The sequence below is a fragment of the Micromonospora lupini genome (assembly GCF_026342015.1).
GTDB lineage: Bacteria > Actinomycetota > Actinomycetes > Mycobacteriales > Micromonosporaceae > Micromonospora > Micromonospora lupini_B.
This window is the reverse complement of record NZ_JAPENL010000002.1, coordinates 2679333-2848393: the sequence shown is the minus strand read 5'-3', so window position 1 is coordinate 2848393 and position 169061 is coordinate 2679333. Positions and strand designations below refer to the sequence as shown.

The 169061-nt window shown below is 72.4% G+C and carries 152 protein-coding genes and 6 tRNA genes (1 of these 158 only partly in view); 65 read left to right on the top strand and 93 right to left on the bottom strand.

Annotated features, from left to right (window positions below):
• Together OOJ91_RS28075 and OOJ91_RS28070 are read right to left on the bottom strand one after the other, a co-directional pair.
• A partial coding sequence (locus OOJ91_RS28075; RefSeq protein WP_266249679.1) for a hypothetical protein occupies window positions 1–1588 on the bottom strand: 1588 nt, incomplete at its 3' end.
• 446 nt (window positions 1589–2034) lie between these two features.
• Window positions 2035–2274: a hypothetical protein gene (locus tag OOJ91_RS28070; protein WP_266249678.1), complete on the bottom strand. Its 240-nt coding sequence runs from the start codon at window positions 2272–2274 to the stop codon at window positions 2035–2037.
• Between the two features lie 102 nt (window positions 2275–2376).
• Between OOJ91_RS28070 and OOJ91_RS28065 the strand changes: the two genes are divergently transcribed.
• Window positions 2377–2841, top strand: coding sequence for an AfsR/SARP family transcriptional regulator (locus OOJ91_RS28065; protein WP_266249677.1), 465 nt, complete (start codon window positions 2377–2379; stop codon window positions 2839–2841).
• A 13-nt stretch (window positions 2842–2854) separates the two neighbouring features.
• On the opposite strand, the gene recG is transcribed toward OOJ91_RS28065, so the two are convergent.
• Window positions 2855–5053 carry an ATP-dependent DNA helicase RecG gene (gene recG, locus OOJ91_RS28060; protein WP_266249676.1) on the bottom strand — a complete coding sequence of 733 codons (2199 nt, stop codon included), beginning with the start codon at window positions 5051–5053 and terminating at the stop codon, window positions 2855–2857.
• Window positions 5050–6663: a DAK2 domain-containing protein gene (locus OOJ91_RS28055; RefSeq protein ID WP_266249673.1), complete on the bottom strand. Its 1614-nt coding sequence runs from the start codon at window positions 6661–6663 to the stop codon at window positions 5050–5052. Before OOJ91_RS28055 ends, recG begins: the two co-directional genes overlap by 4 nt.
• 275 nt (window positions 6664–6938) lie before the next feature.
• Between OOJ91_RS28055 and rpmB the strand changes: the two genes are divergently transcribed.
• On the top strand, window positions 6939–7130 hold the full coding sequence (gene rpmB, locus OOJ91_RS28050; RefSeq protein WP_007456456.1) for a 50S ribosomal protein L28: 192 nt from the start codon (window positions 6939–6941) through the stop codon (window positions 7128–7130).
• Window positions 7131–7224: 94 nt separating this feature from the next.
• On the opposite strand, the gene OOJ91_RS28045 is transcribed toward rpmB, so the two are convergent.
• Both OOJ91_RS28045 and OOJ91_RS28040 read right to left on the bottom strand, forming a co-directional pair.
• The gene (locus OOJ91_RS28045) at window positions 7225–7686 is read right to left on the bottom strand and encodes a GNAT family N-acetyltransferase (protein ID WP_266249670.1); all 462 of its coding nucleotides are present in this window, start codon (window positions 7684–7686) and stop codon (window positions 7225–7227) included.
• 29 nt (window positions 7687–7715) lie between these two features.
• Window positions 7716–8648, bottom strand: a complete 933-nt coding sequence (locus tag OOJ91_RS28040; RefSeq protein ID WP_439117135.1) for a thiamine-phosphate kinase — start codon at window positions 8646–8648, stop codon at window positions 7716–7718.
• Window positions 8649–8801: 153 nt separating this feature from the next.
• Between OOJ91_RS28040 and OOJ91_RS28035 the strand changes: the two genes are divergently transcribed.
• Window positions 8802–9035, top strand: a complete 234-nt coding sequence (locus OOJ91_RS28035; protein WP_007456453.1) for an Lrp/AsnC ligand binding domain-containing protein — start codon at window positions 8802–8804, stop codon at window positions 9033–9035.
• A 9-nt stretch (window positions 9036–9044) separates the two neighbouring features.
• Window positions 9045–9728: a DUF3515 family protein gene (locus OOJ91_RS28030; RefSeq protein ID WP_266249664.1), complete on the top strand. Its 684-nt coding sequence runs from the start codon at window positions 9045–9047 to the stop codon at window positions 9726–9728.
• 74 nt (window positions 9729–9802) lie between these two features.
• Here the strand turns inward: OOJ91_RS28030 and OOJ91_RS28025 are convergent, their stop codons facing one another.
• Both OOJ91_RS28025 and OOJ91_RS28020 read right to left on the bottom strand, forming a co-directional pair.
• The gene (locus OOJ91_RS28025) at window positions 9803–10903 is read right to left on the bottom strand and encodes a D-alanine--D-alanine ligase family protein (protein WP_266249663.1); all 1101 of its coding nucleotides are present in this window, start codon (window positions 10901–10903) and stop codon (window positions 9803–9805) included.
• Window positions 10904–11075: 172 nt separating this feature from the next.
• Window positions 11076–11294, bottom strand: a complete 219-nt coding sequence (locus tag OOJ91_RS28020) for a hypothetical protein (protein ID WP_266249661.1) — start codon at window positions 11292–11294, stop codon at window positions 11076–11078.
• 274 nt (window positions 11295–11568) lie between these two features.
• Between OOJ91_RS28020 and OOJ91_RS28015 the strand changes: the two genes are divergently transcribed.
• The gene (locus OOJ91_RS28015) at window positions 11569–12414 is read left to right on the top strand and encodes a helix-turn-helix domain-containing protein (protein ID WP_266249659.1); all 846 of its coding nucleotides are present in this window, start codon (window positions 11569–11571) and stop codon (window positions 12412–12414) included.
• A gap of 6 nt (window positions 12415–12420) precedes the next feature.
• Entirely contained in the window at window positions 12421–12621 is a 201-nt protein-coding gene (locus OOJ91_RS28010; RefSeq protein ID WP_266249657.1) for a DUF397 domain-containing protein, read from the top strand.
• A 118-nt stretch (window positions 12622–12739) separates the two neighbouring features.
• Here the strand turns inward: OOJ91_RS28010 and OOJ91_RS28005 are convergent, their stop codons facing one another.
• The 5 genes from OOJ91_RS28005 to OOJ91_RS27985 all read right to left on the bottom strand — a co-directional run bounded on the left by OOJ91_RS28005 (window position 12740) and on the right by OOJ91_RS27985 (window position 17728).
• Window positions 12740–13789 (bottom strand): ROK family protein, encoded by a 1050-nt coding sequence (locus OOJ91_RS28005; protein WP_266249655.1) that lies wholly within the window; start codon window positions 13787–13789, stop codon window positions 12740–12742.
• Window positions 13790–14074: 285 nt separating this feature from the next.
• Window positions 14075–14854 (bottom strand): putative protein N(5)-glutamine methyltransferase, encoded by a 780-nt coding sequence (locus OOJ91_RS28000; protein WP_266249651.1) that lies wholly within the window; start codon window positions 14852–14854, stop codon window positions 14075–14077.
• 8 nt (window positions 14855–14862) lie between these two features.
• A complete protein-coding gene (locus tag OOJ91_RS27995; RefSeq protein WP_266249649.1) occupies window positions 14863–15981 on the bottom strand; it encodes a cystathionine gamma-lyase in 1119 nt (372 codons plus the stop codon).
• A gap of 8 nt (window positions 15982–15989) precedes the next feature.
• The gene (locus OOJ91_RS27990; RefSeq protein WP_266249648.1) at window positions 15990–16997 is read right to left on the bottom strand and encodes an NAD(P)H-dependent glycerol-3-phosphate dehydrogenase; all 1008 of its coding nucleotides are present in this window, start codon (window positions 16995–16997) and stop codon (window positions 15990–15992) included.
• The gene (locus OOJ91_RS27985) at window positions 16994–17728 is read right to left on the bottom strand and encodes a lysophospholipid acyltransferase family protein (RefSeq protein ID WP_266249647.1); all 735 of its coding nucleotides are present in this window, start codon (window positions 17726–17728) and stop codon (window positions 16994–16996) included. Before OOJ91_RS27985 ends, OOJ91_RS27990 begins: the two co-directional genes overlap by 4 nt.
• Before the next feature lie 126 nt (window positions 17729–17854).
• Here OOJ91_RS27985 and cofC point away from each other — a divergent pair, with 126 nt between their 5' ends.
• The 5 genes from cofC to OOJ91_RS27960 all read left to right on the top strand — a co-directional run bounded on the left by cofC (window position 17855) and on the right by OOJ91_RS27960 (window position 23615).
• Complete coding sequence (cofC, locus tag OOJ91_RS27980; protein ID WP_266249645.1) at window positions 17855–18493, top strand: 2-phospho-L-lactate guanylyltransferase; 639 nt, start codon at window positions 17855–17857, stop codon at window positions 18491–18493.
• 98 nt (window positions 18494–18591) lie between these two features.
• Window positions 18592–18789 carry a cold-shock protein gene (locus OOJ91_RS27975; RefSeq protein WP_007456426.1) on the top strand — a complete coding sequence of 66 codons (198 nt, stop codon included), beginning with the start codon at window positions 18592–18594 and terminating at the stop codon, window positions 18787–18789.
• 54 nt (window positions 18790–18843) lie between these two features.
• Window positions 18844–21204: an RNA degradosome polyphosphate kinase gene (locus tag OOJ91_RS27970; protein WP_266249642.1), complete on the top strand. Its 2361-nt coding sequence runs from the start codon at window positions 18844–18846 to the stop codon at window positions 21202–21204.
• Window positions 21205–21228: 24 nt separating this feature from the next.
• Window positions 21229–22749: a CYTH and CHAD domain-containing protein gene (locus OOJ91_RS27965; RefSeq protein WP_266249640.1), complete on the top strand. Its 1521-nt coding sequence runs from the start codon at window positions 21229–21231 to the stop codon at window positions 22747–22749.
• Complete coding sequence (locus OOJ91_RS27960) at window positions 22737–23615, top strand: NUDIX hydrolase (RefSeq protein WP_266249638.1); 879 nt, start codon at window positions 22737–22739, stop codon at window positions 23613–23615. The genes OOJ91_RS27965 and OOJ91_RS27960 overlap by 13 nt, the downstream gene beginning before the upstream one ends.
• A gap of 90 nt (window positions 23616–23705) precedes the next feature.
• Here OOJ91_RS27960 and OOJ91_RS27955 read toward each other — a convergent pair whose 3' ends face one another.
• The 4 genes from OOJ91_RS27955 to leuC form a co-directional block, all read right to left on the bottom strand.
• A complete protein-coding gene (locus tag OOJ91_RS27955; protein ID WP_266249637.1) occupies window positions 23706–25712 on the bottom strand; it encodes an endonuclease/exonuclease/phosphatase family protein in 2007 nt (668 codons plus the stop codon).
• Window positions 25713–25856: 144 nt separating this feature from the next.
• Complete coding sequence (locus tag OOJ91_RS27950) at window positions 25857–26522, bottom strand: HU family DNA-binding protein (RefSeq protein ID WP_266249635.1); 666 nt, start codon at window positions 26520–26522, stop codon at window positions 25857–25859.
• 172 nt (window positions 26523–26694) lie between these two features.
• Complete coding sequence (gene leuD / locus OOJ91_RS27945; protein ID WP_266249633.1) at window positions 26695–27282, bottom strand: 3-isopropylmalate dehydratase small subunit; 588 nt, start codon at window positions 27280–27282, stop codon at window positions 26695–26697.
• Window positions 27283–27297: 15 nt separating this feature from the next.
• Complete coding sequence (gene leuC, locus OOJ91_RS27940; RefSeq protein ID WP_266249631.1) at window positions 27298–28743, bottom strand: 3-isopropylmalate dehydratase large subunit; 1446 nt, start codon at window positions 28741–28743, stop codon at window positions 27298–27300.
• A gap of 49 nt (window positions 28744–28792) precedes the next feature.
• Here leuC and OOJ91_RS27935 point away from each other — a divergent pair, with 49 nt between their 5' ends.
• A complete protein-coding gene (locus OOJ91_RS27935; RefSeq protein ID WP_007456408.1) occupies window positions 28793–29479 on the top strand; it encodes an IclR family transcriptional regulator in 687 nt (228 codons plus the stop codon).
• 169 nt (window positions 29480–29648) lie between these two features.
• On the opposite strand, the gene OOJ91_RS27930 is transcribed toward OOJ91_RS27935, so the two are convergent.
• The 4 genes from OOJ91_RS27930 to OOJ91_RS27915 form a co-directional block, all read right to left on the bottom strand.
• Window positions 29649–29721 (bottom strand) — tRNA-Glu (locus OOJ91_RS27930).
• Between the two features lie 153 nt (window positions 29722–29874).
• Window positions 29875–29947, bottom strand: a tRNA-Glu gene (locus OOJ91_RS27925).
• Between the two features lie 134 nt (window positions 29948–30081).
• Window positions 30082–30153, bottom strand: a tRNA-Gln gene (locus tag OOJ91_RS27920).
• 108 nt (window positions 30154–30261) lie between these two features.
• On the bottom strand, window positions 30262–31065 hold the full coding sequence (locus tag OOJ91_RS27915) for a fumarylacetoacetate hydrolase family protein (protein ID WP_007456402.1): 804 nt from the start codon (window positions 31063–31065) through the stop codon (window positions 30262–30264).
• Window positions 31066–31240: 175 nt separating this feature from the next.
• On the opposite strand from OOJ91_RS27915, the gene OOJ91_RS27910 reads away from it, so the two are divergent.
• Together OOJ91_RS27910 and OOJ91_RS27905 are read left to right on the top strand one after the other, a co-directional pair.
• The gene (locus OOJ91_RS27910) at window positions 31241–32698 is read left to right on the top strand and encodes a hypothetical protein (RefSeq protein ID WP_266249623.1); all 1458 of its coding nucleotides are present in this window, start codon (window positions 31241–31243) and stop codon (window positions 32696–32698) included.
• 34 nt (window positions 32699–32732) lie between these two features.
• On the top strand, window positions 32733–33599 hold the full coding sequence (locus OOJ91_RS27905; protein WP_266249621.1) for a 3-methyladenine DNA glycosylase: 867 nt from the start codon (window positions 32733–32735) through the stop codon (window positions 33597–33599).
• A gap of 27 nt (window positions 33600–33626) precedes the next feature.
• Here the strand turns inward: OOJ91_RS27905 and OOJ91_RS27900 are convergent, their stop codons facing one another.
• The 9 genes from OOJ91_RS27900 to OOJ91_RS27860 all read right to left on the bottom strand — a co-directional run bounded on the left by OOJ91_RS27900 (window position 33627) and on the right by OOJ91_RS27860 (window position 40961).
• Entirely contained in the window at window positions 33627–34223 is a 597-nt protein-coding gene (locus OOJ91_RS27900; RefSeq protein WP_266249619.1) for a TetR family transcriptional regulator, read from the bottom strand.
• 73 nt (window positions 34224–34296) lie between these two features.
• Window positions 34297–35295, bottom strand: a complete 999-nt coding sequence (locus OOJ91_RS27895; protein ID WP_266249618.1) for an aldo/keto reductase — start codon at window positions 35293–35295, stop codon at window positions 34297–34299.
• 112 nt (window positions 35296–35407) lie between these two features.
• Window positions 35408–35833, bottom strand: coding sequence for an alternative ribosome rescue aminoacyl-tRNA hydrolase ArfB (gene arfB, locus OOJ91_RS27890; protein WP_266249617.1), 426 nt, complete (start codon window positions 35831–35833; stop codon window positions 35408–35410).
• A 34-nt stretch (window positions 35834–35867) separates the two neighbouring features.
• A complete protein-coding gene (locus OOJ91_RS27885) occupies window positions 35868–36164 on the bottom strand; it encodes a hypothetical protein (RefSeq protein WP_266249614.1) in 297 nt (98 codons plus the stop codon).
• 99 nt (window positions 36165–36263) lie between these two features.
• Window positions 36264–37124: a S1C family serine protease gene (locus OOJ91_RS27880; protein WP_266249612.1), complete on the bottom strand. Its 861-nt coding sequence runs from the start codon at window positions 37122–37124 to the stop codon at window positions 36264–36266.
• A gap of 35 nt (window positions 37125–37159) precedes the next feature.
• A complete protein-coding gene (locus OOJ91_RS27875) occupies window positions 37160–38119 on the bottom strand; it encodes a VWA domain-containing protein (protein ID WP_266249611.1) in 960 nt (319 codons plus the stop codon).
• On the bottom strand, window positions 38116–39153 hold the full coding sequence (locus OOJ91_RS27870; RefSeq protein WP_266249608.1) for a DUF58 domain-containing protein: 1038 nt from the start codon (window positions 39151–39153) through the stop codon (window positions 38116–38118). The genes OOJ91_RS27875 and OOJ91_RS27870 overlap by 4 nt, the downstream gene beginning before the upstream one ends.
• Entirely contained in the window at window positions 39150–40199 is a 1050-nt protein-coding gene (locus OOJ91_RS27865; RefSeq protein ID WP_266249606.1) for an AAA family ATPase, read from the bottom strand. The genes OOJ91_RS27870 and OOJ91_RS27865 overlap by 4 nt, the downstream gene beginning before the upstream one ends.
• 255 nt (window positions 40200–40454) lie before the next feature.
• Window positions 40455–40961, bottom strand: a complete 507-nt coding sequence (locus OOJ91_RS27860) for a hypothetical protein (RefSeq protein WP_266249605.1) — start codon at window positions 40959–40961, stop codon at window positions 40455–40457.
• A 341-nt stretch (window positions 40962–41302) separates the two neighbouring features.
• Between OOJ91_RS27860 and OOJ91_RS27855 the strand changes: the two genes are divergently transcribed.
• Window positions 41303–42292, top strand: coding sequence for an endonuclease/exonuclease/phosphatase family protein (locus OOJ91_RS27855; RefSeq protein ID WP_439117134.1), 990 nt, complete (start codon window positions 41303–41305; stop codon window positions 42290–42292).
• A 75-nt stretch (window positions 42293–42367) separates the two neighbouring features.
• Here the strand turns inward: OOJ91_RS27855 and cimA are convergent, their stop codons facing one another.
• Window positions 42368–43966, bottom strand: a complete 1599-nt coding sequence (cimA, locus tag OOJ91_RS27850) for a citramalate synthase (RefSeq protein WP_266249600.1) — start codon at window positions 43964–43966, stop codon at window positions 42368–42370.
• Between the two features lie 232 nt (window positions 43967–44198).
• On the opposite strand from cimA, the gene OOJ91_RS27845 reads away from it, so the two are divergent.
• The 3 genes from OOJ91_RS27845 (at window position 44199) to OOJ91_RS27835 (ending at window position 46134) form a co-directional block, all read left to right on the top strand.
• Window positions 44199–44729 carry a carboxymuconolactone decarboxylase family protein gene (locus OOJ91_RS27845; RefSeq protein WP_266249596.1) on the top strand — a complete coding sequence of 177 codons (531 nt, stop codon included), beginning with the start codon at window positions 44199–44201 and terminating at the stop codon, window positions 44727–44729.
• A 142-nt stretch (window positions 44730–44871) separates the two neighbouring features.
• Complete coding sequence (locus OOJ91_RS27840; protein ID WP_266249594.1) at window positions 44872–45330, top strand: PRC-barrel domain containing protein; 459 nt, start codon at window positions 44872–44874, stop codon at window positions 45328–45330.
• Window positions 45331–45351: 21 nt separating this feature from the next.
• Window positions 45352–46134: a tyrosine-protein phosphatase gene (locus tag OOJ91_RS27835; RefSeq protein WP_439117111.1), complete on the top strand. Its 783-nt coding sequence runs from the start codon at window positions 45352–45354 to the stop codon at window positions 46132–46134.
• Window positions 46135–46182: 48 nt separating this feature from the next.
• On the opposite strand, the gene OOJ91_RS27830 is transcribed toward OOJ91_RS27835, so the two are convergent.
• Window positions 46183–47280 (bottom strand): branched-chain amino acid aminotransferase, encoded by a 1098-nt coding sequence (locus OOJ91_RS27830; protein WP_266249591.1) that lies wholly within the window; start codon window positions 47278–47280, stop codon window positions 46183–46185.
• Between the two features lie 162 nt (window positions 47281–47442).
• Window positions 47443–48474, bottom strand: a complete 1032-nt coding sequence (locus OOJ91_RS27825; protein ID WP_266249588.1) for a 3-isopropylmalate dehydrogenase — start codon at window positions 48472–48474, stop codon at window positions 47443–47445.
• A 224-nt stretch (window positions 48475–48698) separates the two neighbouring features.
• On the opposite strand from OOJ91_RS27825, the gene OOJ91_RS27820 reads away from it, so the two are divergent.
• Complete coding sequence (locus OOJ91_RS27820) at window positions 48699–49541, top strand: FAD:protein FMN transferase (RefSeq protein WP_266249585.1); 843 nt, start codon at window positions 48699–48701, stop codon at window positions 49539–49541.
• An 11-nt stretch (window positions 49542–49552) separates the two neighbouring features.
• Here OOJ91_RS27820 and OOJ91_RS27815 read toward each other — a convergent pair whose 3' ends face one another.
• Entirely contained in the window at window positions 49553–50407 is an 855-nt protein-coding gene (locus OOJ91_RS27815; protein ID WP_266249583.1) for a serine hydrolase, read from the bottom strand.
• A gap of 563 nt (window positions 50408–50970) precedes the next feature.
• Here OOJ91_RS27815 and OOJ91_RS27810 point away from each other — a divergent pair.
• A complete protein-coding gene (locus tag OOJ91_RS27810) occupies window positions 50971–51327 on the top strand; it encodes a hypothetical protein (protein ID WP_266249581.1) in 357 nt (118 codons plus the stop codon).
• Window positions 51328–51468: 141 nt separating this feature from the next.
• Here the strand turns inward: OOJ91_RS27810 and serA are convergent, their stop codons facing one another.
• The 5 genes from serA to OOJ91_RS27785 form a co-directional block, all read right to left on the bottom strand.
• The gene (gene serA / locus OOJ91_RS27805; RefSeq protein ID WP_266249579.1) at window positions 51469–53067 is read right to left on the bottom strand and encodes a phosphoglycerate dehydrogenase; all 1599 of its coding nucleotides are present in this window, start codon (window positions 53065–53067) and stop codon (window positions 51469–51471) included.
• 367 nt (window positions 53068–53434) lie between these two features.
• Window positions 53435–54448, bottom strand: coding sequence for a ketol-acid reductoisomerase (gene ilvC / locus OOJ91_RS27800; protein ID WP_266249577.1), 1014 nt, complete (start codon window positions 54446–54448; stop codon window positions 53435–53437).
• A 56-nt stretch (window positions 54449–54504) separates the two neighbouring features.
• Window positions 54505–55020, bottom strand: coding sequence for an acetolactate synthase small subunit (gene ilvN / locus OOJ91_RS27795; RefSeq protein WP_266249574.1), 516 nt, complete (start codon window positions 55018–55020; stop codon window positions 54505–54507).
• A gap of 58 nt (window positions 55021–55078) precedes the next feature.
• On the bottom strand, window positions 55079–56965 hold the full coding sequence (locus OOJ91_RS27790; RefSeq protein WP_266249571.1) for an acetolactate synthase large subunit: 1887 nt from the start codon (window positions 56963–56965) through the stop codon (window positions 55079–55081).
• Between the two features lie 188 nt (window positions 56966–57153).
• Complete coding sequence (locus tag OOJ91_RS27785; RefSeq protein ID WP_266249570.1) at window positions 57154–59526, bottom strand: putative bifunctional diguanylate cyclase/phosphodiesterase; 2373 nt, start codon at window positions 59524–59526, stop codon at window positions 57154–57156.
• A gap of 111 nt (window positions 59527–59637) precedes the next feature.
• On the opposite strand from OOJ91_RS27785, the gene ilvD reads away from it, so the two are divergent.
• The 8 genes from ilvD to OOJ91_RS27745 all read left to right on the top strand — a co-directional run bounded on the left by ilvD (window position 59638) and on the right by OOJ91_RS27745 (window position 65714).
• Window positions 59638–61485 carry a dihydroxy-acid dehydratase gene (gene ilvD, locus OOJ91_RS27780; RefSeq protein WP_266249569.1) on the top strand — a complete coding sequence of 616 codons (1848 nt, stop codon included), beginning with the start codon at window positions 59638–59640 and terminating at the stop codon, window positions 61483–61485.
• 117 nt (window positions 61486–61602) lie between these two features.
• Window positions 61603–62727, top strand: coding sequence for an IS30 family transposase (locus OOJ91_RS27775; RefSeq protein ID WP_266249567.1), 1125 nt, complete (start codon window positions 61603–61605; stop codon window positions 62725–62727).
• Between the two features lie 155 nt (window positions 62728–62882).
• The gene (locus tag OOJ91_RS27770; protein ID WP_439117133.1) at window positions 62883–63737 is read left to right on the top strand and encodes a helix-turn-helix domain-containing protein; all 855 of its coding nucleotides are present in this window, start codon (window positions 62883–62885) and stop codon (window positions 63735–63737) included.
• The gene (locus tag OOJ91_RS27765; RefSeq protein WP_266249565.1) at window positions 63730–63924 is read left to right on the top strand and encodes a DUF397 domain-containing protein; all 195 of its coding nucleotides are present in this window, start codon (window positions 63730–63732) and stop codon (window positions 63922–63924) included. The genes OOJ91_RS27770 and OOJ91_RS27765 overlap by 8 nt, the downstream gene beginning before the upstream one ends.
• A gap of 87 nt (window positions 63925–64011) precedes the next feature.
• Window positions 64012–64272, top strand: coding sequence for a hypothetical protein (locus tag OOJ91_RS27760; RefSeq protein WP_266249563.1), 261 nt, complete (start codon window positions 64012–64014; stop codon window positions 64270–64272).
• Window positions 64269–64979 carry a hypothetical protein gene (locus OOJ91_RS27755; protein WP_266249562.1) on the top strand — a complete coding sequence of 237 codons (711 nt, stop codon included), beginning with the start codon at window positions 64269–64271 and terminating at the stop codon, window positions 64977–64979. Before OOJ91_RS27760 ends, OOJ91_RS27755 begins: the two co-directional genes overlap by 4 nt.
• Window positions 64927–65358, top strand: a complete 432-nt coding sequence (locus OOJ91_RS27750; protein ID WP_266249561.1) for a hypothetical protein — start codon at window positions 64927–64929, stop codon at window positions 65356–65358. The genes OOJ91_RS27755 and OOJ91_RS27750 overlap by 53 nt, the downstream gene beginning before the upstream one ends.
• 92 nt (window positions 65359–65450) lie before the next feature.
• The gene (locus OOJ91_RS27745) at window positions 65451–65714 is read left to right on the top strand and encodes a hypothetical protein (RefSeq protein WP_266249559.1); all 264 of its coding nucleotides are present in this window, start codon (window positions 65451–65453) and stop codon (window positions 65712–65714) included.
• A 73-nt stretch (window positions 65715–65787) separates the two neighbouring features.
• Here the strand turns inward: OOJ91_RS27745 and OOJ91_RS27740 are convergent, their stop codons facing one another.
• From OOJ91_RS27740 to OOJ91_RS27720, 5 genes are all read right to left on the bottom strand, one after another.
• Window positions 65788–66306 carry a DUF4352 domain-containing protein gene (locus OOJ91_RS27740; RefSeq protein ID WP_266249558.1) on the bottom strand — a complete coding sequence of 173 codons (519 nt, stop codon included), beginning with the start codon at window positions 66304–66306 and terminating at the stop codon, window positions 65788–65790.
• Between the two features lie 91 nt (window positions 66307–66397).
• The gene (locus OOJ91_RS27735; protein WP_266249557.1) at window positions 66398–68431 is read right to left on the bottom strand and encodes a DNA/RNA helicase domain-containing protein; all 2034 of its coding nucleotides are present in this window, start codon (window positions 68429–68431) and stop codon (window positions 66398–66400) included.
• Window positions 68432–68542: 111 nt separating this feature from the next.
• On the bottom strand, window positions 68543–70447 hold the full coding sequence (locus tag OOJ91_RS27730) for a DUF2075 domain-containing protein (RefSeq protein ID WP_266249556.1): 1905 nt from the start codon (window positions 70445–70447) through the stop codon (window positions 68543–68545).
• Between the two features lie 116 nt (window positions 70448–70563).
• A complete protein-coding gene (locus tag OOJ91_RS27725) occupies window positions 70564–70944 on the bottom strand; it encodes a nucleotide pyrophosphohydrolase (RefSeq protein WP_266249555.1) in 381 nt (126 codons plus the stop codon).
• A gap of 119 nt (window positions 70945–71063) precedes the next feature.
• A complete protein-coding gene (locus OOJ91_RS27720) occupies window positions 71064–73514 on the bottom strand; it encodes a glycoside hydrolase family 2 protein (protein WP_266249554.1) in 2451 nt (816 codons plus the stop codon).
• 112 nt (window positions 73515–73626) lie between these two features.
• Between OOJ91_RS27720 and OOJ91_RS27715 the strand changes: the two genes are divergently transcribed.
• Entirely contained in the window at window positions 73627–74646 is a 1020-nt protein-coding gene (locus OOJ91_RS27715) for a LacI family DNA-binding transcriptional regulator (protein WP_266249552.1), read from the top strand.
• Between the two features lie 6 nt (window positions 74647–74652).
• On the opposite strand, the gene OOJ91_RS27710 is transcribed toward OOJ91_RS27715, so the two are convergent.
• Window positions 74653–77094, bottom strand: coding sequence for an EAL domain-containing protein (locus OOJ91_RS27710; protein ID WP_439117132.1), 2442 nt, complete (start codon window positions 77092–77094; stop codon window positions 74653–74655).
• A gap of 216 nt (window positions 77095–77310) precedes the next feature.
• Between OOJ91_RS27710 and OOJ91_RS27705 the strand changes: the two genes are divergently transcribed.
• The gene (locus OOJ91_RS27705) at window positions 77311–77703 is read left to right on the top strand and encodes a PH domain-containing protein (RefSeq protein ID WP_266249549.1); all 393 of its coding nucleotides are present in this window, start codon (window positions 77311–77313) and stop codon (window positions 77701–77703) included.
• 91 nt (window positions 77704–77794) lie between these two features.
• Here the strand turns inward: OOJ91_RS27705 and OOJ91_RS27700 are convergent, their stop codons facing one another.
• Window positions 77795–78721 carry a 2-hydroxyacid dehydrogenase gene (locus OOJ91_RS27700; RefSeq protein WP_266249548.1) on the bottom strand — a complete coding sequence of 309 codons (927 nt, stop codon included), beginning with the start codon at window positions 78719–78721 and terminating at the stop codon, window positions 77795–77797.
• Window positions 78722–78908: 187 nt separating this feature from the next.
• On the opposite strand from OOJ91_RS27700, the gene OOJ91_RS27695 reads away from it, so the two are divergent.
• The 3 genes from OOJ91_RS27695 to OOJ91_RS27685 all read left to right on the top strand — a co-directional run bounded on the left by OOJ91_RS27695 (window position 78909) and on the right by OOJ91_RS27685 (window position 83603).
• On the top strand, window positions 78909–80726 hold the full coding sequence (locus tag OOJ91_RS27695) for a SpoIIE family protein phosphatase (protein ID WP_266249547.1): 1818 nt from the start codon (window positions 78909–78911) through the stop codon (window positions 80724–80726).
• A 71-nt stretch (window positions 80727–80797) separates the two neighbouring features.
• Entirely contained in the window at window positions 80798–81970 is a 1173-nt protein-coding gene (locus OOJ91_RS27690; RefSeq protein WP_266249546.1) for a PQQ-dependent sugar dehydrogenase, read from the top strand.
• Window positions 81971–82031: 61 nt separating this feature from the next.
• Window positions 82032–83603 (top strand): metallophosphoesterase, encoded by a 1572-nt coding sequence (locus tag OOJ91_RS27685; RefSeq protein WP_266249544.1) that lies wholly within the window; start codon window positions 82032–82034, stop codon window positions 83601–83603.
• 26 nt (window positions 83604–83629) lie between these two features.
• On the opposite strand, the gene OOJ91_RS27680 is transcribed toward OOJ91_RS27685, so the two are convergent.
• The 6 genes from OOJ91_RS27680 to ligA form a co-directional block, all read right to left on the bottom strand.
• Window positions 83630–85987 carry a transketolase-like TK C-terminal-containing protein gene (locus OOJ91_RS27680; RefSeq protein ID WP_266249542.1) on the bottom strand — a complete coding sequence of 786 codons (2358 nt, stop codon included), beginning with the start codon at window positions 85985–85987 and terminating at the stop codon, window positions 83630–83632.
• Between the two features lie 103 nt (window positions 85988–86090).
• Complete coding sequence (gene gatB, locus OOJ91_RS27675) at window positions 86091–87590, bottom strand: Asp-tRNA(Asn)/Glu-tRNA(Gln) amidotransferase subunit GatB (protein WP_266249541.1); 1500 nt, start codon at window positions 87588–87590, stop codon at window positions 86091–86093.
• Between the two features lie 13 nt (window positions 87591–87603).
• Window positions 87604–89079 (bottom strand): Asp-tRNA(Asn)/Glu-tRNA(Gln) amidotransferase subunit GatA, encoded by a 1476-nt coding sequence (gatA, locus tag OOJ91_RS27670; protein ID WP_266249539.1) that lies wholly within the window; start codon window positions 89077–89079, stop codon window positions 87604–87606.
• The gene (gatC, locus tag OOJ91_RS27665; RefSeq protein ID WP_007456314.1) at window positions 89076–89381 is read right to left on the bottom strand and encodes an Asp-tRNA(Asn)/Glu-tRNA(Gln) amidotransferase subunit GatC; all 306 of its coding nucleotides are present in this window, start codon (window positions 89379–89381) and stop codon (window positions 89076–89078) included. The genes gatA and gatC overlap by 4 nt, the downstream gene beginning before the upstream one ends.
• A 123-nt stretch (window positions 89382–89504) precedes the next feature.
• Window positions 89505–92480 carry an EAL domain-containing protein gene (locus OOJ91_RS27660; protein WP_266249535.1) on the bottom strand — a complete coding sequence of 992 codons (2976 nt, stop codon included), beginning with the start codon at window positions 92478–92480 and terminating at the stop codon, window positions 89505–89507.
• A 193-nt stretch (window positions 92481–92673) separates the two neighbouring features.
• Entirely contained in the window at window positions 92674–94809 is a 2136-nt protein-coding gene (ligA, locus tag OOJ91_RS27655) for an NAD-dependent DNA ligase LigA (protein ID WP_266249533.1), read from the bottom strand.
• A gap of 324 nt (window positions 94810–95133) precedes the next feature.
• Here ligA and OOJ91_RS27650 point away from each other — a divergent pair, with 324 nt between their 5' ends.
• Window positions 95134–95733: a type II toxin-antitoxin system PemK/MazF family toxin gene (locus tag OOJ91_RS27650; protein WP_266249532.1), complete on the top strand. Its 600-nt coding sequence runs from the start codon at window positions 95134–95136 to the stop codon at window positions 95731–95733.
• Between the two features lie 336 nt (window positions 95734–96069).
• Here OOJ91_RS27650 and OOJ91_RS27645 read toward each other — a convergent pair whose 3' ends face one another.
• The 7 genes from OOJ91_RS27645 to OOJ91_RS27615 form a co-directional block, all read right to left on the bottom strand.
• Window positions 96070–97080 (bottom strand): ADP-ribosylglycohydrolase family protein, encoded by a 1011-nt coding sequence (locus tag OOJ91_RS27645; RefSeq protein ID WP_266249530.1) that lies wholly within the window; start codon window positions 97078–97080, stop codon window positions 96070–96072.
• A 30-nt stretch (window positions 97081–97110) separates the two neighbouring features.
• Window positions 97111–97482, bottom strand: a complete 372-nt coding sequence (locus tag OOJ91_RS27640) for a VOC family protein (RefSeq protein ID WP_266249528.1) — start codon at window positions 97480–97482, stop codon at window positions 97111–97113.
• A gap of 37 nt (window positions 97483–97519) precedes the next feature.
• Complete coding sequence (locus OOJ91_RS27635; protein WP_266249526.1) at window positions 97520–98524, bottom strand: methionine synthase; 1005 nt, start codon at window positions 98522–98524, stop codon at window positions 97520–97522.
• Between the two features lie 126 nt (window positions 98525–98650).
• Window positions 98651–99724: a tRNA 2-thiouridine(34) synthase MnmA gene (gene mnmA / locus OOJ91_RS27630; RefSeq protein WP_266249524.1), complete on the bottom strand. Its 1074-nt coding sequence runs from the start codon at window positions 99722–99724 to the stop codon at window positions 98651–98653.
• A gap of 279 nt (window positions 99725–100003) precedes the next feature.
• On the bottom strand, window positions 100004–101179 hold the full coding sequence (locus OOJ91_RS27625) for a cysteine desulfurase family protein (protein WP_266249522.1): 1176 nt from the start codon (window positions 101177–101179) through the stop codon (window positions 100004–100006).
• 113 nt (window positions 101180–101292) lie between these two features.
• Complete coding sequence (locus OOJ91_RS27620) at window positions 101293–101952, bottom strand: class F sortase (protein WP_266249520.1); 660 nt, start codon at window positions 101950–101952, stop codon at window positions 101293–101295.
• Complete coding sequence (locus OOJ91_RS27615; RefSeq protein WP_266249518.1) at window positions 101949–102779, bottom strand: DUF4397 domain-containing protein; 831 nt, start codon at window positions 102777–102779, stop codon at window positions 101949–101951. The genes OOJ91_RS27620 and OOJ91_RS27615 overlap by 4 nt, the downstream gene beginning before the upstream one ends.
• 229 nt (window positions 102780–103008) lie before the next feature.
• Here OOJ91_RS27615 and OOJ91_RS27610 point away from each other — a divergent pair, with 229 nt between their 5' ends.
• Both OOJ91_RS27610 and OOJ91_RS27605 read left to right on the top strand, forming a co-directional pair.
• Window positions 103009–103611 carry an RNA polymerase sigma factor gene (locus OOJ91_RS27610; protein WP_266249516.1) on the top strand — a complete coding sequence of 201 codons (603 nt, stop codon included), beginning with the start codon at window positions 103009–103011 and terminating at the stop codon, window positions 103609–103611.
• Window positions 103565–104521: an anti-sigma factor gene (locus OOJ91_RS27605; RefSeq protein ID WP_266249514.1), complete on the top strand. Its 957-nt coding sequence runs from the start codon at window positions 103565–103567 to the stop codon at window positions 104519–104521. Before OOJ91_RS27610 ends, OOJ91_RS27605 begins: the two co-directional genes overlap by 47 nt.
• A 93-nt stretch (window positions 104522–104614) precedes the next feature.
• Here the strand turns inward: OOJ91_RS27605 and OOJ91_RS27600 are convergent, their stop codons facing one another.
• The 4 genes from OOJ91_RS27600 to OOJ91_RS27585 form a co-directional block, all read right to left on the bottom strand.
• Window positions 104615–105574, bottom strand: coding sequence for an electron transfer flavoprotein subunit alpha/FixB family protein (locus OOJ91_RS27600; protein WP_266249510.1), 960 nt, complete (start codon window positions 105572–105574; stop codon window positions 104615–104617).
• 14 nt (window positions 105575–105588) lie between these two features.
• On the bottom strand, window positions 105589–106368 hold the full coding sequence (locus OOJ91_RS27595) for an electron transfer flavoprotein subunit beta/FixA family protein (RefSeq protein WP_266249507.1): 780 nt from the start codon (window positions 106366–106368) through the stop codon (window positions 105589–105591).
• A 177-nt stretch (window positions 106369–106545) separates the two neighbouring features.
• Entirely contained in the window at window positions 106546–106959 is a 414-nt protein-coding gene (locus OOJ91_RS27590; protein WP_266249505.1) for a hypothetical protein, read from the bottom strand.
• The gene (locus OOJ91_RS27585) at window positions 106956–107753 is read right to left on the bottom strand and encodes a GNAT family N-acetyltransferase (RefSeq protein ID WP_266249502.1); all 798 of its coding nucleotides are present in this window, start codon (window positions 107751–107753) and stop codon (window positions 106956–106958) included. The genes OOJ91_RS27590 and OOJ91_RS27585 overlap by 4 nt, the downstream gene beginning before the upstream one ends.
• A 42-nt stretch (window positions 107754–107795) precedes the next feature.
• Here OOJ91_RS27585 and OOJ91_RS27580 point away from each other — a divergent pair, with 42 nt between their 5' ends.
• From OOJ91_RS27580 to OOJ91_RS27565, 4 genes are read left to right on the top strand one after another with little or no spacing between them, the layout of a single operon-like run.
• Window positions 107796–108188 carry a YidH family protein gene (locus OOJ91_RS27580; RefSeq protein WP_266249499.1) on the top strand — a complete coding sequence of 131 codons (393 nt, stop codon included), beginning with the start codon at window positions 107796–107798 and terminating at the stop codon, window positions 108186–108188.
• Window positions 108185–108490 carry a DUF202 domain-containing protein gene (locus OOJ91_RS27575; protein ID WP_266249496.1) on the top strand — a complete coding sequence of 102 codons (306 nt, stop codon included), beginning with the start codon at window positions 108185–108187 and terminating at the stop codon, window positions 108488–108490. The genes OOJ91_RS27580 and OOJ91_RS27575 overlap by 4 nt, the downstream gene beginning before the upstream one ends.
• A 27-nt stretch (window positions 108491–108517) precedes the next feature.
• Window positions 108518–108934 carry a PLD nuclease N-terminal domain-containing protein gene (locus OOJ91_RS27570; protein ID WP_266249495.1) on the top strand — a complete coding sequence of 139 codons (417 nt, stop codon included), beginning with the start codon at window positions 108518–108520 and terminating at the stop codon, window positions 108932–108934.
• The gene (locus OOJ91_RS27565) at window positions 108931–112263 is read left to right on the top strand and encodes a BTAD domain-containing putative transcriptional regulator (RefSeq protein WP_266249493.1); all 3333 of its coding nucleotides are present in this window, start codon (window positions 108931–108933) and stop codon (window positions 112261–112263) included. The genes OOJ91_RS27570 and OOJ91_RS27565 overlap by 4 nt, the downstream gene beginning before the upstream one ends.
• Here the strand turns inward: OOJ91_RS27565 and OOJ91_RS27560 are convergent.
• The 4 genes from OOJ91_RS27560 to OOJ91_RS27545 all read right to left on the bottom strand — a co-directional run bounded on the left by OOJ91_RS27560 (window position 112247) and on the right by OOJ91_RS27545 (window position 116684).
• On the bottom strand, window positions 112247–113056 hold the full coding sequence (locus OOJ91_RS27560) for an ABC transporter permease (RefSeq protein ID WP_266249490.1): 810 nt from the start codon (window positions 113054–113056) through the stop codon (window positions 112247–112249). The two genes, OOJ91_RS27565 and OOJ91_RS27560, sit on opposite strands and share 17 nt — an antisense overlap.
• A complete protein-coding gene (locus OOJ91_RS27555; protein WP_266249488.1) occupies window positions 113053–114024 on the bottom strand; it encodes an ATP-binding cassette domain-containing protein in 972 nt (323 codons plus the stop codon). The genes OOJ91_RS27560 and OOJ91_RS27555 overlap by 4 nt, the downstream gene beginning before the upstream one ends.
• 170 nt (window positions 114025–114194) lie before the next feature.
• Window positions 114195–115817, bottom strand: coding sequence for an acetolactate synthase (locus tag OOJ91_RS27550; protein WP_266249485.1), 1623 nt, complete (start codon window positions 115815–115817; stop codon window positions 114195–114197).
• A gap of 93 nt (window positions 115818–115910) precedes the next feature.
• Window positions 115911–116684: an enoyl-CoA hydratase/isomerase family protein gene (locus OOJ91_RS27545; protein WP_266249483.1), complete on the bottom strand. Its 774-nt coding sequence runs from the start codon at window positions 116682–116684 to the stop codon at window positions 115911–115913.
• A gap of 98 nt (window positions 116685–116782) precedes the next feature.
• Between OOJ91_RS27545 and OOJ91_RS27540 the strand changes: the two genes are divergently transcribed.
• The 3 genes from OOJ91_RS27540 (at window position 116783) to OOJ91_RS27530 (ending at window position 118181) form a co-directional block, all read left to right on the top strand.
• Window positions 116783–117262, top strand: coding sequence for a DUF6232 family protein (locus OOJ91_RS27540; protein ID WP_266249481.1), 480 nt, complete (start codon window positions 116783–116785; stop codon window positions 117260–117262).
• A 68-nt stretch (window positions 117263–117330) separates the two neighbouring features.
• On the top strand, window positions 117331–117813 hold the full coding sequence (locus OOJ91_RS27535; RefSeq protein WP_266249479.1) for a DUF6232 family protein: 483 nt from the start codon (window positions 117331–117333) through the stop codon (window positions 117811–117813).
• Window positions 117810–118181, top strand: a complete 372-nt coding sequence (locus OOJ91_RS27530) for a DoxX family protein (RefSeq protein ID WP_266249478.1) — start codon at window positions 117810–117812, stop codon at window positions 118179–118181. Before OOJ91_RS27535 ends, OOJ91_RS27530 begins: the two co-directional genes overlap by 4 nt.
• Before the next feature lie 55 nt (window positions 118182–118236).
• Here the strand turns inward: OOJ91_RS27530 and OOJ91_RS27525 are convergent, their stop codons facing one another.
• On the bottom strand, window positions 118237–119796 hold the full coding sequence (locus tag OOJ91_RS27525) for an alpha/beta hydrolase (RefSeq protein ID WP_266249477.1): 1560 nt from the start codon (window positions 119794–119796) through the stop codon (window positions 118237–118239).
• 75 nt (window positions 119797–119871) lie between these two features.
• Here OOJ91_RS27525 and OOJ91_RS27520 point away from each other — a divergent pair, with 75 nt between their 5' ends.
• The gene (locus tag OOJ91_RS27520; protein WP_266249475.1) at window positions 119872–120600 is read left to right on the top strand and encodes a hypothetical protein; all 729 of its coding nucleotides are present in this window, start codon (window positions 119872–119874) and stop codon (window positions 120598–120600) included.
• 27 nt (window positions 120601–120627) lie between these two features.
• Here OOJ91_RS27520 and OOJ91_RS27515 read toward each other — a convergent pair whose 3' ends face one another.
• On the bottom strand, window positions 120628–121086 hold the full coding sequence (locus tag OOJ91_RS27515; protein ID WP_266249474.1) for a rhodanese-like domain-containing protein: 459 nt from the start codon (window positions 121084–121086) through the stop codon (window positions 120628–120630).
• Between the two features lie 166 nt (window positions 121087–121252).
• Here OOJ91_RS27515 and OOJ91_RS27510 point away from each other — a divergent pair, with 166 nt between their 5' ends.
• Entirely contained in the window at window positions 121253–122194 is a 942-nt protein-coding gene (locus tag OOJ91_RS27510; protein ID WP_439117131.1) for a helix-turn-helix domain-containing protein, read from the top strand.
• Between the two features lie 10 nt (window positions 122195–122204).
• Here OOJ91_RS27510 and OOJ91_RS27505 read toward each other — a convergent pair whose 3' ends face one another.
• Window positions 122205–123101, bottom strand: a complete 897-nt coding sequence (locus tag OOJ91_RS27505; RefSeq protein ID WP_266249876.1) for a ribokinase — start codon at window positions 123099–123101, stop codon at window positions 122205–122207.
• Window positions 123102–123111: 10 nt separating this feature from the next.
• Window positions 123112–123954, bottom strand: a complete 843-nt coding sequence (locus OOJ91_RS27500) for an ABC transporter ATP-binding protein (RefSeq protein ID WP_266249470.1) — start codon at window positions 123952–123954, stop codon at window positions 123112–123114.
• A gap of 131 nt (window positions 123955–124085) precedes the next feature.
• Between OOJ91_RS27500 and OOJ91_RS27495 the strand changes: the two genes are divergently transcribed.
• Window positions 124086–125096 (top strand): ABC transporter ATP-binding protein, encoded by a 1011-nt coding sequence (locus tag OOJ91_RS27495; protein WP_266249468.1) that lies wholly within the window; start codon window positions 124086–124088, stop codon window positions 125094–125096.
• Entirely contained in the window at window positions 125093–126109 is a 1017-nt protein-coding gene (locus OOJ91_RS27490) for an ABC transporter permease subunit (RefSeq protein ID WP_266249466.1), read from the top strand. The genes OOJ91_RS27495 and OOJ91_RS27490 overlap by 4 nt, the downstream gene beginning before the upstream one ends.
• A 114-nt stretch (window positions 126110–126223) precedes the next feature.
• On the opposite strand, the gene OOJ91_RS27485 is transcribed toward OOJ91_RS27490, so the two are convergent.
• Window positions 126224–127399 (bottom strand): ROK family transcriptional regulator, encoded by a 1176-nt coding sequence (locus tag OOJ91_RS27485; RefSeq protein WP_266249465.1) that lies wholly within the window; start codon window positions 127397–127399, stop codon window positions 126224–126226.
• A 166-nt stretch (window positions 127400–127565) separates the two neighbouring features.
• Here OOJ91_RS27485 and OOJ91_RS27480 point away from each other — a divergent pair, with 166 nt between their 5' ends.
• The 4 genes from OOJ91_RS27480 to OOJ91_RS27465 all read left to right on the top strand — a co-directional run bounded on the left by OOJ91_RS27480 (window position 127566) and on the right by OOJ91_RS27465 (window position 130892).
• Complete coding sequence (locus OOJ91_RS27480; RefSeq protein WP_266249463.1) at window positions 127566–129020, top strand: glycoside hydrolase family 3 N-terminal domain-containing protein; 1455 nt, start codon at window positions 127566–127568, stop codon at window positions 129018–129020.
• Window positions 129021–129155: 135 nt separating this feature from the next.
• Window positions 129156–129740 carry a hypothetical protein gene (locus tag OOJ91_RS27475; protein ID WP_266249462.1) on the top strand — a complete coding sequence of 195 codons (585 nt, stop codon included), beginning with the start codon at window positions 129156–129158 and terminating at the stop codon, window positions 129738–129740.
• The gene (locus tag OOJ91_RS27470; RefSeq protein ID WP_266249461.1) at window positions 129737–130231 is read left to right on the top strand and encodes a thiol-disulfide oxidoreductase DCC family protein; all 495 of its coding nucleotides are present in this window, start codon (window positions 129737–129739) and stop codon (window positions 130229–130231) included. The genes OOJ91_RS27475 and OOJ91_RS27470 overlap by 4 nt, the downstream gene beginning before the upstream one ends.
• Window positions 130194–130892 (top strand): TetR family transcriptional regulator, encoded by a 699-nt coding sequence (locus OOJ91_RS27465; RefSeq protein ID WP_266249460.1) that lies wholly within the window; start codon window positions 130194–130196, stop codon window positions 130890–130892. Before OOJ91_RS27470 ends, OOJ91_RS27465 begins: the two co-directional genes overlap by 38 nt.
• 229 nt (window positions 130893–131121) lie before the next feature.
• On the opposite strand, the gene OOJ91_RS27460 is transcribed toward OOJ91_RS27465, so the two are convergent.
• Complete coding sequence (locus OOJ91_RS27460; RefSeq protein ID WP_266249459.1) at window positions 131122–131784, bottom strand: GNAT family N-acetyltransferase; 663 nt, start codon at window positions 131782–131784, stop codon at window positions 131122–131124.
• Between the two features lie 205 nt (window positions 131785–131989).
• Here OOJ91_RS27460 and OOJ91_RS27455 point away from each other — a divergent pair, with 205 nt between their 5' ends.
• Window positions 131990–132178: a DNA repair protein gene (locus OOJ91_RS27455; RefSeq protein ID WP_266249457.1), complete on the top strand. Its 189-nt coding sequence runs from the start codon at window positions 131990–131992 to the stop codon at window positions 132176–132178.
• A 191-nt stretch (window positions 132179–132369) separates the two neighbouring features.
• The gene (locus OOJ91_RS27450; protein WP_266249456.1) at window positions 132370–132888 is read left to right on the top strand and encodes a hypothetical protein; all 519 of its coding nucleotides are present in this window, start codon (window positions 132370–132372) and stop codon (window positions 132886–132888) included.
• 181 nt (window positions 132889–133069) lie between these two features.
• Here OOJ91_RS27450 and OOJ91_RS27445 read toward each other — a convergent pair whose 3' ends face one another.
• On the bottom strand, window positions 133070–133819 hold the full coding sequence (locus OOJ91_RS27445) for a Clp protease N-terminal domain-containing protein (RefSeq protein ID WP_266249454.1): 750 nt from the start codon (window positions 133817–133819) through the stop codon (window positions 133070–133072).
• A 60-nt stretch (window positions 133820–133879) separates the two neighbouring features.
• Window positions 133880–134884 carry a glycosyltransferase gene (locus tag OOJ91_RS27440; RefSeq protein WP_266249453.1) on the bottom strand — a complete coding sequence of 335 codons (1005 nt, stop codon included), beginning with the start codon at window positions 134882–134884 and terminating at the stop codon, window positions 133880–133882.
• A gap of 124 nt (window positions 134885–135008) precedes the next feature.
• Between OOJ91_RS27440 and OOJ91_RS27435 the strand changes: the two genes are divergently transcribed.
• A complete protein-coding gene (locus OOJ91_RS27435) occupies window positions 135009–135824 on the top strand; it encodes a DUF72 domain-containing protein (RefSeq protein ID WP_266249875.1) in 816 nt (271 codons plus the stop codon).
• 15 nt (window positions 135825–135839) lie between these two features.
• On the opposite strand, the gene OOJ91_RS27430 is transcribed toward OOJ91_RS27435, so the two are convergent.
• Window positions 135840–137672 carry a glycoside hydrolase family 15 protein gene (locus tag OOJ91_RS27430; protein WP_266249450.1) on the bottom strand — a complete coding sequence of 611 codons (1833 nt, stop codon included), beginning with the start codon at window positions 137670–137672 and terminating at the stop codon, window positions 135840–135842.
• A 143-nt stretch (window positions 137673–137815) separates the two neighbouring features.
• On the opposite strand from OOJ91_RS27430, the gene OOJ91_RS27425 reads away from it, so the two are divergent.
• Window positions 137816–138241, top strand: coding sequence for a VOC family protein (locus tag OOJ91_RS27425; RefSeq protein ID WP_266249448.1), 426 nt, complete (start codon window positions 137816–137818; stop codon window positions 138239–138241).
• A 22-nt stretch (window positions 138242–138263) separates the two neighbouring features.
• On the opposite strand, the gene OOJ91_RS27420 is transcribed toward OOJ91_RS27425, so the two are convergent.
• Window positions 138264–139478 carry an FUSC family protein gene (locus OOJ91_RS27420; RefSeq protein WP_266249446.1) on the bottom strand — a complete coding sequence of 405 codons (1215 nt, stop codon included), beginning with the start codon at window positions 139476–139478 and terminating at the stop codon, window positions 138264–138266.
• Window positions 139479–139595: 117 nt separating this feature from the next.
• The gene (locus tag OOJ91_RS27415; protein WP_266249445.1) at window positions 139596–141821 is read right to left on the bottom strand and encodes an immune inhibitor A domain-containing protein; all 2226 of its coding nucleotides are present in this window, start codon (window positions 141819–141821) and stop codon (window positions 139596–139598) included.
• A 289-nt stretch (window positions 141822–142110) separates the two neighbouring features.
• On the opposite strand from OOJ91_RS27415, the gene OOJ91_RS27410 reads away from it, so the two are divergent.
• The gene (locus tag OOJ91_RS27410; protein ID WP_266249444.1) at window positions 142111–142953 is read left to right on the top strand and encodes an MBL fold metallo-hydrolase; all 843 of its coding nucleotides are present in this window, start codon (window positions 142111–142113) and stop codon (window positions 142951–142953) included.
• A gap of 10 nt (window positions 142954–142963) precedes the next feature.
• Here OOJ91_RS27410 and OOJ91_RS27405 read toward each other — a convergent pair whose 3' ends face one another.
• Both OOJ91_RS27405 and OOJ91_RS27400 read right to left on the bottom strand, forming a co-directional pair.
• Window positions 142964–143350, bottom strand: a complete 387-nt coding sequence (locus OOJ91_RS27405; protein ID WP_266249443.1) for a hypothetical protein — start codon at window positions 143348–143350, stop codon at window positions 142964–142966.
• Window positions 143351–143593: 243 nt separating this feature from the next.
• The gene (locus OOJ91_RS27400; protein WP_323178574.1) at window positions 143594–144544 is read right to left on the bottom strand and encodes a quinone oxidoreductase family protein; all 951 of its coding nucleotides are present in this window, start codon (window positions 144542–144544) and stop codon (window positions 143594–143596) included.
• Between the two features lie 191 nt (window positions 144545–144735).
• On the opposite strand from OOJ91_RS27400, the gene OOJ91_RS27395 reads away from it, so the two are divergent.
• Window positions 144736–145413, top strand: a complete 678-nt coding sequence (locus tag OOJ91_RS27395) for a TetR/AcrR family transcriptional regulator C-terminal domain-containing protein (protein ID WP_266249441.1) — start codon at window positions 144736–144738, stop codon at window positions 145411–145413.
• A 641-nt stretch (window positions 145414–146054) separates the two neighbouring features.
• Here the strand turns inward: OOJ91_RS27395 and OOJ91_RS27390 are convergent.
• The 5 genes from OOJ91_RS27390 to OOJ91_RS27370 all read right to left on the bottom strand — a co-directional run bounded on the left by OOJ91_RS27390 (window position 146055) and on the right by OOJ91_RS27370 (window position 153984).
• Window positions 146055–146130 (bottom strand) — tRNA-Lys (locus OOJ91_RS27390).
• 68 nt (window positions 146131–146198) lie between these two features.
• Window positions 146199–146495: a DUF6582 domain-containing protein gene (locus OOJ91_RS27385; RefSeq protein WP_266249440.1), complete on the bottom strand. Its 297-nt coding sequence runs from the start codon at window positions 146493–146495 to the stop codon at window positions 146199–146201.
• A 119-nt stretch (window positions 146496–146614) separates the two neighbouring features.
• Complete coding sequence (locus tag OOJ91_RS27380; protein ID WP_266249439.1) at window positions 146615–149314, bottom strand: RICIN domain-containing protein; 2700 nt, start codon at window positions 149312–149314, stop codon at window positions 146615–146617.
• A 349-nt stretch (window positions 149315–149663) separates the two neighbouring features.
• Complete coding sequence (locus tag OOJ91_RS27375; protein ID WP_266249438.1) at window positions 149664–152648, bottom strand: glycoside hydrolase family 3 protein; 2985 nt, start codon at window positions 152646–152648, stop codon at window positions 149664–149666.
• A gap of 397 nt (window positions 152649–153045) precedes the next feature.
• Complete coding sequence (locus OOJ91_RS27370) at window positions 153046–153984, bottom strand: oxidoreductase (RefSeq protein ID WP_266249437.1); 939 nt, start codon at window positions 153982–153984, stop codon at window positions 153046–153048.
• 79 nt (window positions 153985–154063) lie between these two features.
• On the opposite strand from OOJ91_RS27370, the gene OOJ91_RS27365 reads away from it, so the two are divergent.
• A complete protein-coding gene (locus tag OOJ91_RS27365; protein WP_266249436.1) occupies window positions 154064–154684 on the top strand; it encodes a TetR family transcriptional regulator in 621 nt (206 codons plus the stop codon).
• 3 nt (window positions 154685–154687) lie between these two features.
• Here the strand turns inward: OOJ91_RS27365 and OOJ91_RS27360 are convergent, their stop codons facing one another.
• Both OOJ91_RS27360 and OOJ91_RS27355 read right to left on the bottom strand, forming a co-directional pair.
• Window positions 154688–156034, bottom strand: coding sequence for a serine hydrolase domain-containing protein (locus OOJ91_RS27360; protein WP_266249435.1), 1347 nt, complete (start codon window positions 156032–156034; stop codon window positions 154688–154690).
• Between the two features lie 122 nt (window positions 156035–156156).
• Window positions 156157–156232 (bottom strand) — tRNA-Lys (locus tag OOJ91_RS27355).
• Window positions 156233–156419: 187 nt separating this feature from the next.
• Between OOJ91_RS27355 and OOJ91_RS27350 the strand changes: the two genes are divergently transcribed.
• Both OOJ91_RS27350 and OOJ91_RS27345 read left to right on the top strand, forming a co-directional pair.
• Window positions 156420–157691: a L,D-transpeptidase gene (locus OOJ91_RS27350; protein WP_266249434.1), complete on the top strand. Its 1272-nt coding sequence runs from the start codon at window positions 156420–156422 to the stop codon at window positions 157689–157691.
• A 251-nt stretch (window positions 157692–157942) separates the two neighbouring features.
• Entirely contained in the window at window positions 157943–159232 is a 1290-nt protein-coding gene (locus OOJ91_RS27345; RefSeq protein WP_266249432.1) for a L,D-transpeptidase, read from the top strand.
• A 159-nt stretch (window positions 159233–159391) separates the two neighbouring features.
• Here the strand turns inward: OOJ91_RS27345 and OOJ91_RS27340 are convergent.
• Window positions 159392–159467, bottom strand: a tRNA-His gene (locus OOJ91_RS27340).
• 108 nt (window positions 159468–159575) lie between these two features.
• On the bottom strand, window positions 159576–160166 hold the full coding sequence (gene orn / locus OOJ91_RS27335) for an oligoribonuclease (RefSeq protein WP_266249430.1): 591 nt from the start codon (window positions 160164–160166) through the stop codon (window positions 159576–159578).
• A gap of 73 nt (window positions 160167–160239) precedes the next feature.
• Here orn and OOJ91_RS27330 point away from each other — a divergent pair, with 73 nt between their 5' ends.
• Window positions 160240–161517, top strand: coding sequence for a glycosyltransferase 87 family protein (locus tag OOJ91_RS27330; RefSeq protein WP_266249429.1), 1278 nt, complete (start codon window positions 160240–160242; stop codon window positions 161515–161517).
• A 142-nt stretch (window positions 161518–161659) separates the two neighbouring features.
• Here OOJ91_RS27330 and OOJ91_RS34635 read toward each other — a convergent pair whose 3' ends face one another.
• The 3 genes from OOJ91_RS34635 to OOJ91_RS27315 form a co-directional block, all read right to left on the bottom strand.
• The gene (locus OOJ91_RS34635; RefSeq protein ID WP_439117110.1) at window positions 161660–162637 is read right to left on the bottom strand and encodes a hypothetical protein; all 978 of its coding nucleotides are present in this window, start codon (window positions 162635–162637) and stop codon (window positions 161660–161662) included.
• Window positions 162638–162786: 149 nt separating this feature from the next.
• On the bottom strand, window positions 162787–163521 hold the full coding sequence (locus OOJ91_RS27320; RefSeq protein WP_266249427.1) for a YcnI family copper-binding membrane protein: 735 nt from the start codon (window positions 163519–163521) through the stop codon (window positions 162787–162789).
• Between the two features lie 17 nt (window positions 163522–163538).
• Window positions 163539–165203 (bottom strand): copper resistance CopC/CopD family protein, encoded by a 1665-nt coding sequence (locus OOJ91_RS27315; protein WP_266249425.1) that lies wholly within the window; start codon window positions 165201–165203, stop codon window positions 163539–163541.
• A 202-nt stretch (window positions 165204–165405) separates the two neighbouring features.
• Here OOJ91_RS27315 and OOJ91_RS27310 point away from each other — a divergent pair, with 202 nt between their 5' ends.
• The 4 genes from OOJ91_RS27310 to OOJ91_RS27295 are packed head-to-tail and all read left to right on the top strand — an operon-like array spanning window position 165406 to window position 168328.
• Window positions 165406–165987: a sigma-70 family RNA polymerase sigma factor gene (locus OOJ91_RS27310; RefSeq protein WP_266249424.1), complete on the top strand. Its 582-nt coding sequence runs from the start codon at window positions 165406–165408 to the stop codon at window positions 165985–165987.
• A 31-nt stretch (window positions 165988–166018) separates the two neighbouring features.
• On the top strand, window positions 166019–166543 hold the full coding sequence (locus OOJ91_RS27305; protein WP_266249422.1) for a MauE/DoxX family redox-associated membrane protein: 525 nt from the start codon (window positions 166019–166021) through the stop codon (window positions 166541–166543).
• Window positions 166536–167252 carry a DsbA family protein gene (locus OOJ91_RS27300; RefSeq protein WP_266249420.1) on the top strand — a complete coding sequence of 239 codons (717 nt, stop codon included), beginning with the start codon at window positions 166536–166538 and terminating at the stop codon, window positions 167250–167252. Before OOJ91_RS27305 ends, OOJ91_RS27300 begins: the two co-directional genes overlap by 8 nt.
• The gene (locus OOJ91_RS27295) at window positions 167249–168328 is read left to right on the top strand and encodes a hypothetical protein (RefSeq protein ID WP_323178573.1); all 1080 of its coding nucleotides are present in this window, start codon (window positions 167249–167251) and stop codon (window positions 168326–168328) included. Before OOJ91_RS27300 ends, OOJ91_RS27295 begins: the two co-directional genes overlap by 4 nt.
• Before the next feature lie 59 nt (window positions 168329–168387).
• On the opposite strand, the gene OOJ91_RS27290 is transcribed toward OOJ91_RS27295, so the two are convergent.
• Window positions 168388–169061 carry the 3' portion of an energy-coupling factor ABC transporter ATP-binding protein gene (locus OOJ91_RS27290; protein WP_266249419.1) on the bottom strand. It continues 85 nt past the right edge of the window, so the window shows 674 of its 759 coding nt (coding positions 86–759); its start codon lies beyond the right edge, outside the window — the gene reads right to left on this strand; the stop codon is at window positions 168388–168390.

Genomic DNA, 169061 nt, shown 5'->3' with positions numbered 1-169061 from the left:
CGCGCGCGCGCGCGCGCGCGCGCGCGCGCGCGCGCGCGCGCGCGCGCGCGCGCGCGCGCGCGCGCGCGCGCGCGCGCGCGCGCGCGCGCGCGCGCGCGCGCGCGCGCGCGCGCGCGCGCGCGCGCGCGCGCGCGCGCGCGCGCGCGCGCGCGCGCGCGCGCGCGCGCGCGCGCGCGCGCGCGCGCGCGCGCGCGCGCGCGCGCGCGCGCGCGCGCGCGCGCGCGCGCGCGCGCGCGCGCGCGCGCGCGCGCGCGCGCGCGCGCGCGCGCGCGCGCGCGCGCGCGCGCGCGCGCGCGCGGGGCGCTGCGCGCGCGCCGCCGCGCCCCCCCCCGCGCGCGCGCGCGCGCGCGCCCGCGCGCGCGCGCGCGCGCGCGCGCGCGCGCGCGCGCGCGCGCGCGCGCGCGCGCGCGCGCGCGCGCGCGCGCGCGCGCGCGCGCGCGCGCGCGCGCGCGCGCGCGCGCGCGCGCGCGCGCGCGCGCGCGCGCGCGCGCGCGCGCGCGCGCGCGCGCGCGCGCGCGCGCGCGCGCGCGCGCGCGCGCGCGCGCGCGCGCGCGCGCGCGCGCGCGCGCGCGCGCGCGCGCGCGCGCGCGCGCGCGCGCGCGCGCGCGCGCGCGCGCGCGCGCGCGCGCGCGCGCGCGCGCGCGCGCGCGCGCCGCGCGCGCGCGCGCGCGCGCGCGCGCGCGCGCGCGCGCGCGCGCGCGCGCGCGCGCGCGCGCGCGCGCGCGCGCGCGCGCGCGCGCGCGCGCGCGCGCGCGCGCGCGCGCGCGCGCGCGCGCGCGCGCGCGCGCGCGCGCGCGCGCGCGCGCGCGCGCGCGCGCGCGCGCGCGCGCGCGCGCGCGCGCGCGCGCGCGCGCGCGCGCGGCGCGCGTGCGCGCGCGCGCGCGCGCTGCTGCGCGCGCGCGCGCGCGCGCGCGCGCGCGCGCGCGCGCGTCGCGCGCGCGCGCGCGCGCGCGCGCGCGCGCGCGCGCGCGCGCGCGCGCGCGCGCGCGCGCGCGCGCGCGCGCGCGCGCGCGCGCAGCGCGCGCGCGCGCGCGGCGCGCGCGCGCGCGCGCGCGCGCGCGCGCGCGCGCGCGCGCGCGCGCTCGCGCGCGCGCGCGCGCGCGCGCGCGCGCGCGCGCCGCGCGCGCGCGCGCGCGCCGCGCGCGCGCGCGCGCCGCGCGCGCGCGCGCGCGCGCGCGCGCGCGCGCGCACGCGCGCGCGCGCGCGCGCGCGCGCGCGCGCGCGCGCGCGCGCGCGCGCCGCGCGCGCGCGCGCGCGCGCGCGCGCGCGCGCGCGCGCGCGCGCGCGCGCGCGCGCGCGCGCGCGCGCGCGCGCGCGCGCGCGCGCGCGCGCGCGCGCGCGCGCGCGCGCGCGCGCGCGCGCGCGCGCGCGCGCGCGCGCGCGCGCGCGCTGCGCTGCGCGCGCGCTGCGCACACGCGCGCGCGCCGCGCCGCGCGCGCGCGCGCGGCGCTCCCGGCGGGCTCGCGGCGCGCCACCGCCCGCGCACGCGCACGCCACGCGCATGCACGCCCGCCCGCCGCCCCGCGCACGCGCCGCGCCGCGCCGCGCCCACCGCGCGCCCGCGCTGCCACGCGCCCGCCGCCCGCACCCCCCCCCCCCCCCCCGCCCTCTCTCTCTCTCTCTCTCTCTCTCTCTCTCTCTCTCTCTCTCTCTCTCTCTCTCTCTCTCTCTCTCTCTCTCTCTCTCTCTCTCTCTCTCTCTCTCTCTCTCTCTCTCTCTCTCTTTTTTTTTTTTTTTTTTTTTTTTTTTTTTTCCCTCCCCCCCCCCCCCCCCCCCCCCCCCCCCCCCCCCCCCCCCCCCCCCCCCCCCCCCCCCCCCCCCCCCCCCCCCCCCCCCCCCCCCCCCCCCCCCCCCCCCCCCCCCCCCCCCCCCCCCCCCCCCCCCCGGAAGAAGGGCCATGCCATGCAAGCGGGGGGGGGGGGGGGGGGGGGGGGGGGGGCGCGCGCGCGCAACAACAATGAAGGGGAGTGCAGCAGGCAGGCCGGCCAAAAAAAAAAAATTCTGGAGAGGGCTGGCCTGCCAGCTGGACTTCTCCTACTGGCCTGGGGCATGGAACCTTGCCCAGAAGCGCCGCCTTCCGGCGGATAATGTCATGCCGACGACGGCGCCTATCGCGCCCTGGACGAGCATGCCGCCGAGGCTGACGTTGCCCTTGTGTTCGACCTTGGTCTCGATGGCGTACGTGACCATGTTGGCGGCGGCGCCGGCGAGGGCACCGCAGGCGACCGCACCGGCACCCGTCGCGCCGATCGCGAAACCGCAACCGACACCCACGGCCAAACCGACGGCGACTCCGGCGATGGCTGCCTTTGGGGTCGTCGACCCAGTTGGCAGTCGCGGTGAACGGCTTCTTGAACTTGCAGCCCCGACGCCCGCGTGTTCACCGACCTCACTCGCCACGGGCAGGCACATCTGAGAGCCGGCGAACATGCGGCGGCAGCGACGCTGCTGCATGACGCTCTCGCACTGTGGCGGGGCCCAGCGGGTGAGAACATCACCGCTACCGGCACCCTCACGCAACAACTCGCCGACCTCGACGAACAGCGCGTCATTGCCACCGAGGACTTCATCGACGCCCGACTTGCGCTCGGAGCCACCAGCAGCCTCCTGCACGACATCCGCGCCCTCGTGCTCGACCAGCCCCTGCGCGACCGACCCTGGGAGCAACTCATGCGAGCGCTGTACCTCACCGGCGATCCGGCCGGAGCGCTCGGCGCCTACCAGAAGGCTCGCAAGTCCTTCAACGAAGCTCTCGGCATCGAGCCATCCGGGCGCCTTCAGCAGCTACAGGGCTCGATCCTGCAACGCGACGAACTCGCCATCGCCCGACTCGCCTCCTAGGACCGGACCGGCGTCAGCCCTTCTCCAGGTACTCCGCGCGGTCCTCGTCCACCAGGGCCGCCACCGACGCGGCAAGCGCCGGGTTGCGGGTCAGCTCCGGATCGTCCTCGATCAGGGTGATCGCCTCGGCGCGAGCGTCGCGGATCAGGTCGGCGTCGCGGCGCAGGGACAGCAGGCGCAGGTGCGAGCGGTGCCCGGACTGGGTGGCGCCCAGCACGTCGCCCTCGCGGCGCTGCTCCAGATCCAGCTCGGCGAGCTTGAACCCGTCGCCTGTGGACGCCACCGCGTCCAGCCGTTCCCGCGCCGACGAGCCCTCGGCGGCCTCGCTGACGAGGAGGCAGAGCCCGGCGGCGGCGCCCCGGCCGACCCGGCCGCGCAGCTGGTGCAGTTGGGAGACGCCGAAACGGTCGGCGTCCAACACGATCATCACGGTGGCGTTCGGCACGTCCACACCGACCTCGATCACCGTGGTCGCCACAAGCACGTCCAGGTCACCGGCCGCGAAGGTGCGCATCACCGCGTCCTTCTCGTCGGCGGGCAGGCGGCCGTGCAGGACCCCGATCCGCAGACCGTGCAGTGGACCCTCGGCCAGCAGCGGGGCCACCTCGGTCACGGCGAGGGGCGGCCGGCGACCGTTGTCGTCCTCGGGCGGCGGCTCGTCCTCCGACGCGGGCCCCTCTCCGATGCGCGGGCACACCACGTACGCCTGGTGGCCGGCGGCCACCTCCTCGCGCAACCGACGCCAGGCCCGGTCCAGGAAGGCCGGCTTCTCGGAGGCCGGCACCACGTGCGAGGCGATCGGCGACCGGCCCCGGGGCAGTTGGGAGAGGGTGGACACCTCCAGGTCGCCGTAGACGGTCATCGCCACCGTGCGCGGGATCGGGGTGGCCGTCATGACCAGTGTGTGCGGCGGCTGGTCGGCCTTTGCCCGCAACGCGTCGCGCTGCTCCACCCCGAAGCGGTGCTGCTCGTCGACCACCACGAGACCCAGGTCGGCGAAGTCGACGCCCTCGTAGAGCAGGGCGTGGGTGCCGAGCACGATGCCGGCGTTGCCGCTGGCCACCTCGCCGAGCGCCCGGCGGCGGGCCGCCGCGCCCAGCGAGCCGGTGACCAGCTCCACCCGGGTGGCGTGCTCGGCGGAATCCAGCTCACCGGCCCGCCCGAGGGGCCCCAGCAGGTCGAGCATGCCCCGGTGGTGCTGGGCGGCCAGCACCTCGGTGGGGGCCAGCAGAGCGGCCTGTCCGCCCGCGTCGACGACCTGGAGCATGGCCCGCAGCGCCACCACTGTCTTGCCCGAGCCCACCTCGCCCTGCAACAGCCGGTGCATCGGGTGCGCTGCGGCCAGGTCGGTGGCGATCTCCCGGCCGACGTCGCGCTGACCGGCGGTCAGCTCGTACGGCAGCCGGGCGTCGAAGGCGTCCAACAGCCCGTTGGCGCGCGGCGGGCGGGGCCGGGCCGGCCAGTCGGCGGCCCGGTGCTTGCGCTGCACCAGGGTCAGCTGGACGGCGAACGCCTCGTCCCACTTGAGCCGGTGTCGGGCCCGGTAGAGGTCCTCCTTCGTGGAGGGCCTGTGGATCTCGCGGAGCGCGGCGCCCAGGTCGACGAGTTTCCGGCCGGCCCGCATGGTGGCCGGCAACGGATCCTCCGGCGGGGTGAACGTGTCCAGCACGACCCGCACGCAGCGGGCGATCACCCAGGTCGGTACGGCCGCCGCCGCCGGGTACACGGGGATCAGCGCGCCGGCGAACTCCTCGATCTCGTCGCTGACCGCCGCCTCGCCCTCACCGCCCTCGCCGAGCAGGACGTACTCCGGGCCGTTGAGCTGGCGTTTGCCGCGGAACTCGGTGACCTTCCCGGCGAACAGCCCCCACCGGCCCGGCTTCAGCTCCCGTTCGCGCCACGCCTGGTTGCCGAAGAACGTCAGCGTCAGCAGGCCGCCGGAGCCGTCGCCGACTGTCACCTCCAGCAGGTTGCCCCGGCGCTGACGCATCGGCCGTACGGCGGTGCGTTGCACCTGCGCCAGCACGGTGACCTGCTCGCCGACATCCAGCGACCGGATGTCGGTGTGCTCGCCGCGCTCGTCGTAGCGGCGCGGGAAGTGGTAGATCAGGTCACCCGCGGTGTGCAGGTCGAGGTGGGCGGCCAACGCCTTGGCCGTCTTGTCCCCGACGAGCTTCTTCAACTGGGTGTCCACAGTGGCCGGCTCGCTCATTCGACCCCCACCAGGAGCGGATAGAACGGCTGGCCGCCCGGGTACGCCTGCACCTCGACGAACGGCCAGCGCCGCGCGACGTGCGCGCGGACGGCATCGGTGAGCCCGGCGGGGGCGTCCACCCCGGCCAGCAGGGTGACCAACTCGCCGCCGCCGCCGAGCATCCGGTCGACCACTGCGGCGCAGGTGTCGGTGAGGTCGGCGCCGATGAGGTGCACCTCCCCCTCGACAAGTGCCAGGACGTCGCCGGGACGGCAGGGGCCGGCCACCGTCAGCGCCTCCCTGCTGGCGTGGCAGACCTCGGCGTAGCGGCAGGCGCCGGCCGCCTCGGCCATCGCGATCACGTCGTCCTCGAAGCGACGGGTGCCGTCGCGGACCGCCAGGGCCGCGAGGGCCTGCACCGGCGAACGGGTCGGCACCACGCTCACCTTGATGCCGTGCCGGTGCGCCTCGCGGGCCGCCGCGCTCGCGACCGCCTCGGTGTTGGGGTCGTTGGGCAGCACCACCACCCGGGCCGCCCCCGTGCCGCGCACGGCGTCCAGCAGCTCACCAGTTGACGGGTTGCCGGGCACCACCGTCGCGCCCTCCGCAGCAAACAGCTCGGCGATCCCGCTGCCGGTGGCCACCACCACGGCGGCCCGGCCGTCCTCGGTCGGGCCGGCGGGCGGCTCCGGCTGGTCGGCGAAGCGGGTCACCGAGATCCGGTACGGGCGGCCGGCGGCGACCCCCGCCTCGACAGCCGCGCCCACGTCGTTGACGTGCACGTGCACGTTCCAGGTGCCGGCCGGCTCGCGCCCGTCGCCGACGACGACGAGCGAGTCACCAAGCGCGTCCAGTGTCCGGCGCAGCACCACCACCGCGTCGGCGGAGGCGTCGAGCAGGAACTGCACCTCGTAGGCGTACTCCTCGGAACCGGTCTCCCGCGCGACGGTGGCCGCCGGGCGGGCGGTGCGCGGCGGTGGCGCGAGCGGGGTGGCGCTCTCGCCGGTGAGCACCTCGACCAGGGCGTCGAGCAGGACGCAGAGCCCTCGGCCACCCGCGTCGACGACCCCCGCGCGGGCCAGGGCCGGCAGTTGCTCGGGCGTACGCGCCAGGGCCTCGGCCGCCGCCCGCGCCGCGCGGCGGGCCACTGCCTGCAGGTCGTCGCTGTCCGCCTGCTCGGCCCCGGTGGCGGCCGCGGCGACGACGGTGAGCAGGGTGCCCTCGACGGGACGGCCGACAGCCGTGTACGCGGCGGCGGTCGCGGCCCGCAGCGCGACGGCAAGCGCCCGCCCGCGCACCGCCGGCACGGCGACGACGGCGTCGGCGAAGCCGCGCAGGATCTGCGAGAGGATGACCCCGGAGTTGCCCCGGGCGCCGAGCAGCGCGCCCTGGGCCATCAGCCGCAGCGCGTGGCCGTGGGCTGTGGAGCCGCTGTCCGGGAGGGTGTCCAGGTCCATCGAGAGGGCCTGCTGGGCCGAGGTGAGGGTGAGCACCAGGTTGGTGCCGGTGTCACCGTCGGGCACCGGATAGACGTTGAGCTCGTCGATCTCGCCCTGGTGGCGCTTGAGCGCGGCCAACCCGCTCGCACACCAGCGGCGGACCGCTGCGGCGTCGAGGGTGTCCAGCACGGCCAGAAGCCTACTGTTGCGCACCGACACGCGTCGGACTCGTCCGGCGTGTCCCTCCGCGCCCGGTCCGACGGTGCTCCCGGCCCGGGTCCACGCCTCCGGTACCGTTGCCGCCGGGCCGGCCCACCGGCCCACCAGCAGGCCCGGCCCGGGCCGCGCACGACCGCCCGACCGGGCCGGTTGGCCGGGTCGGCGAGTCATCGGGTAACCTGACCAGGTTGCCCGGGCAGCACCTGCCGGCGACCTCATGAACGTTTCAATCCCAGGAGTATCCCGTGGCTAGCGTGTGCGACGTCTGTGGCAAGGGACCGGGCTTCGGCCACAACGTGTCCCACTCGCACCGGCGGACCAACCGCCGCTGGAACCCGAACATCCAGTCGGTGCGTACCCCGGCCGGTGGCGGTAACACCAAGAAGTTGCAGGTCTGCACCTCGTGCATCAAGGCCGGCAAGGTCACCCGCGCCTGACGCGGCAGCACCACCTCTTCTCGTTCGGCTCAGCCGGCGGCCCCCTGCGGTCCGCCGGCTCTGTCGTGTCCCCGCCCGGGTGGTCGCCGGCCGTTCAGAGCGTGCGGCCGAAGGAGACGCAGCCCTCCGCGTCCTTGTAGAAGCCGAAATTCGGGATCCGGTCATAACCGGCGGACGCGTACATGGCGATCGCCTCGGGCTGTTTGTCCCCGCACTCCAGGACCATCCGCTTGCGGCCCTGCTCACGGGCCGAGCGCTCCACCGCCGCGAGGACCGTCCGCGCCACGCCGCGGCCACGGGCCGCCGGGGCGGTGTACATCCGCTTCAGCTCGGCGGTGTCCGGGCCGTGGCTGCGCCAGCCACCGCAGCCGACCGGCTCACCGGCCAGGTAGGCGACGAGGAACGCCCCGTCCGGCGGCTCGAACTCGGTCGCGGCGACCGGGGTGTCGTCGCCGGTGCCCCCGTAGCGGGTGGCGAGGTCGGCAAGCGCGGCCCGGATCAACTGCTGCGCCACCGGCGCGTCGAACCGCACCACCCGGATCTCGATCTCACTCACGGTGCCCAGGATACGGCGGGCACGAGGCGTCACCGGAAGTGGTCCCAGCCCCGAGGCCCGTCGTACGCGCCGCCGTCGACTGTCACCTGAGCACCCTCCGTCACCAGGCCGATGGGCCGCCACTCCGGCGGCAACGCCACCGTCGGGGGGAAGGTCGCGGCCAGCGCGTGGTCCTCGCCACCGGCCAGGATCCAGGTGTACGGGTCGACGCCGAGCGCCCGCGCGGCGTCGGCCATCTGCCGGGGCACCTCGAACGCGTCGCGGCGCACGTCGATCCCCACACCGCTTGCCTCCGCCACGTGCCCGAGGTCGGCGAGGAGCCCGTCCGAGACGTCGATCATCGAGGTCGCGCCGAGCAGGGCGGCCTGCGGCCCGGCCGGGTAGGCGACCTGCGGCCGCCGGTACGCCTCGACCAGCAGTCGGGGGGTGCGGAAGCCCCGGGTGAGCACGGTCAGCCCGGCCGCCGCGTACCCGATGCGGCCGGCCAGGGCCAGCACGTCCCCCGGGCGGGCGCCGGAGCGCACCACGGGCGCCCGGCCGCCGAGGTCGCCCAGCGCGGTGACCGCGATGGTCAGGGTCGGGCTCGCCGACATGTCCCCGCCGACCACGCTCGCGCCGACCGTGGCTGCCTCCGCCGCCAGCCCGTCGGCCAGGCCCTCCGCCCAGCTCGTCTCCAGGTCGGCGGGCATGCACAGGGCGACCAGCAGGGCTGTCGGAGTGGCGCCCATCGCCGCGATGTCGGCCAGGTTGGCCGCCGCGGCCCGGTGACCGACGTCGGCAGCCGAGCACCAGTCCCGCCGGAAGTGCCGCCCGTCGACAAGCACGTCCGTGCAGGCGACCACCCGGGCGTCCGGCGCGGCCACCACCGCCGCGTCGTCACCCGGGCCGAGCAGAGTCGTCGGGCCCATCGCCAACCGGGCGGTGACCCGCCCGATCAGCCCGAACTCGCCGATCCCGGCCACGCTGGCGCCACCGCCGGCGTTCGGCCCGTACTGCCCGGCACCGCCGCGCTCGCTCACCGCTGCTCCTTGACCACCGATAGGGATCAGACCTGGTCCGTAAGGTAGTTTCACCCTTCGGGCCGCTCCCGGGCGGCGACGGACGGAGGTCGAGTCGTGGTACAGGCGTACATCCTCATCCAGACCGAGGTCGGCCGCGCACGTGACGTGGCGGGTCTCATCGCGGACATCGCCGGCGTGGTACGCGTCGACGCCGTCACCGGGCCGTACGACGTGGTCGTCCTCACCGAGGCGAACACCGTCGACGAGCTTGGGAAACTCATCGTCAGCAAGGTGCAGATGGTGCCCGGCATCACCCGCACCCTCACGTGTTCGGTGGTGCGGCTGTAAGTGGACGAGATGACGACCTCCTCGGCTGCTCTGGACGACGACGGGAAGCGCGAGCCGGCTGACGGGACGCCCGAGCCGGCCGACGGTATCCGCGAGAGCGCCGACCCGGGCGCCGACGCGCCGGCCGGGCGGGACCGGACCATCCGGGGCGCCGCCCTGCTGGCCACGTTGATCGCCCTGCCGATCACACTGCTGGTCGCCGTGCTGGCCTTCGCCAAGCTCGCCCCGGACACGCCGGCCGCCGCACCGAGCCCGTCGGCGAGCACCACACGGGCGCAGTCCACCGCTCCGGTGGAGATGGCCGCCCCGGCGCTGGCCGAGCGTCCGGCCACGGTCTGCCGCGCGCTGCTGTCCCAGCTGCCGCAGACCATCCGTGATCGGGCCCAGCGCCCGGTCACCGCCGGTCCGGAACAGAACGCCGCGTACGGCGACCCCGCGCTCACCGTGGCCTGTGGGGGAACCGAGCCGACCTTCCCGGCCACCGACGAGGTCTGGATGGTCAACCGGGTGTGCTGGCACCCCGTCGAGCAGACGGACGTGACAGTGCTCACCACAGTCGACCGGGAGACGCCTGTCACCGTCCGGATCCCGCGGTCGTACGAGCAGCCGTTGCAGTGGGCTTCGCCGATCTCCAGCGCGATCGTGGCGTCGGTGCCCTCGGGCGGCGCCATCCCCGCCGGCTGCCAGCGCTGATCCGCTGACGCGCGGCCCGCGCTGATCCGCTGACGCGCGGCCCGTCTGCCGGGCCGCGCGTCGGGACCGGCGGCTCAGTGCAGGCCGACGCCCCGCCGCTGGGCGGTACGGATCAGCCGGTTGACAAGCTTGGGGTACTCCAGACCGGAGGCCGTCCACATCCGGGGGAACATCGACGTCGGGGTGAACCCGGGCATCGTGTTGATCTCGTTGAGGTAGACGTCCAGCTCGGGGGTGACGAAGAAGTCGGCCCGGGCCAGGCCGGCGCAGTCCAGCGCGGTGAACGCGCGGACGGCGTACTCCTGCACCTGGCGGGCCACCCGGTCCGGCAGCCCGGCCGGGATGTCGTACTCGCAGGAGTCGTCGAGGTACTTGGCCTCGAAGTCGTAGAAGTCGTGGTCGGCGACGACCCGCACCTCGGCCAGCACGGACGCCTCGGGGGCGCCGCCGGCCTCGCCCTCCAGCACACCGCACTCGATCTCGCGGCCGACGATCGCGGCCTCGATGATGACCTTCGGGTCGAACTGCCGGGCGGTGGCGACCGCCGCGTCCAGGTCGGCCCAGTCGGTGACGCGGGTGATGCCGAACGACGAGCCGGCGCGGGACGGCTTGACGAAGACCGGCAGGCCGAGCCGCTCCTTGTCCTGCTCGCCGAGCGTCATCCCGTTGCGCAGCACCGCGTACGCGCCGACCGGGATGCCCTCGACCGCGCAGAGCTTCTTGGTGAACTCCTTGTCCATCGCGGCGGCGGAGGCGAACACGTTCGCCCCCACGTAGGGGATGCCGGCCATCTCCAGCATGCCCTGGATCGTGCCGTCCTCGCCGTAGGTGCCGTGCAGGACCGGGAAGACCACGTCCACGTCGGCCAGCGCCCGGGGGCCCTCGGTCGGGTCGAGCACCATCAGCCCGTTGCCTGTCGGGTCGGCGCGCAGCACGACGTCCGCGCCAGACTCGGCGGTGATCTCCGGGAGCTGGCGGGCGTTGATGGCGAACTGGGCGGGGTCACCGCTGGTCAGCACCCACTGGCCGGCGCGGGTGATGCCCACCGGCACCACCTCGTACTCGTCCGGGTCCAGTGCGGCGAAAACGCTGCCGGCGCTGACGCAGGAGATGCCGTGTTCCGGGCTGCGGCCGCCGAAGACGATCGCCACGCGGGTCTTGCCTGGGGTGGTCACTCCGGTCACCTCTTCGTACGCGACTGCGGCTGGTCGTGCTCGCCGGTGGCGCTCACGCGGTTGACCTTACTGTGCGTGGCGATCAGGCGCGGCGATACCCGGCGAGCCGCGACCCGACACGCAATCGGTCAACAGAGCATATACGGTGCGTGACGGAATGACCGGGGACTGATCAGTCCCCGGCGTGCCGGCGGCCGACCGCTATCACCTTCACCCGCTGCCGTCCGGCCCGCACCATGCCCAGCGCCATGAAGGCTCCCGCGATCCGGTCTGCGGCCTCCCTGCTGCTGGCGCCGACCACCTGGCGGCGGCGCTCGGGGGCGACGCGCTCGTTGCGGTCGACGCCCTCAACGGGACGTACGTCGGTGAGCACGACAAGGAAGCGGGTCATCGCCGGCCCTCGCGGTGCAGGGCAAGAGACTTCGGATCGGCACGCACGTCGTCTCCTTCCGGCGGGCGGGAAGGGACGGCACGCGGCGATCGGGTACGGGGGAGAAACCCGATCGCCGCGCGCCCTATCCCCTCCGGTCGCTCACCACCACCGTCGCCACGACAACCGGCGGTGAGGACGCGATGACAGATTGACACGTCTACAGCCATGAATGCAACTCTCATCGCCCATCTCTCATGTACCCGTTCCCATGAATGTGTGCGACCATCGATGCATGGCCCCGAAGACCGCCCGCGCCCGCCGACTCGGTATCGCCCTGCGCACCCACCGGGAAGCCGCCGGGTTGACGTTGGAGACCGCCGCGGATGAGATCAACAGCACCCGCAGCACCCTCTCCCGCTACGAGAACGCCCAGACGCTGATCAGCCCGGCCACCGTGCGCGCCCTGCTCACCTCGTACGGGGTGGGTTCCGAGGAGGTGGCCGCCGCGGTGCAGCTCGCCAAGGACGCCCGCAAACCGGGCTGGTGGGTGTCGTACTCGTACCTGCTCGACCCCCGCACCATCGACTTCATCGCCCTGGAGGCGGAGGCCACCGCCATCGCCAACTTCGAGCCGTCGGTGGTGCCCGGCCTGCTGCAGACCGCCGACTACATCCGCGGCGTGATGCGCGGCGGTCCGCACACCCTCGGCGACGAGCTGGTGGAGCAGCGGGTCAAGGTCCGGCTCGACCGCCAGGCGCGGCTCACCGCCGACACCCCACCCATCCTCGACGCGATCATCGACGAGGGCGCGCTGCTGCGTCCGGTCGGCGACCAGTCGGCGATGGACGGCCAGCTACGGCACCTCGTCAAGATGGCCGAGCTGCCGAACATCACCGTCCAGGTGATCCCGCTCTCCGCCGGCTACCACCGAGGCACCCGAGGGTCGCTGCACATCCTGGAGTTCGCCGACCCGGAGGACCCGATCATCGCCTCGGTGGAGACCGTCGCCGGTCAGATGATCCTCGACCGCGCGGGCGAGACGCGTACCTGCACCAAGATCATGGAGCATCTGCGCAGCGTGGCGCTCAGTCCGGCGGACAGCCGGGCGATGCTTCTGTCAGTCCTGAAGGGACGGTAGGACCGAATGACACCGACGATCACAGCGGCGTTGGCCGCGGCGGCGTGGCGCAAGAGCAGCCGTAGCGGCGACGAGGGCGCCTGCGTGGAGGTGGCCACGATCCCCCAACGGGTGGCCGTCCGCGACTCCAAGGACCCGGCCGGCCCGGCCCTGCTGTTCCCCCCGACGGCCTGGGCCGCCTTCGCTCAGGCCCCACCGCGCCGCTGACCTGAGCGCGACCACCCCGCCCCCGCGCCCCGCTGACCGGGCCGTCAACGCCCGATCAGCGGGGCGCGGGCGCGGAAGGGACGCTCAGCCAAGCGGACGCAGCCCGACGAGCGGGGACTCAGGCGACCAGCGGGCGGGGCTCCGGCACGGCGCGCAGCGCCTCCAGGGCGGCGATCGCCACACCCCGCGCCCCGGCCATGTCGCGGTCCGGCACCAGCGCGAAGGTGGCCACCGCTGCCTGCTCCTCGCGCAGGACCGTGTGCTCGCGGACCGTCGCCAGGAACCAGTCGCGGAACTCCGGCGCCGCCTCCACCACCCCGCCCCCCACGAAGTACGCGTGCGGATCGGTGAAGTTGGCCGCCACGGTGAACAGGCGGCCCAGCGCCATCGCCTGCTGGGTGAAGAGGTCCCGGGCCAGCACGTCACCCCGCTCGCCGTAGCCCCGCACGAGCTTCGCCGCCCGCGCCAGCGGCTCGGCGGCCAGCGGGTGGTCGGGGTGGCGGGTCAGCCAGTACGGCAACAGGTTGCGCTCGATGCCGGTCAGCGAGGCCACGCTCTCCACGTCGCCGGTGAAGCCGCAGGCGCAGGTGGGGTCCGGCTGGTCCGGGCCGAGCAGCCCGTTCAGCGGGATGTGCACGTGGCCCAGCTCGCCTGCCATGCCGGCGGCGCCGGCGATCACCTTGCCGCTCTCGACCACCCCGCCGCCGAGACCCGTACCGACGATCGCCGCGACCGACGAACGGGCCATCGCCTCGTCGCCGAAGTGCACGTGGTGGGCGTAGAGCGCCGCCGCGTTGCCGTCGTTGTGGTAGATCACCGGCAGGCCCAGCCGCCGCTGGAGCGCCCCTCGCACGTCGAAGCCACGCCAGGCCGGCTGGGAGAAGTTGGTCGAGCCGCGCGACGAGATGACGCCCGTGGCGCTGGCCGGGCCGGGCGTGTCCAGCCCGACCGCCCGGACCAGCTCGCGGGAAACGCCGGTCTGCGCCAGAGCCCCGTCCAGCGCCCGGGCGAGCGCCTCGATCGCCGCGTCCGGCCCGGAGCGCACCTCGCTGGGGATCTCCAGCAGCCCGTCCACCAGGAACCGGCCGTCCACCGTCAGGACTGTGGCGTTGTTGCTGGTGCCACCGTTGTCCAGGCCAACGACCACCGGCACACCTGCGCTGCCCACCGAAACCGCCTCCCGCCCTCATGAGTGTGAGCCGAGGCTAGTGCCAACCCCGCTCCCCCGCCACGCCCGCCCACCGAAACCGGGCCGGGGGTACCAGCCGAGCCCCGGCGACACCCTGATCAGCTGTCCCCGGTGCCCCGGATTGCTGTCGCACGTCCCTTGCTCCGCTTCACTCCGCGTACCAGAAACCGGCCGCGAGTGGCGCGCCGGTCGAAGCAGAGCAGCGGACGCGAACGAGTGTGGCGGGTCAACCCGGCATCTCCGCCACAGCGCAGGCGGGCGGGGTCAGGCCGGGCGGCGGGCGGTCACCGCGGTGGCGTCGCGGTCCTCGTCGTGCCGCACGCTCGGGACCAGCCCCGCCGCGCGGAACGCGTCGCAGAGCGCGTCGGTCTGCGTGGTGCCGGCCTCGACCACCAGGTGCCCGCCGGGTGCCAGCCAGTGTGCCGCGTCGACGCCCACCCGGCGCAGCACGGTGAGCCCGTCCGGCCCACCGTCGAGCGCCACCGGGGCCTCGTGCAGCCGCGCCTCCGGCGGCATCAGCGCCACCGCGTCGGTCGGCACGTACGGGGCGTTTGCCACCACCAGGTCGAGGCGCCCCCGCCAGTGCGTCGGCAGCGGTGCGAAGAGGTCACCCTCGTACACCTCGGCGGGCAGGCCGGCGAGGTTGCGGCGAGCGCAGGCCACGGCCGCCGGGTCGATGTCGGCGGCGGCGAGCCAGCGCGGCGCGAGGCGGCGTGCCAGCGCGACAGTGGTGGCCCCGGAGCCGCAGCAGAGGTCGGCCACGGCCGGCGCCGGGCCGGTCAGCTCGACGGCCACGTCGACAAGCAGGGCCGTCCGACCGCGCGGCACGAAGACGCCCGCGTCGACGGCGATCCGCAGACCGCAGAACTCCGCCCAGCCGAGCAGGTACTCCAGTGGCTCCCCGGCCACGCGTCGGGCGGTCAGGTCGGCAAGCGTCGCCGGGGAGTCCGCGGCGGCCAGCAGCAGCTCGGCCTCGTCCTCGGCGTACACGCAGCCGGCGGCACGCAGCCGGCTCACCAGAGCGGGTCGATCGGTGAACGTCACAGGATCGCTCAGGCCGGCCCGGCCGCGTCCAGCGCGGCGGCGATGTCGGCGACCAGGTCGGGTGTGTCCTCCGCACCGCAGGAGAGCCGGACGAAGCCGGGGGCGGTGTCGTCCCCCCACTGCGCCCGCCGGTCGGCCGTGGTGTGCAGACCGCCGAACGAGGTGGCCGCCGCCACCAGCCGCGCGGCCTCGACGAAGCGGGCCACCCGGTCGGCGTCGCCCAGGTCGAACGAGAGCACCCCGGGCATCCGACGCATCTGCGCCGAGGCCACCGCGTACGCCGGGTCGTCCGCCAGCCCCGGCCAGCGCAGACCTGTTACGTCCGAGCGGGCCGCCAGCAGGTCGGCGACGGCGGCGGCGTTCGCGCTCTGCCGGGCCAGCCGCAGGTCGAGGGTCGCCAGCGACCGGTGCGCCAACCAGGCGTCGAACGCGCCCGGGACCGAGCCGGTGCCGGTACGCCAGAGCGTCACCGCCTCGATCACCTCGGCCGACCGGCTGGCCAGGTAGCCCAGCAGCAGGTCCGAGTGGCCGGTGAGCGCCTTCGTGCCGGAGGCCACCACCAGGTCGGCGCCGAGGTCCAGCGGGCGCTGCCCGAGCGGGGTGGCAGTGGTGTTGTCGACGCCGAGCAGGGCGCCTGCGGCGTGCGCCCGTTCCGCCAGGGCGGCCACGTCCACCACGTCGAGACCCGGGTTGGCCGGGGTCTCCACAAGCACCAGCCGGACCCCCTCGAAGGACGGGTACGGGCCCACGGTCGGCACGAAGACGACCCGCACGCCGATCGTCTCCAGCACGGAGGTGGCGAACGCCCGGACGGGGAAGTAGCCGTCGGAGGGCAGCACCACGGTGTCCCCCGGGCGCAGCAGGGTGAGCAGCGTCCCGGTGATGGCGGCCTGACCGCTGGCGAACACCCGGCAGTCGCCGCCTTCCAACTCGCCCACGGCGGCCTCCAGCAGCCGCCGGGTCGGGTTGTCGGGGCGGCCGTAGCCGTTCGGCGAGGTGCCCTGGCCCTGCCACGGGTCGAGGTGGTACGGCGCGGCGAAGACCGGACCGGGCAGGAACGGGTCGCCCGGCGCCGGCTCGGGCAGGCCGGCGCGTACGCAGCGGGTGCCGTCTCCCAGTTCGCTCATCGGTTCCCTCACTCGTACGACTCGGGCTTGGCGGTTCGGCTCATCAGCGTGTCGACGGCGAGGCGCGGGTCCATCCCCTCGTGGCAGATCCGTTCGACGTGCTCGGTGATCGGCATCTCCACCCCGTGGGCGCGGGCCAGGTCGCGGATCGCGAGGCAGCTCTTGACGCCCTCGGCGGTCTGCCGCGTCGCGGCCTGGGCCTGCTCCAGCGTCTCGCCCCGACCCAGGTGCTCGCCGAAGGTGCGGTTGCGGGCCAGCGGGGAGGAGCAGGAGGCGACGAGGTCGCCCATGCCGGCCAGGCCGGCGAAGGTGATCGGGTCCGCGCCGAGCGCCACACCGAGGCGGGCCGTCTCGGCCAGCCCCCGGGTCATCAGCATGGCCCGGGTGTTGTCGCCGAAACCCATCGCGGTGGCGATGCCGTACGACAGGGCGATCACGTTCTTGACCGCGCCGCCCAGCTCGCAGCCGATCACGTCGTCGTTGGTGTACGGCCGCAGGTACGGCGTCCGGATCGACGACTGCACGAGGGCGGTGCGGTCGCTGTTGGTACCGGCGACCACCGTGGCGGCGGGCTGCTCGGCGGCGATCTCGGGGGCCAGGTTCGGGCCGGAGACCACCACCACCCGGTCCGCGGCCACCCGGGCGGTCTCGACGATGACCTCGCTCATCCGCTTGGTGGTGCCGAGTTCGATGCCCTTCATGAGCGACACCAGGGTGGCGTCCGGGTGCAGGTGCCCGGCCCACTCGGCGAGGTTGCCGCGCAGGGTCTGCGAGGGCACGGCCAGCACCACGACCTCGGCCCCGCTGATCGCCTCGATGGCGTCGGTGGTGGCGGTGACCCGGGCTGGCAGCAGCAGGTCCGGCAGGTACTCCGGGTTGCGGCGCTCGGCGCGGATGCTCTCCGCCACCGGGGCGCGGCGGGCCCACACGGTCACGTCCCGCCCCGCGTCGGCCAGGATCTTGGCGAAGGCGGTGCCCCAGGAGCCGGCGCCCAGCACCGCGACGTGGCCGCTCATGCCGCTTCACCGTGGTGGCGCTCGACGGACGGTCGGACCGGTCGTTCCCACAGCGGCGGCGGGGTGCCGCCGCGGATCTCGGCGAGCATGTCCCGCAGCCGCAGCATGATGGCGTCCGTCATCTCCTCGAGGGTGGCCCGGGTCGGCGGGGTGCCCGCCCAGCGGCTCAGGTCGACAGGTTCGCCGGCCACCACTGTCACCGGGATCCGGGGGCGTGGGTTCAGCCGGTTGGTCCGCGGGTCGAAGATCCGCTCCGGTCCCCACATCACCACCGGCACCACGGGTGCGCCGGTGGCCAGGGCCAGCCGGGCGGCGCCGGTCTTGGCCTTCATCGGCCACAGCTCCGGCTGTCGGGTGGTGGTGCCCTCCGGGTAGATCACCACCGCGCCGCCCTCGTCGAGGGCGGCGACCGACCTGTCAAGTGAGCGGACCGCGTCCACGCTGCCGCGCTCGACGGGGATCTGCCGACAGCGGTGCAGGATCCAGCCGACCAGCGGCACCCGGAACACGCTTGCCTTACCCAGGTACTGCGGCCACCGGCCGGAGTCGTAGATGAAGTGCGCGGAGACCAACGGGTCGGCGTGCGAGATGTGGTTGGCGACGATGATCATGCCGCCGTCCTGGGCGAGGTGCTCCTGGCCGCGCCAGGTCCGCTGGGTCCAGACGGTCATCACCGGCTTCACCAGCCCCACGGCGAACCGTTGCCAGAACCCCAGCCTCCGCCGTGCCACTGTGCCTCCTCGTCGCGCCCCGACCCGCCGCGGGCCCCACCCGCGACACCCGCAGCGGAAATCATGCCTGCTCGCCCCCGGTACGGCCAGCGAGGGTCCCGTCGTCCGGCTGGCAGGATTGCGGACGTGAGTCAGCCGAGGTGGGCCGTGGTGGTGCCGGTGAAGCGTCTGGCTGCGGCCAAGAGCCGGCTGCGGGGCGCGCTGCCCGGCGTACCGCACGAGGAGTTGGCGCTGGCGCTGGCGGCCGACACGCTCCGCGCGGTGCTGGCCTGCCCGGCGGTCGCCGAGGCCCTGGTGGTGACCGACGACACCCGGGTGGCGGCCGCGGCGCGGGCCGCCGGGGCGCGGACGCTGCCCGACGTGCCGGACGCCGGCCTGAACGCCGCGTTCCGGCACGGCGCGGCACAGACCCCCGGGCGGTGGGTGGCCGGGCTCACCGCCGACCTGCCGGCGCTGCGCCCGGCCGAGCTGACCGACGCGCTGCTCGCGGCGCAGCGCGGCCACGAGGGGGTACGCCGGTTCGTGGCGGACGCCCCCGGCGGTGGCACGGTGCTGCTCGCCGCGCCGCCGGGCGTCGACCTCGATCCACGGTTCGGTGTCGGCTCGGCGGCGGCGCACGCGGCGAGCGGGGCGCTGCCGCTGAGTGGCGACTGGCCAAGCCTGCGGCGGGACGTGGACACCGCCGACGACCTGGCCACCGCCGCCCGGCTGGGGCTGGGGCCGCGCACCGCCGCGCTGCTCGCCGCCGGCTGCCCGGCGCGCTGAAGGAGCCGACCCGCCGGCTGCCCGGCGCGCTGAAGGAGCCGACCCGCCGGCTGCCCGGCGCGCTGAAACGAGCCGACCCGCCGGTGTACGGTGCCAGCATGCAGGGCACGGTGGCCAGTTACGACGCGGCAACGCGCAGTGGTGTCCTGCTGCTCGACGACGGCACCGAGCTGCGCTTTCCCGCCCGGGCGTTCGATGCCTCCGGCCTGCGGCTGCTCCGGCTCGGCCAGCGGGTGCGGATCGACACCGATCCCGACGGCGAGGTCGTCCGAGTGACATTGCCGACGATGAACTGAGCTGGCGAGGCCAAGTTCATTTTGCGTTAACTCGAATCGGGTGATTATGAGCGGGTGAGCACCCCTCGCGAGCATCCGGTCACCTCTCCCGCCACCGACCCCCGCAACGGCGCCCGCGTCCGCGGCACCGACGGCCGTTTTCGCCCGTCCCGGGCCGAACGGGCCGGCGCCGCCCGCGCCGACACGCTCGCCGACGACCCGGGTGCCGCCTCCTCCGGGCTCGACGAGGTCATCGAACCCAGCGTGCCTGCCACGGAGACGGACGGCCCGGCGGCCGGGGCGGCAGTGCCCGGCCCCTCCGGGAGCCTCGCCACGGGCGGCGACTCGGACGACGACCCACCGGCGGCTCCCCCACTGCCGGAGGACCGCTTCCTCAACCGGGAGCTGTCCTGGCTCGACTTCAACGCGCGGGTGCTCTCCCTCGCCGAGGACCAGCGCACCCCGCTGCTGGAGCGGGCCAAGTTCCTGGCCATCTTCGCCAGCAACCTCGACGAGTTCTACATGGTCCGCATCGCCGGGCTGAAGCGGCGGCTCTCCGCCGGCCTGCCGGTGCGCGGCGGGGACCGGCTGCCCTTGCGCACGCAGCTGGAGCTGATCGCCGAGCGGACCGCCGCGCTGGGCGCACGGCACGCCGCCTGCTTCGTCGACGACGTGCTGCCCAAGATGGCCGACGAGGGCATCCGGATCCTGCGCTGGGGTGAGCTGGGCGACGGCGAGCGGGAGCGGTTGCGCACCTACTTCCGGGAGCACATCTTCCCGGTGCTGACCCCACTCGCGGTGGACCCGGCGCACCCGTTCCCGTACATCTCGGGGCGGTCGTTGAACCTGGCGGTGGCGGTTCGGGACCCGGACGGCGGTTCCGAGCTGTTCGCGCGGGTGAAGGTGCCCAACAACGTCCCCCGCTTCGTCCGGGTGGACCGGGACCAGCCGGGCGTGCGGATGCTGCCGGTCGAGGACCTGATCTCGGTGCACCTGGGTCAGTTGTTCAGTGGCATGCAGGTGGTCGAGTGCCACCTGTTCCGGGTCACCCGCAACGCCGAGGTCGAGGTCGACGAGGACCGCGACGAGGATCTGCTCCAGGCTCTGGAACGGGAGCTGGCCCGACGGCGGTTCGGCCCGCCGGTCCGCCTGGAGGTCGCCGCGTCGATCTCCGACCACATGTTGGAGCTGCTCGTCCGCGAGCTGGACATGGACGACCAGGACGTCCTGCGGGTGCCCGGCCTGCTGGACCTGTCCGCGCTGTGGCAGGTGTACGGCGAGGCCGACCGCCCCGACCTCAAGGACCCGCCGTTCGTGCCGGCCACGCATCCCCGGCTCGCCGAGGGCGAGGTACCGCGCAGCGTCTTCGCCACCCTGCGCGACGGGGACATCCTGGTGCACCACCCGTACCACTCGTTCGCCACGAGCGTGCAGCGGTTCATCGAGCAGGCCGCCGCCGACCCCAACGTGCTGGCCATCAAGCAGACCCTCTACCGCACCAGCGGCGACTCGCCGATCGTCGACGCGCTCGTCGACGCGGCCGCCGCCGGCAAGCAGGTGGTGGTGCTGGTGGAGGTGAAGGCCCGCTTCGACGAGGTGGCCAACATCGGCTGGGCCCGCACCCTGGAACGCGCCGGCTGCCACGTGGTGTACGGCCTGGTGGGGCTCAAGACGCACTGCAAGACCGCGCTTGTGGTCCGGCAGGAGGGCAACCAGATCCGCCGGTACTGCCACATCGGCACCGGCAACTACCACCCGAAGACCGCCCGCCTGTACGAGGACTTCGGCATGCTCACCGCCGATCCGGAGATCGGGGCGGACCTGACCGACCTGTTCAACGTGCTGACCGGCTACAGCCGGCAGACCGCGTACCGGCGGCTGCTGGTCGCCCCGCAGGGCATCCGCAGTGGCCTCATCGAACGCATCGAGCGGGAGATCGCGCACGTCCGGTTGGGCATGCCCGGCCTGGTCCAGTTCAAGGTCAACTCGCTTGTCGACGAGGGCGTGACCGACGCGCTGTACCGGGCGTCCCAGGCCGGTGTCCACGTCGACCTGCTCATCCGGGGCATGTGCACGCTGCGTCCGGGGGTGCCGGGGCTGTCGGAGAACATCCGGGTCCGCTCGATCCTCGGCCGGTTCCTGGAGCACTCCCGGGTCTTCCGCTTCGGCAACAACGGCGAGGCCGAGTTCTGGATGGGCTCGGCGGACCTGATGCACCGCAACCTGGACCGGCGGGTGGAGGCGCTGGTACAGGTGAGCGATCCGGTCGCCCGCGCCGAGCTGGACCACGTGCTGACCGCCGCGATGAGCCCTGACGTGGACGCGTTCGAGCTGGCCGGCGACGGCACCTGGACGCGGCGTACCGGCGGCGAGGAGGCGGCCCGGGTGCATCTGCAGGAACTGCTGCTGCGCCGCGTCGGTGGCACGGCCGGCTGACCGATCACGGCATAGGCTGAGCTGATGGTCGAGGAGGAGCAGAAGTACGAGGTGGACGACCCCTTCGTGCTGCCGGACCTGTCCGCCACGTCACCGGCCGGCGGCCGGGTCCGGGAGCTACCGCCGGTGACGCTCGTCGCCCGCTATCTCGACACTGTCGACCTGCGGCTGGCCCGTGCCGGGGCGTCGCTGCGCCACCGAGAGGGTGACGAGCTGCCGTGGACGGTGAAGCTGCCCACCGGCACACCAGGCGTCCGGCACGAGATCTCCCGCCCCGGGCCGGTCGGGCAGCCGCCGCCGGAGCTGGTCGAGCTGGTCACCGCCCTGCACCGGGGCGCGCCGCTGGCGCCGGTGACTGTCGTACGCACCGTTCGGCACGCCCACGAGGTGTGCGACCGGGCCGGCACGGTGCTCGCCGAGGTGGTGGACGACCGGGTGACGGTCCTCGACGACACCGGCGCCACCACGGACGCGTTCCGCGAGGTGGAGGTGGAGCGCAAGGCCGGCGACCGCAAGCTGCTGGAACGGATCGGCGGCGTGCTGCGCGAGGCCGGGGCGGGGGCCGGCTCGTTCACCCCGAAGCACGTCCGGGCGTTGGGGGCGATGGCGCAGGCCGACCCCGACCTGGTCGGGCCGGGCGGGCTGACGACCGACCCGAGCGCCGGGGAGGTGGTCACCGAGGCGGTCCGCAAGGAGGTGGGCCGGCTGTTGGCGCACGACCCGCTGGTGCGGCTGCGCACGTCGACCGACGGCGGCGACAGCGCCGTACACCAGATGCGGGTGGCCTGCCGGCGGCTGCGCAGCGACCTGCGCACCTTCCGGCCGCTGGTGCGCCGGAGCTGGGCGCGGCCCCTGCGCGACGAGCTGCGCTGGCTGGCCGGAGTACTCGGCGCGGCCCGCGACGCCGAGGTGCTGCGCGATCGGCTGCGGCGCACCGCGACCGCCGATCCGCTCAGCCCACTCGACGCGGGCGCGGTGGACCGGCTGGACGAGGCGCTCGCGCAGCGGCAGCGGCAGGCGCACGCCGCCATCGACGAGGCGCTGCGCTCCCCGCGTTACCTGGCCCTGACCGACGCCCTGGTGCTGGCCGCCCGCGCGCCCCGGCTCACCCGACGGGCGGCCACCCCGGCGGGGCGCACGCTACCGAAGCTTGTGGCCCGCCCGTGGCGGCAGCTCAGCGGCCCGGACGGCGTGGACGGGCTCGACCCGTCGGCCCCCGACGACCGGTGGCACACCGTCCGCAAGGAGGGCAAGCAGGCCCGCTACGCGGTCAGCGCCGTGCTTCCGGCCGTCGGGAAGGACGCGCGGCGGCTGGCCCGCGCGTTGGCAGGCGTCCAGGACGTGCTCGGCGAACACCAGGATGCGGCGGTTGCCGCCGAGACCTGGCTCGCCCTCGCCGCCGACCGGCCGGAAGACCACGAGCTGGCGGTCACCGCCGGGCGGCTGGCCGAGCGGGAACGCGACACGGTCCGCCTCATGCGGGCCCGGTTCCCCGCCGTGTGGCACCGGGCGACCCGGCGACGACGCACCAGATGGTTGCCGTGACGGGCATCCGGGCTGCCGGCGGGGTCTGCTGGCGACCGACCGCCGACGGTGTCCGGGTCTGCGTGGTGCACCGCCCGCGCTACGGGGACTGGACGCTACCCAAGGGCAAGCTCGAACCGGGCGAGCATCCGCTTGTCGCGGCGGTTCGGGAGGTGGCCGAGGAGGCGGACGTGCGGGGCGTGCCGCAGGTGCGGCTGCCGTCGGTACGCTACCGCAGCGAGGGGCAGGCCAAGCTTGTCGACTACTGGTCGATGCTCGCGGTCGCCGACGGCGGTTTCCAGCCCGGCACCGAGGTCGACGACATCCGGTGGCTCCCCGTCGACGAAGCGGTCCGGCTGGTCAGCTACCCGCACGACGCCGAGGTGTTGGCCGCGTACGCCGCGCTGCCGCCGGTGACCGCGACGATCGCGCTGGTGCGGCACGGGCACGCCGGCAAACGGGCCACCTGGACCGGCCCGGACACCGCCCGCCCGCTCGACGACGAGGGATGGGCCCAGGCGTACGCCCTCGCGCCGCTGATCGCCGTGGTGCGGCCGGCCCGGCTGGTGTCGGCGTCGCCGCGCCGCTGCGTGCAGACCCTGGACCCGGCGGCCGCGCTGCTCGACATGCCCATCGACGTGTGCGGCGACCTGGACGAGCCGCAGGCGGGTCAGCAACGCGACGAGCGGGTGCTGGCCACCGCCGCCCGACTGCTGGAGCTGGCCTGCGCCGGCGGGCAGGTGGCGGTGTGCAGCCAGGGCAAGGTGCTGCCCGGGGCGTTGGAGCAGCTGACCGGCCGCGCCGACGAGGACTTCACCACCCCGAAGGGCGGCGGTTGGCTGCTCGCCTTCAGCGGCGACCGCCTGCTCGCCACCGACCGCCTGTAGCCGCCGCGGCCGGCTCGGGTGCCCCTCTGCTCGCTGCCAACCGCCCGTACCGGCCCGTGAGGGGCCGGCTCGCACGCCCTCCGTCGGCGGTCAGCGGGGCGGCAGTGTGAGGGTCACCGCCACCGGCAGGTGGTCGCTGGCCTCGCCGCGCGGCGCGACCGGATCGCTCGCGGTGAGACCGGGCGAGACGAAGACGTGGTCGATCTGCTGGCGCGGATCGTCGGCGGGGCTCGTCGCCAGCGGACGGGCGAGCGCCAACGCGTCGACGAGGCCCGCGACGGTGAACTGCTCGAACGCCTCGTCGCCCGGCTCGGTGTTGAGGTCGCCGGCCACCACGAGCGGCCGGCCGGCCGCGTACCCGGTGGCGAAGTCGGCGACGGCGCGGGCCTGCGCCACCGGGCCCGCGTCGGGCGGCGGTTGCAGGTGGGTGCTGACCACTGCGCAGCGCACTCCGTCACCGAGGTCGAGGGTGACGGCGAGAGCCTGCGCTCCGGTGGGCGCACCGAGGGACGGCAGCGGCCGGGACCGCAGGTCGGTCACCGGCCACCGGCTGAGCACCGCGTCACCCCAGACCGGGTCGGCGGCCGGCCCGAACACGTACGGCATGCCGAGCCGGTCGGACAGCAGGTCCAGCGTGTCGTGGCCGCCGTTGAGCAGCCAGCCCCGGTCCACCTCGCTGAGCAGCACCACATCGGGTCGCTGGCGGTCGATCGCGGCGGTCAGCCCGGCCAGGTCGAACCGGCCGTCCAGTCCGAAGCCCATTCGGATGTTGTACGCCACGACCCGCAACCGCTCCGGCGGACCCTCCCGGTTGCTCGCCACCGCCACCTCGTCGGCGAGCAGTGGCGCGACCAGGGCCAATGCGGCTACCGCGCCGGCTGTCCGCAGCGGCGGAAGCGGGCCGGGACGCCGGTGGCCGGAGGGGCTGGCGGTCAGGGCCACTGCGGCGACCACTCCGGCCACCACCACCGGCACCGCCGCGTTCGGGTAGCCCAGGTCGTAGGCGGAGTAGTAGCCGACGGCCCCCAGCACGAAGAGCAGCATGCCGGCGGCGACCGCGTACCCCCGACGGGCCGCCGCTCGGCGCGCGCCTGCCGCCTTCTCAAAGCCGGCGGTGGCGGTGGCGGTTTCGCCGGCCTTGACGGCGGCGGCGGCGTCGGCGTCGGTCCCGCCGGCCTCGACGGCGTCGCCGGCGGCGTCGGCGGCGCCCGGAGCGTCGGTGAGGGCTAGGCAGGCGCCGAGTCCGACGGCGGTGAGCAGGATTGCCGCGACGAGCAGGTCTCCACGGTCGAGGGCGAAGAGCACCACGCCCGCCAGGAGAGCCGCAGGCCCGAGTGGTCGGCCCCACCGCCGGGTCGGGCCCCCGAGGGCGGTCAGCAGGAACCCGGCGACCGCCACCGGCACCGGCGCCAGGCCGAACAGCGGTGAGCGAGCGACGTCCCCGCCCGCCACCAGGTACGACATCCCGGCCTCGGCCAGCGCCGGCGCGAGGGCCACCATGCCGGCCAGCAGCAGCGCCGGCCCGGCCAGCAACCAGGACCGGGCGCCACCCGGGCCCGGCGGCGCGGTGGGCAGTGCGGCGGGCAACACCGTGGGCAGTGCCGTGCCGAGCAGGAAGAGCACCGCCGCGACGGCGCTGAGCAGCCAGGCCACCCCACCACCGCGCCAGACGAGGTCGTAGGTGTCAAGCATCGCGTGGACGGCGGCGTTGACCGCCAACCCCAGGGCCAGTCCCGGCACCGGACGGTCGGTGCCACCGGCGACACCCACCAACCAAACCAGGCCGGCGAGCAGACCGGCGGTGGCCAACCAGAGCTGCGGACGGCCGCCCGGGGCGCTGGTGAGCGCGAGCCGGGCCACGGCCAACAGCACGGCCGCGGTGCCGGCGACCCAACGAGGGCCCACCCGCCGAACCAGTGCCGGCGCGGCCATCGCCAGGACGAACCAGCCGAGCGCGAACGCGCCCATCAGCTCGGCCGGGGTGGACGCGGCCTGCCCGAAGATGGTGATGATGCCGGGCAGCCAGACGCGCAGCACGTCGATGAGCAGAACGACGCCCAGCGCGAGCGATCCGGTGGTGAGCTGGCGGTAGCGCACCGGCGCCCCATTTCCCGTCGGCGGACCGGTCCTTGAGGGGGGCCGGCACGGCGATTCTGCGCGTACGACCGAGCCCGGTCAACGGTCCGGCACGCGCAAAGGACGCCCACCGAGACGGTGGACGCCCTTTGCGCGGACAGGCGGTCAGCGCTTGCTGGCCGCCTTCTTGGCCGGAGCCTTCTTCGCCGGCGCCTTCTTGGCCGCCGTGCTCTTGCTCGCCGTGCTCTTGCTCGCCGCCGCGGTGGTCTTCTTCGCCGTGGCGGACTTGGTCGCCGCGGTGGTCTTCTTCGCCGGGGCGGTCTTCTTGCTGGCGGCCGTCTTGGTCGCCGTGGTGGTCTTGCTCGCCTTGGCCGGGGCGGTCTTCTTGCTTGCCGCCTTGGTGGCGGCGGTGGTGGTGGTCTTGCTCGCCTTGGCCGGGGCGGTCTTCTTACTGGCCGCCTTGGTGGCGGTGGCCTTGGTGCCCGCCGCCTTGGTGCCGGCGGTCTTGGCCGTGGTGGTGGCGGTCTTCTTCGCCGCCACCGTGGCCTTCGGCACCTTGCCGCTGGCCACCATCTCCTTGAACCCGGCGCCGGGGCGGAAGGTCGGTACGGACGTTTTCTTGACCTTCACCGCCTCGCCGGTACGCGGGTTGCGCGCTGTTCGTGCACCACGCACACGCTTTTCGAATGCTCCGAATCCGGTGATCGCCACCTTCTCGCCCTTGGTGACCGCCGCCTGGACCTCGGTGAGGACCGCGTCGAGCGCGGCCGTCGCCGTCTTCCGGTCCCCCAGGCGAACGGCGAGCGCCTCGATGAGCTCGGCCTTGTTCACGACTTCCTCCCGATTGTGCAACTGACTCGACGCGAGCCATTCTGCGCGCACCGTATGCCCTGTGCTGCCTGGACACAAACATTCGGTAGAAAAAAGCCCTTGTGTCGTAACGGATTCGCCCCCACCGGTGGGACCGGTGAGGGCGGAATCCGATGTGCGGGCGCGCGTACGGCTATGCCACCGAGGGCAGGAACGGCAGTCGAGACGCCTCGTAGGAGGTGATGTCATCGGCGTGCCGGAGGGTGAGTCCAATGTCGTCCAGGCCCTCCAACAGCCGCCACCGGCTGAAGTCGTCCAGCGGGAACGACCAGGTCGCGTCCCCGGCGCGGAGCTGTCGGGCGGTCAGGTCGACTGTCACCGGAGTGGTCGGCTCGGCCTCGACGAGATCCCACAACTCCTCGACGGCTTTCAATTCCAACTCGACCGGCAGCAGGCCCTCCTTGAGTGCGTTGCCGCGGAAGATGTCACCGAAGCGCGGGGCGACCACGGCACGGAAGCCCCAGTCCCGCAGCGCCCAGACGGCGTGCTCCCGGGAGGAGCCGGTGCCGAACTCCGGACCGGCGATGAGGATCGACGCACCGGAATAGGATTCATCGTTGAGCACGAATGCTGGGTCTTCCCGCCAGGCGTTGAACAGCCCGTCGGCGAAGCCGGTGCGGGTCACCCTCTTGAGGTACACGGCCGGGATGATCTGGTCCGTGTCCACGTTGGACCGGCGCAGTGGCACGGCGGTGCCGGTGTGGGTGGTGAACTTGTCCATTTCCTGAAGTCCCTTCTACAGGTCGGCGGGGGCGGCCAGTCGCCCGGCCACGGCGGTGGCGGCGGCGACCGGCGGGGAGACCAGGTGGGTACGACCGCCCCGGCCCTGCCGGCCCTCGAAGTTGCGGTTGGAGGTGGACGCGGAGCGCTCGCCGGGCTTGAGCGTGTCGGGGTTCATGCCCAGGCACATGGAACAGCCGGCGAATCGCCACTCGGCGCCGGCGTCGGCGAAGACCTTGTCCAGCCCCTCGGCCTCGGCGGCCTCCCGGACGGCGGCGGACCCGGGCACCACGAGCATCCGGACGGAGTCGGCGACCCGGTGGCCGCGCAGCACGTCGGCGGCGGCCCGCAGATCCTCCAGGCGGCCGTTCGTGCAGGAGCCCACGAAGACCACGTCGATGGGCAGCTCCCGCAGCGGGGTGCCGGGGCGCAGGTCCATGTACTCCAGCGCACGGCGGGCGGCGGCGCGCTCCGAGTCGGTGACGAACTCCTCCGGGTCGGGCACCGGCGCGCTCAGCGGCGCGCCCTGCCCGGGGTTGGTGCCCCAGGTGACGAACGGCGTGATCCGGCTGGCGTCCAGGGTCACCTCGGCGTCGAAGGTCGCGCCCTCGTCGGTGGGCAGCGTCCGCCACCAGGCCACCGCCGCGTCCCAGTCCGGGCCCTGCGGCGCGTTCGGCCGACCCTTGAGGTACGCGAAGGTCGTCTCGTCCGGCGCGATCATGCCGGCCTTGGCGCCCCACTCGATCGACATGTTGGCGATCGTCATCCGCCCCTCCATGGAGAGGGCCTCGATGGCCTCGCCGCGGTACTCGACGATGTGCCCGCGCCCCCCACCGGTGCCGACCTGGGCGATCAGCGCGAGCACCAGGTCCTTGGCGGTGACGCCGGGGGCGAGCTGGCCGGTGACGTTCACGGCCATGGTCTTCGGCCGGCTCTGCGGCAGCGTCTGGGTGGCCAGCACGTGCTCCACCTCGCTGGTGCCGATACCGAAGGCGAGCGCGCCGAACGCGCCGTGGGTGGCGGTGTGCGAGTCGCCACAGACGATCGTCATGCCGGGCTGGGTGACCCCGAGCTGCGGGCCGATGACGTGCACGATGCCCTGGTTCTCGTCGCCGAGCGGGTGCAGCCGGACGCCGAACTCGGCGCAGTTGCGGCGCAGCGTCTCGATCTGCGTACGCGAGGTCGGGTCCGCGATGGTGAGCAGGTCACCGCGGCGGAGCCGGAACGCCGGATCGGCGTACCCGGTCGGGGTGTTGTGGTCCTCGGTCGCGAGGGTCAGGTCGGTACGGCGCACCCGGCGCCCGGCGAGCCGCAGCCCGTCGAACGCCTGCGGGCTGGTCACCTCGTGCAGCAGGTGCAGGTCGATGAAGAGCAGGTCCGGCTCACCAGCGGCGGACCGTACGACGTGCGCGTCCCAGACCTTCTCGGCCAGGGTCCTCGGCTCAGGAGTGACTCCCACCATCTGGACATCCTAAATTCTGGGAGGTAAGTTTCGGCTTGTGGGACACAGTATGAGCGGTGTCGGCGTTCTCGACAAGGCGGTGGTCATCCTGGCCGCCTGTGTCGACGGCGCCAGCCTGGCCGAACTCGTTGAACGCACGAAGCTGCCCCGGGCCACCGCGCACCGGCTGGCACAGGCACTGGAGATCCATCGGATGCTCGTCCGGGACACCCAGGGGCGCTGGCGTCCCGGCCCCCGGCTGGGCGAGCTGGCCAACGCGGCCCCGGACGTCCTGCTGACCGCCGCCGAGCCGCTGCTGGCCGCGCTGCGCGACGCCACGGGCGAGAGCGCGCAGCTCTACCTGCGCCGCGCGGACGAGCGGATCTGCGTGGCGGCGGCGGAGCGCGCGAGCGGCCTGCGGGACACCGTTCCGGTCGGCTCGGTGCTGCCGATGACCGCCGGCTCGGCGGCCCAGATCCTGCTCGCCTGGGAGCCTCCGGAGGCGGTGATGCCGCTGCTGCCGCGCAGCAAGTTCACCGGTCGCACCCTGGCCGAGGTGCGCCGCCGTGGCTGGGCGCAGAGCGTGGCCGAACGGGAGGCAGGTGTGGCGAGCGTCTCCGCCCCGATCCGCGACCGCACCGGCCGAGTGATCGCCTCGGTCAGCATCTCCGGCCCGATAGAGCGCCTCGGCCGCCGCCCCGGCGAACGCCACGCCATGGCAGTAGTAAGAGCCGGCCAACGCCTCTCCGGCCTCTAACCCCCACCCCAGGAAGCCCCGCCCGGTGATCAAGAGGTTTGCGTCACGAAACGCTCCGACGGTGACGCAAACCTCTTGATCACGGAGGCAGGCCAGCGGGTGGGGGTGGGGTGGGGTGGGGTGGGTACGGGAAAGGCTCACCTCGCTCCGCGAGGTGAGCCTTTGGTTGTAGCCCCGACCGGATTCGAACCGGCGCTACCGCCTTGAGAGGGCGGCGTCCTGGGCCACTAGACGACGGGGCCAGAACTTTCCTGTTCACCGCCCTCGCGGGCGGCGCGGCTTGTAGTCTAGCGGCACCGTCGGTCGGGGCGAGCGTGGGGTCTGGGCACCGCGAATGGCGCGCGCAGCAACGAAACAACCCGCCCCACCGAGGTGAGACGGGTTGTGCACAGATGTAGCCCCGACCGGATTCGAACCGGCGCTACCGCCTTGAGAGGGCGGCGTCCTGGGCCACTAGACGACGGGGCCAGGAAAACTTTCGCTCCCCCACCCGCTCGGGCGGAGGAGCTGCACTCTACCAGAGATCACTCTCCGCCCCCGGAGGGGCGGAGTCGAACTCCGTCAGAATCCAGCGTCTGGAACTCTCGCGAATTCCAGCAGCGCTGGGGTACCAGGACTCGAACCTAGACTAACTGAACCAGAATCAGTCGGGCTGCCAATTACCCCATACCCCATTGGCCCCTTGCGGCGCCGGGAGTGAACATTACCCTCCCGGTGCCGACAGGCCAAATCCGATCCCCCCGAACAACCCGTGAGCTGCGGAAACAGGGGCATCGGACGGATCAGGCGACGGGGACCACCGGGTTGCTGAGCTCGCCGATGCCCTCGATCCGCACCGTGACCGTATCCCCCTCGACGAGAGGGCTAACCCCCGCCGGAGTGCCGGTGAGCACCACGTCGCCGGGCAGCAGTGTCATCACGTGCGAGATGTACGACACCAGGCCGGCCACGTCGAACACCATGTCCTTCGTCCGGCCGAGCTGGCGTACCTCCATCTCGTCGGGGTTGCGGCCCACCTCACAGCGGATCTCCAGGTCGGAGACGTCAAGCCCGGTGGTGATCCAGGGACCGATCGGGCAGAACGAGTCGAAACCCTTGGCGCGGGTCCACTGCCCGTCCGAGCGCTGCAGGTCCCGGGCTGTCACGTCGTTGGCGCAGGTGTAGCCGAAGATGGCACGTTCGGCGGCGGCCCGGTCGGCCCGGCGGGCGCCCGGCGCGCCGATCACCACCGCCAGCTCCGCCTCGTGCTCGACCTGCTTCGAGAAGATCGGCAACCGGATGGCGTCGCGGGGACCGATCACCGAGGTGGACGGCTTGAGGAAGAGCAACGGCTCCTTGGGCACCTCGTTGCCGAGTTCGGCGGCGTGGTCGGCGTAGTTGCGGCCCACGCAGACCACCTTGCTGGGCAGGATCGGCGAGAGCAGTCGGACGTCGGAGAGGGCCCAGCGGGCCCCACTGAAGGAGAGCTGGCCGAACGGGTGACCCTCGATCTCGGCGATGGTCAGGCCCTGCGACCCGGCCCCCGCTTCGCCCTCGACGGCTCCGAACGACATTCCCTTGGCATGAGCGAAACGAGCGATACGCACCCGGCCAATCTAGCCCCGCCGGCACCGCCACCGGCCACAACCGGCCGCCGGGTGTGCGCAACCCGTCACCGTCGCGGCACCCTAGCGCAGGTCGGGGTGGCGGGGGCGGGCTTCCCGACTTCGTACCCGCACGGAGGGCGGACGCCCCTAGCGTCGGCTCCGGAGGTTCGTTCGTATGCCTGCATCGACACGACACCACAGAGCCCTCGCGGTGTTCGTACACTGCCTCGGCATCCTCGCCGCCGTGCCGGCCCTGCCCGCGGCGGCCCCGGAGGCGGCGGCCGCGCCACGACCTGCGGCCGCCACGCCACAACCAGCCCCATCCGTGCCACCAGCCGCAACGACGACACCTACGCCCGGGCCGGCGGTGGTCACGCCGCCCGCGACCGTGGGTCCGGCGCCGCCGGCGGTGGCGGTGGCCGCGCGGGCGCCACTGGCGGCGAGCGCGGAACCCACCCCGCCGTCGGCGCCACCGGCGGTGGCACCACCGTCGCGGGTACCGGCGTCGGCGCCCCCGCCTCCGGTCACGGTGGCGGTCGCGACGGAGAGCAGCCCGGCGCCGCGGTACCGGATCCACGTCCGCAACGTGGGCAACTCGCCCCTCGACACCACGGTGCGCCAGGAGCTGCCGTCCGGGTCGTCGCCCACCGCGATCAGCGGGGGCGGGCGGTCCAGCAGCTCCGGCGGGTCCACGGCCGAGGTGACCTGGCGGTTGCGGCTGCCCGCGCACAGCACCACCACACTGGGGACCGCGCTGACCGCTGTCGCGCCGGGCCAGCCGCTGACGGCGCCGGCCTGCGCGTTCACGAGTGACGGCACCCGGCCGTACGACTGCGCAAGCGCCACCTGGCAGGCGGCCGGCGCCCCGGCGGCCGAGGTCACCGAGGCGCCGCCCTGGCGGCGGTATCCGGTGTTGCTGGCCGGACTGGGCGTCCTGGTGCTGCTCAGCGCCCTCGTGACCTGGGTGTGGCGGCGACGGCGCGGAGGACGGGTGACCGCCGCCGCCCTGGCCACCAACGGAACGCCGGACGGTGGACGCGGAACGATCTACCCACGCGCGGCGAGTCCGAGCCCGAGCCGACGAAGGCGTACGCCACCGGTCTGGCTGCTGGTCGGCGCGGCGGTGGTGGTGCTGGCGGGCCTGATCGGCACGGCCGGCTGGACGGCGACCCGGCAGGTGTCGTCGATCGACACCCAGAAGCAGCCGACAAGTGGCGCGTGGATGGGCACCGGCATCTCCGGGCCGGTGGGCGTGCCGCTGCGGGAGTCCGCGTTCGAGTTCACCGTCTACCGGATGTCGTGCGCCGCGAATGCGGCCGGCGGGTCCGCCGCGACACCGGCCGGGGGGCGACGCTGCCAGGCAACCGTGGGTGTGCGCAACGTCACCGGCGCCCAGCAGCCCTGGCACGGCCAGCTGCAACGCGCCTACCTGCCGGGTGGTCGGTGGGTGAGCACTGACGAGCCCGCCACCCGGGCAGCCAACCTGGGCCGGGACGTCTTCGCCAACCCGGTGGCCGCGGGCAGTCGGGTGGTTGTCCCACTGGTGTTCAGCGTCGACGGGCGGGACCCGCCCCGGCAGCTGGAGCTGCGCAGCGGGGTGTTCTCGGCCGGCGTCCGGGTGCAGATGCCCTGACCGGCGGCGGGGCGGCGGTCGTACCCTGGGGTCCGTGACCGCCGCCCTCGCCCCCGCCGTGCTCGACGTGGCCGCCTGGCGGGAGCGCCGCCGGGCCCACGAGGAGCGGGTGGACGTCTGGCTGACGCCGCACCTGGCCCGACGGCGCCGGGGCGAGCGGCACCCGGTCGCCGACTTCCTGTTCACCTACTACTCGCACCGGCCGGCGCAGCTACGCCGCTGGCACCCGGGCGCGGCTGTCGAGCTGCGCGACGCGGACCCGGCCGACTTCGGCCGGGACTATCGCGCCACGGCCGCCGGGGTCACCCTCGACACCGAGGCGGTACGCGGGCGACGCGGCGAGTCGATCGCGTGGATCCGCTCGCTGTTGGAGGCCACGGCGGGGCGGCCGGCGCACTTCGGCTGCTTCGGGATGCACGAGTGGGCGATGGTGTACCGGCAGACCCGCGATGAGCTTCGGCACAACGCCTGGCCGTTGCGACTGGACCCGGAGCGGACCGCAGCCGTCGTCGAGGAGCGCGGGGTGCGGTGCAGCCACTTCGACGCGTTCCGGTTCTTCACGCCGCCGGCGCGTCCGTTGAACCTGCTCACGCCGACGCGGGAGACGCAGCACGCGAACGAGCAGCCGGGCTGTCTGCACGCGAACATGGATCTCTACAAGTGGGCGTACAAGTTGTCGCCGCTGGTGCCGTCCGAGCTGGTCGCGGACTGTTTCGAGCTGGCCCGGGACATCCGCACGCTGGACATGCGGGCGAGCCCGTACGACCTGGCGGCGCTCGGTCACCCGCCGGTGCGTGTGGAGACCGCGGAGGGTCGCGCGGAGTACGCCGCGGCACAGCGCGGGTTCGCCGATCGCGCGGCCGTGCTCCGCGACCGACTGCTGGCCGCCGTCCCCGCCTGACCCGGAGCGACCCGCAGCGACCCGGTTTCAGCCGGTGGGGCGGGCACGCAGGCCGTCGAGGAGCAGCGCGACCACCGCGGCGAGGTCGTCGTCGAGGCCGGGCTCGCTCCACTCCGTCCGGTGTGACGGGTGGTGGAACCGCGCGGTGGCCTGCAACAACGCGCGGCCGGCCACCGCCGGGTCGGGCACTGTGAACTCGCCTGCGGCCACCCCGTCCGCGACGATCAGGCTGAGCTGACCGGCGAGGACCTCCAGATGGTTGGCGACCGCTCCCTCGGAGAGCGTGGCGAGCTGGTGGAAGTTGTCGAACAGCTCCGGGTCCTCCCGGGCCATCCGCCGCTTGGTGCCGCTCAACTCGGCCAGCCACCGGCGCAACCGCTGCGGCGCCGGGCCGGGGGCGGTGGCGACGTCGATAAGCGGGGTGGAGACCCGGGCCAGCCAGCGTTCGGCGACCGCCTCACGCAGCGCTGCCTTGCTGGCGAAGTGCCGGTAGACGCTGCCGTGGCTGACGCCCAACGCGCGGGCGACGTCCAGCACGGTGGCCTTCGCCGGGCCGTACCGGCGCAGCACCTCCTCGGCGCTGTCGAGGATGCGGTCGGCGGTCAGGGCGGTGGCGTCGCTCATCGTCCCAGCCTCCCTGACCGCGCCGCCGGTCGTGGCGCGACCCCCGGTCGACTGTCGCGCCACGACCGGGTCGTCATGACCGCTCGCTGTCCAGGAATGCCATCTGCGCCTCGTCGTACCGGCTGCCGGCCGCCGCGTCGGCCGGGACCGCGGCCTCGATGGCGGCCAGGTCCGTCTCGGTCAGTGTGACGTCGGCGGCGCCGAGGGCCTCGGTGAGCCGGTCCCGGCGACGGGCGCCGATCAGGGGTACGACGGTCTCGCCCCGGGCGAGCACCCAGGCGATGGCGATCTGCGCCACGGTGACGCCCCGCGCCTCGGCGATGGCGCGCAGCGCGTCGACCAGGGCGAGGTTGCGGTCCAGGTTCGCGCCGGCGAAGCGCGGCAGGTGGCTACGGAAGTCGGTGCCTGTCGTCTCCCGCCCGGCCGTCCAGTGGCCGCTGATCAGCCCTCGGGAGAGCACCCCGTACGCGGTGATCCCGACGCCCAGCTCACGGGCCGTCGGCAGGATCTCGGCCTCGGGGGCGCGAGAGATCAGCGAGTACTCGATCTGGAGGTCACTGATGGGGTGCACGGCGTGCGCCCGGCGCAGCGTCTCGGCGCTCACCTCGGAGAGGCCGATGTGCCGGACGTGGCCCGCCTTGACCAGCTCGGCCAGGGTGCCCACGACCTCCTCCACAGGCACGTCCGGCGCGAGCCGGGCGGGGCGGTAGACGTCGACGTGGTCGGTGCCGAGCCGGCGCAGCGTGTACGCCAGGAAGTTCTTGATCGCGACGGGTCGGACGTCGTTGCCGTTCCAGCCGCCGTCGACGTCGCGCAGCGCGCCGAACTTCACGCTGATCACGGCGTTGTCCCGGTTGCGGCCGCGCAGCGCGTCGCGCAGCAGCATCTCGTTGTGGCCCATCCCGTAGAAGTCGCCCGTGTCGAGCAGCGTGATGCCGGCGTCCAGCGCGGCGTGGATGGTGGCGATGCTCTCGGCCTCGTCGGCGGGGCCGTAGAGGTCGGACATGCCCATCAGTCCGAGCCCGAGGGCGGAGACGGTGGGGCCTGTGGTGCCGAGGGTTCGGGTGTCCATGGGGGTCTTCCTCTCCTGGGTGACATGTCGACCATACACACTTCGGCTGACAGATTGCAGATTCTGTCACTCGACAGTCGGAGAGGTCACTCGAACGGCTCGGTGTTGATGGCTACTCGCCGTCGACGCGGCGGTCGCGCTTGCGCTGCGACTGGCGCTTCTTCTCGGCCAACCGGCGCTCCTTCGCGCCCCGGGACGGCCTGGTCGCCCGCCGTGGGGGCGGAGGCGGCGCGGCCGCCTCACGCAACAGCGCGGCCATCCGCTCACGGGCCGCCTCCCGGTTGGCGAGCTGCGCCCGGTGCTCGCTGGCCGCGATCGTCAGCACACCGTCCACCAGGCGGTTGGCGAGGCGTGCCAGCGCCCGCGCCCGCAGCCACTCGGGCACGGCCGGGGAGTTGGCCACGTCGTAGCTCAGCTCGACCCGGGAGTCGGCGGTGTTCACGCCCTGCCCACCGGGGCCGGACGAGCGGGAGAAACGCTCCCGCAACTCCCCGGCGGGGACGACCCATCGATCAGTCACCCGCAGTCCGTCGTCCACGCCCCGAGGCTAGCCCGCGACGGCCCGTCCGGGGTCACCGGCGCGGAGGCTCACTCTCGGTCACCGGCGGGGTGGGCTTCGGCCCGGCGGTCTCGTCGTCCGACCCCACCGCGGCGTACGCCACGGCGCCGAACAGCAGCAACCCGATCACCGCGGCCTTCAGCGCGACCCCACGGATCAACGACCACGCGCCACGGCGAGCGCCGGGCACCGACTTCTTCGCGGTCTGGTAGTCGGTCCACCCGCGCCGCGCCCGCGCGTACGCCGACCCCACCGCACATCCGATGACCAGGCCCACCAGCAGGAGGACCGGGAGAAGAGGACGCTCCACCTCCGCCAGTATTCATACCGAGCGTAATATTTCCATGGTCCGATGCCGTGTGGCCGGATATCCGACAGTGCGGGCGGCCCGACGGGCCGTCCGGGCAGCTCAGCCACCCTTCCCGATGATGGTGTCGGCGGTCTGCTGCACCTGGTCGATGGGAATGGCGAAGCCGATGCCGATCGACCCGTTGCCGTCGATGGTGGCGATCGCGGTGTTCACCCCGACCACCTCGCCCCGGGCGTTGACGAGCGGCCCGCCCGAGTTGCCGGGGTTGATCGAGGCATCGGTCTGCACCGCGCGGTGTCGGGTGTTGCCCAACCGCACCTGGCGGTCCAGCGCGCTGACGATGCCCGCGGTGACAGTTCCGGACAGCCCCAGCGGTGAGCCCACCGCCAGCACCGGCTCACCGACCCGGGTGGCGCCCGGCTTGGCCAGCGGCAGTGGGGCGAGGCCGGCCGACGGTGGGACCTTCAGCACCGCCAGGTCGCTGCGCGGCTCCCTGCCGACCACCTCGGCCTCGTACCGGCGGCCGTCGGGCAGCTCCACAGTCACCGGCCCACCGCCGGCCTTGGCCAGGATGTGGTCGTTGGTGACCAGGTGCTGCTGGTCGTCGATGGCGAACCCGGAGCCGGTCGCGGACGCGCCGTTCGCGCCGCCGGCGAGCACCGACACCACACCGGGCACGGTCCGCTCGGCGGCGGTGACCAGCTCCGCCGGCACCGGCGCGGCGGACGCCGCGGACGGCCCGGCCGTGCCGTCCCGGCTGGCCACCACGCCGCCGGCCAGTGCGCCCGAGACGGCCGAGACCGCGATGACCGCCAACGCGGCGAGCAGCCGGCCGGGGCGCCGCCCGCCGGGGTCCCGCCCCGAGCCGGGCGCGTCCCACCACCCGCGCCCGTCCGGGTCGAGTTCCGGCGAGATGAACCAGGGACCGCGCGGTTCGCCCAGTCCGGTCTGCACTGCCATGCGTACTCCTCACAGTCGACGTCGGCGCGGGTGGATCAGGGCAGCCGGGAGAACCAGCGCATCGAGCCGGCGGCGGCGCCCATCGCGAACACCAGTCCGAGGCCGATGAAACGGGCCGAGACGTCCTGGCGTTCGGTGCGGTAGCCGACCGAGCTGCCGATGTCGTCGTAGACGGCGCGCAACTCGTCGGTGGTGCTGGCCTCGTGGAACATTCCGCCGGTCTCGTCCGCGACGGCCCTGAGGGTCTGCCCGTCGACAGGCACCTGGATCGGCCGTCCGCCCCGGTCCACGAATCCCGACGGCGTGCCGAAGGAGATCGCGTGCACCGGCACCTTCGCGGCGACCGCCTCCGCCGCCGCCTCCATCGGGTCCATCCCCGACGTGTTGGCCCCGTCGGAGAGCAGGATGATCCGGGCCGGCGGTGGCTCCTTGGCGGCCTCGCTGTCCAGACTCTTGACCGCGCCGAGGGAGGTGTTGATGGCCTCGCCGATCGCGGTGCCCTGCACCCCTGTCACTCCCTCGGCGAGGCGACCGATGCCCTCGTCCAGGGCGTCCCGGTCGGTGCCGGGCGGCACGAGGACCGCGGCACTGCCGGCGAACGCGACAAGCCCCACGTTGAACTCGTCGGGGAGGCCCTCGACGAACCGTCGGGCCGCCTGCTTGGCCGCCGCCAGCCGGTCGGGCTCCACATCGGTGGCGAGCATGGAGGTGGACACGTCGACCGCCACCATCACTGTGGCGCGTTCCCGGGGGACCCGGACCTCGGCGGTGGGCCGGGCGAAGCCGACCACGAGCAGCGCCAGCATGGCCAGGAACAGCCCGGCGGGCACGTGCCGGCGCCAGGCCGGACGAACGGGCGCCACCCGGTCCAGCAGCCGCAGGTTGGTGAAGCGGACGGCGTACCGGCTGCGTCTGCGCTGCGCCACCAGGTACGCGCCGACAAGCGCGAGCACGCCGATCAGCAGCCACAGCCGCAACGGGGACTCCCAGCTCACGCGGCACCTCCGCGGACGGCTCCGGCCGGCGCGGCGGCCATCCGCCGCTGGGCGTGCACGTGGCGGACGATGTCGGCGCTGAAGTCCCGGTCGGTGCGCAGCGCCAGGTGCGTCGCCGCGCTGCGGCGCAACGCCTGGCGGACCTGCTCACGTTGGGCGGCGGCGGCCGCGGCGTAGCGCTCCCGCAGACGGCGGTCCGATGTGCACACCTCGCGGCGGCGGCCGGTCTCCGGGTCGACGAGCGTGATCAGGCCGACGTCGGGCAGTTCCAGTTCGCGCGGGTCGGTCACCTCGATCGCCAGCACCTGGTGGCGGGCGGACAGCCGGCGCAGGGTCCGCTCCCAGGGCGGCGGCTCGTCGGGGTCGTCGGGCAGGCCGTCGAGGAAGTCGGAGACCACCACGACAAGCCCGCGCTGGTTGGCGACCCGGTGCACCGCGTCGAGCCCGTCCGCCAACTCCGCCGCCGGGACCGGCCGCGGGGTCGCCTGCCGCGACCGGGCCCGGTCGTCGGGCTCGGTCGCGCGCGGCGCGGTCAGCAACGCGCGGAGCAGACCGAGCAGATGGGTACGTCCGCTGCGGGCGGGAAAGCGTCGTACCCCGTCGCCGCGCAGCACCTGGGCGCCCAACCGGTTGCCGATGCCCGCGGTCAGGAAGCCCACCGCCGCCACCGCGGCCACCGCCAACTCCCGCTTGTCCAGCTCCGCGGTGCCGAACTCCATGCTGGCGCTGGCGTCGACGAGCAGCCAGGTGGTGAGTTCCCGGTCCGCGTCGACCTGTCGGACGTGCGGCACGGAGGTCCGGGCGGTCACCGCCCAGTCCATCCGGCGGACCTCGTCCTCCCCCGGCCGGTACTCACGGCTGCCCGCGGGTTCGCTGCCCGGCCCGGGCAGCAGGCCACGGTACTGGCCGTGCAGCAGACCGTTGAGCCTGCGGGTGACTGTCAGTTCGAGTCGGCGCAGTCGCTGGTCGGCTGTCAGCTCGGCCAGGCCCGGGTCGGGCGACGTGGCCACCGTCGTACGGCCGGCGCGTCTCACGCCGCCGCCAGGTCGGGGGCGTGCTGGGGGTACCCGGTGGCCACCCGGGGTGGCGGCACCGCCTCCACGAGCCGCCGGACCAGGCTCTCGGCCGAGACCCCGTCGGCCACGGCGTCGAAGGAGAGCACCAGCCGGTGGGAGAGGACATCCACCGCCAACTCCCGGACGTCCTCGGGCAGCACGTACTCCCGTCCCCGTAGCAGCGCCTGCGCGCGGGCGGCGGCGACCAGGCCGAGGGTCGCCCGCGGGCTGGCCCCGTACGCCAGCAGCGGCGCGATCTCGGCCAGCCCGAACCGGCCCGGGTCCCGGGTGGCGAGGATGAGCCGGACCACGTACTCGGCCAGGGCGTGGTGGACGAAGATCCGCTCGGCGTGCACCTGAAGGTGTCGCAGCCGTTGCGGGTCGAGCACCTGGCGCGCGCTGGGCCGGTCGGTGCTCATCCGGTAGAGGATGGCCAGCTCGTCGGCGTCGCTGGGATAGTCGACGACCACCTTCATCAGGAACCGGTCGCGCTGCGCCTCGGGGAGCTGGTAGACCCCCTCGGACTCGATCGGGTTCTGGGTGGCCAGCACCAGGAACGGCGTCGGCACCGGCCAGCTGCGCCCGCCGATGGAGACCTGTCGCTCGGCCATCGCCTCCAGCAGCGCCGACTGGACCTTGGCCGGCGCCCGGTTGATCTCGTCGGCGAGCACCAGGTTGGCCATGATCGGGCCCAGCTCGATGTCGAAGGTCTCCTTGGAGGCCCGGTAGATCCGGGTGCCGACGATGTCGGAGGGGACCAGGTCCGGGGTGAACTGGATCCGGGAGAAGGTGCCACCGACCACTGTGGCGAGGGTCTGCGCCGCCAGGGTCTTGGCCACGCCGGGCACGCCCTCCAACAGGCAGTGCCCATTGGCGATGAGTGCGGTGAGCAGACGTTCGACGAGCCGATCCTGCCCGACGATCACGCGTTTGACCTCGAAGAGGGTCTGTTCCAGCTCGACGCCGCTCGGCTCGGGATCGACCGAGGTGGGCAGGCTGGCCAGGGTGTCCGAGATGTCCGTCACGGTGCTTGCTTCCCGGGGCGGGGCACCGGCAAACGTCGGATTGTGCGGGCCGGACGGGCCCGTTGTGGGCGGATGGGGATGAGCCGCCCGGACGGGGGACGAGAGTGACGACGCCGGCCAGGCGAGCACGACCACCCCGAGACGGTACGGGCGGCGCCGACCGGTCGTTGCCAGCTCAGCAGGTCGGGGCTGGGGCGATTCGACGACGGGACGGCCCCCGCGCACGAGGCGTGGGGGCCGTTCCGGTCGGTTCGGTCAGGGGGTGTGGGTGAGCAGGGTGAACCCTCGGTCGGTAGGTGTTCCGGCCGAGTCGCGCGTCTCGATGTAGACCGCGTTGGGCGTGCTCAGCCGCGGGGCGACCGCGATCTCGCCGGCCGGTGGGATGCAGCAGGAGTCGGACCGGGAGATGGTGGCCAGGAAGGCGCCGGCCGACACGGTGTAGCCGAACTGCACCTCGTACTGCCCCGGGCCGTACTTGAGCACGGTGCCCGTGCCGCGGGCCTTGGTGCCGTTGGGGTTCACGACCGTGAAGACGGTGGTGGCCACCAGCGTGGTGGCGTCGCCCGACTTCAGCGCGGCCTTCGCCATGCGGGCCGACTCGGCCGTGACCGGCGGCTGGGTGTCGGTGCCGCGCGCCACCGGCTTGGCCGCCTGCGGCGCCGTGGCCGACGGCTGGGCGATGGCGATCCCCCCACCGGCCAGGGTGAGCGCCAGGACAGCGAACGTGACCGCTGCCGCCTTACGTCGGAAGGATGTACTCATGACAGGTCCCCCTTGTGTGACCGTGCGAATTCGGCCGACCCGCGGGGCGGGACGGATGACTGCCAATAATGGGATCGACGACGACACGAGAACCGGTTGAAGCTCGCTCACCCGCAGTCGGGAAAGTAGAAATCTCGTTGATCTGCATCCGGTCTGAGCTGCTGTTACTACTCAGCGTCGCGTCGCTATAACACGTGGAACGTAGCACCGCAAAAAGCCGCAGGTCAATAGTTGATCTCGCATTATCGGCCTGTCGTCCTGCCGTCAGATAATTGTGAAAGATGAGCGCCCAACCATTCACGAATAAAGGTGACGCCGTTTCCGGCTAGGCTGACGCCATGATCGTCGACACCCCGCCCGCGCGGATCCGCAGCAGAGTGCCGATCGGCACGGCGCTCTGCTGGGTGGCAGTCGGGCCGACCGCCGCCTGGGCCACCGTGCGGCTGGTCGGGCTGGACCGGGGGCCGCTGGTGCAGGCGCTCGCCTTCACCCCGTACGTCGCGGGATGGAGCGTGCTCGCCCTCGCCCTCACGCTCGCCCTGCGGCGCTGGTGGCCCGCGGCGGTCGCGGCCCTGGCCGCGGTGGCACTGCTCGGTGTGGTCGTGCCCCGGGTGCTTGCCGCGCCGCAGCCGGCGGTGACCGGACCGACGATCCGGCTGCTCACGGCCAACCTGCTCGCCGGCGCCGCCGACGCGTCGACGCTCGTCGAGCTGGTCCGCCGACACCGGGTCGACGTGCTCACCGTGCAGGAGTTCACGCCGGACGCGCAGGCCGCCCTGGACCGGGCCGGCCTCGACCGGCTGCTGCCCTACCGGAGCCTCGGCGCCCAGGCCGGCGCGAACGGCTCCGGGCTCTACTCGCGCTGGCCGGTCAGCGACGCCGGCGTCCGGAACAACCGGGGCGGCTGGAGGTTCAGCCAGGCGTACGGCACGCTTGCCGTCCCCGGCGGGCCCCCGGTCCGGGTCGAGTCGGCCCATCCCGCGGCGCCGTCGGCGCTGGACCAGGTCGACGGGTGGCGTGCCGACCTGGTCGCCCAGCCACCTGCCACCCCCGACGGCGGCCTGCGGATCCTCGCCGGGGACTTCAACTCCACCCTGGACCACGGGCCGCTGCGGGCGCTGCTGCACACCGGCTACGTCGACGCCGCCGACGCCACCGGCGCGGGGCTGACCGGGACGTGGGGCCCGTACGACGGCGACCTCATCCCACCGGTCACGATCGACCACGTGCTCGTCGACCGACGCATCGCGGCCGACGAGGTGACGGTGTTCGACCTTCCCGGCAGCGACCACCGCCCCGTCCTGGCCACCCTCCGCCTCCCCGCGGCCTGACCCCGCGGCCCGGCCCCCTCGCGATCCCGCAGCTACTGTCCCGACATCCGGCGCACGCGCCGCAGAGCGCGGAGGTCAGGGGGTGGGCGTCGCGGCAGAGGCGGGAGCCAGGCCGTAGGTGAGGGCGTCGACCAGGGCGTGCCAGCTGGCCTCGACGACATTGGGGTGCACGCCCACAGTCGTCCAGTCGCGGCCGGTGTCGTCGGAGGTCTCCAGCAGGACCCGGGTGACGGCGCCGGTGCCGTGGCTGCCCTCCAGGATGCGCACCTTGTAGTCGGCCAGCTCGAACTCGCGAAGCCGTGGATAGTGCCGCGCCAGCCCCACCCGCAGCGCCTCGTCGAGCGCGTTGACAGGGCCGTTGCCCTCCGCCGTGGCGATCACCCGCTCGCCGCGTACCCGGATCTTCACAGTGGCCTCGGAGACGACCGAGCCGTCCTCCCGGTGCTCGACCTGCACCCGGTACGACTCCAGGGTGAACGGTCGGGCCGGGCCGCCCTCCGGCAGCTCGGAGCGGACCAGCAGCTCGAAGGAGGCGTCCGCCGCCTCGAAGGACCAGCCGTCGGCCTCCAGCTCCTTGACCCGGTTGGTGACCCGGGTCAGCGCCTCCGGGCGGTCGGCCAGGTCCAGGCCGAGTTCGCGGCTCTTGAGCTCGACGCTGGCCCGGCCGGCCATCTCGGTGATCAGGATCCGCATGTCGTTGCCCACCACCGACGGGTCCACGTGGTTGTAGAGCAACGGGTCGACCTTGATCGCGCTCGCGTGCAGCCCGGCCTTGTGGGCGAAGGCGGCGGCCCCGGCGTACGCCTGGTGGGTGTCGGGGGCGATGTTGGCGATCTCGGCGATGGCGTGCGAGACCCGCACCATCTGCGCCAGGCAGCCCTCCGGTAGGACGGGCATGCCGAGCTTGAGCTGGAGGTTGGCGACGACAGCGAAGATGTCGGCGTTGCCGGGGCGTTCGCCGTACCCGTTGGCGGTGCCCTGCACGTGGCGGACGCCCGCCTCGACGGCGGCGATCGTGTTGGCCACCGCGCACGAGGTGTCGTTCTGGGCGTGCATGCCGAACAGCGCGGGGTCGACGCCGAGCCGGCGGGACAGGTCGACGATCGCGGCGGTCACCTGCGACGGGAGCATGCCGCCGTTGGTGTCGCAGAGGACCATCCGCTCGGCGCCCGCGGCGAGCGCGGTCTGCACCACTGCCGCGCCGTACGCCGGGTCGTGACGGTAGCCGTCGAAGAAGTGCTCGCCGTCGACGAACACCCGGCGTCCCTCGGAGACCAGGTGGCTGACGGTGTCGTGGATCATCGCCAGGTTCTCCGCGCCGGTGGTGCGCAACGCGCGCTCGACGTGGCGGATGTCGGCCTTGGCGACAAGCGCGACGGCCGGGGTCTGCGCGTCCAGCAGAGCGCGCACCTGGGGGTCGTCGACGACCGCGACGCCGGCCTTGCGGGTGGCGCCGAACGCGACGAGCACCGCGTGCCGCAGGGTCAGTTCGGTGCGCGCCCGGCGGAAGAACTCGGTGTCCTTGGGCACCGCGCCCGGCCAGCCGCCCTCGATGAAGCCGACACCGAACTCGTCGAGCAGCCGGGCCACCGCCAGCTTGTCGACCACCGAGTAGGTGAGCCCCTCGCGCTGGGCGCCGTCGCGCAATGTCGTGTCGAAGACCTGGAACGTCATCAGGATCCTTTCTCGGAGCAACAAAAAGACCTCCCGCGGATGCGGGAGGTCTGCGCGCTCGGCGGAGGGAGAGCCGGCGCGCTAGGTCGCAATAATCAGGGTGGTGCTGGTCACGGCGTCTACTCTGCCACCCCTCCCCCTCTTTGGGAGAAACTATCCACATCGCGAGATGACGATGGGGGCACACGCCGATCCCGTTGATGGCCCTCGCGCCGCTCTCAAGGAGGACCCCGTGGGTCTGGACACGATCAGGACGGCCCTGCCCGAGTACGCCAGGGACATCAGGCTCAACCTGGGCTCCACAGTCGGCGCGTCGACGCTGACCCCGACGCAGGCGTGGGGCACGGCGCTGGCCTGCGCGGTCACCGCCCGCAACCCGCTGGTGCTGCGGGAGATCGCCGCCGAGGCGGTCGAGCACCTCGGGCCCGAGGGCGTCGAGGCGGCCAAGGGCGCCGCGGCCATCATGGCGATGAACAACATCTACTACCGGGCCAAGCACCTGATCGACGACGAGCAGTACGCCTCGATGCCGGCCCGGCTGCGCATGCAGATCATCGCCCGGCCGGGTGTCGACAAGGGCGACTTCAAGCTGTGGTGCCTCGCCGTCTCCGCGATCACCGGCTGCGGGGTCTGCCTCGAGTTGCACGAGAAGGCGTTGCGCGGCCGCGGCTTCACCCGGGAGCAGGTGCACGACGCCCTGCGCATCTCCGCCGTGGTGCACGCCGCGGCGGTCACCCTGGACGCCGAGGCGGCACTGGCCTGAGCCAGGTACGCCCCGACGGGCCGACGCCTCGTGCCCACGGCGTCGGCCCGTCGCCGTTTCCGGCCCCCGACCGCCGGGTAGCTCCTGCGTGGGACGCACCGAGCGACGCCGAGACGATCGGCGACAGTCAGGAGTGAACGGCATGGACAGGATCGACCCGCACGCCGCCCACGCCGGGCCCGACCCGCTGCGCGGCGGTGACCAGGGCACCGTCGCGGGCGGCGCACCGACCGGCACCTTCGACCCGTGGCGCTACCGGGACGCGGCCGGAGTCGCCGACGCCGACCTGGTCGGCTACAAGGTCGAGGCCACCGACGGCGGAGTCGGCAAGATCGACAGCGCCAGCCACGAGGTCGGCGGCAGCTACCTGGTCGTGGACACCGGGCCGTGGATCTTCGGCAAGAAGGTGATGCTGCCCGCCGGCACCGTCAACCAGGTCGACCACGACAAGCGCACCGTCTCCGTGGACCGCACCCGGGACCAGATCAAGGCCGCCCCGGAGTACGACGAGGCCAGCCACAGCGACCCGGCGTACCGGGACCAGCTTGGCGGTTACTACGACGAGACGTACGGGGCGCTCCCGCCCGGGACGGCGCGGTAACCGATCGCACACCGACGGCCGGTGGGGCAACGCCTCGCCGGCCGTTACGGTGTCAGCGTGGACGCCATCGACGAGAACCGACACATCCCGCTGCCCGCGACCTTCAACTTCCGCGACGTCGGTGGTTACCTCGGCCACGACGGCCGCGCCGTGCGCCGGGGCCGTCTCTTCCGCTCCGACTCGCTGCACCGCCTTGACGAGCAGGACCGGGACGCGTTCGCCGCGATCGGCATCCGCACCGTCATCGACCTGCGCCGCCCCACCGAGGTGGAGCGCGACGGACGGGTGCCGGCGTACCAGGGGCTGACCTACCGGCACATCCACCCGGAGCACGAGGACTGGTCGGGTACGCCGCACGAGAAGGGCACCGACCTGGCCCGCTACCTCGCCGACAGGTACGCCGACCTGGCCCAGACCGGCACCGCCGGGCTGGCCGAGGCGATCGGGCTGATCGCGGACTCCGCGAACGCCCCGGTCGTGGTGCACTGCGTGGCCGGCAAGGACCGCACCGGCATCGTCTGCGCCCTCACCCTCGCCGTCCTGGGGGTCGACGACGCCGACATCACCGCCGACTACGCGCTGAGCACCGAGGCGTCGGCCAAGTTCAGCGCCTGGCTGGCCACCGCCATGCCGGACGCGGCGGAGGTCCCCGCGCCGTTCCTGGCGTCACCCGTCGAGGCCATGCAGATCTTCCTCGACGAGCTGCGCGAGGGGCACGGCTCGATCGAGGCGTACCTGCGCCACGCCGGTGTGACCGACGAGCAGCTCGCGGCACTGCGCGACCACCTGCTCGACACGCCCTAGCGTGCCGCGCCGACCGGCCCGTCGGGACGGGCCGGTCAGCGCCGGACGTCAGAGGACCTGGCGCACCCAACCGTGCGGGTCGGCGGCCTTGCCCCGCTGGATGTCGACAAGTTGCTGGCGCAGCGACATGGTGACCCGGCCGGGCTCGCCGCCACCGATCAGGAACTCGCCGTCGGGGAAGCGCACCCCACCGATCGGGGTGATCACCGCAGCGGTGCCGCAGGCGAAGACCTCGCGCAGCCGGCCGCTTGCCGCGTCGGCCTGCCAGTCGGCGAACGTGACAGGCCGCTCCTCGACCCGGTGCCCGGCCTCGCCGGCCAGCGTCATGATCGCGTCCCGGGTGATGCCCGGCAGGATCGTGCCGCCAAGCGGCGGGGTGACCACCGAGTCGTCGTCGTAGACGAAGAAGACGTTCATGCCGCCCAGCTCGTCGACGAAGCGGCGCTCCACCGCGTCGAGGAAGACCACCTGGTCACAGCCGGCGTCGATGGCCTCCGCCTGGGCCGCCAGCGACGCCGCGTAGTTGCCGCCGCACTTGGCCGCGCCGGTGCCGCCGGGCGCCGCCCGGGTGTAGTCCGGAGAGACCCAGACCGTGACCGGCTTGACGCCACCGCTGAAGTACGCGCCGACCGGCGAGGCGATCACCATGTAGAGGAACTCGTTGGCCGGGCGGACGCCGAGGAAGACCTCGCTGGCGAACATGAACGGCCGCAGGTAGAGGCTGCCGTCCTCGCCGGTCGGGATCCACTCCCTGTCGATCTCGATGAGCTTGTGCAGCGAGTCGACGAACACCTCGGGCGGCAGCTCCGGCATCGCCATCCGCTGCGCCGAGTCGACGAACCGGGAGGCGTTGGCGTCCGGCCGGAACATCGTCACGCCGCCGTCGGCGGTCCGGTACGCCTTCAACCCCTCGAAGATCTCCTGCGCGTAGTGCAGCACCGCGCTTGCCGGATCCATCGGGATCGGCGCACGTGCCTCCACCCGGGCGTCGTACCAGCCCTTGCCGTCGGCGTACCGGACGGTGACCATGTGGTCGGTGAAGACGCGGCCGAAACCCGGGTTGGCCAGCAGGGCGGCCCGGTCGGCGACGGATACCGGCGCGGGATTCGGACGGATCTCGAAGTCGAGCTTGTCACCACCGCTCATCGCGCTGACCTCCCTGGGGGACAACGGCATGCGGGATCGCACACCGACGTGGTTGTGCCAGAAACTTACCCCGAACGGTCGTTCAGAAGGTAGCGCCGCTCGGGACCGGGTGGACTGCCCGGACAGGCGGATGCCGCTCCGGCCCCTGGTGGGTCGGAGCGGTCAGGCTACGGCGTGTGCGGCGAGCCGGTCGCCGACCTCGGCGGTGCGCAGCGCCGCGCCCGGGGTGCGGCCGGCCAGCTCGGCGGCGACCGCCGCGTTGACCCGGGCCGCCGCGTCGGCGTGCCCGAGCTGCTCCAGCAGCAGCGCGACGGAGAGCACCGCGGCCACCGGGTCGGCGACGCCCTGCCCGGCGATGTCCGGCGCGGAGCCGTGCACCGGCTCGAACATCGAGGGGTACGCGCCCTCGGGGTTGATGCACCCGCTGGCGGCGAGCCCGATGCCGCCGGTGACCGCGGCGGCGATGTCGGTGAGGATGTCGCCGAACAGGTTGTCGGTGACCACCACGTCGTAGCGCTGCGGCTGGGTCACCAGGAACATCGCCGCCGCGTCGACGTGCTGGTATTCCGTCGTGACGTCCGGGTGCTCGGCGGCGACCGCCGCGAAGGCGCGCGCCCACAGCGACCCGGCGTGGGTCAGCACGTTGGTCTTGTGCACCAGGGTGACCTTGCGCCGCTCCCGGCGGTCGGCGCGGGCGAACGCGTCACGGATGACCCGCTCCACGCCGTGGCGGGTGTTGAGGCTCTCCTCGGTGGCGACCTCGGCGGGGGTGTCCCGGTGCAGGGAGCCGCCGGCGCCGGCGTAGAGCCCCTCGGTGCCCTCGCGCACCACCACCAGGTCGACCTCGCCGGGCTTCACGTTGCCGAGCGGACCGGCGACACCGGGCCAGAGCCGCGACGGGCGCAGGTTGACGTACTGGTCGAAGGCGAACCGGAGCTTGAGCAGCAGGCCGCGCTCCAGGACACCCGGCGGAACCGTGGGGTCGCCCACCGCGCCGAGCAGGATCGCGTCGTGCCCGGCCAGCTCGGTCAGCACCGAGTCGGGCAGCACCTCGCCGGTACGATGCCAGCGGGCGGCGCCGAGGTCGTACTCGGTGGCCTGCACGCCGGGCAGCACCGCGTCGAGGACCTTGCGAGCCTGCGCGACCACCTCGGGCCCGATGCCGTCCCCGGCCACCACCGCGATCCGCGCCACGCCCGTACTCCCCACGCTCGACTGCCTCGTCCCGCCCACGGTACGTCGCTGTCCCGCAACCCGGTACGATGCTTCCAACATCTGGGAATGACGAATCCACAGCACCCTCTCAGCTGGGATTCATGGGGCGATCATCTGCGCTGCCTACGGTGGGGGCAGCGGGTCAGGGGGCCCGCGAACGGTGGTCGCGACGACGCGACGCCAACTGCGAGGGGGCAGGTGCCATGCGCATCGACGAGCAGCCGCGGACCCGCTGGCCGGACCCTTCGGCGTTCCGGAACCGCCGGCCCGATCTGCGACTCGGCAGCCGACGACACCGGATCGACCCGACCTCCGCCGCAGACGGCCGGATCGCCGTGCAGCACACCGTACGCACCGCGACCGCCGAGTACACCCTGCTGCTCAACGCCCCCGAGTGGCTCGGCCGCCGGGGCGTCGGCGAGGCGCTGCGCGACAGCGTCGCGGAGCTACGCGCCGTCGACCTGACCTACGGCCCGAACCGCCCGGAGAGCCTGGTCTCGATGCTGCGGCGGGGGGAGATCAGCCCGGAGTCGTACCCTCCGCTGGCCGACCTGGTGGACCGCTGCACGGCCATGCGCGCCGCCACCGACGGCTGGTTCGACGCCTGGGCGGTGCCCGGCGGCTTCGACCCGGGTGGCCTGCTGGGCGGCTGGGCAGTGGAACGTGCCGCCGCCCGGCTGCGCGCCGCGGGCATCCACGACTACGCCGTGCTCGCCGGCGCCGACCTCGTGGTCCGCGGCCGGGCGCCGCACGGCGGGCCGTGGCGGGTGGCGGTGCACCACCCGACGGCACCCGGGCGCGCGCCGCTGGTGCTGGAGATGACCGCCGGGGCCGTCGGCACCTCGGGCGTGACCGGGCGTCGGGGACACGTGGTCGACCCGCACACCGGCGAGCCGGCCAACCAGCTCGTCGCCGCGACAGTCGTCGGCCCGGACCTGACGGTCGCCGACGCGTACGCCACCGCGCTCTACGCCGCCGGACCGACAGGGCTGGCCTGGTTCCGTGGCGGCTCCGACTATCGCGCGCTCTTCGCCCACCGGCGCTGAACGCTGTCCCGCTACCGCCCGGTGCTGGGGTCCGGCACGGTGACCCGCGCCGGGGTCCGCGCCCCGAAGACGGTGGCGATCAGATCGCTCACCGCGTGTACCCCTACGTCGATCCCCTTGCCGGGTGGAAGTTGGTACATCACGGCGACGACGTAGCGTTGGTCGTCACCGGCGAAGCCCACCGTGTTGGTGACCCAGTGCTCGCCACCCGGATCTGGCTCGATCGACCAGCCGTCCTTGGTGCCGGGCCGCTGGTCGGCGCCGGCCGCCCAGACACCCCAGTGTTGGATCGAGCCGACCGAGCGCATCGCGCCGACGAGATAGGCACGGTCGGTCGGGTTGAGGTCATCAAGCACGTACGACATCAGCCGCTGTAGATCATTTGCCGTGCACTTGAGGTGACCCCAGAAGCGCGTGTACCCGGCGACGGTGCGCAGACCCGTCATCCCGTAGCGCCGCTGGAAGCGTTCGAGCTGTCTGTCACGGCCGTAGCGGTTCCACAGAGCGGTAGCCGCGTCGTCGGAGGAGACGTTCAGCATGTCGGCGATCTGTCGACGCGCGGTGGCGTCGAGCGTGATCTCACCCGCACGGGAGCGCTCCAGCAGCCCGACGGCCATCGCGAGCTTGATGGTGGAGGCCGTCCAGACCGGATGGTCGGTGGTTCCCGCCCTCCAGAGCTCGCCGGTGTCCCGGTCCCGTACCAGGATTCCGAGGACTCCCGGTTTGCTCTTGAGGAGGGCTGCTGTCGCCGCGAGGCGTCGGCGTTGCGCCTCGTCGGCGCTGACCGGGCCCGGTGTACCGGGCTGCCGGCCCCCAGCCGGACCCAGCCCGCTCGTGGATCGCGGCTCGGCGGTTCCCGCGGACACCGACGAGTCCCGCGAGGCAGGCGGGCCGGTTGGACCAGTCGAACAGCCTGCCAACACGAGCACCGCCACCACGGCCGCGAGGAGCCTCGTCGGCCCCACCGTCCGTCGAGGCATCGCAGGTCGCCGCAGTTCGGCAACCCATCGGCGGCCCTTACGGGTATCGCCGTCCGAGAACCGAGCGCTCGTCACGGCCGCAGATCATAGCCGGACGGCCAGCCACCTAGTCGCACGTGAGACCCGGCCAACGCGTCGCACCACCCGGATTGCGATCGGCCCCCACGGCCTCGGCAACGGCCGTGGGGGCCGATCAGCGACGAGTGCGCGTGGCTCGCACAATCGAGGGGTGCGGACCGGTCGGGCCGGACGTCGGCCGCGCCACCCGAAGACGGGCCGGCGTCGCGACCTGCGGCCAGTAACCGCAGTCGTACGCTAGCGAATCGACGCAACTCGACGCAAGAGTCTCCACAGCGGACTCTTTGCCGGGAAGAGCGGCGGGTCGACGATTGGCCTGCGGCGGCGAGGCAGTTTCGACATGGTGAACGACTGATGGCACGCTGTCCGCCGTGAGTTTCGATCTGAGTGTGTGGGCCCTGGAGAACGGGGCGACGCCCGAGGACGTGCGGGCAGCTGTCGACGGTTGCCGGCAGGGGCGGCACGTGGACCGTTACCCGGACCCGCGCGTTGTCGGCTTCTATCGGGCGATCACCGCGTCCTATCCGGACCGACACCCCGGCCCGGACAGCCCGTGGGCCGTCGCGCCGCTGCATGCCGCCCACGACCACGTCGAGCTGAACCTGCACCCGACCTGCGCGGACCAGGTGCTGCTGGACATCGAGCGACTGGCGGGGGAGCACGGGCTGATGCTCTTCGACCCGCAGGACGGCTCGGTCTACCCGCCCCCGGCCCGGCTGCCGCACTGACCCGAGGCGGGACGGGCCGGGCATCCCCGCAACACGGGTGCCGGGCATCGCGCCTCCAGGGGTACGACAGAGGGGCCCGGCATGTCGCCGGGCCCCCCGTGGTGTTGCCTTGCGCGCCGCTACGGCCGGCGCCGCGACTGCCTACTCGTCGCGCAGGTCCGCCGCGCTGGCGGCGGTCGCGCCGATCGAGTCGGCCGCCGAGGTGAGCAGGTCGGCGCCGAGCGCCTGGTCGACGGTGAGCGTCATCAAGGTCTCGCCGCCGGCCTCACGCCGGGCCACCTGCATCGCGGCGATGTTGATGCCCGACTCGCCGAGCAGCGTGCCGACGGTGCCGACGACGCCCGGCCGGTCGGCGTAGCGCAGGAAGAGCAGGATGCCCTCCGCGGCGATCTCCACGTCGAAACCGTCCACCTCGGTCAGCCGGGGGACGTCGCGGGCGCCCGAGTGGGTGACAGTGCCGGAGACGCTTACCGTCCGGCCGTCCGGCAGAGCGCCGCGCACCGTGACCAGGGTGGGCTGGTCGGCCGTCTCGGCCTGGCTGTCAAGCGTGACCTCGACGCCGCGCTCGGCGGCCAGGTGCGGGGCGTTGACGTAGGTGACCTGGTCCTCGACGACCGAGCTGAACAGGCCCTTGGTCGCGGCGAGCTTGAGCACCGAGACGTCGTGGCCGACGATCGCACCACGCACCTCGACGGCGACGCTTGCGGCGACCCCACCGGCGACGGCGGTGAACGCCCGGCCCAGCTTCTCGGCCAACGGAAGCAGCGGCCGGACGTCCTCGGCGACCACGCCGCCGGCCTGCACGTTCACCGCGTCCGGGACGAACTCGCCCTGCAACGCCAGCTTCACGCTCTTGGCCACGGCCAGGCCGGCCTTGTCCTGCGCCTCGTGGGTGGAGGCGCCCAGGTGCGGGGTGGCCACCACGTTGTCGAAGGCGAACAGCGGCGAGGAGGTGCAGGGCTCCTTCGAGTAGACGTCGACGCCGGCGCCGGCGACCCGACCCTCGGCGATGGCGTTCGCGAGCGCCTGCTCGTCCACCAGGCCACCGCGGGCGGCGTTCACGATGCGGACGCCGGGCTTGACGATCGCCAGCTCCTTCTCACCGATCAGGCCCACCGTCTCCGGGGTCTTCGGCAGGTGGATGGAGATGAAGTCGCTCTCGCGCAGCAGCTCCTCCAGCCCCACCAGGCGTACGCCGAGCTGCGCCGCACGGGCCGGCTGGATGTACGGGTCGTACGCGATGAGCCGGGTGCCGAACGCGGCGATGCGTTGCGCGAAGAGCACCCCGATGCGGCCGAGCCCGACCACGCCGACGGTCTTGCCCTGCACCTCGACGCCCGTGTACTTGGACCGCTTCCACTCCCCCGCCTTCAGCGCGGCGCTGGCGCTCGCGGTGTTGCGTGCCACGGCGAGCAGCAGTGCGACGGCCTGCTCGGCGGCGGACACGATGTTCGACGTGGGTGCGTTGACGACCATCACGCCCCGCGCGGTGGCGGCCGGCACCTCGACGTTGTCGAGTCCGACGCCCGCGCGGGCGACCACCTTGAGTCGCGGCGCGGCGGCGACGGCCTCGGCGTCGATCTGGGTCGCGCTGCGGACGATGACGGCGTCGGCCTCGGAGAGCGCCGAGAGCAGGGCCGGACGGTCGGTGCCGTCGACGTGCCGGACGTCGAAGTCGTGAGCGAGTACCTCGATGGCGGCGGGGGCGAGTTCTTCGGCGATCAGTACGACAGGATTCATCGGTCCTCGTAGAGGTCGTGTTTGCGATCGGCCCGGGCGGCGGGGCGCCGCACTGCGCCCCGCGCTGATCCGTGCCGTGGCCGTCAGGTGCCGGCTCAGCGCACCTACAGGCGATCGTAGGGGCCGCGCTGGCCGGCGTGTTCCGGTCTGCGGGGTGAGGGCCCTCACACGCCCGGTCGAGCGACGGACATCAGCCGTTCACCGCGCCGAAACGGTAGCCGCGACGCGAACTCGTCCGAGGCGTTCGTCACTCGCTCCCAGTACGTGGGCCTGACGCGTCGATGTCACAGATGCCGGACGGCCCCGGGCGCGGCGCTGGGGAGAGCGCCGGCCCGGGGCCGTCGGTGGACCGTTCCGGGTGGGACGGTCAGGCGGTCTCGGTGATCGGGCGGTCCACCCAGCTCATCATGCCGCGCAGCTTCTTGCCGGTCTCCTCGATCGGGTGCGCCGCGCCCTCGGCCTGCCACTTGGTGAAGTTGGGCCGGCCCGCCTCGTCCTCGGCGACCCACTCGCGGGCGAACTCCCCGGACTGGATCTCGCCGAGGATCTTGCGCATCTCGTCCTTGACCCGGGCGTCCACGATGCGCGGACCACGGGACAGGTCGCCGTACTCGGCGGTGTCGGAGATGCTGTACCGCATCTTCGCGATGCCACCCTCGTACATGAGGTCGACGATCAGCTTCAGCTCGTGCAGGCACTCGAAGTAGGCCACCTCCGGCGCGTAGCCCGCCTCGGTGAGCACCTCGAAACCGGCCTGCACCAGGGCGGTCGCGCCACCGGCGAGCACCGCCTGCTCGCCGAAGAGGTCGGTCTCGGTCTCCTCGGTGAAGGTGGTCTTGATCGCGCCGGCACGGGTGCCGCCGATCCCCTTGGCGTACGCCAGGGCGAGCGCGAACGCGTTGCCGCTGGCGTCCTGCTCGACGGCGACCAGGACTGGCACGCCCTTGCCGTCGACGTACTGGCGACGCACCAGGTGGCCGGGGCCCTTCGGCGCGACCATCGCCACGTCCACCTCGGCGGGAGGCTTGATGAGCCCGAAGCGGATGTTGAAACCGTGGCCGAAGAAGATGGCCTTACCCGGGGCGAGGTTCGGGGCGATCGAGTCGGCGTAGATCTTGCGCTGGGCGGTGTCCGGCGCAAGCACCATGATCACGTCAGCCTCGGCCGAGGCCTGCGCCGGCGTGACCACCCGCAGACCCTGCTCCTCGGCCTTGGGACGGCTCTTCGAGCCCTCCGGCAGGCCGATCACCACGTCGACGCCGGAGTCGCGCAGCGACAGCGCGTGGGCGTGGCCCTGGCTGCCGTAACCGATCACCGCGACCTTCTTGGCCTGGATCAGGCCGAGGTCGGCATCGTCGTCGTAGTACACCTCAACGCTCATGAGACTTCCCTTTCGTACGACGGCCTCGGTGGCCCGTCGTGGTCTGTGCGGATGGGTCAGGCGGCCCGCAGCGCGGGACCGGCGGTGATCGAACGCGAGCCGCGCCCGATCGCCACCAACCCGGACTGGACCATTTCCTTGATGCCGAACGGCTCGAGGTCGCGCAGCAGCGCGTCGAGCTTGTCCGGTGTGCCGGTGGCCTCGATGGTCAGCGTGTCCGGCGCGACGTCGACCACCCGGGCGCGGAACAGGTTGACGGTCTCCAGCACCTGGGACCGGGCGGCCCGGTCGGCGCGGACCTTCACCAGCAGCAACTCCCGGGCGACCGAGACGTGCGGATCCAGCTCAACGATCTTGAGCACGTTGACCAGCTTGTTGAGCTGCTTGGTGACCTGCTCCAGCGGGGACGACTCCGCGTTGACCACGATGGTGATGCGGGAGACGTCCGGGTTCTCGGTCTCGCCCACGGCGAGGCTGTCGATGTTGAACCCGCGCCGGGAGAACAGGCCGGAGACGCGGGCGAGCACGCCGGGCTTGTTCTCCACCAGCACGGACAGGGTGTGCATCGTCACTGCGTCTCCTTCGTCATGCTCTCATGACGCTCGCTGCGCTCGGAAAGTTCGGTCATGACTAGATGTCGTCCTCGTCGAAGACCGGGCGGACGCCGCGGGCGAACATGATCTCGTCGTTGCTGGTGCCGGCGGGGACCATCGGCCAGACCATGGCGTCCTTGCCGACCACGAAGTCGATCACCACGGGGGCGTCGTTGATCTCCATGGCGGCGGCGATGGTCTTGTCCACGTCGTCGGCGGTCTCGCAGCGCAGCCCGACGCAGCCCAGTGCCTCGGCGAGCTTGACGAAGTCCGGGATGCGGTGCTTGTGGGTGCCCAGCTCGGTGTTGGAGTAGCGCTCGTTGTAGAACAGCGTCTGCCACTGCCGGACCATGCCGAGGTTGCCGTTGTTGATCACGGCGATCTTGACCGGGATGCCCTCCAGCGCGCAGGTCGCCAACTCCTGGTTGGTCATCTGGAAGCAGCCGTCGCCGTCGATCGCCCACACCACCGCGTCCGGCTTGCCGACCTTCGCGCCCATCGCCGCCGGCACCGCGTAGCCCATCGTGCCGAGACCGCCGGAGTTCAACCAGGTGTACGGCTTCTCGTAGGAGATGAACTGGGACGCCCACATCTGGTGCTGCCCCACCCCGGCCACGAAGATCGCGTCCGAGCCGACGATCTCACCCAGCCGCTTGATGACGTAGTGCGGGGAGAGGGTGCCGTCGGACGGCTCCTCGTAGCCCAGCGGGTAGCGGGTGCGCAGGTCGTCCAGCTGGGTCCACCAGTCGCCCAGGTCGGTGCCACGCCCCGCCGACCGCTCGACGCCCACGGCGGCGACCAGCTCGTCGATGACGTGCCGGGCGTCACCGACGATCGGGACGTCCGCGTGCCGGTTCTTGCCGATCTCGGCGGGGTCGATGTCGGCGTGGACCACCGCCGCGTCCGGGGCGAACGAGTCGAGCTTGCCTGTCACCCGGTCGTCGAACCGCGCGCCCAGCGCCACGATCAGATCGGCCTTCTGCAGGGCGTAGTTGCCCGCGACGGTGCCGTGCATGCCGGGCATCCCCAGGTGCTGCTGGTGCGAGTCGGGGAACGCCCCGAGCGCCATCAGCGTGGTGACCACCGGGATGCCGGTCAGCTCGGCGAGCCGGCGCAGCGAGTCGGTGGCGCCGGCCTTGAGCACCCCGCCACCGACGTAGAGCACCGGCCGGCGGGCGCCGGCCATCAGTCGGGCCGCCTCGCGGATCTGCTTGCCGTGCGGGTGCAGGGTGGGCCGGTAGCCCGGCAGGTCCAGCGTGGGCGGCCAGGCGAAGGTGGTCGACGCCTGGAGCACGTCCTTGGGGATGTCGACGAGCACCGGGCCGGGCCGGCCGGTGCTGGCCAGGTGGAACGCCTCGGCCAGCACCTGCGGGATCTCCTCGGGGGTCTGCACGAGGAAGTTGTGCTTGGTGATCGGCAGCGTGATGCCCTGGATGTCCGCCTCCTGGAAGGCGTCGGTGCCGATCGACGGGCGGGCCACCTGACCGGTGATCGCCACCATCGCCACCGAGTCCATGTACGCGTCGGCGATCGGCGTGACCAGGTTTGTCGCACCCGGGCCGGAGGTCGCCATGCAGACGCCGACCTTGCCGGTGGCCTGCGCGTACCCGGTCGCCGCGTGCCCGGCGCCCTGCTCGTGGCGGACCAGGATGTGCCGGACGGTCGAGTCGTAGAGCGGGTCGTACGCCGGCAGGATCGCGCCGCCCGGGATGCCGAAGACGACGTCGACGCCGAGCGCCTCCAGGGACCGCACCAGCGAGCCGGCGCCGGAGACCTGGGCCGGAGCAACTGTCCGTACGGCCGGGGCAGCCGGGGTGGCCGCGGGGCGCGTGGCGGCGGCGGGGTCGACGGTGCCGGCCGGGTCGGCGGTCGCGCGGGCCCGCCGGGCGGTGTGGGCGAGGGTCTCGGGCGTGGGTCTCGTCATGGCGGTTCTGGCCTTCGGCTGGAGTGGCTGGGGCTTGTTCAGCGATGCGAGGCGGGCGTGGGCCCGTCGCGACAGGTTCCGACGGCAATAAAAACGGCCCTCGTGCAGATGCACGGGGCCAGCGCACTCTCGATGAGGGAGAGTGCGCTCAGGTAAGTACTCGCAGCGACCGGTACGACGACATGCGGCTAAGCCTGACGCATCTCACGCGATGAGTCAACTGATCCCACATGTTGGTTAACGGAGGGCGGCGAGTCGGCCGACGCCGCGCCGCCACCGGCCGGCATGACCTGCCCGGACCCGCCGGGAACCCGGCGCGGAGCGGGCAACGGGGCCTGTCGCGCGCCAGGTGAGGTGGCCGCCTCAAGCATCGCCTCCAGGTGCTCGGCAGGCACTCCCCAGCCGAACAACGCGCCCTGCCCGAACCGGCAGCCCGCGGCCACCACAGCGGCCAACTCGGTAGGTGTGGTCACCCCCTCGGCGATGACCTCCAGGCCCAACTGGTGGCCCAGCCGCATCACGATGTCGACCATCGGCGCGAACGCCGGGCCGTCCTGGCCCACCGGGCGCACCGGCTCGTGCTCGGCCACCAGGCTGTGGTCGATCTTCAGGATGTCGATCGGCAGCCGGCGCAGCTGCCCCAGCGACGAGTAGCCGGCGCCGAAGTCGTCGAGCGCGATCCGGACGCCGGTCAGCCGCAGCGCGGTCAGCCGCCGGATCAGCTCGTCCAGGTCGGTGGCGACCGCGTGCTCGGTGACCTCCAGCACGAGTCGCTGCGGCGGCACGTGGTGCGCCCGCAGGGCCTCGGCGACCTGGACCACGTACTCCGGGGCGTGCAGCTCGCGCGGCGAGACGTTCACCGAGACCCAGACGTCGTGCCCGTCGGCAAGCCAACGGGAGAGCTGGTAGCAGGCCTGGTGCAGCACCCAGGCGCCGAGAGTGGCGATCATCCCGCACTCCTCGGCGAGCGGGATGAACTCGTCCGGGCGGATGTTGCCCAGCTCGGGGTGACGCCAGCGCAGCAGCGCCTCGGCCCCGACCGGCCGCACCGACGGCAGCGACGCCACCGGCTGGAAGGCAAGCCGCAGCTCGTCGCGCTCGATCGCGCCCCGCAGCTCGTGCTCAAGCGTCGTGCGGCGGCGCAGCAACTGGTCGTACGCGGCGTCGTAGCGCTCGATCCGGTTCTTGCCGCGCTGCTTGGCGTAGCGCAGCGCGAGGTCGGCGTGGCGCAGCAGCAGCTCCACGTCCGGTTCGCCGGCCCACCCGGCCACGCCGATGCTCACGGACAGGAAGACCGGGCCCTCGGGCTGGTCGTACGGCCGGTTGAGCACGCCGAGCAGCCGTTCGGCCACCCGGTCCGCCTCGGCCGGACGGGCCGGCATGAGCACGGCGAACTCGTCGCCGCCGAGCCGGGCCGCCACGTCACCCGGGCGCAGGTTGCCGCGCAGCCGGCGGCCCACCTCGGCCAACACGGCGTCGCCCACGTCGTGGCCGCGCATGTCGTTGACGTTCTTGAAGCCGTCCAGGTCCAGACCGAGCAGGACGCACGGGGTGCCGGCGGCGGCGCCGTCGTGCAGCGCCCGCAGCAGCCCTCGCCGGTTGGCAAGCGACGTCAGCGGGTCGGTGTGTGCCAGCTCGCGGAAGTGCGCCTCCCGCTCGGCCAGCCGGCCGGCGTAGTCGCGGACGTCCTTGAGGGTGAGGTACTGCCGGGCCACCAGGGCGAAGCCCTCCACGCTGCCGGCGACGATGGCGGGCGCCGTGAACCGCCCGTCCTGGAGGAGGTGGTACATCGCCGAGGCCGCCATGGCCAGCATCGGGGCGACGGCGTACTCACCGTCGCGGCCGACCAGGTCCAGCTCGACGTGCCCGGGCCGGTCGGCCTGGTAGACGGCGAGCGCGACGGTCAGCAGGCCGGCGGCCAGCACCGCGGCGCCGGCGAGCGCCATGGTCGGCCCCGCCTGGCAGAGCCCCGCGCTGAGGCCCAGCCCGCCGCAGCTCACCGCGCTGATCCCGGCCGCGAGCACGGCCAGCCGCTGACGCGGGGCGGCGGCCCGGAAGACGACGATCACGGCGAGGCCGGCGCCGAGCGCCGCGCTCACCGTCGCGACCAGGATCGCCGGGCACGCCATCGGGGTGGCGGCGCCGAGCAGCCGGGTCGGCTCGGAGAAGAGCACCCAGCCGACGAACCACAGCGCCGCCGCCATGGTCAGACCGTCCAGGGCGAGCCGGGCGGTCCCCGCGGCGGTGGCGGCGACCCCCGGCAGTCGCAGCAGCCCGGCCGCGAAGGCCAGCCCGCTCACCGCCGTGCCGATCGCCGCCACGGTGGCCCAGCCGGTGCGCTGACCCTGCTCGTGGACCCAGTGATCGCTCGTGGAAAGCACGGCCACCAGCCCGACAAGCAGACTGGCCAGGGACGTCCCGGCTGCTGCCGCGAGCAGCAGGTGCGCGGGCCGGCGCGGCCCGCTGCGCCGCCGGGCGACAATGGTCAACAGCACTGTCGCCGCGGCGGCGACCACGCCGCTCAGCGCCGCGACGGCGACCAGGCCCGGGGGGAGATGCACGCCATCAAGAGTGCCGGATGAGCGCACGTCGTGGGAGACCGGATGTGCATCTGTTGGGACACGGCGGATACTCCGGATGCCCGACGCGGCGGCGGTGTCATGCTGGTACGCATGCCTGAGCTGCGATCGAGGACTTCCACACACGGTCGGACGATGGCCGGCGCCCGGGCCCTCTGGCGGGCCACCGGGATGACCGACGACGATTTCGGCAAGCCGATCGTCGCCATCGCCAACAGTTTCACCCAGTTCGTGCCTGGTCACGTCCACCTGAAGGACATGGGCGGTCTGGTCGCCGACGCGGTGGCCGAGGCCGGCGGCGTAGGCCGGGAGTTCAACACGATCGCTGTCGACGACGGCATCGCGATGGGCCACGGCGGCATGCTCTACTCCCTGCCCAGCCGGGAGCTGATCGCCGACGCGGTCGAATACATGGTCAACGCGCACTGCGCGGACGCCCTGGTCTGCATCTCGAACTGCGACAAGATCACGCCAGGCATGCTGCTGGCCGCGCTGCGCCTCAACATCCCTACCGTCTTCGTCTCCGGCGGCCCGATGGAGGCCGGCAAGACGACGGCGATCGAGGGCGTCGTGCACAGCAAGATCGACCTGATCGACGCGATGATCGCCTCCTCGAACGAGGCGGTCACCGACGACCAACTCGGCGAGATCGAGCGCTCCGCCTGCCCGACCTGCGGCTCCTGCTCCGGCATGTTCACCGCCAACTCGATGAACTGCCTGACCGAGGCGATCGGGCTCGCGCTGCCCGGCAACGGTTCGACGCTCGCCACCCACGCCGCCCGCCGGTCGCTCTTCGTCGAGGCCGGCCGCACCGTCGTGGAGATCTCCAAGCGGTGGTACGACGGCGACGACGACTCGGTGCTGCCGCGCGTTGTCGCCTCCAAGGCCGCCTTCGAGAACGCGGTCGCCCTGGACGTGGCGATGGGCGGCTCCACCAACACGGTGCTGCACCTGCTCGCCGCCGCCCGCGAGGCGGAGCTGGACTTCGGCGTCGCCGACATCGACGCCATCTCCCGGCGGGTTCCGTGCCTCGCCAAGGTCGCCCCGAACTCGCCGAACTACCACATGGAGGACGTGCACCGGGCCGGCGGCATCCCGGCGATCCTCGGTGAGCTGGACCGGGCCGGGCAGCTCAACCGCGACGTGCACGCCGTGCACTCCCCCTCGCTGGCTCAGTGGCTCACCGACTGGGACGTGCGCGGCGGCTCACCCACGCCGACGGCGGTCGAGCTGTTCCACGCCGCGCCGGGCGGGGTGCGCACCGTCGAACCGTTCTCCACCACCAACCGCTGGTCGACGCTGGACACCGACGCGGCCGAGGGCTGCATCCGTGACCGCGAGCACGCCTACTCCGCCGACGGCGGGCTCGCCATCCTGCACGGCAACCTGGCCCCGGACGGCTGTGTCGTGAAGACCGCCGGTGTGCCTGACGACTGTCTGACCTTCCGCGGCCCGGCGAAGGTGTACGAGTCGCAGGACGACGCGGTGACCGCGATCCTCGCCAAGCAGGTCGTCGCCGGCGACGTCGTGGTGATCCGCTACGAGGGCCCGAAGGGTGGCCCCGGCATGCAGGAGATGCTCTACCCCACCTCGTTCCTCAAGGGTCGGGGACTGGGCCGCTCCTGCGCGCTGCTCACCGACGGCCGCTTCTCCGGCGGCACGTCCGGCCTCTCCATCGGGCACGTCTCCCCCGAGGCCGCCTCCGGCGGTCTGATCGCCCTGGTCCGCGAGGGCGACGAGGTAGTCATCGACATCCCGGGCCGGTCCATCGACCTGAACGTGCCGGCCGACGAGTTGGAGGCACGACGGGTGGCCGAGGAGAAGCGCGACAAGCCGTACACCCCGACCGACAGGCAGCGGCAGGTGTCGGCGGCGCTGCGCGCGTACGCCTCGATGGCCACCTCGGCCAGCGACGGCGCCTACCGCCGCGTCCCGGAGTAACCACCGGCCCGCGACCGCACGCATGATCAACACGAGGCCGGCGATATCGCGGTATCCATCGCCCTTGGGCTCAAGTGGTTGTTGCAACGGGGTGGATTCTCGTCAGGATGAGGGGTCATGCCGGGGCAGAGGTTGTCGTCCGCGGAGCGGGCGCAGATTGAGGTGTTGTTCGGTCAGGGGTTGAGTTGTCCGCAGATCGGGCAGGTGATCGGGCGGGATCGCTCGACGGTGTGGCGGGAGTTGTCGCGGAATCACTGCGGTACGGGGGGTCGGGTGCCGACGGGTCAGCGGCATCCGCATGGTCCTGCTCCGGGGTATGTGGCGGGGGTGGGCTACCCGAAGGGGTGGGGTGGGGTGTATCGGTGGAAGTACTGTCACCGCAACGCTCAGGGCAAGGCGGATGAGCGGGCGCGGCGTCCTCGTGAGGGGACGTTGCGTCCGAGGTGGGGGCGGGCGTGGCCGCCGTTGTGGGAGACGGTCAGGGATCGTCTGACGCAGCGGCATTCGCCGCAGCAGATCGCCCGGTCGTTGCGGCGGGAGTTCCCCGACAGACCGGAGATGTGGGTGTCACACGAGACGATCTACCAGGCGATTTACTTCCAGGCCCGGGGTGGGATGCGCCAAGAACTCGCCCGGCAGGTCGCTCTGCGCTCAGGACGCACCGGCCGCCGCCAGCAGTCACGACAGGCCAGCGCGCTGCGGGGACGCCCGTGGGTGCGTGACTTTCACATCTCGACTCGCCCGGCGGAGGTCGCTGACCGGGCCGTGCCGGGGCACTGGGAAGGTGACCTGGTCATCGGCGCCCGAGGGTCCAGCGCGATCATCACCCTCGTCGAGCGGGCCACCCGGTATGTGATGCTCGGCGCTCTGCCCGAATCGCGGGTCAGTGAACAGGTCATCGAGACCCTCACCGGTCTCATGCGCCGCCTGCCGGCCGAGTTGCGTAAGACCCTGACCTGGGACCAGGGCATCGAGATGATCCGGCATCCCGTGTTCACCCTGGCCACCGACTGCAAGGTCTACTTCTGCGACCCCCACAGCCCGTGGCAACGCGGCAGCAACGAAAACACCAACGGTCTCCTACGCCAGTACTTCCCCCGCTCCAGCACCGACTTCCGCACCTGGTCCCAGGACGACCTCGACGCCGTCGCCCGCGAACTCAACGGACGACCACGCCAAACCCTCGACTGGCAGAATCCAGCCGAGGTACTCCACAAGCACCTGGTTGCAACCGCCGCTTGAAACCGCCCACGCCGTCGTCGTCGTGTCGGTGCACCGCGCAGCCGGCGCGGGTGAAGCGCACGATGACCGCCTGCCCGGCGTGCCGGGCGGCAAGCCGGTGCAGGTCCGGCACCGGGTCGGCGACGAGGTCGCGTGGCCCCGGCCGGGGCACCGGGATCGGGGCCGCCGGATCGGTCGGGGCGGCCCCGGCGACGGCCGCGGTCAGGCATTCCCGGCATCAGGCGAGAGAGGCGCTGGAGTGCAGCCGGCAGAAGGTGTGGCGGATCGAGAGCGGGCTGGGCTCGGTGCGCGGGGTCGACGTCCGGGCGATGTGCGAGCTGTACGGGGCGACGGGCGAGCTGACTCGCGCGCTGACCTCCCTGGCCGGCGAGACCAGGGCGAAAGGCTGGTGGCACGCCTACGGCGACGCCGTCCCCGAATGGTTCGAGCTGTACGTAGGCCTCGAATCTGCAGCGAGCCGACTCCGCCGCTATGACGAATCGCTGATACCCGGCTTGTTGCAGACCCGAGGCTATGCGCTCGCTGTCTACCAACATCGATCCGAGGTTGACGACGACGAACGCGAGCGGCTGGTCGAGGTGCGACTTCAACGGCAGTCACTGCTGACGCGTCGCCTACCGGCAGCGCCCAGGTTGGACGTCGTGATTTCCGAGGGTGCCCTGCTCCGTATCGTCGGCGACCGGAGCACGATGTCCGAGCAACTACGTCACCTGCTGCGCGTTGCCGAGCTCGAATCCGTGACCATTCGGGTTTTGCCGCTGGCGATCGGCCTCCATCGCGGGGTCGAGGCGGGCACCTTCGTCATGTTGGAATTCCCGCCCGGCAACCGGGCAACACCAGAACCACCGGTCATCTACAGCGGGTCATGGACCGGAGCGCTCTACCTCGATCGCCCAGACGAGTTCAGCGCCTACGAGAAGGTCTGGGCCAGCCTGGATCAACTCGCCCTCGATAGAGGACAGTCGAGGCACCTCATCAATATGATCATCGGAGAGGTTCACCATGGTTGATCTGACCAGTGCTCAATGGCGTAAGAGCACCCGTAGTGGCAGCAACGGTGGCGACTGCGTTGAGGTTGCCGACAACCTGACCGGCATCGTCGCGGTACGCGACAGCAAGGACCCGCACGGCCCAATCCTCACCTTCGCCCCTACCGCCTGGGCAAGTTTCGTGCGGCGGACCCGCACCTCGCGCTGAGACCTCGGTGGGTGTCTCAGGGCCGCCTGGGGCGCCCACCCCTCGCCGGGGCTGCGCTCGACGACCGGGCTCAGCTAACGTGCGACAGTGACCATCGGCGATGTCAAGGTAACGATCCGGAAGGGTGATCAAGCGCTCGACAACGCCCGGATGAGCATCGAGAAAGCCAATGCCCGGCTCGCCGATGCGTCTGCACTGGCAATCGCCACCCTGCAGGACAGTGAACGCGGCGAGGCGAAGGAGTCCCGCAAGGCTCTCCGCGAAGCTGCGAACGAGGCCGAGTTGGTGCTTCGCCGGATCAAGGCGGCCAAGGATCACGCTGCCGCCTACCTCGCCGTCATCGGATGAGCGGAAGCCTCGGCGACGTCGTCGCCCAGCTACGAAGCGCCATCGACACCCTGCACAGCGCCGCGGTTGTGGCGCGACGGGCCCAGTCTGACGCGGAAGAAGCCAACGCGCACTACACACAGGCAGCGCAGGGCAGCAGCCATCCCGAACTCACCGGCACTGTGGCAGAGAGCAAAACCGCTGGCGAGAAGGCCGGCAAACTCGCTCGCCTGATCAGCGAGGCGGCTGACCGGATTGGCGCCTACTCCAACGTGATCGTTCCGGGCTTCGCAACGTCCACACAGCCATCTGACACGGCCACACCGTCCGGCGAGGATCTGCTAGCCGAGACAGTCGAGCGCGAATCCGCACGGAAGAACGTCGCATCATTCCTGAGTACGATGACCCGGAAGGTTGAGGACGTCCAGGACAACACCCAGAAGTCGGTGGCGGCGGCCCGGGAAGCGTTCACGATCATCCGAGGTCCACATGGCCCGTCAGGGGCCCAACAACCCGGCACCACAACCCCGACGGCCAGCCCTACGGTAGGACAACTTCTCCTCAACGAAGCACCGGATGCGGCGGGACACCTCGTCGTGGTAGGGCTGGTGGCGGGCATTGCCGTCCACCGCTCTGTCTTATCGATCCGCAAGGGAATAGCGAGGTTACGAGATCGTGAGCGTACGGACCGAGTTCAGCGACCTGATCCGCGCGATGGCACGACGTGACTGGGGCACGGTGGACCAACTCCTGGATGGGTTAGAGGCCTCCGGCTGGCGCGGTGGGAACCAGGTGATCGGCGCTGCGTTCGCCATCGCGGTCAACGACCGCTTCGGCACCACCCACTCCCCTACCGACGTCGCCCACTTCGTCGCCGAGACGCGCGCCCAGTTCCCGGGCGCGGAGTCGCTGCCTGCGTTGGAGATGGAAGGCCTGGTCCGCGCGGCCCTGGGTGAGGTCGGACTGATCGACAATCTCAGCCCTGAGACTGCCCTCCAGATGCAGATCGTGTTCCTCGGCAAGCTGCTCCAGGACCGCGATCTCACCGAGACACAGCTTGAAGAGTTCGTCGCTGACGTGGAACGCACGGCAGCCGAATACCTGTAGTCAGCGGGGCTGCGTGGCCCCTTCATCTCCGATAGTGTCCGTCCGACCACGCAAACGTGAACTCGTTGCGCGATCGTCAGACGGAGGGCGACATGGCCAGCATCGAGGAAGTCAAGGCAGCGCTGATGCAGGCCGCCGAGCAGGGCAACTCCACCATCAACCAGATCCGGGCCGCCGCCGAAAACACCGAACAGATGCTGGCTCGGCTGCGCGCCATCTCCGCCGGCACCGGTCACCCGACGATCGCCGAAGCTATCGCCCGCGGCGAACAGAGCAAGCAACGCCTGGCCGAAGCCATGGCCCTGGTGCAAGGCAGCTCTGAGGCAGCACGCCGCTACATCAGCGTCCTCGGCTGACCATCGGCCACGTCTCAAGCGGCTGGCGCGAGTAGTCCTTCAATATTCGACAGCAGCCTGGCGCCGCTCTCGCCTACAGGGCGACGACGGCGTCCTCAGCGAAGGTGAAAAGGCCGGCGTCAAGTGTGACCGTCTTAAGCTTGGTGCCCTTCGGTACGTCGAAGTAGACGTTCGCTGTCACCGAATTACCGGGATTGATCTCATCGAGAAACCCCTGACCGTCGCTGTTGCCGTAGATGCCGGCCTCCCCGTCGACCTCGTACTCTCGGCCGCCGGCGTCCTGGGCGGTAATACTGCCGTCGGCGTGGAAGGTGTGCGAGCGCTTGGTGACGTTCTTGACGGTCACGCCGACTCTGCAGAAGGTGCTCTGCGCCTTGGTGTTTAGGAATTCGCTGCCAACCTGAGAGATCCCACACTTCACGGTCTTGACGGTGAACTCGAAGTCACCGCCGCGAACCTTGTCGCCAATGCCGGAAGTCTTCGGCTTGACAGGTTCGGGAGCTGTCGTCGTCTTGGCCGGCGCTGCTGACGCCGCACTCGCCACCGGCGCCGCTGACGTTGCCGGCGCGACGCTGATGTCGGCAGCAGGCACGCCGCTGCGATCGGGTCGATGACGCCTACCGCCAGGGCGCTGGCAGCAAGGCTCAGATGTCCGGCGAGAGCTCTGAATCCGACACCACATCTCAGCGCTCGTCGACTTCACCACCGGCGGTGCTCGAAGGGGCGTGCGGCGAACCGGTCTCCGAGAGCCCTTCAGGGGTGACGCGGGTGCTGTTATGGAAACCTGTTCGGCCGCCAACTCCGGCCGCCTCGATCCGCTGCACACCGGGAGCGATCGCTCGACCGGGCGTGTGCGGCGCAGGGATGAGCCTCGACAGGTAGTCCTGGGTCTCCGGATCCTCGGCGAACACAAGCGTGCCCCGCAGCCCTCTGGTGAGCAGCACCTTGTACGTGTTGCGGATTAGCCGGTCCGCGTTCTTCGCGATGACCCTGCCTTCCGAGTTCACGATCGCCGGGTCACAGGACTTGGTTGGATCAGTCACGAGCCGGCCGTTCCGCACCACGAGATCTTTACCGATGATCACGCCGGACCAGGCGTACTCGAATCCCTGGGCGGTGTAGATGCAGCCAACTTGACCGAACCCACGTGGATCGGTGGCCCAGTAGGCGCTGGTAGGAATGCCCTTGGGCGGGTAGTCGTCGTACGCGTTCCACGGTCGCGCCCAGTCACCGATGCGGACGTCGGACACGAGCCGGCCGTTCTGCGGCCGATGGGTCCAGGGCCAACAGAATCCGGCCGAAATCCTGGCCGTCTCCCCTCGGTCGTGGCACCCTCGCAGGATTGTCTCCATCTTCTCGGGAGAATCGACCAGGGCAAGCCGGAAGCGCTCGTCGCCCTTCCACCGGTACGGATCGGCACGCGCCAAACCGAGCAGGTGCAGCACCCAGCTTTCGTAGCGAGGGCTGCCGCCGCAGCGGAACTGCCCGCCCAACTCGATCCGATCGAACTCCAGATCCAGCCGCCTGGCGGCCTCAATGATCGCATCGACGCTACCTACCTCGTCGGACCGCACCACCTGATCGTCGTCGAGCAGGAAGACCGGCACCTTCGCGGCTTCGATCAGCTCCTGAACCTGTGGTTTGGTGCCGTGCTGAGATCCCTTCTTCGATCGCGCGCGAATCCGATGAGCCTCGTCACAGATGAGCACGTCGAGCTTGTTGGGAGCGGCCGTCATGAAATCCATGAAATAGCAGAACAATGGCCTGGTCCGCTGCAGCGGGTCCGTCGGCTGGCGGCGGGCATACTGCTGCAGGGTCCGAGTGAACGCCCGCGAACCGGTGGCATGAGCCAACTGCCGCGTCTCATGAGCCAGCTCCGCCAACAGGCTGAGCGCGATCGCGCTCTTCCCGCTGCCGGGCCCGCCAGAGATGATCACCACCCGTTTGCGCCGACCCTCCTCCGCCCAGCGCACGCCGCGTAGCACCAGTTCGTACGCGGCTCGCTGGTCGTCCAACAAAGTGAAGTGAGCCCGGTTGGCCACCTCGTCGGCCGCCAGGGACAGTAGCTGTCCGCTCTGGCGGATTGGGCTGGTCAATAGCCGATGCGCAGCTCGTGGATGCCTTTCCTGAGCGAATCTACGCTCGAAGTAGCTCTGGAACTCGGCGCGCTTGTCCTGGGTCCAGACCATGCTCTGGTAGGTGCGCGCACGTGGCAGTTCAGGGATGTCACCGTGTCCCGCGTTGTGCAGGTAGGCCATTCCGTGCACGGCGTCGGGCCACTCCCGCAGTCGCTCGACAAAGTCCACGAGATAGGTGCAGTACGCCTCTACCTGCAGGGCGGGATGTAGTTGCGGCTGATCCAGGTAGCTGACGCTCAGCACGCTTCCGTCATCGTCATGCCGTGCGGCCTCGCTCCACTGCTTTAGCTCCACAACAAGGTACGCCGGCATCATCGTCACCGGGGCGCCTCCGGCGATGATCACGTCGATCCGCCGGCTGCTCTGGGGAAGCCGGTACTCCACGAGCGCGTCGAGGTCACCGTAGCCCAGGGCGCACAGATGCCGGGCGAAGGTGGACAGACTCTCGCGCCAGGAACGTCGCTCGCGCTCCTTCACCTTGTATCCGGAGGCGGTGAGATAGGCCGCCACCTCGTCGTCCAGTCGCTTGTCGTCCTGCAACGCGACGATCTGAGCTGGTGTGGTTTGGAACGCCAGCACTCACAGGCCCCCGAGGCACGAAGATCTCGTGCGGTGGGGGCGTGTCCGTCGAAGGAAGCCCGTCGATCCGCTGAACTGACGGTCACAGTATCGACACTGTGTGGGCTGCCGCTACCCGACGTGGTCCTCGAACTTGATCTCCGGGGTCCGCCGGACCCGCACCAGACCACGCAGGTACTCCTGCGTCTCCGGGTCGCTTGCGTACAGCACCGTGCCGCGCATGCCCCGCGTCAGCAACACCTTGTAGGTGTTGCGGATCAGCCGGTCCGCCTCTTCGTCACTGAGCGATTTTCGACTGCGGAACGCCGGATCCTTCGACTCCTCGCGACGAGTCACCAACTGCCCGTCGCGCGCCACCAGGTCCGGGCCGATGATGACCCCCGACCAGTCGTACTCGAAGCCCTGCGCGGTGTAGACGCAGCCGACCTGGCCGAATCCGTTCGGGTCGGTGGCCCAGAACGCGCTGCCCGGCGCCTCGCCGACACTGCGTTCACTCTTGACGTTCCACGGTCGCGCCCAGACACCGATCGTCACGTCGGGCACCAACGTGCCGTCTGGCCGCGGATCGCTCCACGGCCAGCAGTAGCCCGCCGACATCCTGGCCGTGCCACCCAGTGCCTGCCGCTCGACGAGGTACGTCTCCATCTCCTCCGGAGATTCAGCGACCCGTACGTCGAACCGGCCGTCGCCGGCCCAGACGGACGGCTCGCCGCCGTCGAGGCCGAGCAGATCGAGAACCCATTCCTCGTACGCCTCGCTGCCGCCGCAGCGGAACTGGTCGTGCAGCGGGACCACGTCGACCGCGACACCAAGGTTCTTCGCGAAGGCGGAGATGACCTCGACGTTGCCCAACTCGCCCGGCTTCACCACCTGGTGTTCGTCGAGCAGGAAGACCGGAACCCGGGCGAAGGAGATGAGTTCCTCCAGTTGCGGACGTGCGACGTCCCGACGGGCTTTGGGCGTGTAGCGGTTGACCGACGTCTCCCGCACCCGGTGCGCCTCGTCGCAGATCAGCACCTCGATGTCATTCGTGTCGGCGTCCATGAAGCTGTTGAAGTACTTGAAGAGGCTCTGCAGCCGGGTCGATTTCCGGCCGGCGTAGCGGCGCAGCGTCTGGGTGAAGGACCGCGAACCGGTGGCGTGCAGCACCGGTCGACCCCGTCGGGCCAGCTCCCCGAGGAGCGCGAGGGCGATGACACTCTTGCCGCTACCCGGCCCGCCCGCCACCACCACCGCCCGTTTCTGGTTCGCCGTCCGGGCCCGCTCGATCGCGTGCATGACCAGTTCGTACGCCACATGCTGCTCGTCGAGCAGGATGAAGTGCGAGCGCTCCTTCAGCTCGGCGGCGGCGTACGCCAGCAGGTGCCGGCTGGGGCGTACGGTGCTGGTCAGGAACCGGTCAGCCGGGCCTGCTCCCGAGGCGGGCGCGAATCGGCGCCGCAGGTGATCGAGCCACTGCCCACGACGCTGCCCGGTAAAGATCCGACTCTGTTCCGTGGCCGGCCGGTCGAGCAGGTCGGCAACGTCACGATCCACCGCGTTGTGCAGGTACGCGGCACCCCGCAACAGCTTCTCGTCGCGGCCGAACACGCCGAGAAAGTCGGCGAGATAGCGGCAGTAGTCCTGCACCTGGATGCCCGGATGCAGGCGAGGCCCACGCGCCTGCTCGACGGCCACGAGGGTGTCGGAGTCCTCGTAGGCCGTGGCGTAGGACCACTGCTTGAGCTCCACGACGAGGTAGGAGTCATCACCGGTCTGCGGATCGACGCCGGCCAGGACCGCGTCGACGCGTCGGCTTGTCAACGGAAGCTGGTACTCGATGAGCACCTCGACCTCAGCCAAGCCCGCGTCGGCGAGATCCTGCGCGAGCACCGGGAGACTGCGTGCCCAGGATCTCTTCTCGCCGGGGCTCACGCCGTGACCGGCATGACGGGCCCGTTCGTTCAGCACCTCGACGAGGGTGCCGTCGGCGGCGAGACGTAACAGACCAGCAGCGGACGTACGGTACGCCGACATCGACAGGTGCCCCCGGGCAGCACGAAATGATCGTGCGGATGGGGGGCATATCCGTGCATCGGAAGCCCGTCGGACCGCCTTACCGCCATGACTGTAGCCAGAAGATCAATCAGCGGCTACGACCGTCGCGCCTTGGCCGCGGACCCTCTCGCGCTCTCCACCGGATAACGCCGGGCCGAGTCCGCCATCTTGTCGGTCGCCGCCGTCACCAGGTCGATGCCGAGGACGTCGGCGAGCCGAACCAGATAGATCATGACGTCGCCGATCTCGGCGCGTACTCGTGCTCCCGCCTCCGGATCCGTCATGACCTGGGCGGCCTGCTCCGGTGTCAGCCACTGCAGCTCTGCCAGCAGTTCGCCGACCTCGCCGGAGAGCGCCATCGCCAGATTCTTCGGCGTGTGGAACTGCTGCCACTCGCGCTCCTCGGCGAACTGCCGAAGCTGCTCGGTGAGTTGGGTGAGACTACCTGCGGATCCCTCTTCCGTACGGCTGACCATGCTCAGATCATCACACGGCAACGTCGTAGCTCAGCGACGCCGGGTTGAGCCACACAAGATCGGTGATATCGCGGTATCCGGTCGGCTCGGACACCGCGATATCGGAGAGCTGGTGTGGATCAAGGAGTGCCGACGTCGTTGACGCAGCGGAGGACCGGGCGCGCGGTCAGCGCCGCCGGGTCCAGCGGCCCCGCCGCGCGCACGGTGAACGTGGTCGACTCGTCGGGCAGCAGGGTGATCAGGGCTTCGTCCACTGTGGCGGATTCGTCAAGTCGGTCCGGGTACAGGGTCAGGTCGCGCAGCACCGTGCGGGCCGTGACCCGGACCCGCTGCCCGCCGTCGAAGGGTTCGACTGTCGCGTCCCAGGCCGCCGCCGGCCAGTCGACCTCCCGGTCCTCGGCGAAGAACCACAGCGCCCGCTCGGCGGTCTCCCCCGCCTCGGCGACCAGCAGCTCCCGCGAGGCGTCGTCCGGCCGAGCCAGCTCCGCCGGCAGGGCCAGCGGCACCGAGGAGTACGCCGGGACGTCGAGGTCGACGGAGTTCTTCGCCCGGGGCTCTCCGTCGAGGGTCAGCCGGGTCACCGAGGCCGGCGCCCGCCACGGCGCGCCGGTCTCGTTCACCGCGACGAGGGCCAGGCCGCCGTCGCGGGGCTGCACGGTCAACAGCCGATCGGCGTACGCGTGGCGCAGCGCGTACCACAGGGGTTTGCGGCGGCCGTCGCCGTCGACGGCCGACCAGGAGGTCACCGGCCAGCAGTCGTTGAGCTGCCACACGATGGTGCCCGCGCAGACGTCCCGGTGTGACCGGAAGTGCTCGACCCCCAGTTGGATGGCCCGCGCCTGGTTGAGTTGCGTGAGGTAGTGCCAGTCGTCGAAGTCCGCCGGGGCGGGCAGGTGCGCGTCCAGGCCGCGCTGGAGCTTGGCGTCACCGCCGGCGGCCTTCTGGTGGTGCGCCATCCCGGGCGAGTCATGCGCCAGCGGCTCATCCGAGATCGATCGGCGCAGGGTGGCGTACGCCGGTGGGGCCTGGTAGCCGAACTCGGCGACGAAGCGCGGCACGTACTCCCGGTACTTCGTGTAGTCGTCGGTGTTCCACACGTCCCAGATGTGGGTGGTGCCGTGCGCCGGGTCGTTGGGGTGGATCGTCTCGGTGCCCGACCAGGGGCTACCCGGCCAGTACGGGCGGGTCGGGTCCAGCTCGCCGACGATGCGGGGCAGGACGTCGAGGTAGTAGCCGCGCCCCCAGGTGCGGCCCGCGAGGGGTTCCTGCCAGTCCCAGTCGTGCCAGCCCCAGATGTTCTCGTTGTTGCCGGTCCACAGCACCAGCGACGGGTGGGGTGCCAGCCGGGTCACCTGCTCGGCGGCCTCGGCGGCTACCTCGCTGGCGAACGGCTCCTCCTCCGGGTACGCGGCGCAGGCGAAGAGGAAGTCCTGCTGGACGAGCAGCCCGCGTTCGTCGGCGAGGTCGTAGAAGTCCTCCGACTCGTACCGGCCGCCGCCCCAGACGCGCAGCAGGTTGACGTTGGCCCCGATCGCCTGGTCGAACCGGCCGGCGAGGCGGTCCCGGGTGATCCGGGTGGGGAACACGTCGTCGGGGATCCAGTTGACGCCCCGCACGAGGACCGGAACGTCGTTGACCGACAGCACGAACGGGGTGCCGTGCGCGTCGGGTGTGGTGTCCAGTCGTACCGAGCGGAAGCCGATCCGCCGCGACCAGTCGTCCAGGGTGTCGCCGTCCGGCGCGTGCAGGGTCACGGCCAGCGGGTGGCGGGCCTGTTCGCCGTACCCTCGGGGCCACCACAGCGCGGGCTCGCGGACGGTGAGGGTCAGCACGGCCGTGCGCTGCCCGGCCGGGACGACGACCTCGGCGTGGGTGTCGGCGACTGTGGCGCGGACGGTGAGCGGGACGTCCGCGACCCGCTCGACCTCGACGTGCACCTCGACCCGGCCGTCGCGACCGTCAGTGGTGACAAGCGGGCGGACGCCTGCGAGCCGGGCAGTGGACCAGGCGTGCAGGCCGATGTCCTGCCAGATACCGGCGGTGACGAGCGTGGGCCCCCAGTCCCAGCCGAAGTTGCAGGCCATCTTGCGGACGAAGTGGAACGGCTCCGGGTAGGCGTTCGGCCGGTCGCCGAGGCGCTCGCGCTGCGCCTCGGCGTAGCGGTAGGCGGAGTCGAACGCGACGGCCAGGTCGTTGTCGCCGTCGCGCAGCAGCGCCCCGACGTCGAACCGGTAGGAGCGGTGCATGTTCTCGGTACGGCCGACCTCGACCCCGTTCACGCTGATGGTGGCCACGGTGTCCAGGCCGGCGCACACCAGGTCGACCCGGTCGTGGCCGCCGGCCGGTGCGGGGAAGACCGTCCGGTAGTGCCAGTCGGTGCGCCCGATCCAGGCCAGGGACAGCTCGTTGTCGTCGAGGTACGGATCGGGGATCAGCCCGGCGTCGAGCAGGTCGGTGTGCACGCAACCGGGCACGGTCGCCGGCACGGACCGGCCGGCGACCTCCGCCGGCACCTGCGCTCCGGGCGTCGCCGACAGGGTCCAGCCGTCGTAGAGTGCCTGTCGGCTCACGATGTCACCGCACCTTCTGCATCGAAAGATGCCCACTGAACCGGATAAGCTGAGCCACCGTACGGTTCGGATTTCGGGCTGTCAACGGCACCAGAGACCAAGGAGTACGCCGGTGAAGCGTCCGACCATCGCGGACGTCGCCCGTCGGGCGGGCGTGTCCAAGGGCGCCGTGTCGTACGCGCTGAACGGGCAGCCCGGCGTCTCCGCGGCCACCCGGGAGCGCATCCTCGCCATCGCCACCGAGATCGGGTTCAGTCCGAGCAGCGCCGCGCGAGCGCTCTCCGCCGCCGCGGCCGGCGCGGTCGGCCTGGCCCTGTGTCGGCCCGCCCGGACACTTGGCGTCGAGCCGTTCTTCATGGCGCTGATCAGTGGCGTGGAGGCCGAACTCTCGGCCCGCTCGTACGCGCTGACCCTCCAGGTGGTGGCCGACCACGACGCCGAGATCGCGGTGTACCGGCGCTGGTGGGGCGAGCGCCGGGTCGACGGGGTGCTCGTCTGCGACCTGCGCACCGACGACAGCCGCGTCCCCGCCCTGCACCAGCTCCAACTGCCGGCGGTGGTGATCGGTGGGCCGGGCGGCACCGGCGAGCTGGCAAGCCTCTGGGCCGACGACACGGCGGCGCTTACCGAGGCGGTGGAGTACCTGGTGGCGCTTGGCCACCGCCGCATCGCCCGGGTCGGCGGGCTGCCCGACCTGCTCCACACCGAGATCCGTACGGACGCCTTCGCGGCGGTGTGCCGGCGACTCGGCCTGGCCGACGCGGTCACCGTCTTCTCCGACTACACGGGCGAGGAGGGTGGGCGGGCCACCCGCCGACTGCTCAGCTCCGCCACGCGGCCCACCGCCGTCATCTACGACAACGACGTGATGGCGGTCGCCGGGCTCTCGGTCGCCCAGGAGATGGGCCTCACCGTGCCGGACGACCTGTCCATCGTGGCCTGGGACGACTCGCCGCTGTGCCGGCTGGTGCACCCGCCCCTGACGGCGCTTGGCCGCGACATCCCCGCGTACGGCGCGCACGCCGCCCGCCTCCTGCTCGCCGTCATCGCGGGGCAGCCGGCGACGTGCGTGCAGGACGAGAGCCCGCAGCTGACCCCGCGCGGGAGCACGGCACCGCCACGCCGGAAGTGAACCGGTTCAGCGGGACGCCGAGGGGAACTCCTCGAAGTACGCCTCGACCCGCTCGGCGGTGGCCGGACGGGCCAACGCGAAGCCCTGCCCGTAGCGGCAGCCGGCCCGACGCGCGCCCTCGACCTGGGTAGGTGACTCCAGCTCCTCGGCGACGATCTCCACGCCCAACCGCTCGCCCACGTTCACCACCACGTCGATAAGCGGCGGCTGCCCCGCCGGCTGCGCCCCCACCAGCTCGGGGCCCACCTTCAACAGGTCGATCGGCAGGCGGCGCAGCTGTGCCAGCGACGCGTGCTCGGCCCGGAAGTCGTCAAGCGCGGTGCGCACGCCCAGCGACCGCAGCCCCGCCAGACGGGCCACCACTGTCGACAGGTCGGGACCGATCCTCGGCTCGGCCACCTCCACCACCAGCCGCTCCGGCGGCACCCCGTACGCGGCCAGCACCGCCGCGGTGCGCTGCACGAAGTCGGGGGTGGTCAGCTCCCGGACGGTCACGTTGACAGCCATCCACAGCTCACGCGGGCCCGCCGACCAGGCGGCCAACTGCCGGCAGGCCCGGTCCAGCACCCACCACTCGAACTCGCCGACCAGATCCAGGTCCTCGGCGACCGGCAGCAACTCGGTCGGAAGCACAGTGCCGAGCACCGGGCTGCGCCAGCGCAACAGCGCCTCGGCACCCACCGGCTGCCTGTCGGTCAGGTCGAGCACCGGCTGGTAGACCAGGTCCAGCTCGCCCCGCGCCACCGCGCCGGGCAGCTCACGTTCCAGGTCGAGCCGGCGCACCAACTGCTCCTCCAGGAACGCGTCGTACCACTCGACCCGGTCCCGGCCCAGTTGCACCGCCCGCCGCCGGGCCAGCTCGGCCTGACGGAGCACGTCGGCCGGCCCGGCATCGCCGCTCACCTCGGCGAGCCCGATGCTCGCCTGCACGCGCAGCACCGACCCGGCCAGCTGGTACGGCGGCGTGAGCGCGGTCAACAGCCGGATGCCAAGCGCGTACGCAAGCACCGGTCCGGCGCCGGTGACCACCGCGAAGCCGGTCCCGGTGCAGGCGGTGACCAGGTCGTCGGGCCCGACGATCGCGCGGGCCCGCAGGACCGCCTCGGCAAGCACGTCCTCCCGCGCCACCGGGCCGAGCCCGTCCGCGCCGTGCAGCTCCACAAGCAGCAGCGCACCGGCCGGTGCGAGCACGTCGCCGATGGTGGCGAGGGCGTCCAGCCACGCCGCCCGGTCCCCGACCGAACCGGACCGGTGGTCGAACGTCGACCAGGCGACGCCCGCATCGGGCCACGCCGCGCCGACGCCGGTCGGGGTGCCGGCACCCGGGGGCCAGAGACCGTCGCCGCCGGGGGTGGTGGTCCCGCCGACGCCTGGCGGCCACCCTGCGGCGGCCGGGCTCTGGCCCGATGGGGGCGACACGGAGGTCGCGTCGGACCGCAGTGGTTGCGCCGCGCGTCGACGCCGGACCGCGCGGTCGGCGCGTCGGCGGTGCGCGGCGTGCCGCTCCGGGGCGCCCGCGTCGCCGCCGCGCAGCAGCTCCCGCAGGACCAGCGGCGGCACCGCCGCCAGGGCGAGCAGCACGCTCGTCCGGTCCGGAGTGCGGCCGGAGCCGACGTGCAGGCCCGCCGCGAGCAGCAGCACCGACGCCGGAAGCACCACCCGTGGCCAGGTCGCGGCGGGCGGGCCGGTCGCCGGCTGCGCGCCGGCCGCCGCCACCGCGGCGGTCGCGCCGAGCGCGGTCAGCAGCATCCCGAGCACCAGCGGCGGCACCGCCAGCAGCGCCGCCCGGCCCGTCGGCGCGGGCGGCAGGATCGTCAACAGCGCCAGCCCGACCAGGGTGAGCAGGACGCCGCCCCGGCAGATCGCGTCGCCCGAGCGCCGCCCGGCACCGGTGAAGGCGCTGAGCGCGGCCATGCCCAGCGCTCCGAGCGCCAGCGCCGCGACAAGCCGGGCCGGCGCAGGCAGGGAGTCGGACGGGAGTAGCAACCAGCCGGCGAGGGTCAGACCGACAGTCGGGCCGGTCGCCTCGACCAGCCCCCGCAGCCGCGCCGTCCGGGGCGGCCGGACCGGACGCCGACGCAGCCCGATCACGGACAGGACCGCCACGGTGAGCGAACCGAGCAGCGCGGCTGCGCGATGCCCGGCGTCGACGAGCGGCAGCGCGGCGGCGACGCAGCCGGCAGCCACCACCGCCGCGTCGAGCAGCACGGCCGCCGTCCGCCACGACGAGTCGGTGGACGGTGGGTCGCTGGGTCGGCGGTTGGCCAGCCGGGAGAGTCGTACGCCGGCGACTGTGGCGCCCGCGCCGCCGGACAACGCGATCACCACCGGGGTCGGGACCAGATCGGCGGCACCGGCGACGACGAGCAGCGCCACGGCCGTGGACACGGCGACCTCCGGGGCCGCCCGGCGGGGGACGAGAACACGGAACGGGTACGCGAGGAGCACGGCGGTCGCCTTCGTGAGGGGGCACGGGGCGGTGCGGCGGTGCGGGACGGCGGACGTTTGCTGGTCCACTGCCCAACAGTGGGAAACGACCGGCGACCAGATTGGTTACGCGTCGGTCACCGGAAGGAAGTAGTGACCCGTATCACTGTACGGCGTGCGGGCCTCGTGGCGCCGCCCGCCGCGACCCCCGCCGACCAGGGGTGGGATCATCGCAGGGTGAGTACGCCCGACACCGTCCGCTTCCGGTACAACCAGGCCATCCTGGCCGCCGCCGTCATCGCCTTCATCGGCGCCCTGCCGCTGGCCAACGCGCGGGCGTACCTGCTGCCGGTGCTGCTCGTCCCCCTCGCCGTCGGTGTGTGGGCCTGGCGGGCCGGTACCGACGCCGACCCCCGGGAACTGCGCCTGCGGGCGCTGTTCGGGCAACGTCGGATCGGCTGGGACCGGGTCGTCGAGCTGGCCACCGACGCGCGCGGGCGAGCCGTCGCCCGCCTCGACGACGGCCAGCAGGTCGGTCTTCCGGCGGTACGCGGCACCGACCTGCCCCGACTGGTCTCGGCCACCGGCCAGACACTGCCGGACGAGGCCGCCGAACCCCCCGGCCCGTAAGCCAGCAGGCCCCCGGCCCGCATCCGGCGAAACCCGACCCGGGACACCGCGACCCGGGACAGCGCGACCCGACCCGGGACCGCCCGGCCGATCAGTAGCCGTCGACCACCGTGTTGATCAGCGGTTCACCTGCGGCGAATCGTCGCACCTGGTCGCCGACCAGCCGGTACGCGCGCGGCACCAGCCCGTGCACCGACCCGGCCACGTGCGGGGTGAGCAGCACGTTCGGCATCGTCCACAGCGGAGAGTCGGCGGGAAGCGGCTCGGGGTCGGTGACGTCAAGCGCCGCCGAGATCCGGCCGGTGGCCAGTTCGGCGACGAGCGCCTCGGTGCGGGCCACCGGACCACGGGCCGCGTTGACGAGCAGCGCACCGTCGGGCATCGCGGCCAGGAAGTCCTCGTCGATCAGGCCACGGGTCCGGTCGGTGAGCGGCACCAGCACCACCACCACGTCGGCGTCGGGCAGCAGCCGGGGCAGCTCCGCGACGGCGTGCACCCCCTGCTCGGGCCGGGCCGACCGGGCGACCAGGGTGAAGCTCACCTCGAACGGCGCGAGCCGGTCCCGTACCGCGGTGCCGATCGAGCCGGCCCCGACGATCAGCACCCGCTTGCCGGTCAGCTCGTCGGTCGGCGCGTGGCCGTCGTACGCCCACCGCCGCTCGGCCTGCGCGCGGGCGAAGGCGGGGAAGGCCCGCAGCTGGGCCAGGATCGCGGTGACCACCCACTCGGCGGTGGACGGGTCGTGCACGCCCCGGGCATCGCAGAGCGTGACCCCGTCCGGCATCCGGCCGACCCAGGCGTCCGCCCCGGCGGAGAGCAACTGCACCGCCTCCAGGTCGGGCAGCTCGCCCAGCAGCGCTGTCGCGTCCGACCCGCTCAGGAACGGCGGTACCCAGAAACGGACGTCGGCCGGGGAGGACGGCAACCGGTCGGCGTGCTCGGCGACCTCCACCGTCACGCCCGGGGGCAGCTCGCCGACGAGGTTCAGGCCGGCCTGATGCGGAATCCATACCTTCACGTCCGCCGACGATAGCCGCCGGCACGACTGCAGGTGCGCGCACGGCGGCGATCCGGCGGCACGGGGGATGGCGCGCGGCGGCGGGGCGGGCGAGACTCGGCACACCGATGTTCGGTCCCGGCCATGACGAGGTATAACCAAGGGTCGGAGGGCCGGTCGGGCCTCCGACCCGGCAGACAGGTGCTCGATGACCGACGGCTCCCCCGCCAACGCGCGACGTTCGATCGCCCCACCTCCGGCGCTCGGCGACGCGGCGCGGTTGCGTGCGCTCTCCGAGACGGGCCTGGACGCCGCCCCGGACGAGGCGTTCGACAGGTTCGCCCGACTGGTGAGTGACCTCTTGGAGGTCCCGGTCGCGCTGGTCTCCCTGGTCTCCGCCGACCGCCAGTTCTTCCCGGGCGCGGTGGGTCTGCCGGAGCCGTGGTCGCAGCGGCGGCAGACCCCGCTGAGCCACTCGTTCTGCCAGCACGTGGTGGACATCGAGGCGCCGATGGTGCTGCCGGATGCCCGGCTCTATCCCCGCGTCCGCGACAACCTGGCCATCGACGACCTCGGCGTCGTCGCGTACGCCGGGATGCCGTTGACCGACCTGTCCGGCCGGGTGCTCGGCTCGCTGTGCGCCATCGACAACAAGCCCCGGGCGTGGACCGCCGGGCAACTGCGGACGCTCGCCGACCTCGCCGCCGCCTGCTCGTCGGAGCTGCGACTGCGGATCGCGCTCGACGGCGCGCAGGAGGCGCGTCGGCGGATCGTCCGGGCGCACCAGCGGTTGGAGCTGCTGGCCGGTGTGAGTGAGACGCTCGCCGGCACGCTTGACGTGGGCACGTCGCTGCGCCGGCTCTCCGCCACCATGGTGCCGCTGCTCGCCGACTGGTGCCTGCTCACCCTGGTCGGGCCGTCCGGGCAGCCCCGCGAGGTGGTCGCGGTGCACCGCGACCCGGCCCGGACGCCGGACGTCGACAGGTTCGCCGAGCTGCTGCGTACGGGGCTGAGCCAGGATTCCATCATCCGGGCGGTGCTGCGCACCGGCCAGCCGCGGCTCGGCGGCGTGGCGTCGCTCGCCGACGTGGCCCGCGGCACCACCGACCCGGAGATGTCGGCGATCGCCGAGCGGCTGGGCATCGCCTCCTACCTCAGCGTCCCGGTACGGGCCGTCGGAGGCACCGTGCTGGGCGCGATCACCCTGGTCAACGGCCCCGACCGTCAGCAGTTCGACGACCGTGACCTGCTCACCGCCGTGGACATCGGCCGCCGGGCCGGGCAGTCCGTCGGCAACAGCTCGATGTACGGGGAGCAGCGGCACGTCGCCGAGGTCCTGCAACACAGCATGTTGCCGCGGCTTCCGCTGGTGACGGAGCTGGAGCTGACGGCCCGCTACCAGCCGGCGGCCGACCGGGTGGAGGTGGGCGGCGACTGGTACGACGCCTTCGTGCAGCCCGACGGTGACCTGATCGCGGCGATCGGGGACGTGGCCGGGCACGACATCGAGGCGGCGGCGACCATGGGCCAGCTGCGCAACCTGGTGCGCGGCAACGCGTTCGGCCGCCCCGACGCGGTCGGGGCGCTGATGACCCACCTGGACAGCGCGATCCGTGGCCTGCGACTGCCCATCGCGGCCACCGCGACGCTTGTGCGCATCTGTGCCCAACGCTCAGGCGTCCGCGAGGTGACCTGGTGCAACGCCGGGCACCCGCCGGCCCTGGTGGTGCGCGCCGGCGGTGCGGTGGAGGTCCTCCAAGCGACGCCGGAGCCGTTGCTCGGCCTGGCCCGACCGTCGGTACGCACCAGCCACTCGACGAGCCTGGCCACCGGCGACACGCTGCTGCTCTACACCGACGGGCTGATCGAGCGTCGAGACCGGTCCATCGACGACGGGCTCGCCGAGCTGGTGCAGCGGTTGACCGGCACCGACACCGTGCCCCTCGACGACCTGTGTGACCTGCTGCTCGCGTCGATCCAGCATCGCGAGGACGACACGGCGCTGCTGGCCGTCCGGGCCCGCTGAGCGGTTCCGGCGCGAGCCGGGGCTCATCCGTCGGGCCCGACCGGGCCGTCCGGCGGGCTACGCTGGGCCGGGTGAGAGCCCGTCCCCCGTACCCTCGCGTCCGCCGCCTCCGGGTGGTCCTCGCGGCGTCCTGCGCGGCGCTGCTGCTCGCCACGGGTTGCAGCTTCGGCGAGCCCGAGCCCGACCCGGCGGGTGAGCCGCCCAACCTGCCGACCCCGTCGGCGCCGGCGAGCCCCGGCGGCGCGGGCCAGCAGGCGGTGGCGACAGTTCTGGCCAAGGGGCTGCGGGTGCCGTGGGCCATCGCGTTCCTGCCCGACGGCGGCGCGCTTGTCACCGAACGGGACAGCGGCCGGATTCTCCAGGTCGGTCCGGAGTCCGGCCCGGACGGGTTGCGGGTCCGGGTCGTGCAGACGATCAGCGACGTGGCGGCGGCGGGCGAGGGCGGCCTGCTCGGCATCGCCGTCTCCCCCGGCTACGCCCGGGACCGGACGGTCTTCGTCTACTACACGGCCGAGCAGGACAACCGTGTCGCCCGCCTGCAACTAGGCGGTCAACCCACAGCGATCCTCACCGGCATCCCGAAGGCGAACGTGCACAACGGCGGCGGGTTGGGCTTCGGCCCGGACGGGCAGCTCTACGTCAGCACGGGCGACGCGGGCGAGCGCCCCAACGCGCAGAACACGAAGAGCCTCGGCGGCAAGATCCTGCGGATCACCGCCGACGGCAAGCCCGCGCCGGGCAACCCGTACCCCGGCTCCCCGGTCTGGTCGCTGGGTCACCGCAACGTGCAGGGCTTCGCCTGGGACGACGCAAAGCGGATGTACGCCGTGGAGTTCGGCCAGAACACCTGGGACGAGATCAACCAGATCACCAAGGGCGGCAACTACGGCTGGCCTGAGGTCGAGGGGCGGGCCGGCAACAAGCGGTACACCGACCCGATCACGCAGTGGGCGACCTCGGACGCGTCCTGCTCCGGGCTGGCCGCGACGGACCGGTTGCTTGTCACCGGCTGCCTGCGCGGCAAGCGGCTCTGGGTGATGGAGCTGACCGACACCGGCACGCTGCTCGGACAGCCCAGCGAGCTGCTCACCAACAGGTACGGCCGGCTGCGCGCGGTGGCCGCCGCGCCGGACGGATCGCTGTGGGTGAGCACCTCCAACCACGACGGGCGGGGTGATCCGGCGGCCGACGACGACCGCCTCCTGCGGGTGGTCTTCGCGGGCGGCGACGGCGGTCGCAGCTGACAGGCGTCACCTTCCACGCAGGTTTGCCAAGATCTTCCGACGGGCAGGTCAGAATCTCAGCATGGACGGGCAACGCGACGAGCAGCACGACGACGCCGAGGACCGGGGCGACCCGGTGACCGGCGGCGAGCCGTCGCGCCCGGCGGGCCGGCGTATCGGCCGGCCCGGTGGACCGGTGCGGCGTACGGGTGTGATCCTCGCCGTGCTCGCGGTGGCCCTGGCCGGGGCGGTGCTCGGGGTGCTGGCCGGTGGTCGGGTGAACACCGACATCGGGCCGTTCCGCGCCAACCTCACCCTCTCCCCGGCGAGCGACGGCGGGACGACAATCGACGTGCCACCGCTCGGCGCACTGCTGCTCGACAGCCACAGCGGGCCGACCCACCTCACCGTGCGGCTGGGCGCGCTGGACCAGGGGCGCACCGAGGCGCTGCTCGACGACCCGGCGAGCATCAGCCGCGCCAGCCAGAGCGCCGTGGAGGACGTCCGCTCCGGGGTGATGCGGCTGGGCCTGCGCACCCTCGGATCAGCGGTCCTGGTCACCCTCATCCTGGCTGGGTTGATCTTCCGCAACGTGCGGCGTACCGCCTGGGCGGGCGGACTGTCGCTGCTGGTCACCGCCGGCAGCCTCGGCACGGCCGCCGCGACCCTGCGACCGCAGGCGATCGAGGAGCCGCGCTACGAGGGCCTGCTTGTCAACGCGCCGGCCATCGTCGGCGACGCCCGCCGCATCGCCAACGACTACACCAAGTACGCCGAGCAGCTGCAACGCATCGTCGGCAACGTCAGCCAGCTCTACACGACGGTGTCGGCCCTGCCGGTGCTGGAGCCGGCACCCGGCACCACCCGGGTCCTGCACGTCTCCGACATGCACCTCAACCCGACCGGCTGGCAGTTGATCCGCACGGTGGTGGAGCAGTTCGGCATCGACGTGGTCATCGACACCGGTGACATCACCGACTGGGGCAGTGAGCCGGAGGCGTCCTTCGTCGGCTCGATCAGCCTGCTCAAGAAGCCGTACGTGTTCATCCGGGGCAACCACGACTCGGGCAAGACAGCCGCGGCGGTGGCCCGCCAGCCGAACGCGATAGTGCTGAACAACTCGACCACCACTGTCGCCGGACTGACCATCGCCGGCATCGGCGACCCGCGCTTCACCCCGGACAAGAACACCTCCCCGGCCGGCAGCGGACTGACCCAGGAGGTGGCCGACCAGGTGATCGGCGTCGGTGACCAGCTCGCCGCGACGGTGCGCAGCTCCCCGCGGCCGGTGAACATCGCGCTGGTACACGACCCGGCGTCGGCCGGGCCGCTCGCCGGGACCTGCCCGCTGGTGCTGGCCGGGCACACCCACGCCCGGCAGGTCTCCAAGCTGCCGCAGGCGGCCGGTCAGCAACCCACAGCCCTGTTCGTGGAGGGCTCGACAGGTGGGGCCGGGCTGCGCGGCCTGGAGGGTGAGAAGCCGACCCCGCTGTCGATGACAGTGCTCTACTTCGACCAGCAGAAGATGCTCCAGGCGTACGACGACATCACCGTCGGCGGCACCGGCCAGGCCCAGGTCAACCTGGAACGCCACATCGTGCAGGACCCGAACGCCGGCACGCCCGCCTCGGTCACCCCCACCCCGACCCGCTGAGCGCGGGCCGGGGCGTGCGGGGCGGGTCAGCGTAGGGCGAGCGCGGCCAGGGCGGCGTTGACGATGCTGCCGGGCAGCAGGTCGTGCAGCTCGTACAGGTCGGCCACACTGCCGGACTGGCCGAACTCGTCCACCCCGAGCGGCACCGCCGGGGCGCCGAGGGCCGACCCGAGCCAGGCCATCGCGTGCGACGCCGCGTCGTGCACCGTCACCACCGGCACCCGGTCGGCGAACGCGGACCGCAGCGCGCCCGGCACGCTTGGCACTGTCGCCGTCCGTACGCCCTGGCGCAGGGTGCGCTGCCACGCCCGGTACAGCCGGTCCAGCGAGGTCACGTCCACCACGTGCGCGGCGACGCCCTCCTCGGCCAGCTCCGCCGCGGCGGCCAGCGTCTCGGGCAGCACCGCGCCGGAGGCGGCCAGTTGCACCACCGGGGCGTCGACCAGGTGCGGGTACGCCTGGTGCGCGTCGACCAGCCGGTACGCCCCGGCGACGACCTGTCGGCGCAGCACCGCGTCACCGAGGCGGGCGCGGGCCGCCTCGAACGGCGCCTGGTCCAGCGGTCGGGTGCTCAACCGGAAGTAGTACGCGCCGTCCTCGGTCGGCGCTGCCGTCGCGGCCGGGGCCGCCCCGCCCGCGATCTGCCCGAGCGCGTCGCAGAGCAGCCAGTCGAGGCTGCCCGCGTACGCCGGTTCGAGGAAGGTCACCCCGGGCAGCTCCAGGCCGACCGAGGCGGTGATCGTGGACTGGTGGGCGCCGCCCTCGGGAGCGAGGGTGATGCCGGACGGGGTGCCGGCCACCACGAACCGCGAGCCGGAGTACGTCCCGTACAGGAACGCGTCGAGGCCGCGCAGCACGAACGGGTCGTAGACCGTGCCCACCGGCAGCAACGGCTGCCCGGACAGGTCCCAGGACAGGCCGAGCTGGCCGAGCAGCAGGAACAGGTTCATCTCCGAGATACCCAGCTCGATGTGCTGCCCGGCGGGGCTCTCGGTCCAGCGCAGCATCCGGTCCTCGGTCCAGGAACGCTGCTCGGTGGGCGCGAACACCCCGGTCTTGTTGATGAACCCGGCGAGGTTCGTGGAGGTCGCCACGTCCGGGGCGGTGGTCACCAGGTAGCGGCCCACCTCCCGGTCCCGCGCCAGGTCCACCAGCACCCGACCGAAGACCTCCTGCGTGGAGATCGGCTTGTTGGCGCGTACTCCCGTGCTCTCCGGAACGGTGACCCCGAGCGCGCGCTCGCGCGGCGCGCGGGACAGCGCCTCGCGGCGGGCGCCGGCCCGGATGCCGGCGGGTGACGCCGGGTCGAGGCGGTCCCACTCGGTCTCGGCCGTCAGGCCCTGCGCGGCCCGCAGCGCGTCGACCTGCTCGGTGCTGAGCAGCGCCGAGTGGTTGCGCGGATTGCCGGCGATGGGCAGACCCCAACCCTTCACGGTGTACGCGAAGACGACGCTGGGCTGGTCGGTGACCGCGTCGCACTGGGCGTACGCGTCGAGCATCGCCTGCAGGTCGTGCCCACCCAGGTCGGTGACGAGCGGGCGCAGCTCCTCGTCGTCGATGCCCTCGGTGAAGGCGCCCACCTCGGTCGGCGCGCCGTCCAGGAACTGCTTGCGCAGCGCCGGCCCGGTCAACCCGAACAGCGACTGGTACTGCTCGTTGGGCATCGCGTCGATCCAGTCGCGCAGCGCCTCGCCGCCGGGCCGGGCGTACGCCTCGGCGAGCCGACGGCCGTACTTGACCTCCACGACGTGCCAACCGGCCGCCTCGAACTGACCGCGCCACTGGTTGATCCGGATGCCGGGCACCACCCGGTCCAGGGACTGCCTGTTGAAGTCGACGAGCCACATGACGTTGCCCAGCCCGGTGGTGGCCGGGTCGGCGACCGCCTCCCAGATGTTGCCCTCGTCCAGCTCGGCGTCGCCGATGAGCGCCACGAACCGGGAGTGCGGACGGGCGCCGAAGTGCGCGTCGACGTAGCGGCGGGTGGCGGCGGCGAAGAGCGGCGCCGCCGCGCCCAGACCCACCGAACCGGTGGAGAAGTCCACCTCGTCGGGGTCCTTGGTGCGCGACGGGTACGACTGGAGACCGCCCCGGGCCCGCAGCCGGGGCAGGTACGAGCGGTCCAGGTTGCCCAGCAGGTACTGGATGGCGTGGAACACCGGCGAGGCGTGCGGCTTGACGGCGACGCGGTCCTCGGCGTCCAGGTGGGCGAACCACAGGGCTGTCATCGCCGTGACGAGGGATGCGCTTGACGCCTGGTGGCCGCCGACCTTGACCCCGTCGCCGGTGGCCCGGTCGTGGTTGGCGGCGTCCACGATCCGGGTGGCGAGCCAGAGCACCCGCCGCTGGATCTCGTCGAGGACATCAAGGTCGTGCTGGTTCACTGTGACTCCATCCGGGCGTCGCCGTTGACGCCCTCGCGAGGGGATGCGGTGCACGGCGAACACCGCTGGCGCGTCCCGCGCCAGCGGTGTTCGATCGGACGGATCAGCCCTGGACGCCGAGGCGTTCCAGGATCAGCTCACGGAGCGTCTTCGCGTCGGCCTGACCACGGGTGGTCTTCATGACCGCGCCGACGAGGGCGCCGACAGCCGCGACCTTGCCACTACGGATCTTGTCGGCGATGCCGGGGTTGGCGGCGATCGCCTCGTCCACGGCGACGGTGAGCGCGCCGGTGTCCGACACGACCTCCAGGCCCCGGCTGGTCATGATCTCGGTGGGTGAGCCCTCACCGTCGACCACGCCCTCCAGCACCGTACGGGCCATCTTGTCGTTGAGCTTGCCCGCGTCGACAAGGCCCTGCAGCTCGGCGACCTGCGCGGGGGTGGCCCCGATGTCGGCCAGCTCCACGCCGCTCTCGTTGGCCCGACGGGACAGCTCACCAAGCCACCACTTGCGGGCCGCCGCCGGGGTGGTGCCGGCGGCCACGGTGGCCTCGATCAGCTCGACCGCGCCGGCGTTGAGCACCGACTGCATGTCCAGGTCCGACAGGCCCCACTGCTCCTGCAGACGACGCCTGTGCACGCGGGGCAGCTCCGGCAGGGCGGCCTTCAGCTCGGCGACCCAGACCGGGTCCGGTGCGACAGGCACCAGGTCCGGCTCCGGGAAGTACCTGTAGTCGGTGGCCGTCTCCTTCGAGCGCCCCGGCGTGGTGTCGCCGGTGTCCTCGTGGAAGTGCCGCGTCTCCTGGGTGATCCGGCCGCCCGCATCCAGCACCGACGCCTGCCGCAGCATCTCCGAACGGACCGCCCGCTCCACCGACCGCAACGAGTTGACGTTCTTGGTCTCGGTGCGGGTGCCCCACTCCTGACCCGGCAGGTTGAGCGAGGTGTTCACGTCACAGCGCAGCGAACCCTCCTCCATCCGCACGTCCGAGACGCCGAGCGTGCGGATCACGTCCCGCAGCTCGGTGACGTACGCGCGGGCCACGTCGGGAGCCAGCGCACCGGTGCCCGGGATGGGCTTGGTGACGATCTCGACGAGCGGGATGCCGGCCCGGTTGTAGTCGACGAGCGACTCGGTCGCGCCGTGGATGCGGCCGGTGGCGCCACCGACGTGCAACGTCTTGCCGGTGTCCTCCTCCAGGTGCACCCGCTCGATCTCGATCCGCACCGTCTCGCCGCCCACCTCGACGTCCAGGTACCCGTCGACGCAGATCGGCTCGTCGTACTGGCTGATCTGGAAGTTCTTCGGCATGTCCGGGTAGAAGTAGTTCTTCCGGGCGAAGCGGCACCACTCGGCGATCGAGCAGTTCAGCGCGAGGCCGATCCGGATGATCGCCTCGATGGCTGCCTTGTTGGCCACCGGCAGCGACCCCGGCAGCCCCAGGCAGACCGGGCAGACCCGGGTGTTCGGCTCGCCGCCGAAGTCCGTCGGGCAGCCGCACCACATCTTGGTGTTCGTCCCCAGCTCGACGTGGGTCTCCAGGCCGATCACCGGTTCGTAGCGCGCGACGACCTCGTCGTACGCGGGCAGCGTCGTCGTCATCTGGGCTCCTGCCTCACAGTGCCGGTGGGGTGAACGTGCCGACCGCGGACTCCAGCGCGGCGGCGACCCGGTACATCCGGTCGTCGGCCATCGTCGGGGCCATCACCTGCAGGCCGACGGGCAGCCCCTCGGAGAGACCGCAGGGCACCGAGATGCCCGGCCCGCCGTACAGGTTCGTCGGAATGGTGAACAGGTCGGCCAGGTACATCTGGTACGGGTCGGCGGTGCGCGCGCCGATCGGGAAGGCCGTGAACGGGGTGGTCGGCGAGATCAACGCGTCGACCCGCTCGAACGCGGCAGTGAAGTCCCGGGTGATAAGCGTACGGACCTTCTGCGCCTGCCCGTAGTACGCGTCGTAGTAACCCGACGACAACGCGTACGTGCCGAGCATGATGCGACGCTTCACCTCGGGGCCGAAGCCGGCCTCGCGGGTCAGCGACATGACCTCCTCCAACGACCGGTTGCCGTCGTCGCCGACGCGCAGGCCGAACCGGACACCGTCGAACCGGGCCAGGTTTGAGGAGCACTCGCTCGGGGCGATCAGGTAGTACGCCGGCAACGCGTACGCGAACGTCGGGCAGGAGATCTCCACGACCTCGGCGCCCATCTTGGTAAGCGCGTCCACCGACTCGCGGAACGCGGCCATCACGCCCGGCTCGGCGCCCTCGCCGACGAACTCGCTGACGATGCCGAGCCGCACGCCGGTCAGGTCACCTGTCGCGCCCAGCTTCGCCGCCGCCACCACGTCCGGCACCGGCTGCGGGATCGAGGTGGAGTCGCGCGGGTCGTGCCCGCCGATCACCTGGTGCAGCAGGGCCGCGTCGAGCACCGTACGGGCACACGGGCCGGGCGTGTCCAGCGACGACGAGAAGGCGACAAGCCCGTAGCGGGAGGTGCCGCCGTAGGTGGGCTTCGCGCCCACGGTGCCGGTGACCGCTCCGGGCTGGCGGATCGAGCCGCCGGTGTCCGAGCCGATCGCCAGCGGCGCCTCGTACGCGGCAAGCGCGGCCGCGCTGCCGCCACCCGAGCCGCCCGGGATCCGGCTCAGGTCCCACGGGTTGTGCGTCGGCCCGTACGCCGAGTATTCCGTGGAGGAGCCCATCGCGAACTCGTCCATGTTCGTCTTGCCGAGCATCACCGTGCCGGCCGCGCGCAACCGCTGCACGATCGTCGCGTCGTACGGCGGGCGCCAGCCCTCCAGGATCTTCGACCCCACGGTTGTCGGTACGCCACGGGTGGCGAGCACGTCCTTCACCGCGACCGGCACACCGGCCAGGGGGCCCAACTCCTCGCCGGCGGCCCGGCGCTCGTCCACCGAGCGGGCCGCGGCGAGCGCGCCGTCGGTGTCGACGTGCAGGAAGGCGTGCACCTGCTCGTCGACCGCGGCGATCCGGTCCAGGTGCGCCCGGGTCACCTCGACGGCGGAGGTCTCGCCGCCGGCGACAAGCGCGGCGATCTCCGTCGCGGTCATTCGCGTCAGATCGGTCATGAGGCCACATCCTCGGTCAGGATCCGCGGTACGCGGAACCGCTGGTCCTCGGCGTCCGGCGCGCCCGACAGCGCCTCCTGCGGAGTCAGGCACGGCGTGACGACGTCCTCGCGGAAGATGTTGGTGAGCGGCACCGAGTGCGAGGTCGGCGGGATGTCCGCGGCGGCGACCTCACCGACCTGGGCGACCGCCTGGAGGATCACGTCGAGCTGGCCGGCGAAGGTGTCCAGCTCCTCCTCGGTGACGGCGAGCCGCGACAGGCGCGCCAGGTGCGCGACCTCCTCGCGGGAGATGGCGGCCATCCGTGCCCCCTTCTGATGTCCTGCTGGTCGGGCGGTCTGCCGGCCGCGCGACGCGAGCAGTGTGACGCGCGGTGACCGGAGCGAGTCTATTGTTCCGCCCCCTCCGCCGGCTGCTCGGGTGGGTCAGCGGATCGAACGGCGGCCGGCCTCCGGCTCCGGGCCACCCGTCGGGCGGACCGGCCGGTAGCGGGCCAGCCAGGTGACCAGCTCCTCGGCGGGCATCGGGCGGGCGTAGAACCAGCCCTGGGCGGCGTCGCAGCCGGCGGCGTACAACATCCGCCACGTCCGCTCGTCCTCCACGCCCTCGGCGACCACCCGCAGCCCCAGCGCGCCCGCCAACTCGATCATCGACCGGACGATCGCCGCGTCGTCGGCGTCCTCGGCCATGCCGAGCACGAACGACCGGTCCACCTTCACCTCGGACAGCGGAAGGCGGCGCAGGTGTTGCAGCGACGAGTATCCGGTGCCGAAGTCGTCAAGCGCGATGGCCACCCCGATGCGGTGCAGCCGGGAGATCGTGGCCAGCACCCGGCGCGGATCGGCCATCAGCGCACCCTCGGTGATCTCCAGTTGCAGCCGCTCGGCCGGTACCCCGTAGCGGGCGAGCCGGTCGGCGATCTGGTCGGCGATCTCGCCGGTGTGCAGGTCCCGCACGCTGACGTTGAGCGCCGCACGCAGCCCGATGCCGGCCGCCGACCACTTGGCGAGCTGCTCCACCACGTCGTCCACGACCCGCCGGGTGAGCAGCCGCATCACCGCGCTCTGCTCGGCGACCCGGATCAACTCCTCCGGGTCGACCATGCCCCGGCGCGGGTGCCGCCACCGCAGCAGGGCCTCGACGCCCACGACCTCGCCTGTCGCGATGGCGATCTGCGGCTGGTAGTACATGGTGATCTCACCGGCGTCGTCGACCGACTCGCCGTCGTCGCGTACCCATCCGGTCGGCTCGATCGCCTGGTCCTCCGGAACCGCCATGGCGGCGTGCGCCGGACGGCCGTCGCTCGGCGGGGGCACCGCCCCGCCGTTCGGCGATCGCCGCCCCTGGCCGCCGGCACGCAGGCCCCGCGACGGGCCGGGGCGGGTGCCGGGGATCGTCGCGCGGCTGTTGCGGCCCCGGATCGGGTCGGCGCCGGTGGCGATCCGGTTGATCAGCTCGTCGGCGTGCACCAGGTCGCCGCCGGCCCGCCGCCGGCGACCCCACCACCGCCCGCCGGCCGGCGGCGCCGCGGCGATCACCGGCGCGCCGCCCGGATGCGGCGCAACCTCGGCCGTCGCCGGAGTGGGCAGCGCCGCACCGTCACCGCCGCGCACCTCGGCCTCCGCAGCGAGGGGTACGTCTGCCGTCCGCTCGGACTCCCCCGCCTCGCCACGGCCGACGTTGGCCTGGTCGGCGCGGCCGGCGTTGGCACGGTTGGCGTGGCCGACGTGCTCGGCGTTGGCGTGGCCGGCGTTGGCGTGCTCGGCGTGGCCGGCGTTGGCGTGCTCGGCGTTGGCGTGCTCGGCGTTGGCGTGCTCGGCGTGGCTGGCGTGCTCGGCGTGGCCGGCGTTGGCGTGCTCGGCGTTGGCGTGGCCGGCGTTTGCGTGGCCGGCGTGCTCGGCGTTGGCGTGCTCGGCGTGGCCGGCGTGCTCGGCGTTTGCGTGGCCGGCGTGCTCGGCGTTTGCGTGGCCGGCGTGCTCGGCGTTTGCGTGGCCGGCATGCTCGGCTTGGCCGGCGTGCTCGGTGTGGCGGGCGCGGCCGGCGTGCTCGGCTTGGCTCTGCGGTGGCGCGGGGTCGAGCGGGCCGGCGGCCGACGGGCCGGACTCCAGCACCCGGCGGAGGTCGGCGAGGAGACCGAGACGCTCGGCCGAGTTGTGGTCCGACTCGGGGGCGTACACGGCGACCGTGTCGTTGCGGTGCTTGGCGTCGTACATCGCCACGTCGGCGTGCCGCATCAGGGTGGCGAAGTCCTCCCCGTGCTCCGGGAAGAGGGCGATCCCGATGGAGCCGCCGACGTCCAACGGCAGTCCGTCCAACGGCACCGGCTCGGCCAACGCCCCGACGACCCGGTCGGCCAGCTCACGTGCCTGGCCCACGTCGGTCAGCCCTGTCATCACGATCGCGAACTCGTCCCCACCGAGCCGGGCGATCATCTGCGGCCGAGGTTCCACGTCGGTGAGCCGGGCGCTGACCTCCACCAACAACCGGTCGCCCACCGCGTGCCCGAGCGCGTCGTTGACGTTCTTGAAGCGGTCCAGGTCGATGAGCAGCAGGGCCAGGCGCCCTCCGGGCTCGCCGCGGGCGGCCCGCTCGGCGTGCAGGTGCACCTGCTCGGCCACCTCGGCCAGCAACGCCTTACGGTTGGGCAACCCGGTCAGCGGGTCGGCGGCGGCGAGGTGCTGCTGCTCGACGGTCAGCCGGGCCATCCGGTACACGGCGAAGAGCGGCACCAGCACCAGCGGGATCAGCGCCGCGCTGAGACGGGCGGCGGCGACCAGCACCGGGGCGAGCAGCAGCAGCGAGCCGGTGGAGAGCAGCTCGAAACCGATGCCCTGACGGACGGTGGGCCACCAGCGGTCGCCGAAGCGCAGCCGCACCGCCCAGCTCACCAGGCCGTAGTTCACGACGAACCAGGCCAGCGTCGCCCCGCCAACGGCGACCACGTCGGTGACGTGCAGACGACCGCCGGAGAAGACGGGGCCCGGCCCGAGCTGGATGACGCCGTACGCGGCGGCGAGGGCGCAGGCGTACTGGCCGACGTTGAACGCGGTCCGCCACGCGGCGTGGCGCATCCGCCAACCGGAGACGATCACCCCGACGGCCTGCACCGCCACCGCCGGGCCGAGCCCCCAACCGAGCAGGATCGCGAAGGTGAAACAGGTGGACGGGAAGACCGCCGAGGTCTGCCGTCGCCCCGGCGGCACGAACGGGCGCGCGTCGCAGACCACCGCGAGGGCGGCCATCGTCCAGAACGCCACCGGCAGCCGGGGCAACTCGTCGGGGAGCGTCGTGAGTGGACCCGCGGCGGTCAGTGCCGCGACCACCAGGATGCCGACGACGAAGGCGGCGATCGGCGTCACCCGCCCCGGTGGGACGGAGTTGCGCGGGTCGGCGACCTCCATCACACCTCCCGACCGACTGTCGACGTGCCGAGTGAGCACGCCGTGCCCCAATGAAACGCCCTCAGCCCCGGGTTTCCCGGTATGACAGTCACGAATCGGTCGTAGTCGTAATTAAGTTGGTATACGCGACGGGTTGCCGCGTCGGCGTGGCCGGCGGTCAGGCGGTGCTGCCGAGCCGGGCGTGCGGCGGCGGTCAGCCCTCCACCCGGGCGACCTCCCGTGCGGCGTCCGGACCCGCGTCCAACAACACCCGGAACCCGTCCTCGTCGAGCACCGGCACCTTGAGGCTGGCCGCCTTGTCGGCCTTGGACCCCGGATTGTCCCCCACGACGACGAAGCTCGTCTTCTTGGAGACCGACCCGCTGACCTTGCCGCCCCTGGTCTGCACGGCCTCGGCGGCCTGGTCCCGGGAGAAGCCGGCGAGGGTGCCGGTCACCACGACTGTCAACCCCTCCAGCGGGCGCGGGCCCTCGTCCACGGCCTCCTCGGCCATCCGTACGCCCGCCTCGGCCCACTTGCGGACCACCTCGCGGTGCCAGTCGACGGCGAACCACTCGCGGATGCTCGCCGCGATTGTCGGCCCGACCCCGTCGACCGAGGACAGCTCCTCCTCGCTCGCGGCGTCGATCGCCTCCATCGAGCGGAAGTGCCGGGCCAACGCCTGCGCGGCGGTGGGGCCGACGTGCCGGATGGAGAGCGCCACAAGCACCCGCCACAGGTCACGTTCCCGGGCGACGGCCAGATTGTCGAGGAGCTTTACCGCGTTGCTGCCGAGGGTGCCGTCCTTGTTGACGAAGAACGGCGACCGGGACAGCTGGTCGGCATCGAGCTGGAAGAGATCACCCTCGTCGGCGATGATCTCCGCGTCCAGCAGTGCCGCCGCGCCCTTGTAGCCCAGCACCTCGATGTCGAACGCGCCACGACCGGCGAGGTGGAACACCCGCTCGCGGAGCTGGGCGGGGCAACTGCGGGTGTTGGGGCACCGGATGTCGACATCGCCCTCCTTCGAGGGCGCGAGCGGGGTGCCGCAGGCCGGGCAGGTGGTCGGCATGACGAACGGGCGGGCGTCGGCGGGCCGCAGGTCGACCACCGGGCCGAGCACCTCGGGAATCACGTCGCCGGCCTTGCGCAGCACCACCGTGTCGCCGATCAACACGCCCTTGCGCTCGACCTCGCGGGCGTTGTGCAAAGTGGCGAGCGCGACTGTGGAGCCGGCCACCCGCACCGGTTCGAGGACGGCGAACGGCGTGACCCGACCCGTACGCCCCACGTTGACGTCGATGTCGAGCAGCTTGGTGGTGACCTCCTCCGGCGGGTACTTGAAGGCGATCGCCCAACGTGGGGCACGGCTGGTGGAGCCCAGGCGACCCTGGATGGAGACCGGGTCGACCTTGACCACCACACCGTCGATCTCATGCTCGACGTCGTGCCGGTGCTCGGCGTAGTAGGCGATGTACTCCGCCACGCCGGCCAGGTCCGGGACGACCCGCCACCTGTCGCTCGTCGGCAGCCCCCACGCCTTCAGCGCCGCGTACGACTCCGACTGCGCCGTCGGCTGGAACCCTCGGCGGGCGCCGATGCCGTGCACGACGAGGCGCAGCGGTCGGGAGGCGGTGACCCGGGGGTCCTTCTGCCGGAGGCTGCCGGCGGCGGCGTTGCGTGGGTTGGCGAACGGCGCCCGCCCCTGCTCGACCAGGCTCGCGTTGAGGTCGGCGAATGCGGCCACCGGGAAGTAGATCTCGCCCCGGACCTCCAGCAGCTCGGGCACCGTCGGGAACTCGGCGGACGGCGCGAGCTGCCCGGGCACGTCCCGAATGCTGCGCACGTTGGCGGTGACGTCCTCGCCGGTGCGGCCGTCACCACGGGTGGCCGCACGAACCAGCCGGCCGGCCTCGTAGGTCAGGTTGATCGCCAGGCCGTCGACCTTCAACTCGCAGAGGTAGGGCGCCGGCCCGCCCGCGTCCCGCTCGACCCGCTCGGCCCAGGCTGCCAGCTCCTCGTCGGCGAAGGCGTTGTCGAGCGAGAGCATCCGCTCCGCGTGCGTGACCGGGGTGAAGTCGGTGGAGAAGGTGCCACCCACCCGCTGGGTCGGCGAATCCGGCGTTCGCAGCGCCGGGAACTCCTCCTCCAACGCCTCCAACTCGCGCAACTGCTTGTCGAACTCGGCGTCGGTGATGATCGGCGAGTCCAGCACGTAGTAGCGGTATTGATGCTCGGTCAGCTCACGGCTGAGGGTGGCGTGCCGCTCCCGCGCCTGCGGCGTCGGCTCCGCGCCGGCCGCCGCCTCCTGAGCCGGGCTGACCTGTTGACCGATCTGCTCCTCGGACACCCCGCCACCTTCGGACACGCCTGCGACCTCCCTGATCACGCTACTAAGGCACGGTATCGGTCCGGGGTGACAATCCGCCGCCCACCTGCGCCACCGGTGACGCCCCGCGCAACCCGTACCCGTGCCGCCCCGGGGCCGCCGAACGGCAATCGACGCCGGACTCGCCGGCCGCTGATCGACTCCAGGTCGCCGACATGGGGGTGTCCGCGCGCCCTGATGCCCCCACATCGGCGATGTGGAGTCGATCAGCTCCCGTCGGCCCGCAGGCGGGAGAGTCTGGCCGCGCGGGCGGCGGTGTCGTCGGCGGGCGGAAGGGGCGGTGACGTGCGACGATCGCCGGACGAGGCGGCCCCGGGCCGCACTGACGCGGAGGTGGCGATGACCGAGGCGTTGCTCTGGGCGGCGGCGATCCTGCTGACGGTTGCCGCCGGCTGGGCATGGAACAGCTGGCGGCACCGGGCGAACAGCCGACGCTCGGCCGACCGACCGGCTCGCGGGGCCCCGACCCGCACGGGTGGTCGCCGTCCCGCGCCGCCGAGGCCACGCGGCACCGATCGACCGACCACCGCGCCGCGCTCCCGCGACACCGATCGCGCGACCGCCACGCCGACGGCAGGCGAGATCTGGTGGGCCGACGTGCCGTACGCCGACGGCAGCGGCTCGAAGGTCCGGCCCTGCCTGGTGCTGCGCGCCGACTCCCGGGGCGCCGACGTCCTGAAGATCACCAGCCAGGACAAGAGCGACCGGGACGACCACGTCCGGATCCCCACCCGAGACTGGGATCCCGACGCCGAGCACGACAGCTACCTGAGCCTGACCGAGCCGACTCGGATCAGCTCGGCCGACTTCGCCGACCGCGCCGGCCGCTGCGACGCCGACCTGTGGCGAAAGGTCCGCAACCTGCGCCACCTCCCCACCAGCTGACAACGAGCCACGCGCCGGGGGCCGGGCCTGAGCCATGATCCACTCGGGTTCCAGGAATCCGGGGCATCCGCCGACCAGCAACACCGCGACTTCCAGGAATCCGAGTGGATCACCGCCAGGCCGCGCCGGGCAGGCCGAGCCGAGCCAGGCCGAGCCGAACGGGCCAGGCCGAACGGGCCGGGCCAGGCCGAACGGACCGAGCCAGGCCGAACGGACCGAGCCAGGCCGAACGGACCGAGCCAGGCCGAACGGGCCGAGCCAGGCCGAACGGGCCGAGCCAGGCCGAACGGGCCGAGCCAGGTCTGAGCGGGCCGGGCCGGGCCGGGGGACGGTGGGTCAGTCCCAGGCCGCGCCGAGGGTGGCGAGCTGGTCGGCGTACTCGATGCGGTGGGCCCATTCGGGCGGCCAGGCGGCCATCCCGGTGGCCGCGCCCACGAAGGCGCCGGCCAGGGCGGCGATCGAGTCGGAGTCGCCGGCGGTGGTCGCGCCCCGGGCCAGGGCCGCGACCGGGTCGTCGGCATGACGTACGGCGCAGAACAGCGCCGTGGCCAGCGCCTCCTCGGCCACCCAGCCCTCACCGGTGGCCCGGCACGGGTCGCCGCCGTCGTCCGGCTCGCCGAGAGCGATGGTCAGTCGGCGCAGCGCGGCCAGGCACTCGTCCCAGCCTGCGGCGATGAAGTCGGCTGGAGACGAGGAGCCGGCGCGCTGCCAGAGATCACCCAGCCACCGCTCCCGGTAGATCAGGCGCTGGGCGAGCGCCCGCTCGGCGAGCAAGGCGGGTAGCTCAGGCAGTGTGGCGCCCGCGCGCAGCGCGAAGGCCGCGTACGCGGTGAGCTCGCTGGCCGCCAACCCGGTCGGGTGGCCGTGGGTCAGTCCGGCCTGCAACTGGGCCAGCCCGGCCAGCGTGTCGAGGTCGGTGTCGAGCAACCCCACAGGCGTCACGCGCATGTTGGCGCCGCAGCCCTTCGAGTCGGCGACAGTCGCCTCCTGCCAGGGCAGCCCTCGGCCCAGGTCGGCGCAGGCGCGCAGGCAGGTCATCCCGGGGGCGCGGTTGTTGTCCGGGCTGACCGCCCAGGCCAGGAAGCGCCGCCGCAGCAGCGGCTCCACCATCTCCGGTGTCAGCGACGGCGCCTCGTGCAGCGCCCAACCCACCGCCAGCGCCATCTGGGTGTCGTCGGTGACCAGCGCCGGCTCGCCGGCCAGCTCACGCGGGCCGGTCGAGCCGTAGCGGCGCTGGATCTCGGCGACGGTCAGGAACTCGGTGGGCTTGCCCAGGGCGTCGCCGTAGGCGAGGCCGAAGAGCGAACCGGATGCGCGCAGCGGGGAGGAGTGGATCACGGCGGCCATGATGCCGGGCCGCCGCAACCCACGCCATGCTCAGTCCCAGCAGAGGCAGAACGGATGGCCGGCCGGATCGGCGTAGACCCGGAAGCCCTCGCCCTCGCCGGGCAGCCGCCGAGCACCGAGCGCCAGCGCCGCCTTCTCCGCGCTCTCGATGTCGTCCACAGTCACATCCAGGTGGAACTGCTGCGGGCGCTCCGGGTCGGGCCAGGCCGGCGGCCGCAGGTTGAGCGCCCGCTGGAACGCCAGCCGGGGCTGGTGACCGGGCGGGCCGCCAAGCACCACCCACTCGTCGTCGCCCTCGCCCTCGCCCTCGACCAGGGGGATGTCGAGCAGCTCGGAGTAGAACGCCGCCAACGCCCGCGGGTCGGGGCAGTCGATCACCACTGAACGTAGCTGTCCAATCATGACCGTCATCCTGCCCCGCAGGTACGACAGGAAAACGTCACTCCTCGGTGAACCGGCGGCCGGCGTCCCGGCACGCCGCGAGCACCGCCCGGGCGTACTGCGGGGTGGCGCCGGCCAGGCCGCAGGCCGGGGTGACGACCACCTGCTCGGCGAGCTGGCGGCGGGGAAAGCCGAGGCGGTCCCAGATCTGGCGTACCCGGTCGGCGATCTGCGCGGAGGTCGGTGCGCCACCGGCCGACGGCGGCCGGGTCGGCGCGGCGCCGGCCAGCAGCCCGAGGCCCGCGTCGATGGCTTCGCCCAGCGGGTCCAGCTCGGTGACCAGGTCGAGGTCGAGGGCGACCGCGACGGCGCCGGTGGAGCGGATCAGCTCCAGCGGCACCTGCGGGGCGCAGCAGTGCACCACGGTGGGTACGCCCACCGCGTCGACGACAGTGCGCAGCAGGGCGGCCGCGTCGGCCGAATCCACCGCCCGGTACGCGCCCAGCCCGCTCTCGGTGGGCACCCTCCCGGCCAGCACGGTCGGCAGCGACGGCTCGTCCAGTTGCAGCAGCACCGACGCCCCCGGTAGCCGCCGGGCGACCGCCGCGACGTGCCCGCGCAGCCCTTCGGCGAGGGAGCCGGTGAGGTCGCGGACGGCGCCGGGGTCACGCAGCAGTCGGCCGCCGATCGGCAGCTCCAGGGAGGCGGCCAGGGTGAGTGGGCCGCCGGCCTGCACCTTGATCGGGCCGGCGTACCCCTCCGCCTGCTCGGCGAGCTGGTCCAGGTCGCGTTCCATCAGGTCGCGGGCCCGGCGCAGGTCACGGCCGGACCGGGGCGCGACCCGCCACCGCCCGGCGTACAGCTCGACGGGCAGCTCGACAAGCAGCCCGGCGCTCCGGCCGATCAGGTCGGCTCCGGGGCCGCGCCCCGGCAGCTCGGGCAGGTGCGGCAGCTCGGGAAGCTCACCGAGGACCACCCGCTGGGCCTCGGCGATGTCGGTGCCGGGCAGCGAGCCGATACCGGTCGCCGCGCCGGCCGGCCAGGGCCACGCCTGATCTGTCACGGCGGAAGGCTATCCCGCTGGAAGCGCCGGCCGCTCGGCGACCGCGCACCGCCGGCGCGCCGGTCCCGCGATGCCCGCGCCCCGGCCCCCCGCTGACCGCGATCCGGCCGCTCGGCGACCGCGCGGTCAGCCGGTGATGGTCGCGGAGCCGAGGACGATGTCGCCGGCCGGGTCCGGACGGTACGCGACCACGGCCTGACCGGCGGCGACACCGCGGACCGGCCGACGCAGCTCGGCGTGCAGCGTGTCGCCGTCGAGGTCGACGGTCGCTGGTACCACGTCACCGTGCGCGCGCAACTGCACCTCGCACTCGACAGGCGCGGTCGGTCGGGGGCTACCGGTCCACACCGGGCGGGTGGCCCGCACCCTCGACACCTCCAGCGCCTCGGCCGGGCCGACAGTCACCGTGTTGGTCTTCGGCGTGATGGAGAGCACGTAGCGTGGCCGACCGTCGGGCGCGGGTCGGTCCAGGTGCAGACCGCGACGCTGACCCACCGTGTACGCGTACGCGCCTGTGTGACTGCCGACCACCGCGCCGGTGCTCGCGTCGACGACGTCGCCGGGCGCCTCGCCGAGCCGGCCGGCGAGGAAGCCACGGGTGTCCCCGTCGGCGATGAAGCAGATGTCGTGCGAGTCAGGCTTGTCGGCCACCGCCAGGCCGCGCTCGGCGGCCTCCGCGCGGACGTGCGCCTTCGTCGAGTCGCCGAGCGGGAACATCGACCGGTCGAGCTGCTCGCGGGTGAGGACCGCCAGCACGTACGACTGGTCCTTGGCCATGTCGACACTGCGGCGCAGCAGCCCGTCCGGGCCGAGGCGGGCGTGGTGGCCGGTGACCACCGCGTCGAAGCCCAGGGCCACCGCCCGGTCCAGCACCGCCGCGAACTTGATCTTCTCGTTGCAGCGCAGGCAGGGGTTAGGGGTACGACCAGCGGCGTACTCGGCCACGAAGTCGTCGACCACGTCCTCGTGGAAGCGGTCGGCCATGTCCCACACGTAGAACGGAATGCCGATCACGTCGGCGGCCCGGCGGGCGTCCCGGGAGTCCTCCAGGGTGCAGCAGCCGCGCGCCCCGGTCCGGTACGTCTGCGGGTTGCGTGCCAGCGCCAGGTGCACGCCTGTCACGTCGTGCCCCGCCGCCACCGCCCGCGCCGCCGCCACGGCCGAGTCCACCCCGCCCGACATCGCCGCCAGAACCCTCACCAGCACACCCCCCTGCCCACAGGCCCGGCCCCAACCCTATCCACCACGCCGCTGAACCCCCATCCCCATCCCAGCCAAGCCCGCGCCCCCGCACCAACCCACGCGCGCAGGCCCGACGCACCGCGTCGATCATGAAGTTATCGCCACGACACGCCGATCTGCGGGGCAGTAACTTCATGATCGGCGCGGGCGCGGGCGCGGGCGCGGGCGCCGGCCGGGCGGGGGCCGGGCGGGGGCCGGGGGGCGCGGGGACGCCGGGGGCCGGGGTTGGGGTTGGGGTTAGCGGGGGGTGCGGGGGGCCGCTGCGCGGCGGGCGCGTTCCACGGCTGCCGGTAGGGCCGCGACGAGGGCGTCCACGTCGGCCTGGCTGCTGGTGTGGCCGAGGGTGAAACGCAGCGAGGAACGGGCGCGGTCGTCGTCGGCGCCCATCGCCAGCAGCACGTGCGAGGGCTGGGCCACCCCCGCGGAGCAGGCCGAACCCGTCGAGCAGGCGATGCCCTGGGCGTCCAGCAGGAGCAGCAGGGCGTCGCCCTCGCAGCCCGGGAAGGAGAAGTGCGCGTTGCCGGGCAGCCGGTCGGTCGGATCACCGTTGTAGATCACCTCGGGCACCGCCCGGCGGACCCGCTCGATCAGGTCGTCGCGGAGCGCGGCCACCCGGGCCGCGTACTCCTGCTGGCCCTTCACCGCCGACTCGACGGCGACCGCGAAGGCGACGATGCCTGCGGTGTCCAGCGTGCCGGAACGGACGTCGCGTTCCTGGCCGCCACCGTGCAGCAGCGGTACGGCCGCGACGTCCCGGCCGAGCAGCAGCGCGCCCACCCCGGTAGGACCGCCCAGCTTGTGCCCGGTGACGGTGAGCGCGGCGGCCCCGCTGGCGGCGAAGTCGACGGGCACCTGCCCGACGGCCTGGATGGCGTCGGTGTGGAAGGGCACGCCGTGCTCGGCGGCGACGGCGGCCAGCTCGGCCACCGGCTGCACGGTGCCGACCTCGTTGTTGGCCCACATCGCGGTGACCACTGCCACCCGGTCGGCGTGCGCGGTCAGCTCGGCACGCAGGTCCTCCGGGTCGAGACGGCCCGCGGAGTCCACCGGCAGCCAGCCGACCTCGGCGCTCTCGTGCTCGACCAGCCAGTCGACCGAGTCCAGCACGGCGTGGTGCTCGACGGCGCTGGAGATGACCCGTCGGCGGTCGGGGCCGGCGCCCCGGCGGGCCCAGAAGATGCCCTTGACCGCGAGGTTGTCGCTCTCCGTGCCCCCACCGGTGAAAATCACCTCGGACGGCCGGGCGCCCAGCACCGCGGCCACCCGCTCGCGCGACTCCTCGACCCGACGACGGGCACGACGACCAGCCGCGTGCAGGGAGGACGCGTTGCCGACCTCGCGGGCGGTAGCGACGTACGCCTCCAGTGCCTCATCGAGCATCGGAGTCGTCGCCGCGTGATCCAGGTAAGCCATCACCGTTCAGCGTACGGCCGAGGGGTCGGGAGCCGAATGCCGGAGGGGACCCCGACGTCTGCGGGACGCGGGCCGGGGCGGGCAGAGGGCTCCGCCCACCCCGGAGCGCCCGGTCAGGCGGGCACCGCCGTGACGACGATGTTGTCGCGGTACTTGCGGGCCTTGGCGTCGAACGGCCCGCCGCAGGTGATCAGAGTCAGTCGCGGCTTGCCGTCGCGGGCGAAGTACCGCTCCAGCGGGATCTTGGTCTTGGCGTACTCCTCCCGGGCGACCACCCGGTACTTCCGTGCCTTGCCGTCGCTGCCGGTCGCGGTCAGGGTGTCGCCCTGGTCCAGCTCGCGAAGCCGGAAGAACGCACCCCTGCCCTGCTTGGCGCTGTCCACGTGACCGGCGATGACCACCGATCCGGCGCCCGTCTCCAGGCCGGGGCCGTAGCGGTACCAGCCGATCTCGTCGACGCTCGGCGGCACCTCGAACTCGTTGGTCCGCTCGTTGATGCCTACCGCGTTCACCGTGGCGGTGACGTCGATCTCGGGGATCACCAGCCGGACCGGAGGGACGATCCGGACGCCGGCGGGCAGCTCACCGGCGGTCACCGGCACCGAGGGGTCACCCCCGACGGCCGAGGGGGTCGCGCTGGCGGCCAGCGTGCTCGCCTCCTCGACGCCGACGTTCTCCGCCGGCTGGGAGTTGCACGCCACCAGGGTGGCGACGGTGAGCGCGGCAACGCCGGCGGCCAGGGCCGCCAGCGCGCCGCGGTTGCGCACCGTCACTTGCGACCGGTCCGCGCGGTCGCCATCCGCACCCCACCACCGAGCAGCAGGAGTACGCCGGCACCGGTCAGCGCGTACCACCAGGTCTGCACGCCGGTGCCTGCCTGGCCACCGTCACCGCTCGGCACGCCGCCCGGGGCGGAGTGCAGACCGGTGATCGTCTGGGCCACCACGTCGAGGGACTTGCCCTCGGCGGAGCCGATCGCGTAGACGATCGTCGCGGTGCCCTCCTTGAGGTTGAGGTCGGCCGGGCCGATGGCCACGGTGTCGGTGCCGGCAAGCACCACGTCCGCCTTCACCGTGCCGGCGTCGACGTCGCCCTTGGCCTCCTTGGGGTTCGTCAGGCCCTTGAAGACAGGGGTGCCACCGGCACGCACGTCGACCGCCGGGGCGGCAGCGGTGTGCCGCACGATCAGCCGGGCCTTGCCGGCGTCGACCTTCGAGACGTCGTTCACGAACGGCGTGATCTTCGGCTTGCCGGCGGCGTCGAGGTGCGCAGCGATGCTGATGTTCGCCCCGCCCGGCACCTTGGCGTTGTCGACCTTGAGGATCGCGCTGCCGACCGGCTCGCCCGGCTTGGTGAGGGCGATGTCGTACTCGCCCTCGGCCAGGTTCAGCGGGCCGGCCACGTCACCGGGCTTGAAGTTGTCGAGCGTCTTCTTGCCGTTGACGTAGACGTCGACAGGGGTGTCCGGGATGCCGTGCACGACCGAGACCTTCGAGGTGGCGGCGTACGCGGGGGTGGCGGTGAACGCGGCGACGCCGGCGAAGGCCAACGCGGCGACGGCGCCGCCCGCGGCGACCCGACGGAAGTACGAGAGCTGCATGTCTGCCTCCTGGTGATTGGTGCTGATTCGTCAGGCCTGGCTTGCAGAACGGGTTACGCCGGCTCCGCGACGGGTGGATGCGCCCTCGACGCGATTTCTTTTCCGGTCACGACCGCATCCGGACCGGGCCCGACAGACGAAGAGCTGGTGAGATGACATCGACCGGGAGAGTGGGGCGGAGGCTGTGGCAGCTACAGTCGGGCATGCCCCATCGAAGGCTGGCCGCCCGATGACGGCGTTACCGCAGCAACCGGACCCACCGGTGGACGACCTGGCGTCCCAGTTCCGGTCCGGCGACGAGGTGGCGCTGCGCGAGGCGTACGACCGCTACGGCCGCGCTGTGCTCCACCTGGCCACGTCAATGCTGGCCAACCGCGCCGACGCCGAGGACGTGACCCAGGCGACGTTCGTGGCCGCCTGGCTGGGACGGGACACCTTCGATCCGGCCAAGGGCTCGTTGATCGGCTGGCTGCTCGGCATCGGCCGACGCAAGGTGATCGACCGGATGCGGGCCACGGCGCGGGAGACCCGCGTGGTGGAGACGGTCCGACAGTTGCCCGAGCAGGTGCAGACCGCGCCGGACCCGGACCGGGTGGTGGACCGGCTGGTGATCGCGGACGAGCTGGCACGCCTGCCCGACGACCAGCGACGCATGCTGGAGCTGGCCTTCTACGACGACCTGACACACCAGCAGATAGCCGCGGTGACAGGGGTGCCGCTGGGCACCGTGAAGAGTCACATCCGACGCGGCATGGCGAGCTTGAAACGCAGATGGGAGGTGGACGGTGCAGCACCTGGAGCACGAGCGGCTGGTTTTTCTGGCGCTCGGTGAGAGCGATGCGGACGACGGGGAGAGCACCCACCTCGACACCTGCGCGCACTGCCGCACGGAGCTGACGGCCCTGCGGCAGGTGGCCGGGCTCGGCGTGGAGACGCAGGGCCTGGGAGACCTGCCCGACCCGCCGGACCACATCTGGCAGGGCATCGCCGCCGAGATCGGGGCGGCCGAGGCCGTACCGTCGCTGACCGAGGCCCGCCGCCAGCAGGCCGCCGCCCAGACGACGACCGGGCCGGCGACGACCGGGCCGGCGACGACCGGGCCGGCGACGACCGGGCCGGCGACGACCGGGCCGGCGACGACCGGGCCGGCGACGACCGGGCCGGCGACGACGGTCGGGCCGACGACGGTCGGGCCGGCGACGACCGGGCAGCGGCCGGGCGGCTCGCCGGCCGGGCCTTCGGGGCCCGGTGTGGCGGGCCCCGGGGCGGGCCGCAGGTCACCGGCCCGTCGGCGTACCGGCTGGTCGCGCTGGGCGGCCACCGCGGTGACCGCCGTCGCGGCGGCGGCGATCGGCGTGGTGGGCACGGTCTCGGTGCTGCGTCCGGACGAGCCGGCGCCCGCTCCGACGCCCGCGGTGCTGGCCAGCGCGCCGCTGGCGGCGTTCGGCTCGACGCCGAAGTCCGCCCAGGGTGACGCGCGGGTTCTGCAGAGCGGCCAACTGCATCTGCATGTGGCGAATCTCCCGCGCGTGCCGGGGTACTACGAGGTCTGGCTCATCAACCCGACGAACATGGAGATGTTCTCGATCGGCACCCTCGGTGGCGACTCGGACGCTGTGTTGCCCCTGCCCCCGAACGTCGACCTCAAGAGCTACTCGGTGGTCGACGTCTCCGCCGAGCAGTACGACAACAACACCCGCCACTCCGGCGACAGCCTGTTGAGGGGCACCCTGACGGGCTGATCGGCGGGCCGGCTCAGCTCCCCGGCCCGCCGATCAGCTCCCCACGAAAAAGTGGCCGCCCGGCGACGGGCGGCCACTTTCTCTGTCACGCGGTCACTTGCGCTTGCGGATCTCCTCGGCGGCCTGCGGGACGATCTTGAACAGGTCGCCCACCACGCCGAAGTCGGCAAGCTCGAAGATCGGGGCCTCGCCGTCCTTGTTGACGGCGACGATCGTCTTCGAGGTCTGCATGCCGGCCCGGTGCTGAATGGCGCCGGAGATGCCGAGCGCGACGTAGAGCTGCGGGGAGACCGTCTTGCCGGTCTGGCCCACCTGGAACTGGTGCGGGTAGAAGCCTGAGTCGACAGCCGCGCGGGACGCGCCGACGGCGCCGCCGAGCAGGTCTGCCAGCTCCTCGACCAGCTTGAAGTTGTCGGCGTTGCCGACACCTCGACCACCGGAGACGACCACGCCGGCCTCGGTCAGCTCGGGGCGGGAGCCCTTCTGCTCGGCGACCCGCTCGACGACGGTGGCCAGCTTGTCGGTGTCGGTGACCGACACGGTGAGCTGCTCGATCGCCGGGCTCGCGGCGGCCGGGGCCGGGGTGACCGAGTTGGGCCGGACGGTGACCAGCGGCAGGCCCTTGGTGACCTTGGACTTGACGATCGTCGAGCCGGCGAAGGCGACCTGGGTGGCGGTGCCGTCGGCGTCCAGGCCGACCACATCGGTCAGGATGCCGTTGTCGAGCTTGACGGCGAGCCGGGCGGCGATCTCCTTGCCCTCCTGGGCCGACGCCAGCAGCACGGCGGACGGCTGCACCCGCTTGACCAGCTCGGCCAGCACGGTGGCCTTGGGAGCCACCAGGTAGCCGTCGATCTCGTCACCCTCGGCGGCGTAGATCTTCTCCGCGCCGTACTCGCCCAGCTTGGCGCTCAGCGCCTGGGCGGCGCCGGCGCCACCGAGCACCACGGCGCTCGGGGTGCCCAGCTCGCGGGCGAGGGTGAGCATCTCCAGGGTGACCTTCTTGACGCCGAATTCCTTGGTGGCTTCGACGACGACGAGAACCTCAGACATGTCCAGACCCGCTCTCACACGAACTTTTCGGTGGCGAGGAACTCGACCAGCTTGACGCCGCCCTCGCCCTCATCGGTGATCTTGGCGCCGCCGGAACGCGGCGGGCGCTTGGTGTGCTCGACGACGGCGCTTGTCGCACCGTCGAAGCCCACCTCGGTCGGCGCGACGCCGAGGTCAGCCAGGGAGAACGTCTGCACCGGCTTCTTCTTGGCGGCCATGATGCCCTTGAACGAGGGGTAGCGCGGCTCGTTGATGGTGTCCCACACGGAGACCACGGCCGGGGTGGAGGCGGTGACGACCTCGTAGCCCTCCTCGGTCTGCCGCTCGACGGTGAGCGTGGCGCCGTCGACGGTGAGCTTGCGGGCGCCGGTGAGCGCCGCGACGCCGAGGCGCTCGGCGATCATGTGCGGCAGGACCTGGACCCGGCCGTCGGTGGACTCGGCGCCACAGATCACCAGGTCGGCGTTCAACTGACCGAGGGCGGCGGCGAGCACCTTCGAGGTGGCCACGGCGCAGGAACCGTGCAGGGCGTCGTCCAGCACGTGCACGGCCTTGTCGGGGCCCATGGAGAGCGCCTTGCGGATCGACTCGGTCGCCCGGTCCGGACCCATGGTCAGGATGGTGACCTCGCCACCGTGCGCTTCCTTGATCTTCAGCGCCTCCTCGATGGCGTACTCGTCCATCTCGTTGATCACGTTGTTCGCCGAACCGCGGTCGACGGTGTTGTCGTCATTGCGCAGGTTGCGGTCCGCGCCCGAATCAGGCACCTGCTTGACGAGTACGACGATGTTCATCGCGCTTCGACGACCCTCCTGTGTGGTGTTGCGACTGGCTCGCCCGGTCTGGGCCGCAGCCTCGCGCGTCGGTCGACGCCAGGTCAACCGTGAGCTGTTGTGCAGTTGCCCACGAGCGCAATGTTACCTGCCAGTAGGTTGCGGCTCCCGGGCACGGAGAGTGACACAGCTCACCCGTCAGGCCGGCTCGGCCAACGCATCCCGGATCTGGTCGATGGCGGCGGCCTCCGCCGCAGCCACACCGTCGTGCGCGCGGGCCACCCGGTCCGCCGCGGTCAGCACCACCGACCGGTACGCCTCGACGTCGCCCGGCGACTTCTCCCGCAGGATCCGGACCGCCCGGCCGAGCGCCGGCAACACCACCGACTCGATCTCCAACTGGGAGTCCCGGGGCAGCCGGGGCAGGGGACCTGTGGTCAGCGCCTCCTTGACCACTCCACTGGCGTCGGCCAACGCGCCGGAGGCGGCGACGCTCTCCCGGATCACGCCCAGCATCCCCGGGTCGGCGTTCGAGACCAGGAAGACCGCGCCGAAGGCGCCCGTCTTGAGGGTCAAGCGCTCCTCGTCCGTCAACCGCTGCTCCATGATCACGGAGTGTAGACGTACGGGGTGGTGGTGGTGACCGGGACGAGGCCGAGCCGCTGCAGGATCGGCCGACTGTCCTCGGAACAGTCGACCTGCATGAGCGTGCGACCCCGCTGCTCCGCCAACCGCGCCCGGTAGTTGACAAGCGCCCGGTAGATGCCCCGGTGCCGCCACTGCGGCAGGGTCGAGCCGCCCCACAGGGTGGCGAAGCCGGTGTTCGCCGGGAACCGCACCCAGCCGGCGCTCACCACGGTGTCGTCCGCCTCGGCCACCACGACCGTGATCGAGTTGGGGTCGGCGTCGATCTCCTTGGCCAGCCCCCACACCAGGTGCGAGCGGTCCTCCTGCCAGACCTCCTCCTCCATGGCGGCGATCCGCTCCAGGTCGGCGCGGGACGTCACCTCACGCAGGCGTACCCCCTCGGGGACGACGGGCAGCGCGGCGGCAAGCGGCGCGACCGGCCCGACCACGACTGTCTCCCGGTCCTCCGGCACGAAGCCGGCGGCGCGTAGCCGGTCCGCCAGGTCCGCCGGCTCGTCGTGCTCGTTGAGCTTCCACTCGACCGACTGGCCGCGCTCGCGGAACAGCGCCACCTGCCGGGCGATCAGCTCGTCAAGCGCGTCGCCGGTCAACCCGCCCAGGTCGCGGTAGGTGAGGAACCCGCCGGCGTCGAGCCCGATGATCCGGACCAGCGGCCCGTCCCGCTCCACAGTCACCCCGGCCGGGATCGGGTCGGGGATCTCCGGGCGGAGCTGGTTGTCGTAGGCGGTGCGCAGCGTGGTCACATCAAGATCCGTCACCACACCAGGCTAAGGCCCTGGGGAAGCGGATAATCTCCCAGCATGTGGGAGGCGATCAGGCGGTGGTTCGACCCGGCCGAGGCGCGCGCGGTCGGTGAGACGCCGGACTACCGGTTCTCGCTGGCCAACGAGCGGACCTTCCTGGCCTGGTTGCGCACCAGCCTGGCGCTTGTCGGTGGCGGGCTGGCCGCCGCGCAGTTCCTTCCGCAACTGCCGATGAGTCACCTGCGGGAGGTCATCGCGGTCGCGCTGCTGCTGCTCGGCGGCGCCGTCGCGATCCGCGCGGTGGACCACTGGGCGCGTACCGAACGGGCCATCCGGCTCGGTCAGGAGCTGCCCGCCTCCCGCTTTCCCGCCGTCCTCGCCCTCGCCGTGGGCGTCGGCGCGGTGCTACTGGTCATCGCGGTGCTGGCGCGGGCGATCGGCGGACGGTGAGCGCCGGGCGCGATCCCGGGCTGCAACCGGAGCGGACCCGGCTGGCCTGGCGACGCACCCTGCTGACGCTCACCGTGGTGACCGCGCTCGCCGTCCGGTTGGCGTCGAACGGCGGCCCGTTCGGAGCGCTTGTCGCCGGTGCGGCAGTCCTGGTCTGGGGCGGCGCGCTCGTGCTCTGCTGGCCCCGGAGCACCGGCACCGGGACGGCCCGCACCGGCGGCCGGACGTTACCGCTGGTCGCGCTGGGCACCGTCGGGCTCGCGGTGCTCGGCGTGCTGGTGACGGTTCGCGGACTGTGGTGACGCGACGCGGTGCGCCATGATGGGTGCATGGCCCGGCTGTACGTTCTCCTCTTCCTGGTGCAGATTGTCCTCGCCGTCTGCGCGCTGATCAGTTGCCTCTCCGCCGAGGAGGGCCAGATCCGCGCCCTGCCCCGGATCGCCTGGGTGCTGATCATCCTGTTCTTCCCCCTGGTCGGGTCGATCGCCTGGTTCGTCGCCGGACGGGAGCCCGACCCCGCGACGCGCAGGGCGTGGCCGGCCGGCGGCGGCTCCACCGAACGGCAGCCGCGCCGCCCGCTCGCTCCCGACGACGACCCGGAGTTCCTCCGCTCCGTGCAGGACCGCTCCCGCCAGCAGGACCAGGAACTCTTCCGCCGTTGGGAGGAGGACCTGCGTCGGCGTGAGGACGACCTGCGCCGCCGCGACGGTGAGCCGCCCCGTGAGGGTGACCGGCCGGAGGTGTGAACAGCAGCCCGGCCGCGCCGGTGCCGGCGTACGGCCCGGCGGGCGGCACAATCGGCGGAGTGCAGATCAGCCTGCTCGGCCCGTTGCAGGTCCGGGTCGATCCGACGACGACTATCGAGATCCACGGTGCGCGGCTGCGCCGGCTGCTGATCCTGCTGGCCCTGGCGCCCGGCCGGGTGATGAGCGTCGCGCACCTGGTCGACGCCCTCTGGGAGGACGAGCCGCCGGCCGCCGCGGGTAACGCGCTCCAGGCGCTGGTCTCCCGGCTCCGCCGGGCCGTGCCCGGGCTCGGAGTCGACGCGCGTCCCGGCGGATACCAGCTCACAGTCGACCCGGAGGCCGTCGACCTGCACCGGTTCGAGGCCGCTGTGCTCGCCGGCCGGGCGCTGCTGCCCGCCGACCCGGGAGCCGCCCGCAAGCTGCTCGACGAGGCGCTCGCGCTGTGGCGCGGGTCAGCGCTGGCCGACGTGGCCGACGCCCCGTTCGCCCGCGCCCCGCTGGCCCGGCTGGACGAGCTGCGGCTCACCGCCACCGAGGAGCTGATCGAGGCCCGTTCGGCGCTCGAGGATCCCGCGCACCTGGTGCCGTGGCTGCGGGAGCTGGTCACCGTCCACCCGCTGCGGGAGCGGCTGGCCGGCCAGCTGATCCGCACCCTGCACCGGGCGGGCCGCCCGTCCGAGGCGCTCGCCGCGTACGAGCGGCTCCGCACCGACCTTGCCGACACGCTCGGCGCCGATCCCGGTCCGGAGCTGGCCGCCCTGCACCTGGCGGTGCTGCGCGGTCAACGGGTCGACCCCGCCCCGTCCGACGCCGACACCGCGCCCCGCAGCGCGCCCGCACCCTCGGCGGCGGCCCGAGGCCAGGGCGCCCTGCCGACGGCGTTGACAAGCTTCGTCGGCCGGGAAGCGGCAGTCGACCGGGTCGGCGCCCTGCTCGACCGCGCTCGGTTGGTGACCCTCACCGGGCCCGGGGGCGCCGGCAAGACCCGACTCGCGATCGAGTCCGCCCGCGAGGTGGCGGCGCGGTTCCCGGACGGGGTCTGGCTCGTCGAACTGGCACCGGTGACCGACCCGGCCGAGGTGCCACAGGCGCTGCTGGGCCCGCTCGGCCTCCGGGAGCAGGCGTTCTTCGCCGGCAGCCGGTCCCGGATCCCACCCGGGGAGGCCACCGAGCCGACCGTCCGGGCCATCGACGCGTTGGCCAGCCGACGAGCGCTGCTGGTCCTGGACAACTGCGAGCACCTGCTGGACGCCGCCGCCGAGTTGGCCGACCGGCTGCTCGCCGCCTGCCCGGGCGTACGGGTGCTGGTCACCAGCCGGGAGCCGCTGGGCATCACCGGCGAGGCGCTGCACCCCGTCGAGTCACTGGAGCAGCCGCCCATCGGGGCCGACCCGGTCACCGCGCTGACGTACCCGTCGGTGCGGCTCTTCGCCGACCGGGCCGCCGCGGTGCGACAGGACTTCCAGGTGGACGACCGCACGGTCGGGCCGGTGGTGAGCATCTGCCGGTCGCTTGACGGCATGCCGCTCGCCATCGAGCTGGCCGCCGCCCGGTTGCGCGCCATGACGGCCGAGCAGGTCGCGACCCGGCTGGACGATCGGTTCCGGCTGCTCACCGGCGGCAGCCGCACGGCGTTGCCCCGCCACCAGACGCTGCGCGCGGTGGTGGACTGGAGCTGGGACCTGCTCGACGAGGCCGACCGGGCGTTGTGGCGGCGACTCGCCGTCTTCACCGGCGGCGCGACGGCCGCCGCCGTGGAGCGGGTCTGCGGCGGCGGCGAACTGGCCGCGTCCGAGGTCCTCGACCGGCTCTTCGCCCTGGTGGAGAAGTCGCTGGTCATCGCCAGCGATGCCGGCGAACCGCGCTACCAGATGCTGGAGACGATCCGGGAGTACGGGCTCGACCGGCTGGGCGAGGCGGGTGAGGAGCAGCGGGTCCGGCGGGCACACGCCGACGAGTTCCTCCAGCTCGCCGAGCGGGCCGACCCGGAGCTGCGCGGCCGGGACCAGTTGCGCTGGGTCCGGTGGCTGCGCGCGGAGCACGACAATCTGCACGGCGCGCTGCGCTGGGCGATCGGGGCCGACGAGGTCACCCGGGCGGTCCGGTTGACAGGCGCGCTCGGGTGGTACTGGTGGTCGCGCGGCAACCGACTGGAGGGCGCGGACCTCGCCCGCGAGGTGCTCGCCCTGGCCGAGCGGCCCGTCGGACGGCCGGGCGGAGACGACGGCGCGCCGACCGCGACCGCGCTGGCCACCGCATACCTGGCCGGGGCGTTGAACACCCTGAGCGCCCACGCCGACTTCGAGACGGCCCAGGTGTGGATGGGCAGGACGGTGGCGCTTGCCGACGGCGGCGCCGACTCGCCCCTGCTGCGGATGGCCGGAGCGATGACCCTGATGTTCGACCCGGCGACGCAGGTGCAGGGGCTGGCCGCGCTGCGGAGGCTCTTCACCGACGAGGACCCGTGGGTGGCCGGGGCGGCCCGCATGATGCACGGGCACACCCAGCTCAACCTGGGCGTGCCGCCGGAGGGCGCGGCCGACGACTTCCGTGCCGCGTTGGAGCTGTTCAGCGGCGTCGGGGACCGGTGGGGCCTCTCCACCACGCGCTTCTCGCTCGCCGACCTGGCCGGTCGGACCGGCGACCGGGACTTCGCCATCGACCAGCTCCGCGCCGCCCTGAGCGACGTCGAGGAGCTGGGCGCCGCCGAGGACGTGCCGCAGATGCGGTCCCGACTGGCTCAGCTGTACTGGCAGGTGGGCGAGCACGAGCTGGCCCGTACGCTGCTCACCGAGGCGCAGGAGGAGGCCGAGCGGCTGGGCGCCGACGAGCCGCGGGCCGGAATCGCCGCCGTCTGGGCGGAGCTGCTGCGCGACTGCGGTGACTGGGAGCAGGCGGCCCACTGGGCGGACCGGGCCGCGGAGCTGGTCCGTCGGCGGAGCATCGCTCCGCAGTGGAGTGCCATGCTGGCCACCTCACTCGGGCACGTCGCCGCGGCCCAGGGGGAGCTGACGGTCGCCCGTACCCACCTGGACCAGGCCCTGGAGCTGGCGCTCGCCTCCGGCGACGCGCCGGTGGTCGCGATCACGCTTGTCGGTTACGCGGACCTCGCCCTGCGCAGCGGGCGGCCGGCCGTGGCGGCCACCGTGCTCGGCGCGGCCGACGGGGTACGCGGCGGCGACGACCAGGGCGCGCTTGACGCGATCCGGGTGGCGCTGGCCGCCCGCGCGGCGCTCGGCGAGTCGGAGTTCACCGAGGCGTACGCGGGCGGCCGGCGCGTCCGGTCGGACGGGGTGCCGGAGCTGCTGCGGGTCACACTCGACGCTTGAGACCGCGTACGGCCAGCGGCGCGAAGACCACCGCGATGCCGGCGCCCCAGAGCAGCGTCTGGAGCACCGGCCCGGCCACCGGCCCGCCGACGAGCAGCCCGCGCAGCGCGTCGGCCACCACTGTCACCGGGTTGACCTCCACCCAGTTCTGCAACCAGCCCGGCATCCGGTCGGTCGGCACGAAGATGTTGCTGGTGAAGGTCAACGGGAAGATCACCATGAAGCCGAAGATCTGCACCTTGTCGGGTTCGCTCACCAGCACCCCGACCAGCACCGAGATCCAGGACGCGGCAAGCGTGAACGCCAGCAGCAGCGCGAACGCCCCCACCACGCCGAGCACGCCGTTGCCGACCCGGAACCCGAGGATCGACCCGACGCCGAGCAGCAGCGCGATCGACCACGCCTGCTTGACGGTGTCGGCGAGGATCCGGCCGGCAAGCGGCGCCCACCTGGCGATGGGCAGCGCCCGCAGCCTGTCGAAGACGCCCTTGGTGAGGTCGTTGTTCAGCCCGAACCCCGTCGTCATCGTGGCGAAGAGGGCGTTCTGCACCATGATGCCGGGAAGCATGAAGGTGAGGTACTCGCCGGACGAGCCGGCGATTGCGGTGCCGAAGACGTAGGTGAACAGCAGCACGAACATCACCGGCTGGATGCTCAGGTCGAGCAGCTCCATCGGGTTGTGTTTGATCTGCACCAGGCTGCGCCAGGCCAGCGTGAAGGTGTGCCGCAGCCCGGCGGCGACGCCGAGTCGGCGGGCCGGGGCGAGCGCGGGGCTGAGGGTCACGGCGGTCATGCCGGGGTCCTTTCCAGATCGGTGTCGGCCGGGGCGTCCTCTGCCCGGTGGCCGGTCAGGGAGAGGAAGACCTCGTCCAGGCTGGCGCCGCGCAGCGCCAGCTCGGCGACCGGGATCTCGGCCGCGTCGAGGCGGCCCACCATGACGGGCAGCACGCGAGGATCGTTCACCGCGACGGTGACCGCGGTCTGCGCGACGTCGGGGGTCACGCCGGCCACCTCGCCGGCGATGGCGATCACTGTGGCGAGATCGGCGACGTCGACCGGGCGCACGGTGAGGGTCTGCCCGCCGGTCCTGGCCTTCAGCTCCTCCGGCGTGCCCTGGGCGATCACCCGCCCGTGGTCGACCACGGCGATCTCACCGGCGAGCTGGTCGGCCTCCTCCAGGTACTGGGTGGTGAGCAGCACCGTCACCCCGTCCGCGACAAGCGTGCGGACGATGTCCCACAGGTCGTTGCGGCTGCGCGGGTCCAGACCCGTGGTCGGCTCGTCGAGGAACAGCACCTGCGGCCGACCCACCAGGCTGGCGGCGAGGTCCAGGCGCCGCCGCATCCCGCCGGAGAACGTCTTCACGGCCCGGTCGGCGGCGTCGCTGAGCCCGAAGTCGTCGAGCAGTTGCCGGCCCCGCCGCTTGGCGTCGGCCCGACCGAGCCCGAGCAACCGCCCGATCAGCAGCAGGTTCTCCGCGCCGGTCAGGGTCTCGTCGACCGAGGCGTACTGGCCGGTGAGACCGATGAGCTGACGCACGCGGTGAGCGTCGCGGACCACGTCGAACCCGCCCACCGTGGCATGTCCCTCGTCGGCGCGCAGCAGGGTGGCGAGCACCCGTACCGCAGTGGTCTTGCCGGCGCCGTTCGGCCCGAGCAGACCGAAGACCGTCCCCGTGGGGACCGCCAGATCAACTCCGGCGAGGGCGGTGGTGGCGCCGAAACGCCGCACCAGACCCTCGGCGCGGATCGCGTGGTCCATCGCAACTCCTGTCGTCTGCGGGTGATGACACCACCATGGGCGACAGGGCTGACATCCCGCCGTTCCCGCGCTGACGTTACGACGGCCGACGCTGACATTCCGCCTATTTAGCTGCGGGAAGACGCCGCGCCGCCGCGCCCGCGAGGGGCGACGGCGGCGGCGGGTGCGACTCAGGCCAGGTTCGACGAGCGGGGGTACGCGTCGGTCGGGTCGGTGAGCACGTTCACCAGGTACGGCACTCCGGCGTCGAACGCCCGCTGCAGGGCCGGCTGAAGGTCGGCGGCCTTCGCGACCGTCTCCCCCGCGCCGCCAAGCGCGCTGACCACCGAGTCGTAGCGCAGCTCGGGCTGGAGGTCGGCGGCGACATCGTAGCCGTACATGGCCCGCATCGGGTGCTTCTCCAACCCCCAGATGCCGTTGTTGCCGACGACGATCACCACCGGCAGCTTCTGCCGGACCAGTGACTCGACGTCCATCAGCGAGAACCCGGCCGCGCCGTCGCCCATCAGCACGCAGATCTGCCGGTCCGGGTGGCTGACCCGGGCGCCCATCGCGTAACCCATGCCGGTGCCCAGGCAGCCGTACGGGCCCGGGTCCAGCCAGGTGCCGGGCTGCGCGGGCTCCAGGTACCGACCGGCGTACGAGACGAAGTCGCCGCCGTCACCGATGGTGATCGCGTCGGGGGCGAGCGCCCGGCGCAGCTCGCCGTAGACGCGGGCCGGCCGGATCGGGTCGGTCTCGGCGGCCATCTCGGCCGCGTCGCGGGCGCGGGCTGCGTCCTCGGCGGTGCGCAGGTCGGCGATCCAGTCGCTGTGGTCGGCCCGGTCACCGGCGTGGTCGGCAAGCGCGGAGAGGATCAGGCGCAGGTCACCGGCGGGGGCGACGGCCGGCTGCACGTGCGTGGCGCGCTGGCTTGGCGCGTCGACGATGTGCACCACCTTGGCGTCGCCGAAGTCACCGAAGCTGAGCCGGAAGTCAAGCGGCGTGCCGACGACGACGACGACGTCGGCGCCGGAGAGCGCGGCGCGGCGGGCCTTGGCGAAGGCGAGGGGGTGCTCCGGCGGCAGCGAGCCGCGGCCCATCCCGTTGGTGAAGACCGGCACCTGAAGCGCCTCGGCGGCCTCGCGCAGGGCGGCGACCGCGTCGCCCGCGTACACGTCCGAGCCGGCGATGATGACCGGCCGCTGCGCGCCGGCGATCAGGCTCGCGGCCCGGCCGACCTCGTCCGGGTCCGGTTCGACGGCGTCGACGCCGGACGGCGCGGGCAGGTCGGCGTCGGCGACCGAGAAGACAGTCTCCAGCGGGAAGTCCAGGAAGACCGGGCCCCGGTGCGGGGTGAGCGCGGCGGTGAGGGCGGCGTCCACCGCGCGCGGGATGTCGTCGGTGCTGAACACCGTCTCGGCGTGCTTGGTGACCGGGGCGACAAGCGGCAGGTGGTCCATCTCCTGGAGGCTGCCCGACCCCCAACGGAAGGCGGGCGCCCGGCCACCGAGCACCAGCACCGGGGAGGCGTTGAAGAAGGCGCTTGTCATGCCCGAGATGCCGTTGGTGACGCCGGGGCCGGCGGTGAGCACGGCGAGGCCGGGACGGCGCTGGAGCTTGGCCACCGCCTCGGCGGCGAAGACCGCGGACTGCTCGTGCCGGACGTCGTAGATCGGGAAGTCGGCCTTGTGCGCGGCGTCGTACAGCGGGAAGACGTGCCCGCCGGACAGCGTGAACATCTCCCGTACGCCGTGCGCGCGTAGTGCCGCGAGGGCCAGCTCTCCGCCGTGACCCTCGATCCGCTCCGTCATCGCCGCTCCTCTTCGTCGCTCATGATCGAAGCCCCACGCTACTGGCCGGTAGGCATAATGTGAACCGTTCTCGGTTCACCGCCGGACCGGGCGTCAGCGGCCGGTGAAGTCAGGCTTGCGCTTCTCGACGAACGCCGCCATGCCCTCGCGCCTGTCGTCTGTCGCGAACAGCGCCGCGAAGAGCTGGCTCTCCCACGCCAGGCCCGAGTTCAGATCCATGTCCAGGCCGCCGTCGACAGCCAGCTTCGCCGCGCGCAGCGCCTGCACAGGCCCCCTGAGGTACGGCGTGACGAGCGCGACTGCCGCGTCGTACACCTCGGCGGCCGGTACGACCCGGTCGGCCAGGCCGATCCGCAGCGCCTCCTGCGCGTCCACCATCCGCCCCGACATGATCAGGTCCTTCGCGCGCGCCGGCCCGACCAGGCGGGCCAGTCGCTGGGTGCCACCCGCGCCGGGGATGACGCCCAGCTTGATCTCCGGCTGACCGAGCTTGGCGTCCTCGGCAACCACCCGCCAGTCGCAGGCCAGCGCCAGCTCGCAGCCACCGCCGAGGGCATACCCGGTGATCGCCGCCACCACCGGCTTGGGGATCCGCGCGATCGCGCCGAGGGCGCTGGACAGGTTCGCGGCCCGCTCGGCCATGTCCACGTAGGACATCTCGGCCATCTGCTTGATGTCCGCCCCGGCGGCGAAGACCTTCTCCCCGCCGTACACGATGACGGCACGGACCTCGGGGTCGGCGGTGGCGGCCGTCGCGGCGGCGCGCAACTCCTCCTGCACCTGGGTGTTGAGCGCGTTCATCGGCGGCCGCTCCAGCCGGATCGTACCGATGCCGTCAGTGGTCTCCAGCCGAACGAACTCGCCCACGCTGCCCTCACTTCCTCGTCGAAGTCGCGTGCCAACCTTACGACCCGGCTCGTTGGGGTAAGTAGTGTGGTGTCAGCCCCGCGGGCGGGAGTCCAGCCATGATCACGTATTACGACGACAGGTCGGTGCAGGTCACCTCCACCGCCGTCCGGGTCGACGGCCGCAACTACTCGCTCGCCGAGATCACCATGGTCTGGCACCGCCGGGGCAGCCGCTCCTGGCGGGTGCTTGTCGGGCGGGGCGCGCTCGGCGCCGCGCTGGCCGGCCCGCTGGTCGCGGCCGTGCTCGGCATCGGCCTGGCCGTCTGGCTGCACCGCTCCCCCACCGTGACGATCGCGATCGTCGGCGCCTCGGTGCTGGTCGGGCTGGCCGTCGGCCCGGTCGCCGACTTCCTCTTCGAACACCTGGACCGCTCGTACGCCAGGGGCAGCCGGCACCTGGAGATCTGGGCACGCTGGCGGGGGCAACCGGTGCGGTTGCTGCAGACCGGCGACGCGCTGCGCTTCGGTCAGATCTACCGGGCGGTGCAGCGGGCGATGGAGCACACCCAGCCGGCCCGCCCCGCCGCCCGCCGCTGACCCTCACTTCGCCTCTCCGCCGCACGTGTGGGCGCTGCGGGTTTGCCTGGCGGTGGTTAGGCTTAGTGATGACCCTCTATTACCGGGACGACGCGGTGCAGGTGACCTCCGAGTCGATCCGGGCGGGCGGTCAGGTGATCGCCCTGCCCGACGTGACGTTCGTCTGGCACGAACGAGGGCCGAAGACCCTCGCCGTCCGCGGCCGGGTGCTGGGTCGCGGCGTGCTGGTCCTGCTGCTGTCCCTGCCGCCCCTCGTCGGGCTGGTCTGCGTGGTCTCGCTTGCCTGGTCCGCTCAGGACCGGGGCAACTGGCAGTTGGCGCTGATCATCCTCGCCGCCTGCGCGGTGGGGGCGCTGGCACTGGCCCCGTTCCTGGAGATCCCCCTCGGCTGGCTGGACCGCTCCTACGAGCGCGGCAGCCACGTGCACGAGCTGTGGGTGCAGCACCACGGCCAGGAGCACATGCTGCTGCGCACACCCGACGCGCTACGGTTCGGGCAGATCTACCGGGCCGTGCAGCGCGCCGTCGAGCAGCAGGGGGACCATCGATGACCACCCGTCGCGGCGAGGCAGTCGCCCTCGCCGGGCTGCTCGCCACCGCCGGCGTCACCCACCTGCTCCGCCCCCGCCTCTACGACCCGATCGTGCCGCGTGCGCTGCCCGGACCGGCCCGCCTCTGGACGTATGCCAGCGGCGTCGCCGAGCTGGCTGTCGCGGCGGCTGTGGCACACCCGGCCACCCGGCGGGCCGGAGGTCGGGCGGCCGCCGCGCTGTTCGTCGCCGTGCTGCCGGCCAACGTGAAGATGGCTGTGGACTGGCGGCACCGCCGACCGACGAAGCGGGCCATCGCCTACGGCCGGGTGCCGCTACAGGTGCCGCTGGTGTGGTGGGCGCTGCGCGTCGCCCGCGCCGGCCGGTAGACCGACCACCGGCCAGTGGCACGGCGGCCAGCGGCCAGTGGCACGGCGGAGCTGGTCAGCGCAACGGCAGGGTGGTGGCGATCGGCCAGCCCAGCAGAGCCGCGCCCACGAGGGCCGGCAGCCAGCGTGGGGCCGCGTACCGGCGCAGCACGGCCGCCCACAGCACGTGCCAGCCGAGTAGTACGGCGAACAACGGCACCACAAGCAGCACGAACCCGGGTGCCACGCCGACCACCGCCGAGGTGCTCAACACGAGCACGGTGACCGCGACGACCAGCAGGTGTCGCCAGGCCCGGCCGGCGGCGACCAGCTCGACGCCCAGCAGGAACACCAGGCAGCCGGCCACCACCAGCGGAAGCAGCCACCAGCGGGCGCCGACCGGCAGCGCCGAGGTCAGGCCCAGATGGATCGGCAGCGCGACGGCGAGGACCGCGTACGCCGTCAGGGCCAGCGCCGCGACGACGGTGCCCGCCGGCGCACGGCCGTCCGCCGGGTCGAGGACCGCGCCGGGCATTCGCGCCGGGCCCGGCGTTCGCGCCGCACCGGGCAGCCAACGTTGGCCGGCGATCACCAGGAGGCCGCTGACCAGCAGGAACCCGGTGACGTAGCCGCCGACCGCGAGCGGGAGCCGGTTGGTCGGCAGCACCGCCGCGACGACCGCGCCGAATCCGGTCGCGAGGACCGCCAACCCGAGCAGGGCCGGGCCACCGAGCGGCACAATCTCCCCGACCCTCGCTGGGCTGCCCGCCGGCGCCTGGTGGCCGGTGGCCCGCCGGCCCAGGAGCAGGGCCGCCAACGGGACGACGCCGACGGCGAACGCGAGCACCAGCAGCGCCGCCCCGGCGAGCCGGACGAGCGGTCGGGGCGACGCGGTCCCGTCGACGCTGGGCAGCCAGTCGGCGATCTCCTCGTGGGTACGCGGGGCGAAGAGCACCGAGATGTGCTCCACGCCGGGCACCACCACGGCTGGCCGTCGGCCCACCGACGCGCCGCGCCGAGCGGCGTCGTCGGCCGCGCGCCGGAACGCGGGAAACTCCGCCCCGCCGACGATGAGCAGCAGCTCCGCCGGGTGCCCGGGCGGCAGTTCACCGGCGTCGGGCAGCGAGATCGCCAAGGTCCGGGCGATCTCGGGGTGACCGGCCGCGTACCTGGTGACCGCGCCCGCGCCCATCGAGTGCCCGACAAGCATGATCTGGGCCGGGTCGACGTCGGGCCGGGTACGCAGGTAGCCGACCGCGGCGTCCAGGTCGGCGGCGAGCGTCGCCGGTGACATGTCGGGGCCGAGTCGGGCCGAGTTGGCGCCGTGCCCGGCGAAGTCGAACAGCAACGCGACCGCTCCCCGGCGGGCCACGGTGTCGGCGATCGGGCGCATCAGTCGCGCCGAGCCGGCGAATCCGTGCGCGATCACCACACCGGGACGCCGGGCGTCCGCTGTCGGCGGGCCGGCGCGTACCTCGGTCATCGGTACGCCGCCGACGGTGACCTCCCGCACGGAGAGGCCGGCGTCCGCGCGGACCAGCACCGCCGTGCCGAGCGCGGCGGCCAGCGCCGCGAGCACGGCGAGCAGGGCGGCGGCGCGGGTGCTCGGCGGGTGGTGCGGCGAGGCGGCCGACATGCCGGCACCCTACCGTCGGACGCCCCACCACTCGCCCACGAGCGGTTGTGGCCGGGCCGACGCACACTTGGTCCCATGGCGATTCCCCTCCCCACCCCCACGGCCGTGGTCGGCCTGACCCGCTCCGCCCTCGACCAGGCGCTCGGCTCGGCCGCCTCGTTCGCCGCCGTGCCCGCCCGTGCGTTCGCGGTGCTGGACGGGGTGGAGGCGCTGCTGGCCAGGATCAACGGCGTGGTGGATCGGATCGAGACGACCCTGGACCGGACCGACCGGGTGCTCAGCGACGCCGAGGCGGCGGTCCGCGAGGTGGCGGTGATCAGCGCCGCGGCGACCACCGCCATCGACACCGCCAGCGAGGTGGCGACTGCCGCCGCCGTGGTGGTCACCGAGGCGGAGAAGGTCGCGCAGGTCGCCGGCACGGTGGTCACCGAGGCCGAGGCGGTGACCGGCAACGCCGCGGTCACCGTGGGCACCGCCGCGCAGGCGGCCGCCACGGCGGCGGAACTGCTGGCGGCGTACGAGCCGGCGTTGCGGCGGGCCGCACCGATGACCGAGAGGTTCGTCGAGGAGCTGAGTCACGAGGAGATCACCGCGGCGATCCACCTGATCGACGAGTTGCCCAAACTCAAGGAGCACCTGACCGCCGACATCCTGCCGATCCTGGCGACGCTTGACCGGGTCGGGCCCGACCTGCACGACCTGCTGGACGTCACCCGTGACCTCAAGCTCGCCGTGGCGGGCATCCCCGGCCTCGGCATGCTTCGGCGGCGCGGCGAGAAGCTCAGCGACGAACCCGCCGGCTGAGCCCGCGCCGGTCCGTTCACCGCTTCGTCAGCAGTCGCAGGTGATCGACGACAGTGGCGCGGTCAGGTCGTCGACCGGCCGGCGGACCACCCCGGCCCCGGTGACCACCGGCAAGCCTTCCCGCACCCAGTACTCGAACCCGCCGAGCATCTCCTTGACCGGGTAACTGAGCCGGGCGAACTCCAGAGCGGCCCGGGTTGCGCCGTTGCAGCCCGGGCCCCAGCAGTAGGTGACCACCGCCGAACCCTCCGGGATCAGCCCCGCAGCCCGGGCGGCGATATCGGCTGTGGGTAGGTGCACCGCTCCCGGCAGGTGACCCTGCGCCCAGGCCGCCTCCCCCCGGGAGTCGACGACCACCAACCCGGGAGTACGGGCGGACAGGTCGGCGTGCACGTCGCTGACATCGGTCTGGACGCTGAGGCGGGCGAGGAGGTGGGCGGAGGCGGTGGCCGGGTCGGCTGCCGGGACGGCGAAGGTGAAGGTCATGCACCGATCCTGGCTGCCCTCCCAGCTCCGGACGAGTGGCGGGAACGACCTCCTGCGCTAATATCCCGCCATGCCGAGCCGCGTTGTGGCCGCCACTCCACTCCCGGTGCCGACTGCCCGGCGACCGGCCGCCGGACATCGCGTCGCCCTGCTCGCGTACCCGGGGATGTCGATGTTCGAGTCCGGAATCGTCACCGAGGTGTTCGGGCTGCCCCGACCCGAGTTCGACGTCGACTGGTACGACCTGATGGTCTGCGCCGAGCGGCCCGGGCCGGTACCTGTCGTCGGCGGGGCCAGCCTGCACACCCCGTACGGCCTGGCGGAGCTGGCCGCGGCGCAGACGGTCATCGTCCCCGGCGTACCCGACGTGACCGCCGACCCCGCACCCGAGGTGGTGAGCGCCCTGCTCCGGGCACACCAGCGCGGCGCGCGGATCATGTCGATCTGCTCTGGCGCCTTCGCGCTGGCCGGAGCCGGGCTGCTGGACGGGAGGCGGGCCACCACCCACTGGCAGTACGCCGAGCTGTTGGCACAGCGGTATCCGCGGGTCGAGGTGGACCCGGACGTGCTCTACCTCGACGACGGAGACCTGCTCACAAGCGCCGGCAGCGCCGCCGGGCTCGACCTGTGCGTGCACGTGGTACGGCGCGACCATGGCGCGGCGATCGCCAACGCGGTCGCCCGGAGGTTGGTGATCCCCCCACACCGCGACGGTGGGCAGGCCCAGTTCGTCGAGGCGCCGGTGACCACCGGACCGGACGACGACGGGATCGCCCGCAGCATCGACTGGGCGCTCGCGCACCTCGCCGAACCGCTGACCGTGGCTCGACTCGCCGGGCAGGCGCACATGTCACCCCGCACCTACCTGCGGCACTTTGCCCGAGCCACCGGGAGCAGTCCGATCCGATGGCTGATCGACAAGCGGGTCCGGGCCAGCCTGGCGCTGCTGGAGGAGACCGACGCCCCGGTCGAGCAGATCGCCGGCGCGGTGGGCTTCGGCAGCCCGGTCACCTATCGCCACCATTTCGGTCGGGTCATGCTGACCTCGCCGTCGGCGTACCGTCGGGCCTTCCGCACGGGCACGACGGCGGGCGGCCGGGCGGTGTAGCGCGGGCGGGTCAGCCCGGCGCGTACAGCTCGTCGATCTCGGCGCGGCGCGGCAGCGCCACCGAGGCGCCGAGCTTCCGGACGCAGGCCGCGCCGGCCGCCGCCGCCCAGCGCACCGCGTCGACGACGTCCCGTCCCTCGCCCCAGCCGACCGCGAGGGCGGCGGTGAACGCGTCGCCGGCCGCCGTGGAGTCGACCACGTCGACCCGGACCGCGGGCACGTGCGCCTCGGTGCCGTCCCGGTCCACGTACCAGGCGCCCGCGTCGCCGAGGGTGAGCACGGCGCGGGGCACCAGGTCGAGCAGCGCCCGCGGTTCCTCCCGGCCCCGACCGGTGAACGCCTGCGCCTCGCCCTCGTTGACGACCAGCAGGTCCACAGCCCCGAGCAGTTCCGGCGGGAGGTCCCGGGCCGGTGCGGCGTTGAGGATGACCCGGGTGCCGGCGGCGCGGGCGGCAAGCGCGGCGGCGGTCACCGTCGGCACCGGGATCTCCAGTTGGGCGACCAGGACGTCCGCCCCGCGTACCGTGGCCAGTTCCTCGTCGGTGAGGGCGACCAGCGCGTCGTTCGCGCCGGGGGTGACCAGGATGGCGTTCTCGCCCTGGGCGTTGACCATCACGAGCGCCACACCGGAGGTGCCGTAGACGACCCGCAGGTGGTCGGTGTCCACGCCGGCCGCCGTGATCCGGGCCCGCAGCGTGACGCCGAACGCGTCGGAGCCGATCGCGCCGAGGAAGGCGCAGGAGGCGCCGGCCCGGACCGCGGCGATGGCCTGGTTGGCACCCTTGCCGCCGGGCACCATCACGAAGTCGGTGCCGAGCATGGTCTCGCCCGGTCGGGGCAGCGACGGGGCCATCGCGACCAGGTCCATGTTGGCGCTGCCCACCACTGCCACCCGGGTCTGCGGCACGGTCACCCGCTCAGGCGGCGCGCGCGGTGTAGCGGTCGCCGGACCGCTCGACCACCAGCGGCAGACCGAAGGTCTTGGAGAGGTTGTCGCCTGTCAACGTCTCGGCGAGCAGACCCTGGGCGACGACGGCGCCCTCGCGCAGCAGCAGCGCGTGGGTGAACCCGGGCGGGATCTCCTCCACGTGGTGGGTGACGAGCACCATGGCGGGGGCGTCCGGGTCGTACGCCAGCTCGGCCAGCCGGGCGACCAGGTCCTCGCGGCCACCCAGGTCGAGGCCGGCGCTGGGCTCGTCGAGCAGCAGCAGCTCCGGGTCGGTCATCAGTGCCCGGGCGATCTGGACGCGCTTGCGTTCGCCCTCGGAGAGGGTGCCGTAGCGGCGTTCGGCGAGGTTGCCCACGCCGAGCTGGCTGAGCAGCGCCCGCGCCCGCGCCTCGTCGCCACGCTCGTAGCTCTCCTGCCAGCGCCCGACCACCGACCAGGCGGCGGTCACCACCACGTCGCTCACCTGCTCGTCGGCGGGCACCCGCTCGGCGAGCGCGGCGGTGGAGAGCCCGATGCGGGTACGCAGCTCGTTGACGTCGGTGCGGCCGATCCGCTCACCGAGCACGTGTGCGACGCCGGTGGTGGGGTGCAGTCGGCCGGCGGCCAGGTTGAGCAGGGTGGTCTTGCCCGCGCCGTTGGGGCCGAGCACCACCCAGCGCTCGTCCAGCTCGACCCGCCAGGTCAGGTCCTGCAGCAGGGCGGTGCCGGAGCGGCGTACGCCGACGCTGTCGAGGCTGACCACCAGATCCGGGTCCACGGGTGCGGCGGCAGGCGCGACGCCGGCAGCGCCGGGGATCAGGTCACCAGTCACCCGACCATCCAACCACGCAGCGCCGGGGCGCCCCCCATGGGCGGCGCCCCGGTCATAGGGTGAGGCACCGTGTCGTTGATCACCACAACCGGAGGACGACAGATGCCCGATCGACGTACGGAGCCGCGCGGATGAGCGCGGTCATCGAGATCGAGGGTCTGCGCAAGACCTTTCGCAGCGTGCGCCACGGTAAGCGGGTGGCGGTCGACGGGTTCGACCTGCTGGTCGAGGCGGGGCAGATCCACGGTTTCCTGGGGCCCAACGGCTCCGGCAAGACCACCACGCTGCGCGCCCTGCTCGGCCTGGTCCGGGCCGACGGCGGACGGATGACTGTGCTCGGCCAGCCGTCGCCGGAGCTGCTGCCCCGGGTGGCCGGTCGGGTAGGCGCGATCGTGGAGAGTCCACAGTTCTTCGGCAACTTCACCGGGCGTCGCACACTGCGGCTGCTGGCCCGTGCCGGCGGGGTGTCGATCTCCCGGGTGGACGAGGCGCTGGAGCTGGTCGGCCTGCATGACCGGGGCGACGATCGGGTGAAGGGTTACTCGCTGGGCATGAAGCAGCGCCTGGCGGTGGCGTCCGCGCTGCTGAAGGATCCGCAGCTGCTCATCCTGGACGAGCCGGCGAACGGCCTCGACCCGGCGGGCATCCGCGAGATGCGCGACCTGATGCGGTCGCTCGCGGCGGCCGGGGTGACAGTGCTGGTGTCCAGCCACATCCTGGGCGAGATCCAACTGATCTGCGACCACGTCACGATCATCTCCCGGGGGCGGCGGGTCGCGGCCGGCCGGGTGGACGAGGTGCTGGCGGGCCACGACCGGCACGAGTTCCTGGTCCGGGTTGCCGAGCCGGAGCGCGCCGCCGACCTGCTGCACGAGGCGGAGCTCGCGGCGGTCGTCGACGGCGAGGCGCTTGTGGTGAGCGGGGTGACCGATCCGACCGTCATCAGCCGGGTGCTGGGCGAGCAGGGGCTGTGGGTGGGCGAGTTGACGCCGCTGCGGCCCGATCTGGAGAGCGTCTTCCTGGAGCTGACCGGCGCCGGCGAGCATCAGTCGGTGCCCCGCCAGGTCGACGACTCGCCGCTGCCGCCGGGCGCCGACGGCGCCGTGGTGATCGATCTCGACGTACGGGGAGTGGACGCGTGAACCTGGTCCGGGCCGAGTTGGAGCGGCTGTCCGCGCGCCGCTTCGTGCAGCTCATGGTCGTCCTGCTGGCGCTGGCGTTCGCCGTCACCGCGGCGACCACCCTGGCCGGCTCGCACCGGCCGAGCGCGGCCGAGCTCAGCTCGGCGCGGACGAAGGCCGCCGAGGCGCTGCGCGGCATGGAGGCCACCCACCAGCAGTGCCTGGCCCGGCAGAACAGCACGACCCTGCCCGGCGACACGGACGACTTCTTCGCGACCGACTGCGCGGAGCTCGACCCGATCCGGCAGGACCGGTTGCCGATCGCTGCCGACTACCTGCCCGGGGTGTTCAGCTTCGAGCAGCAGGCACGCCCGCTGCTGTACTTCCTCATCGCGTTCCTGGTGCTGTTCGGGTTCCTGGTGGGCGCCTCGTACGTCGGGGCGGATCTGAACTCCGGTGGGGTGGTGAACCTGCTGCTGTGGCGGCCGCGCCGGCTGACGGTGCTCGGCACGAAGCTGGGCACCCTGCTCGGCACGGTGTTGGCGCTGGCCGTGGGGGCCTCCCTGGTCTACCTGGCCACCTTCTGGGTGATCGGGCAGACCGCCGGGTTGGGCGGTCAGCCCGGGGACGACTTCTGGCGTTCGCTGGGCGCCGTGCACGGCCGTGGCCTGGTGCTGGTGCTGTTGGCCGCCGCGCTGGGCTTCGCCATCGCGACGCTGGGCCGACACACCTCGGCGGCGCTCGGCGCGGCCGCCGCGTACACGGTGTTGTGGGAGCTGGGCGCGCGGCTGGTGCTGGAGATCGTCGACGCCCGGCGGCCGGACCGGTTGATGCTCTCCAGCCACATCGGGGCGTGGCTCAACGGCGAGGCGCGTTTCTGGGACAACCAGCTCTGCACGAGCAGCTCCGGCACCGGCTCCTGCTCGGGCTACTACAGCCTGACCTGGGGACCTTCGCTTGTGGTGCTGCTCGCGATCACCGGCGGGTTGACAGTTGCGGCGTTCGCCGTGTTCCGTCGCCGCGACCTGCTCTGAGTGGCTCGCCGGGCCGTCCGCAGCGAGTGGGGCGGCCCGGCGAGAGCACCGGCAAGAGCTTGCAGCTTGATGGCCTGCGGTGAAATATTCCTTCACATGACCGCTCCAGCGGGCTCAGCCGACGGTGGAGCCGAACACCTCGTCGCGGACGGCGTCCAACGCGGTGCGCAGCGCGCCGCGCAGGATCGGCTCCTCGGTGAGGCCGGTGGGCACCACACGTGGCCGAACCAGGGTGATCGCCGCGACCTCCCGCTGCACCCGGTCGGCGAGTGCCGCCCCGCCGGCCTGGCCGACCTCGCCGGCAAGCACGACCAACGGCGGGTCGAGCACCACGCAGGTGCTTGCCACGCCGAGCGCGAGCCGACGGGCCAGCTCGTCGAGCATCGGGCCGCCGGCCGCGCCACCGGCGACTGCCGCGCGGACGGCCTCGGCGGCGTCGGTGTCCGGGTAGCCGTGCTCGCGGGCCACCGCGCGTACCGAGTCGCCGCCGATCACCTGCTGGAAGGCCGGCTTGGCACGACGCGAGACGTCGCGCGGGATGGGCGCTCCGGGCACCGGCAGGTAGCCGATCTCGCCGGCCGCGCCGCTGCTGCCGTGGTGCAGGCGGCCACCCAGCATGATCGCCAGGCCGACGCCGGCGCCCACCCAGACCAGCACGAAGTCGGCCACTCCCTGCGCGGCGCCGGACTGCGCCTCGGCCACCGCTGCCAGGTTGACGTCGTTCTCGAAGACCACAGGTGTGTGCAGGTCGTCGCGCAGCGCGCCGAGCAGACCGCTGTGCCAGCGCGGCAGGTTGAAGGCGAAGGTGATGTCGCCGGTGTGCGGATCGACCAGGCCCGGCGTGCCGAGCACGATCCGCCGTACGCTGCTGAGCTGCGCCTGGGCGCTGCTGGCTGCCTGCACCACGGCGTTGTGCACCACGCCCACCGGGTCGTCGGTGTCCCGCGTCGACTGCTCCACCCTGCCGATGACGGCGCCGGTGATGTCGGCGCAGGCGGCCACCACCCGGTCCGGCCCGACGTCCACCCCGACGACGTGGGCGCTGCTCGGACGCACCGCGTAGAGCTGGGCGTTCGGCCCCCGCCCGCCGGCCTGCTCGCCGACCCGGCTGACCAGGCCGCGCTCCTCCAGCCGCTCGACGAGTTGCGAGGCGGTGACCTTGGACAGGCCGGTCAGCTCGCCGAGCCGGGCCCGGGTGAGCGGCCCGCGCTCGAGGAGCAGTTCCAACGCCGCACGGTCGTTGAGCGCCCGCAACAGGCGGGGGGTGCCGGGCAGCCGGGTCGCACTCATGCCACGTCCTCTAGTTTTAGTAAACCTTGCTAACTGTAAACCGACCTGCGAACGGGTAGCCGTAGCGTAACGGCCACCCGGAGGCATAGTGCTCGGCCGACCCGGCAGGGCGACGACCACCGCGGGTACGACGTTCGTGCCCGGGAGGACCGAAGGGAGAGATCACGTGGGGCTCGATCCAGGACTGCGTCGGCTCGCGCTGGGCACGTTGCTCGCCGCGTACCCGGGGCCGGTCCCGCCCGACTGGGCGGTCGACCTGGTGGCCGACGGACTGGCCGGGCACACCCTGTTCGGCACGAACGTGCACGACCCCGCCCAGGTGGCGGCGAGCACCGCCGCGCTGCGCGCCGGCCGGGCGGACGTGCTGATCGCCATCGACGAGGAGGGTGGCGACGTGACCCGGCTGGCGCACGCCACCGGCAGCCCGTACCCCGGCAACGCCGCCCTCGGCGCTGTCGACGACGTGGCGCTGACCCGACGGGTCTACCGGGCGATCGGCGCCGAGCTGGCCGCGCTCGGCATCACCGTCAACCTCGCCCCCACCGTCGACGTGAACACCGCCGACGACAACCCCGTGATCGGCACCCGCTCGTTCGGCGCCGATCCGGTCCGGGTGGCCGCCCACTCGGCCGCCGCCGTGAGCGGTCTGCAGGCCACAGGTGTCGCGGCCTGCGCCAAGCACTTCCCCGGCCACGGCGCCACAGTCACCGACTCCCACCACGAACTGCCCACTGTCGACGTACCACTGGAATTGCTGCGCCAGCGGGACCTGCCGCCGTTCGCCGCGGTCGTCGCCGCCGGGGCACGTGCCGTGATGACGGCGCACATCCGGGTGCCGGCGCTCACCGGCGACGATCCGGCCACCTTCAGCCGGGCCGTCCTGGTCGACCTGCTGCGTGCCGAGTACGGCTTCACCGGCACGGTGATCACCGACGCGCTGGAGATGAAGGGCGCCGCGGTGGCCGCCGGGGGTGTCGGGCCGGCCGCGGTCCGGGCCCTGTCGGCCGGCGCCGACCTGCTCTGCGTCGGCGCGACTGTCGATGCCGCGCTTGTCGAGCGGGCGGCCACCGAGATCGTCGAGGCGACCGCCGACGGCCGGCTGCCGATCGCGCGGGTCGAGGAGGCGGCCGGCCGCGCCGCCGCGCTCGCCGCCTGGACCCGGACCGCCGGCGGGTCACCCACCACCGAGGACCCCGAGCTGGGGTACGCCGCAGCGCGCCGCGCGGTCCGGGTGGACGGCCTGCTCACCGGCCTGGACCAGCCACTTGTGGTGCAGTTGCACACCGAGTCCACAATCGCCGAGGGACGGGTGCCGTGGGGCCTCGGCCCCCACCTGGACGGCGTGCCGGAGATCCGGGTGATCGCCACTGAGACCGATCCGGCGACTCTGCGCCGGTTGGCCGGCGACCGCCCCATCGTGCTTGTCGGGCGGCACCTGCACCGGCTGCCCGGCGGCCCGGAACTGATCGCCGACCTGGCCGCGGCGCATCCGGTGACAGTGGTGGAGATGGGCTGGCCGGCACAGTGGCGCCCAACTGGCGTACGTGCCTTCGTCACCACGTACGGCGCGAGCCACGCCAACGGCCGCGCTGCGGCCGAGGTGCTCGGCCTGACCCACTGAGCCTGGGCGCCGTCCGGGCGGGCTCCAGGGCTCGACCGGATGGCGCACCCCAGTGTGGCGCGACAGTGTCCACAGTCACTCGTCGCCCCTTCTTGAACATGTTCAACAATCGCCCTAGGCTGACGTCGTCGGTAGTTGAACACGTTCAAGGAAGGCGTCCCCATGGACATCAAGGTCTGGATGTACGTGATCTACCTCGCGGTCAGTGTCGGCCTGACCATCTGGGTGGCTCGGGCGCTGTCCCGCAACGGGCAGGTCTTCCTGGAGGAGGTGTTCGCCGACGAACGACTCGCCCGAGCCGTCAACAGCCTCCTCGTGGTCGGCTTCTACCTGCTCAACCTCGGCTACGTCACGGTGGCCATGAAGCACTCCGACCCGGTGCTCACCACCAGCCAGGCCATGGAGGAGCTGTCCCTCAAGATCGGTCTCGTGCTCCTCGTGCTCGGCGCGCTGCACTTCTTCAACGTCTTCGCACTGGGCCGCTACCGCCGCAACCGACTCCGCCAGCTCGCCACCCACCCCCCGATCGCTCCGATCGGCCGACTCCCCATGCCGTCCGCCCCGCCCGGACCGCAGCCGGTCGGCGCGTACCCGGCCGGACCACACCCGGCCGGCGGGTATCCGGCCGGACCGCAGCCGACGGGCGGGTACCCGGCCGGACCGCAGCCAGCGGCACCGCAGCAGAGCGCCGGGCCGGCGAACAACCCACCGACCCGATGACCGTGCCACCGGCCCACGGCGTCGGCCGGCTCCCGGATCCCACCGCTCACGGGGGCGGTGGGATCCGGGGGTTCACAGTCCTGTTCGACGCGAACTGCCCGCTCTGCCGGGCCGCCCGCCGGTGGCTCTCGTCCCGCGCCCAGCTCGTACCCCTGGAGTTCGTGCCGGCGGGCTCGACCGAGGCCCGGCGGCGCTTCCCCGGCCTGGACCACGACGCGACGCTGCGTGACCTGACAGTCGTGGCCGACACCGGCGAGGTGTACGCGGGCGACGGCGCCTGGTTCGCCTACCTCTGGGCGTTGGCCGACCACCGGTCGGCGGCCGAGCGGCTGTCCCGGCCTCACCTGTTGCCGCTGGCCCGGCAGGTGGTGGCGACCGCCTCCGCGATCCGGGAGCGGGTTCGCGATCCGTGGGCCGAGCCGATCGACGATCCGGCGGGATACCGTGACCCCGATGACCGAGCAACCTGCGCAGACGACCACTGCCGGTGAACCTGCGACCGCCCGGGGCGAGCAGACCCGGCTGCTGATCCGGGACACCGCCATGCGGCTGTTCCGGGAGCGCGGCTATGCCCAGACCACGATGCGGGCGATCGCGCAGGAAGCCGGTGTCGCGGTGGGCAACGCCTACTACTACTTCGGCTCGAAGGACCACCTGATCCAGGAGTTCTACGCCCAGTCCCAGGTCGAGATCCGGGCGGCGGCCCAACCGGTGCTCGACCGGGAGGAGGCGTTCGGCGCGCGGCTGGCCGGGGTGCTGCACGCCGGCATCGACGTGCTGACCCCGTCGCACGACTTCGCGGCGACCTTCTTCAAGACCGCGGCCGAGCCGACCTCTCCACTCAGCCCCTTCTCCGCCGAGTCGTCCGGGCCCCGGCAGGCGGCGATCGACCTGTTCGCCGAGGTGCTGACCGGCTCGACCGCCAAGGTGGACGCGGAGCTGCGCCCTCAGCTACCCGAGCTGCTCTGGCTGGCGTACATGGGCGTCGTCCTCTACTGGGTACACGACCGGTCACCCGGTCAGGTCAAGACCCGGCAGTTGATCGACGGCGTGGTGCCGCTCATCGACAGGCTGGTCGCGCTGTCGCGGTTGCGGGTGCTCCGCCCGGTGACCCGACAGGTGCTCGACCTCATCCGCACGCTGCGTCACTGACCGGTTCAGCCCGTCGGTCGGCTCCGCCGCAGGTCAAGTCCGTTATTCGACACTCCGACCCGACAGCTCGCATCTTGCACCGGGCAGATCCGATACGTAGCGTGATCGACATCGGATCGGCCCGTCAACGACGCGGCCGACCGCCCGAGAACCGGGACCTGGGGGCAGGTTGCGGACCGTGGATCCGGCCCGGGATCCACGGTCCGCGCACTGAGAACGGCTCCCCGTCTCACCGCGGATAGACCCCGTACGCCCGCCAACCCCGGTCCGGGAAGCCCGCCGCCTCCGCGACCCGGGCCGAGGCGTGATTGTCCCTCTCGTGCAGGTACGTCGGCACGGCACCCTCGTCCAGGACCCGCCGCGCCGCCTGCGCCACCAGCCGACGCGCGAGGCCCCGACCCCGGGCCGCCGGGGCGGCGCCAACGGCCAGTTCGTGCCCGAACGCGTCGTGGCGTTTTATCCCGGCGCCGGCCAGGTACGCGCCGTCGGAGTCGCGGACCACGAGCACCGGCCGGTCGAACAGCCGCAGCCAGGGCGGCAGGCCGGGGGCTGTCGACTCGGTCCACTCCCCCACGTCGGGAAGCGGCGCGGGAGAGAGACTCCAGCGGAACGGGCCGTCGTGCACGCGGAAGGTGGGCAGTCCGACGGCCTGCGGCAGTGCCGCGAGCATGCGCTCCGGTGCGCGCCGGACCAACGCCCGGATCGCCGCCACCCGGTCGGGCGCGACGGAGAGCACCGCGCTCCGACCGGTGTCGACGGCCAGGGCCGGACGCAGCCGACCGTCCCAGGCCGGCCTGGCCCGGCGGTGCGAGGCGACCACGTGCAGCCCCGGACCGGCCGGCCACTGGCCGAGCCAGGAGGCGAGGTGCAGTTGCAGCCGCCGGTCGAGCATGCGTACCTCCCGTCACCCACACGTCGTGGATCACCGTACGCCGGGCGGCCCGGTCGGGCGGGCCTTCCCGCCGGGGGCCGGGTGACCCGCGGCCACGACTGCGTCGGGGCGCCGGCGTGCTGCCCGAGATCCGGGAACCGGGTGGCGAGATCGGCCGTCATAGGTATTTCCATACATGGACACCTTTCTTTGGGACGGTATGGTCATGCCGATTCAGCCGAACGACCGCTTCCACCAGGACCCCACGCGACTCTGGCGAGCAGCGGAGGAAGCCGGGCCCGTTCCGGCCCAACCGCGCCACCGGGTGACCCGCGCCACGGGCGCGCTGTCCTGGGCGAAGCTGAACAGCGTGCCGGCCGGCAGCTCCAGCCGGCACGGCCTCAACACGCGCTGACGCACCACACCCGACTACGACCGGATCAGCGCCGTCACCGGCCAGCCCACCGAGTGGCTGGCGCCGAAGGGAACTCTCTGACGTCAGCCGGGGACGACACACCGCAGGAGGACCAGCGGCGGCTTTCGCACACCTGTCGGGTAATTTCTTGTGGTCCGGCACCCCGGCCTACGACAGGAGAAGCTCCGCGCATGGGCAAGAAGACGATCCACGTCTCCGACTTCACCGGCACCGTTCTGCAGCAGGACGACGAGGTGGTTCGTGTCGTCGTCCTGGAGCACCCGGACCTGGTCGCCGGGCCCGTGCAGCTCGACGCCACCCCGGGCGAGGTGGAGAGCATCGACGACGCCGCGCTTGACGTGGCGGTGGTGGAGATCCACGACCGGCACGGCGGCGGCGAGCCCCGACGGGTGGTCCTCACCGCAAGCGAGTTCGACGCGATGGCCACCGACGTCCCGATGGCGCAACTGCTGCGGACTGCCGAGCGGGTCCGCCCACCCAAGGCCCGCAAGGGCCCCGAAAAGATCGACTACGGCACGCTCGAGCACGCCGGGAAGCCGCACCGGGGGCGGGTCACCGAGGAGGAGGCCCGACTGGTCCGCGAGCAGCTCGACGAGGTCAACAAGCGCCTCGCCGACGCGGGCGTGCGCCAGATCGACCCGACCGATCCGGAACACGCCCTGCGGTACGGCTTCCCCGACGCCACCTGAGCGAGCGCCTCAGCAGGCCTTCTTGGCCCGCTTGCGGAAGGCGGTCTCGGTGACCGCCTTCCGCTTGTCAGGCCCCGTGCGACCATCCGAGGCGAGGCCGGGCGAGGGCTCCGTGACGTGCGGCCCGCCAAGGACATGCACGAGCGGTCCTCTCCGGCGCCGGCGACCGTCCCGGTCGCCGTCAGCCAGCGTCGTCGGCCGCTGACGCCTTGACGACGGCCGCGAGGGCGGCGGACAGGTCGGCTTCGACGGCCTCCTTGGTCAGGCCGAGATCGGTGAGTACGCCGGTCCCGTCCTCCTGCTCCACCAGGGCGAGCAGGATGTGCTCGGTGCCGATGTAGTTGTGCCCGAGTCGCAGCGCCTCCCGGAAGGTCAGCTCCAACGCCTTCTTGCCGCGCGCGTCGTACGGGATGAGGTCTGGGACCTGGTCGACCGCCGGCGGAAGGACCGCGCCGACCGCCTCGCGTACCGCCTCGGCTGTCGCACCCCGACCCGCCAGCACCCGAGCCGCCAGCCCCTCCGGCTCGGCGAGCAGACCCAGCACCAGGTGCGCGGGGCCGATCTCGGGGCTCCCCGCGGCGCGGGCCTCCTCCTGGGACGCCACGACCACGTTACGGGCCCTGGGAGTGAACCGACCGAAGCCGGCATTCGGGTCGAGCGCTGCCGCCTCGGTGGAGCCCTTCGCTACGAAGCGCTTCTGGGCGGCCTGCTTGCTGACCCCCATGCTGCGGCCGATGTCGGTCCAGGAGGCGCCCGAGCGCCGGGCCTGGTCGACGAAGTGCCCGATCAGGTGGTCAGCGACCTCTCCGAGGTGGTCGGCGGCGATGACAGCGTCGGTGAGCTGCTCGAGCGCGTCGGTATGCGCTTTCTTGATCGCCTGGATCAGGTCGTCGAGCTTGACGGAGTTGCTCATCTGGAAGGGTTCGGTCATGCGTCAACCATAAGTTGACGACTCCTCGGCGTCAACTTCGAGTTGACGCCCTCTCGTTGGTCACCCGACGAACTCGGGCAGGCGCTTGGCGACGGACGCCGGCGAGGGCATCCGGGCGATCTCCTCGGCGATGTCACGGACCGCGTCACGCTGCGCACCGTACGGCGCGAGCACACGGCGAGTCTGTTCGGCGACCGCGTCCGCGTCCACCTCACCTGGCAGGAGCCGCAGGGCGACACCGGCGGCGCTGAGCGCGGCGGCATCGGCGAACTGGTTGGCGCCCTGCGGAATGAGCACCTGCGGCACACCGGCCGCGAGCGCGCCGAGGGTGGTGCCACTGCCACCGTGGTGCACCACCGCGTCGACGAGCGGCAGCAGCTCCGCCTGCGGCACCCAGCGGTGCACGGTGACCCCGTCGGGAATCTCGCCAAGCTTCTCCGGGGGCACCCGACCCGCCGCGACCACCACCTGCGCACCCAGCGTCGCCAGACCGGCCATGGCCGTCCGGAGCAGTTCCGGCGTGCCGAACGCGGTCCCGAGGGACAGATAGATGAATGGGCGGGACGTCCGGTGTCGCACCTCCGGGGGCAGCGGGGCCGCCGTCGAGAAGGCGACCGGCCGCAGCTCGATCCGACGCTCGGTGCCGAGGAACGTCTCGTCCTGCAGTGAGGGCGGCCAGATGTCGAGGTGCGGGCGGCCGACGACCTCGGCGTTCCTGGTGGGCAGTTCGAGGCCGATGCCGTCGGGAAACAGGCGACCGAACCCGTGCCACAGGCCCGGGATGCCCGCCCGACGGGCGGCGACGGCGGCTCCCGGCATCCCCCACTCGTGCACCACCAGGTCGGGTCGAAGACGCACCAGCTCCGGTTCCAGATCCTCGGCGTACGCCTCGTAGAAGACGTCGCCAGGACGGAATGGCCGTAGGCCGTTCGCGGCGAGCGGCGCGTGCACCGCCTCGCCGGCGGCGAAATGGACCTCGTGACCGGCCTCGCGGGCGGCGATGGCCAACGGGATCAGCGGATAGGTGTGCCCGACGGAGGCAAGACTGGCGAACAGCACGCGCATGGCGCCGGACGCTACCGGCCGCACCGCCGGCCCGGCTCGGCGCACCGACCCCTATACGGTGGGCTCCGGCCAAGCACGGGCTCGGTTCGAGGAGGTGGTCATGCGTCTGCACGTGGGATGCGCGATGTGGAGTCACCGGTCGTGGCCGGGTCGCTCGCTACCGTCCGGAGAGCGCCTGCGGCACTACGCGAGTTGGTGCGACGCCGTCGAGGGAAACACGACGTTCTACGCGACGCCGGCCCGGGACACCGTGGCGTCGTGGGCGGCGCAGACCGATCCGAGCTTCCGGTTCGTCCTCAAACTTCCCAGGGTCGTCACGCACGAACGCCGACTCACCGACGTCGGCGACCCGCTGCGCGCCTTCCTGGACGCGATCGAGCCCCTCGGTCCACGCGCCCACGCTCTCTGGATCCAGCTACCGGGGTCGTTCTCCCCGGCCGACGTGCCCGCCCTCGGCCGGTTCCTCGGCCAGCTCCCCCGCTCCCACCGGTACGCCGTGGAGGTTCGCCATCCCGCGTTCTTCACCGAACCCCGCGCGATCCGGCTGCTCGAGGAGACCCTCACCGCGGCCTCGGCCGAGTGGATTCCCTTCGACACCACTGCGTTCTTCACCAGCCCGCCGACAAGCGACGCGGAACGCGACGCCTGGACCAAGAAGCCACGGGTGCCGCTGCGGTCGGTCGCGCTTACCGACCGCCCGATCGTCCGCTACCTGGGCCGCGACGACAGCGCCCGAACGGTGCAGGGGTGGCGACGCTGGGTCGAGGTCACCGCCGACTGGCTGCGCGAGGGTCGCTCCCCCACCATGTTCGTCCACACACCTGACAACGCCGACGCGCCGCAGCTCGCCCGCCGGTTTCACGACGAGGTACGAGCACGCGTGCCCGGCCTCGACGCCCTGCCCGAACCGATGCCTGTCGAACCCCTGACCCTCTTCTGAGGAGTGCGCCTGCGGTCAGCGCTCGCGGTCGAGGAGGTCGTCGAGGTGATGCGCCGTGCTGATCAGCGAGAGGTGGCTGAACGCCTGCGGGAAGTTGCCGATCTGCTCACCTGTGGGGGCGATCTCCTCCGAGTAGAGCCCCAACGGCGTGCTGTACGTCAGCATCTTCTCGAACGTCAGCCGGGCGTCGTCGAGCCGGCCGGACTGGGCGAGGGCCTGGACGTACCAGAAGGTGCACATGCTGAAGGTGCCCTCGGAGCCGGCGAGCCCGTCCGGCGAGGCCTTCGGGTCGTAGCGGTAGACGAGGCTGTCGGAGACCAGGTCGCCGTCCATCGCGCGCAGCGTCGACTCCCACATCGGATCGGTAGGCGAGATGAAGCCGAGCCCAGGCATCGCGAGGAGCGACGCGTCCAGGATGTCGGTGCCGTAGTGCTGCACGAACGCGCCACGTCCGGGATGGAATCCACGTGCCATGAGCTGCTCGTAGACGGCGTTGCGCTCGATGGTCCAGCGGGCCGTGTCGCCGGGACGTCCATGGCGCTTCGCGAGACGGATGGCACGGTCCAACGCCACCCAGGCCATCAACCGCCCGTAGGTGAAGTCCTGCCGGCCGGACCGGGTTTCCCAGATGCCGTCCTCGGGCTGGTCCCAGTGGTCGCAGAGCCAGTCCATCAACCCCGCCGTCTTCCGCCACGCCTCGTACGAGACGAAAAGCCCGTTTCGGCTGGCGAGATCCAGAGCCAGGAGCGCCTCGCCGTAGATGTCGAGCTGCAGTTGGCCCGCCGCGCCGTTGCCGATTCGCACCGGCGCCGAGCCGCGGTACCCCTCCAGATAACCCAGCACCTCCTCGGGGAGGTCCGGTGAGCCGTCGATCCGGTACATCACCTGGAGGGGGACGTCACCGTCGCGGGCGTCCCGGATGCGCCCGTCGAGCCAGAGAAGATACTTCTCCGCCTCGTCTGTGAAACCGATGCTGAGCAGCGCGTGCACCGAGAACGAGGCGTCCCGGATCCACGTGTAGCGGTAGTCCCAGTTCCGCGGCCCGCCGATCTGCTCCGGCAACCCGGCCGTCGGCGCGGCGACCAGAGCACCCGTCGGGGCGTACGTCATGAGCTTGAGCGTCATCGCGGACCGTTCGACCATCTCCCGCCAGCGACCGGTGTAGGTGGAGCGGCCGATCCACCGCCGCCAGTGGTCGCGGGTCTCGGCGAGCAGTTCACAGGCCTGCTCGATGCTGAGCGCCCGGGGCGCGTGCGGGCAGTCCGTCTCCAGGACGACGCCGCCGATGTCGCCGCCGTGCAGCTCGTAGCGGACGCAGACGCCCTCCGCGTCCCGACGGATCGCCCCGGCGTCGATTAGCCGCTCCGCGTTCTTGAAGGGGGTCAGGGTGAGGGAGAGGGTCGAGCTGCGGAAGACGTCGCCCTCCGGATGGACCTCGAGCTCGTACGGATCCCGCCCGTAGTTGAACCGTGGCCGGCAGTCGAAGCGGAAGCGCATGCTTCCCCGGACCATCCGGACCAGCCGGATCAACCGATGCTGGTCGGTGGCCTGCGCACCGGTGACGGGCATGAAGTCCACCAGCTCCCCCACACCGTCGGCGCTGTGGAAGCGGGTGATCAGGATCGGCGTACCGGGCAGGTAGAGCTGCTTGCTCGTGTACTCGACGCCGTCCGGCGAGAGCTGGAAGTGCCCGCCCCTGCGACGGTCAAGCAGGGCGGCGAAGACGCTCGGCGAGTCGAAGCGTGGCGCGCAGAACCAGTCGATCGTGCCGTCCTTGCTGATCAGCGCTGCGGTCTGCAGGTCGCCGATCAGGCCGTGCTCCTCCACCGCGGGGTACGTCGTCTCCACGTGGGCTCCCGCCGCTCGTCGGGCTGACGGCGGCGACTACCCCGGATACCGCGCGCTACACGGCCCGTCATCTCCGTGTGGGACGAACGTGTCGGTGCCCGCCGATAGCGTGACACCGGACGCCAACGACGAGAGGACACCGGATGAGCCTGCGCGGATTCGCCACGCTGAACGTCTGGGCGGACGACGTGGCGGCGGCCACCGAGTGGTACGCCCAGTTCCTGGGCCAGGACGCGTACTTCTCGCGGCCCGGTCCCGACGGACGTCCGGCCTACACGGAGTTCCGCGTGGGCGACTACCAGGCGGAGCTGGGCATCATCGACCGCCGGTACGCGCCACCCGGCGCGGTGACCGGGCCGGGCGGCGCCGTCATGCACTGGCACGTCGACGACCTCGACGCCACCGTGGCGCGGCTCCTGGCCCTGGGCGCGACGGAGTACCAGCCGATCACGCCGCACGGGGACGAGGGGTTCGTCACCGCGGCGGTTGTCGACCCGTTCGGCAACGTGCTGGGCGTCATGACCAACCCGCACTACCTCGACGTGCTCTCCGCGGGGAGGGCGACGTGACCTGGCGTGCCGAGTCTTCCCCTCAGTTGCGCCGGTACCCGTCCACCGCCCTCCGCACCAGCACCGCCGCACTCTCGGCGTCCAGCCCGCTGGCGACGAGCAGGTCGTGGGCGGCCGTGCGAAACTCGCCTGCGGCGATCAACCCGGAGTAGCCCAGACGGTGGATGTGCGGTCGGGTGGGATCCCGCACGGCCTCCCCCTGCGCCCGTCCGATCATCTCGACACCCATCAGGATCTGCTCGCGGGCCTCCCGCGGCTCCGCACCGTTCTGGATCGTCCAGCGCAGGGTCAGCACGGCGGAGGCCAGCAGGTCGATGGCCGCGGGAAACTCCTCGGGGATGGGTTCCTCGTCCTTGAGCGCCGTCGTGAGTCGTCGGGACAGGGAGCGGCAGCTGTGCAGGCTACGGTCCAGATGCTGGATCGACGCCGTGTGGAAGGCCAGGGAGTCGCGCTCCCGCCAGCGCAGGGGCGCCAGCCGCCCCACCTCCTGGGCGGCGCTGAGCCCGTCGTTCAGGGCGGCCAGCCGGGGGCCGAGTTCCCGCAACCGGCGCAGGCTCCGCTCGGCGTCGGCGAGGTCGCGGCTCCGCAGCGCCGCGGCCAGCTCGTGGATGGTGGCGGCCGCCGGTCCGACGACGGGCTCGGCCAGCCGTAGCAGCGTCCGCTGCGGATGGATGGGCACCAGCAGCAGTCCGACAGCCAGCCCGACCAGTCCGCCGACCGCCGCGTCGACGAAGCGGGGGACGGACAGGTCGCGCACGGGTGGCTCCAGGGTGGCGATGAGGACCGCGGTGCCACCGGCCTGGGTGAGCAGCGAACCACCGCCCTTGAACAGGATGGCGAGGACGATCGCCAGCACGACGACCACGCCTGTCTGCCAGGCTCCGATGCCGAAGAACGGCATGAGGGTGTCGCCGACGGCCAGCCCGAGGATCACCCCGACCAGCAGCTCGACGGTGCGCCGCAGGCGTGACCCCATCGAGGCGGCCACGATGCCGACCGCGGTGGTGGGCGCGAGGACCGGGGACGGGTTGTGCAGGAATTGGTGCGTCACGAACCAGGCGATCGCCGCCGCGATGCCGGCCTGCACCGCGAGCAGGCCGTACAGGCGTAGCCGCCAGGTGCGGGAGCGGAGCCCCTCGTGTGCCCGCTCCCGCAGACCGGCGACCATCCGGCGAGCCCCGAGCCATCCGTGCGGTGCCGGGTCGCCGTCGGTCTCCGGCTCCTGGTTGACGGGCACGCGCGCCGCTTACCCGGCGCGCCCGAACCTATCCGGCGCCACCGCGCCCGCCGGAACGCGACGCGGGGGCACCCGCCGCCGGCCAGGACGGTAGGTGCCCCCGCGACGGGGCGGAGATCAGCTCAGCGAGCTGGCTCCTCCGGGCTGTACGACGCCGTTGACGGTGAGCTGGTACGGCGCGTACTGCGTCACCTGCTCGGTCGGCTCGTCGTACGCCACCACGGCAACGACCTTGGGGAACGCGTCAAGAACTGCCAACTGCACCTTGCCGATCGTGACCTCGGACTTGCCGTTCGACTCGAACTGCCAGGCGATCGAGTGCTTCTCGTCGATGCCGATGAGCCGCAGGTTCCAGTTCTTGACCTGGGTCGGGCGGATCTCGGTGGGCGAGTCGAACGGCGTCAGGCTGGAGCCGTCGCTTATCGTCCTCCCGCCGAGGGTGATGTCGTCGAGCAGCAGCCCGCCCTCGTTGACGCCGCCGTCGCTGACGTAGCGGAAGCCGAGCAGCACGGTCTTGCCGGCGTACGCCGACAGGTCGTACGAGCGTGCCTCGAATCCGTCGGTCGTGCCGTTCAGCGCCGGCCCGAGGGGACCCTCGACCGTGTGGTCACCGGGGATCGCCGTGTACGTCGCGCCGCCGTCGGTCGACACGGTCACGTAGCCGTAGTCGAAGCCGAACTCCGCGCCGTACTTTGCGAGGAACCGCAGCGTCGGGTCCGCGGTCGGCACCTCGACGGAGGTGACGGCCGCCGAGTCCAGGCTGTTGGCGTTGCCGGAGAACAGGACGGCGTTGCCCGGACGGTCCGGATCCTGGGTGGTGCTCGTCCACGCCAGCGGGAGCGCCGGCAGGGTCTTCGCGCCCTGGAACTTCACCGACCGCAGATCGCGACCGGTGAGCACCTTGCCCTTCGCGGCGCCCAGCTGCACGTAGTCGGCCCCGTTCGGCGCGACGCCAGGCGTGCCGTTGGCCGCCGTGCTGGCCAGGTTGACTGTGGAGCGCAGGCTCGGCGTGGTGACCCGGCTCTTGGAGACGCCGAGGGTGACGCCGAGCTTCGACTCGCCGACGAGCTTGTCCAGCAGGGTCATCGACTGGAAGTCGTGGACGACCTGGTAGACGTCGTGCACTCCGACGGTCTCCAGCTCGGCGTCGAGGCTCGCGATGCCCTGCCGTTCGCCGTCTCGGTGCAGCCGGGACATGAAGGCCGCGCCGTAGCGGTCGTACAGGAACATCATCATCGAGTACGCGCTGCCGTAGTCGGCGAGCACCGCGTTCGGGTCGGGGCTCTCGTCCCAGAGGGTCAGGGAGTTCTCCGGCCCGCCGCACTCGCGGGGGTTCGTGTTGTACGGCGTCTGGACGGTGCCGAACCCCTGGTAGCAGTAGAGGTGGCTGTCCGCTCCCCGGTCGAAGACGGTTGCCTTCGAGTTGCTGTAACCGGTGAGCGACATGGCGAAGTCGGAGAGACCCTCGTTGATCCAGTTACCCTCGAACGGGTCGGTGTAGTAGTGCGCCAGGTGCTGCCACTCGTGCGCGAACGTGCCCTCGTAGCTGTTCGGCCGCGCGCTACGACTGGTGCACAGGTCGGCGGTGGGCTCGTCCGGCGGGTTCGCCGTCATCCGGTGCAGCCAGTCGAACGCGTCGACGGTCATCACGTTGCGGTCGAGCAGCTCGTTGAACTGCGCCGAGAAGAACCCGGCGACGTAGGTCGGCGCGGCCGGGAACGTGTAGTAATTGTCGTCGCGCACGTTGTCCACGAGGGTGACGGTCTTGTCGCCCGCGCCCGTGTAGACGCCACCCTTGCCGTCGGCGTCCGGCCCGATCTGGGCGTTCGTGCCGTCCCGGTCCGGCGGGGTGCTGAAGGCGTTGGTCTCCTTCGGGTACATGTTGTGGTCGAACTCGTCGACGAGGTGCTGCACCTGCGTGTCGGTGATCTGCGTCGAGGACGGCACCTGGGCCCGGCAGTCGCCGGCCGGGAATGCCAGGTCGTTGGCGACCCAGACCTCGATGTGCTCGCCGACCGCCCGCAGCGTGTAGTCCTTGCGGTAGACGGTGCCCTGCACGTCGTCGAGGCCGAGCCACTGCCGGACCGTACCGACCGCCGGCGTCTCGCCGGTGGCCTTCTGCGCCTGCCGGCGCGCGTCCGTACGCGGCTGGTAGCGCGAAGGCGTCTCGACGGGCCGCCCATCGAGTGTGAAGTCCTTGCGGGTGAGCTCACGCATGTCACTCGGCGGCGGGGCCTTCGACGCGGCGGATTCCGCCGCTGCCGGTGACGTCGTGACGACGACGGAGAGGGCCGGTAGGACGAGGACGGCGGCGAGCGCCCCAGCGGTGCGGGTGCGTGCCATGGAACCTCCTTCGGGGGTCTGACCCGGTGCCCGTGACCCGGCCGGCGTGCCAGCGGCTCACGTTGATCATTCGACCGACGACACGGTAGCCCGAGGCAACCATGTCCCTCGACCGATCGTGGGAGCGATCCATCTCACCCCGCCGACCTGTTCCCTCCACGCCGTCGGCGTGCTGCACCAGCCGACCGACAACAATGGACAGCCCGGCCGTCTTCCGTCATTCCCGCTCGGCCGCAGTCCGGTCTTGGTGTACTGAAACCGCGAGTACCTGTGGATTCGGGGGCCCAGGATGGCGGCACTGAGCAGAAGAACGTACGTCGCGGGACCCAAACCGGTCGTCGCCGCGAGCGTCCCGCCCGGCGAGAAGGGCGAGGTGTGGTCACCCACCAGCTCGACGCTGATCTTCGGAGATCGCGACGCGGTGCTCGTCGACGCCCTCCTGACCATGGACGAGGGACGCGCGCTTGCCGACTGGGTCGCCGCCAGCGGCCGCAACCTCACCACCATCTACGTCACCCACGGGCACGGCGACCACTTCTTCGGAGCGTCCGCCGTCCTGGAACGCTTCCCCGACGCGCGGATGGTCGCCACCCGGTCGGTGGTGGAACACATGCGCCAGCAGCTCGGCGAGCAGTGGCTCGACGGTTTCTGGCGCAAGGGCTTCCCGGACCAGATCGCCGAGAATCCACCGATCGCAGAAACTCTGGACGACACCACTATCGAGCTTGAGGGCGAGAAACTGGTGGCGGTCGAGGTCGGCCACACCGACACCGACGACACGACGGTGCTGCACGTGCCGTCGCTCGATCTGGTCGTCGCGGGGGACGCGGTCTACAACGGGGTCCACCTCTACCTCGCCGAGGCGGGCAACGGCGGGATGCAACGGTGGCACGCCGCCCTCGACACGGTCGCCGCGCTGCGGCCGTCCGTGGTGATCGCCGGGCACAAGCCCGACGGGGCCGACGACGACCCGGACACGATCGAGCAGACCCGCCAGTACCTGGACGCGTTCGCCGCCGAAGCAGAGCGCGCGGACAACGCCGAGGCCCTGTACGCGGCGATGATCCGCCGCTACCCCGACCGGATCAACCGGTCGGTGGCCTGGAACTCCGCGCACGCGGCCAAGAGCTGACCGCCCGACGTCATGGGGTGCGGTGTCCGCCCGTGTCGTGGGGCAGCCACCGCAGCGCGGCGTCGGCAGTGTCCTCCGGGGTGCTGTTGAAGGCGATCGCCGCGCCGGGAGCATGCTGCCGGACGAGATTGACCATCTTCTCGAAGAGCGGAAGCAGGGGCTCGTGCTTGCGGATGCCGCCGCCGACCACCACGCAGGCGTAGTCCCTGCGGGTCAGCGCCTCGACGACAGCGGCTTCGGGGTTGTCGTCGGGCGCCACCAGGCACAGGTCGGCCTCGACGTCGTGCTCCGCGAAACGGGCCTGACCGCGCGCTATCGCCGCCACGACCGGCGCCGGGTCCCAGCCCGGGATCCGAACCGGATCAAGACCAATCACCAGTACGGGGCCCCGCGCCATACGCACTCCTGTAGAAAGGTCCAGTCTCGCTCAGCACCGTCGATGCTGACACAGATGGTGGCAGCATCGACGGTGGCGTTAGTCCCGGCTGGCCGCGACGGCCTCAGCGCGAGTTGATCGATCGCCCGGTGGCACAGGTACGAGCGCGTGGGCTCGCTGCGGCCTGATCCTGCGATATCGGTAGGCAGCTTGGCTGCTCCACGGGGACGCACGGCGTGTGTTGCGGATGGTTGGTGCGCTGGCTCAGCCGGTGCGCAGCACGACGCGTCCGAGGTTGACGCGAGTCGTGATCAGCTCAATAGCGTCGGTGACCTGGTCGAGCGGGAAGTCGGTGTGCCGGGGTCGCAGCTGGCCGGCGGCGAGCAGGTCCCACAGCTCGGCGCGGTGCCGCTCGACCAGTTCCGGCCGATTGCGGTTGAGCGTGCCGATGGTGAACCCGATGACGGACTTGACGCCGCCGAGCAGGCCGGCCAAATCGACGTTGCCGCCGCCGGCGCTGAACGCGACGAGCCGACCGAACGGTGCGAGGGCAGCCACACCACGCTGCACCAGCTCGCCGCCGGCCCCGTCGAGCACCACATCGACGGGGTCACCCCACGACTGCTGGGCGTAGGTGACCACATCGTCGGCGCCGCACTCGCGGACGAAGTCAGCCTTGTCGGGCGACCCGACCGCCCCGACGACCCGGCCCGCGCCGAGCGCCCGGGCCAACTGCACGGCAAGGTGACCTGTACCGCTGGCCGCCGCGGTCACCAGCACGGACTCGCCTGGCTCGAACCGGCCGATCCGCAGCACACTCGACGCGATCAGACCGCCACGGACCAGCGCGAGCGCCGCCGCCGCGTCCACTTCGGCCGGTACGGGGCCAACCAGCCGGGGGTCGGCGACGACCAGGTCGGCGAAGGCGTCCTGGAACACCACACCTCCGACCCGGTCACCCACGGCGAACCCGGGCAGGTCCGAACCGAGCGCCACGACGGTGCCGACGACCTCCCCGCCCGGTCTGACGGGCTCCCCGCTCTCGCCGGCCGCCGCCAACAGCCGCGCGAGTCCCACACCGACTCCGACAGCCTCGGTGCGTACCAGCAGCTGTCCCGGCCCGGGTGCCGGATCCGGCGCTTGCACGACCTCGGCCGGATGGCCGGCGGCAAAACTGATCTCGCGCAACACAGGCTCCCCTCGCAGAACGTCCATCAACCGGATCTACGGGCGTTCCGGTCGCCTGCCGCGCGGCAGGCGACCAGAACCGCTTCCTCAGCAGCTGTTCCTCGGCAGCATGACCGGCACCTCCCTCCAACCCAGTACTTCTACGCTGTTGAAGTTCAACGCTGTTGAAGTTTGCGGCATACTTGGGACGTCGTCAAACCGTTTGTGAGGTAGCAGACATGCGGCTCAACCGAGACCACGTGCTCAACGCAGCACTCGACCTGCTCGACCAGGTCGGCCTCGACCAACTGACCATGCGCCGCCTCACCACCACCCTGGGCGTTCAGAACGGCGCCACCTACTGGCACTTCCGCAGCAAACAAGCCCTGCTGGAGGCGATGGCCGACACCCTGCTCACCAGCGTGGCCGCCGAGCTCGACCAGCGGCAACCGTGGCACGAGCGGATCGCCGACCTCGCCGGTCGCCTACGCAAGGCACTGCTGTCCCGCCGCGACGGCGCCCGACTGTTCTCCGGCGCCTTCTTCCCCCTGCCCAATGCACTCGACTACGGCGAGACCATGATCGCGACCCTGCAAGAAGGCGGACTGTCCAGCCGGGACGCCTCCTGGGCGGCCGACTCGCTGACCTACTACGTCGTCGGCCACACCATCGAAGAGCAACTCGCCGCAAGCCTTCCTGACGGCGGCACATCCGCCACCGTCAGGCTCGCCGAGGCTGTCGACCCGCAACGCCATCCGCACATGCACGCCGCGCTTACTCACATTCCTGCCCCACACCACGAGCAGCACTTCGACTACGGCCTCCGCCTGGTCATCGCAGGCATCCGCAGCAGCAGCAGCAGCAGCAGCAGCAGCAGCAGCAGCAGCAGCACAACGGAACACATCCGAAGCGAATGAAGGGAGACTCAGCTCACCCACATGCCGCAACAAACCCGAATGAGCCGCCCCCAGTTCCGGCTTGCGTCCCACCCAGGTTGAGTCGATGGCCGGCCGTCGACTCAATCACAGGCACCAACAGGCTCACCGCACCGCGCCTACGCATTCTGTGACGATCGAGGACCGGAACAGGACTGCCCTCCGCTCCATCCACCCGACAGCCGTGCTGGGTAGATGCACGTGACTCGCTTCCGACGCACGACTCTCGTGAAACCGTGTGTGGTGGCTCCGCACGTCGCGGCCGAGTCACGACATGTTCGCGACGTGCAGGACCAGGTCAGAGCAGTCCCAAAACGGCAAGGCGGTCACCGTTGCCGCGATCCGTTCAGGGCTCCGACCTTTATTCGCGAGACAGAACCCAGCGTGCCGCAGGCATTCCGCACCTTCAATGCCGTTGTGGCGCACGCTGTGATCTTCCGCTGGGCACGCTCGAAGAACCGTTACGCGCGACGCGTATCACTTTCGTCCGATACCCGTCACCGCACGTGACCTCGCTGGCTACATCCGTCCAACGGCTCCCGAGCCCGGCGAGCGACCGCCCACGACCGCGTACACGAAAAAGGCCCGACCCAGTGTGAACCACCGGGTCAGGCCTCGATCGTTGGTGCGCCGCCAGGGACTCGAACCCCGAACCCGCGGATTAAGAGTCCGCTGCTCTGCCAGTTGAGCTAGCGGCGCTCGCAGGCAACGGGAAGAGACGTTAACACGTCTGCGATCCAGCCTTCGGACCCGTCCCGCAGCCGGGCTCAGTGCGCGGGGTTGGGCGTGTGCGGCAGCTTGCCGAGCTGCCGCCAGTTCGTCTCGGCGACGTCGACGCCGTAGTGCTTCGCGGCGGCGAGGATGTTCTGGAAGGCCAGGTCGCGGTCCTTGTCGGTGACGCCCTGCACCTGGTCGAAGCGGGCGATGGCGTTACGGACGTGGCTCGCGTCGGTCATCGGCTCCTTGCGCTCGTCAGGGAACGCGAAAACGCTCTCCGGCAACTCGCGCTTGTCCTTATCCGACAGGCCGCCGTGCTTCTCGTGAGGCTTCCAGGTTGTCTTCATCACCCACCATTACCCACTTGTTGTCCGGTAGCACATGCGGCACCGACGAGGTGCGGGCGGCGGCGGGAACGGCCCGGGGGCCGGGCCGTGATCGGCCCGGCCCCGGTGTGCTCGGTCGGTCAGCTACGCAGGCTCCACCGCTGGTTCGCGCCACCGTTGCACGCCCAGAGGATGATCTTCGTGCCGTTGGCGCTGGCAGCGCCGTTGGCATCGAGGCAGAGCCCGGACTGGCCGTTCGTGATGGTGCCGTTGGAGTTGATGTTCCACTGCTGGTTGAGCCCGCCGTGGCAGTCCCAGATGATGACCTGGGTGCCGTTGGCCGTGCCCGCCCCGGAGGCGTCCAGGCACTTGTTGCCGTACACGGTCAGTTGCTTGCTGGCGGTGGAGGTCCACCGCTGGTTCGTGCCGCTGCCGCAGTCCCAGAGCTGCACCTGGGTGCCGTTCGTGGTGGAGGAGTTGGGGACCTCCACGCAGCGGCCGGACTGGCCGCCCACGAGCTGCCCGCCCTGCTGGGTGCCGCCGCCGCTCTGCTGCCGGACGATCGAGGTCGACTCGGCCGACCGGTTGCCCTGTGCGTCGACGACGAAGAGCCGGTACTCGCCCTGGGTCGCCGGCACGGCGATGGACGTGGCGTTGCCGGCCGCCCTGGTCATCGTCGCCCCGGCGGTGAAGGTGGTCGTGCCGGACGGCGCCAGCCACACCGACGTGGTGGCGTCGCCGGTGCTGCGGATCGGGATCGTCGCCGTGGCGCTTGTGACGAACGTGCTGGCCGGCAGCACGTAGTTCGGTGCGGAGAACCTGCTCGCCGGGATGATGTCCCGGTAGGCGTCCTCCAGGCCGGAGCTCGCCGCGATGTTGTAGGCCACCGCCGGCCAGACGTAGTCGGAGGAGACGAGGATGTCGGCGACAGTGCTGTTCGGCAGGTTCTTGTTCGAGACCTTGTTGATCGGGCCGTAGATCTGCGTGATGCTCAGATCGTGCTTCCGACCGAAGTCGTCGGAGTTGATCATCCAGGTGACGTTCTTGTCGATGCTCAGGACGTTGTCCCGGAAGGTGATGAACGCCGACCCCTCGTCGGGGTGCAGGCCGTACTTGTGGCCCGAGGGCACGCCCTGGAGGTAGTTGTTGGTGATCGTGGTCCCGGGCTGGCTGCCCAGCGTGTAGATGGGCGCCGTGTCGCTGAGGCGCTGGACGGTGTCGATGATGTGGTTGTAACTGATGGTGTTGTTCCGCGCGCTAGTGGTCGGCCGGTTGGGCACGATCGACCCCGATGACCCGTCGAAGTTCCACCAGCCCCAGCCCATGGTGATGCCGGACCAGGGGGCCTTCTCGATCCGGTTGTGCTGGATCGTCAGGGTGTCGACGAAGTACGCCGAGATGGGGCTGTGTCCGTTGAACAGGACCGCGCTGTCGTAGATGTAGTTGTTCTTGATGTCGATGTTCTTCGGTAGCCCCTCGACCTGCGGGGAGTACTTCTCCCGGTTGGTCGACGTGCCGTCTCCGATGTAGACGTGCTGGGGATGACCGACGTTGATGGCGGACCCGGCGATGTCGTTTGTGTAGTTCCCGATCAACTGCGTGCTCTGCACGTCGTTGACCATGCTTATCCCGTCGGCGCCGGTGTGCTGGATCCGGTTGCGTTGCAGGAGGATCCCGTCGGCGTTCTGCACCTGGACGATGCCGGGAGTGACGTCCACGTTGCGGTAGTAGTAGACGTGGAAGTTGCCCTTCGCGTACACCTGGGCGCCGAGGTTGCCCTGCTGCGCCTGCTTGAAGGACGAGCCGGCGACGTTGAACAGGTTCCAGTCGGAGTGCTGCACGGTCAGGCCGGAGAACGTGATGTTGCGCGCGTGGCTGCTCGTCGAGGTGCCGGCGACCCGCAGCACCGTGGTGACGTTGTTCGGCGCGAAGACCGACGCGGTCGACATGTCCTCGGAGCTGGCCTTGTAGTAGTAGACCGTCCGGGCGCTCTTGTCGAAGTAGAACTCACCGGGCGCGTCCAGGAACTCGTACGCGTTCATGAGCTTGTGGGTGCCGCCGACCTGGGCGTTGCCGTTGAACGAGCCCTGGGCGATGGCCGCGCCCGGCTGCTGGAAGAGGGCGACCCGGTTCGCGCCGTCGGAACTCGTGGTGACCTGGCGGACGCCCACGATTGCCGTGGTCCAGGTCGTCCCCGTCTCGATCTCCAGGTCGTCCTGGTTGCGGGCGATGGCGGGGAAGTCGTTCAGGTTGTATTTGGCGCCGTCGCACTGCGACCCGGACTCCCACGCCCAGGCGGCCTGGCCGGCCGTGACGGTGTAGGTGCCGTAGCACCCTCCCGAGCTGATCGTCTTCGACGCCATCTGCGCCCGCTTGTCGTTGACGTAGAGCGTCCGCAGCTTGGTGCTGCGGTCCAGCGGGGCCTTCCAGATGTTGCCGCTGTGCTGGGTCCAGCCGGTCACCGGGACGCCACCGTCGAGGATCGGGGCCTCGTTGGAGTAGGCGGCGTAGACGACCCGGAAGCCGTTGGTGCCTGAGTCACTCGACCCGAACTCGACTGTGCTGCTCACCGGGTAGGTGCCACCGCGCAGATACACGTTGATGTCGCCGGTCATGTTCGTGTTGACCGTGCGGACGACGTCCCGCGCGCGTTGCAGACTCTTGAACGGGGCTTCGAGCGTCCCGGGATTGGCGTCGTTCCCGTCCGGGGCGACGTAGTAGGTCTCCTGGGCAGCGGCCATGGCGGGCCGTTGCTGTGTCATCACGGCCGGCAGCGTGGCGGCGATGAGCACCGCCGCCGAGAGCAGTGCCGTGCGGGTGGTGGATGCGGCTGATCTCACGTGCTGTTCCTTTCCTGGTCGTCGATGCGGTGCCTGATGCGTGTATCGAGCGACGAGCAGGAAACAGCGACGCCACTTAGGACCGGCGGGGGCACCTGCCGCCCGGCCGCACTCTTTGCCAATCGCTACGCGCTCTGCCCCGGAGCGTAAGTCACACGTGTGACGACTGCAATACGGGATCGTAACTCGTCAATGCTTAAATGCCATCTGAACGGGACGGAACGGCCACCTTGACCCCGACCCTCCACAGGATCATCCGATGAATTCATCCCCGCGCTTTCGGTGGGGCAGCGTGGTCGGGACCGGCTCGGGCCGGGGGCCGAACGGCACCCCGACCCAAGCCGACTCGTCACCTCAGGGAGAAGTCCGCCAGCCGCAGCGCGGAGTCGAACACCAGGTACACGTCATGGGTGCCGGCCGCCCGGGCCAGCTCGGCGCTGACACTCACGTACCGGTAGTCGTCGCCGGTGCTGGGCACGGTGGCCGTACCGAGCAACCGGCCGGTGGGCGAGCCCACCCGGACCTGGATCGTGCCGGCGCCCGCGGTGGCCTTCGCGACCTTTGCCGTGAGGGTGTGGGCACCGGGACGCAGGGCGGAGCCGGCGAAGGAGATCCACTGGCCGGCTGCGGTGGCGCCGACGGCCGTACCCCGCGCCTTCGTCTCGTCGACGAGCCGGACGCCCGCGTACCCGTCGAAGTTCTCGGCCCGGGTGGTCCGGGAGAGGTCCCGGGCCGGGATCGTCTCGCCGCGCACCGCGACAGCCGTCCGGGCCCGGATGTCGTCGGCGTTCGCGCCGACCAGCAGGTCGTACGTGGACGACTCGACCACCCACCGGCCGCGGGTGACGTCCCAGTTCGCCAGGTCGGCGACGGGCAGTCGGAGCGTCACGGCCCGGGTCTGCCCGGGTGCGAGCTGCACCCGCTGGAACGCCTTCAGCGCCCGGATCGGGGTCTTCACCCGCGAGGTGCGCTGGTGGGTGTAGAGCTGGACGACCTCGGACCCGGCCCGGCTGCCGGTGTTCGTCACGTCGACGCTTACCGCGACTGTGCCGTCGGCCGCGACCGGGCGGGCGTCGCTGCGGGGCTGGCCGTACCGGAATCTGGTGTACGACAGCCCGTGGCCGAACGGATAGAGCGGCTTGGCGGTGTTGTAGAGGTAGGTCTGCCCGGACGAGATGATGTCGTACTCCAGCAGGTCGGGCGGTAGTTGCCGGTCCGAGCGGTACCAGGTCTGGGTGAGCTTGCCCGACGGGTTGCGGTCACCGAACAGGACGTCGGCGACGGCGTGCCCGGTCTCGGCGCCCGCGTGGGTGGTCCAGACGATCGCCGGGACGTGCTCCTGCTCCCACCCGATGGTGACCGGGTAGCTGGTCTGGAGCACCAGCACCGTGTGCGGATTGGCCTTGGTCACGGCCTTGACCAGCGCTTCCTGGCTGGCGCTCAGCGCGGTCGAGGTCCGGTCGTGCGCCTCACGCCCGTTGATGAACGGGTTGCTGCCGACGACCAGGACTGCGGTGTCGGCCGCCTTGGCCGCGGCGACGGCCCGGTCGACTCCGCTGCTGATCACCTCACGCGCGAAGTGGGTCGCGTCCGCCGCGGTGGACGCGCCGAGCGTGAGGGCGCCGTCGTCGCCGACCGTGACGTATGTGTTGACGCCGAACCAGCTCTCCTGCGTCTCGTAGCCGGTGTAGCGCAGCGCGAACGTGCCGTCGGCCTGCGGCTCCAGCGTGAACTGCTGCTGGACGTACCAGCCGTTCGGCTGCTCGTCGCGGGTGATGAAGGGCCCCCAGTTGTAGCCGAGGTAGCGGCCGTTGGCGGCGTTGCGCAGCGTCACCACACCCTGGCCCCAGTCCACCGCGTCGAACTGGGCGGCGAGCGAGGCGGTGGCACCGGTCGCGGCGACCGGGTCGGCGTCGGTGGTGCCGCTGGCCGTGACGTACCGGCCGGTCGCCGGGTCCTTCAGGGCGATCCGGTCCGCCCCGTCGAGCCCGCTGACGCTCGCGGAGCCGCCCAACCGCTCGCGGATGCCGTCGAGGGCGGTCACCTCGTACGGCAGGTCACCGCCGTACCAGTCGGTGTAGAGGGTGTCGGCAAGCGGGCCGAGCACTGCCACCTTGCGGGTCCGGGACGGGTTGAGCGGTAGGGCCTGTCGGGAGTTCTTCAGCAGCACCATCGCCTCGCCTGCGGCCTGGCGTGCCAGCCGCTGGTGCTCGGGGCTGTTGATGACGGCCGGGGTGATGCCGCCGTGGCGGCCGCCGCCCGGGTCGAACTCACCGAGGCGGAACCGGACGTTCAGGGTCTCGGAGATCCGGGCGTCGATGTCGCCCTCGGTGAGCAGGCCGGTGGCCAGCGCCTGCTTGACGGCGGTGACGGTCGGCTGCGCGTTGGTGTCGTCGGTGATGAAGCTGTTGAGGCCGGCCTTGACGATCGCGGCGTTCGCCTCGGGCTGGGTGGCGTAGTAGCCCTGCGAGGCGACGAGGTTGTTCGGCGCCCACGCGTCCGTGACGTTCATCAACTGCCTGTCGGTCCAGCCGCGCACCACCGTGGCCAGGTCCGGGTCCACTGTGGCGGGACGGCCGTTGACCAGGTTGTACGAGGCCATCACTCCGGTCGCCGCGTCGGCGGCGATGGCCGGCTTGAAGGCGGCGCGGTCGTACTCGTTCAAGACCCTCGGCGGTACGTTCGAGGAGGTGACGTCGCGCCGGACCTCGTTGTTGTAGGCCAGGTAGTGCTTGAGGGTCGGAGCGCTCTTCAGGTGGTCCGGGTCCCCGCCGGTCATCCCCGAGCCGTACGCGGTGGAGATCTTCGCGGTGAGCAGCGGGTCCTCCGAGTAGCCCTCCTCGTTGCGGCCCCACCGCGGGTCGCGCAGCAGATTGACCACCGGCGCCCAGAGGTTGAGACCCCAGACCCGGGGGTTCTGCGCGTGGTAGCCCCGCGCCTCGTCACCCACGGCGGAGCCGACCCGCTGGATCAGGTCGGTGTCCCAGGTGCTCGCCATGCCCACCGGCTGCGGGAACGACGTGCCGCGCGCCTTCACGACCGCGCCGCTGTTGTCGATGTCGGTGGACCAGGCGACCCCGTGCAGCGCCTCGGTGCCGGTCTTGAACAGGCCGATGCCCAGCCGGGGAACGGCGGGCTGGTACTGGTGCAGCCACGAGATCTTCTCGTCCAGGGTGAGCCGACCGAGCAGGTCGTCGACCCGGGCCTGCACGGGCAGGTGTGGATCTCGGAACGGGTAGGTCGGTTCGGCGTGCGCCGTGCCGGGGACGGTCGGTAGGGCGAGCAGGGCGAGCGCGAGCGCGGTGATTCCGCGCCTGAGGCGCCTGTTCCGCATGCGGTTCTCCTCATGTCGTACGACAGACGCCCAACGGGCGCCGAGACCGGCGTGGCCAGGCTCGACACCCGGCTGACGGGCCTGAACGACGAATCGTCGAAGCGCTTCGACGACCCGGCCGCGTTGACCACGGCCATGAATGTGGTGATCCGCGCAACTATAGACACGCGCCAATGGATGCGGCAACAGCGCATCGCCCGAACTGCCATCTCATCGCGAAGCCGTGCGGGACCGCGGGCGAGCGGCAAGGCCACGCGGGACCGCGGGCGAGCGGCAAGGCCGCCCGGGACCGCGGGCGAGCGGCAAGGCCACGCGGGACCGCGGGCGAGCGGCAAGGCCGCCCGTCGTCACGCCAGGGACGGAGTCCGACCGTCGGTCGGAGGAGCCGACTGGCGGGTCAGCTCGACGGCCGCAGCGCGCCGAACCGTACACCGGTGGCCTGTTCGGACAGCTCCCACAGGCGGCGGCCGTGCTCCGGGTCGGTCGCGGCCGCGGACAGCTTGCCCGGCGCAGGGTGACCGCGCAGCTCGGCCGGCCCGCCCGGGGCGACGAGCTGGCCCGACAGCGCGTCGGGGTCGGTGGCGGCGAACAACTGCGGCCAGGCGCCACGCTCCACCGGCTGGGCGAGGAGCGGGTTGCCGATCCGGCCCAGCAGTATCCGCCAGATCGGCGTGGTGGCGCTCGTCTGCAGGTTCGTCGCGGTGTAGCCAGGGTGGGCGAGGACGCTCCGCAGCGGGCTGGCGGCCGCGCTGAGCCGGCGGTGCAACTCGCAGCCGAAGATCGCGTTGGCGAGTTTGGACGTGTTGTAGAAGCCCATCGGGGAGTAGCCCCGCTCGCCGCCCGGATCGGCGAAGGGCGGCCTCGCCCGCCGGTGGTTGACCGAGGTCACCGTGACCACCCGCGGGTCACTGCCGGCCAGCAGGAGATCGAGCAGGAGCCCGGTGAGCGCGAAGTGCCCGAGGTGGTTCGTCGCGAACTGCACCTCGTGCCCCTGCGGGCTCAGGGTGCGCGGTGGGGCCATCACCCCGGCGTTGTTGATCAGCACGTCCACCCGACGGTGGTCGGCGTGCATCCGGTCGGCGAACGCGCGTACCGAGTCGAGGTCGGCCAGGTCGATCCGCCGTACCTCCAGCTGGGCGCCGGGCTGGGCGGCGAGGATGCCGGCTGCCACGCGGCGGCCCTTCTCCTCGTCGCGTACGGCAAGCACGACGTGCGCGGCGTGGACGGCGAGCGCCCGAGCGGTGACCAGGCCGAGCCCCGCCGTGGCACCGGTCACGACGACGGTGCGGCCGGACAGGTCGGGGATGCGTGCGGCGGTCCAGCCGGCAGCGGTCATGCGTCCACTGTGCTCCCCGTGGCACTCGGTGTCAAGGAATGCGCGGAGTGCCAAGGTAGGCATGGCATAGCATCGGCGAATGCCATCCCGCGCAGACAGCAGCATGGCCGAACGCAAGCGCCAGCTCGTTGCCGCCGAGCTGCGCGACGCCGCCCTGATGCTGCTGGCCACCAAGGGCTTCGACGTGGTCACCGTCGACGACATCGTGGCGGCGGCCGGCATGTCGCGGCGTACGTTCTTCCGCTACTTCGCGTCGAAGGAGGACGTCGTCGTCCGGTTCCTGGCCGACATGAGCGCGGACATCGTCGCGGAACTCGCCGCTCGACCACCTGCGGAGCCGCCGTCGGTCGCGTTGCGTCAAGCCCTCTGGGTGCCACTCGCGGCCTGCACCGACCGCCCCGACCACACCGAGCGAGCCCGCGTCGTGGTCCGACTCATCCTGGACACCACTGCCCTGCAGGCTCGCTGGCTGGAACACCAGATCCAGTGGCGCACACGACTGGCAGCCGAGCTGGCCGCCCGCCGCGGTCTCGACCCGGACGCCGACCCCTACCCGCGGATGGCCGCCGGCATGGCCCTGCTGGCATTCGACACGGTGCTGCAGCAGTGGCGGACGGGCGACGACGAGCAGCGTCTGGCCGAGTTGGCCGACCGGGCCTTCGCCGTCGTGGCGCCGGCCCTCGACGCGGCCAGCACGTGAGGCTCACTGGCTTTTCGCGGTCTGCGTGACGCCCTCCTGCCGCAGCTCCAGGACGTACCGCTTGTCGTCGCTCCGCACGAACCGAACCTCCAGGTCGAGCCCCGGGTGCAGGTAGCGACCGTCCGCGTCGGCCAGCAGGACCACCGGCTGCTGCGCGGCGGCGGAGAAGGTCAGGTGCCCGTCGGTCACCGCGATGTCGATCGGGTAGTCGTCGCGCAGGACGTAGCGACCCGTCACGTCATCCAGCCGTACGGCGGGGACGCTTGTGGCGTACCGACGGTCGACGGCGGCGCGGATGCTTGTCAGCAGCTCCCAGCCATCCTGCGAGTTGGTCATCGCGGCAACGGCGGTGCCGCTGTTCGGCCACACGTAGGAGAAGCAGGTGTAGCCGACGTTCAACCCGGTGTGCCCGAAACGTCGGCGCCCGGCGCGGTCGTCGATCTCGGTGCCGAGCCCGTAGCCACCGCCGGCGATCTGTGGTGTCCACATCTCGGTGGCCAGGTCGCGGCCGAGCAGCGTCGACTCCCCCGAGGCCGCCCGGGCGATCTCGAGGTCGAGCCGGATCAGGTCGGTCGGAGTGCTCCACAGTCCGGCCGCGGCCGTCTCCGGCTGTACGCGCCAACCGCCGGGAACGCCGGTGCCGCCCACGTGGTGGCCACGAGCCACCACCTGCGGCCGCTGGTGCGGAAAGCTCTGGTCGAAGCTGCTGTCGGCCATGGCCAACGGTTGCAGCACCAGAGTTCGCATGAGGTCCTCGAACGGTGTGCCGGTGGCGTCCGCCACCACCTGCTGGAGCACCGAGTAGTGGCTGCCCGAATACCGGAAACGGCTGCCGGGCAGGAGGGTCGCCCGCACCGGTGGAGTCGTCGTGGGGCCGCTGCCCTCCAGGACCTGGGCCAGCGACGGGACGCGATCCGCGACATAGCCGCGGTACCAGGTGTCGGACAGCCCCGCCGTGTGCGCCAGCAGTTGCCGGACCGTGACGCGGGACTGCTGACCCGCCCGGTCGAGCAATTGCCACGAGGTGAGGTACGCGCCGATCTCGGTGTCCAGATCGAGGACACCCTCCTGAACCAGCAGCAGCGCGCCGAAGGCGGCGACATGCTTGCTTATCGAACAGGCCGCGAACGCGGTGCCCGCCGTCACGGGCGTCGACGTCTCACCGCCCGTGACGCCGTACCCCGCCGTCCACGCCTGCCCGCTCACGTGCCCGACGGCGATGCTGACCCCCGGCACCCGATAGCTGCTCATCAGCTCGGACACCGTCGCCGTGTCCGGCGAGGGCCGCCCGGAGGACACGTTCCGGTCGAGGTGGCCCAGCAACGAGACCCAGTCCGCAGGAAGATCCACGGCATCGATTCTGCGCCACCGGACGAGGCCGATGGGGGCAGGGCCCGCCGTCACGGTGCGGTAGCCAGCCCCGAAAATGATCCAGGGGGCATGGCTGATGAGCCATGCCCCCTGGATATCGCTGGTGCGCCGCCAGGGACTCGAACCCCGAACCCGCGGATTAAGAGTCCGCTGCTCTGCCAGTTGAGCTAGCGGCGCTCGTCGGCAACGGGGAGAACATTAGCACCCTGCCAACCGGGGCTCCAATTCGGTTACCCGACTCCCCCCTTCGGTCGAGCTTAACGGGCATACAGCCATAAACCGGCCACCGGGCTCGGGACGGGGGCGTGGGTCTGGGCACTGATGCGGCACGATGTCCGCCAGGTACGCGAGAACAGAGGTGGGGATGGCACGGTTCACGCGAGCCGGGGCGGTGGTGGGCGCTCTGACCCTGGCGGCGTCGCTGGCACTGACCGGGTGCGGCGACGAGCAGAAGAAGCCGGAATTCGTCGGCGGAACATCGACAGATGCAAGTGCCGCACCCGACTCGGCTACGCCGTCGACGCCTGGCGCGTCGAGCGCGCCGAGCGGGCCGGCCCTGACGCTGAGCCCGGCCAACGACACGAAGAACAAGCCCGTGAGCACGGAGATCAGCGCCAAGCTCCCGGAGGGTGGGAAGGTGTCCGCTGTCACCCTGGCCGCGGCCGGCGGGGGTGCGGTGGAGGGCAAGCTCCGCACCGACGGCTCCGCCTGGGTGCCCTCCGCTCCCCTGAAGTACGGCACCAAGTACACCGCAACCGTGACCGCCACCGGGGCCGACGGGACGACACGTCAGGGCACCAGCACCTTCACCACGATGGCCAAGCCGAAGTCGACAGTCGGGTCCGGCCTGTACCTCTTCGACGACAAGAGCTACGGGGTCGCCATGCCGGTGGTCACCGAGTTCCACCCGGGCATCCCGAAGAAGGACCGGGCCGCGGTGCAGAAGCGGATGTTCGTCAAGACCGACCCGCCGCAGCCGGGAGCCTGGCACTGGGTCGACAACGGCACCCAGGCGTACTACCGCGCACCTGAGTACTGGCAGCCGGGCACCACGATCACCGTGCGGATCGCCCTTGCCGGTGTGCCGCTGAGCAACGGCAAGTACGGCGACGTGGACCGCAAGGCCACCGCGAAGATCGGCCGGTCGTTCGTGATGAAGGTCGACAACGCCACGAAGAAGATGTCGGTGTACGAGAACGGCGCGCTCTCGCGCACCATCCCGGTGAGCCTGGGCAAGAAGAGCACCCCGTCGTCGAGCGGGACGATGGTCGTGATGGAGAAGAAGGAGTCCACGGTCTTCGACACCCGCGACGACCCGGACCCGGCCAACCGCTACGTCACCGAGATCGACTTCGCCCAGCGGCTCACCTGGGGTGGCGAGTACATCCACGCCGCGCCCTGGTCCGAGGGCGTACAGGGGCGGTCGAACGTCTCGCACGGCTGCGTGAACGTGTCGACGGCGAACGCCAGGTGGCTGTTCGAGAAGACGCGGATCGGTGATCCGATCACGATCAAGGGCACCGAGCGCAAGATCGCCGCCGGCAACGGCTGGACGGCGTGGAGCCTGAGCTGGTCGGAGTTCGTGAAGGGCAGCGCGCTGCCGGTGCCCAAGGGTGGGTCCGGCCCCGCGCTCTGAGGGTTCGACTCCTCCGCGCCGGCCCCTGCCGATGGCACGGGCCGGCGCGTACCCTTGCACTGCCCGCGCCGCGACGACGGCGGCGGCGACCCCTCCCCCGGCACAAAGACGAGCCCGAATCACGAAACGCCGGATAGTACCAAAATGCCGGCATCCTGATCGGCGTGTTCCGGTTCACCCTCGGCAACCGAGGCCGGTTCTGACGCGTCATTAGGAGACGATGGGTCAGGGACCACGACTGTGAGGACATCATGCGAGCTAGCCAGGACCAGCTGATCCGGCCCCGCGGGCGACGCCGCGTGCTCGCGGCGGGGCTTCTCGCCGTGGCGCTGGCCTTCACCTCCGCCTGCACCGACAGCGACGGCGGCAAGCCGTCCTCGTGGCAGGGCGGCGGCGAGAGCCCGGCGCCCAAGGCGGCGGCGACCATCAGCGAGCCGGCGGCGGACGCCAAGGACGTACCGGCGTCCACAGGCATCACCTTCACCACGAAGGACGCCGACGAGACCACCGTCGACCTCAAGGACGCGGCCGGCAAGGCCGTCGAGGGCACCCTCGCCAAGGACGGCAAGACGTGGCTGCCGAGCGGGGCGTTGGCCTACGGCACCAGCTACACCGCCACCGTCACCGCCACCGGCGACGACGGCCGGCCGGCGACGGCGACGAGCACCTTCACCACGATGGCCAAGCCGGCCAAGCAGATCCGGGTGAGCAGCTTCCTCGGCGACAACCAGGTCGTCGGTGTCGGGATGCCGCTGATCGTGAAGTTCGACCGGGCCGTTCCGGAGGACTACCGCGACGACGTGCAGCGTCGAATGACTGTGACCTCGACGCCGGTCCAGGCGGGCATCTGGCACTGGGTCAGCCCCACCGAGATCCGGTACCGGCCGAAGGAGTTCTGGAAGGCCAACAGCAAGGTCTCCTACCGCGTCCAGGCCGGTGGCCTGCCGATGGGTGACGGCTACTACGGCCGCTCGGACCTCTCCGTGGACATCAAGATCGGCTCGTCGCTGATCATGACCGTGGACAACAAGACCAAGCGGATGACGGTGACCCGCAACGGCTCGGTGATCAAGACCATCCCGGTCAGCCTGGGCAAGAAGAGCACCCCCTCGTCCAGCGGGACGATGGTCGTGATCGAGAAACTGCGCAAGACCGTCTTCGACACGATGGAGGAGCTGGGCCCGGACGAGGGCTACCGCACCAAGATTGACTTTGCGCAGCGGCTCACCTGGGGCGGCGAGTTCATCCACGCGGCCCCCTGGTCCGAAGGACAGCAGGGCAGCGTCAACGTCTCGCACGGCTGCGTGAACGTGTCGATGGCCAACGGCGACTGGCTGTTCAAGAACACCCAGGTCGGTGACCCGATCACGGTCAAGGGCACCGAACGCAAGCTCCAGAACGGCAACGGCTGGACCGACTGGAACATGAGCTGGGACGAGTACGTGAAGGGCAGCGCCCTGCCGTACGAGCCGCCGGCCGACCCGGACGCCTCGCCGACCCCGGACGGCGCCGGCACCCCGTCCCCCACGCCGACCGCCTGACCCACGCGGCACGATCGACTCGGGTTCCAGGAATCCGGGGTGTCCGACTCGGTCGGACACCCCGGATTCCTGCCTACGGAGTGGATCACCAGCCGGCCTGGCCGCGAGCCGGCCACGCAACGACTCAGGCCCCCTCCGAGGAGGGGGCCTGAGTCGTGATGGGGTGACTGATGGGAATTGAACCCACGACAACCGGGACCACAACCCGGTGCTCTGCCAACTGAGCTACAGCCACCACGCCTCCGACGCCCGGTCGATCGCCCCGGGCGGGGTGCGGACCAATAATAGCCACACCACGGCTCACGGCGTCCAGCGGGTTCCGCGCCGGCAGGCGGAGGTGCCGTCAGAGGTCGGCGGCGATGCCCTTGGCGGTCTCGACGTCCGGGCCGGGCAGCGGGACGAAGATGGTGCGCCGGTAGTACTCCAGCTCCCGGATGCTCTCCCGGATGTCGGCCAGCGCCCGGTGCGCCAGGCCCTTCTGCGGCTGACCGAAGTACACGCGGGGGTACCAGCGGCGGCAGAGTTCCTTGATCGACGAGACGTCGATCATGCGGTAGTGCAGGTGCGCGTCGAGGCGGGGCATGTCCCGGGCGATGAAGCCACGGTCGGTGGCGATCGAGTTGCCACACAGCGGCGCGGTACGCGGGTCCTTGACGAAGGTGCTGACGTACTCCAGCACCCGGTCCTCGGCCTCGGCCAGGGTGACCGCCGAGCGGCGGACCTCCTCGGTGAGGCCGGACTTGGCGTGCATGGTCTGGACGACCTCCGGCATCGCCTCCAACGCGGCCTCGTCGGCGTGGATCACCACGTCGACACCGTCACCCAGCACGTTGAGGTCGGGGTCGGTGACCAGTGCCGCAACCTCGATCAGCTTGTCGCTGCCGAGGTCCAACCCGGTCATCTCACAGTCGATCCAGACGAGGAGGTCAGCCACCGGGACAGCCTACGCGCAGCCCACGCCCCACGGCTGCGCGCTCTCGACCCGACGGACCGCTAGGGTTTCTCAAGTGCCAGCCGATCCCGTCGCACCGCCCGCCGTCACCGACGACGATCCCGGCGGCCGTACGGTCCGTCGGCTGGTCGCGATCGTGGCGCTGATCGCCGTGCTGCCCGCGCTCTACCTGCCCGGTCTGGTGCACAACTTCTTCGACCTGAAGATCTACATGTCGGCGATGGACTGGTGGACGGCCGGTCACCCGCTCTACGACTACGTCCAGCCGGACCGGGTGCAGGGTGAGCTGTACTTCACGTATCCGCCGTTCAGCGCCCTGCTGCTGTGGCCGTTCGGGCTGATCCGACTCGGTGCCACCGTGGTGATCTTCACGGTGCTCACGGTGGTGGCCGTCGTGGTGACCACCCGGTGGCTGGTAACGCCGGTGATCGCCCGGCACCACCTCCCGCGAACGTTCACCCTTACCGTCGCCGTGCTGCTGGTGCTGGCGGTGGAGAGCACCCGCGAAACGATCACGTTCGGGCAGATCAACATGCTGCTGGTCGTGCTGATCCTGGCCGACCTGCTGTTCGCCGTACCGCAGGCGCGGCGCTGGGCCGGGGTCGGCGTGGGGCTGGCGACGGCGCTCAAGCTCTTCCCGGGCATCTTCATCGTGTACCTGCTGGCCACCCGACGCTGGCGGGCCGCCGCGGTGGCGAGCGCGACGGCGGCAGCGGCGACCCTGCTCGCGGCGGCGGTCGCGCCCGGGGATTCGTGGCGGTTCTGGACGCAGGAGCTGTGGGACAACGACCGGGTGGGTCGCACCGACTACACAGGCAACCAGTCGCTCTTCGGGCTGCTCAGCCGATTCACTGCGCCGGAGAAGCCGGACCGGCTGGTGTGGCTCCTGGTGGTCGCGGTGGTGGCCGGTTACGGCCTGTGGCGGGCGGTCCGCGCCGCGCGTGCCGGTGACGCGTTGACGGGCCTGACCCTGACCGGCCTGGTCGGCGCGCTCGTCAGCCCGATCACGTGGACCCACCACATCTACTGGTTCGTGCCGGCGGTGGTACTGCTCGCCGACGCGGCGTTGAGCGCGAATCGACCGGACGAGTTCCGCCGGCGGCGTTGGCTCGCCGGGCTCGCCGTGGGCACCGGCGCGTTGATCATCTACGGTGTGGTGTCGTTCCACGACTGGGGGGTGGCTCCGGTCCGCACCGACGACCCGGTGGACTTCGTGCTGCGCAACGGCTACGTGCTGCTCAGCCTGCTGCTGCTGGTGGCCCTGCCGGTCCGCGCGGCCGGGCCGGTCCGCACGGTGGAAAAATCGCGCCAAATGGACACAACTCCCCAGTAGCGACGATCGGCGCTAATCTGGACTCACCTAAGCACCGATCCCCCGGTGAGAGTGGCCCTCCGCGTCGGCAGCGCGGAGGGCCACTCGTCGCTGTCGGGCGTACGTCGAAGCCCCTGGGCGGCCGAGGCCCTGACACACGCCCTCACTCCGTCGGCACCGGCCGTGCCGTCGGTTCGGCGCCCGCGGGCGGCCACGCCAGGCTCAACGCCACCTCCGGCGGCCGGGGCAGCCGGGCCGGCGCGTCCAGGTCGGCGAGGGTGACCGGCCGGGTCGGGTCGGCGCCGCTCGCCGATCGGGGCCACCCGGCACCGCCCGAGCCGACCGGGGCGAGCTGTCGCACCGCCGGCAGCGGCGGGGCCCGACGAGGATCCCGGGCGCTCAGGCCACTGAGCGACGTGACCCCGAGCCGGCCGGCGAGCACCGGCACCTGGTCCGGTTCGACCACGAAGACCACCTCGCGCGGACGCGGCGGGCGCAGCAGGAGCAGCACCGCGCACGCCACCAGCAGCACGCCCGCCGCCAGCAGGCCCCAGGTGACCGGGCCGACCCAACCCGCGCGCAGCTCGGCGCGCAGATCAAGGCTCAGGTCGGCGCGGCCGTCCGGGCGCATCACCACAAGGCTCATCGACTCGCCGCCCAGGTCGTCGGCGCTCCACTCCAGGGTGCCGACACCCTCGCGTACCCAGAGGGGAAGACCGAGCGGGGTGGGGGCCGCACCGGCGGTCGGGGCCGCGGCCGGGACCGCCGGGTCCGTGCGGACCGGCAGCGGACCTCGGGCCAACGCCACCCGGCGGACCGAGGCGTACGGCACGGACTCCAGCCACCGGCGCACCTCGGCGGTGGGCGCGAGCCCCACGAAGGCCGGGCCGTCGGGCGTACGGGCGTCGAGCCGGAGGCGGGTCTGCGCGCCGCGCGCGAAGGGCGCCTCCCGCCGCAGCAGCCGGTCCACGTCGGTGACCACGACCGCGTGGCCGGGTGTGCGGACCGTCTCGAAGCGGGCGGCGAAGGCCCCACCGGGGTCGGCGTGCCGGGTCACGAGCCACAGCCCGCCGCCGGCGAACAGCACCGGAATCCCGATGACCAACAGCAGCATTCCGGTGATCACCCGCACGAACCGCATTCGCAGCGTCCCCCTCCGTAGCCAGATACCCGGCCGACCTTACCGACGTACACCGGCTGATCAGGGGATATCGACGGCACGGACAGCTTTGGCTCCGGCAAGCGCGCTGGCCCGCCGGAAATCCGGCGGGCCAGCGGATGAGCGACGGGTCAGGACTTGACGACCGGGCCCCGGCGGGTCCGGGCGAACGCGAACCCGCCGAACACCAGGCCGGCCAGGCCGGTGGCGACGCCTGCGATGCCGAGGCCGATCGCGGCGCCGACGCTCTCGTTGTCGTCGTCATCGTCGGCCGCGGCGACGGCCGAGGCGGCCGAGGCGGCCGACGCCGACGGCGCCGCGGCGGTGAGGGTGAGCACCGGAGCGGGCTTCTCCGGCTCCTCGCCGCCCGGCTGCGGCTCGTCGATCCAGCGGGAGACGTTGCCGTCCGAGTACGTCTGCAGGGTCTTGAAGACCATCGACTCGACCTTCGGCAGCGGCCCCATGGAGACGCCGAACTCCTGGAACTGGCCCGGCTTGACCGCCGCGTCACCGGTGGCCGTCCAGGTGATCTTGGAGACCGCCTCGGTGAGCTGGCTGCCGTGCACGTCGATCGGCGGGTCCACCTTGCGCTTCTCCGTCGCCACGGTCCAGCCGGGCACCGGGATTGTCGACACCGAGCCGATCGGCGCGTTCTCCGGCAGCACGACCTCCAGCTTGGTGGTCGACGCGGTGTCGCTCTCGTTGGGCACCCGGAAGGCCACCCGGGCGTAGCCGCCCTGGGTCGCCTCCTTCGGGTTCACCGTGACGTGGGCGGACGCCGGCCCGGCGAAGCCGAGCACGGCGGTGGCGACGGCGGTGAACGCCAGGGCGGCAGCGGCGGATGCGGTACGCCGGAGACGGGTCATGAGCGTGGGAAACCTCTCTAACGGATGGGCACGGTGGCGGTCACCGTGGCCTGGTCGATGTCGGACGTGCGAACGGTGATCTTCAACTGCCAGTCGCCGGCGGCCGGCAGGCTGACGTCGCCGTACGAGTGGCTGTCGGTCAACGGCAGCAGCGGCAGCTCGATCGGCTCGATCCCGGCCGAGGGCAGCGCGGCGGTCGCCCGCCACTCCGCCACCGGCAGCGGCTGGTTGTCCTTGCCGTACGCGTACAGGTGCACCGAGTTGTTGCCCCGCCGCGCCGGGTCCAGCTCGACCTGGAGGGTGAAGAGCGAGCTGGTCAGCGTGGTGGAGAAGAGCCCGGCCTGAGCGCCGGACGGCCCGTCCACGGCCGTGCGGGCGGGCGTGGTCTGCACAAGCGTCGCCGACAGCCCCAGCACCACGACGGTTACTGCCAACTCCACCAGGACCGCCCGGCGCACCGGCACCGGTCGCTGGGCCGCCGTGCGTCGACGGACCAACTGCCGGGAGTACGCGGCCACGGCGATCACGATCGCGAACAGCCCGATCTTGGCCAGCAGCAGCCGCCCGTACGTGGTGCTGAACAGGGCGTCCGGGGTGGCCACCTCGATCAGCGCCTGGACGGTGCCGGCCAGCAGCAGGGCCGAGACGGCGAGCGCGGCCCAGCGCGACCAGATCGGCAGGATCGCGCCCAACTCCCGCTCGTCGGCCTGACGCAGCAGGAAGACGGCGAGCATCAGCAGGCCGCCCAGCCAGACCGCCATGCTGCCCAGGTGCACCGCGTCGACAACCACGGACACCGCAGGCGCCGGGGAGGCCGCCGGGTGCCCGGCCAGCGGCCAGGTCAGCAGGCCCGCCACGCCGATCACGGCCAGGATGATCGCGTCGGCGCGGCCGGCCGGGCGGGCCAGCAGCGGCCGCAGCAGGAACGCCGAGGCCGCCAACAGGCCGAGCCGGACGAGGTGGGCGGCGCCGAAGGCACTGCCGAACACGCTGCCGAACCCCTCGCCGGTCACCTCGAAGAGGCCCCCACCGGCGGTGTAGGGCACCTGCAACCACAGGTCGGCGAGTGTCGCCGCGGCCACCAGGCCGAGACCGACCCAGGCCAGCCGGGTGGGACCCCGCCGGGGAAGCCGGCGCGGCCACAGCGCGGCCAGCACCAGCGCCGGCCCGACCAGCAGCACCAGACCGGCGTACCCGAGGAAACGGGCCACCTTCACGCCGGTCTCCACCACCGGGTCGGCGCGGCTGTCGTTGCCGGAGTCGACAGGCGGCGTCGACGGCGCCCCCACCGAGTAGGTGAACGCGCCGGAGACCGGGTGACTGTCGGCGGAGATCACCCGGAAGGTCACCAGGTAGGTGCCGCGCTGACCGGCCGGGTCGACCGGAATGGTGACCACGGCGCCCTCGAAGGACGGCTCACCCCGGTCGGCCCGGGAGCCGTCCGGCGCGATGACCCGGACCTTGTCGGGGACCTTGCGGACCGACTCGCTGAACGTGAGCACCACCTCGGCCGGCCCGCTCGGCACCACCGACGAGGCGGCCGGGCTGCTGCTCGACAGCACCGCGTGGGCGCTGGCCGGGGTGGCTGGCGCGATCAACAGGGCGACGACGGTGACCAGGAGCCCGGCGGCGGCAGCCAGCCGGGCGATCCAGCGGCGGGGTGCGACAGTCATGCCGGCCATGGTCGCCGACGAACCTGGATGTCGGCGACCCGAGGCGGGGGAACGGCTCACCTGCGCCCAGCCGCCAGCGCCGCGCGGGAGAGGTCGCGTGTCATGAGCAGGTAGTCGACCGACGGCGGCGAAAAGTTCCCGACGTGGCGCAGACCATCCAAGTGCCGAAGGACCCTGACGTCACACCCGGCGACGCGTAACCTCGTTTGTCGTGATCCCCGTCCCGCGTGACTCCGGCGCCGCCGGTGCGACAGGTGACGTCGCCCGCGACCCGGCGACCGAGTCGGCCCTTACCGCGCGCGACGGTGACCCCGCAGCCCAGGCCGTGTTCGTCCGGCTGACCCAGGCCGAGGTCTGGCGCTTCGTCGCCGCCCTGGTGGGCCCGGACAGCGCCGACGACCTCGCCCAGGAGACGTACCTGCGGGCATTTCGGGCCCTGCCGGCGTTCGAGGGCCGCTCCAGCGCCCGCACCTGGCTGCTCGGCATCGCCCGGCGGGCCTGCGCCGACCACCTGCGGACGGTGATCCGGCGTCGTCGTCTCGACGAGCGGCTGGCCGCGAACGCGTACACCGACCATCCGCACCCCGACCCGGCCGGGCAGCTCGGCGCCACCGACCTCGTGCGTCGGCTGAGCCCCGAGCGACGTGCGGCGTTCGTGCTCACCCAACTGCTCGGCCTGTCGTACGCCGAGGCCGCTGCCGTCGAGGGTGTGCCGGTGGGCACCATCCGCTCCCGGGTCGCCCGGGCCCGCGACGAGCTGGTCGAGGCCGTCGGCGACGCCCTCACCGGTTGAGCCGGAACTTCCGACGCGGACGGGACGACAAATGAACGTGACCGCACCCCCCAGCCGCGCCGGCCGCTGGACAGCCGTCCGGCCCTGGCTCAGCACGGCGGCCCGACTCGGCCTCGCCGCCGTCTGGTTGGTCGCCGGGGCGTCGAAGGTCGGTGACCTGGCCGCCTCCGGCCGGGCCGTGAACGCCTACCAGGTGCTGCCGTACGAGGTGGCGACAGTGGTCGGCGCGGCGCTGCCCTTCGTCGAGCTGGCCCTGGGCGTGCTGCTGCTGCTCGGGCTGGCCACCCGGCTCAGCGCGGCCATCTCCGTCGCGCTGCTGGTGGTCTTCATCGCCGGGATCTCCTCGGCCTGGGCACGTGGCCTGGCCATCGACTGCGGCTGCTTCGGCAGCGGCGGGCAGCTCGCCGAGGGACAGGCCCCGAGTTACCTCCCGGAGATCCTGCGGGACCTGGGATTCTTGGTGCTGGCCGGATTTCTGGTGATCTGGCCGCGTACGCCCGTCTCGGTGGACGGGTGGCTGTCCGCCGAACCCGCCGTGGAGGACGAGGATGAGTAGTCGCAAGGGGCAGCGGGACGCGGCCCGGGTGGTCCGCGAGCAACTGGCCCGCGAACGGCGTCGCCGCCGCACGGTCTGGGTCTCCGCCGCCGCAGTCGCCGTGCTGGTCATCGCCGGCCTGATCGGCTGGAGCGTCTGGTCCAGCCAGCGCTCGGACAGCTTCACCACACCGCCCGGCGCGAACGGGCCCGGCACCGGCATCGTCACCGGCGGCGGGCCGGTCACCGTCGACGTCTACGAGGACTTCCTCTGCCCGGTCTGCAACCAGTTCGAGCAGAGCAGCGGCGCGACGTTGGAGCAGCTGGTGTCCGAGAACAAGGCGAAGGTGGTCTACCACCCGGTCGCGTTCCTCAACCGCTTCTCCACTACCGAGTACTCCACGCGCTCCTCGGCCGCCTCCGGCTGCGCGGCGGCCGGCGGCAAGTTCCGCGAGTACGCCAAGGCGCTCTTCGCCAAGCAGCCGCCCGAGGGCAGCGCCGGGCTCGGCGACGACGAGCTGGTCGACATCGGCGTCGGCGTGGGGCTGGACCGGGGCTCGTTCGGGGGCTGCGTCTCCAAGGGCACGTACAAGACGTGGACCGAGCACGTCACCGAGGAGGCCAGCCGCAGCGACGTCACCGGCACGCCCACCGTCCTGATCAACGGCCAGCCACTCGCCGACCGCAGCCCGCAGGGCCTCACCGCGGCCGTGGCGGCGGCCGGCAGGTGATCCGTACGCTGCTGGCGCGCGCCGCCCTGATCGCCGCCACCGCCTGCGCGGCGACCCTGCTCACCGCGGCGCCCGCCGCCGCGCACGGCGCGGACGCGCCGGACGGCACCGACTACCGCACAGGCGTCACAGGCGTCACGCCGGCCCGGCCCGGCCTGACGGTACGGGTGATCGAGGCGGGCGCGCGACTGGAGCTGACCAACCGCACCGGCCGGACGATCGAGGTGATCGGCTACTCCGGCGAGCCGTACCTGCGGGTCGGTCCGGACGGCGTGTACGAGAACAGCCGGTCCCCCGCCACGTACCTCAACCGCACCCTCGCCGGGGACACCGCGCTGCCGCCCGACGCGGACCCGGCCGCCCCGCCGTCCTGGCGGCGCGTCGACGACGGGGCCACCGTGCGCTGGCACGACCAGCGGGCCCTGTGGCAGGAGTCGGCGCCACCCGACGCCGCACGCGTCGCGCCGGACCGGGAACACCGGGTCCGGGACTGGACGATCCCGCTGCGCGACGGCGCCGACCCCGCGCAGATAGCCGGCACGCTGGACTGGGTGCCACCGCCCGACGCGTACACCTGGTGGACCGTGACAATCGTCGGCCTGCTCGCGGTGGGCGCCCTCGGGCTGCTCGCCGCCGCCTCCGCGGCCGGCGCCCGGGCGCTGTCCGCGGTGGGCGTGCTGCTGCTCGTCGGCGGCGCGGTCGCCGTGCTCTACCCGGTCGGGCGGGAGCTGGACGCCGGCGCCCAGGGCGTGGGCGGCGTGCTCGCCGGGCTGCTGGGCGGTCAGGTCTGGGCACTGCTCACCGGCCTCGGCGCGCTCGCCGCCGGCGCCTACGCGCTTGCCCGCCGCCCGGCCGCCGATTTCGCGGTGGCGCTGGCCGGCGCCTGCGTGGCCCTCTTCGCGGGCGTGGCGAACGCCGCGGTGTTCACCCGGTCGGTCGCCCCGGTGCCGTGGTCACCCGGAGTCGCCCGCGTCATGGTGGCCGCAATCCTGATCACCGGCGTCGGCGCGACGGCAGCCGGGGTCCTCCGCCTGCACGCCGCCTCCCGCGCCGCCACGCGTGTCCCCACCCCCTGACCTCCGCGGTTCTGCGGCTTTCGCGGCAAGGCCGGGACAGCAGACGCACGGTCGGGGCGTTACGCCCGGGGGGTGAAGCCGTAGGGGAGTTCGAGGCGGTGGCGGGCCAGCAGTGGCTCGTCGCCAAGCAGGTCGAGGGTGGGGGCGTCCGCGACGATCCGGCCGCCGTCCAGGATCACCGAACGCTCGCACAGCTCCGCCGCGTACGGCAGGTCGTGGGTGACCATCAGCAGGGTCACCGGCAGGCCGCGCAGGATCTCGGCCAGCTCGCGCCGAGCCGCCGGGTCCAGGTTCGACGAGGGCTCGTCAAGCACCAGGATCTCCGGGTGCATGGCCAGCACCGTCGCCACCGCCACCCGCCGGCGCTGCCCGAACGAGAGGTGCTGCGGCGCCCGGGCCCGGTGCTCGCTCATCCCGACGGCGGCAAGCGCCTCGTCCACCCGGGCGGCCAGCTCCGCGCCGCGCAGGCCCAGGTTGGCCGGCCCGAACGCGACGTCCTCCGCCACCGTGGGCAGAAAGAGCTGGTCGTCCGGGTCCTGAAAGACGATGCCCACCCGGCGACGCACCTCGGCCAGGGTCGCCCGATCCGGCGTGACAGTCAGCCCGCCGACGTGCACGCTGCCCTCGGTCGGGGTGAGGATGCCGTTGAGGTGCAGCACCAGTGTCGTCTTACCGGCGCCGTTGGGCCCGAGCAGCGCCACCCGGTCACCGCGCGGCACCGTCAGGTCCACCC

What these genes read in the sequence shown, in the direction of transcription:
- ilvC (WP_266249577.1), bottom strand. Translation starts at nt 54,448, where the DNA reads ATGAGCGTTGAGGTGTACTACGACGACGATGCCGACCTCGGCCTGATC.
- OOJ91_RS27640 (WP_266249528.1), bottom strand. Translation starts at nt 97,482, where the DNA reads ATGATTGGACAGCTACGTTCAGTGGTGATCGACTGCCCCGACCCGCGG.
- OOJ91_RS27435 (WP_266249875.1), top strand. Translation starts at nt 135,009, where the DNA reads ATGTGGAGTCACCGGTCGTGGCCGGGTCGCTCGCTACCGTCCGGAGAG.
- OOJ91_RS27595 (WP_266249507.1), bottom strand. Translation starts at nt 106,368, where the DNA reads ATGAACATCGTCGTACTCGTCAAGCAGGTGCCTGATTCGGGCGCGGAC.
- OOJ91_RS27775 (WP_266249567.1), top strand. Translation starts at nt 61,603, where the DNA reads ATGCCGGGGCAGAGGTTGTCGTCCGCGGAGCGGGCGCAGATTGAGGTG.
- OOJ91_RS27535 (WP_266249479.1), top strand. Translation starts at nt 117,331, where the DNA reads ATGACCCTCTATTACCGGGACGACGCGGTGCAGGTGACCTCCGAGTCG.
- OOJ91_RS27395 (WP_266249441.1), top strand. Translation starts at nt 144,736, where the DNA reads ATGCGGCTCAACCGAGACCACGTGCTCAACGCAGCACTCGACCTGCTC.
- OOJ91_RS27425 (WP_266249448.1), top strand. Translation starts at nt 137,816, where the DNA reads ATGAGCCTGCGCGGATTCGCCACGCTGAACGTCTGGGCGGACGACGTG.
- OOJ91_RS27600 (WP_266249510.1), bottom strand. Translation starts at nt 105,574, where the DNA reads ATGTCTGAGGTTCTCGTCGTCGTCGAAGCCACCAAGGAATTCGGCGTC.
- OOJ91_RS27570 (WP_266249495.1), top strand. Translation starts at nt 108,518, where the DNA reads ATGGCCCGGCTGTACGTTCTCCTCTTCCTGGTGCAGATTGTCCTCGCC.
- OOJ91_RS27555 (WP_266249488.1), bottom strand. Translation starts at nt 114,024, where the DNA reads ATGGACCACGCGATCCGCGCCGAGGGTCTGGTGCGGCGTTTCGGCGCC.
- OOJ91_RS27820 (WP_266249585.1), top strand. Translation starts at nt 48,699, where the DNA reads ATGCGCATCGACGAGCAGCCGCGGACCCGCTGGCCGGACCCTTCGGCG.
- OOJ91_RS27495 (WP_266249468.1), top strand. Translation starts at nt 124,086, where the DNA reads ATGAGCGCGGTCATCGAGATCGAGGGTCTGCGCAAGACCTTTCGCAGC.
- OOJ91_RS27410 (WP_266249444.1), top strand. Translation starts at nt 142,111, where the DNA reads ATGGCGGCACTGAGCAGAAGAACGTACGTCGCGGGACCCAAACCGGTC.
- OOJ91_RS27965 (WP_266249640.1), top strand. Translation starts at nt 21,229, where the DNA reads ATGGTCGAGGAGGAGCAGAAGTACGAGGTGGACGACCCCTTCGTGCTG.
- OOJ91_RS27960 (WP_266249638.1), top strand. Translation starts at nt 22,737, where the DNA reads ATGGTTGCCGTGACGGGCATCCGGGCTGCCGGCGGGGTCTGCTGGCGA.
- OOJ91_RS27880 (WP_266249612.1), bottom strand. Translation starts at nt 37,124, where the DNA reads ATGGCAGTGCAGACCGGACTGGGCGAACCGCGCGGTCCCTGGTTCATC.
- OOJ91_RS27445 (WP_266249454.1), bottom strand. Translation starts at nt 133,819, where the DNA reads ATGACCGAACCCTTCCAGATGAGCAACTCCGTCAAGCTCGACGACCTG.
- ilvD (WP_266249569.1), top strand. Translation starts at nt 59,638, where the DNA reads ATGCCTGAGCTGCGATCGAGGACTTCCACACACGGTCGGACGATGGCC.
- OOJ91_RS27470 (WP_266249461.1), top strand. Translation starts at nt 129,737, where the DNA reads ATGACCGTGCCACCGGCCCACGGCGTCGGCCGGCTCCCGGATCCCACC.
- OOJ91_RS27450 (WP_266249456.1), top strand. Translation starts at nt 132,370, where the DNA reads ATGGGCAAGAAGACGATCCACGTCTCCGACTTCACCGGCACCGTTCTG.
- OOJ91_RS27345 (WP_266249432.1), top strand. Translation starts at nt 157,943, where the DNA reads ATGCGAGCTAGCCAGGACCAGCTGATCCGGCCCCGCGGGCGACGCCGC.
- OOJ91_RS27840 (WP_266249594.1), top strand. Translation starts at nt 44,872, where the DNA reads ATGGACAGGATCGACCCGCACGCCGCCCACGCCGGGCCCGACCCGCTG.
- OOJ91_RS27625 (WP_266249522.1), bottom strand. Translation starts at nt 101,179, where the DNA reads ATGGCTTACCTGGATCACGCGGCGACGACTCCGATGCTCGATGAGGCA.
- OOJ91_RS27860 (WP_266249605.1), bottom strand. Translation starts at nt 40,961, where the DNA reads ATGAGTACATCCTTCCGACGTAAGGCGGCAGCGGTCACGTTCGCTGTC.
- OOJ91_RS27305 (WP_266249422.1), top strand. Translation starts at nt 166,019, where the DNA reads ATGAACGTGACCGCACCCCCCAGCCGCGCCGGCCGCTGGACAGCCGTC.
- OOJ91_RS27370 (WP_266249437.1), bottom strand. Translation starts at nt 153,984, where the DNA reads ATGACCGCTGCCGGCTGGACCGCCGCACGCATCCCCGACCTGTCCGGC.
- OOJ91_RS27580 (WP_266249499.1), top strand. Translation starts at nt 107,796, where the DNA reads ATGTGGGAGGCGATCAGGCGGTGGTTCGACCCGGCCGAGGCGCGCGCG.
- OOJ91_RS27350 (WP_266249434.1), top strand. Translation starts at nt 156,420, where the DNA reads ATGGCACGGTTCACGCGAGCCGGGGCGGTGGTGGGCGCTCTGACCCTG.
- OOJ91_RS27540 (WP_266249481.1), top strand. Translation starts at nt 116,783, where the DNA reads ATGATCACGTATTACGACGACAGGTCGGTGCAGGTCACCTCCACCGCC.
- OOJ91_RS27830 (WP_266249591.1), bottom strand. Translation starts at nt 47,280, where the DNA reads ATGAGCGGTGGTGACAAGCTCGACTTCGAGATCCGTCCGAATCCCGCG.
- OOJ91_RS27515 (WP_266249474.1), bottom strand. Translation starts at nt 121,086, where the DNA reads ATGACCTTCACCTTCGCCGTCCCGGCAGCCGACCCGGCCACCGCCTCC.
- OOJ91_RS27995 (WP_266249649.1), bottom strand. Translation starts at nt 15,981, where the DNA reads ATGAGCGAACTGGGAGACGGCACCCGCTGCGTACGCGCCGGCCTGCCC.
- OOJ91_RS27615 (WP_266249518.1), bottom strand. Translation starts at nt 102,779, where the DNA reads ATGCAGCTCTCGTACTTCCGTCGGGTCGCCGCGGGCGGCGCCGTCGCC.
- OOJ91_RS27765 (WP_266249565.1), top strand. Translation starts at nt 63,730, where the DNA reads ATGGTTGATCTGACCAGTGCTCAATGGCGTAAGAGCACCCGTAGTGGC.
- OOJ91_RS27460 (WP_266249459.1), bottom strand. Translation starts at nt 131,784, where the DNA reads ATGCTCGACCGGCGGCTGCAACTGCACCTCGCCTCCTGGCTCGGCCAG.
- OOJ91_RS34635 (WP_439117110.1), bottom strand. Translation starts at nt 162,637, where the DNA reads ATGCGGTTCGTGCGGGTGATCACCGGAATGCTGCTGTTGGTCATCGGG.
- OOJ91_RS27745 (WP_266249559.1), top strand. Translation starts at nt 65,451, where the DNA reads ATGGCCAGCATCGAGGAAGTCAAGGCAGCGCTGATGCAGGCCGCCGAG.
- serA (WP_266249579.1), bottom strand. Translation starts at nt 53,067, where the DNA reads ATGAATCCTGTCGTACTGATCGCCGAAGAACTCGCCCCCGCCGCCATC.
- OOJ91_RS27520 (WP_266249475.1), top strand. Translation starts at nt 119,872, where the DNA reads ATGGCGATTCCCCTCCCCACCCCCACGGCCGTGGTCGGCCTGACCCGC.
- OOJ91_RS28010 (WP_266249657.1), top strand. Translation starts at nt 12,421, where the DNA reads ATGACACCGACGATCACAGCGGCGTTGGCCGCGGCGGCGTGGCGCAAG.
- OOJ91_RS28020 (WP_266249661.1), bottom strand. Translation starts at nt 11,294, where the DNA reads ATGACCCGCTTCCTTGTCGTGCTCACCGACGTACGTCCCGTTGAGGGC.
- OOJ91_RS27895 (WP_266249618.1), bottom strand. Translation starts at nt 35,295, where the DNA reads ATGGACACCCGAACCCTCGGCACCACAGGCCCCACCGTCTCCGCCCTC.
- gatA (WP_266249539.1), bottom strand. Translation starts at nt 89,079, where the DNA reads ATGACCGATCTGACGCGAATGACCGCGACGGAGATCGCCGCGCTTGTC.
- OOJ91_RS27530 (WP_266249478.1), top strand. Translation starts at nt 117,810, where the DNA reads ATGACCACCCGTCGCGGCGAGGCAGTCGCCCTCGCCGGGCTGCTCGCC.
- OOJ91_RS27525 (WP_266249477.1), bottom strand. Translation starts at nt 119,796, where the DNA reads ATGTCGGCCGCCTCGCCGCACCACCCGCCGAGCACCCGCGCCGCCGCC.
- OOJ91_RS27455 (WP_266249457.1), top strand. Translation starts at nt 131,990, where the DNA reads ATGCCGATTCAGCCGAACGACCGCTTCCACCAGGACCCCACGCGACTC.
- OOJ91_RS27910 (WP_266249623.1), top strand. Translation starts at nt 31,241, where the DNA reads ATGCCTGCATCGACACGACACCACAGAGCCCTCGCGGTGTTCGTACAC.
- OOJ91_RS27365 (WP_266249436.1), top strand. Translation starts at nt 154,064, where the DNA reads ATGCCATCCCGCGCAGACAGCAGCATGGCCGAACGCAAGCGCCAGCTC.
- OOJ91_RS27645 (WP_266249530.1), bottom strand. Translation starts at nt 97,080, where the DNA reads ATGGCCGCCGTGATCCACTCCTCCCCGCTGCGCGCATCCGGTTCGCTC.
- OOJ91_RS27440 (WP_266249453.1), bottom strand. Translation starts at nt 134,884, where the DNA reads ATGCGCGTGCTGTTCGCCAGTCTTGCCTCCGTCGGGCACACCTATCCG.
- OOJ91_RS27300 (WP_266249420.1), top strand. Translation starts at nt 166,536, where the DNA reads ATGAGTAGTCGCAAGGGGCAGCGGGACGCGGCCCGGGTGGTCCGCGAG.
- OOJ91_RS27990 (WP_266249648.1), bottom strand. Translation starts at nt 16,997, where the DNA reads ATGAGCGGCCACGTCGCGGTGCTGGGCGCCGGCTCCTGGGGCACCGCC.
- OOJ91_RS27560 (WP_266249490.1), bottom strand. Translation starts at nt 113,056, where the DNA reads ATGACCGCCGTGACCCTCAGCCCCGCGCTCGCCCCGGCCCGCCGACTC.
- gatC (WP_007456314.1), bottom strand. Translation starts at nt 89,381, where the DNA reads ATGGCCGCCATCTCCCGCGAGGAGGTCGCGCACCTGGCGCGCCTGTCG.
- OOJ91_RS27400 (WP_323178574.1), bottom strand. Translation starts at nt 144,544, where the DNA reads ATGGACGTTCTGCGAGGGGAGCCTGTGTTGCGCGAGATCAGTTTTGCC.
- OOJ91_RS28015 (WP_266249659.1), top strand. Translation starts at nt 11,569, where the DNA reads ATGGCCCCGAAGACCGCCCGCGCCCGCCGACTCGGTATCGCCCTGCGC.
- OOJ91_RS27465 (WP_266249460.1), top strand. Translation starts at nt 130,194, where the DNA reads ATGACCGAGCAACCTGCGCAGACGACCACTGCCGGTGAACCTGCGACC.
- OOJ91_RS27510 (WP_439117131.1), top strand. Translation starts at nt 121,253, where the DNA reads ATGTCGATGTTCGAGTCCGGAATCGTCACCGAGGTGTTCGGGCTGCCC.
- OOJ91_RS27755 (WP_266249562.1), top strand. Translation starts at nt 64,269, where the DNA reads ATGAGCGGAAGCCTCGGCGACGTCGTCGCCCAGCTACGAAGCGCCATC.
- OOJ91_RS27320 (WP_266249427.1), bottom strand. Translation starts at nt 163,521, where the DNA reads ATGACCCGTCTCCGGCGTACCGCATCCGCCGCTGCCGCCCTGGCGTTC.
- OOJ91_RS27550 (WP_266249485.1), bottom strand. Translation starts at nt 115,817, where the DNA reads ATGACGGAGCGGATCGAGGGTCACGGCGGAGAGCTGGCCCTCGCGGCA.
- OOJ91_RS27610 (WP_266249516.1), top strand. Translation starts at nt 103,009, where the DNA reads ATGACGGCGTTACCGCAGCAACCGGACCCACCGGTGGACGACCTGGCG.
- OOJ91_RS27485 (WP_266249465.1), bottom strand. Translation starts at nt 127,399, where the DNA reads ATGAGTGCGACCCGGCTGCCCGGCACCCCCCGCCTGTTGCGGGCGCTC.
- recG (WP_266249676.1), bottom strand. Translation starts at nt 5,053, where the DNA reads ATGAGCGAGCCGGCCACTGTGGACACCCAGTTGAAGAAGCTCGTCGGG.
- OOJ91_RS27415 (WP_266249445.1), bottom strand. Translation starts at nt 141,821, where the DNA reads ATGGCACGCACCCGCACCGCTGGGGCGCTCGCCGCCGTCCTCGTCCTA.
- OOJ91_RS27385 (WP_266249440.1), bottom strand. Translation starts at nt 146,495, where the DNA reads ATGAAGACAACCTGGAAGCCTCACGAGAAGCACGGCGGCCTGTCGGAT.
- OOJ91_RS27730 (WP_266249556.1), bottom strand. Translation starts at nt 70,447, where the DNA reads ATGTCGGCGTACCGTACGTCCGCTGCTGGTCTGTTACGTCTCGCCGCC.
- OOJ91_RS28030 (WP_266249664.1), top strand. Translation starts at nt 9,045, where the DNA reads ATGACGACCTCCTCGGCTGCTCTGGACGACGACGGGAAGCGCGAGCCG.
- OOJ91_RS27975 (WP_007456426.1), top strand. Translation starts at nt 18,592, where the DNA reads ATGCAGGGCACGGTGGCCAGTTACGACGCGGCAACGCGCAGTGGTGTC.
- OOJ91_RS27375 (WP_266249438.1), bottom strand. Translation starts at nt 152,648, where the DNA reads ATGCGGAACAGGCGCCTCAGGCGCGGAATCACCGCGCTCGCGCTCGCC.
- OOJ91_RS27725 (WP_266249555.1), bottom strand. Translation starts at nt 70,944, where the DNA reads ATGGTCAGCCGTACGGAAGAGGGATCCGCAGGTAGTCTCACCCAACTC.
- OOJ91_RS27935 (WP_007456408.1), top strand. Translation starts at nt 28,793, where the DNA reads ATGAGCGGTGTCGGCGTTCTCGACAAGGCGGTGGTCATCCTGGCCGCC.
- OOJ91_RS27405 (WP_266249443.1), bottom strand. Translation starts at nt 143,350, where the DNA reads ATGGCGCGGGGCCCCGTACTGGTGATTGGTCTTGATCCGGTTCGGATC.
- leuD (WP_266249633.1), bottom strand. Translation starts at nt 27,282, where the DNA reads ATGGACAAGTTCACCACCCACACCGGCACCGCCGTGCCACTGCGCCGG.
- OOJ91_RS27695 (WP_266249547.1), top strand. Translation starts at nt 78,909, where the DNA reads ATGACCGACGGCTCCCCCGCCAACGCGCGACGTTCGATCGCCCCACCT.
- leuC (WP_266249631.1), bottom strand. Translation starts at nt 28,743, where the DNA reads ATGGTGGGAGTCACTCCTGAGCCGAGGACCCTGGCCGAGAAGGTCTGG.
- gatB (WP_266249541.1), bottom strand. Translation starts at nt 87,590, where the DNA reads ATGACGACGACGCTGCCCGCGTACGACGAGGTCGTCGCGCGCTACGAA.
- OOJ91_RS27315 (WP_266249425.1), bottom strand. Translation starts at nt 165,203, where the DNA reads ATGGCCGGCATGACTGTCGCACCCCGCCGCTGGATCGCCCGGCTGGCT.
- OOJ91_RS27900 (WP_266249619.1), bottom strand. Translation starts at nt 34,223, where the DNA reads ATGAGCGACGCCACCGCCCTGACCGCCGACCGCATCCTCGACAGCGCC.
- cimA (WP_266249600.1), bottom strand. Translation starts at nt 43,966, where the DNA reads ATGACGTTCCAGGTCTTCGACACGACATTGCGCGACGGCGCCCAGCGC.
- OOJ91_RS27660 (WP_266249535.1), bottom strand. Translation starts at nt 92,480, where the DNA reads ATGGAGGTCGCCGACCCGCGCAACTCCGTCCCACCGGGGCGGGTGACG.
- OOJ91_RS27790 (WP_266249571.1), bottom strand. Translation starts at nt 56,965, where the DNA reads ATGACGAGACCCACGCCCGAGACCCTCGCCCACACCGCCCGGCGGGCC.
- OOJ91_RS27685 (WP_266249544.1), top strand. Translation starts at nt 82,032, where the DNA reads ATGGACGGGCAACGCGACGAGCAGCACGACGACGCCGAGGACCGGGGC.